The sequence below is a fragment of the Mucilaginibacter sp. 14171R-50 genome (assembly GCF_010093045.1).
GTDB lineage: Bacteria > Bacteroidota > Bacteroidia > Sphingobacteriales > Sphingobacteriaceae > Mucilaginibacter.
In genome coordinates this window covers 2,188,470-2,419,155 of record NZ_CP048115.1, presented here as the reverse complement: position 1 = coordinate 2,419,155, position 230,686 = coordinate 2,188,470, and the positions used below count along the sequence as shown (strand labels likewise).

Here is a 230,686-nt window from a genome sequence, read left to right as displayed (position 1 = left end):
GAGCCCAGGTTATTCCAAAGATAGATGTCGAAAGGGAAGTCGTAGTTCTGTGCAGAAAACTGTTTATAGTTATATATCGAATACGAGTAACCACCCAATAATTTAAAATGATTGCGCCCCAGGTTAAGCGAGTAGTTACCCGTCCACTCTACGTTCTTTTGATCATTTTCCTCCTGGCTTTGCGATGCATAGTTGGTTTGAGTGGTTTTGTTTGCGTGAACGATACTCGACAGTGTCGACGGCGCAAAGTTCATGCTGCGGGCAGAACGGCTTATCTCAGAAATAGTAACCGTGGTGCTCAGGTTTTTCAGGATGTTGGCTTTTAATGATGCATTCATGTCCAACTCCTTAATGTCACCTTCTGATTTAATGAGCCGGCCGTTCTCAACAGGGTTGTTTGAGAAGAAACCCGTGTTGATGTAGCTATACTTACCCTTATCATCGTAGATGGAATAAGTTGGGTTAAGCGTTAAAGCGTTGTTAAAGTTGCCCTGGTCTGCGTTACTGGTCGTCATGAAACGGGGTGCAACGTTCAGCGTGGCGGTAAGGAAGTTATCGTCGGTAGTATGCGTAATATTGATACGTGCTCCATATTCTTTTTTATGCGCCCTAAGGTCGATACCATCCGCATTCCGATAATCTGCCGAAGCAAAATAATTTGTTTTGTCTGAACCGCCAGACATCTGTACAGTATGTTTCTGGCTAAACGCAGGAGAATTGGTAACAGCTTTCAACCAGTCGGTACGGGCGCCGTAATCCTGGCCTTGCTTGGCTGATACCCGGTACTTCACAAAGTCGTCAGCCGAAAGGTTTTCAAGGCGGTTTGTCACATAGTCGAACGCTGCGTAACCATCATAAAAAAAACGCGATTGTGACGTGCCTTTCTTGGTGGTAATAATAATAACGCCATTGCTGCCGCGGGTACCGTAAATCGCTGCCGCTGCCCCGCCCTTCAGTACGTCGATACTTTCAATATCATTTTGATTAATGTTATCAATATTACCACCCGGGATACCGTTAACTACGTAAAGCGGGCCCAACCCGGCATTACGGGATGATATACCACGCAATTGTACGTTTGGTGATGAATTAGGGTCGCCGCTGGCTGTGTTGGTGATGGTTAAGCCTGCAACTTTTCCCTGTAAAGACATCAAGGGGTTGTTTGCCGATACCGGTAAAAGGTCTTTGCCTGATACGTGGGCAATGGCGCTTGATACCTCGCGTTTATCAAGCGTGCCGTACCCTACGCTTACTACCGTTACCTCGCTAAGGGCATTGCTGGATTGGGTTAAAGTAATGTTTAATGTTGTAGCACCCGTTAACGGTACTTGTTTGGTGGTGTAACCTATAAATGTTAAGGTAAGGCTCTTTGCCGTTGATGGTATGCTCAGGCTATATCGGCCGTTGGCATCGGTAGTGGTACCAATAGTGGTACCTGTTACAACAACGCTTACACCAGGCATTGTCGAGCCATCAGCGCTGTCAGTTATTTTGCCGCTTATGGTGGTGTTTTGAGCCATCGCCGTGCCGCCAAGCATCAGCAGCAGCACAATCGCGCTTATACTAAGTAAAAATTGTTTATACATAAAATTGATTTAGTGGGTAAATGGATGGTTTGCCGGCACGATGCCCCGGCCAGGCAATGCACGGCGCATTAAGGAGGCGCCTTCTCGCAAACAGCGTTTCTCATGATCAAAAAGATTTTGTAGGTAGTAAAACCGGATGTCTCCGGGATGTATTGGTTTACAGTGCAAGTACGCCCTGTTAATTGGCAAATACAAGCCGCAGTAACGCCCGCCGCGAAAAATCTAAATTGTAAAAAAAATAACTGTTTGTTTTACAGGTATTTAAAAAAGCGCAAGGAGAGAAAAATCAAAGTAGGATAAGCCTATTCGGTGGCAATTTCTATACCCATAATGCGTTGTTCAAAGTCATCACCCGGAATAAGGGCCTTAGTACGCAGGCGAAAACGGTAGGTATAAACGGTATTTACGGTGTATTCTAAAATATTTGCGATCATCTCGTTGTTGTTGATGCCCAAACGCATTAGGGCGAGTATCCGCAGTTGGGTAGTAAGCGTACCTGCAGCCTTTGGCTTAAACTGGTCCTCTTCGGGCAGCATGGCGTTTACCGCCTCAATAAAATCGGGGAATAATTTTAAAAATACCTGGTCAAAAGTATTGAACAGCCGCTGGCGTTCCTCGTGTATGTCTACGTTTTCCAACTGGCGCAGTGCCTCGTCAAAACTGCCCGACTTTACCTTTCTATGCACCTGGTTCTTCAGCTTATCAAGCTTAACAATATGCCGCGATAGCTCACTGAAAAAAAAACCGATGTATTCTTCTTTTATTCGCCCCTCTTCCCATAACATATTATTCTGTTTGGCCAAAAGCCGATTGGTCTCGCGTATCACACGTTCGCCTGCCCGTACTTTTTTTAGCTGCACAAAAATAATAAAGCCCACAAGACCGGTAATTATCGTTATCACCACTACCGATGCCAGGAATATCAGGAAGTGCTGCCGCTCGCGTTTGGCACTCATGTCGCGCTCGGCGGCTACTACCGGCAATGCACGCGCAACCTGGTAACGTTGCATACGCGCTCCAAATTTGTTGGCCTGGTCAAGCGCCTGTTGTAAAAAGAAGTAGGCATCATCAAGCCTTCCCCGGTCAAAAAGGGCGTTACCTAATTCGAGCATGGCCTGTGCCCTATAGGTAGAGGTACGCACATCATTTATAGCGGCTATGGCCAGCAGCCTCAGTTTTTCGTCGCCGGTACGATACCGGCTTAAGCCGGTAACTACCATCGCTTCCTCGTGTGCCGAAAGTTTGCGGTTCATCAGCTCCATATAATACCGCGACGGGTGAGGCCCTATGTTTGGTTGTTGCTGCGCCTTTAATATCAATTGCTCAAAGGACCCGCTATCTGCTAACGCGATGGCCGAGTCGAGGTAACGATACTTCCTTTCGCGGTCCTCGGGTGCATAAAAACGATCGGCATTGTACTTCGACAGATCAGACCATGCCCAGGAATAAAGTACATAGTATGATTTTTTCAGTTGCTTGTCTAACCACCTGCGTTTTACTTCGCGCAGGCAATCAAATGTTTCCTTAAACATGCCCGATGTTATAAGCGTTGTGCCTAAACGCAGGCGGTTCTCCGCAAGTTTACTGTTATCATGCAGCTGTACGCTGATATCTACCAGTTGTTGGGCGTAATGAAACGTAGAATCAAAACGGTAATCTTTAAAAGCCTCGAACAGGCCCAAAGTGGCGTTATATTTCGCCATCAGATCCGACGGTTGTTTTGCATAAAGCTTTTGCCTTAGCGCGGCAATCTGTTCGTCTTTTTGCTTGTCATATATACTTTTACGGGCTATCTCAGCCCTGAGCACCTTCAGCAAACTGTCGGACGGCGACGGTGATGCCGCATTAGCGATAAGGGGCAAACCTACCAGAACGAATAGCAAAAGCTTTTTCATAGTTACGCTTTTTGATAAGCAATTCGCAAAGCTAACCGAATAACTGTTTATTTGACGGTGTTTAAAACGGAAATTTATTTTTGTTTATTTTCGCGCGCTTTTATAACAACTCAATATAGCCGTCTGTACCGTTTACACGAATGCGCTGCCCGTCTTTAATGGTTTTGGCAACATTTTCTACACCCACAACTGCCGGCAAGCCGTATTCACGTGCTATTACCGCACCATGGGTCATCAGTCCGCCCACTTCGGTTACCAGCCCTTTTACAGATACAAATAGAGGCGTCCAGCTGGGGTCGGTAAAAGGGGTTACCAAAATGTCCCCTTCTTGTATATCCGCATCTTCCATTTTTAAGATAACCCTGGCGCGCCCCTCTATCACACCGGATGAAACAGCCAGGCCCGCAATGGCCCCTGCCGGCAGGTTTTCAGGCCCGTAGCTGCTGGTTATGATTTCACCGTCGGATGTCATTACACGCGGCGGACTGAGCTTTTTGTACAATTCATAGTCCTCTTTTCGTTGGGTGATCAATTCGTAATCCGGTTTGCCGGTGGTTACTACTTCCCGCAATTCGTTAAAAGTAAGGTAGTATATATCTTCTTTCTCGCGTATAACTTTTATCTGCACTAGTCGGGCAGTTTCTTTTAGTAAAGCCTGCTTATAAATAAAATAGCGGCTGATGATGCTGTATTTCGGATACTCGCGATAGCCTGCATAATTTCGTACCAGGTCTGTCATGCGTTTAAACTCGCGGGCTTTCTCCTCTCCATCCGGTAATTGTTTTAACCTGTGTAATAACTCCTGCTCTTTTTCCAGGGCTTCGCGCCGCCCTTGTTCAAACTTCCTGGCCCGGGCGCCGGGTTCAAAATTTTTGATATTGCTTAATATCAGGGGCACCAATGTTGCCGGCTTTTCGCTCCAACGATCTCTCGTGATATCAATTTCGCCGGCACAACGCATCCCGTATTTATTTAGATAAGTATCAAACGCGTCACGGGTTTCCTGTCCGCCATCAAATCGAAGCAGTCCGTCCAAAAATTGATCGTCCTTTATGTGTTGCAAATACTCAATTACCTGCGGGTATGGGCGAATCACATCCGCAACTTCGAGCAAATCCAGGCCCATTTCCGAAGTGATGTTATCAGGTACCGATTGCGAAAGCTTATCGGCCACGTTCTTCTCGCCCAGCCACAACTCTATTTTCTCATTGATCCACGATGCCGCATTCATAGCCGTCATAATAACGCCCATACTTTGGGGCTCTGCAATGCCCTTTTTTAATTCCCCAATATTTTCCAGGATAAAGTCAAACAAGGCCGGGCCCGATTTTGACAAGATATTTTGTTCCAACGCATTTATTGCTGCCCGGCTGCGGTTTATCAAACCGGAAACCATTGTCGGGTCGTATTCGTTCAGGGCCTGGTAATTAGGCAGTGGCGCCGGTTTACCGTCTTTAGCCGGTACCGGGTTTGTGTTATCATCCAATATCGTTTTTATAAAATCGCCGCGGTCTACAACGGTTGTTAACGCCTCTTTTACCAGCGGGTCGAATTTTCCCAGCGTATTTATTATCGTGTTCCTGGTGCCGGGCGAAGCCAGCATTTGAGTAACATCTGCAAATAAGCGCCCCCCGGCTACACGCATATGTGCAGGGGTTGTTAACAGCCAAAACGACAATCCCAATGGTTTAATGGCATCGGTCATCATTTGCTGGTGACCTACGGATATATACACATGGTTTTCAGTGTCGTTCACTTCCGGGATGGGGTATAAAGTAGTAATGGGGCGGCTTTGTACAATATAAAAGGTATCACCGGCCAAACACCATTCTATATCCTGCGGGCAGCCGAAGTATTGTTCTATCAATCTGCCTGTACTTGCAAGCTCCAATATCTGCGCGTCTGTAAGTGCTTGCCTGCTTTGCTGCGCGTCTTCTATCGTCTCTTGCTTAACACCGCCATTTTTCACCGCGTATATAGCCAGTTTTTTTGCTGATACCTTCTTATCTGTTAGTTCGCCGTTGCATACTTTATAATTATCAGCATTCACCAGGCCGGATACAAGGGCCTCGCCCAAACCAAAACCGGCATCAATAGATACTACTTTTCTGTTCGAGGTGACCGGATCGGCGGTGAACATGATCCCTGCCGCACCGGGGAAGATCATTTTTTGGATCACAACGGCCAGGTAAACCTTACGATGATCGAAACCGTTTTGCATGCGATAAAATATGGCCCGCTCAGTAAACAACGATGCCCAGCACTTGCTGATATGCTTTAGTATCTCCTCTTTGCCAATAACATTCAGGTACGTATCCTGCTGGCCGGCAAATGATGCTGTTGGCAGGTCCTCGGCCGTAGCGCTCGACCGCACCGCATACGCATGCCCTTCGCCAAATTTTAAAAGTGAGTTACTAACCTCATCCTGTATATCTGCGGGTATAGCTATAGCCTCGATAACACGGCGTATCTCCCCGCTCATATCAGCTATCCTATCCCTGTCAGTAATTTTTAAAAGCGCCAATGCGTCAAGTAATTGCTTAAACTGCGGTGATGTGCTCAAGGCCTTAATAAAAGCCGCGGTGGTAACACAAAAACCACCGGGCACTTGTATGCCATCAAGCCTGCTAAGTTCTCCGAGATTGGTGCCTTTGCCACCAGCCAGCGCAAGCTGCGCGCTATCTATTTCCTGAAAATCAAGTACGTAATCACCCATATTTACTTATTTTTTTATTGCCAATAGTTCAAATATATCTATGCTTTTACACCTGAAACCCTTTTTCAAACTATATTTTTTTGTGCGAACTATATGCCCGTTTTTTACGTTTACCAATTATAAACCACCATTTAAAGCTTCTCTCCTATATCCAAAAAGCCTATATTTCTTAACAGCCTGATTACCCACCCGGCAACCTTGTTGTCAGCAAAAATTTGCTTTAATAAAATATAATCCGTTACTTTGAAACACAAAGTACTTTTAATAATGCTTAAGTTAAATAAAGTGTACTTCTTTTTAGCGTTGATATTTTTGGCGGCGGAGGTCCTGATCGGCCTGTGCCTGAACGATGCATTTATACGCCCCTACGGCGGCGACTTTTTGGTGGTGATATTGCTTTATTGCGGTATCCGCAGCTTTGCTGATTTTAACAGCAACTATACGGCAATCTGCGTGTTGCTGTTTGCCTACCTTATGGAGTTTAGCCAACGGCTGCACCTGATCAACCGGCTTGGGCTGCACAACTCGGCTATGGCGCGCCTGATACTGGGCACCAGTTTTTCATGGAATGATATACTGATGTACACTTTGGGCATATTGTTCGTTTGGTTGATAGAAAGGTTATGGAGAGCGATATAAGATATTTTGTTGGGGAAGGCTCCATTGTACGGAAAATTTGGGCTAACGCCGACACGGTTTTGTTTATTTTCGCCGGAGCGGCCGCCGAGTTCGCGCTTAACAAAGCGGTAGACTGGCTATACTTTACCGGGAAGCTGCCTGCCGACCCGCTGGGGCGCCTGTTCTCAACCGTTACTTACTCGCACCGCATCCTGTTTTCTACGGATGACGGCGCGCATGCGGCCATCGACCAGATAAACGCCATACATCAACATGTTGAAACCGCCCGGGGCGACAGGATACCCGACTGGGCCTACCTGGATGTATTGGATATGCTGATAGATTATTCTGTACGTTCTTATGAACTGCTTGAAAGGAAGCTGACCAACGAGGAAAAGGCGGAAGTATTTCGCATATTTTACAAAGTAGGCACGCGCATGAACCTGAAAGGCTTAGCTCTTAATTACGAAGATTGGGCAGCACAGCGGGCCTTACGTTTAAAACTCAATCTGCAATATAGCGATCTGACGCAGGACCTTTATAAGCAATACCGAAAGCATTTGGGCAACCCGCGGTATTGGCTGTTAAGAATGGTGCAGGCGCTGCTTGTACCAACGCCGGTAAAAAACATGCTTGGCCTTAAAGGCGGCACCCTGCTAAAACCATTACTCTTTATGTACAAACTATCGGGCATAATAAAGTTAAAATATCTTTTAAGAGATGCCCTTTTGCCCGTCGCATATAAAAGCCGGATAAGGGCGTTGGATAAGGGTGCTTTATGATCATCACCGAAAAATATCTCGGGCCTTATAATTAAACAGCTAAAAACACCCTGTTAATAGGTGAAAAAAGCCTTTTATGCAGATACGTCATATAGTTACATTTATTGAAACCTTATTATTCAATAAATGGACCCTAACGCCGCTGTTTTATCTGAAGGACAGACCGACATTTTCGGTTTATCAGTTCGGGGCCAGTTTTTAACAGAGCGTATCAGTCAGCCCGGAATGTACGGTTTGCCTGTTGCCGGGGATGAAACTACCGAACAGCGTTTAACAAAATGGGCGCAAACAGCTGCCCGGGGCAAAGCAGATTTATTTTTGAAGCGTTTAAGCTGGGATGGCCTTGACGAGGATGCTGCCCGACGGTTATTGACCGACGATAACTTTTACCCCGATCATGACACAGGCGACTGGACAACATTGCTTAATAATTGCATGGAAGCCCTGGTGTCGTTTTTGCCCGATACACTTGACGCTACTATACGCGAAAGCTTACTTACACATGTGCCGTTTTGGGAACTTTGCTATCCCTTCGCACAATATGCCCGTAAACAACTTGATGAACACCTAAGCAGACAGCAGGATATATTTGTTACAGAAAAAATATCACCCGCGGTTTTAGATCAGTATCAGGCCGCTTTGCTTGCTCAACTGGCAGAAGATATGGGCCCGTGCCTGTATGGCGAATTTAAAGCGTTCCGCCCGCCTGCCATCAATATGCTGAATACCTTATTGCAGGAACCTGTCTTCACCGCGCAAAAAGATAACCATTACCAGGCGTTTATCGCCCGCGAAAAAACCGACGGGCTGGCGGGGTTCTTTGCCAAATACACCGCCCTGGCCAGGGTAATTGCACAACGAATATCGGGGTGGCTGGAAACCACCATCGAGTTCATTACCCGCTTACAAGATGACTGGACATCTATTCAAACAACGTTCGGACCCGGCGTTGATAAGTTGGTAAACATTGATACTGGTTTGTCTGATTACCACAACAGAAGCAGAACGGTAGTAGCGGTACACTTTGCATCGGGCAGCAAGCTGATATATAAGCCTAAAAATGGCGGCGTCGAAGCCGCTTATTATAATTTTTTGAACTGGTGCAACAACCGAATGCAGGGTGAATGCCCGGCTTTTCATGTATCTAAAATACTGGATGCGGGCTCGCATTGCTGGGTTGAATACATAGCGCACAATAGTTGCACCGCTCCCGAACAGATCGACCGTTTTTACGAGCGTTCGGGGATATTGTTAGCGGCGATATATTTATTGGGCGGTGTTGATTGCCATTACGAGAACATTATCGCGATGGGCGAATACCCTGTATTGGTTGATACCGAAACCCTATTGCATCCATATGTAAACAAAGCAGTTTTTGGTCAGCAGGAAACAAAGATTGCGCGCGATATGGAAGAACATTTCTGGGATTCGGTATTACGTACCGGCATGCTGCCCCGCTGGGAATTTGGCAAAGATCCTAAAATGTCGGTTGATATTAGCGGCTTTGGCAGCGAAGACCAGGGGCAGGAGCGCACCAAACGACTGGAATGGACCGGCATCAATACAGATTCTATGTCGCGAAAGTATAAAGCATATGAGCGCCCCCAAAAACAAAACATGCCTTTACTCAACGGAGAGGCAATATCTTTTCAGCCTTACACCGATAATATCATTGCCGGGTTTGAGCGGTTCTATCAGTTTATCTATGATCTGTCGCCGATGGAAAAGGAAACTGCTTTTGGCATTTTCAAAAACCAACATATCCGTTATGTGTACCGGTCTACCAACATTTATTCAACCATTTTACGCAATGCCATGCAGCCGGATGCGTTGCAAAGCGGCATGGATTTTAGTATAGAGATCGACGCGCTGGCGGTGGCCTATTTGTCGGAAAAAGAACAGCCTAAAAGCTGGCCGATATTTGAAGAAGAGCAAACCGACCTGCTGAGCATGGATATCCCTTATTTTTCCTGTTCAACCGGCGGTACTGCGCTTATCCTTAAATCCGGCAAGGTAATACCAAATTTTTTCAGGTCGACAAGCTTCGACGACCTGGCTGAGCGGGTCGGCGCGATGAACTCCGAAAAGCTTGCGCAGCAGGTGACCATTATCCGCGGGGCGTTCCACGCGCGCTTTTCGCAAAACTATGAGCGGCTGGATGCCTTGAAGGAAAAAAAGCCCGGGTTGAATGATATCCCCGCTAAACTAAGCCCCGATGAATTGCTGGCCGAAGCCGTCAGGATCGGCGATGCAATAGCGGATACAGCTATTATTGGCGCTGGAAATAGCTTAAACTGGATAGGGCTTGCCCACTTCCCTGAAGCCGACCGCTACCAGTTGCAGCCGCTTGACGATAGCATGTACAGTGGCCGTTGCGGCATCGCGCTGTTCTTAGCTACCTTATATCAGATCAGCGGAACAGCTAAATACAAAACGCTTGCGCTAAACGCGCTGTCAACCTTACGCAGCCAGTTACAAGTGGAAAACGAAGCCGAAAGGGAAGAATACGCCCGGCTTTTGAAAATAGGCGCGGCATCAGGCATTGGCTCTTTTATATATGCACTCACCCGCATGGCTGACCTGTTAGGTGAGCCCGATCTGCTAAATGATGCTTACGCGGCATCAACCTTTATCACAAAAAAAGTTATCGATCAGGACAAGCACTTGGATATCATCAGCGGTAGCTCGGGCGCGATATTAGGCCTGCTGGCAATATACAGGGCCGCTAAAAACCCCGATGTTTTGCAGCGCGCTATCTGGTGCGGCGAACATTTGACCACACAAATTACCAACTATAACGGCCACGAGGCCTGGCTTACCTTTGAGGATACCCCGCTTTGCGGTTTCGCGCACGGGGCGGCAGGTATTGCCTATGCATTATTAAGGCTATATACCATTACCGGGAACACCGCCTATTTAGAAACGGCTAATAAGGGAATAGCTTTTGAGGATGCGATGTATTCGGCAGAACATAAAAACTGGCCCGATCTGCGGTCGTTCTCATTTAAAGAAGGCAGCTATGGGTTTACCACCACATGGTGCCACGGGGCGCCGGGCATTGGCCTTGCAAGGCTGGCCACTTTTAACGTTAACACCTCAGCCATAACCGGCGAACACATTGATGCCGCGATAAACTGCACCCTTGAGTTTGGCACAGACCACCCCGACTACTTATGCTGCGGAAACTTTGGCCGTATGGATTTTTTGCTGGAAGCCTCGCGCAAATTAAACAGGCCCCAGCTTGCCCTACAGGTTGACGCCATGACTGCGCAGATACTTAAACAAGCCGCCGAAGAAGGCACCTACCAGTTATTTTGCAATACGCCCAGCACCGCGTTTAAGCCGGGGTTGTTCCTTGGGATGGCGGGCATTGGCTACCAGTTGCTGCGCTTGTATTCGCCGGCTGTTCCATCGGTGTTATTGTGGGAATCGTAAATTTTTAATATTAACCTAAAAACCAATAAAATCATGTCAAAAATCGAAAACTTCAGACAACAATTACTAACCGACACCAACCTGCAGCAAGAAGCGTTAGCCGCGGCAGCAAACGGCGATTTCGCTGAAAACATGGCGGCGCTTGGCGCAAAACACGGCCATTCTTTCACTGCCGATGATGTTAATGCAGAAATGGCAAAATTAAAAGGCGGCGATGTAGCTTCAGGTTCCGATATGTCGGCAGCGGCTATGAGCGTAAAAGCAGGGTGCGGAACTTCATCAACCCTGCCAAACCCTTCGTATACTATGGATTGCGGAGCCAGCACACAAAGATGCCTTTGCACACTGTAACCCCAACGCGGGATTCGGATGCGGTCAATGGTGTAAGAACCGTTGCCCCGTACCTGCCTCAATCGCTGGTGCCGGCTACGGCATTAGCTAAAATTTACGCATTGGTAGAAAAGTTACCTTTTTTGCCGTTTGCCGGATTTGAGTGCAGGCTTGATGCCGATGACCAGGTTGATTATTTTGCCAACATTTCAAGGTTTGAGGGGAGTATTCCGGCGGAATTCTTCCCTCAGGCCAATTGGCACTTGCTGCAAAATATCTATCGCCCGTGGCTAAACGACAAAACAGGCATTGGCAGGGATATGAACGAACTGGGGCTTGAAATAGATGTGGTATCGGCGTTTGAAGAACTGCCCGCGCCCGGGATCTTTATAGCCATAAACCCCGCTCTGGCCAACCCCTGCCCTGTACTGTTTGGCACGCTCGACCTGCTGTTTAACAGTGATGCCGCTGATCTGAAAGAGAACATCCGCAAATGTGTTAACGCGCTGCCGCAAGGGGGTACTGTTTCGCATATTGGCGCTTTGCTGTCGCGGAAAAGCCATGGCATACGACTCAACATTGCGGGGTTAGGCTTTGACAGGGTACGGGATTATCTGGCTGCCATAGGTTGGAATGAGCCTACGGAAGAACTGGAATTTCTCCTGAACCGCTATTCAACCTGCGTAGATCACTTTGTACTATGTATCGATTTGATGGGGAAAGCTGTTGGTCCGCGTGTTGGTTTTGAGTGTTATATTCATACCCCGCATGCCAACGGCCCGCAATGGGAGCGTTTGATGCAGCAATTGGTAAGGGATGACCTAAGTACACCCGAAAAGAAAACCGGCTTTTTAAGCTGGCCCGGCATAACCGAATACCGCTTCCACACCGATACGTGGCCTAAAAGCCAGCGAAACATCAGTGGATTATTAGGGAACTATGGGCTGGATGTGTGTAACCGCACATTAAACCATGTTAAACTATCTATCGTCCCCGGCAAGGGGATACAGGCAAAAGGCTATTTTTTATACCAATACCGATGGATCTGATCAACCGGACTATAAACGACAGGATTGAGTGGAAAGGCGACTTTTTTAAGGCTGACCTACCCATTATAATGAGCAGGCTGCAAAATTTCCAGGCTATCGCGCGTCCGTTCAGCCATACGGTTACCTTGTTCTATAAAAAGCCGGATGCTAATGATTACACCCATTATACGCTCAGGGTACGCGCTTATGCGAATTTGCATTGTATGGACCCTGCCGCGGTTTTGCACTACTTAAACCAGGGCATAACCGGCAAAATACAATTCAAAAAAAACCACGGCGAAAAAACAGAATTAGGCGATATATCAATTGCCTCTTACCCCGGCGAAAGTCTTAACCCCGCCTTACATCAGATCAGCATAGCCGGAAAAACGCTGGTGCTCGAATCGTTCCGGCTATCCCGGCGGGCGCACTGGTGTATTGAACCGGATGGCATTTGCGAAGAACGCGAACTCAACAGGATCACCCTGGACTTTGAACGTTATCTGTACGTTGTTAACCCGGATAAAGGATTAGTGTTTTTGGGAGAAATGGGACCGCGACTGGAAATAAAATCCCCTACAAACGTAGCGGTTGAACTGGTACTTGCCCTGATAAACCGCGACGGGTTGATGAAAGAAATGAACTATCGTTCGCTCGAATTATTGTTACAGCACAAGTTAACCAACATCATCCCGCAGGAAACCGGCAAGGCCTTCCCCGAGATTGAAGCTAAATTTGACATAGCTACCAACGCCTTAATTACTGCGGACGACCTGATGCTATGGCTGCAAGCTGAATTGCCTGCCGGATTGTTGCTTCCCTCGCCGTCTAAGGTGGTCAGGATGCGGCGCTACCACATTTGCCGCGACGCAAAGCATGCTTCAACAAGCTGCACACTAGTAGAAACCGCCGCGCAAAAGTATTCGCCCAAAATAAAAAACAATGCTTATTTAACCGGCCAGGTGTTGGTGCGCACTACGCAGGCTTCGCGCACAACCGATAGGAACGGCACGACAGGAACGATGCAAACAGTATTGGAAAGCTATCAATGGAAATTGCTCAATTCCTTTGAAAAAACGCAGGTGAAGATCCCCTTCCAACTAAGCGATGGATTTGCTTACCTGCTCAGCATCGACGATTGTATTGATACCACCGGCAACCGTTTACAACAACTTGAAATTGAGTTCATCGGCAGCGCCTTAAACGTGCCGCAATGCACCGAAGCCATATTTACCGATATTAACCGGGTAGTTACCTCACTCCTTACGTACCTGCCGTTCAGGGGTAAGATAACACCAAGCAAAACATCCAAGCACGAGTATTTTGCAAGATACGTGCCCGTGCCCAGAGTAGCTTTAGCCTGAGCTATCCCCTTACCTTATTTCAAACCTGTAAGCCCCGGCAGTAACGTTGTATTGCTGCGTTTTGCTAACCTGTTTTCCGTTTAAAAACACCTTTGACGAATTACCAACCGGAAACTTTATAGTGGCCGATGAATTAGCCGGAACCACTACGTTGTAAACAACTTTATTTCCTTCGCGTACCCATGATGATCTTATCAGGCCGAATGGCCCTTCATGACTGGCGTTAAAAAAGCTAAGCCCGGTAACAAAGTTTGGCTGCAGCAGCACATTCTTAAAACCGGGTTGCGTTTCATCCGCCTTAATACCACCCAGGCCTTTAAAGAACCAGCCCCCAATTTCGCCAAACATCATGTGGTTTAATGATATATCGCGCGCTGCGTTGATATCCCAGTTCTCGTACAGGGTTGTGGCACCATTCACTATCCACCAGCCCCATGATGGGTAGGTATCCTGCGCGGCCAGCTTGTAGGCGGTTTCTACCTGCCCGTTATCGCTTAATGCGTTTAAAATAGCCTTGGCGCCAAGCACACCCACATCCAGGTGCATACCGTCCTGCGCTACGCGTTTGGCAAGGTTTTGGGCCACCTTAAGCCTGTATTGCTCAGGCACAACCTTCCATTGCAAAGCCATGCTCAGTTCGGTTTGCACGCCCGAACCATAAATGCAGGTGGCGGGGTTAAAGTATTTATCGTTTATCGCTTTTCTGATCTTCGCGGCCAGCGCGCTGTAACGTGTAAAATCGGCCTGGTTACCCAGCAATTTAGCTGCCTTAGCCAATATGGTGGCATCCACATAATAATATACCGAAGACGTATATTCTAAAGACGACGATGATTTCACCGGCACCCAATCGCCGCGGCCAAATGTGGTTAACCCGTTAGGGCTTATCCCGGTCACGTAATTTACATATGCCTTAATGTTATTGTAGTTATCGGCCAGCGGCTTGCTATCACCATAAAACATATACAGGTTCCAGGGGATAATGGCTATGGTGCTTGTCCAGTCGGTACCGTTAGCCGTTCCGTAGCCCCAGCCGCCGGTGGGTATAATATCGGGCAGTACACCGTTTGGCTGTTGCTCGTCGCGGTGGTCGGCCATCCATTTTTCGTAAACAGTTATGCCGTCAAAATTATACAAACCGGTTTCCACCGCGAAATGTCCATCGCCCGTCCATCCGTTCTTTTCGCGCTGCGGGCAGTCGGTAGGGTACCCAAAAAGATTAGAGAGGTAAGAGTTATTGGTGGCCCTCCACAATTTATCTATCAGCGGGTTTGAGGAGCTGATATTACCCACGGCCTCTACATCGCTGTGCATAAAATACCCGGTAACATCTTCCTTTTGCAGCTGTATGGGCTTGCTGCTCAACACCTCTACATATTGGAAGCCCTTATAGTTAAACTTCGGCATAAAATCCACTTCGCCTTTACCGTTCAATATCACAATATCGGTTTGGTAGGGATCGGTGTCGTCTTTAGGGCGATAGTAAACATCAATGTTTGATAGGTCTACATGTCCTTTTACGGCCTTATCGCCGGGCTTTGTGCCCGTTACCCGGTACAGCCTTTCGCCATGTACTATCTTTACTATGGTGCCGCTGTCGCCCTTTAATTTCACCCTGGTTACCCCTGCTATATTGCGGCCAAGATCGATCACATAATCCTGGTCGGTAAACTTCACTATCGATTTTGCGGGGATCTCTTCCACATTCCGTATCGGCACCATTAGCTGGCTCACAATGTTTTTTGAAGGCGCGGCCCGCAGCATGGTTTCCTGCCATTTTGTATCGTCAAAATCGGGGGTGTTCCATCCCGGCATTTCCAGCCTGCTGTCGTAATGTTCGCCCGTGTAAATGCTGTTGAATACTATCGGACTAAGATGTGTTTTCCAGCTATCGTCGGTATAAATAGTGCTGGTGGTACCATCCTCGTAGGTTATGCGCAGGTCCAGGCAAAAGGTTGGGCGCTGCCGCCAGGGTGCGCGGTCAAAGTTCCAAACCGCCAGCGATTGATGGTTATACCAGCCGTTGCCCAATATTACGCCAATGGCATTTTTACCGCTTTGCACCTGGGCGGTAACATCATAGCTTACATACAGATTGCGCCTGTCGAACCGGGTGTACATAGGGTCTAACCGGTGGTTGCCAACTTTGTTACCATTAATGTACAATTCGTATAAACCGCCCACCGCGATGTATGCCCTGGCCGATCTTATTTTTTTAACCGCTGTAAACGTTTTACGGAAATATGGCGCAGGCAGGGTGTTGATACTGTGTTCATCGCTTATCCAGTTACCGCGCCAGTTGGCCATGCCCATCATGCCGGTTTCAAAAAAAGTGATGCGGCTATCAGGCATTAATTTACCGTCTTTATCCCAGGTACGTACCTTCCAGTAATACCGGGTAAAGGGTTCCAGTTTAGTGCCATTGTAGGTAATACTGCTCGCCGGTGAACTAAGCTTTCCTGAATCCCAGGCATATCCTTTCTTAGAAGAAAGGCCTACGGAATCTTTTGCGATCAAAACCTGGTAGGCCGATTGCCTGGCGCCCTGCCTGGTATCGCTTATTTGCCATGACAGGCGCGGATGGATGGCATCGACACCAATTGGCGAAGACAAGTGTTCGCATTTAAGAGATACAGCACCAACCTGGGCGTAAACGCTTGCAGCAGTTAGTACGTTTAACAGCAATAACAAGGTAACTATTTCAATTTTCAGCAGTCTTTTCATTTCGGTAATAAAGGGTATAAATTATAAGGCTTTTGTATCGGCCAGGTTTAGCGAAATTATATTCATTTGCGGCTTTAACCGTAGAACAGCGCCATTGCCAGGTTCAGAAAAAGTGCCTTTAGCGGCATTTAGCTTATAATCCATGCCATCAAAACTACAATTAACGTTTTTTAAGTTGACCTTATTGAACGGCAGTTTAGCGCCGGGGGCGGTGTCAAGGTCGAGATACCAGTTGCACGGTTTGTTACTAACCAATTTGATATTTATCGTCCGCTCGTTCAGGTCCATTTGCAAGGATCCGTTTATGGTGGTTAGCGGCCAGGAAATGTGCACCCCGGTTGTGCCAACGTTGGTAAATTGAGGATTGCCGCCTTTTAACAAAATCTCTTGCCCGTCAATCAATGCCTTAACACGCATGCCTGCAAATTGGCCGGGCTTGCTCCAGATGTAGCCATCCACTACCGGCAGGGTAAAAAAATCACATTCGTTTGATGTTGCCACCTGTTTGGTGTACTTATCCGGCTTATTCTCATCAAACAAATGGATATCGCGGATGCGCAGGGCACCACCCTCCCAAAGCATATTTATGCGGTAAAAGCGGCTGTTAAACCAAATAGTTTTCAGGTCGCTGCCTGCCACATCTTTAGTTACCGCGAAGGTGGTAGCGGGTGTTACCTTATATTTATTTTTGAACCACAAGCCGGATTGCTCCAGCGTTTCTACCCTCAGCTTACCTTCGGCCCTTAACCTGGCTATCAGGGGCATTTGAATCTCAAAACCTTTGGCCATAGCATCCCAGGTAAAAGAGTTTTCCTGCCCGGCCTGGGTGTAGTTAAACCCTAATGGCTCGTCGCCGGTAAAAGATCTGAAAAACCAATCTACCCATTCCTGGCTGCCGCCTGCCTTCGGGTAAACGGGTTCCAGCGTAATAACGCCCTGCCTGTCGTTACTTATGCCGGTATCATACTGCCTGATGGGGTCGCTGCCCAGCATCCTGAAAATAGGCACCGGGATTTGGTTTTGCGCATGCTGCGCGGGCATGTACGAGTTTATTTTGCTTGGATAATATGCCTGATTCCAATACCCGCCCCACAGGGTATACCCATCTGTACCATACTGGTCTTTGCAGTTTGCCGATGCTACGATATGGTATTTTTGGTACATATAGTTTAAGCTGTGCGCATCTATAAACCACGATGCTACCGACTTTGGATAATAACCGAACACCTTTTTAAAATCGGCCATATAAACATCTATCAGCTTTTCCCTTTCGGCAGGCGTATAACCTGTTGAAAAACCAATGTTTGCCCGCCAGTCCCAAGGGTAGCGCCCCCGCCATTTCAGGCCTGCCTTTTCAACCAGCGGCTGGGGTATTTCCCACCATCCGCCAATTTCAAACGAACCCCTGGGTAAGCCTGCCAGCAATTTTTGATACCGGGCATCCATCAGCGCATCGTATTGTAAAAGAAAAGTGCCGGGCAGCTTATATTTTTTCATGATGGCTACCTGCTTTACCACTGTTTCATATAAAACATCTTCGGTTATCGCGGCATCCCTCGGCTCCAGCAGGCGAATAAAATTTACAATGTTTACAATTTTAGGGCGCGGTGTACCCGGCTTTTTACCGGCAGCCATGGCAACACTAAAAGAGCAAAGCAGCAATATTAGCGCTATGCCGGCAGCAAAACCCACTGTTTTTTCCCCACCCATCTTATAATTGATTCTTTTATTACCGGGGGCTTTATGAACTTTAAAGATGGCAGATCTCATGTATTCTATTTGATTTTGGGTGTGGCAAATTGGCAATAATAAATCAGAACATAAAACATAAGCAACCGTTCAGCCGCATATAGCTACTTTGTGAAGGCTTGCTGCGCCGCAAACCGTAGCCGGATAAAGATTTATATCAATAACTGTTTAACAGACATTTCTTCAATATCAATTGCTTTATTATATTTGCGAAACTGTTACCCTCCCCAGGCAGCATTATTAGATACAACACATGGCAAAAAAGAAACCTGAGGCCGAACAAAAACCGGCTGTAGTAAACGAAACATCATTAGCATTTTTTGAAAAATATATCAATAATCCTTCGCCAACCGGGTTTGAATGGAAAGGCCAACAACTTTGGCTGGATTATTTAAAACCATATATCGACGATCATTTTGTAGACAATTACGGCACTGCTGTGGGCGTGATAAACCCGACGGCCGAATATAAGGTGGTTATTGAGGCGCACGCCGATGAAATATCGTGGTTTGTAAACTATATCACTAATGACGGTTTGATCTATGTAATCCGTAACGGGGGCAGCGACCACCAGATAGCGCCATCAAAACGGGTAGACATACACACCGATAACGGCATAGTGAAAGCTGTTTTTGGCTGGCCGGCCATACACACCCGCTTAGGCGGCGAAAAGGAAGAGGCGCCATCACTAAAGAACATCTTTTTAGATTGCGGTTGCACCAGTAAAGAAGAAGTTGAAGCGATGGGCATACATGTTGGCTGCGTAATAACTTACGAAGACGAGTTTATGGTGCTGAACAACCGCTACTATGTTGGCCGTGCTTTGGATAACCGCGCCGGTGGTTTCATGATAGCCGAGGTTGCCCGTTTGTTAAAAGAGAACAATGTAAAACTGCCGTTCGGCCTTTATATAGTAAACGCCGTACAGGAAGAAATTGGTTTGCGCGGCGCCGAGATGATAGCGCACCGTATAAAACCTAATGTGGCCATTGTTACTGATGTTACCCACGATACCGGCACCCCGATGATCAACAAGATAACCCAGGGCGACCTGGCTTGCGGCAAGGGCCCGGTTATATCATACGCCCCTGCAGTACAGAATAATTTGAACAAACTGCTGATAGAATCGGCACAGAAGGCGGGTATACCGTTTCAGCGTCAGGCCTCGAGCAGGTCAACCGGTACCGATACCGATGCTTTTGCATACTCAAACGATGGCGTTCCTTCAGCGCTGATATCGTTACCGCTGCGCTATATGCATACCACCGTTGAAATGATCCATAAGGACGATGTAGACAACGTGATCCGTTTGATATACGAATCGTTGCTGAACATTCAAAACGGGCAGGACTTCAGGTACATTAAATAATTTTGAAACATTTATACACATTTAACCTTGTGTATTACACAAACATCTATACCCTACTTTAAGCATGAAACCTACATTATTAATTTTGGCCGCAGGAATGGCCAGCCGCTACGGCAGTATGAAACAAGTTGACGGCTTTGGCCCCAACGGCGAAACCATTATCGATTATTCTATTTACGATGCTATAAAAGCGGGCTTCGGCAAGGTTAGCTTCATCATCCGCGAGGAATTTGCCGAAAACTTTAAAGCCATATTTGAGCCAAAATTAAAGGGCCGTATCGAAACGGATTATGTTTTTCAGAATTACGACCTGGAGCCATTCGGCATACCGGAAAAGATAGAGCGGGCAAAACCCTGGGGCACCGCGCATGCGGTATTGGCCGCACGCAACCAGGTAAACGAGCCTTTTTGCGTTATTAATGCTGACGATTATTACGGTTACGACGCCTTCGATAAAATGGCTAAGTTCCTGACTACCGAAGTTGCTGATGACAAATATGCCATTATCGGCTACCAGATAGATAAAACTTTATCAGACCACGGCACCGTATCGCGTGGTGTTTGCGCTGTTGACGAGAACGGTAACATGACCGAAGTAACCGAACGTACAGAGGTGTATTTCAAAGAAGACGGCACTGTAGCTTATAAAGATGCAACCGGCGAACACTCCTTAGCTAACGACACACGCGTATCCATGAATTTCTGGGGCTTTACGCCCGCGGTTTTTGAACAAAGCATGGAGCTTTTCAAAAAATTTGTTGAAACAAACAAAGCCAACCCAAAGGCAGAGTTCTTTATCCCTTTGGTTGCCGATGAGTTGATCAAGAGCGGTACTGCATCTTTTAAAGTTATACCAACGGCCACCAAATGGTTTGGGGTTACTTATAAGGAAGATAAGCCCATCGTTCAAAAATCAATATCAGAATTAGTACAAAACGGCACCTATCCCACCAACCTTTGGAGTTAATATCCTCATCAAAATAAAAAAGATCCCGTTAAAGCGGGACCTTTTTTATGGAAATTACTTTAATTTTTTCAAAAAAATTAAGGAATTTTCAAGAAACAAAATTACCGCTTAACATTTGGTTTACAATAATTTAACTTTGCAGCGTAGCGCTACGGGCCGTTGGCAATGGTGTTGAATATGCCGCCCACTGCAACTTTTTATATGCCGGTTTGGCTGTTTTTCGATATTTAATTGCATATTTGTACTCCCCCACTATTTTTAACAGCAAACCATACGATTATTTTTAACGTATCTACTATATCCCTATAGCAGCAGTAACAACTTGAATCATTCAGCCAAAATGCCCAGTACCCCCTGCCCTAAATGCGGCAATTTATTTCATCACCAGCTTCACAGAAATTGGTTCGTCAAAAATTTATTTTTCTTTTTACCTCTTAAGCGATATTTCTGCGCGAACTGTAAAAAATCAAGGTACATTTTAAAGAAGCCACATTAATTGCGCAAGAACGGCTTGTTTGGTATAAGTTTTGCTCCTGTAATTCGATATTATACAGATACTTACTTAAAATAAAACACAATGAGACGGATTTTAGCGGTGGATGATGATAAAGATATATTAGAGGTGTTGCAATTTATACTCGAAGATTCGGGTTATAAAGTAGACACATTAACAGATGGCCGGTTATTGATGGAAACAATACAAAATAAGCATCCCGACCTTATATTGCTTGATATTATGCTTGGCAATTTAGACGGCCGCGAGCTTTGCCAGGCGCTAAAAAAAGAAGCCGATACACACAATATACCTGTTATAATGATTTCGGCAAGCCATAATGTGGGCAGCAGCTTAAATCAGGAAAACGGCCCCAATGATTTTATAGAAAAGCCCTTCGATATCAACGTATTGCTTAATTCTATAAAAAGACATCTAACTACCACGGCAGCAGCTTAAAGCAATCCTGGTTTTATTCCAAGGTCAGCCAACTCTTTATCAATACGTTTATTCCATAACTGTTGCTGATAAGTATTTGCGCTATGCCCGGTTTCCGTATCGTATTGCTTTTGCAAATCTCCCATCTCTCTTAAGGCATCAATATAAGCCATATTTATAGTAGCCTCATAGTTATCCGGTGTCATATCCAAACCCTTGATTTTTTGTTTAAAATGTTCGGCAACCAGCCTGGCTATGTCAAAATGGTGTTGTTCGTGGGTTAAGTTATAGTCATTTAAAGCATCCGTATTTACCCAGCAGGCGCTTTTAGGTACGTATACCTTCATTGCCAAAGTAACATTTACTATACCGTTGACCAGTTTTGCATCCTGATCGTAACCAAGGCCTGCAAAAATCTCGGCGGCGTATTTGCTGCCTATTCGCTTTCTTCCCTTAAAATCAACCCATCGCAAGGGGCGGTCAACCTGGTAATAAATCGTATCCCCCTCTATAGGTTCGGTATATTCTGTAAAATTTACCTTCACTCCTTTAGCCAGTTTTATGTTCCCGGCAGCCTCCGTGTTGACCCAATTATTTAAGTACACAAGGCTATTGCCAAGCGCGCTGTTTATCAGGGGTTCTATTTGCTGTGCAGGGCCGGGCTTGCGCTGGTAGGTGGTTGTTGTATTATAATCAACAAGAAAAACCGGATCATCAGCTTTTTCCAGGTAAAAAGCAATTGAAAGTTTAATATCCCCTTTCACCATTCCTCCATTTACCGGCGCCTCGGTAACCTTCAGTGTTTTTAGCCTGGCAATTACCGCGCGATAATGCTTATTAGCAGGCAGCGCATTGCTTATAAAGTTTTTTAAAGCTGTAAAACCACCTTTTATATCTATACTATAAGGCCGAACAACATTGCCGCTAATATTATTTACTACCGGTTGCAAACTGCCGATGGTATTATTTTCCCTGCGTTCGTCAATAATATCGCTAATATAAAATTCAGTCGGGGTTAATTTAAGTGCCGGATTTTGCAGGGTAATATAAGTGATTGGCAGCGGGGCAGCCTTAAATGCTAACAGCCCCGTTATTAACAAAGGCAACCATAAAAAAGCAAGAATTTTCCTTAACATACTCTTGCAAAACGCTTTAAGTGATGCAATTATTTTTAACCGCGTAACGGGTTATATAATTATTACCGGGCTATTACATTGTTATATAAAGTTTTCCACAAGCATACCATTGCAATAAGTAACATCGTTTAAAAAAAGTGCTTATCCACACTTGTTAATTACTAATGTGGATTGCATTTTTGCGATTAGCTATTTTAGCATCATCATTATTGCGCTTTATGATCAAACTTAGATACATCACCTTTATTGCACCGGTATTTTTGGCCTTGCCTGCGCTGGCGCAGCAAAACCCATCCTTCCACACCAACCGCACTTACCAAAATGCGAATAACCTGATGGCCATGGGTAAGTATGCTGCCGCTGCCGAGCAGTTTCGCCTGGTTGAGCAAACAAAATTAAAAACCGGTCAGCAATCAAAATTTGAATCAGAATTATCCTTACTTAAGGAAAACGCGCAGTACTACGAAGCCCTTTGCGCCTTAGAGCTTGGCAACGACGATGCCGAAAGTATGTTAACCCGCTTTATAAAAGAGCACCCCGAAAACCCGCTTGCCAAACAGGCATACTTTCAGGTAGGCAAATCGTATTTTAAGCAGGGAAAGTATACCGAGGCGCTGGTTTGGTTTAACAAAGTCGACGCGGTTGACCTGAACGGCGCACAAAATACCGAGTATAAGTTCAGAAAAGGTTATGCCTACTTCATCACAAACGACTACAAGAACGCGCAACTTTTATTTGGTGAGGTAAAAAACAAGCGATCGCCGTTTACTGATGATGCCATTTATTACTTTGCTTATATAGCTTACTTAAATAAAGACTACCATTTGGCGCTGGTTAATTTCGAAAGGTTAAAAAATTCGAAAAAATACGAAAGCAGTTACCCTTATTACATTACCGCCGTTTATTTTTTAGATAAGCGATACGATGATGTACTTAACTATGCTATACCCATCATCAATAGCACAAAGCAACAAAACGAGACCGAAATGCTGCGTATTATTGCGGCATCGTATTTTGCAAAGGCTAACTATGATAAAGCCGTTGAGTACTACAGCCGCTTTGAAAACGCCGATAATGGCCGTACCCAAAACACCCAGGATAGCTACCAGATAGGTTATGCATATTATAAAGTGGGCAACTATGGTAAAGCCGCTACTGTTTTAGAAAAACTGGTGGCGCAAAATGATAATTACAGCCAAAGCGGCAGCTATACTTTAGGCGACGTGTTCCTGAAAATGAACAATAAGCAAAGCGCACGCAACGCTTTCCGTACCGCGTCAAAATTAAATTACGATGCCCAATTGCAAGAGGACGCCTTGTATGAATATGCCAAACTATCCTACGAGCTTGATTTTAATAACGAGGCACTGATAGCTACCCGCCAGTATTTGAAAAATTACCCCCGGTCAACCCGTACAGGAGACGTTAAAATACTATTGGGCGAAGCTTTGTTAAACTCTAAGAATTACAAAGAGGCTGTAGAAATATTAGAACCTATCCCCAACAAATCTGAAAGCGCACAGATAGCTTACCAAAAAGTGACTTATTTTCGCGGACTCGAGTTTTACAACGAGCGCGCCTTCGAAAACGCAATCGGCATTTTCCTACGGTCGTTACAAAACCCGGTTGATACAAAAATAAAGGCTTTAACCCTTTACTGGATGGCCGAATCGATGTATGAGGTACGCAAGTACACCGAGTCGGTAGAAAACTTCGAGGAGTTTTTAAGAATGCCGGAATCCAAAGAGACCGATGTAGCCAACTTTGCCAATTATGCCCTTGCTTACGCTGCTTTTTACGATGAGCAATACCGCAAGGCCGCCAACTACTTTGAGAAATTTTTGCGGGGCGATGTAAAAGACCAAAGCACCGAGAACGATGCTATAAGCCGTTTGGGTGATAGCTACTTTGCATTAAAGAGTTATGGTAACGCCTTAGAAAACTACGACCGCATTATTGCCCGCCACAGCCAGGGGCAGCAATACGCCTTATTTCAGCGCGGTATAATACAAGGATTGCAGGGTAACCCGGATGCTAAGATCAGCACGCTGAACAACCTGTTAAGCCAGTTCCCAAATTCGGATTACGCTGATGACGCTGCCTTTGAGATAGCCTATGCTTACTTTTTGAAAAACGACGGCGAGCGCGCCAAGGCCGACTTGAACGCTATGATACAAAAGTATCCGCGCAGCAGCTATATACCACGTGCTTATACCACCATCGGGTTAATAGACTATAATGCAGGGAACGACGATGCCGCAACCGAATCGTTCAAAAAGGTCGTATCGGATTACTCGTCTTCTGACGAAGCTAAACAGGCATTAAAACAGGTTGAAAAGATATATACTGATAAAGGTGATGCCTCGTCGTTCTTAAACTATGCCAACTCAACTGCAATAGGCAATTACACCACCGCCGAACAGGAAAGCATTTTATACACCGCGGCCAACAACCTTTATTTAAAAGGCGATTGGCAGGGTACTGTAAATGCGGTGAACGCTTATTTTGATAAATTCCCGACCAAGCAGATCTATGAAAAACAATCGCGGTTTATTCGTGCGCAAAGCCTGGCCAACCTGGGTAAAACCGACGAGGCTGTGGTTGATTATAACGTTATACTTAACGACTGGACAAGCGCTTACAGCGAAAAATCGCTTATCAGCATGGCCAAGTTGTACATGAACCAGAAGAAGTATAACGATGCAATTGTATTTTTGAAAAGGCTGGAAACAAACTCAGAGTACCAGGCAGATTACACCTTCGCGGTTAACAACCTATTGATATGCTACTCGCAGATAAACATGCCCGACGATGTTTTAAAATACGTAAAGCTGATACGTGATAATGAGAAATCATCGCAGGAAGAAAAATTCAAAACCGGGCTATACGCCGGTAAAGCTTACCTTCAAAGGGGCGATACCACTGCTGCCGTAAAAGAGTTGAACTACACCGTTAGCAATACCAAAACCGTGGCCGCAGCCGAAGCCAAATACAATATCGCAAACATTGAATACCTGCAGGGCAAATACAAGGCATCGCAAAAAACCTGTTTTGATCTGGTTAAGGACTTGCCTAATTATGATTACTGGGTAGCTAAAGCCTATATTTTACTGGCTGATAATTATGTAGGGCTGAAAGACATCTTCCAGGCTAAGGCAACCTTACAAAGTATTATTGATAACTACAAAGGCGATGATGATATTTTGAATACAGCCCGACAGAAAATGAATGTGCTGGAGCCGCAGAAGGCCGAACAGGCCAACCCTGCTAACGACAAACCTGCGGCTGCAGAACCAGCTGCAACCGAACAAACCAAACAGGAAAACAAAGAACAATAGAAAAAGACAAGCAATGACCAAGAGATACACCGTAACACTGCTTACCTTATTAATGGTATTATACTTTGTTCCTGCCGGCGCACAAACAAAGAAACCCACAACAAAAAAACAACCGGCGAAAAGTTCTTCTGCCAAAAAAGCGTACGCCAAAACTTTAGGTGATGCAGCTGCAAAAGTGCCCGCTGCCGATACCACTAAAAATGGCAACACACCTAATAGTGGCAGCAGCCTGGCCCAAGAAATTGTAGTGACTACATCGTACAAACCGGTATTGGCCGAAGCGGTGAAAATTCGGCGCAACCCGGATCTGGAGGATAAATCGCCGTACAAAGCGCCGTTAAGCTACTCTCCTATCGATAAAAAGCTTTCACAGGATAACAATATTCGCCAACTTGACGCGATGAAACGCCCGGCCGAGCAGGATTCGGCTTTGCTGAATAACTTTGCAAAGATCGGTTTCGGCAGCATGAAAACCACTTTTGCAGAAGGGTACTTTGGCAATGGCAGAGACCAGGCCCTGCAGGTTGGCGGATTTTTTAAACACTTTGCACAAGGCGGCAGCGCTATAAGCAAGCAGAACGATAGCAGGCAGGAAGTTGGTGTATTTGGTAAAAGCATAAATGCAGAAAACACGCTTACCGGCCGTTTAACCTATAACCGCCATCAAACGTACTTTTACGGGATAGATCAGGATAACCCGCCGGTTAACTTCGACCCTGCAAAGCAAACCTTTAACACCATAGGCGCCGAGGGCGAGATAGCAAAGAACTTTAAGGACGAAGAAAACGCCTTTACCTATGCGGCAAAGTTTAAGGGGTATATATTCAGCAATGCCTTTAGCGCTAAAGAAAACAGCGTTGTAGTGAGTGGTTTTTTAAACAAAACGGTTAAGCAGTTTTATGCCGGCTTAAGTGCCTCTTTAGATCTGGCTACACAAAAGGATGTGGCTTACTCAAACAACAACAGCATTATAAGGGCTAACCCCTATATCAAATTCCAGGGCGAAAACTATAAAATTGACGCGGGTGTAAATATAGCCAAGGAGTTTGGCGTATCATCGCGCTTTTACATATTCCCGGCAGCTAAGCTTGAGTTTCAGGTGGTGCCGAAATATGTTCGCCTTTTTGCCGAAGCCAAAGGGGATATTAACCGTGCGTCGCTCAAAGAATTTACCGATATAAACCCTTTTCTTGGCGAAAACATAGCCCTGGTAAATTCTGTAGATAAGCTTGATGTTACCGTTGGCTTAAAAGGCACATTGGCACCCGGCCTTGGCTTTAAAGCGGCTATATACCGCAACAGCATAAAAAACCTGCCGCTATTTGTAAACAACTTTGCGGCTACGTTTAACAAATACCAGGTAATATATGATAATGGCGATGCCCGGGTGAGCGGCTTTAATGGCGAACTTGATTTTAAAGCTACCGAAGATGTAAATATATACGGCCGTGTTGAGATCAAAGATTACAAAATGGCTACCGAGGCGCAGCCCTGGAACCTGCCTAAATTTATACTTACGGCCGGTACAAGCATCCACATAAACGATAAGGTTGATATTAACGGGTCGTTATTGTTCCGCGGCAGCACGCAGGACCCGCTATTGGTAACCGGCAGTACGCCTTCGGCCCCTGTTTACACCCAGGTTGCATCATTTGCCGACCTGAGCGGCGGCGCAACCTATAAGGTTAATAAACAGCTTTCGGTATTTATACAGGCAAACAATATCCTTAACGCCAGCAGCAAAACGTGGCTGTATTATCCAAATTACGGGTTTAATATATTTGGCGGCGTAGGCTACGCGTTTTAAGCTTTTTGATGTTTTATAATTATCCGTACTTTTAGCGAATGGATGTAGGCTATTTTATAAGCGAACTGCTGGCGCAACATGGCGACGTAAGTGTACCAGGGTTAGGTTATTTTGCGCATACACGCATAAACGGTTATTATAACGACGACGAGGGCAAGTTTTACCCGCCCGCCCACAACGTACAATTTGATCCGCAATCGATAGACGATGATACGTTGCCTCAATATATTGCAGATAAAAAGAACATTTCGCTGGCATCATCAAAATATTTCACCGAAAAATTTGTTAATAGCGTAAAGCTCCAGGCACAGATGGGTGAAGCGCCGCTGGCAGACCTGGGCTGGTTTTATACCAGCGACTCCAGGTTGCTATTCAGGCCGAACACTGATATGAGCACCGATCCTGATTTTTTTGCGTATCAGCCGGTAACCATTCATAAATTAGGAAGCGACCGTGCAGAACGGGCTACACCCGAACCATATGCCGCCGATACACCGGTGGAAGAAGAATACGCTGCTCCGGCAGCGCCGCAGCAGCAACAGAGTGAGCTGACATTTGAAACCGATGAGGAACACGAAGCTTACCTGGTAGCGTTATCCGGCAAAAAGCGCAGAAGGTCGAGAATAACTTTTGTGATACTGGCGCTGTTATTTGCCGCGTTGGTTGTGTTCCTGGTGAATAGATATGGCGGTGTATCTATATTTGATCAGGGTGAGTTTAAATCACAAACCCCGGTAAAAAAAGAAACCGTTGTAAATGCCAAGATTGAGCCTGTTGGCGATACGACCGCTAAGGATACCGGCAAAACAGCGCCAATAACAGATACGACCGCTGCGGCGAAAACAGCCACGGTAAAAGATACCTTAGCAAAAACGGATACCGCGGTAAACAATATTATCACCGGTCCGCGTTATGAAATATTAGCGGGCGCGTTTAAAACGCTGGCAAAAGCAAACGAGGAAATAAATAAAATTGAAGCAAAAGGATTTCAGGCGCATATTGCGAATGGCGTTCCCGGCAAAAAGTATAACATTTCGCTGGGCACATTTAAACTTAAAGCTGATGCTACCAGTGCTTATGATAAGATACTCAACACCGGTAAGTTCACACAAGACCAGATCTATATTACACGAATAAAAAAATAAAGAATATTCCTACCAGGATACATTGTTACACTAACGAATTAAACAAAAACTATGATGCTATTATTGCAGGTTGCCGCAGATACCACCCAAAAGCTAATTGATACCGCGCACCAGGCCACGCAACAGCTGGCCGCAATACCCGATGAAGAACTGCGCTTTGGCGATTTGCTGATAAAAGGTGGCTGGATTATGTTACCCATCGGCCTGTTACTTATACTTGCACTCGTTATATTTTTTGAACGCTATTTTACCATCCGCAAGGCATCAAAGGATGAATCGCATTTAATGACCCAGGTGCGCTCAAGCATCCATTCGGGCGATCTGCAATCGGCCATAGCCATTTGCCGTAACAGCAACTCGCCTCTGGGCCGTATGTTGCAGAAAGGCTTGCTGCGTATTGGCCGCCCTATAAAAGATATCGAGGGCGCTATCGAGAACGTAGGTAAACTGGAAGTATCCAAATTGGAAAAAAACATAGGTATCATCGGTATAGTTGCCGGTATAGCCCCCATGTTTGGTTTCCTGGGTACCATTGCAGGGGTTATCAAGATATTTTATGATATATCCAAAACCGATAACATCAGTATGGGTGTTATATCCGGTGGTTTATATGTAAAAATGGTAACATCGGCGGCAGGTTTATTTGTAGGTCTGCTTGCTTATGTATGCTACCATATTTTAAATATGATGGTTGACAAGGTGATACTGAAACTGGAGACCGACGCTATTGAATTTATAGACCTGTTAGAAGAACCAAGCAAATGAACTTAAGAAAAAGACATAAAGGCGCATCAGCAGAAGTGCATACTTCGGCCATGAACGATATCATGTTCTTCCTGCTTTTGTTTTTCCTGATCGCGTCTACGGTAACCAACCCCAACGTAATAAAGCTGATGCTGCCTAAATCATCAAGCGGGCAATCGGTATCAAAAAAAACCATCAATGTATCTATTGATAAGGATCTGAATTATACCATTGATAAAAAGCAGGTACCGGTAGACCAGTTGCAATCTACGCTGCAAAGTTATAAATCGCTGGCAACCGAGCTTACCATTGTTCTTTATGTAGACCGTACCGTTGCCATACAGGATGTGGTACAGGTAATGGATATAGCACAAAAACTGAATATAAAACTGGTACTGGCAACAGAACCTAAACCATAGATAGGAAGTTGGCAGTTATGCGTTTGCAGTTTACTTAAATTACAGAACTGCCAATTGCCAACCGCCAACTGCAAACTGAATAAAAATGGACTACAGGGAAGAAAATAATTATCCAAAAGCATTTGCCGCCACAGGCATTATACTTGGCGTGGTAATAGCCCTGTGCTATTTTATCGTTTTCCAAATGCCGGTAAAACAGGAGGACGGCACAGGCGGTATCCTGGTTAATTATGGCACTGTTGACGAAGGATCAGGCAGTGATTACATGAGTGTTGAAGAACCCTCAGCAGCCGAAAAGGCCAACAACACCAAACCCGACAAGGTAACCCCCGCCCCACCCACCGAAGAAAAACCACAGGTAGATAACAGCGATAAAAACGTAGTTACTCAAGACAACGAAGACGCACCCGAAGTAACAGCAAACAGTAAAAAGCCAAGTACAAATGTTGCCACACAGCCTACCACCAAAACCGAGCCCAAGCCAACTGTGAACCAAAACGCCCTTTATAAAGGTAAAACCAATAACGGCACCGGCGAAGGCGACGGTACCGGCAGCACACCGGGCAACCAGGGCAAAACAACAGGAACAACCTTAACCGATAATTATAACGGAACAGGTTCCGGAAATGGCGGTAATTCATTAACCGCGCGTAACTTTTCGCGCCCTCCCGCCAAACCTGATATCGGCAATGCTGAAGGTAAAGTAGTAATTGAGTTTAGAATTGACAAAAGTGGCAATGTTATTTATGCCAATGTAGGCCGTGGTTCTACGCTACTTGATGGCGACGTGGTAAATAAGTGTATACAAGCCGTTCTGAGTGCGAAGGTGAGCGCCTCGGCCAATGCCAGCGACGTACAAACCTACACACAAACTTTTGTGTTTAAACGACATTAAAATTAAGTCCATAGATAATGGACGATAGACCATAGTAAAAATGTTTTAATTTTGCATTACCAGCCAATAGCTATTGACTATGGACTATGGACCATGGACTACAAAGCCACCATCAATTATCTTTACACGCAATTACCCTTATTTACACGCGTAGGGGCATCCGCATATAAGGCCGACCTTACCAACACCATTGCTTTATTGAATTTTGTAAATAACCCGCAGCACAAGTTTAAAAGCGTACATGTGGGGGGTACCAACGGCAAAGGGTCAACATCGCATATGCTGGCGGCTATATTGCAGGTCGCTGGTTATAAAGCAGGGTTATACACTTCGCCGCATCTTAAAGATTTCCGCGAACGCATCCGGATAAATGGCGCGATGATCAGTGAGCAAGCCGTTATTGATTTCGTGGCGTTGCATAAACATGATTTCGAGCAGATACAGCCCTCATTTTTTGAAATGACCGTTGCCCTGGCATTTGATTTTTTCGCGAAGGAGCAGGTAGATATCGCCATTGTAGAGGTTGGTTTGGGGGGGCGGCTGGATTCTACCAATGTCATCAACCCGCTGTTGTCCGTTATCACGAATATCGGCTGGGACCACATGAATCTATTGGGCGATACATTGCCAAAAATAGCAGCGGAAAAAGCGGGTATCATCAAACCCTCTATCCCCGTAATTGTCGGGGAATATCAGCCCGAAGTGGCCGAAGTATTCATCAATAAAGCAAAAGAAGTAAACGCGGAATTGGTATTTGCCTCAGCTGTAAAAGATGCAGTCGGAAGCCGTGAGTCCGAAGTCCGAAATCTGGATTACATGGAGATCGATGCACCCTTTCACATCCAGCTCGACCTGCCCGGAAGCTATCAGTTAAAAAATGTACGCACGGTTTTAACCGCTGTGGATGAATTGCGCAAACAAGGCTTTATTATCACTGATGAACATATCGTCACCGCATTAAAACAAGTAAAAACATTAACAGGCCTGCACGGCCGCTGGGAGGTTTTATCACGCAGCCCGCTTACTATTTGCGATACCGGCCATAATCCGGAAGGTATAACTGAAGTGTTAAAAAATATCGCCGCTGTTAATTACGAACACCTTCATTTTGTTATAGGCATGGTAAACGATAAAGACAGCAGCAAAGTGTTAGCCATGCTACCAACAGAAGCTACCTATTATTTTTGCCGCCCGGATATACCACGCGGACTGGAAGCTGAAAGCCTGAGGCTTAAAGCAGAAAGCTTTAATTTGCATGGAAATACTTACCCCTCTGTAAAAGCAGCCCTGCAAGCCGCACAAGCGAATGCTACCGATAAAGACCTGGTTTTTGTAGGCGGCAGTACATTTGTAGTGGCAGAGGTAGTTTGATATTATGATATGACACTGCTGGAAACGTAGCGATGAGATATTATTTTTTTCGGTAAATCGTAAAAATCAGTTTAATCCCGGTTGAGAAACCCTATTTTAGCCTCAAACAAAACCATTATGACCTACCTACCCTCTAAAGAACGATATAACAAAATGCAATACCGCCGTTGCGGTAAAAGCGGTATAAAGCTGCCAGCCGTTTCATTAGGCCTTTGGCATAATTTCGGCCATGTAGATGTGATGGAAAACTTCCGTAGCATACTGCACCTGGCTTTTGATAGCGGCATCACCCACTTTGATCTCGCCAACAACTACGGCCCCCCTCCCGGCAGCGCCGAAACCAATTTTGGGAAGATATTAAAGGAAGATTTTAGCGGTTACCGCGATGAGATGATCATATCTACCAAGGCCGGCTATACCATGTGGGACGGCCCTTACGGCGACTGGGGCTCAAAAAAATACCTGGTATCCAGCCTGGATCAAAGCCTTAAACGCATGGGGTTGGATTATGTAGATATATTTTACCACCACCGCCCGGACCCTGAAACACCATTAGAGGAAACCATGAGTGCTTTAGACCTTATTGTTCGCCAGGGTAAGGCCTTGTATGCGGGTATTTCAAACTATAACGCCGAGGAAGCGGAAGCGGCAATTACTATACTTAAACGTTTGGGTACACCTTGCTTAATTCATCAGCCCAAATATTCCATGTTCGTGCGCGACCCCGAAGCAGGGCTGCTGGATATATTGGAAAAGGACGGCGTAGGCTGTATCCCGTTCTCGCCCCTGGCGCAGGGTTTATTAACCAATAAATACCTGCATGGCATCCCTGAAGATTCTCGCGCGGCAAAATCAACCGGTTTTTTACAGGAAAGCCAGGTTACCGACGAAGTAATAGCCAAAATAAAACAACTGAATACCTTAGCCGAACAACGCGGCCAAACGCTTGCGCAAATGGCATTAGCCTGGCTGCTGAAAGACGACAGGGTAACTTCTGTATTGATAGGCGCCAGCAAACCGGCACAACTGGCCGATTCTTTAAAAGCATTAGATAACATTGATTTTTCATCGGAGGAACTGGAAAAGATAGAGCAGATATTGAAATAAGCTAAAAGATGTGCCGTTAGGTACATGACATAAAAAAGGCGTGTTTAGAAATAAATACGCCTTTTTGTTTAACAAAATTTAACAACGCATATCTAAACTATTTACACAACTTAGCGTAAGCTTATTCACCCCTATGAGATCACCCCTTCTGCTCATCATATTTCTATTTTTTACATCTGCCATTTTCGCCCAGGATATTACCATCCGGGGCAAAATAACCGACGACGCCGGCAATGCCATCCCTTTTGCCACGGTGTATGTTCGCAATACTACCAAAGGCACATCGGCTAATAGCGATGGCAGCTACACCTTAAATTTAACACCCGGCCGATACGATGTGCAATACCGTGCGATGGGCTACCGGCAAGAGAGCCGACTGTTGGATCTGAAAACGACCCAAACCCTCAACATTACTTTAAAGGCCGAAGACTACCAGATAAAGGAAGTAACCATCCGCGCAGGTGCCGAGGACCCTGCATACGCCATTATACGTAAGGCTATAAAAAAACGAAAAACCTATTTGAATGAGGTACATGCTTATACCACCGAGGTTTATATAAAAGGAATGCAAAAGCTGCTGGCCGCACCAAAAAAATTCCTGGGGTTTGATGTTCAGAAAATGGCCCGCGAGAACGGCCTCGATTCTAACCGCACAGGTATAGTTTACTTGTCAGAGTCGCAATCCAGGTACACTTTTATGCGGCCCGACAAGGTACACGAAGAGATCATTTCTTCCAAATTCTCAGGCAGCAACCGGGCGTTCACTTTTAACCGCGCCTCGGATATGCAGGTAAACTTTTATGAAAACCTGCAAAACTGGGAAGGCCTTAGCAACCGCCCGCTGATATCGCCGATAGCGGATAACGCTTTATCTTACTACCGCTATAAATATGCGGGCACTACCATCGAAAACGGCGAGACCATCAACAAGATCCAGGTAATACCACGCAACGAATACGCCCCCTGCTTTAGCGGTTACATTTATATTTTAGAAGATAGCTGGCGCATTCAGGGCCTCGATCTGTTCATCACCAAAAAGGCCAACATCAATTTTGTAGATACGCTTAAGGTTAGCGAACAATTCTTCCCCGTTGGCGGCAATGCGTGGATGCCGGCCTCGCTAAAATTTGAATTTACCGGCGGCCTGTTCGGATTTAAACTTGGCGGATATTTTATTTCTGTTTATAAAGATTATGACATAAACCCGAAGCTTGATAAAACACAATTTACCGAAACATTACGGATCACAAAAGGCGTAAACAAAAAAGATTCGGTTTACTGGGAGCAGCAAAGACCTATCCCACTCACCGGCGAAGAGAAAACGGATTATCAAAAGAAAGCTGTACTGGCCGCCAAACGAGAATCGAAACCTTACCTGGACTCGCTTGATAAGGAAAACAACAAGGTTAGCATAGGCAAATTGCTGCTGGGCGGCTACCGCCACCGTAACAGGTACCAGCATGAAACTTACAACCTGAATTCCCTGATAAGTTCGGTATCCTACAATACTGTTGAAGGGCTGGCGCTTGGGTATGGCGGCTCGTTCACTAAACAGATAGACAGTGTAAACAACAGTTACCTTCGTATTTACGGTAAAGTGCGTTACGGTTTCTCTAACAAACTGTTTAATGCCAGCGGTGGTATAACCATGCCTGTCGGCTCGTTCAGGCTCAGCCTGGCCGGCGGAAGCGATGTGATAGACATGAACAACCATGAGCCTATAACGCAGTTAATGAACACCGCTTACACGTTGCTGAACCGGCAGAATTTTGAAAAGCTGTACCAAAAACAATATGCAGCGGCAACCCTGTCTAAACGTATTTACGGCGGCTGGCAGGCCAATGCCGGTGCCGAGTGGGCAAACCGCCGGTATCTTTCAAACACAACCAATTATAGTTTCTTCCATCCAAAAGGGCATGAGTTCACCTCAAACAACCCGCTTGTGCCGTATGGGGATGTACCTTTATTCGCCGAAAATCAGTCGTTTAAAATAAACGTGCGTACCACCTACGATTTTAGCAACCGGTACGAAACCTATCCTACCGGCAAACGCTATCTGCCATCAAAATATCCAACTATTGGCCTAAGCTTTACCAAAGCGGTTAAAAACGTATTTGGTTCTGATGCGGATTACAACCTGTTATCGTTAGATATTTCTAAAACAGATATCCCGATGGGCTTTTATGGCAAAACATCGTTCTATGTAGGCGCGGGTAAGTTTTTCAATGCCAAAAACATTTACTATACCGATTACAAGCATTTCAGCGGTAACCAGGTATTGTTTTACCAGGGCGGTATCAGCAGTTTTCTGCTGCTGGATTATTACCGGTTCAGTACCGGGGATAAGTACCTGGAAGGGCATTTAGAACACAATTTCAGCGGATTGATAATCAACCAGATCCCGCTTATCCGCAAGCTAAAACTGCAGGAGATCATCAATGTAAATTACCTGTCTACCCTTACCCTGAAAAATTACACCGAACTCGGCTTAGGCTTTCAAACCAATATCGGTTTAAGGGTGATGTATGGCACATCGTTTAATAACCCCGGCGGTGCTAATCAGGCAATAAGGGTTGGGGCAAGTTTTTAGGGGTACATGCTAAATTAAGTTTTCTTCATCTTCACTACGCCTAATAATTCTTTATCCGGCAGGATAACATCAATTCGTTCAGTTGCGGTGTATCCCATAGCTTCATAAAGAGGCACTCCGGGCAATGTAGCGCCAAGTTCAAAACTATTGAACCCGTAAGCTTTAGCCGCATCCTCGCACACATTAATAATTTTACGGCCTATACCCTGCCGCGCATAATTGGGGTGTACAAAAAATGCCCTTATCCTGGCGGCATCTTTCAAAGGGTTCAGCAGTGGATCTTCTGTATCTTTATGCTGGTCACCTCCATATAAAGTGTTGCGTTTGCTCCAGCCGCCGCACCCTACTTTTGTATTGCCCTTTTCAGCCACGTAATACGTACCATCCATTATCAATTGGCTGTCGATACCAAAAACATATTTGATAGCGCTTTCTATTTGCGGTTGTGAATAATAACTTGCACTTAAGCCCCGTACCGAAAGGCCAATTAATTGCTGCAATTCTTCAATATCATTAAATGTAGCTAAGCGTATCGTTATCATAACGGAATGTTTACTGGCGAATATAATTTTTTAGGCCAAGTATTAATTTCAAATCTGAATTTCCTTCCTCACTTTTCCGCTCAAAATCCTATCTTTGCCCATGCAAGAAAAAATCCTCATTCTTGACTTTGGTTCGCAATTTACCCAGCTTATCGCGCGCCGTGTCAGGGAGCTCAATATCTACTGTGAGATCCATCCCTTTAACAAAGTTCCTGAAGTTGACCAAAGCGTAAAAGGTATCATCCTTTCGGGTAGTCCGTATTCGGTGCGCCAGGAAGATGCACCGCATTTTGAGTTTATCAGGCACCACAAAACGCTCCCTATTTTGGGGGTTTGCTACGGGGCGCAGTATATCGCACATTTCCATGGCGGCGAAGTGCTGGCATCAAGTACACGCGAGTATGGCCGCGCCAACCTGGATTTTGTAAAGCAGGATAATCCCTTGTTTAAAGATGTTCCGACAGGTTCGCAGGTCTGGATGTCGCATGCAGATACCATTGCCCGCATAGCCGGTGATTTTGAGATCATTGCAAGTACCGATAGCGTAAAAGTAGCCGCCTACCAAATAACCGGCACACAAACCTACGGCATACAGTTCCACCCCGAGGTTACGCATAGCATAGATGGCAAGCAATTGCTGCAAAACTTTTTAGTTGATATTTGCCATTGCAGCCAGGACTGGACACCCGACTCTTTCATTGAAACTACCATTGCCGAATTGAAGGCTAAACTGGGCGATGATAAGGTGGTTTTAGGCTTATCTGGGGGCGTGGATTCATCTGTGGCGGCGGTATTGCTGCACCAGGCTATTGGCGCTAACCTGCATTGTATATTTGTTGATAACGGCCTGTTGCGTAAGGACGAGTACCAGTCGGTGCTTGATTCATACCAGCACATGGGCTTGAATATAAAGGGGATAGACGCCAAACAGCGCTTTTACGATGCGCTTGCAGGCGTAAGCGACCCGGAAAAGAAACGCAAGGCCATTGGCCGGGTTTTCATTGAAGTGTTTGATGATGCAGCACACGAGGTTCAAGGTGTAAGCTGGCTTGGCCAGGGCACTATTTATCCCGATGTTATCGAATCTGTTTCGGTGAAGGGTCCGTCGGCTACCATCAAATCTCACCATAACGTTGGCGGTTTGCCCGATTTTATGAAGCTGAAGGTAGTTGAACCGCTTAACACTTTATTTAAAGATGAAGTGCGCCGTGTAGGTAAGGCCCTGGGCATAGATCCTAATATTTTAGGCCGCCACCCTTTCCCCGGCCCGGGCCTGGCTATCAGGATATTAGGCGACATTACGCCTGAAAAAGTTGACATATTACAACAGGCTGATGCGATTTATATCAACAATTTGCGCTCTGCCGGTGTTTATGATAAAGTTTGGCAGGCAGGCGCTATTTACTTACCCGTACAATCGGTAGGTGTTATGGGCGATGAGCGCACTTACGAGAACGTGATTTGCCTGCGCGCGGTAGAATCATTAGACGGGATGACGGCAGATTGGTGCCACCTGCCTTATGACCTGCTTGCAAAGATCTCAAATGAGATCATCAACAACGTAAAAGGAATTAACCGGGTAGTATATGACATCAGTTCGAAACCACCGGCTACAATTGAGTGGGAATAAGTGGTTTATATTTGTTTTAACGGCGCTGATAATGGGTGCGTGTTCGCCCAAAGTGCGTACTGTACCTACACCGGTAGTAAAAACAAAAACTGAAAAAAATCCGAAAAAATCAGAGAAAATTGAAGAAAAACCGGTGAAAATACCGGAGATAAAAACCGCTGTCATATCACTGATACTTCCCCTGGGATTGGACCATGCTGCGGCCGGTCAGAAGTATACTTCTGCAGGTTTAAAATCGGCTAACATGTCGGTTGAATACTACCAAGGTTTCAAGCTGGCGCTTGATTCGATAACCGCTACAGGGGCCAACTTCAGGCTGCAGGTGTTCGACAGCAAGGCAGATGCCGCGCAGGCGCATAGCCTGGGCTTAAACCCGCAGGTTAAGGCAAGCGACCTGATCGTTGGCCCGGTTTTCCCTGATGATATCAAAAGCTTTACTTCGGCATTAACTGGCTGGCGCAAGCCCATCGTATCGCCGCTATCACCCGCATGGCCGGCCACATACAAAAACGAAAAGTTGGTTACCATTACGCCGCCATTGGTTTACCATGCAACAGGCGCGGCTACGTATATAGCCAAAGAGATCAAACCCAAAAAAGTATTTATACTCACCTCGGGCTTTAGCGAAGAAAAGCAATACACCTCGCCTTTTAAGCGCACTATTGACAGCCTGGGCAAACGGAAGATCCAGGTAGTTACCATCACGGTTTCGCGTGGCAATTTAGCGCCGATAATGGCTCAGCTATCGCCGGATAAGGAAAATATATTTGTGGTGCCCTCTACCAAACAGGCTTTTTTAACGGTAACGCTTAGGGCGTTGAGCAACCTTTCAAAAAGTTATCCCGTGGTGGTATTTGGCCACCCAAATTGGGATAAATTCGCGTTTTTAAAGGCCGCGCTTTTACAAAGCCTGAACACCCACATCACCTCTACCGATAAAATAGATTATAAAGGCGCTGAAACAAATAACTTTTTACGAAACTACCGCAGAGTTTACCACGCTGAACCTACCGAATTTGCCATAAAAGGCTTTGACCACGGCATGTATTTTGGCAAGCTTTTAGCCGATGGCGAAGACATGAACAAGCCCGATCTGGATGATTTTACCGGCATACACAACAGCTTTCATTTTGTAAAAAAACCCGGGCTGGGGTGGATTAATACCCACGTGGATATACTTAAATACGAAGACTTTGAGTTAAAGAAGGTACAATGAAAGCCACTAACCAGTTAAAGACGTTTCAGCGAATATTAGGGGACTACCCTGCCGATACGCCTTTAGGTAAGTTTTTACCCGGCTTTTATCGCCAGAACAAACAAATGGGGTCTACTGACCGGCGCGTAGCAGGCAGACTTATCTATAACTATTTTCGCCTGGGCCGTGCACTCCCCAATTTGCCTGCCGAAGACCGCTTGATGGTAGCCGAGTTTCTGTGCAACAGCCAATCAAACTCGTTCCTTCAACACTTTAAACCCGATTGGGCGGCCTGTGTTGGTTTTACTATCGACGACAAAATAAACCTGATAAAAGCCACTTATCCCGATTTTAACCTTGAAGATGTGTTCCCTTGGGTACCGCAGCTTTCCGCCGGAATTGATAAAGACGCTTTCCTCAAATCTTTTTTTATACAGCCTGATCTGTTTATCCGTGTAAACAAGGGCTTTGAAACACAGGTAAAGGCCGAACTGACCAAGGCCGGAATTACCTTCAAAGATGAAGGTAACGGCTGCTTATCTATGCCTAATGGTACGAGGCTCGAAAACATCTTCCCCAAACAGCACTTGTTTGAGGTTCAGGACCTGTCGTCGCAGCAAACGGCCAATTATTTTAAGCCCCAGAAATGGGATAGCTGGTGGGATGCCTGCGCAGCATCGGGTGGTAAATCGTTGTTGCTGCATAGCCTGCAACCCGATATAAAACTGGTGGTGTCTGATATCCGCGAATCTATCCTGGCCAACCTCGATGAACGTTTTCAAAACGCGGGCCTGCGCAAGTACCAGAAAAAGGTAATGGACCTTACCGAGAACAACGAGCAACTTTTATACAACTACGAATTTGACGGCATTATACTGGATGCGCCCTGTAGCGGCTCGGGCACCTGGGGCCGCACACCCGAGATGATCAGTCAGTTCGATCTGCATAAAACCGACTTTTTTAAACGCCTGCAGCAAGCTATTGTTACCAACGTTGCCAAACACCTTAAACCCGGCAAGCCGCTTATCTACATCACCTGTTCGGCCTTTAAAGCCGAAAATGAAGACGCGGTGAACTTCATCACCAAACAACTGGGCTTGCAGCTGGAAGAAATGAAAGTATTAACCGGTTATGAAAACAAGGCCGATACCATGTTTGTGGCAAGGATGATAGCCCCCTTGCGTGCAGAAGGGTAGTTTTAGAATAACATATCGTCATGCCGGATTTATTTCGGCATCTCTCATGCAAATCAAACACCGTGCTAACCTGTCCTGAGGTTCCTGAAACAAGTTCAGGACGACTTTGAACACGCCTTATTGCGAGGTACGAAGCGACCTTCCGGACTATACATAAACTTTGCATACGTCTTGTCTATCGGAAGATTGCTTCGTACCTCGCAATGACGGGCCGTTATGATTTGAGGCTTACAACCCGCTATTACTCCTGAACAGCTTTATCGCGATAGCTAATAGTATCACACCGAACGCTTTGCGCAGGATGTGCAGGCCGGTTTGGCCAAACAGCTTTTCGAGCCATTTTACGTTTTTGAGTACCAGGTAAACAAATATGGTGTTCAGCACAATGCCTACAATGATGTTCTGGGTTTGGTACTGCGATTTAAGGGATAACAGGGTGGTCATGGTACCGGCGCCGGCTATAAGGGGGAACGCGAGCGGAACGATTGATACCGATTCGGGCATCTCCTCTTTAAAAAAGTTTACGCCCAGCACCATCTCCAGCGCGATGATAAATATTACGATGGAGCCCGCTATTGCGAATGAGGAGATATCCAGCCCGATCACGGCCAGCAGTTCATCGCCCACAAATAAAAACGCAACCATCAGCACCAATACGGCAATGCTCGCCTTTTCCGATTCGATATGCCCCGCCTTTTGGCGCAGTTGTATAATTACAGGGATAGCGCCAAGTATATCAATAATGGCAAAAAGGATCATCGTAACAGATAACACCTCTTTAAAGATAATTGGATGCATAGGTTTAGCTTGTTTTTTCTTTTGAAATTAAACGAATACTAAACAAAAGTGCAATTAAAATATATAAAGATGATAAAAAGAATATACTATGTACAGAAATTGCTGTAACCAGCCCTGCCGTTACCGGCCCCAGCGTTTGCCCTATCGAGGCGTACGACTGATTGATACCCATTACCTCGCCGCGCTCGCTATCGTCGTTGTGGTCGGCTATAATGGCGTTTAACATAGGGTTGCGCAAGCCGTTAAACAACCCATAAATACCAATTGCTATGGCAAACAGCAACAGCGCTGTGGCAAACCCCGCCAAAATCATCATGCCCAGGCAGCAAATAGTTGATAGCAAAAGTATCACCGCCTGCGATGGTATTACTTTTTTTACCGCCGGAACCAGCATTTGCATCAGTATACCGCTTACTCCAAAACCGCCGTAAAAAAGGCCTATTTGGGTAGGGTTAAGTTTAAGTTGGTCAACGCTAAAGGTTTGGAAACCTATAAGCATGGTAAACTGCGCCATGGTGAGTAAAAACCCGGTAAATATAGCCGTGCCGATAACCGGCTTTTTTAATACCGTATAAAGCGATATAAAGCTAAAGCTATGTTTTTGCTTTGCTTTACTCCCTTTTTTCTGATTGGTTTCCTTTAGTAAGAACAGCGTGAGCAAAACGCCGATAATGGCAATACCCGCCGCAAAAAAGAACGGGACCTTTAACCCGAACTTGCTAAGCAGGCCGCCAATGGCCGGGCCTATTACAAAGCCGAACCCAAATGCCGAGCCCAGTATCCCAAAGTTTTTGGCCCGCTCTTTTGGCGTCGAAATGTCTGATATCATAGCCTGTGCTACCGAAATGTTACCGCCGGTTAAGCCATCCAGTATGCGGGCGGCAAAAAGCATAAAAATGCTGTTGGCCAATCCAAACAAAACAAATGACGCAGCAGTACCAATAAGGCTGAAAACCAGCAAAGGCTTGCGCCCCCACTTATCTGACAGCGAGCCTAGTACGGGGGTGGCAAAAAACTGCGCTACTGAAAATGCCGCCGTAAGCAGGCCGATGGTATGCTCTGTTATGCCAAACTTTTTTCCGTAAGGGTACAGCAACGGTATAATAATACCAAACCCCATAGAGTTGATAATAGCAATAACTACAAGTACCCAAATTATACGGTTGGCTTTCATCCCATACAAAAGGGTTCAAAACAAAAAAGGTTCTGCAATTGCAGAACCTTTTTGCTGATGTAATAAAATAATTACTGTTTTTCGAAATCTGAGGCTTTAGGCAATATATCGCCCGCGGTACCTAGTTTGCTATGTTTTTTGCTGTAGCCAAAGTAAATCAAAAGCCCGGCTATCATCCAAACCAAAGCGCTGATCTGCGTTTCGTGAGGTAAACCAATTATCATAGCCGCGCAAACAATAATACCTAAAATAGGCACCAATGGTACAAGCGGGGTTTTAAATGGCCTTGGCAGGTTCGGATCGGTTTTGCGGAGTAAAATTACACCCACACAAACCAGTATAAAGGCAAACAGAGTACCTATCGACGTTAAGTCGCCGGCTACACTGCCCGGCACAAATGCCGCGAAAGCACCAACAAATATGAACAGGATCATATTGCTTTTGTATGGGGTCCTGAATTTTGGGTGAAGGTCTGAAAATACTTTTGGCAATAAACCATCGGTAGACATGGTGTAGAACACCCTCGACTGACCCATCAGCATCACCAGGATAACTGACGAGAAACCGGCAAGGATAGCCACAGTAACCATGGTAGACAACCAATTGTAACCGTGCATGTAATTACTGATAGCATAGGCTACCGAAGCTTCTTTACCTGATTTCATGAAATCGGTATAAGGCGCAACGCCGGTTAATACCCATGAGAACAATATGTAAAGAATAGTACATACCACTAACGAACCTAATATACCTATAGGCATATCGCGCTTAGGGTTCTTAGCTTCCTGAGCGGCTGTTGATACGGCATCAAAACCGATAAAGGCAAAGAACACCACACCGGCACCGCTTATAATACCCCCCCAGCCGTGGTTAAAGAACGGCGCATAAGAATATGGCTTACCATTTTGTTGAATAATGTCCGGCGCATTATCAGGAATAAGGTATGGCGTGTGGTTAGCAGGGTTAATAAACTGCCAGCCTATAGCAATAAACACCAATACAATAGCCACTTTAATAAATACGATGATACCGTTTACGGTAGCAGACTCCTGCGTACCTTTTATTAATAACAGCGATAATATAACAAGTATCAATAAGGCAGGCAGGTTGGCAATACCATGCACACTGTGCCCGTTTACCATGATAGATTCCATTGGGGAGTGGCACCACTCATACGGTATCTTCCCGTCGAGGAGTTTATTGGCATACTCGCTCCAGCTTATGGATACCGTTGCCGCACCAAGTGCATACTCCAATATTAATGCCCATCCAATGATCCAGGCAACAATTTCGCCCATGGTTGCGTAGGCGTAAGTATACGCGCTACCTGCAATAGGGATAATAGAAGCAAATTCGGCGTAGCAAAGGCCCGCGAACGCGCAGCCGATAGCCGCCACGATAAATGACAGGGTAACTGCCGAACCGGCGTGTTCACCGGCAGCAGCAGCGGTCCGTACGAACAAACCTGCGCCAATAATTGCACCAATACCCAAAGCGATAAGGCTACCCGCGCCAAGCGTGCGCTTCAGGCTTCCTTCCGTATCAACCGTACTGGTTAGCTGTTCAATAGATTTTTTTACAAATACCTTCATGTTTTAATTAATAAGATCAGTTATGATAGTCTTGAAATCAGTTTCCCCCAAACGTACTTAAATTTATTGAAAAGTTAAAGAGCAGAATGTAACAACAGTATTGATGATTTATACAGAATAAAAGCTTGTGATTATGAGCAGTTTAAAGTTTGTTTTTTATCCGCAAACTATACTGGTTGAAAACACTAAGCAAGGTTTGTATGTCTGATAAAATCTCCGCTTAACAGGCAGTAATTAACAGATTACGAAAACAATTATAATTTTATTAAATTTACCTATCAAACAATTGTGCTATGCTTGATTTAGTGAAGCCCCAGTATATTACTGATGAGAATGGCAAGAAGATCTCAGTTATCCTGCCAGTGAGCGAATACGAACGCCTAATTCAGGAGTTAGAAGATGCTGAAGATGTTAAGCTTTACGACGAAGTAAAAAACCTGCACGAGCCATCCACCTCATTTGATGAATATGTTAAAAAACGCCGCGCAAAATAATGGCTGTTTATAACATTGCTATATCTAAGTCTGCACAAAAACAATTAAATAAATTACAGGAAGATATTGCAGACCGTATTATAGAATCCATTTATGAATTAGCCAATGATCCGCGCCCTACCGGCTGTAAAAAGCTAAAAGGCCGCGAAGCCTATCGCATCAGGGTTGGCAACTACAGGGTGATCTATGAAATATTCGATAAGGTTTTACAGATAGATATTATCGCCTTAGGGCATAGAAAAGATATTTATAACTAACCTACAGGCAACCCCCTTAATATAAACCACGGTGTCAGCACCAAATTCATCAATATCATAACCACACCTAAAGCCTTGTTGAACTTACCGCCGGTACGTATCAGCATAATGCCTGTCACTATCCCTCCTGCCAACAACATGGCGCCATCAAAGTAGAGCAGGTAGTCGGTTGTTGGCGGTTGGATATCCAGCTTAAATACGTCGAATATATCCGGCAGGTAAAGGTAGATATCATAGAGGCAAAGGGCGTAAAGGATGATCTGGCTAAAGGCTTTCATTTATGCTAATATAAATCTTTCCCCAAAACAAAAAAGCCCCCCGAAAATCGGGGGGCTTTCCATATACTTTAAAGATGCTTAGATTTTTTTATCTACATGTATCTGGTGTACATTCATTGATTGTACTTTCTCTTGTTTCTGCATCATTTTGCTGGTGTTATCGGCGCTGTTCAGGTGCGGCGCGATAACCAGCGATACGATTGACATTAGCTTGATCAGGATATTCATCGACGGGCCCGAGGTATCTTTAAACGGATCGCCCACGGTATCACCTGTTACCGATGCTTTGTGCGGCTCAGATTTTTTGTAGTAGATCTCGCCGTTTATCTCAACACCTTTTTCAAACGATTTTTTTGCGTTATCCCATGCACCGCCTGCGTTGCTCTGGAAGATCCCCATCAACACGCCCGATACGGTAACACCGGCTAGCAAACCACCCAATACTTCGGGACCGAATGCAAAACCGATGATGATAGGGGTAATTAAAGCGATAAGGCCCGGTGCAACCATCTCACGGATTGAAGCCTTGGTCGATATCTCCACGCATTTTTCATACTCAGGGCGTGCCTTGTACTCCATAATGCCCGGTATCTCGCGGAACTGGCGGCGAACTTCTTCAACCATGGCCATTGCCGCACGGCCTACTGCCGAGATACACAAGGCCGAGAAGATGAACGGTATCATACCGCCCACAAATAAACCTGCCAAAACGTTGGCTTTATAAATATCAATATGCTCGATACCGGCAACACCCACAAAAGCCGCAAATAAGGCCAGTGAGGTTAACGCGGCAGACGCGATAGCAAAACCCTTACCTGTTGCAGCGGTAGTGTTACCTACGGCATCCAGGTTATCTGTACGGCCACGCACTTCTTCGGGCAGGCGGCTCATCTCGGCAATACCACCGGCGTTATCGGCAATAGGGCCAAACGCGTCGATAGCTAATTGCATGGCCGTTGTTGCCATCATACCTGCAGCAGCGATAGCCACACCGTACAAGCCTGCAAAAAAGTAAGAACCATAAATACCCGCAGCCAATACCAGGATAGGCAACACGGTTGATTCCATACCAATAGCCAAACCACCAATAATATTGGTTGCATGGCCGGTTGATGATTGTTTAATGATGCTCAGCACCGGGCGTTTACCCATTGCGGTGTAATACTCGGTGATGATAGACATTAAGGTACCTACTACCAAACCTACCAGGATAGAACCAAAAACACCGTTTTTGGTGAACACTAACGAACCTGCTTTAATCGCGCCGTTCGCATCTTCGTCACGTAGCATGTGGAAACTATCTGCAGGCAGCATCCATTGTACCACAAAATAAGTAGCAACTGCTGTTAACACAATTGAAGCCCAGTTACCTATGTTAAGTGCCTTTTGTACGCTATCTGTTTCTTTTGATATTTTAACCATTGATGCACCTACTATCGAGAATATCAATCCCAGGCCTGCAATAACCATTGGTAACAATACCGGGGCAATACCACCAAAACTATCATGCGATACAATTTCGCGGCCCAGTACCATGGTAGCCAGCATAGTAGCCACGTACGAACCGAATAAATCGGCGCCCATACCGGCAACGTCACCTACGTTATCGCCTACGTTATCGGCAATGGTGGCAGGGTTACGCACATCATCCTCGGGGATACCGGCTTCAACCTTACCTACAAGGTCGGCGCCCACATCGGCAGCTTTGGTGTAGATACCACCGCCCACACGGGCGAAAAGCGCGATAGACTCGGCACCTAACGAGAAGCCCGCTAACACATCAAGCGCTTTAGCCATAGCCTCGCCGTTAACGGCTTCGCCCTTACTCGTTACGTACATGGTATAAAATACAATGAATAACGAGCCTAAACCTATGATAGCCAAACCTGCAACGCCAAGCCCCATAACTGTACCGCCGGTAAAGGATACTTTAAGCGCTTTGGCAAGGCTTGTTTTAGCTGCTTGTGTTGTACGTACGTTTGATTTTGTAGCGATGCGCATACCCAGGTAACCTGCAAACGCCGAAAGGAACGCGCCTATCAAAAACGAAACTGCAATTATCGGGCTCGAGGTAGCAACGGTGGTACCGCTCCAGGCAAGTAAAACACCGGCAACTATTACAAAGTAGCTTAGTATTTTCCACTCGGCACGCAAAAAGGCCATTGCGCCGTCGGCAATGTAACCGGCAAGCTGGTTCATCGAGGCATCGCCTGTTTCCTGACTGGTAACCCATGCCGATTTTATCGCCATCACAATGATCCCGATGAGGCCCATTACAGGTATTAAATAAATTAAGTAATTGTTCAGAAGATCCATATGTTAAATTTAGTGTTTAGTTAGTGCTTGATCAGTTTTTGCAAAAAGCTTGCAAATATAATTGGTTGCCGCAAAATATAAATTAATTTCTTTACAATAGTCTGTCATTTAAAGTTTTTGAATAGTTTAGTAGTTTAAACTAAACCCTAATGACTAAGGAAACTTCTAAACCTCATTTAAAGCACGAACTAAGCCTGCTGGATGGCACCATGCTGGTGGCAGGTTCTATGATCGGCTCAGGTATTTTTATTGTAAGTGCTGATATCACGCGTAATGTGGGCTCGGCAGGCTGGCTGATAGCCGTATGGCTGATAACCGGCTTCATGACACTTACTGCTGCATTAAGTTACGGCGAACTAAGCGCTATGTTCCCCAAGGCGGGTGGCCAGTACATTTACCTTAAAGAGGCTTATAATAAACTGATCGCTTTTTTATATGGCTGGAGCTTTTTCGCGGTAATACAAACCGGTACTATAGCCGCCGTGGGTGTGGCATTTTCCAAATTTACCGCCTATCTGATACCTGCGGTAAGCGAGGATAATATTTTGTTTGATGCAGGGTTTGTAAAGATCAGCGCGGCGCAGATAGTGTCTATCGTGCTGATATTCTTCCTTACATTTATCAACACAAGGGGCGTTAAAGGCGGCAAACTGATACAAACCACCTTTACCTTAACCAAGTTATTAAGCTTATTCGGATTGATCATTTTTGGTTTCCTGGCCTTTAAGAGCGATATCTGGACCGCCAACTGGGCCAACGCCTGGGATATGCACAAACTGGCCAAGGATGGCACCACAACTGATTATACCATGAGCGCCGCCCTGGGTGCTATCGCCATAGCGATGGTGGGTTCTATCTTCAGCAGCGATGCCTGGAACAATGTAACCTTTATAGCCGGCGAAATGAAGAACCCTAAGCGGGATGTTGCGCTAAGCCTTTTCTTCGGCACCATGATCGTAACCATCATTTATGTATGCGCCAACATAGTTTATACCGGTGTGCTTTCCCTGCATGATATTGTTAATGCCGATAAAGACCGTGTGGCCGTGGCTGCATCCTTTGTGATATTCGGCAGCAAGGGTGCCCTTGTTATTGCGGTGATGATCATGATCTCAACCTTTGGATGCAACAACGGGTTGATACTTGCCGGATCACGGGTGTATTATTCAATGGCTAAGGATGGCTTATTCTTTAAAAGGACAGGCACTTTAAACAAATTTGACGTACCCGAGTTTGGCTTATGGATACAGGCCGTTGTGGCCTCGATACTTTGCTTAAGCGGTAAATATGGCGATCTGCTGGATATGATATCGTTTGTGGTAGTATTATTTTATGTGCTTACCATCATCGGCATATTTATCCTGCGTAAAAAAATGCCAAATGCCGAAAGGCCTTACAAAGCATTTGGCTACCCTGTGCTGCCTTTGGTGTACATTATAATGGGATTGGCTTTTTGTACGTTATTAATTATTTACAAGCCAGATTTTACCTGGCCTGGTTTAGGCATCGTTTTAATCGGTATCCCTATTTATTATATATCACAACGAAACGTTACTAATGAGGATAAAACGGAAGTGGTTAGTTAGTATTTTATTTATAGCAAACGCTGCGGGGGCGCAAACCCTGCAGCAAAATTTACAAAAGGCATTTACCCGTTTTCAGCAGGACGACCAGTGCCGCTATGCATCTGTATCGTTAACCGTGCTGGATGCCAAAACCGGCGAACAGGTATTTGCTGTAAACCCTGATATGGGCCTTGCGCCCGGCTCAACGCTAAAAACGGTTACCAGTATAACCGCTTTTAATGTTTTAGGTAAAGATTTTCAGTTTCAAACGCAGGTGGGCTATACAGGCACCATCAGCGCCAACGGCACCCTTACCGGCGATATCATCATCAAAGGCGGCGGCGACCCTACCCTGGGCAGCTGGCGCTGGGCATCAACCCGCGAAGGCGTAGTTTTAAATACCATGGTTGCCGCGCTTAAAAAAGCTGGTATTAAAAAAATAAAGGGCTGCATTATCGGCGATAACGGCGTTTTTAAAAACCAGTCTATCCCCGATGCCTGGATCTGGCAAGACCTGGGCACCTACTACGGCGCGGGTATAGCCGGCCTTTGCTGGCGCGAAAACCAGTTTGATATTACCCTGCACACCGGCCCTGTGGGCAGCCCCGTTAGTGTATCCGGCACCATCCCAGCTACCAATTACCTGCAATATAAAAGCGAGCTAACCAACGGCGAACCAAAAACCGGCGACCTGGCTTACTCGTATTTACCCGCCTTTGGCAGCAAGGTAATGTACCTGCGCGGCACCTACGCGGTAGACCAGACCAAAAAGCGCATAGCCGCCGCTATACCCGACCCGGCATACGATGCAGCCCTGCGCCTGACTGATACACTTGAGCGTATTGGCATTACGGTAAGCGGCGAGCCTGCATCGTCGGTTATGCTGGCAGATAAGGGGAAAACTGTTGCCGAAGCAACAAAAAATGTTACTGCCATACAATCGCCCGAATTAAGCAAGATCGTTTACTGGCTCAATCAAAAAAGTATTAATCTGTATGCCGAGCAACTGCTGGCCACCATTGCCGTTAAAGCCGGCAAGCCCGCCTCTACCACCGACGGCGTGGACATAATGAAAGATTTTTGGGAACTGAAGGGCATTGACAAACGCTCGATGAATATTTTTGACGGCAGCGGTTTGTCCCCACAGGATAGGATCACCACATCAACCATGGCGCGCATCCTGCAATCAGCAAAAAAAGAGGCGTGGTTCAGCGATTTTTATGAGAGCCTGCCGGTATACAACGATATGAAAATGAAAAGCGGCAGCATCAACAGCGTGCAGGCCTACGCGGGCTTTCAAACGCACAATGGCCGCCAGCTTTGTTTCTCTATCATGGTAAACAATTATTATGGCCCTGGCAGCGGCATCAGGGCAAAAATGTTTAAGGTGCTGGATGAGTTGAAATAGATACCCCCTACCCCCTGAAGGGGGAATAGGAACAAAACGCGTCATTGCGAGGAGCGATAACGACGTGGCAATCTTCGACATGCTTGTAGCCGACTTTTCTATTGAAGAAAAACGCGTCATTGCGAGCGATAGCGTGGCAATCTTCGACACGCTTATAGCCGACCTTTCTATTGAAGATTGCTTCGTACCTCGCAATGACGTGGCCGGAAAGTGGTGTGGTAAAATACCGCAACTTTCGGGTTTCATCGGTGATGTTAGCGCACTACATTTGTTTCAAAACACAGCAGTATGGATCTACAGCAAATAATTTCAGGGGTTGACTGGGCCAGGGTAACCCAAAGCATGCACATCAGGGGTTATGCTAAAATACCGGGCATATTATCGGCTAACGAGTGCGATGAACTGGTTAGCCAATACGCGCAACCTGATCTTTACCGCAAAACCATCGTAATGGAGCACCATGGTTACGGGCTTGGCCAGTATAAATATTATAGCTACCCGTTGCCGGGCATAGTGCAGCAACTTAGGGAGCAGGTGTACCCGCACATTGCCCCCATCGCTAATAAGTGGATGGAGGTTCTAAATATCGATAAACGGTTCCCGGATACCTTATCCGAACTTACGCAGCTCTGCCATCAGCATAACCAGCTACGCCCAACGCCTTTAATATTAAAGTATAACCAGGGCGGCTACAACGCCCTCCACCAGGACCTGTACGGCGAGGTTTACTTCCCCATGCAGTTGGTAGTATGCCTTAACCAACACGGCAACGATTACGATGGCGGCGAGTTTGTATTGGTAGAACAGCGGCCAAGGATGCAATCGAAAGCGACAGTATTAAGCCCCAACAAAGGCGACATGTTGTTATTCACCACCAACTTTAGGCCGGTAATGGGCAGCAAGGGTTATTATCGCGTTAATATGAAACATGGGGTAAGCGAAGTAACCCGCGGCGACAGGCATACGCTGGGCGTTATTTTTCATGATGCCGCCTGATGGCTGTAGCGCAAAGCTTAGTGATACGGTTGAGAAAATAACGGCGTATTTAGGAAGGACTGCCTGTCCGCAACTAGCGATAAGTTCGAAATGATTACGTGATGGGCTATTTTACGTTTTAAATGGGGTGTTTTAACCCGTAATTAACGCCAGCAGCAATTTATTTTAGCAGTGTTACTAATTAAAGTAACTAACCTCATAACTAACCCGGGTAATCCAGTGTTTGATATGAGCAATGCCGTATTTTGCGGCATATTACAAAGCCCATATCCGGTAAGTTGGGGGATTTACCGGTATGGGCTTTATCGTTTTATCTTTAATATCTTAATAGGTCGCTATCTCCGCATCTATCCAGGCTATACGCTGCATCAGGAAATCCTTTGCATAAGCCACTTCCAGGTCGTAGTTACCCAACACCACAGCGTTCGGCCAAACATATTTATCCAATATAGGCCATTTGCTAAAATTTTGCTGCTGCGATAGCTTCAGGTAAGCCGCATTGTCGTCAATATCCTTAAAAATAGCTTCAACCGCCGTACTGCGTATCTCGTTCCAGCGTTTTTTAACCTTGCTCCTGAAGGTCACATCCTTAAACAGCCGTACCATCCACGTGGCATCGCGTATGTACCAGCTCTTAGGGTCTTTTGCTGGCGAGTAATCTACGTTACCGCTGCTAAGGTCAAAATCCCAAACGGGGCCCATGTGTAACTTGCCCTTGCGTTCTTTATAATAAAATATACTGCTAAAATCCCGGGCATCCTGATTTTTAACCACCTCTTCAACAAAAAACCAGTTCATGAACGAATTTACATCAATATATTTGGCATAACCGTTCACGGGGTCGTTAGCGTTATCTGCAAACAGGGCATCCTCAGTATCCTGGATATACTTTTTTATATATTTAAGTTGTGCGGGGGTAGTTTCTTCGGGCGATTTAAGGGTGAATGGCAGGTTCTTTTTTGTTACGAACCAAAATTTCTCGTCTTTACGCTGGTCCAGTTCCAACAAATAGCCGCCGGTCAGCGCATCGCCACTATTATCATTTTCGGTCATTTCAGTAATATTCACCCTGTTCTCGTGTACCTCAACCTGGCTGGTCAGCAGGTAATTACCCAAAAACTTCCCGTTCATAACCACCTCAACAAAACGGCTCTGCGGTGCAAAATCCGATCCTATGCGGCGGGCAAACTCAAATGCTATACGGGTACGCATTAAGGTCTTATCATCGTAGTTGGCCAGCAACACCCAATTTTTAGCGGCGGGCATCCCCAGCATGGCGGCCTTATCATTAAATTTTAAACGATATGGTTTTTTCGGGAATTCTGACCAGGTTGAGTTACCGCGGCCTTTTATTTTCAGTGGGATGCTCAATTTCTCCTGCTCAAAACTATTGTTGGGGTCAACGTCTACCTTACCGGTAACATAGTCATCTTTTGATACAACCGGGCCGTTGGTGGTAAGGTATAAAACAGGGATGCCTGTAAAAACCTTAACCGTAAAGCGGTAATTTCGTGTAGTGCCCTTGGCAGATGTAAGTGTATAAATTACAGGCTTGCGCAAGTCGACAGGGGTTTTTCCGCTTACCTGTAAAGTATCGTTTTTGGTGACTGTTGAGTTTTGAGTAGTAAAGGTTACCACCAGCTTTTTACTCAGCTTTTCCATCTGTGGTATAACCGCGGTTATCTGGTCGTCTGTAATGTCGCAAACAACGTCTTTGGTAATAATGCCGGGGTTTTTCTTTGCTTCCAGCTTTACCGATGTAAACGAAACACTATCGGGGGCAACAACCGGCGGCTTTGGCTGTGTTTTTATAGTTACCTCTTTTTTACAACCGGCTATAGCCGCGGCAATCAACAAAAACAATGCGTATTTTTTAATCATAATTTATTAGTGGGCCGCGAAGGTACTAATAAACAACAACTTATAATTAAAAAATTTTCACAAATCAGATGCATTGATTTTCCCGGGGTGTTCCCGCTACTTGTACTTAAACGTAACCCGGCATACAACCATAAACAAGCAAAGAGGGGCGCTGCCTGTTCTTAGCTTAAAAAGCTATTTTGCGCCTTAGCAGTATGCTGTCTATCCGTTTACCGATGGCGTTTACTACGTGCTCGTCTAAAAAGTCTTCGTTACGCTGCATCCATTCGCTTCCGATCTTAAAAAGCATAGCTACTTTACCATCGGCGAACTTAACGTTCCACACATGCCAGGTTTTAAAATACGCGCTTGTAATGTCGATGAGTTGCAAGGTCCCGTCGGGTAGTTTTATTTTGTGTCTCATAGCTTGTAGTTGTAGAGCGATGTTCTACATAGACGATGAAAAACATGCTGATATTGTTTAATGTTTGTTAACTGATTGTCTGATTTGGCACTTTTCGCCTAACACGTTAATTTTCAAACCAATAATTTTATACCACAGTATCACCACCCCTAGCGATAAGGAATGAATAAACATCCGGCAGAAGAAATAATTTGTAAATTATATAAAAATTATAACTTTGTATTTCAAAGTACTTTTATCAAACTCACAACAATGCTTTCATATCGTCTTGATCAGCTGCACGCCCGCGCAAAGGGTAATAAATGGTTGCGCTACTTTTCAGTTTTCAACCGGATAGCCCTGGCAGCAGGCTTTATCCCATCGGGATTTATTAAGATCATGGGCGAGCGGTTTACCTCGTTATCTAACAACCACCCCATGGGGCATTATTTAGAAGCCCTGCACCACACCGGCTATTATTATACATTTATTGGCGTTTTACAGGTTACAGCAGCCATACTACTACTTATCCCGCGTACTGCGGTGCTTGGTGCGCTGCTCTATTTCCCTATAATATTAAACATTTGCATTTTGTCGTTCGCGGTGCGGTTTGATGGGTCGCTCCTGTCGTCGCCTTTAATGGTGCTGGCAAATTTGTACCTCATAGGCTGGAATTACGATAAGATCAAATACATCCTGCCGTTTTATGAGCCGTCAAGCGCTAACCAACCACCGGTAAAACCCGTTATCAGCGAAAAATTCCCTGTCCGGTTTTTCGCCGGTGTATTTGCTACGGTTGTTATGGTAGCTGCCGTAGTTGGTAACTTGTATAGCATCAGGCCGCGTAATACACTGGCGGAATGTAATGCGCAATGCAACAACAGTAAAAACCCTGGCGCCTGCAACATTTTCTGCGATTGCATCCATCAAAAGGGCAAGCCGCTTGATAAATGCCTCGACGAATATAACAAGGCGTTAAAAAGCGGCGGCAAATGATTTGTACTTACCTTAATTTTTTACTACTTCCGGGTATTCAACCATTGTTTGCAACAGCGATTGTACCTGGTAAGGCGAGTAAATGTTGTAGTGTGCAAATGACGGGGTATCGCCTACTTTAATAGTGCAGGCCGCTTTTACCGTTGTAAGTATTTTAAACATATCCTCATCTGTCTGGTCGTCGCCGAGGCATAAAATATGGTCGTAGTTTTTTGTTTTAAGTATCTCCAATACAGCCATTCCCTTATTTATCATCCGGTTCCTCACTTCTATAACCTTATGCCCGTTCAGCACATCAAGCGGTAAAGGGCCTGTATAATTTACCAGTTCCTTATACAATTCGTCGGCCCTGATTTTGGCCTGAAACGGCTCGGCTTTGCGGTAGTGCCACGCCAGCGAAAATTCTTTATGCTCGATAAATGAATGCGGGCACTTATTCACATAGGTTGTCATCAGCTTTTCTACACCTAAAAGGTAATTGTTTTCCGGAACCGTAGTCTTGTTTGTCCATTCAGCGTTTTTCAGCTTCGTTTTTGCGCCATGTTCGGCAATTAGTCCCACAGGCAAATGCCCCAGCCATTTGGTCAGCGTTGTACCGTCCCTGCCGCTTATGATGTAAACGTCGTTACGCTCATCCCTGCCCAATTCTTCCAACACGCTCAATAACTCCGGGGTAGGTTGGGCAAGGTGCGGTTCGCTTGCAAAAGGCACCAGCGTGCCATCGTAGTCCAATAGTATCAACCGCTGTTTTGCGGCTGCATAATCATTTAAAAGCCGTGCGCGGCTAAAGGTATCCAATAATTGCACCGCGTATTTTTCCTGTAAGGTCTTCACTTTGGCCAACTGTTCAAAAAAATCTGCCGCCCAGGTGTTTACATCGTAACTGCCTATACGCTCCTGCATAGCGGTCATCCGTTCGCGTTGCTCTTCGGCAGGCATATTCAGCGCGGTTTTTATGGCAGCGCCAATTCCCTGCTCATCATTCGGGTTTATGAGCAGGGCCTCGGTGAGTTCTTTGGCGGCGCCTGCCATTTCACTAAGTATCAAAACGCCCTGCTGATCTGTACGGCTGGCTACAAACTCCTTGGCTACCAGGTTCATGCCATCGCGCATGGGTGTTATCAGGGCCACATCGCAAACAGTATAAAGCGCTACCAGGTCTTCAAATTCAAGGTGCTGGTATTGGTAAATAATAGGCTTCCAATCCAGCGTGCCAAGTGTACCATTTAAATCGCCTATATACTCATCTATCGCGCTTTTACGGTCCGTATAGGTTTTTATCCCATCCCTGGAAGGCACAATCACCAGCGTGAAAACGATCTTTCCCATATACTCCGGATGTTCCAGCAAAAAGTTTTTATATGCCCTTATACGGTTATAAATGCCTTTGGTATAATCCAGCCGGTCAACAGAAAATAACATTTTCTTATCTTCTTTCAGCTGTAGATAATTCTGACGTTTTGCTGCAACAGCCTCTTGCTCGGCCGCTTCCTGAAAATTTTTAAAATCGATACTGATAGGAAAGGCCTCCACTTTTACGTGACGATCATCCCAAAACACAACAGAGTCCTCTGATTTTAGCTTTAATTCTAGTTCTAATGCCGACAGGAAATACGCTGCATACTCCATAGTATGAAAGCCAATAAGGTCGGCTCCGAGCATGCCGGTGAGCAATTCTCGCTGCCATGTTTTCGGGATCACTCTAAACAATTCATAGGCTGGAAAAGGAATATGCAGGAAAAGGCCGATAGTAAGGTCGGGAAAACGTTTACGCAGCATGCCGGCCAGCGGTAGTAAATGATAGTCATGTATCCATACCACGTCGCCTATCCTTATTTGCGTGGACAGCATCTCTGCAAAGCTCCGGTTTACATCCATATAAGCTTCAAAAGTTTCGGGCTGATACTCTGCGTACGAGGGGAAATAATGAAACAGCGGCCAAAGCAACGAATTAGAAAAGCCATTGTAGTAAGCTTCGTATTGCTCAGCCTCAATAAACACCGGCTTGTATTGGTAATCTGATTGATGGGGTTTAGATGCCACACTCCAGTCTTCTGAAGAGCAGCCTGGCGCCCCTATCCATATTTTCTCGGTAAAGGCATCCTTACCGTCGTTACCTAAATATGCGCTTACCGCGGCAATAAGCCCCCCCGACGATTGACGGCAGGTTAACTCGTTACCGGTTTTTTCAATAGTTAATGGTAAACGGTTCGAAACAATTAAAAGTCTTTTATTCATAGTACTGATATTTAAAGGCGGCTATGCAAACTGCTAAAAGCGGCACATAGCCCTGACTCGCTCAGGCGATGTCATTTTTGTTTGGCGTCGCCGGGCATTAAACGTCGCGCTTGCAATAATCAGGGAATAACCCCGCGCCACTACGTAGTGTCGCGTTATTGCTACATTTTTAAGTGAAATAAGCCCGTTTTGTTTTAATTTGAGCGTAATTACTACAGGTTTTTTACATTGGGTTTAACCGGAAGATAAGTTATGATCAGCAGCGAAACGCCCAACATGATGGTAAACCGTAGTTATCGGCGAGGTTAAAATGGGCTTAGCCGGAAAAGGAAATGATGCAAAGGCGGCGTAAACAGCTTTTCTCCGTACGCTGAAATAATAAGGGCGGAACGGTTTAAAAAGGCAAGTCGCCCAAAAGTTTGTGAAGATAACGGCTGAATGTCATAGTCGAGCAGGCGCGGATTAAGGTATCTGTTGCGATAGCTACCTTTGCGGTCTTCATGCTCAACATTGTCTTTTACTGCATGATCGGAAAGCTTAGGCGGGCTGATATCAAAAAGGATCTCGCCTGAATTTTGAGGTGCGGTTTTACAGCAGGCATCAATAAAACCATCAGTTGCATTAAAGCAAACCAACGCATTTATAAACCATGCAGCAATAAATATGTAAAACCATTTTCTGAACACCATGCGGTGCAAAGGTAGTAAAAACGCGGGAAAGGGTTATTGAAGTGCAAATCAGCGGGATAATAGCATCAAAAACACATTAAATGAAAAAGCCTTTAATCTTTCGACTAAAGGCTTTCTGCTTTTTTGTGGTATCAGCTGGGATCGAACCAGCGACACAAGGATTTTCAGTCCTTTGCTCTACCGACTGAGCTATGATACCGCTCCGTTTAAGGTTTGCAAATGTAGCCTTTTTTTTATTTCTGTAAACATTTTTTTAAACTTTAGTTGTGCAGATCTATCGCCGCCGTGCTGTTCAATTGAATTTCAGGCAATTATAAAGGCAAATAAATCTTATATTTTTTTATTGGTCCACCCCTTCACCCGGTGTTATTTAAACAAATTCTAAGTTTAAAACATTTCGGCAATATCTACCTTTAGATTAAATCAAATACCTACTTTAGCTTTAAATTACTATGCACGCATAATATAATGATCGGACAAATCGTATTTATCATCATTTTGCTTGGGGCTGCTTACCTGTTTGGTAAAAACGTGGCTAAGGTACGCCGCAACATCCTTTTGGGCCGTGATACCGACCGCAGCGACCGCCCTGCCGAGCGGTGGGCCATTATGGCAAAGGTAGCCCTCGGCCAAACCAAAATGGTAAAACGCCCGGTTGCCGCGGTAATGCATTTCTTTATATATGTTGGGTTTATCATCATTAACCTGGAAGTGCTGGAGATAATGATAGATGGCATCTTTGGGTCGCACCGGGTGTTTTCAAAACCCCTGGGCAGCCTTTATGGTTTGCTAATAGGCGGCTTCGAGGTATTGGCGCTGCTGGTGCTGGTATCGTGCGTGGTATTCCTTATCCGTCGTAATGTTCTTAAATTAAAACGCTTTAGCGGCATCGAGATGACCGCCTGGCCAAAATCAGATGCTAATTACATCCTCATAACTGAAATTTTACTAATGACGGCCTTCCTTACCATGAACGCCGCCGATTATAAATTACAGGCCTTACATTTTGGCCATTACGTTACCGCGGGTAGCTTCCCGGTAAGTGAATTTATAGCACCCCTGCTGCCATCGGGCACGGGCGCGCTGGCCGGCATAGAGCGGGGCTGCTGGTGGTTCCATATTATTGGCATACTGGCATTTTTAAACTACCTGCCCTATTCAAAGCATTTCCATATACTGCTGGCATTCCCAAATGTGTATTACTCAAAACTGGAACCCAAAGGCGAGTTCACGAACATGGCAACCGTAACCAACGAGGTTAAGGCCATGCTTGATCCGTCATTTGTACCCGAACCCACCGAAGTAAGCCGTTTTGGGGCAAAGGACGTTACCGACCTAACATGGAAAAACCTGATGGAAGCCTACACCTGTACCGAGTGCGGCAGGTGCACTTCGGTTTGCCCGGCAAATATTACGGGTAAGCTGTTATCGCCCCGAAAAATCATGATGGATACCCGCGACAGGCTGGTGGAAGTGGGCAACAATATTGATAAGCATGGCAAGGATCATATCGATGATAAAACCTTGCTGGATAACTACATTACCCGCGAAGAACTTTGGGCCTGTACCACCTGCAATGCCTGTGTAGAGGCCTGCCCGGTAAACATTAACCCACTGGAGATCATCACCGAGATGCGCCGTTACATTGTGATGGAAGAATCACAGGCGCCTGCAAGCCTTAACAATATGTTCGGCAATATGGAAAACAACGGCGCGCCCTGGAAATACAGCCAGGCCGACAGGTTCAACTGGGCTGAAAAGGAATAAGATATGCAAGCAGAGTTAGAAGCAAAATATATAGCATTTATAGAAAAGGTAGCTGCAACCAAACAGGTTTGGGGCTTAAAAAGTAAAACAGGCTGGGCCAATGCAGAAGCTACAGGTGAAGAAGATACTGCCGTAATCCCATTTTGGAGCGACAGGCCGCTTGCCAAAATCTGCGCCCGCGACGATTGGAAAAGCTACCTGCCCACCGAAATACCGCTGGCCGTTTTTTTAGAAGACTGGTGCATGGGTATGGCCGAAAACGGAACCCTTGCCGGTATAAACTGGGATGCCAAAATGTTTGGGACGGAAGCCGGCGCATTAGTAGTGGCGGTTGATATTTTGAACAGGCTAAGCGCCATTAATTCGGCCATTACCTTTACCAATTACAGCAGCATAAACGAGTTTATAACCGAGATAAGCGAAGAAGAATAATGGAACAGAAGATACCAACAATGGCCGAAATGGCTGCCGAAGGCAAAGAACCCGAGATATTGTTCTGGGTTGGCTGTGCCGGCAGCTTTGACGAGCGCACTCAAAAAATCACCCGCGATATTTGTAAGATATTGCAGCATGTGGGTATCAGCTACGCTGTATTGGGTACCGAGGAGAGCTGCACAGGCGACCCTGCCAAACGCGCGGGTAACGAATTTTTGTTCCAGATGCAGGCCATGACCAATATTGAAGTGCTGAACGCCTACAATGTCAAAAAAATAGTAACCGGGTGCCCGCATTGTTTTAACACGATCCGTAACGAATACCCCGGGCTGGGCGGAACATACGAAGTGATCCATCACACCCAACTGATACAAAGCCTGATCGATGAAGGCAAGCTAAAAGCCGAAGGCGGCGAAAGTTTTAAGGGCCGTAAGATCACCTTTCATGACCCATGCTACCTGGGCCGCGGTAACAACGTATACGAAGCCCCGCGCGCGGCTTTAGAGATTTTAGATACCGAACTGGTTGAAATGAAACGCTGCCGGAGCAACGGCCTATGCTGCGGCGCAGGCGGCGCGCAAATGTTTAAAGAACCCGAACCCGGCAGAAAGGACATCAATGACGAACGCATGCTTGATGTTATTGAAGCCGGCGCCAATGTCATAGCATCCGGCTGCCCCTTTTGCATGACGATGCTTACCGATGGGGTGAAACATATGGAGAAAGAACAGGAAATAAAGGTGCTGGATATTGCAGAGATAACCGTAAGGGCAAACGGTTTGTAAAAGAACAAGGCAGAAGTAACCTCCGATTAAGTTAAAATAGGGGTGTTATAGGTAAGCAAATAGGGTAAAATTAGCTGCTTTAGAAATAAAGCAATAACTAATTTTAATAACCCTAAACCTTATCACTTATTTCACTTTTACAATATCCTTTCCCACATCATTTTACAAACCCCTCCCTTTTAAAAAAAGCAGTGCCTGTTTCAAGCTGTCCACCCTTTGAGGTGGTAACTTTTTCATGGGGATATCCCAACGGGTGGCCATCGAATCGATATCACCTGCAGGGTCTTCATAGGTTTGGTAAATGATATCATCGGCTTGGGTCTTTATTTCGAGGGTGTCGGTAGCAGCTTTGCCGGGCAGGTAATCCAGCGCTGCAAAACGCTGTATGTTAAATGAATAATACTCCTGTTTACCCTGTTGATAAGTTTTTCGGAGACGCATAAAATGATCCGGGGTAAGGATCATTTCGTACTTTTTCTATTTAGGTTCAGCAGTAGCGTCATAGCTTTCATTTAGCATGCGGTTGCCCCAGTTTAACCATTCCTGGTCAGTCATAACGGGCCTGAAACCACCAAAAAAAGGGCATAATAAGGAAATTACTGCAATTATCAGCGCTTTTTTCCCTACCGGCATAAGTGATGTTTGCATGACAACTTATAATAAACCTAAATTAATAAATTGGTAAATTTGCGGTATGGAATTTTCTTCACATTCACGGGTTTGGATATACCAGTCGGACAGAAAACTAACCGACGCGGAAGTGCTGCAGGCACAGGTTTTACTGGATAATTTTACCGCCGGCTGGGCAGCCCACGGCCATAAATTACTTACCAAAGCCGAAATAAGATATAACCGCTTTTTTATACTGATTGTTGACGAAAGCCAGGCCGGCGCAAGCGGCTGCTCGATCGACAGCTCGGTTAACTTTATGAAAAAACTGGAGCAGCAATTCGGCATCAGCCTTTTCGACAGGTTTAACCTGGCTTACCGCGATGGTGAAGAGATACGCTCGGCGCCCCGCCACCAGTTTGAAGAGCTGTTGAAAACCGGCCGGATAACTACCGAAACCATTGTGTTCAACAATCTGGCCCAAAACCTAACCGAACTGCAAACCAAATGGGAGGTGCCTTTTAAAGATAGCTGGCATATACAGCTGTTTGGAGATCTGGTTAATTAACTTATAGTTTCCAATCCCTGGTCATCAGTCACTAATCGCTAATCGGCATGTTCATCATCAACCTCAACTATATCGTACCGCTTGAAGAGCTTGACCTGCACATGGAAGCCCATGTAAAGTATTTGAAGAAGTATTATGCGGCTGACGTTTTCATCATGAGCGGCCGTAAAGTGCCGCGCACAGGCGGCATCATCATTGCCCAGGCCGACTCGAAAGAGATATTGGAGAAGATCATTGCCGACGATCCTTTTTATCAGCACAAACTGGCTGAATTTGAGATAACGGAGTTTATGGCGTCGCAATCGCACCCGGCGGTAAAAAAGGTTTTGCGGTAGCGACATCCATTGTCATCCTGAGGAACGAAGGATCTATCGGCAAGGCATATGTCGGCGATGAGATGCTTCACATACGTTCAGCATGACAATTCTTTGTAATTTATTTATATTGCATCATGGAACAGTACGACAGCCGTATTGATGCGTATATCGAAAAATCGGCAGACTTTGCAAAACCAATATTAACCCACCTGCGCGAACTAGTGCACCGTGCATCGCCCGGGATAACAGAAACCATAAAATGGAGCGCTCCGTTTTTTGAATACAAAGGTGTGCTATGCTTTATGATGGCCTTTAAACAGCACGCCGGCTTTGGCTTTTGGAAAGCCGATACCCTGCCCGACCCGCATGGCATAATACAGGATGAGGGCAATGCGGGCAGCATTGGCAAGCTCGTCACCCTTGCCGACCTGCCCCCAGACGATATATTGATCTGGTACATTCGCCAGGCCATGGAATTAAAAAACATGCCATCGGCCGCTGCGAAAGCTCCTATAAAAAAGCCAGCGCCCAAAGCAACTGTGCTAAACGATACACCCGGTTATCTTACTGAATTGCTCGATAAAAATCCGGATGCAAAGGCCTATTTTGAAAAATTTAGTCCGTCGCAAAAAAAGGAATACATAACCTGGTTTGAAGAAGCTAAAACAGAAGCAACACGCGATAAACGCTTGGCCGAGGGCCTTCAATGGATAAGCGAAGGCAAAACCCGCCATTGGAAGTATAAGTAACGCCCGCACATTACGCTTGGCTCCTACTATGCGGGTACATTAACCGTTACAGTAGTGCCCTTCCCCGGTGCCGAATCGTAAGTGATAGTTCCCCTTAAATACTCGATACGGGTAAGGATGTTTTTTAATCCTATGCCTGCAAAGCCGTCGGGTTTAGCGGCATCAAAGCCTATACCATTATCTTTTATAACGGCGCTGATATGGCCGGCATTACGCTTCAATATAATATCAAGCTGTGTAGCTTTGGCGTGTTTAATTACGTTGTTAACACTTTCTTGTATAATACGGTAAAGCATGGTCTCCACGTTGCTCTCCAGGCGGTCATTAAAACCGGTAGTTTCCAGCTTTATCTTCAGCCTGTCTGCATCAATTTTTTTGATGAAACTCTTCAGATCTGATGCGATGCCCGACCGCAACAGCATATTCGGCATCATCTGGTGCGATATTACGCGCACCTCCTTGCAGCTTTCGTCAACCAGGGCAAGGGTATTTTCCGCTAAAAACCTGTCTTCTTCCCGTGGTATAGTTATCCTGTCGAATAAGCCGTTAAGATTCATTTTAACCGCGGAGAATAACTGCCCAACCCCATCGTGCAGGTCGGCGCCTATGCGTTTGCGTTCATGCTCTTCAGCATCAATAACTGCTTTAGTCAGCATATCCTGATGATGCAGCATTTGCGCCTGCAACAGCGCTTTTTGCTTAAGTTTGTTACGGTTATATACCAGCCCTGCCACCAATAACGAGATCAGGAGCAGCCCCACAACAATGGCTATGGTAGTTTTTTGCTTGTTGATGGATAGTTTCTGAATAGTGTTCTCTTTATTAAGCAGATTTATCTTTTGCTCTTTTTTCTCAGTCTCAAATTTGGTTTGCATTAGGGCTATCTGCTTGTTACTATCCTCGTTAACCAGCGCCAGGCTTATGGCCTGATATTTTTGATGAGCCGCCAGCGCGTTCTTGTAATCGCCCAAGCTTTCGTATATCTGGCTTAATGATTGCCAACCCGATTTTTCGCCCTGTTTGTACTTACTTTCCTGGCTTAGCCGCAGGCCTTTCTTCATCCAGCTCAACGCTGTGTTAAACTCCTTTTTTTCGGTATAAATAGCGCTGATGTTCATGTAGGTATCACTAATTTGCTTTTTATCGCCAAAAAACTCATCCAATTTTAATACCTCCTGCTGATATTTAAGCCCCTTATCGTAATCTTTCATGGCAGTGTAGCAATTGGCCATGTTAGAGTAAACCTGCGATAGTCCCCGGGTATCGTTATGCTGTTTACAGATCAACAGGGCCTCCGCGTCCATCTTTAAGGCCTTTTCAAACTGGCCGCCCTGCCCGTAAACGTTAGCCAGCAATTGCAGGCAACTTACCGTTATGTTACTGTTATTTATTTTTTTGCCCAGCTTAAGGCCCATCAGCCCGTAGCGCTCTGCTTCCCCGGGGTTTTGGTTGTCAAAATAAACCAGGGCCAGATTACCTAATGATGCGCTGATACCCGTGGTATCCTTCATTTTTTCGCGGATAGCGAGGGCTGCAAGGTGGTTCTTAATAGCCTCGCTGTAATTTCCGGTTTGCCAGTAATATACACCCAGGCTGCTATGGCCTTTAGCAACTATTAGCGGCAAGTTATTTTTCCGGGCTAATTGTAAACACTTTTCGGCATATACCTTCATCGAGTCAAATTCGCCTTTAAACGAACTTTGCACAGCCATAAACGAATAAATATTGGCAAGGCCTTTCTGGTATTGTATTTTTTGGGAAATAGCCATCGACCGGTCTATCATTTTTTGGGATTCGGCCGGATCCATACGCTGCAGCTCGAGCGCTATTTTGTAGTAGGTATCGGCTTTTGCAGTATCGGCCTTTGCAGCTACCAATACACGTTTTAAACTGTCGATCTTTTGGTTTTGGGCGAGTGCAAAAACTGGCATGCACAGTAACATCAACAATAACTTTCTCATCAGGGGAATAAGATTTAGTTATTAAAGATATATTATTTACGGCTATTGGTAAAAAATATTTACTTGCAGAAAAATAATTTAATCGGGTAGTATTAGTCCTTCTTCATGGTTTGCTTCCGCAGCAGGTTTAACACCACATAAGCCCCTATCAGCGCGGGGAAAAACAGCAGGAACGACCGTTGAAGCAACGTAAAAATGGGTATTAAACCGGCGGGTACTATTTTGCCGAATAATGTAGATATAAAGCCTTCGGCAAAGCCGCTGCCGCCGGGGGTTGGCGCAAAATATATCATAAACTGTATTAGTATCTGTATTGATATCACCTGCACCAGGTTAGCGTTAACGCCTAAACCAAGTAACAACACCCATTGCAGGCAATACTTGTTCATATAAAGCGCTGTTGTGATAACAAGGCTCAACGGGAACAACAACGGATTTTTCCTGATAATAACACTGCACGTTTGCTGGTATTTGCTGATACTTGCGAAAGAACTATCTGCCCATCCGGCTAATTTTTCCCTCCTTTTAGGGAAAACGGCTGATAAGCCGTTAGCAATTTTTTTAATGATATTCCCTATCCAAAGCGGTTTCCAGAAGGCTAATAAAAAGGCCAGCAAAAACAACAGAAAAAAACTAAAACCATACTTAAGCATGGCCGGCACCATACTGCCAACTTCGGTAGTATCCATCAGCATAATGGCCACAAAGCCTGCCAGCGGCATAAATATCAGTGTAGCGCCCATATTTAATAAAGTCACGGCGAACGAATCGATAAAAGTTACGCCGTTGCTGGTGTACACAAATATTTGTGCCGGTCCTGCTCCGCCGTGCGCAGGCGTTACCGCCCCCATAAACATATTGGCCACGTTTGCCCTGAAGCTTACCCAATGCGATACGCCCGGAGCCATTTTACGGATATAGATATGGTTACGCCAGCTACCCAGCATCAGATCGATAAACAGCATTACAAAGCAAATGGCAATATACTTGTATGATATGTGTGATAAGGCCTTAACCGTATCGCCGGTATTATTGTAGAAAAATACCACAGCAATTGTAGCTATGGTAATTAAGGCAAACCAAAAGGCACCTTTTATAATAACCTTTTTGTTAAATACATTTTTTGCTTCCTGCTTTTCGGGTTCAGCGTTATGCGGCGTGGTTGGTGTCATTTATAATGGCAGATAATTAAAATAATGGTTCACCTTCCGAGCTTGCCGGCGTGATGCCTTTCCACTTCAGTATACTGTCGAATAAGTCTGCAGTTCGCATTGGGTCCGTGTTCCAGCCTTTTTGGTTGTATATCATGGGCACGTGCATGTGGTACCTGTGTAACGACCCATGCGAACCTTTATGTTCAGGATATTCCCAAAAATCACGCAGGTCGTGCCCTAAACTTGCACTGATCACAATATCTCCTGCCCTGCGGCTCTGAAACAACTGGTAGATCTGGAATACCGCATCCGGATAGTCGGTGTTAAACGTGGCCTTTAAGATGGCGCGATGGCCGGTAGCCTTTACCCTGCCTGCATATCTTAGTACATCGGCGGTAACGGGTTCATACGTAAACACATTATCTTTTACCGCAATTTTTGCTTTTCCCTGCTTATTGTGCACAATAAAGGTTTGTTCCTCGTCGCCGCGGTAAATGGCAAAATCAACGGCATCTTCGTTTAACAGCAGTTGTAAGCGTTCGGCACCCATAGCTTCCATGATTTCCGTTTCGCGCAGTACATAATCGCCGGGGTGGTTCAGGAAGTGGATGCTGCCGAATGAATTACCCGATATCATTACCGCGCATTTTGGGTTGCTTTTCCAGATCACCGGGTAGTAAACAGATTTTAGTCCGTGATCGGTCATCCAGTCGGCCAGGTCAAGATGTTTGGTGGTTGGGGTAAGGCCATGATCCGATGTCATCACAAAAAGCGTATCATCCCATTTGCCCTGCTCCTCTAATTTGGCACGCACTTCGCCCAGGCTGTTATCGGCAATTTTATAAGCTTCAACCGTGCGCGCGTCGCGGATATGGTGGTAATGCGAATCCCAGTCAACGCTCGGGAAAACCGCGAACAGGAAGTCAAAGTCCTTACCTGAATTAAGCATCTCCATAATACGCTGATGGCCCTGTACATCAACCGGGTGGTGGCGCAGCTTAAAATGCGCGCGCATATACATCAGCCCTTTTCCTTTTTTGCCCAGGTCATATTCATCCGGCACGTTGCGGGTAATCATATTATACACGTTGTACGATTCACCCATCAGTTCAAACAGCGTGGGTTTATCGGCAGGCATATCAGTATTAAACCACGCTGCCTCGGGCCCGCAATAACTGCGCATGGCCAGTTTATTGAAACGTGTACGTTTAAACTCCTTTTTATCGAACCAGCGTATGCCGGTAATATCCATAGTACCAGGGAAATGCCCGGTTAAAAACGGCAGGTATGCGGGTCCCGTTGTTGATGGGAAACAGGTAGTTGCCTTGCGGTAAGTACCTTCGTCAATTATTCGCTTTATGTTTGGCAGTAGGCCTTGTTCTATCAGTTCGGGTAAAACTTCGCTGTGGGCGCCGTCAACTAAATAAAAAAGCACTCGCTTTTTGCTTTGCATCAATAGTAAAAATATAAAAAAACGGCTTCTAAACACTCACAAGGCCGTTTTACATCCTGTTTGTAACCACAAAAATAAATAATAAATGTTAAACCAAGCGTAACGCCTTGTAACTATTATACTTGCTTTAATTTTGGCAGCGGTTGATGCTAAAATTTAAAAGTTTTAATTAAAATTGCAGATGACAGGGTTATCATAATTGAAAAAATTTTTTGCCATATTGTTACTGCTTATCCACTTTTTTAATTGGGGTGGCTACATGCTGCTGCAAAATTATATGCTGGAACTATCTGACAGGCGCATGAACGACCTGATAAGCCATAACCTGTATAATCCTAACGCACTGGTGGAGCTTAAAATAAAACAAAACCTTCCGGGTATTAACGAATGGCCGGATTATAAGAATGTAAGCGGATCTATCCAGTTAAAAAACGCATGCTATAATTACGTAAAGCTTAAATTTACAAAAGATACGCTATACGTAATGTGCGTACCCAACTACGAAAAAACCAAGTTGATAGATAATAACGTAATATACGCCAAACAGATAAACGATATCCCTACCGACAAGGGTAACGATACATCTGCAAAAAAAGGCGGACCGGATGTAAAATACGATCACCCTCAACTGGTAATCAGATTTTTAAATTTTGAAAACATCCAGCCACGGGGCATTAATAAAATATATAACCTTTCTGCCGATCCGTTTATCGGCACACCAGGGCAGCCACCCGAAACTTTGGGTTAACAACTCGTTTCCAGCATCATATATCGTATGGCAAGGCATTACTATGCTTTGTGCTGATGCTCCATTATTAAAATCTACATCAGTTAACTCTAAGAATCTATAATGAAATATTTATACAAAGGGCTGCTGCTTGCTGCATTTACAGCGGGCGTTTACAATGTGCAGGCCCAAAACACAAAAAAGGATACCCTTAAACTCGACAGTGTTATCATTAAAGAGTCGCGGGCTAAAAGCTTACCCGATGTAAGCGGCACTACTATTTTTGCTGGCAAAAAAACCAATATTATTTATGCCAACCCCGGCAAGGCTAACCTTGCAGCTAACCTGGCACGCACACTGTTTGCACAAACACCGGGTATTAACGCCTGGGAAATGGACGGCGCCGGTTTGCAGATAAACATTGGTACCCGCGGCACTGATATGCACCGCTCCATTGAAACCAACATGCGCCAAAACGGTTATAATACCAACTCGGATATATTTGGCTACCCCGAAAACCACTACAACCTGCCGTTTCAGGCTATTGGCGAGGTGCAATATGTGCGCGGCTCGGCAGCATTACAATTTGGCAGCCAGTTTGGCGGGATGGTGAACTTTAAGATAAAAGAACCCGATACCTCTAAGGCATTTACTTTTGAAAGCGAACAGACCGCCGGATCGAACCGCTTTTTTAACTCGTACAATGCCGTTGGCGGCAAGGTGAGCAAGATAAGCTATTACGCTTACTATGATATGCGGAGCGGCGATGGCTGGCGGCCCGACGCGGCATTTAATTACCGCGCTTATTACGCTAATATCAAATATCAGTTTAATGATAAAGGCAGCCTGGCGGTCCAGTTCTCGCGGTCGGACTACGTTCAGCAAATTGCCGGTGGTTTAACCGATGCGCAGTTTGAGGCCAACCACAGGCAATCTAACAGGTTCCGTAACTTTTTCAATCCCGAAATAAACATACCGGCTATTTTGTTCAACTATAATTTCAGTAAAAACACCCGGCTTGAAGTTACCTCGCATGCGCTGATAGGCCAGCGTAACAGCGTGCAGTTCATCGCGCCGTCAAACGTAAACGATACATTGAACACCACGCTCAAAACCTTTAACCCCCGCCAGGTCGACCGCGATTACTACGATGCCTTTACAACCGAAGCCCGTATTGCGCACACGTATAAATTGGGCAACCAGCAAAGCACCTTAAGCGCAGGGATACGCTACTTTACCCAGCTGACCAAGCGCCGCCAAAAAGGTGTTGGCACAACCGCTACAGATTTTGACCTTAGCCTGGTTAAAGATTACGGTATAGACCTTAGATTAAAGACCCGGAACTACGCTGTATTTGCCGAAAACCTTTTTAAAATAACCGACAAATTTTCGGTTACGCCGGGCGCACGCTTTGAGGTTATCAATACCGATATGGGCGGCCTTGTTGCCAACCGTGCAGTACCGGTATCATATAAAGACAATCGTAGTTTTCCGCTGTTTGGCACGGGCCTGCAGTACCAGGTAACCAATAGCAGCCAGCTATATGGTAACTTGTCCCAAGCTTACCGCCCGTACATTTACGCGGCAGTTACCCCGGCAGACCAGCTAACCATTGTTGACCCTAACATGAAGGATAGCAAAGGCTACGACGCCGACCTGGGTTACCGCGGCCACATCAAATCGGTATTCAGCTTTGATATTAATGCCTTTTATGTTTACTACGGCGACCGCCCGGGCACGCTTATCACTACCGATGCCTCAAACGTAAACCACCTGTATTTAACCAACATAGGCAACGCGGTAACCAAAGGTATCGAAGCTTATACCGAGGTATCGCTCATCAGGTCGTTCAACCCGCTATCAGGAAGCGATCTGCGCCTTTTTAATACATTGGCTTATACCCACGGCAGATACACCAGTGGTTCTATTAGTGTTAACGGCGTCAACAATAGCTTAAAAGGCAAAAAAATTGAAGGCACCCCCGAGTGGACCAACCGCACCGGCCTTACCTATTTAAGCGGGCATATTACCAGCAGCCTGATATTAAGCTACGTTGGCAACAACTTCAGTGATGCCAACAACACCACTTTTAACCCAACCGGTGCAAGTGGTATAGTACCCGCCTATAAGGTAGTAGATTGGGCGTTTAACTATAATTTTCTTAAAAACTACCACGTTACCTTTAATGTAAACAATATCCTGAACGAGAAATACTTTACCCGCAGGATAAATATGTACCCCGGCCCCGGTATTTTACCTGCCGACGGCACATCGTTTAATGTAGGATTGGGGTTAAAGCTGTAGACTCCACCCAGCCCCCTTGAAGGGCAGTAAATTTATATATAGAAAAGCCCAACTCATAAAAGTTGGGCTTTTCTTGTTTAAGCTTCTCAAAACTCCCCCTTTAGGGGGCCGGGAGTTAAATATGTTTCTTTACAATGGCGTTCAGTTCCTCCAGATCGAAAGGTTTTTTAAGATAACCATCAGACAAGCCGGCTTTTGCAATTTCGGCTACGTTGCTTACCGCAGACACAATGATTACAGGTATGTGGCTTGTTTTAGGATCAGATTTTAATTCGTAGCTTAATTGCTGGCCGCTGGCGTCGCTTTTCCATTCGGTAAGCCAGTTATCTAACAGTATCAGGTCGGGTTTATGCTGGTCTATAAATTTTAAAATCCTCGAATTTTCAGATGATATCACTTCATATCCCTCGCTTTCAAGAGCAAAGGTTACAGTGTCCCTGATATCCTTATCATCCTCAATAACTAAAATTTTCTTAGCCATAACGTTACCAATATACTATATCTGCTTATTAATATTATAACAGCAAAGCGATAGTATTGTTTATGTGCACATGCAGCCATTTTAAGGATATACCGCCACTATAACCGAACAACTTATATATTTGAGTCATGATAGAAAAACAACTGGAAATTATGCGCAGGCCGCGCCTTAACATAGTTAGCACCCTTAACAATTTTAGCCTGGAGCAGTTAAACAAGATACCCGCCGGTTTTAATAACAATATTATATGGAACCTGGGCCACATGATAGCCGCCCAACAGGGTGTTTGCTACAAACGCGCGGGGTTGAATACCTGGGTTGACGATGCGTTCTTTCAAAGGTATAAGCCCGAAAGCAAACCTGAAGGCCCGGTAGATGCCGCAGGGTTTGAGGAAATAAAAACCTTGTTAACAACCAGTTTAGACCAGTTGGAGCACGACTATAAAAATGGCATTTTCGGTACTTACCCTGCCTGGACAACCCGTTACGGTGTAACCATGGCCAGTATAGATGACGCGCTTGCATTTTTGCCATTTCATGAAGGGCTGCACATTGGTTATATTATGGCGATGAGGAAACTGGTGTAGAAGGCACAATAAAACCGCATGTCATTGCGAGGAGCGTAGCGACGCGGCAACCTCGCAGCCAATGCATGAACTCTTTTCATATGACGAGATTGCCGCGCTATCGCTCGCAATGACATATAAAACAACAAAGCCCGGCATAACCGGGCCTTATATTATTCAAAAAATCGTAATTATACTCCTAAAAGTAACCTTGTTGGGTCTTCCAATAATTGTTTTACACGTACCAGGAAGCTTACTGATTCACGGCCATCAATGATACGGTGATCGTATGACAGGGCCAGGTACATCATCGGGCGGATAACTACCTGTCCGTTTACGGCAACCGGCCGCTCGATAATATTGTGCATACCCAATATGGCCGATTGCGGCGAGTTTAGTATCGGGGTCGACATCATGGAGCCAAACACGCCGCCATTGGTGATGGTGAACGTACCGCCGGTCATTTCTTCCAGCGTGAGTTTGCTTTCGCGGGCTTTGCCTGCAAGTACCACAATGGCTTTTTCAATTTCGGCAAGGCTCATGCTCTCGGCATTGCGGATAACCGGAACCACCAGACCTTTTGGTGCCGATACCGCTATCGAGATGTCAGCAAAATTGCTGTAAACTATCTCTTCACCCTCTATGCGTGCGCCAACGGCAGGCCATTCTTTTAAGGCCTCGGTAACGGCTTTGGTAAATAACGACATAAAGCCCAGGCCAACGCCGTGTTTCTCTTTAAATTTATCTTTGTATTTACCACGCAGTTCCATTATCGGCTGCATATCTACCTCGTTGAAAGTAGTGAGCATGGCTGTTTCGCTTTTAACGGCAACCAGGCGCTTCGCAACCGTTTTACGTAACGACGACATTTTTTCACGACGGTCGCTTCGCGGACCGGTAGGGGTAGCAGCGGCAGGAGCACTGGCAGCAGGTTTAGCAGCAGCTTGTGCGGGTGCGGCAGCAGGCGCGTTTTGCGCGTTAAGTGCATCACCTTTGGTAATGCGGCCATCAACACCGGTACCATTCACTGACGATGCTTCAACGCCCTTTTCGGCTAATATTTTTGCGGCAGCAGGCGAAGGGGTCCCCGATGCATAAGTAGTCCCTTTTGAAGGTGCAACCTGCGGCGATTCGTTCACTTTATCAACAATTGCCTGGGTTATTGGGGTTGTTACAGCCGGCGCAGAAGCACCGCTGCCTTCAATGGTACAAACCACTGCGCCAATGGCCAGGGTATCGCCTTCTTTGGCTATAGTTTTCAGCGTACCGGCCTTTTCGGCAGTAAGCTCAAATGTTGCTTTATCAGATTCCAGCTCGGCAATGGCTTCGTCCATTTCAACGGCATCACCATCCTTTTTGATCCAGCGCGACAGGGTTACTTCGGTAATAGACTCGCCCACCGGTGGTACTTTTATTTCTAATGACGAACCACCACCCTGATTTGGTGCCGGGGCAGGCGCATTTGCAGGCGCCTCGGGGCTATCGGCTTTTGCAGGCTCATCTTTAGCCACAACAGGTGCGGCAGGTGCATTATCAGCAGCAGCTGCAGGTGCGCCGGTTTCATCTATAGTTGCTACCACAGCGCCAATGGCCAATACATCACCTTCGGCGGCTGCGGTCCTTAAAGTTCCGGCCTTTTCGGCGGTAAGCTCAAATGTAGCCTTATCTGATTCCAGCTCGGCTATCACTTCGTCCATTTCTACATGGTCACCGTCCTTTTTTTTCCAGGCTGATAAGGTTACTTCGGTAATGGATTCGCCTACCGGCGGAACTTTTATTTCTAAACTCATATTTATAGTAGTTGTAGTGTTTTTGTTAGTTGAAAGTATAAAGTTAAAGGTTGAAAGTAGAGAGAGTGCGCGTTCAAAAACTTTTACCTTTCTACTTTAAACTTTAAACTCTTATCAATCTGCCCCCGCGTTAGCCATTTTTTCGGTTGTTTTTTTGATAGTTTCTTTAACCAGTTTGCCGGCAGGCGCTTCAAATGCTTTTGATACAATATGTAACTGCTGCGCAGCATGCTGTTTGGCAAAACCCGTAGCGGTGCTGCTGCCTTCAAGCCGCGATATCACATCAAGGTTTAAATACTTATCGCTATGAAACTTACGGCAAATATACGGCCAGGCGCCCATGTTTTCAGGTTCTTCCTGTACCCAGAAAAACTCGGTAGCCTTTTCGTATTTGGCTTTTACCTTTAATATTTGCTGTACCGGTGTTGGGTATAATTGTTCGATACGCACTATAGCCACATCCTTACGTTTATCGGCTTGCTGTTTCTCAAACAGGTCGTAATAAACTTTACCGGTACAAAGTAATACGCGTTTAACTTTTTTAACATCGGCGTAAGTGTCATCAATCAATTCGTGAAACTTGCCATTTGTAAAATCTTCCAGCGGCGACACGCAATTAGGGCTGCGCAATAAGCTTTTTGGCGTAAATATGATAAGCGGCTTGCGGAAATTGCGGTGCATTTGCCTGCGTAGTATGTGAAAGAAGTTTGCAGGCGTAGTGCAATTGGCCACTTGTATGTTATCATCAGCGCAAAGCTCTAAAAAACGCTCAACCCGTGCCGACGAATGCTCGGGACCCTGGCCTTCATAACCGTGTGGCAGTAACATTACCAAACCGTTACCACGCTGCCATTTTGTTTCGGCGCTGGCAATATACTGGTCAACAATGATCTGTGCGCCATTAAAGAAATCGCCAAACTGGGCCTCCCAAATGGTTAATGCCTTCGGGTTGGCTAAAGCGTAACCGTATTCAAAACCCAACACGCCGTATTCTGATAGCAGCGAATTGTATATACTCAGCTTTGCTTGTGTGTCTATAGTTTCCAGCGGGGTGTATTCATCTTCCGAATCGGCCAGGGTGAGCACCGCATGACGGTGCGAGAAGGTACCGCGCTTAACGTCCTCTCCGCTTAACCTTACCGGGAAACCCTCTTTTAACAAAGTGCCGTAAGCCAGCAGTTCGCCCATTGCCCAGTCGAACACGCCGGTTTTATTAACCATCTCGTTACGGTCCTGGAACAATTTCTCAATTTTTTTAAAAAATTGCTTGCCTTTTGGCAGTACCGTTAACTTGTTCCCTATTTCGATGAGTGTATCTTTATCAACCGAGGTTTCAACTGCGCTGATCATTTCGCGGTGATTAGCCAAATGCAGTCCGCTCCATGCGCCTTCAAACATCGGTATGGTATCGGTAAACCTGTCGGCAGCCTTTGCCTCATCCAGCATTTGCTGTAATTCCGCGCGGAAGGCTTTCTCTAATTGTTTGGCATATTTATCGTCAATGCTGCCTTCGTCTACCAGCTTTTTGTTGTATATCTGCAGCGGGTTAGGGTGTGCTTCAATTGCCTTGTATAATACCGGCTGTGTAAATTTCGGCTCGTCGGCCTCATTGTGTCCGTAACGGCGGTAGCAAAGTATATCAATAAATACGTCCTCGTTAAACACCTGCCTGTACTCCATAGCCAGGTTAACTACGTAAACCAACGCCTCAACATCATCACCATTTACATGAAATACCGGCGAAAGAACCGTTTTGGCCACATCGGTGCAATAAGTGCTTGAGCGGGCATCCTTATAATTGGTGGTAAAGCCTATCTGGTTGTTAATTACGAGGTGTATGGTGCCGCCGGTACGGTAACCGTCCAGCTTTTCCATCTGTAAAACTTCATAAACAATACCTTGCCCCGCTATAGATGCATCGCCATGTATCAATATAGGGGCTATCTTTGAATGATCGCCATTATGTTTGTAATCAATTTTTGAACGGGTGATGCCTTCTACCACAGGGTCAACGGCCTCTAAGTGTGATGGATTGGGGCAAAGGCTTAAGTGTACTTTTTTCCCTTCGGCTGTTTCTACATCGGTTGAAAAGCCTAAGTGGTATTTCACATCACCACCAAACGGAGATCCCGAGTCGTAATTTTTACCTTCAAACTCCGAGAACACCTCTTTGTAGGTTTTCTCCATGATGTTGGTAAGCACATTTAAACGGCCCCGATGCGCCATACCGATAATGAACTCCTCGATGCCGAGTTCCGACCCCCTTTTTATAACCGAATTAAGCGCCGGGATCAGGGCTTCTGCCCCTTCAAGCGAGAAGCGTTTCTGGCCCAGAAATTTTGTGCCCAAAAAATTCTCAAATACAACGGCCTCATTCAGTTTGGCCAGCATCAGCTTTTTTTCTTCAAGCGTAAACGACGGGGTGTTGCGTTTGCTTTCCATCCGGTCCTCAAACCATTTAAGTTTAATAGGGTTGCGGATGTAAGTATATTCGGCGCCGATAGACTGGCAATAGGTTTGTTCTAAAAGCTGGCGTATATCGCGCAGGGTTGCGGGGCCCAAGCCAACTTCAACGCCGGCGTTAAAAACGGTATCCATATCAGCCTCGCTTAAGCCAAATGTTTCCAGCTCTTTACCCGGAAAATATTTGCGGCGCTCGCGTACCGGGTTTGTTTTAGTGAACAGATGGCCGCGGTTGCGATACCCGTTTATCATGTTTAATACATTGATCTCTTTCAGAAAGTGCTCAGGCGTTTCGGTGTTAGCAGCCGCCATGCCCTGGCCGTCTTTGCCAAAATCAAATCCTTCAAAAAACTTTTGCCAGCCAAAATCTATCGATTCGGGGTCCTGTTTGTAAGCTTCATATAATGTATTAATATAGGCTGCGTTTCCGCTATTGATGTAATTGAGGCGATCCATGAGAAACCAATGTTATAAACGGTACAAAACTAAGCATTATAGAACTAAATGCTAAAAATATATACATTACTTTTAATGCATTCAGCAATTTATTACATTTAAGCATTAATGATATTGATGTGCGTAAACCTGGGCCAACTATAAAGCATAACCAAACCGATCGTGATTTTGTAAACTGTGCATCGTGCGGCCACATCATCAATGGTAATTATTGTAACGTTTGTGGTGAAAAAGTTATTGCAGAACATGATTTTGTACTAAAGCACTACGTTGAGGAATCGTTTGAGGGGCTTACACATTTCGATACCAAGTTTTTCAGATCGGTTAAGGTTTTGATACTAAAGCCGGGAATGCTTACGGTTAATTTTTCGGCAGGCAAAAGGGTAAACTTTGTTAAGCCGTTTCAGCTGTTCCTGATATGCAACCTTATTTTCTTTCTGCTCGCGGGTAAGCTTAATATATTTTCGCAATCGTTATGGGCTTTTTATGATTATAAGCCCTACACTTACTTCAATACCAAAAATGTCATTTTAGCCAAAGCAACTAACAACAAACAGTTTGAAAAATTGACCATCGCCTTTAACGAACACATAGGCACCGAATCTAAATTATTTATCGTGCTGTTCATACCCGTACTGGCAGCTGCGTTCGCATTTCTTTTTATCAACCGTAAAAAATATTTCTCAGAACACCTGGTGTTTGCAACGCATTACTTCTCGTTCATCCTTATCTACTACGCGGCTTTCACTACATTGATAAGCACCCCGTTTTACGCATTCAATAAAACCAACTTTTCGGCTTCTTTTGATGCCTTAAGTTCGCTTATCAACCTTATTGTCTTTGGCATTTACCTGGGTATCGCCGCCCGGCGCTTCTATAAAACCGGCATAGCTTTTACGGTTGCTGCGGCGTTATTCACCGTAATATTTTTTACGACGGCATTATATGGCTACCGGATATTGCTTTTTTACAAAACCATATACGGCGTACATATTTCCTGATGAATGTTTTAGTGTAGTAACTTTTGCAGAAAACTGCGGAGATAGGCAAACCCTTCAAACAATACGGCCAGCAGGCCTATAATGATGGTAAATTGTTCAAATGGGTTCATGATACTATATATACGCTAAGATATTGTTTTTGTTGCGTTTATACCAGTGTCAGCCACTAACTTAAGCTCTCGGCAGCGGGCAGCCAGGTGGTTATAAAATCGCTTTTATCATCCAATTGGCTGACTGGCTTAGCAGCGTTAAAAAAACGGTTGCTCTTGGTATCATTGCCTACGCCCGCGATAAAAGCCCAGTTACCCCAATTACTGGCCGGCGAATAATCTATCAGTTTCTCTTCAAAATAACGCGCACCTTTTGTCCAGTCAACCTGCATATCTTTAGTTAGATAGGTAGCTACCGCCTGCCTGCTGTAGTTGGTTATGTAGCCGGTGGCATTAAGCTGATGCATGGCAGCATCAATAAACGGCACACCTGTTTGGCCGTTTTTCCATTGCTCAAAAAGCTCGTCCTGGTTGGCGGCAACATCGGGCACATCGCCAAACCCTTCGGACCGGAAAAACTTTTGCCCGTGTTTTTTAAACATAAACCTGAAGTAATCGCGCCAAAGCAATTCCAGCATTATCGGGTCGGTGTTCTGTAAACGGTGCTCGCGGTGATAATTAACCACCTCCCAATATACCTGCCTGGGCGATATACAGCCAACGGCCAGCCACGGCCCGAGGCCCGATGAATTACATAACGCGCTGCGTATATTTTTACCATCGCTGCTTTGCATGCAGTTTTCAAGGTAATTATGCAGCTGTTTCAATGCCGCTGTTTCTCCGCCGGTAACCTTTTCGCCTGCGCGTGCATCGTCAACAGGGTTGGGTACCCCAAGGTCTTCAAGCGTTGGTATCGCTCCGGCATCTGTAATTTCGGGCGTTGGTATCTGTCCCGGACTGACAACGCAAGGCCGTACAGTACTATCGCGCTCCACCTTCTTTTTAAAGGTAACGAAGCTGTCTGGTATATCCTTTATCGGGAAGGGCAGGTCCTCTTTGTGGTACATAGTATGCCCGATAAAATGCTTTAGGTTAAGCTGCATTTTCCACAAGGCACCTTCCACCCTTTCAGAAACGTCGGTTTCGTCAGGCGCTACCTCACGGTGGTGGTAAACTTCGCTAACGTTATACTCTTCGGCCAGTTGGGTGAGCACTTCGGCCGGGTCGCCAGTGCGGACGATCAATTGAGCGTCGTATTTTCTCAGGTTTTCACGCAGGTCAGTTACGGCTTCCAATAAGAACCGGGCACGAAAGCTGCCTGTTTTTAAAGCGCCGCCGGCATTGGTGCGGAAGTAAAACGGATCAAAAATATATACCGGTAAAACTTTATCAGCCCTGCGCACTGCTTCAGATAATATTTCGTTATCGTGTATGCGCAGGTCATTCCTAAACCAAACCAGTATAATCTTTTCACTCATATGAACACCCCTGATCTAAACTTATTTAGATCGATTACAAAAATGCTAAATATTTATTTGTGATAAAAAGATAGCGGTAATATTTGACATCTTCTAAACATTTTAATTGTTTATCCGGAATATTAAGGGCTGAAATAACCGTTAAGCTTAGGCGTTTAAATAACATAAGCATGATATTTGTTTACCCGATTATAGGTACCTTTAAACGTTAAAACACAACAATATGGCAACTACCGAAAGCATCCAAAAAGCTTATATCGATCATGTACTTACCGAGGGGCAGCCGCCAAAATCGGTTTATGTGTTCGCTAAAAAGAATAAAATGGCCGAAGAAGAGTTTTACCGTTTTTTCGGATCGTTTGACGCGGTTGAACAGAGCGTTTGGGCCGACCTGACCAACAAAACGCTTACCGAGATACGCGGGCAGGAAATTTGGGTGCAGTACTCTTCGCGCGAAAAAGCCTTATCGTTTTTTTACAGCTTTTTTGAGCTGTTGAAAAGCAACCGCAGCTTTGCTGTTTACAGTATAAAGAAACACCGCGCCCTCGGTACCCCAAAGGTACTGGAGCCAACAAAAGAGTTGTTTGAAAACTTTGCTGAAGGCATTTTGAACGAGGGCATAGAAACGCAAGAGCTTAGCGACCGCAAGTTTTTCAGCAAGCGTTATAAAGATGCACTTTGGGTACAGTTTGGGTTTGTGCTGAATTTTTGGATAAACGACGATTCGGCCGGGTTCGAGAAAACCGATGAAGCAATAGAAAAAGGCGTAAACGTAACTTTCGACCTTTTCCAGCGCTCGCCGATTGATAACCTTTTTGAGTACGGCAAGTTCCTGGCCAAGAATGGCGGGTTAAAGGAAAAGATGGGTTTTTAGGGGCCTCGCCCCAACCCCTCTCCAAAGGAAAGGGGGCTTAGACATATAAATGAGCGATCAGAAAATTTCTAATAAAAGTAAGAAAGTCCTCTCCTTTGGAGAGGATTTAGGTGAGGCTTCTTTCGCCGCCATATTTGATATGGATGGCACGCTGATAGATAACACGCCGTTCCATTTTGACGCATGGCAGCAACTTTTTAATAAACGCGGCCTGCCCCAGCTAAGCCACGAAACTTACCTGGCTGAAATAAGCGGCGTGCCGATATTGAACACCATTACCAGGTTTTTTGGCGATAATTTGGATAAAGCCGAACAGCAGGCATTGGTTAAAGAAAAGCAGCAGCTTTACGAGGCTACCTTTTTACCATACCTGCGCCCGGTTAACGGATTGGAAAATTTTTTAGCAGAGATAAAAGACGCCGGCGCTAAAATAGCTTTGGCTACATCGTCAGGAGTAGAGGATATTGATTTTATTTTTGAAGCCATCCCCATAAGGCAGTATTTTGACGCCATCGTCACCGGTAATATGGTCAGCCAGCCTAAGCCATCGCCGCAAATATTTTTAAAGGCTGCCGAACGCCTTGGCGCCCGTGCCGAAAAATGTGTTGTGTTTGAAGATTCCCTGTCGGGATTAAAGGCTGGGAACAATGCGGGCATGAAGGTTGTTGGCATCACTACCGCGCACCCGGCCGCAATAATTACCGAACTGGCAAACATGGTAATTGACGACTATGCCGACATAACGCCGCAAAAACTGGCCGCATTATTTGATTGATACCATGAGCGATAATACTAATAAAGAGCAAAACAGCATTCCTACCAGTAAAGTTGAACGAAGCGCCAAATTCGTTAAAACGGGCTTCAAAATTGGCGGCAATTACATTAAGCATTACTCTAAAAAACTGTTTAACCCGGAAATGGACAGGTCTGAGTTGAACGAGGATAACGCTACCGACATTTACCAGTCGTTAAGCGAGCTTAAAGGCAGCGCGCTAAAAGTAGCGCAAATGCTTAGCATGGATAAAAACCTATTGCCGCAGGCTTATGTAGATAAGTTTACGCAATCGCAATACAATGCGCCGCCATTGTCTGGGCCGCTTATTGTGCAAACGTTTAAAAAATATTTCGGTAAAAACCCCGACCAGATCTACGACAAGTTCAACATCCGCTCTACCAACGCTGCATCTATAGGGCAGGTGCATCAGGCCGAGCTTAACGGCAAAAAGCTGGCGGTAAAGATCCAATACCCCGGTGTGGGCGATTCCATCTCGTCTGACCTGAAACTGGTAAAACCCTTCGCCTTCAGGATGCTGGGCATGAGCGAAAAAGAACTGGACATTTACATGCGTGAAGTAGAAGAGCGCTTACTGGAAGAAACCGATTATGAATTGGAGGTACGCCGCTCCATAGAGTTTTCAATCGCCTGCAAAAACCTGTATAACATTGTTTTCCCCGAATATTACCCCGACCTGTCAAGCAAACGTATTATCACCATGGATTGGCTGGAAGGCAAGCACCTGCGCGAATTTTTGGCTACCAACCCATCGCAGCAGCTACGCGACCAGATCGGCCAGGCGCTTTGGGATTTTTATAACTACCAGCAGCACGAGCTACGTGCCGTACATGCAGACCCGCACCCGGGAAATTTTTTGATCACCCCCGAAGGCAAACTGGGCGTTATTGACTTCGGCTGTATAAAAGTTATGCCCGACGATTTTTATTACCCCTTCTTCGCCCTTACCTCAACAAATTTGTTCGATGACAAAGATGAAACCATCAAAGCTTTCCGCAAGCTGGAAATGATATTGCCAAATGACACACCTGCGCAAATTGAATTTTATTACAGCATGTATAAGCAAATGATAAGCCTGTTTGCCAAGCCATACATTACTAATACTTTTGATTTTGGCGAGAAAGCATTTTTTGACGATCTGTTTGGCTTTGGCGAAAAGGTTTCAAAAATGCCCGAGTTTAAGCAAGCCCGCGGTGTAAAACACTTTATTTACGTAAACCGCACAAATTTCGGACTATACAATATTTTGCACGAGTTAAAAGCGAGGGTAAAAACAGACACCTATAAACCCCATATTGCGGCTGCCGGGCAGTAACCATCAGCCGAGATCAGATAAACGAAAATAAAAATGCCCGCAATTATCTTGCGGGCATAAACTGGTAATAATACTTTTTGAACAATCAATGCCATTTGCAGTATTGAACATAGGGGGAATTTAGTATGCCTTTTATTCAATAATCAGTGGTATTATCATTGCAAAAACAAGTACAGATGTGGCAATCCAGCTCAGCGTGGCTTTCAGTTCCCAGGTCTGTATATCGGTAACCCTTCCTGTGCCTAAAAACGAGATATAACGTTTACGGCAGTACAACCCATAGGCGGCCACAAGCCCGATTATTGCCACACATAAGCAAATTAAAAATTGTTGAAAACTGTGCGTATACATAGTATTAATAATTTATTGTTAATACCTTAACATTTAAGCAAACAAAAGGTTTAATCCATTTCATTGGGTTTTGAAGCAAATGGCTATAACCAACAAAAATGTTACAAATGGCTGCACATATCGGTAACAACCGGCGTAGTGTCAACATAAACTGTTAAGCACACGTGGCCCACACCATGAACAATAAATAAGCTCACCCTGCAAACTTTTTGCAGAAACGGTTGCTACCTTTAAGCCACAGTTTATAATTGCATTAATAAACGGATAACCAGGTTATCAAACACCAATATGGGTAAAAGCATACTTATCACCGGCGGCTCGGGTTTACTGGGCCGGGAACTTACAAAAGCGCTGCTTAACAGTGGCCACAGTGTAGCTCACTTGAGCCGCAGCGCGCCTAAAAATCCGCAGGTAAAAACTTTTTTGTGGGATGTTAAAAATGACGTGATAGACGAGCATTGTATCGACGGCATCGACACTATTATTCACCTGGCAGGTGCAGGCATAGCAGAAAAACGCTGGACAGAAAAACGTAAAAAAGAGATTGTGGAAAGCCGCACCAAATCAATCGCCCTTATTTACCGGCTGATGGGCAGCAAACCTAATCAGGTAACAACGGTGCTTTCTGCATCAGGTATTGGCTATTACAGTAACCGCGGCGATGAACTGCTCACTGAAGATAAGGAGCCCGCATTAGATTTTATTGGCACCTGCTGCGTAGAATGGGAAAAGGCAGTGGACGAGGGCGCGCAATTTGGCCTTCGCATTGTAAAATTCCGTACCGGGGTGGTATTAACAACCAAAGGCGGTGCGTTGCCGCAGCTGGCCCGGCCTATAAAGATGGGTGTAGGTTCGGCTTTAGGCAATGGCCGGCAGTGGGTATCATGGATACACCACCATGATGTAATAGCAATGTACCTGTTCGGTTTATCGAATGATCAGCTAACAGGCGTTTTCAATATGTCGGCCCCGTTCCCTGTAACCAATTCTGAACTTACCCGGGCCGTTGCTAACCATCTGCACCGGCCGCTTTGGGCGCCTAAGGTTCCTGCCTTTTTAATAAAGTTATTATTTGGCCAAATGGCAAGCCTGGTATTAGGAAGCACCAAAGTATCGGTACAAAAAATTCAGGAAGCGGGCTTTAAGTTTAACTATCCCGATATAACCGGGGCCTTGAAAGAAATATATGGTTAAAAACATACCGGTAAGTATTTTCTGGTTTCGCCGCGATCTGCGGTTGGCAGATAACGCGGGTTTATATCATGCTTTAAAAAGTGGTAACCCTGTGCTGCCTATATTTATTTTTGATAAAAATATACTGCAGCACCTGGAAGATGAAGACGACGCCCGCGTAACGTTTATCTATAAAGCTATCGAAGATTTAACCAAGCTGTGCCAGGCACACGGTAGCAGCTTACTTACTTTATTTGATACGGCCGAACACGCCTGGGAAAAACTGATCGGGGCTTACAACATCGCCGCTGTTTATACCAATCACGATTACGAGCCTTATGCAACGGCGCGCGATACGGCTGTAAAAAATTTGCTGGCTAAGCATAACATCACGCTTTTTACTTATAAAGACCAGGTTATTTTTGAAAAAGACGAGGTAATTAAAGATGATGGTAAGCCGTACACGGTTTATACGCCTTATAAAAACAAATGGTATCAAAAGCTATCGCCGTTTTACCTGAAAAGTTATCCGTCTGAGAAATACTTAAACAATCTGTTCCAGACAGAACCATCTGCATTACCTACGTTACAGGAGATGGGGTTTGTGATAAGCGGATTAAGTTACCCCAATAAAAGTTACCAAAACATTATTGACCGTTATGCTCAAACACGCGATTACCCTGCCATAAAAGGCACCTCGCACGTAGGCGTACATTTGCGTTTCGGCACTATAAGTATACGCCAATGTGCAAGGGATGCGTATGCATCGCCCGAAAAGACCTGGCTGAACGAACTGATATGGCGGGAGTTTTACATGATGATATTGTATCACTTTCCAAAAACGATGGATCATGCCTTCAGGCCGGAATACGACCGTATTGAATGGCTTAACAACGAGTACCAGTTTGAGGCCTGGTGCAAAGGGGAAACAGGCTTCCCGCTGGTAGATGCAGGCATGCGCGAACTTAATGCCACCGGCTTTATGCACAACAGGGTGCGCATGGTAACAGCCAGTTTTTTAAGCAAGGACCTGCTGATAGACTGGCGCTGGGGCGAGCGCTATTTTGCACGTAAACTATTGGATTACGAAATGGCCAGTAACGTTGGCGGCTGGCAATGGGCGGCCGGCAGCGGTACCGATGCAGCGCCGTATTTTAGAATATTTAACCCGGACAGCCAGTTAAAAAAGTTCGACCCCAAAATGGAATACATCAAAAAATGGGTTCCGGAATATGCCGACTTCAGCACATATCCAAAACCCATTGTCGATCACGCCTTTGCGCGCGAACGGTGTTTAAAAGCTTTTAAAAAGGCTTTAAGTAAATAAACAATTGCTGCTACTTAATATCGGTTATTTGAAAATCGTACCTAAGTATCGAATTTGACGGTATAAGGTCTCGTGCAGCGGTGCCATAGCCCAGCGATGATGGTATCAGCATAGAAATAGAAGCCCCTTTTACGCCATACTTTTGAAGCGCGCTGCCCAGCCCTTCAATTACCGAATAGGGTGTAAAGGTAATGGCGGTTGTACTTTCGTCAAATGTAGTACCATTTAGCAGCGTTCCCTTATAAGTCAGATCAACGTTCGAAAACTCTGATATTCCGCCTTCCGGCCCGGTACCGGGGGTAGTTATCTTATAATAATAGCCCAGCGGGTCTTTAGTATATCCGGTTAAATTATTGGCGGCTAGGTAATTATTAATAACCTTATCATCATAAACCTCCTGGTCGGCAATTACGTGTACATAATAATCAAGGCTTTGATTACCGCCTATACGGGCGTTTACATTGGTTATGCTACCCGATCCGTAACCCTTTTGCCCATAGGCAAGCCTCGACGGAATAAGCACGCGCATACTGGCACCTTTGTGTTGCAACAGGTTATGAACCGCAAGTTGTAACCCCTGCGGCAGGTTATCGTTAACAAGGTGTCCCAAATACTCATATAAATGGTTGGTAATAGTATCTGATGATACATACTTCCCATCCAAAGTCTTTAAGGTATATACCATTGATATCCTGTCGGCATATTTCAGTGTATCGCCGCTGCCCTTTGTTATAATTTTATAATACATACCGGTAGTGCCTGTACCATCTTTCGTGGTATCCTGGCTAAAATCCGTTAAGCCATTAGCGCTTATATAGGCCTGAATTTGCTGCTGATCGTACTCCCTGATATCGGGCTGGTTATCGGTATTTTTTTTGCAGGCGGTTAAACCTGTGGCTGCTATTAATAAAAAAGTAAAAATCTTTTGTTTCATCTAAATCAGTTCGTTACATCTAAAAGTTCAATCTCAAAATCTACCACCGAATTTTTGGGTAAATTAAGCTCGGGCTGGTCGTACGGACCGTAAACATACCTTGATGCGGCAATTATCCGTATTTTACCACCTTTTTGTATCTGCGGTATTCCCAACCGCCAGGCCCTGAAAACATCCACTCCTAATATAAAGGATGGGTGAAAATTATTGCTTTGCGCAAACACTTCGCCGGTTGTAAGTATTTTGGCCGTATAGTCAACCGTAATACGTGTAGAATTTGTGTACAATGCATTACCGCTTCCGGGCGCTAACACCACATAGTAAACACCGGTTGCAACTCCTGCGCTGTCCACTCTTTTTATTACCGAGCTTAAGCCCGGCGTAGCGGCTATGTAATCCTGTATTATTTTATCATCTTTCTCTGCCTGCACCCGCTCTTCGGCAATGGGGTCGTACCCTTTTTTGCAGGCCGAAAAACAAACAACCGATAAAAATAATATCAACAGTATCCTGTTCATCCCAGTTTCAAAAGGCAAATTTATTGTTTTATATCGCAAAATCAGCAGCTTAACACTTTTTAACAATTAGCATAACGTTAAAAAGAGTGTTTTATGGTTTGTAGTTGAGGGTAAGCTGATTTATTTTTTTAAGCATCTCAGTTAAATACTGTTTATCAGCATCGCTTATATGGGCGTTAAGGTAATTATTAAATTGTTTTACAACGTTTTTTGCCAGTTGGCGCTTCTCTTTACCCAGCTCGGTTAAATATATTTTTACCGAACGTTTATCCCCTTTGTTCGATTCGCGGTAAATAAGCCCGGTTTGTTCCAATTGGTTCAACATACGCGATAAACTGGTTGATTTAAGGCCCAGTAGCGCTGCCGCCTGCGATACCGTAGTGCCCTCTTCGTCGATATTGATGAGCAGGTAACCAATAGACTGTGTAATACCAAATTCGGTAACTAACTGGTTATAACGGTTGGCAACAGTTTGCCAAACTATCTTTAAAAAATAATCAATCGTTTCCTGGTGTTTTACACTGCTTCGCATAACTCACAAACATAATGTTTTTAGTTGATTGGTGAGTAGTGAATTGTGAGTGGTCATGTGTAATTACTAACTCAACCTCTCTACTCACCACTCACTACTCACCAACCTATCGCCGTATCATCCCCTCTCGGGTCGGCGCCGCCCTGGTAACCAGTCTTCGTTTTCAATATACCGTCTACGCGGCCAATAGCGCCCCTGTTGGTTAACTTATATCCCTTTTTAGTAAGCTTATCTTTTACCGCATCAGATAAGGCACCGGGTTCGCTGCCTACCTCATCGGGCAGCCATTGGTGATGGAACCGCTTTGCACTTACGGCCTGCTGCATATCCATATCAAATTCAATAACATCCAGCACTGTTTGAAACACCGACGTAATAATAGTTGAACCGCCCGGAGTCCCTACCACCATGAACAACCCGCCGTTTTTTTCGACAATAGTGGGTGTCATGCTGGATAGCATGCGCTTGCCCGGCTGTATGCTATTGGCTTTACCGCCAACCAGACCATACATATTAGGTACGCCCGGCTTCGAACTAAAGTCGTCCATCTCATTGTTCAGCAAAAAGCCGGCGCCCGCCACAAATATCTTTGAACCGAAAGTGTCGTTCAGCGTGGTGGTGATGGCTACAGCGTTCCCCTCGTTATCCACAATAGAATAATGGGTGGTTTGGTCGCTCTCGTAACCTATAAAAGTACCCGGCTGTATAGCGGCGCTTGGTGTGGCGGCATCCCAGTTAAAGCTTTGCATACGGTTTTTTAGATATTGGGGCTTAAGCAGGCTATCAACAGGGACATTATAAAAATCCGGGTCGCCCAGGTATTTCGAGCGGTCGGCATATACCCTGCGCTCAGCCTCAACCATTACCTGAACGGTGCTGTCGCTGTTAAAGCCATACCGGTGTAAAGGGAAGCTTTCTACGGATCTGAGCAATTGAAGTAACGCTATACCCCCGCTTGACGGCGGCGGCATGGTAATGATCTTATAGTTTTTATAAATACCGGTAAGCGGTTTACGCCATACCGAATGATAATTTCTCAGGTCGGCCTTAGTAAACAAACCTTTGCCTGCTTTCATTTCGGCTACTATCAGGTCGGCTACTTTGCCATCGTAAAAGCCGGCACGGCCCTTATCGCGTATCAGCGCCAGCGTATTGCCAAGATCGGTTTGTATCAGGGTATCGCCCTCTTGCCACGGGGTATCTTTAACCAAATAATTTTTACCGGGGTTAAGTTTTCTAAATACCGAACTATTGCGGTTGATATCCGATGCCAGGCGTTTGGTCATTTTAAACCCATTAAACGCCAGGTTAATTGCAGGCTGTACCAACACTGCCCATTTTAATTTACCAAACTTTTTATGTGCAGCAATCATACCATCAACAGAGCCGGGTATGCCCGACGCCTGGTGGGTGTACAGGCTCATATCCGGGATAACGTTGCCCGAGGCATCAAGATACATATTGGTGCTTGCTTTGGCCGGCGCCTTCTCCCTGAAATCGAGCGTGGCCGAAAGGCCCTTTGCCGAACGGTAAACCATAAACCCCCCGCCGCCCAAATTACCGGCCTGCGGGTGTGTAACCGCAAGTGCAAACTGCACAGCAACCGCCGCATCTACCGCGTTGCCGCCTTTCTTTAATACTTCAAGCCCGGCTTTTGCCGCATCGGGATAGGCACATACCACCATACCCTTACGGTATTTTGCGGGATTAATAGTTTGCTGCTGTGCAGGCGCATCAAAGCTCAGGCTTACAAAAAACACAACGGCCGTGCACGCTATTATAGGTTTAAAATTGATCATAACAGGTAATATTGGGGTAATTTAAGGTATTTAAGGTTACAAATACAATGTGGAAATGTTGATTATTTTACGTTTGGAAATCAGTTATGTGATATATTATTGCAGCATCATTTTTATTTAAACAGCATAAAACGCTATCTATGCCGTTAATTACGTTAACTATTAAACCATTTACGCAACGCATGCGGTATGAATACAAACCGCATCAAAAAAAATTACTATGAAAAAACTTACCCTCATTGCAGTAGTACTAACATCCTTTTTGCTGCTTGCTAACCGGTCTCAGGCGCAGGACTACAAAACCGCTGTCGGCCTTAAATTCGGCGGTTACGAAAATGGCCCCTCTGTTAAATATTTCATGAACAGCACCACCGCGCTTGAAGGGATATTAGGCATCCGTAACCACGGCGTTGTGGTAACAGGCTTATACGAATTGCATCAACCTGCTTTTAATACTCCCCTGCTTAAGTTTTACTATGGTTTTGGCGCGCACGTTGGCGCTGTGGGCAGCGGCGTTTACAAACGCTTTGGCGATGATAACTATTACAGCGACAGCCGGGTTTTGCTTGGCGCTGATGGGGTTTTAGGCCTTGAATACAAATTGCCCGATGCCCCTATAGCCATTAGCCTTGACTTAAACCCACGTGTTGAACTGGCAACCGGGCCATTTTTTGACCTTGCCCCCGGCCTTGGGTTAAAATATACGTTTTAAGTAAACGATCAGTATTCCTTTAAATGTAGAACATCGGATATCCAATATCGAATAATAAAGTAAAACGTTCGATGTTGGATATCCGGTATTCATCCTACTTCGCAATAATTATCTTTTTTGAATAAACCTTATCCCCCAGTTTTATTTTGAGGATGTAAGTGCCCGGGATGCGGTTAACCGTGTTTATTGCAGTACTAAAATTACCTGCGGCAATAGTTTGTGTTGTTTGATACACGGTTTGCCCGGCGCTGTTCACGAGCGATAACTGCAGATTACCCGCCGCCTTAGCTTCAAAAAGTACATTAAAGTAAGTATTTGCCGGTACCGGGAATACTGCCAGGCCAATATCTGTACTTTTATCGGGGTGTTTGGCTACCAGCGCGTACGCAAACACATCCGACACCGTCACACAGCCGCTATCGTGTGTAACCTGTACCTGGTAGTTGCCGCTAACCAGTGGTGTGTAACTGGCATTTACAGCGCCTTCAATAACTTCTCCATTTAAAAGCCACTGGTTACCGGTTGCTATGCTTGAGTTTAATATATCGCCATTTTGCGTGATGACCGGATTGGCAACCGTGACAGCCGCACGCTGAGCAGTTGGACAACCCGGACTGCGTACCTGCATATCGTACAGGTAGTAGTAAAAGTTTTTATAATAGGTGGTATCGCTTTCGCCGGCATCGGATATGGCATCATTACCGGTGATGCTGAAAATATTACCGATCGTAAACGGATAACCTTTTACCCCGCCGTTGTTACGGTAGATGGTTGCACCGCCTTCGTACGATGGGGTGATGGTATAGTTACCGGCGGCAGGCAGCAACAGGTTAAGCGTATATACTTTACCCTGATCGGTTGGGTCGTCGGGCTGTTCGCCGGGCTGGGAAGATGAACTTGTTGCGGTAACATTCAGTGTTACCGATGATACCACTTCGCCGTTATCGTTAGTCGCCGTAAAAATGACCCGTCCGGCATTGCCCACATACAACCGCGCGCTTTCAATCATCACCGGTATTTTGGTGTTTACTTCAACGCCCGGCGTAAACTGGTTATACCCGCCCGCGCTGAACACGTTTTTGGTAGCCGGGCCAACCTTGCCGCTAAAATCATTTAAGCCCGCGTAAAAAGTGTTGTTAACCGGGGGCTGCGTTACCGATGCAGGCGAACCATACCCTACCGGGATAGCATCGGTAGCCGACTTATACCAAAGCAGTTGCCCGTCGCCGGTGCCGGATAATTCGTAGACGTTGGTATTGGTGCAGAAGTAGGCTTGCAGCCCGGTAATTTCGGGCGGGTAACCAATAGTGATAGTGCCAGTTGTTTTGTTGTTGGCGGTTATGGGGTCGCCGGGCATGGTGGTTTCGGCAGTGATGTTGTAAGTAGAGCCCGCAACCGCGTTAAATTTACCGGTAAAGGTAAAGTCGGTTTCTTCTTCGGGACTTAACGAGCCGGTGTACACCTCGGTTAATGTAGTCACTGTATTATTTGGCGAGGTAACCGTTACGGTAACCGGCACATTGCTTATGCCCGAACTGCCAAAATTCTTTAGCCTTACCGTAACTGCTACCGCCGTTGCGCAGATGGCCCCGGCCTCGGAGTTTACAATAGCTATGGCCCCCGCATCAACAGATGGTTTTAAAAATTGTATACGGTAGTCCTGCGTCTCACCCTTATTATAGGTGCCGCAGGCCGTGATAGCGTCAGGTATGGTGGTTTCATTCAACACTACACGCAGCAGGCTGATGTTGCCCGGCGTAACCGTTGCCGGTACAGCAATATTGCCTGTAACGATATTGCTGCCGGCAACAACATCAGTAGTAGCGGCCAGCTCATCAGCATCAAAAACACCGTTGCCGTTCCAGTCGGCAAATATTTTTGCGGCTTTGCTAAAATCAGCGCCGCAAGTACCTAATGTAAGGCTAAAGGGATAAATTTTACCGGCTTCCAGCTGTACGGACAAATTGGTGTTATCGGTATAGCCTGTACAGCCTGCTCCCGCTGTATAGCTGATATTCGCTAATGTAAATTTATTGATCTTTGAATCGGCCGTTAATGCCGGTGCCGAGGCGCAATAGGCGTTGCCGCCCGTTCCGGTTATAATAACCGAATAGGCCTGGCTGCCCGAGCGCAATATACCTTTGTGCGATATGTTAACGGTATATTTTTTACCAGGCACCGCATTGGCAATGTATACCTGCTCGATGTTATCCCTGATATTATCGCCGGTTGTAGCCGGTGCCGAAGGGTTGTCGGGCGTAAGCACCCAGGGATTATAAATGTTCGCGTCATCGTTTATCCGCAGGTCAAGGTCGTTCACCAGTTTTGGGGTGCGGTCGTTTATGGTTGTGCCGGCCGTTGGGGTGCCTTCGGGGTCTGTCCACGAAATGGTTACTGATAAAGGCCCCTCGCCCGATGCAACCACGTCAAAGCTTTTTGTTTGCCCTTGTGTAAGGGTGTTTTCGCTGATGATACTTTTTACGCCATTATCGGTAATGGCCTGTGCGGCACGGCGCATATCTAACAGGCCCCACCCGTAAATATAATCGGGGCCAACGTTACCTGCATCAAACGCGGTATGGCAGGCCAGGCCCTTTAGAGTGGCGGCCCGCATAAAGTTACCGTTGTTTTTTTGCGCGTAATACTCCTGTAAAAGGTATAACGACCCGGTGATATTGGGTGCCGCCATGGATGTGCCCGACAGTGTGATATACGAGCTGGTGTTTTGCGTGCCCGTAGATACAACGTTTTCGCCGTTACCCATAATATCGGGCTTGATGCGGCCATCATCTGTGGGCCCCCAGCTGCTAAAGAACGAAACGGCCACATCGGCGCGGTTAACCGGCCCGTTAGGCAAAGGGCCTACCGCGCCAACCGTAAGTATATTTTTTGCGGTCCCTGTTGTGGTGATAATATCATAACCGTTATTACTACTGATATTGGCAGGGCGCGGCCCTTTATTTACAAAAGTGGGGTTTGTGCGGCTGGCATAGCCGTAATAGGTTGACCCTATGGCCGGCCCGTTGCTCGATCTGCTGTTACCCGCCGATTCCACTATCAAATAATAGGGCGCGTTATAGGCAATCTTATCCCACGATTGCACACGAGCGTCATAAAAACCAAAATTATAATCTTCGGTATCGCCGGGCAGGCCGTACCATTCCCAGCGGCCATCACTGCTGTTGTAGTCCCAGCCGCCAACATCCCCGTACGAGTGGTTAGAAAGTAACAGGCCCGATGCCGCCGCGCTCATTTCGGATACATCGTCATCAAAATCCCAGGCCAACAGGGTTTGCGCGCCATAGGCCATGCCCTTTACCGGGGCGTATACTCCTTTGGCTATCATGGTGCCGGCCACGTGGGTAGAGTGGTCGAGCACGCCGGCGTTGTCCCTGGCGGTAATGGTTTTACCGGCAAACTCCCTGTGGGCCTTATACACCTGGCCGCCGTCCCATATACCCAGCTTATTGTTCAAAAACGTGCTGCTGCCACTCAGGTTCAGGCCTAAGGCACCGCCGGGCTGCACCGTGTTGGTGCCCGTGGTTGCTGCCGAAATAGTATTATTATGCGTGATCAAAAAAACCGGAAAGCCCAGGCTGTTTACACCTTGCAAGGCTACAAGGTTGCCGGCTTTTGTGACCCTGCGGATAGCCCAGCCCCTTGAAGGCGCCATTTGCAGGGCTTTTTGATGAGCGTTGATAAAATTTTGAGCCGACCGTAACGAAATTGAATCTAATTTTTGCTGCCGTGCAGCATTATACGGTATTTGCTGCTGGCCAAATACCTGAATGGTACAGGCAATAAACAGAAGGAAACTAAACAGTGCCGGGTATTTTTTGCCCATACATTAAAAATAGTGCATGCTAAAAATAAATGTTTTAGATAATATTTTGGCATCCTATAAATATTAAATTATCTGGCTTGGAATTTGAACTATAATTAATGACTTTAGTAAAACTCACAGGAACATTGCCCCATTCGTGCTAAAATTTCTCTTCAATTAATAAACATAAAGTTAAAATCAAAGGCAATATTCCCCAGTGTGGCGCTTTTTCCCCATTCTGTGGAATATTTACCCACTTTTACATTTTCCGAAACAGGTTTCTTTAGTTAAGGTTAAAAATCTTTTGTATTTATTTCATCGTAAATAGCCCTGATTGCCACATTACAGGTATTAAACGGCTTAAAACCCGGCGTTTGCATCATTTTTGCAACACGCGCGATATTGATAAATGTTTACCCTTTTTAATTTAAATTGAAAGCACCCATATACAAATCTGCGTTAGTATCGTTTATATTCTTATGTTTTTTTGGGCTGAGTAGTAAAGGACAAACGGTAACGATTACCGGTGCTAACAGCGTGGTGACCAATGGCATAACAGCAAGTCCAGTTGTAAGTGGACAAACCGCTGTAGTAGCCTTTGGGTTCACCGTAACCGTTACAGGGTCTGTTACCATAAATCAATTTGTACTTGGTGCGTCGCAAAATTATTTTACCAATGCCAAATTATACCGCTCTACTGCAGGTAGTAAATCGTTTGCAGGAGCTACCTTAGTTACAAACGTCGGTTCGCCGGGCACCTATATCAGCATAAGCGGCTTAAACGAAACCATAAACAATACAAACTATACGTACTTTTTTGTGGTGGATATGAATAATGTGCCGGGTTACGTAACCCTGCCTGCCAATATACAATTTAACGTAAGCCAGGCTATCAGGAGCAGCCCTTACACCAGCTATGCGGCAAGTGTAACAGGTACTAATTATTCGGTAACAAACCCTACATATACTTTAACATCGGCAAATACCGCGGGTAACGGTATTACCCAGGGCGCTATTATCGCATCGCAAAGTAACGTTGTATTGTTTGGTTTTGGGGTATCATCAAATTCAAATACTACAGTAAGCGGATTTAACATTTATAGCTCGAGCACACAGGGTTATCTGTCGGCCTACTTAGGAAACGGCAAATTATACCGTTCAGCAACAAGCACATTTTCATTCGGCACGGCAACACAGGTAACCGCAACGGTATCATTCAGTAACTATCAGCATACGCCTGGCGTTGCCATATCGGGCATTTCCGAATCAATAAGTAGCACTACCGTTTATTATTTTGTAGTAGCCGACTTTAACCAAACAGGAGGTACTTTACCTGCCGACCTGCAATTAAAGTTTCAAACAACCCAAACTAATGCTATTGTACAAACTTCTCCAAACAGCGCTAACATCGCTGCGCCTTCAAATATCACCGGTGCTACATTAAGCTTAAGCAACCCAACGTACACTATTACCGACGCAAACAGTGCGGTAAACGGTATTACACAAGGCAATTTGGTACCAAGCGAAACCGGCATCCTTTTATTTGGATTTGGCGTAAGTACTAATGCAAACAGTACCGTAACTGGCTTTAATTTAAACAATACAGGTACCAGCGTTCCGGCAAGCTATTTCAACAACGGAAAAATTTATCGTTCAACGTCAAGCATATTCTCTACGCTCACGGCAACACTTATTAATACCGCCTCGGTTAGTTTCACCTCCGGTTCAACGCCCGGCCTTACCGTTTCTGGTTTAAACGAAACATATACCGCAAACGCGGCACCGGTATATTACTTTATCGTGGGCGATTTTTATTCTGGTTATTATGGCACGGTGCCGGGTACAACCCAGTTTAAATTCGCGGCGTCGGCGTCAAACTCCATCGTACAAAGCAGCCCTACAAGTTCAAACGTTGCTGTTGCCAGCGATGTAAATGGTACAAATTTTTCGCTGGCCCTGCCCAGTGTTACCATAACCGGCTATAACAGCGCCAGTAACGGCATAACTCAAGGCGCTTTAAGCTATGGCCAAACCGGTATTGTTTTGTTTGGTTTTAAGGTTGATGTAACGGGCATTTTAACTATAAACCAAATTAATATCCCAAGTAACATCAGTACCAACGCGTATTTTACACAAGGCAAGCTTTACCGGTCTACTACGCCTTATTTTGCCGATGCGGTAAATACAGGCGCCTCGGTTAGCTTCCCGGGCACCAGTACCACCATAACCGGCTTAAGCCAAAACTTAAACAGTTTTACCGGCAACGGTTCATATTACTATTTCCTGGTGGCGGATTTTACCGCAAGTACAAGTTATAGTACTGGTAGCTTAACCTATAATTTTGTTAACGGAACAGCATCGTTAACCCAAAGTACACCTTATAAACAATACAGCAACTTAAGCACATCAAACGGTAATACCTTTACCATCGCAGCTACTTACGATTGGGTGGGCAGCAGCAGTACAAGCTTTACCGATGCGGGCAACTACAGAACACTAAACGGAGGCGGGGGCGCTGCGCCCGGTACAAACGATGTGGTACGTATTGGTGTGGTGGCTTACCAATATCCTTATAACCAACCCACTGTTAGCGCATCTAAAACAATACGCGGCATAACCTTTGGCAATAATAACACACCTGTTTTAACTATAAATACCGCGCAAACGTTAACCCTTAGCAACGGCATCACCGTAAATGCATCTTCTACAGGCACTATTACAAGCAGCGGTACCGGCAAACTGGCTTTATCAAGCGGCGCTGCTTCTTCTGTAGCCTCGGGGGCTACATTACAGTTGACAGGCAGTGCCCAGTTAAATAATGCCGGCGATATGTCTGTTGCAGGGACCTTAACGGTTGCAGGCGCGACAACAAATTCGGGTACTATTACAAATACAGGCAGCAACGGAATAACCTTTTCGACTACCGTTGCCAATACGGGTACTATCACACAGTCGGCAGCGGGTACTTTTACTACCTCGGGAACATTTACAAACAACTCGGGCGGCAGCTTAAACCTTGCCTCAGGTACAGGTACTTTTGCCGCTTTAACAAATAACGCAGGCGGTACTGTAACGTTAGGTACCGGTAATGTAACTTTTAGCGGCGCTGTCAATAACAAAAGCACTTTTAACGCCGGTGCCGGCGATATTGATATAACGGGCAACTTTACAAACACAGGGGCATTTACGGCAGGCAGCGGTAACATTAATTTCAACTCCACTACCTTCACTAACGATGTTGGCGGAACCTTTACAGGTGGCACCGGTACCATGGTTTTCAACAAGACAAACGTGCAGACGATCAATAACAACGCCGCTACCGCCTTTACTTTTAATAACGTAACCTTTAGCAATTCAAGCGGCACTACCCGTACCAAAACTTTAGGCGGTACAGGCGCCGGTTTCGGCGTTGCCAGTACCGGTAAGCTAACGCTATCGGGCAAGGTTACTTTGGCTACCGGCGGCGTATTAACGCTAAAATCAGACACCAGCGGCTCGGCAACGGTTACCGAACTTCCGTCTACTGCAAGCATCACCGGTAACGTTAATGTTGAGCGTTACATCACCGGCGGGAAAGCATACAGCCGCGGGTACCGCTTATTGTCATCAGCGGTATCGGAGTCGAGCAGCCTTGCGGTTTGGCCTAACCTAAGCTATTCGAAAACCCAATCATGGATCACCGGCACATCAGGTACCGGCGGATTTAGCAATACAACGCCGGCTAATCCATCGATATATGCCTACCGCGAAAATCTTGTTCCGGCGTATACCTCGTTCATATCGGGTAACTTCCGGGGTATCAATAAGATCAACAACACGCCGGCATACAATATTAACCTGGATGGTGAAGTAAATACATTTACCTTACCGGCAGGTAATGGCATCCTGTTTTTCTTCAGAGGCGGACCGACCACTACAGATCCAACCAGCCCGCAATCTGTTGCGCAGCCCGCAACATTTACTTCTACAGGTTATTTAAACCAGGGCGCTATAACCGTTACGCACTGGACGAATGCCGGTGGTGCCGGTAAGTTATTATATACCGATTCTATAGCAAACACGGCGGTACGCGGTTATAACCTGGTGGGCAACCCGTACGCGAGCTCGATTGACTGGGATAAATTTGGTACAGCTGCTATTGCAGGCACACATATCGATAGCACTATCCGCATATATAATCCGCGTTTAAAGGCTTATGCTACTTATATAGCGGGGCATGCGGGCGTGGGTACAAACTTTGATAACAGCGCGCTATCAAACGCGAATGTTATACCAAGCGGCCAGGCATTTTTTGTTAGGGCTACTGATAAAAACCCAACACTTACTTTTACCGAGGCAGCTAAGGTAAATACGCAATTAACTGCTTCGTCGGTATTGATGTCGGCCCCTAACCAGGCCGGCAAGTTAAATGCACAGCAATTGAACAGGCAAACACTGATGGGCACCGCCGCGGCAACAACATCCGCTGCCGCTACTATGGCAGCGCCCGCTGTTACAAAGCCGCCGGTGCAGTATCTACGTTTACAGGTTATACAGGACGATAATAATAAAGAGGAATCGCTGGTGTTTTTTAAAAGCACTGCCAAACCAACCTTTGCCAAAAACGAAGATGCAGAGTACCTGAAGGGAAATAACGTAATAAGCCTGTCAACCCGTTCGGCAGATAATAAAGAGCTGGCAATTAACGAGCTGCCTTATCCTGCTAAATCGCTTACTATACCTTTAACCGTAAAAGTACCGGCAACAGGCATATACCAGCTTAACCTTAACGAACTGAAGAACGTACCGCAATTATATTCTATCTGGCTGATGGATAAATGGAGAAAGGATTCGTTAGACATCGGCACTAATAAAACTTATAATTTTAATGCTACACTGAGCGATACGGCCACATACGGTGCTAACCGCTTTGCGCTTGTGATACGCCAGAACCCCGATTACGCACTTACCCTTTTAAAGTTTTCGGCTTCGAAAACCACGTCAGGTGCCGAACTGAGCTGGACAACCGAAAATGAAAGCGATTACACCGGCTTTGTTGTAGAACGCAGCACCGATAATGGTAAAACATGGGATGTAGTTAGCAGCCTTAAATCAACCGGCAACGGTGATTACGCCCTGACAGACAGGTTCCCGGTAATAGGTAAAAACCAATATCGCTTAAAAACAACCGATCTAAACGGAGAGATCAGCTATTCCGAGATCAGGGAACTGATGTATGCCAAACAAGGGCAAAACATAGTGGTTAGCAATATTAACATATACCCTAACCCGGTTACTACCACCGTAAATGTGGCAATACTGCCGCAGGAGGGCGCTACATCCTATACTATAACCGTAACCAGCGGCAACGGAAGCGTAGTAAGATCGGTTACTACAACAAATACCGTTTGGCAAAACAATGTGAACAACCTGTTGCCCGGCACTTATTTTGTTCAGGTGGTAAACAACGGTAATAAAACTGTGGTAGGAAATGGTAAATTTGTAAAAAATTAACAAAGAGCGATTGTGATAAGATTGAGGAAAATACTGTTTGTTTTATTTTCGTTTTTACTTTTCAGTGTAACAGCTTTTGCACAGTGCGAGGACCCGGAACCGCCAAGCGACCCGGATGCACCGTACGAACCGCCTGCCTGCGATTTACCGCTTGATACCTGGGTGTATGTTTTGCTGTTTGCCGCGGTTGCCTTTTACGCTTACCACTTGTATAAAAAACAAAAGGCACTTAGTGTTTAGTTAAAGCCCGGGTTTACTACGATAATGATTCAGGATATTTAAAAAGGGATGCAAAATTTGCATCCCTTTTTGTTTATAAGCTATCCTCATTATTTTCGGCAAGTTTAATAAAGCTTCTTAGTGGCTTAATAAGAGAGGGATAAGTATTATGAGCTGCAAAACCTGCCTATTGACAAGAATGCGTCAGTATTAAATAATTGATTATCAGGCATTCATGAATGTTCACGATGTTCACATGGCGCGAACGTGAACATAAACGTATCAAAAACAGTTATAATTTAAACAAGGGATACAAGCTTGCATCCCTTTTAATATGTGTTACTTTTTATGATTTGCGGGCGGGCGGAGCCAGTTCCAGTTGTTTCATTATCCCTTCAACAACTTTTGGGATATCGCGCATCGTTTGTTTGGGGTTATGCAATTCGCCAACGCCGTAACCGCGCCATACCACCTCCCTGGTTTTGCTGTCAATAAGGTCGATAATAATGGTACCTTCTTTATAATGCACCTTTTGTGCAAAGGTTGGGCCCCATCCGTAACCATAATACGGGCGGTACCAGCCATAACCAAAATAAGGGCGATACCAGCCGTAACCCCATCCGCCGCCATAAAAACCACCGTAATATGGCGAATAAAACTCTGTTTTAGTGCCGCGGCCGGTTACGGTTAAATAACGTACCAACAAGTCCGGGTTTTGATTCTGGAAGGTTAATCCTTTAGCAACCAGGGCTTGTCTGGCGGCTTCCTGCACCTTGCCGCTGCCAATCTCATCAAGCGGCCGCCATTGCTTATTACGGGCTTTTTGCGGGGCTGCCCAGGCAAAGGTGCGATAAGCGGACAGGTTTGTTTTGTTTGCCGCAGCGGTATAGTAATTATAACTGCTGCAGGCCGATAGCAGCGATACAAAAGCTACTGTCAGCATTAAATAGATATATTTTCTCATTGCCTTACCATTAATTTTTAAGTCTTAGACTACTATAAACGCAAAGGTTTAATCGCTTTAACAGCAAATCAAAAAATAGTAGCCGCAATTTGGTGCCCTATGTTAAATATTTACCTACAATTGGCATGCGCCTGCCCATTCCAAATGCCTTTGGCGATACCCTTAATATGGGCGGCGTTTGGTATCGTTTATGCTCGGCCAGGTTCACCAGCCTAAGCACCTTCCGCACTGTAGCTTCGTCAAAACCTTGCTTTATTATTTCTGCCGATGAGCAGCGCCGTTCAACATACTGCACCAAAATGGCATCCAGTATATCATATTCCGGCAACGAGTCGGTGTCTTTTTGGTCGGGCCTTAACTCTGCGGATGGCGGCTTCACTATGGTATTTATAGGTATTATCTCCCGTTGCCGGTTCAGGTGGCGGGCCAGTTGAAAAACCTGCGTTTTAAACACATCGCCAATAACCGAAATACCGCCGCACATGTCGCCGTAAAGCGTTCCGTAGCCTACCGCCGTTTCACTTTTGTTCGACGTATTAAGCAAAATGTACCCGAATTTGTTGCACATGGCCATCAGTAATACCGCCCGGCTGCGCGATTGTATATTCTCTTCGGCTATGTTAAACGGCAGGTTCGCAAATTGCGGATGCAGCGCGCTCTCAAATGCGTCGGTGATTTTTTCGATAGCTATGGTCTCCGATTTACAACCCAGGTTTTTTACCAGGTCTTCAGCATCCTTGAGCGAATGTTCGCTGGAGAACTTAGACGGCAGCAACACCGCTATTACATTTTCGGGGCCAAGCGCTTCGGCGGCTAACGCGCACACCACGGCCGAATCTATGCCCCCCGACAGGCCCAACGTAGCCTGTTTAAAGCCCGATTTGTAAAAGTAATCGCGTATACCCAATACCAGGCCCTGGTGTATCTGTTCTATATCACTTTCGCGCGCGGCTTTTTGGGTGGTAGGATGTTCAAAGGTTATTTCTGCGTTGTCATGCAAAGTATAATAGGCTACGTTTTCGGTAAAGTAGGGCATTTCGTCTACCGTTTTTCCCGTTTTATCAAACACTAACGATCCGCCGTCAAATATCAGTTCGGTTTGGGCACCTACATGGTTTACATAAAACAACGGCAGGTTGTAACGGCGGGCATTATCGCTTAAAATAGCAATGCGCTCCTCGTCATGGTTGTAGGCAAAAGGCGATGCCGCGATATTGATCATCACATCGGGGCTTTGCTTTATTAGCGTATCCATAGGGCGGGTAACATACAGCGGGTTCTCGATGGTGTTCCATAAGTCTTCGCATATGGTAAGCGCAATGCGTCTCCCTTTAAAATCTATACAGTTAAAGGTAGTGGATGGCTCAAAGTAGCGATACTCGTCAAAAATATCGTAGTTAGGCAAAAGCGCTTTATTTACAATGGCTTTAACTTCGCCGTTCTCTATAAAATAGGCCGAGTTATTCAGGTCCTTACCTTCGGGGTTATGGTTTGGTGTGGGCAGGCCTATTATACAGGCAATGCCGATACATTCGCCGGCAATTTTTTTTGCGGCTGCGTCGCACAAGCTTATAAACTCGTTAAATTCTAAAAAATCGCGCGCGGGGTAACCACATATACATAACTCGGAAAAAACGATCAGGTCAGCGCTGTTCTGCTTTGCGTGGCGGATGGCGTTAATGATCTTGTCAGTGTTAGATTCAAAGTTACCTATATGGTAATTAAGCTGAGCTAATGCTATTTTCATGACTTATATTGAGTAGTACGCAGTTTACAGCGAGAGTTTAACCTGGTTATTTTAGCAAGGTAACAATTCAATAATACTTCTTAACCCGCTATAAACGCCTTAATGCAAATAAAAAAATTATTTTTGCTAAAACGCCATTATGATGTCTTATTCGTGTAAAACAATACTTATTTGCATAAGTTTTTCACTTTGCGTGGTTTTTACCGCATGTAACCGCAACAAAAAGGTTGATGTAAGCAATATCCCGGTACAGGTAAAAATTGAACGCTTTGATCTTGACTTTGATGCCATGCGTACTACCCCCATGGCGCAGCAGGCGGCGTTCCTCCAAAAAAAGTATGGCAATTTTTACCAGGACTTTATTGAACGTATCTTAAAAATAGGGAGTGTGCGCGATACCGCTTATTTTAAAACCCTAAGAGCCATTTTTGCCAGCAAATCATACATGGATTTAAAACATGATGTTGATGCCGTTTACGCAAATACTAAAAAGCAAAATGCCGAGCTTACGGATGCCTTTCGCAGGTTAAAATATTATTATCCGCAAAAAAAAATACCCAGGGTATACGCGTATTGGTCTGGATTTCAAGCGCAAACTTCTATTGGCGATGACTATTTTGCCATTGGGCTAGACCTTTTCCTGGGTGCCGATTCCAGATTTTATCCGGCCCTGGTTGAAAGTTTTCCGCATTATATATCCCGCAGGTTTACGCCAGATAACATTGCACCCCGCGTAATTGAAGGTATGGCCCGTGAAGATATGTTCCCCGAAAACCCGGAGGATAAGTCGTTATTGGCAAAAATGGTGTACAATGGTAAGATCTTGTACTTTATGGACCAAACCCTGCCTGATGCGCCCGACTCCACAAAAATTGGTTATACGGCAAAGCAGTTAAAATGGTGTGAAGATTTTAAGGCCAATATTTGGGGCTTTTTTTTAGAAGAGAACCTGTTGTACGAAACTGATTATCAAAAAATACAAAAATACCTGGGCGAGGCGCCCTTTACACCCGGCCTTGGTGATAAAAACGATTCGGCGCCAAAACTTGCGGTATGGACAGGCTGGCAAATTGTACGGCAATACATGGAGAAGCACCCCGAGGTTACCCTGCAACAGCTAATGAACAATGGCGATGCCCAAAAAATACTGAACGGATCTAAATACCGGCCAAAAAATGCAGCAGAGTAAAAACGCGATACCTTAAACCTGGTTATAGATTATGCAGACGCGAGCGATCGCGTCTTTAAAAGTAAATGCATAAAAAAAGCGCCTCCAAAACTGGGGCGCTTTCATTATATTTTGATTAACTTACTTCAGTATCCGAAAAACAGCTCTCAGGGCAAGTATTATACCTAAAATAAATATCACGTTGGCTATTGCATCTGCATACTTAAAACTGGCAAAACGTAAGTATATACCTGTAATACCAATAAGGATAGCGATAACTAAAAATTTATAGTGACCCTCTGCGTTAGCTTTTTGCGTTGATGATTCCATTTTTACTTTATTTGGCACAAAAATATAAATGTTTACCAAAATGCGCTAATGTTTTTACGAATTAATCGCCTTTTGTTTCTTGCTCCAACCTTGTGGCAGGTTCTCTTCTATCTCTATATTTTCAAACTCTGCACTGGCCCTCGAGCCTACTACCTTTGCCCACGCGGCCATTTTAGCGATACCCTCTTCAAGGCTTACGTTTTTGCTGTTGCCAAATACGCCGGCCGCCTTTGAATGGTCGCTGTGCGCATGCATAACTTCTTTACGGGCTTCCAGATGGGTAACTTTTGGCTGCACGCCCAGCTCTTTGGCCACCACCTGCACCAACTCGTTAACCGTATACGGTTTATCGGCGCCTACGTTAAATACCTGGTTATAAGCCGCGGGCACATTTACGCAATTTGCAATATGCGGCGCAACGTCATCAATATAGCTAAACGCACGGGTTTGTTCGCCGTCGCCAAAAATTGTCATTGGCTTTTCCTGCATTATCTGGTTCATGAATATGCCTATAACGTTGCGATACTTATCTCCTATGTTTTGGTTTTCGCCGTACACATTATGCGGGCGGAAGATAACCGAGTTAAGGCCAAACATATGATGTGCCGCTTTCAAATCCATTTCTACCGCGTATTTTGCCACACCATACGGGTCTTCGGGCTGTGGCACCATGCTTTCTAACATGGGCAGCTGACCGGCGCCATAAACGGCTATAGAAGAGGTAAATACAAAGCACTTTACCTTATACAATACCGCCAGGTTTATCAAATTTACCGAGCCGATAAGGTTGTTGTTATAGTTGAACCGACGGATAAAATGCGACAAGCCCTCGGCAGCGTAAGCCGCCAGATGATATACATAATCAAACTTATGTTTGGCAAACAAATCTTCCAGAAGCGCTACATCATTGATCGATCCGAGTACAAATTCTGCACCTGCGGGCACGTGGTCTTCAAAACCACCGCTCAGGTCATCTAAAACTATAACTTTATGCCCCAGGCCTAAACAATGCTTTGCTACGTGCGAACCAATAAAGCCAGCCCCGCCGGTTACCAATGATGTGATCATGTTATATAAATCTTGTTGAGTTAAAAAGTATCATAATATAGTCTCTACCAATACCCTAATTTAAGCATTAAATAGCATATAAGATGCTATTCAGTAGCTTTTGTTGTGATATTGAGCTACGTCTTGCAAAAACCAGGCCGCGTGAGGATATCTGTTGTTTTGCGCACCTCCATTAATTGCCTTTAGTTTCGGTTTTGAAATTGATGCCTGAACTATCGACGAGCCTGTATATACCTGTAACGCCGTTTAAAATAACGCCACGTGACTTGCATGTCTGAAACCGGATACCATATAGGGCACATAATTTTTTACCAAAACCATAATAAAGCAATGGTTACAGGGAGCGTACCGTCGTTTTCTATGAAAATACCTGTGCAGCATACTCACCAGGTGTTGACTTAATTCCCCATACATAACGGCTATTAAGCCATGCAGCTACAAAAAATGTGGTTAGCGGATGCACTTAGCAGACTTTTTCAAAATTCCGTCTGCCACACCACCGGGTTATAGATTGTAACAAATAATGCTATTTGGCATCATACTTGCATCTGTAATTACATAACATTTACTTAAAATAAACAATCATGGGCTTATTAAAATTTATAGCAGTTGGCGCAGCCATTGGGTACGGAATAAATTATATTACAAAAAAAGGCCCTAACGGCCGGTCGATCCTTGATGATATTACCGAGGACGCACCTGAATGGTTTAACAAGGCCAAAACGTACGCCACCGAGAAAGTTGAACAGGCGGCGCAACAGGCACGACCCGGCGGAGGTTATTAACTAATAGTAAAAAGCAATTTGGTGCATAAAAGCCCTTACAATAACTGTAAGGGCTTTTTGCATTTTTAAAACTTATATTTACGGTGCTGTATAAATCGGCACATTACTAATATTATTTAAATTCAATTACTTAACCCTAAACATTAAAACTATGCCAGTCAATTATCCAGACGGAACGATCCCAGTTTCCACCGCAAAAGAGTGGGCCGCAAACTGGCGCACTTTTATCAGTAACAACAATCCTGCTTTTGTAACCAGGTCGTTTCTGATACCTATTTGCGATTTTCAAAACATAATACTGTACAACCCGGATGCTGAGGCCGTAAAAGCGTTTATCGGACTGACAGACCCGGCTGATGCAGAAAGCGCACAACTTATGCTGGTGCCTGTTTCAGCTGGCGAAGAATTGCTTACTTTGCCGTTGGTTGGCGGTGGCGTTGGCGATACGCAAAGTAACGTGTACGATGTAACCACTGCCTGCCCGCCTACTTGTGTTACATCGCCCGGAGATACGTTAGATTCATAAATTTTGTATTTATTTTAATATGCTTATAAGCTTCCATATATTTAAGGCTTATAAGCATGTTAATGTTATACCTGTTTTATGTAATGTACTTTGTGCCGGCTACTATTCTAATACCGGTTTTAATAGCCTTAAAAAACTATAAGGCTTTAACCAAACCTTTAAAGGTCATTTTTTGGTTCCTGATACTATCTGGATTATCTAACCTTGTCAATTTAATATTAATAGCTTTTCATCATTTCACAGCCCATTTACTCAGCATATACACTATTATCGAATTTTTTTTTCTTTCGTTGTTTTACAGTTGTTTCTCTGCAAAAAAATATCAGAATATGATGTATGTCGCGATTGCCGTATTTACCATCTTATGTATCGTTAATTTTCTTTTTATTCAAAATAAAATTGAGTTTAACACTTACACACGGCCTGTAGGGGCTATTATACTTATCATATACAGTTTACTATATATATCAAAACAAAATACCGAAGAAGGAAACTGGGGCGACAATATGTACAACTGGATAAACGCCGGGATACTTATATATCTTGCAAGTTGTTTGTTCATGTTCATATTTTCAAATTATTTGCTAAGTGCAGGGCAGCATGTTAACCAAGTTGTTTGGAGTGTGCACGATACTATACTGATTTTGGAATATGTTTTATTTGCCGTAGGATTTTATAAATGCAAAACACAACCGATAACATCTACATATTAGTGATTTTGGGAATGACAGGGACCTTTCTGCTGGTCGTGTCGTTCATATTCTTTTCCGTGCGCAATCAAAACCGGCTGTTAAAACAGCGTCAAAAATTTCAGCAAGCCCAGATAGAGCATCAAAAAGAACTGTTAAAGGCCATTATTGAATCGCAGGAAGCCGAGCGAAAGCGCATTGGGCAGGACCTGCACGATGATGTAGGCACCACTATATCGGGCTTACGGCTGCTGATAGAAATGTTTAAACCGGCTGGCGGCGAAGACAAGGCTTACCAGGATTTTACCCAATCTACCAAAACTATTATCGATAAAATAGTTAAGGACGTGCGCAATATTTCGCATAACCTATCGCCAACTACCTTGCGGTATTACGGCCTGGCCGCGGCGGTAACAGAGCATTGCACCATTATCAATCAATCGGGTAAACTGGAGATTGCACTAACAAATAATGCCGAACAGGTGCTTGGGCAATTACCGCTATCTGTTTCTACAGCATTTTACCGGGTGTTAGAAGAGTTGTTAAATAATACCATTAAACACTCAGGCGCGGGCAAGGCAACTATTGATCTTAACGTTTCGGATAACAAATTATACATTGATTACGCCGACAACGGGAAAGGCGTACCCGCAGATGCCGCGCTGATAAAAACAGGTATGGGTATGCAAAATATCGAAAGCCGGCTGCTAAATATCAACGCCACTTATAACATTATGCCATATTCAGGAAAAGGTTTCAATGTTAAAATTGAATATCCTTTACCCTAAACCGCTATGCAAGAAATTAATATCGCGATAGTTGATGATCAAAACCTTTTCAGGCAAAGCCTGGCCTTGTTGGTCAATTCTGTAGAGAATTTTAGGTTATTGGCAGAATGTGTAAGCGGACAGGCTTTTATTGATACATTAAAAAAGTTTAATATCCAGATTGATATTGCCATTATAGATATGGACATGCCGGGCATAAACGGCATTGAGCTAAATAAGTATCTGCATACAAATTACCCTGATATTAAAGTAATTATATTAACAGTGCATGCAAATGAAATGCTGATAACGCAAATGATCAACGCGGGCGCGGCATCATACCTGGTAAAAAACTGCGATAAGGATGAACTGCTGTTAACCGTTAACACCGTATATAAAAGCGGCTTTTACTTTAATAAGCATGTGCAAAAAGCGTTACGTAACAGTGCCAATCATCGCCAGGCCATGCAGGATGCATTAAACGGGTTGCCGGTAACGTTAACCAAACGCGAGATACAGGTGCTAAAGTTGATATGCAAGGAACTGAACAACGTTGAAATTGCTGCCGAGCTTTTTTTAAGCGTGCGCACCATAGAGGGGCACCGCAACAGCCTGATCAATAAAATTAAATGCCGTAATACTGCCGGTTTGGTTCTTTTTGCCCTTAAATACCGCCTTGTTGATGCCCCACTGTAAAACCACGTATAACTACGTGATTTTAAAATCGCGTAGTTATACGGTATATCACCTCAACAGATATTTTTAATTAAAATTTTAATCAATACACAAACATATTGCATAATGATTTCGTAAAAGCAATAATATTTAATTATTGAACAATATTAGCTATCGTATCGGGCTTATGCTATATAAAGCATAATAAACAAAAAGGTATATTTACGCTAATTACCCTTCTGAGTATTGCAGTATGGATATAATATTTATTAGTAATCAAATCAAATACGATATTTTAAGTATCTGCGGATTGCCGGTAGACCATTGTTATAACCTGCTTACAAACACTCCGCTTAAATCAATTGGCTATGATAAAGACGAAGAGCTTTGCAGGAAACTTGAAGAAAAGCTGCGTGTAATTGCGAATGAGTACCAAACGGGTAAAAGAGTTGCAGATGGCGCTGTATCACAAAACCTTACCGTGCGCCAGTGTATACAATTAGTTATTGCTTAAAATACCTTACCTATACCTAATCACGCGAGCGGCGTTTACCCGGGTAAACGCCGCTTTTTTATAACGCGCTTATTAATTATCGCACGCTATCAATACGTATATCCCTCATAATTATAGCGTTTGCAATTTTTTAGCCGTCTAACTAACATTTATACATTTTTTTAATGGTAATTTAAACAGTTGTTAATATATTTGCACTATCATTGCGAATGCGGTAATTTAATATGAGTATCTGTTAAAATGTTACAAATAAATTACAAATTAAATTTTCGCATTTAAAAACTTAGTGTTACTTTTACACTATTAAAAATAACAAACAAGTCTTCTCATAATTTAGGTTTATAATTGGTTAGTAAAGGCCCCTGCCCATCAGGGGCTTTACTTTTTTACATCTTTTTCAACCTGATAATAAAAATTGCCACAAGTATTTGTCATTTCACAAAATTTGTTACTTTTGCCGTCCCTACGGGGCCAATACTACTACTGGGGGATTAGCTCAGCTGGCTAGAGCGCTTGCATGGCATGCAAGAGGTCATCGGTTCGACTCCGATATTCTCCACCTGATAATCAAGGCTTTACGGATCTTCGTAAAGCCTTTTTTCATTCTGATAAAACTGTGATAAAACATAAAGTGATTAAAAACGATTAAAAATATCAGTTCTTAGTGGTGTTCATTAGTCTTGAATTCCACATTCCAATCTATCTATTTTACTTTTGATTATATTATTGTTTGTTTTTCCTTCACCTGCAATTTCTTTTTTAATAATAATCTTTTTCGCCTATAGAACACTCGTCGAAACAGCACAGCAGTTGTGGAACTAGAAAAAAAGTTGTTTAAGTCGTTTTATAATTGTTGGTGAAAACTTATAAAAGATAATGACATGGTGATAAATCTTTTATATGGCAATCAACTAACGTATCTTTACGCTAAATAAGCACCGTTCATACGAGTATTTCACATCTGATAAAAGCCGTAAAACTATGAGTTATGAAATAGTCATATCACGAAACGGATATAAACAGGTACTGCAAATTATTTCAGAGACCTTTAAGCATTGGAATGCTTGGACGGTCAGGTTCCCGGATGGGGAAGAGGCGGTACTTTTTAAATGCGGAAATCTATGGATGCAGCGAAATGAAGATGACCTGGACAAGCAATTATTAAATGCCATAGGAGAAAAGATCGACCATATCAATTTAGGCATAGCACTTTCATAAAACAGTTTTTCTCGTGCTAAGCGAATTGGAAAAAGGACTAAAACCAGCGCAAAATTTAATCTTTCGCACGTCGATAGAATAGCAGGCCAATTTGGTTTTTGATCTCAAATTTTTTTGCTTGAAAAATTCCATAGTCAAAAAGACCATCATGCTGATTTTTTAATTTCAGCAATCAGTTAACGTTGAATTCCCCGTATTCGTGAATTAATTTTTAATAACAAAACTGGAGAACTATGATAAATATCAGTATTTCGGTTGACCTTTTACCAATAGAGGGAGGATTTATATCAATACTTTTGTTATAATAGGAATAAATCTTTATTAAAGATTATTACTTCTTATATGAACTATAAAATGATAATAGGAATCAGCGAAATCATAATATTTTTTCCAAAATGGATATTGAATACAAAGTTTAATAATAGGCCAACGTTATAATCTTCCTTGTTTAAGATAAAGTGCTGAAAATCCTTACAATTTCATTTGTTCCGCTTTATTAATTACCACTATTATAATAACATTAACTATATGAATCGACTTCATCGCGTCGCGGTAACTGGCCTTGGCGTACTTGCCCCGTCCGGGAATGACCTTAACACCTTTTGGAAAAATATCGTCGGAGGCAAAAGTACCGCCGCCCTGATCCGGCGCTTTAACCCAGGTCTGTTCCGGACGCGTTTTGCCTGCCAGTTGTCCGATTTTAACCCAGCGGAACATTTGGACCAGCATACCTTGAAGCGCTCCGATCTTTTTACCCAGTTTGCTTTGGTCGCTACCGACCAGGCCATAAACGACTCCGGTTTCGATATAGAAAGGCTGTCACCCTTCGATGTCGGCGTGATCTGGGGTTCTGGGCAGGGGGGAATGGGCGTATTTGAACAACAGGTGACTGAATATGCAGAGGGCGGTAAAATACCAAGGTTCAGCCCTTTTTTCGTACCGAAACTGATCTCCAATATGTCCTCCGCCATGATCTCCATTCGTCATGGATTGATGGGGATCAACTATACGACCGTTTCTGCCTGTGCCACCGCTAATACCGCGATCATGGATGCCTTTAATTATATCCGGCTCGGCAAAGCTAAAATCATCATTACCGGCGCATCAGAAGCCCCGGTCACCGAGGCATCCATCGGCGGGTTTTGCGCCATGAAGGCCATGTCACTGCAAAATGATGACCCACTGCACGCCTCCCGGCCGTTCGATATTTCCAGAGATGGCTTTGTCATGGGCGAAGGAGCCGGGGCACTGGTGCTGGAAGAGTATGAGCACGCCCGAAAAAGGGGGGCCTTTATCTATGGTGAACTAACAGGTGCTGCCATGACGGCGGATGCCTATCACATTACCGCTACGCATCCTGAAGGTGCCGGGGCAGCAAAAGCCATGAAGATCGCTCTTAAAGAGGCGGGCGTGTCCATCGGCGATGTGGACTACCTGAATGCGCATGGAACTTCAACGCCTGTCGGGGATCTTTCCGAAATACGGGCGATCAAATCTTTAGCAGGTCCTGCCAATCTGAAAACGTTCATCAGCTCGACCAAATCTATGACCGGGCATCTGCTTGGCGCAGCGGGCGCAATTGAGGCGGTGATTTGCCTGCTGGCGATGCGCGACCAGATCGTCCCGCCCACCATCAATACGGTGACCATCGATCCGCAGATACCCCCGGACTTGAAAATTGTATTGAAAGAGGCCGTAAAGGAAAAACTAAAGGTAGTACTCAGCAACACCTTCGGATTTGGCGGACATAACGCCAGCCTGGTGTTCACATCCGTTTAAGGCCTGCGAATGATAGGCAGCACGAGCAGGCGGACGATCACATGGGCTACAGCGGAGAGGAAAAGCGTAAAACCTAAGATCATGATTCTCCTGAAAGTAGTATCAAAAAAGTCTAAAAACCCGGATCGCTGCGTGCCATGGCAGATTGTAGCCAGGGCGAAAACCGCAATGCCTGCCAGCCATAAGCTAACATGTGAATAAAAATACCTTTTGGCAAGTACTTTTTTTCGGGAGAACGATCCCAACAGCAGGATAACATGCAGGGCGAACAATACAGAGGCAGCGGTGATCAGGATTTGGAACATATGTAGACGGCTTTATATAGTAGGCGTGGATCTAAATGACCGGTTAAAATTTACAGGCATCATTAATGGAAGCGAAAAATTAAATTTACAGACTTCCCCCTGATGTCCGAAACAATATTTCCATGATAAAAATCAGTTTTTTCACGCTTATTTTAGCGGAATTCTGACGGCAAGTATTTGTAATTTTGGCGGTTAGCATTGAACAAAAAGGAGCTTTGACCAATCGGCGGCAAACTGATTTGCGGACTGCACAAAAAAAATAAAGATGGATAGAAAAGACATCGGAAATTTGGCTGATATCAGGTACCTGATCCGGCTTTTTCATGTGGCCATTCTCAATGACCCGCTGACAGGCCCTGTATTTACCGGCAAGATCGTGCTTAATGACGTGGACCATTTCAATAAGGTCTGCGCATTCTGGGAGGCCGCTTTATTAAAAGCCCCCCATTATTCCGGTAATCCTTTTGCCCGGTACGTCCCCCTGGCCCTTACTCAGGACCAATACAATAAATGGCTTTCTATTTTTGAAACCACGGTCGATACGCATTTTCAGGGGGAAACCGCCGAAGAGGCGAAAGACCAGGCCCATACCCTGAGTAACCTGCTGCTATTCAGACTTCGGCTGCCATAGCCGTACTTAACAACCTGTAAAAAAACCTTTTCCGGCTTTTATGCGTTTATTGTTTTTTATGCTAAAGCAATACCATGAAAGTACTCGTAATTGATGAGGACGAAGATATCAGGAATATTACCCGCCACATGCTGACTGCTGAGGGTCATGAGGTGACCACTTGTTCCCGGTTATCGCCCCGGGAATTGCCCTTACAATGGGCGGACATCATTTTACTGGACGAGTGGAGCGGTCATAAAAGGGACGGCATTTCCCTTTCTTCCGGGATCAAAAACTTAATGGGGGCCGCCAGCAAACCAATTATAGTGTTTTCTACGGACGACGATACAGAGGCCCTGGCCCAATACGCCCGGGCAGACGGTTATCTTCAAAAGCCTTTTGACCTGGATGAACTGATCAGGATAATCGACAATACTGCTATTCCGCAAAAAATAAATTAGTTTAAAAGATACTTGACCAGGTGCAGGTAGTTATTGGCTTTATAGGATTTATAGCTGTTCTGATCCAGTAACCGGCTCCGGTCTACAGGTTCGATCAGCTTTACTTTGACGATCCAATGCTCCTCGTCAAAGCAGGAATTGAATAACTTAGGATCACTGCAATAGGCCTCGTTGACGGCGATGATTTTGCCTGCGAAAGGCATCACCAATTTACCTAAATAACGACAGGACCTGATCCGCCCGAAAGCCTGATCGGCACTCAAGTTTTCCCCCATTTTATGGATCTCAATACTCAGAATTTCCTGGAGCTCCTGTTTAGCCAGTTCCGTTAGCCCGATAAAAGCTGTGTCCCCGTTTAGATGAACCCATTCATGCTCTTTGGTAAAATAATAGTCGGCAGGATATTTCAACTTATTAAGATATTTACGAACGCAACTTTAGGTTATTTCTGAAAATAGCTGACAATGATGATCCCAAGGATGATGCCAACGACCATCACCACGTACAGCAAAATTTCATTTCCCGCGAATTTTTTGTATTTCGTCCAGAAAGTATACTCCGCTTTTGGTTTTGACATATTACAAAATTAGGTGATTTTTTGCTTTAAACGTAAATTAACGCTATGATATAAATCAGTATTCCGCCTGATGTTTTACCGCATTTTTTCGCTTATCGGAATATTACCTTTGTCATAAAGGACATGCGTTCGGATACGCTGCCTGGGATTTACGCCGCCGCTTTAAAAATAGCAGGCGGGCAATGATAAGGAAAAATGAAAGATACGTTTAATATGGGTTACGATTTACTGCAGGCGGGATTTGATTTTGAGGCGATCAGTAAACGAAACAACCATAATGTTGAATTACTGAATGGCATAGCAGAGGATTTTGTCAAAGCAGCCCGCCAGAAGGCAGGGATCAATTGCGATAAGGAAGCAATACTTTACAGGTTTTACGAAGCTGTCCCATTGTTAAGCATAGCTGCGCCGATCCTGATCTTATATGTCACGAGCGAAAAAGCACTGGAAATTAAATTCATTAACCGGTCAAATCCATTGTTCAGCAACTTGTTTGTAGAAGATTTGGCCAAAGCGTAAATACCGGTTTTCAGCAATAAAGAAATAAATCAAATGATAGGCTTGCCTCTATGGGTAAAATATCAGCAGCGGGCGTATATGTATTATATCCTTACCCCGCCCTGTAAAAGGGATTCTTCATTCGAAGTCCTTTTGGAAGGCATAAACTGTAAAATTCACCTGGATGCGGCGGATACCTGGGTGGAAAACCACGAAATGGGTAACGCTGAATTTGATTCCGAACTGATCCAGCAGATCGGAAAGGCCGTCATCAGCCATTTTCACATTAAGAAACACAATTATTCCTGATGCAGTTTATGGGTTCGGCTATCACTGCTTTAAACCTCAATGATCACACCGGCATAGGTCAGCCCGCCGCCGAATCCCAAAAGCAAGGCTTTATCTCCTTTTTTTAATTTGCCTGAACGGACAGCCAGGTCCCAGGCCAGCGGAATGGAAGCTGCGGAGGTATTCCCGTATAATTCAATGCTCGTCAGCATCCGGCTAAGGGGAAAACCGGTGGCTGCGGCCACGGCTTCAATGATCCGCATGTTGGCGCTATGCAGGATGACCCAATCCAGCTCATCCGGCAGCATCCGGTTGATTTCCATCAGTTCCAGCAATTTCTGGCTCATGTGCTGTACCGCCCATTTAAAAACGACCTTGCCGTTCTGATGGATCTTGCCATTGGCCGCAACCGGCCCGCCATTGATCACAGCATTGTTCTGGCTCAGGTAAAGGTCATGGCCATGGCTGCCGTCCGTACCGCTGACCCCTTTAAAAATACCGGCTTTTTCAGAAACCTCCACCAGCCCTGCGCCTGCGCCGTCACCAAACAGGACGCAGGAGCTTCGATCTGAATAGTCCGTGAATTTGGAGAGGGTTTCCGCACCAATAACCAGCACCTTACGGTGTGTCCCGGAGGCGATAAGTCCCTTCGCAAGGATGATACCGTAAACAAAGCCGGCACAGGCTGCCATCACATCGATGCATCCGCAGTTGTTGATCTTAAAATGATTTTGAACCCTGCTTGCCATATTAGGCATCACCTGGTCAGCCGTTGTGGTGGCCACTATAATAAAATCGATATTATGCGATGAGGCTTCCGGATTTTGAACGAGCAGGTTTTCTACCGCTTTAATGGCCAGGTCGCTGGTAAACTGATCTGGCGCGGAAAAACGCCGCTCCCGGATGCCGGTCCTCGATACGATCCATTCTTCACTGGTATCCATTGTTTTCGTAAACCATTTGTTAAGGACCACCTGATCCGGGACATAAGAACTTATGGCTGTTATTTTCGCGTTGATCATATTTGACGGGGTTATATTTTATAAGGGCGGTTTGCAGCAGAGGCCCATCTGCTTGCTCATTTTTCATACGTTATCACTCAGGATGCCTTTTCCAGTTTAGCCGACAAACGGGAAACCCGGTATTTCCGGAAGGCTTTGCCGATCTTTTCCACGGCCTCATCGATCTGCGCGAAGCTATGGGTAGCCATCAACGAGAACCGGATTAAGGAGGAGTCGGACGGTACGGCGGGTGATACGATCGGATTGACAAAGACACCAGCATCCTGGAGATATTTGGTCGTTAGGAAGGTTTTATCATTATTACGGATATAGATCGGCAGGATGGGGCTTTCCGAAACACCCAGGTCGAATCCTTCTGACCGCATTAACGTAGCGGCATAATGCGTATTATCCCAAAGCTTCACGATGCGATCCGGTTCTCTTTCTATAATGTCTAATGCGGCCAGCGTACTCGCTACGGTCGACGGCGGCATACTGGCGCTGAAAATCAGCGACCTCGCTCGGTGCTTGATATAGTCGATGGTTTCCCTATCAGCCGCGACGAAACCGCCAAGCGAGGCAAAAGATTTGCTGAAAGTACCGGAGATCAGGTCGACCTGGCCTGTCAGTTTGAAATGCGAGGCGGTACCGGAACCATGCTGGCCGATCACCCCCAAAGCATGGGCATCATCGATCATGATATTTGCCCCATATTTTTCAGCCAGCTGCGTGATGGGCGGAAGGGTAACCAGGTCCCCTTCCATGCTGAATATGCCGTCTACCACGATCAGTTTAACCGCATCCTCCGGCAGGCTGCGGAGTTTGCGCTCCAGGTCAGCCATATCATTATGGGCGTATTTGATCACCCGCGAAAAAGACAGGCGGCAACCATCAATGATAGAGGCATGGTCCATTTCATCCAGCAGGATATAGTCGTTACGCCCGGTAAGGCAGGATAATGCCCCGATATTGACCTGGAAGCCTGTACTGAACAATACCGCGGATTCCTTGCCCACAAAACGGGCCAGCCGTTCTTCCAGTTCCACATGAATATCCAGTGTCCCGTTCAGGAAACGGGAACCGGCACAGCCGGTTCCATATTTTTCAATAGCCCGTATAGCGGCTTCCTTGATATAAGGGTGGTCTGTTAAACCCAGGTAAGAGTTAGAACCAAACATTAAAACCGGCTTCCCGTTAATGATAACCTCGGTGTCCTGCGCGGATTCTATTGCCCGGAAATAAGGGTACAGCCCCTTTTCTTTAATAGCCGAAGCATCAGTGAACTGCGCTATTTTTTGATGTAGTTTCTTGTGCATTTTCAGTCTGTGCTAATTCTTGTCTTGGTTAAGAATTTCTTCCTGGTAGTCTGCCGTTGCCGGGCAGGTACAGATCAGGTTTCTGTCGCCTATGGCATTGTCGATCCGGTTTACTGATGGCCAGAATTTATGCTGTTTCACCCAGGGTGACGGGAATACCGCTTTGGCCCTGCTGTAGGGTCTTTTCCAATCATCTGAAGTAATATCGCTGAGCGTATGCGGCGCGTTTTTGAAAACGTTGTCGGTCTGGTCATATTTGTAAAATATAACTTCGTCAATTTCCTGCCTGATCGTGAGCATGGCCTCGCAAAAACGGTCCAGCTCCTGTTTATTTTCACTTTCGGTTGGTTCGATCATCAAGGTATCATGCACCGGAAATCCTACAGTTGGGGCGTGAAATCCATAATCCATCAGTCTTTTGGCGATATCGCCGACCTCTATATTCGCCGCTTTTTTAAAATCCTGGCAGTCGATGATAAATTCATGGGCGCAGCGGCCTTTGGTACCGGTATATAATATCTTAAAGTCCGCTTTCAGGCGGTCTTTTAGGTAATTCGCGTTAAGTATGGCAGCCTTTGTGGATGCCGTAAGCCCTTTGGCCCCCAACAATTTGATATACCCGTAAGAGATCAGCAATATTAAAGCGCTGCCGAAGGGTGCTGCTGATACAGCTGATATGGCGTATTCGCTGTCGTTTTTTGCAACAGAAAAATGGCCAGGTAAAAAGGAGATCAGGTGTTTGGCAACCGCAATCGGCCCCATACCGGGACCGCCGCCGCCGTGAGGTATGGCGAAAGTTTTATGCAGGTTGAGGTGGCAGACATCCGCGCCGATAAATCCGGGGCTTGTTAAACCCACCTGCGCATTCATGTTGGCACCATCCATATAGACCTGTCCCCCCATATCATGAATGATTTTTGTTATTTTTCTGACAGCTTCTTCATAGACGCCATGTGTTGACGGATAAGTGATCATCAGGCAGGCCAGGTTATCTTTATACTGCTCGGCTTTCTTTTTCAGGTCGCCTAAATCAATATTGCCGTTATCATCACAGGCTACCACAACGATCTTCATTCCCGCCATTGCCGCCGAGGCAGGGTTGGTGCCGTGCGCGGAAGAAGGGATCAGCGTAACGTTGCGGTGGGCTTCACCATTATGTTTATGATAGGCGCGGATCACCATCAGACCCGCATATTCACCCTGGGCACCAGAGTTAGGCTGAAAACTGATACCTTCAAAACCTGTGATCTCACATAAATCCTGCCCAAGCTCCCGGATGAGCTCCACATAGCCTTCCGCTTGAAAAAGCGGCGCAAATGGATGCATTTCAGTAAATTCAGGCCAGGTAAGTGGTAAAAGTTCCACCGCAGCATTCAGTTTCATCGTACATGACCCTAAAGGGATCATGCTGTGAACTAATGAAAGGTCTTTATTTTCGAGGTGTTTGATATAACGCATCATGGCAGTTTCACTGCGATGCAGCTTGAATACATCCTGTTGAAGGTAGTCCGCACTTCTTTTGAGTCCGGCAGTTAATACAGGGGTCGCATTGAAAACGCTTTTAGGGTCATTTTTCTGGCCGTTCACATAGGCCAGCAAATTTAATATCGTCGTGATGTTTTCCGGCGTCGTGGTTTCGTCGAGTGAAATGGAAAACATGGAACCTTCAATATACCTGAAGTTAATGTCGTTCTTTTCCGCATGGGCACGAATGGCAATGATATTGCCCTCATATACCAGGGTATCGAAAAATATCTTTGTTTTCCGCACATAACCTAAACGGTCTAAGCCCGCAGCAAGCGTAAGTGTCTTTAAATGGATGCGCTGCGCAATGTCATTCAATCCGGCTGCGCCATGATATACGGCGTACATGGAGGCCATGATAGCGGGCAGCGCCTGCGCAGTGCAGATATTGGAGGTCGCTTTGTCCCGCTTAATGTGCTGTTCCCTGGTCTGCAGGGCCATTCGCAAGGCGGGTTGCCCATGAGTGTCTTTAGAAATTCCGATAATTCTTCCAGGTGCCAGCCTTTTAAAATCTTCTTTGCAGGCAAAAAAACCGGCGTGCGGGCCGCCGAAACCAAGTGGCATCCCAAAACGCTGGGTATTGCCCACCACGCAATCTGCTCCCCAGGCGCCGGGTGGCTTCAGTAGTACCAGCGCCATGAGGTCAGCAGCTACACATAGTTTAATATCAAGCAGGGCTAATTGCGCAACCACTTCGGGGTAATGGGTGATCTCTCCATAAGCATCCGGGTATTGCAGCAGCACACCAAAAAAGGAAGTGTCGAATTTGAACTTTTCAACATGACCAACGACCAATTGAATCCCCAGTGGTTCTGATCGCGTTTTTAATACGCTGATGGTTTGGGGGAAACATTTATCCGAAACAAAAAATTTGTTTCTGCCAGAACCTGAGCCGCTTCTTTGCTGGTCATGGTAAAACATCAGCATCGCCTCGGCTGCTGATGTTGCTTCGTCCAAAAGGGAGGCATTGGCAATGGGCAATCCTGTTAATTCCGCGATCACCGTTTGATAATTTAACAAGGCCTCTAAACGGCCTTGTGCGATTTCGGGCTGATACGGCGTATAGGCCGAATACCAGCCGGGGTTTTCAAACACGTTTCTTTGGATAACAGCAGGCATGATCGCATTGTAATACCCTAATCCAATGTAATTACGGTAGATCTTGTTTTTAGCGGCCAGTTTTTTTAGTTTAATAAGATAAGCATGCTCGCTGATGGCGGGGGATATATTTAGCGGGGTTTTCAAACGGATATCCCTTGGAATGGTTTCATCTATCAATTCATCAAGCGAACCAACACCTATCACTTCAAGCATTGCTTTTTTTTCCTGCTCATCCGGGCCGATATGGCGGTGTGCGAACTGTTGCGTTAATTTCATCTGGTTTCTTTTTTAACTTTACTTGGTACAAAGGGCAGCCTGCAGACTTTTGCTTCGTAAAACTGGTTTCGGATCTCTATCAGCAGCGGCGTTCCCGGTGCTTTCAGCTCAATATCAACATACCCTAAAGCTATGCCGGTTTTCAATGTCGGTGATTGTGTCCCTGACGTAATGATCCCAACGGGTTCCTGTTTACTGTTCATGATGCGGTAACCATGCCTGGGGATGCCCTTACCTTCCATCATGATGCCGACTAAAGTTAATTTCGTGCCTTTATTTTTTTGTTCCTGCAAAATACGCCAGCCAGTAAAATCCTTACCGAACTTCGTGACCCAGCCCAGGCCTGCCTCATAAGGCGTGGTCATATCGTCAATATCGTTCCCGTAAAGACAATAGCCCATTTCCAGCCTTAGCGTATCCCGCGCGCCTAACCCTATCGGCCTGATGCGGAAATTCCGGCCCGCTGCAAAAATTGCGTTCCACAGTTCTACTGCTAAATTCTTTGTCAGGTAGATCTCAAAACCGCCCGCCCCGGTATATCCGGTATTGGAAATGATCACATCCGGAATGCCATACATCATGCCGATCTTGAAATGATAGTAGGTAATATCTTTAAGTGAAACGGAAGTTAATTTTTGCAGGGTTTCTATCGCATACGGCCCCTGTACGGATAACAGCGCCGTAATTTCCGACGTGTTTTTCAACTCAGCATGGTTAAAATTGTTTTCAACGATCCAGTTCCAGTCTTTTTCAATGTTCGACGCGTTGACCACCAGCATGTATTGTTCCTCATCTAATCGGTAAACCAATATGTCGTCAATTATACCGCCCCTTTCGTTGGTCAGACAGGAGTATTGCACCTGCCCTATAGATAAACCGGAGGCGTCATTTGTTGTCAGTCTTTGGATAAGTTCCAAAGCATGGGTGCCCCGGATGATAAACTCACCCATATGGGAGACATCGAATACGCCAACCTCGTTTCTAACCGTATCGTGTTCGGCGTTGATACCAGCGGGATATTGAATAGGCATATTATATCCGGCAAAAGGGGCCATTTTTGCGCCTAATTGCTGATGAACGGGTGTTAAAACAGATTCTTTCATTTTCTTTGTTTTTTATCGGCCTTATTTGCCGATTAGTTCCTTGTATTCATCGGCTGTCAGTAATGATTTTTTATTATCATCAGCTGTCAGCAAAACTTTAACCAGCCAGGTGGCGTAAGGCTCCTGGTTGATCAGTTCAGGCGATTTATCGATTGAAGGGTTGACCTCTATGATCTTCCCGGTTACGGGCATAAAGAGGTCGGAAACCGTTTTCACAGCTTCTACCGTACCAAAAACCCCTTCTTTCAAAATGATCTTATTCAGGCTGGGTATATCGAGGTAAACAATGTCGCCCAATTCGTTTTGAGCAAAATCTGTGATGCCTATTAAAGCATACTGGTTCTCAAAACTGATCCATTCATGGTCCTTGGTGTACATTAGATTTGATGGAAAATTCATTTTTTTTGATTTAATTTATTTGATGGACGGGATATCATGTACGGTCCTGATCTGCGGGCCGGCCTGCAGGATCGCTTCCGTAGCGTAATCCTTGTACTGTTTAAAGTTCTTGATAAAAGCGGCCGCCAGCTTTTTGGCCGTCAGCTGGTACTGGTAAGCATCAGCCCACTGGCTTTCCGGGTTCAGCAGTTCTGCTGGAACGCCGGGGCAGCTTTTTGGCACGGATAAGTTGAAGGTGCGGTCCCTGGCATATTCCACTCCTTCCAGCTCGCCGGCCAGTGCCGCGGCGATCAGCGCACGGGTATGCGTCAGCGCAATACGCTCGCCAAATCCATAGCTTCCGCCCGTCCAGCCGGTATTGACGAGCCAGACGCTGACCGGCTCTTTCTTCAGCTTTTCGCCCAGCATCAGCGCATAGCTCATCGGGTGAAGCGGTAAGAAAGGCTTGCCAAAGCAGGCAGAAAAAGTTGTTGTTGGCTCCGTGATACCGGCCTCTGTTCCGGCCACCTTGGCCGTATAGCCGGAGATGAAATGATACATGGCCTGGTCTATGGTCAGCCGCGATATCGGCGGCAGTACGCCAAAAGCATCCGCCGTCAGAAAAAAAATGTTCTTTGGGCTCTTCCCGATGGACGGTTCCGCGATATTCTCCATGTTATGGATCGGATAAGCCGCCCTGGTGTTTTCCGTCTCTGAAGTGTCAGCGAAATTGACCTGGTTGCTGTCAGGGAAAAAGCAGGTGTTTTCCAGCACGGTACCGTATTTGATCGCCCGGAAGATCTGCGGTTCCTTTGCCCTGGTCAGGTTAACACACTTGGCATAACAGCCCCCTTCAATATTGAATACCTGCGTGTCATCCCAGCCATGCTCATCGTCTCCGATCAGCTGCCGCTCCGCATCAGCGGATAGCGTCGTTTTCCCAGTGCCGGACAATCCGAAGTAGATCGCCGTGTCCCCGTCCTTGCCAATATTCGCGCTGCAATGCATAGGCAGCACTTTTTTCTGTGGCAGCAGGTAATTCAGTACCGTAAATACGCCTTTCTTGATCTCACCGGTGTAAGCGGTACCACCAATCAAAATGACCTTTTTGGCAAAATTGATGATGGTGAAATTCGCGGAATTGGTGCCGTCCTTCTGCGGGACTGCAAAAAAACCGGGCGCTGACAGGACCAGCCAGTCTTCCTTAAAATCAGTCAGCTCGGCCTCAGTTAACCTCAAAAACAGGTTGTTGGCGAACAGGGCCTGCCAGGGGAATTCGGTAATGACCCTTAAATTAAGGCGGTAAGCTTCGGCCGCGCAGGCGTAGCCATCGTTCACATAAAGTGTTTTATCTTCCAGGTAAGCCAGCATCTTCTGGTATAACTGATCAAATCCGGTCTTTGAAAATGGCTGGTTGACCTCGCCCCACCAAACCAGGTATTCGGATACCTCGTCATTGACGATAAACTTATCTTTTGGCGTCCGGCCGGTAAATACCCCGGTATCACACATCAACGCACCGGTGTCTGCGATGAACCCTTGCTTGGCGGCAAGCGTGTGCCTCACCAGTTCTGAAACCTTAAGGTTCCTGTAAATATCAGGATTCTTTAAACCCAGATAGCTTAAAGAAAATTTTGAAGTTATTGCCATAAATTGCTGGATAAAATTTGATCCGCCGCGTAAGACGGTTTTTCATGCGCGTCATAGGTGCCGTCGCTCAGGTTCTTCTTTATGACCTTAAAGGCAGCGATCGTCTGCTGAACATGATCAGGGGTATGGATAGCCGTCGGGATCAGCCGCAGGATAATGATACCCTGCGGAATAACGGGATAAACGACCATGGAACAGAATATATGATGATTTTCGCGCAGGTCCTCGACCAGCCTGGTCGCCTGATTGATCGAGCCGCTGAGGTAGACAGGGGTCACCGGGGATTCCGTGTTCCCGATATCCAGGCCCGCTCCCCTTAAACCTGCCTGCAGGGCTTTCGTGACCGCCCATAGCTTTGTCCGTAATTCAGGGTTGCTCTGTATCAGCTGCAGGCGCTGGTGCAATCCAAAGACAACCGGCATCGGTAAGGACTTGGCGTAGATCTGCGAACGCATGTTGTACCGGAGATATTGGATGATCTCCTTTTTACCGGATACAAAAGCACCGATAGCTGCAAAGGATTTGGCAAATGTTCCGAAATAAAGGTCGATAGAATCCTGAACGCCCTGGTGTTCCCCGGTGCCGGCACCCGTAGGACCCATTACCCCGATGCCGTGCGCGTCATCAACCAGCAGCGTGAAATTATGTGTCTTTTTGAGGAGGGCGATCTCTTTGAGTTTGCCCATATCGCCGCGCATCCCGAAAACGCCCTCGGTAATGACCAGTATGCCGCCATTGCTGACCGCTGTAAGTCTTTCCGCCCGGTCAAGCTGTTTTTCAAAATCAGCCATATCGTTATGCTTGAATACGAACCGCTTGCCCGCGTGCAGCCGGCAGCCGTCAATGATGCAGGCATGTGACTCCGAATCATAAACGATCACGTCATGCCGGTCAACCAGGCTGTCAATAATGGACAGCATTCCCTGGTAGCCATAATTGAGCAGGAAGGTATCTTGTTTGCTGACAAATGCGGACAGCTTCTTTTCCAGCAATTCATGCAGCATGGAATTACCGGTCATCATTCTCGCACCCATCGGGTACGCCAAACCGTATTGCTTCACACCCTCTTCGTCGGCTTTTCTCACAACCGGGCAATTCGCTAACCCAAGGTAGTTATTCAAACTCCATACTAATTTCTCTTTGCCATTAAACATCATATGGCTACCCAGCTCTCCTTCCAGCCTTGGGTAGGCAAAGTATCCGTGGGCATAGTAAGCATGCGCACCAAGAGGTCCTAATTTTGTCAAAGCTTTTTCTAATAAATTCATTTAATCGGTTTCAAATTGGTAATTCTCTTCAGGGCTTTCCTGTCGTCGCTGCCGGTATATCCAGTTCCGGGTGGTAGTGTACCTTCGGGGAAAGCCAATACAACAGGAACACCCTGGAATACCGGAAATTGACCGGTGACAAACCAAAAAGGCCGATCATAATCGCCGAGGTGTAAAGCCAGGGTGAATCGGTGTTCCCCGTGATGAGGTAAGTCAGGTAACATACCATTCCGCCCTCCATAATACTCAGGGCATAACTTACATACATCGCGGCATAAAAATAGCCCGGTTCAATTTCAAAGATCATCTTACAGCTTGGGCAATGGATGTTGATCCGGTTCGAGCCAAAACTATACATGCCGCCTTCAAACATCTTTCCCCGCCTGCAGCGCGGACATTTGGCATGAAGCATCGCCCACGATTTCGGTGTCTTTTCCATTTAAATGCGTTTGTTCATACCGGGTCGTTTTTAGTTGGTTTTTAATTCTCTTTTTTTAATTCATATAGCAGGGGCCTGAAGCCCGCTCCCTATTCCTTTACCCACATTTTCAGGACCCTGCTGTATGAATTGTCTACTAATTGATAACTTGCCGGTATTTGTTTATCCGGCGCATGAAAAGTGACCAGCCTGGTTCCTGCCGGACGGCTGCTCAGCATATCATGGATGAACTCCGTATAATGATTGTAAAGCTCAAAGGAAGTCCGTACCGAATAGTCTATCCGGCTGCCGGGCTCTATATTCTCATAAAAGGAATTGTAAAAATAAAAGTGGTCATAATTGTCATAGTTCAGCTCGGTCAGGTTGCCATAAGTAAAATGGACATTCTCCACCCCGACCTCTTCCTGGGCAGTTTTGGCGTGATTGAACAATTCTTTGCGCTGTTCAATTCCAAAAAACTCGGTGGCGGGATGATACACCCCCGCCGCGATGCAGAATTTACCGACCCCGCTGCCAATATCCAGCACACGACCGCCCGTTTTAGCCAGGAAATTACTGGCCTCCAGTGCAATATCCAGCGCGGTCCAGTGCATCTGCGACAGTTCACGGATATGCGGGGGGTATAAAGTGTCAAAAGCGGCGTCCTTTCGGAAGTAGGAAATATTTAAAGTATCACTATACATTGCTAACAGTGTGTTAAATTTGAAATAGGTTTTAAGATTAAAAAAGTTCATTTATTCCTTGATCCACAGCCGGAGCAAGGTATCGAACGACAAATCGGCCAGCTTAAAGTCATCCGGTATTTCTTCACCGAGACTCTGGTAAGTGACCACCCTGGTGCCGGGTGGTTTCATTTTGAGTACAGAATGTAAATACTGCGTATAATAATCATAAAGGCTATAGGACGTTTCAATCGTATCGTCAATGGCATTTTTCTGGTCTATATTTTCATAGAAAGAATTATAAAAATAGAAATGATCAAATTCGCTGAAATTGAGCTGCGTAAAATTGGCGTGGATAAAACTGGCGTTCTCCAGTCCGAGATACCTTTTGGCAGTTTTGGCATAATGCACCAGCTCATGCCGCTGCTCAACCCCGAAATAATGCGAATCCGGGTTATGATGCGCCGCCGTCAGGCAGAATTTCCCGATACCGCTGCCGATATCCAGGATCTTAGCCCCACTAACAGCTAAATATTCGGCTGCTTTTTTTGCGATGGCAATAGGCGTCCATTGCTTTTGGGACATCAGTTGAAAATGTTCGGGATATAGCCAGTCGAACTCCGCGTCATTGCGAAAGAAACAATCCATGGGGTTGATTTTTTTAAAAGGTACGATGATGCTTGTTTGACTGGCTTCCGGCTCAGGCGGGAAGGGAGAATATGGGTAAGCGTTGATCACATGCAAAGATACCCCGCCTTTGTGTACCTTTGACCGGGAAGATATCAGTGAAGAATCTGATATTTATCAGTTTTTTAATATTATCGTAACTTTGCACCATGAGCATATCCGGAATATTTCCTATTGACCGCTGGAACTTTACCACCCAGTCGATCTTAAACGTGCTTTCGGAAGAAGATTATAATTTTTTGATCAGCAACCAAACCGATCACCATTATCAGAAGGGTGACGTGATCTTCAGGGAGGGGACAGTCCCTTCCGGAATATTTTTAGTCCGAAGCGGCAAGGTAAAAAAATACAAGGTTGACCAGATCGCCAAAGAGCAGATCATTTATATTGCCAACCAGGGCGAACTGATCGGTTACCATGCGGTACTGTCCGAAGAACGTTACCCGGATTCGGCCGCCGCCATGGAGGATAGTCTGGTTTCCTTTATCCCAAAAGAAGATTTTGCGGACGTATTATTGCGCTCCCCGGTTTTCATGCAAAGATTGCTTAAAGCACTGAGTCACGAATTCACCGTACTTGCTAACAGTATTTCGGTTTTCGCGCAGCGTACCGGCCCTGAACGGCTGGCGATCGCGCTGATCGTACTGCGTGAAAAATCTAAAGATGAATTTAAGGAAGACCAGGAGATCGTGTTGAATATTTCCCGCTCGGACCTGGCCAATATTGCAGGGATCGCGTCGGAAAACGTCATCCGCCTGCTCAAAGAATTTAAAAACGAGGGCATCCTGGAAACCGACGGCCGTAAAATTATGATTAAAGATATCAAGCTATTGGTTAAACGCGCTAATTACAAATAAACCGGTAATTTATTTTGATAACCTTGCCCGCTATAATTGCCCCTTAAATTTTTAGACTTTGTCATCCGCGTTATTCCTATCATTCTAAATTCAGCATAAAGCCGGGATATGCACACCGGCAGGGGTCAGGTTACCCAACTTAGGAGTTGCGCTATGATCGCAAATAAAAGTTAATCCAGGCAGGTATACCTTATATATCCTGGTAACTATGATAAATATCAGTATTACGGCTGATGTTTTACCGCCCCATTCCATAAAATATACCGTATTTTTATCCTTATACGCAGAGCCGGTAAACGGACCTGCGCATACTTTACAAAAGGCCGGCTCACAGGCGTTTTATAATTTATTAAAAGAACAGCAAGAATTCATTTACCTCGTGAAAATACGTACAAGCGCCGCCACGAATTAAAAATCAGCTCCAATATTTATGTCCAACGGTTTGTTACTTTCTTTAGTCTTTTTGTTGCCGGCAGCAGGGATCCTCTCAATTGCTTTCCTTCCGCATTCAGCTAAGGCAAAAGCAAATTTTGTCTTCGTATTGCTCATCGCAGTGATAACCTCCATTCCCGCTGTTAAAGGTATAACCGGAAGCGCAGTTGATATTTTTATTGGAAATAATGCGGTCTTTGGAAATATTTCGATTCATATAGACGCTTTGTCTTCCTGGTTTATGCTCATCATAAATTTAACCTGTATCAATGGGGCTTTTTATGGAATAGGCTATATGAAAGAATATGATGAACAAAAGGCAAACCTTTCGATGCATTGGGTTTTATTTTTGTTGTTTCAATCGTCCATGCTCTGGGTCTGCATGGTACAGAATGGGCTGGCCTTTCTCATCGTATGGGAGCTGATGTCCATTTCCTCCTTTCTGCTGGTCATTTTTGAGCACAGGAACAAGACGACACTCCAGGCGGGGTTAAATTACCTGGTTCAGATGCATATTGGAGTACTTTTTCTTTCTGCCTCATTTATTTGGGTCTACTTAGCGGAGGGCTCCTTTGAGTTTTCGGCAATTGGAAAGTTTTTCTCCGCTAATCCAAACCTTTGGCTGTTTTTTCTTTTTTTTACCGGCTTTGGCATTAAGGCCGGATTTATTCCCCTGCATTCCTGGCTTCCACAGGCACACCCTGCAGCGCCTTCGCATATTTCCGGGGTGATGTCCGGTGTTATCGTTAAGCTGGGCATCTATGGAATATTAAGGATCGTCTTTTTCTTAAAACAGGATTATACCGTGATCGGTGAAATTATTATCGCCCTGTCCGTCCTTACCGGGTTGTATGGTATCCTGAATGCGGCCGTTCACCGGGATTTTAAAAAGATGCTGGCTTACTGTACGATTGAAAATATCGGGATTATCGGCATCGGAATCGGCATCGGATTAATGGGAATGGGCATCGGAAATTCCGTGTTGATTATTTTAGGGTTCACCGGGGCCTTGCTGCATGTTTTAAATCATTCCCTTTTTAAATCGCTTCTCTTTTTTTCTGCAGGTTCTGTTTATCAGCAAACACATACCCGTGACATGGAAAAGTTAGGCGGATTGATACACCGTATGCCGCAAACAGCCATATTTTTTCTGATTGGCGGTATGGCTATCGGAGGGCTGCCCCCGTTTAATGGCTTCGTTTCTGAGTTTCTGTTATACAACGCGGTCCTGCTGGGCATCAAATCCATCGGTATCACTTATATTACCCTGATGATATTTTCACTGGCGGGATTGGCTTTGATCGGTGGGATTTCCATGCTCACTTTTACAAAAGGGTTTGGAACGATCTTCCTGGGTAGCCCGCGAACCCATTTACACCAGCAACCAGGGGAAGTAACATGGCTCATGCGGCTGCCGCAGTATTTTATTTTAACCATCATGCTTTCTATTGGCTTATTTCCACAATTTTATTATTCAGTAGTTAGTGAAATTGTTGGGAAATTTATTCCGGTGGCTCCTGCAGGAAGCAGCGTGGTGCCAGGTGCTTTACTAACCAGCATAACCTCCATCGGAAGATTTGCGCTGCTGTTTATCGTGGTGTTCATTGGTATTTATCTGTTAAGGAATGCTCTTGCGCGGAGGCGGCCGGTATCGACCGGCCTAACATGGGGATGTGGGTATCCCGCTCCGACGCCGCGCATGCAATACACCGGAAAATCGTTTTCGAAGTCGCTCGGAAAACTATTAAATTTCATCATTCTGGAAAAGAATAAATATAAAGAGATAACAGCCAGCGAAATATTCCCGGCGGAAAGGACGCATTCATCGCATTACAATGATTTTTTTGCAGCAAAGATTTTTGATGGCATGGTTGACAAGCTGCTATTCTTCATGAATTATTTCAAGTTTATTCAAAATGGCAAAATTCAGCTGTATATTTTGTATGGTGCTCTTTTTATTCTGCTGATCTTTATAGGGACAATATTTAATTTCATCTGATGGGAAAGATTATAGCCTTTATCGTCATTATTCTGTTAGCCATCCTGCTTATCCCGTTTATAAGTGTGAAATGGAAAGGAATGATTACGGTAACGACTGTAACCTTCATAGCTATCCTCAGCGGAAGCTTAGCCTTTCAGGCATTGTCCGGTGAAAATGCTGAGTTTTTATTCACCGGCTCATCGGTAACCGGAGAAATCCCTGTCCGGATTGATGCTTTATCGGGTTGGTTTATAGTAATCATCAATTTTACCTGCATTACGGGGGCCATTTATGGGCTGCATTATATGAAAGCTTATCGATCACAGAAATCTAACCTTTCTCTTCATTGTATCAGTTTTATTCTTGTCCATTCAAGCCTGATCTGTATTTGTTCCCTGCAAAATGCGATAGCTTTTTTAATAGCCTGGGAAATAATGGCCTTATCCTCTTTTATCCTCATAATTTTTGAACATTATAAAAGGGAAACCTTAAATGCGGGTATCAATTTCCTGATCCAGTCTCATATTTGCATCATGTTTTTGACGCTGGGTTTTATCTGGGTGGCCATGCGCATGAACTCCTACGATTTTAAAGCTATCACGTTATTTTCTTCCGCTAATTCCTTGCTTACCGGGGTAGCCTTATTTTTATGTTTCTTTTTTGGTTTTGCTATTAAAGCGGGATTTGTTCCTTTTCATACCTGGTTGCCTTATGCACATCCGGCAGCACCGTCACACGTCTCGGGTATCATGTCCGGCGTAATCATAAAAATAGGCATTTTTGGCATGATGAGGATGCTGCTGCTCATCAAAATTGATTACCTCGTCATAGGTTATTTCATATTATTCATTTCCATTGTTTCGGGAATATATGGCGTAATGCTTGCCATTGTTCAGCACAACCTAAAAAGATTACTGGCTTATCACAGTATTGAAAACATCGGAATTATTGGGATTGGCATTGGCATAGGTTGCATCGGGGTTGGCATGGAAAATCAGCTATTAGCCGTACTGGGATTTGCAGGCGCTTTGCTGCATACCTTAAATCATTCTCTTTTTAAATCACTTTTATTTTATGGAGCTGGTAACGTTTATCAGTCCACTCACACCATGGATATAGAAAAGCTGGGGGGATTAAGCAAACAAATGCCGCATACGGCGTTTCTTTTTCTCATGTCAGCGCTTGCCATTTGCGGGCTACCTCCTTTCAACGGATTTATTTCAGAGTTTCTTATTTATAATGGACTGTTTACAGGGTTATATGCGTCAGACAATGCATTAACCTTGTCAGTTGTTTCGGGGATTTTTGCATTAGCACTGATCGGAGGGCTGGCGATGTTATGCTTTACAAAAGCATTTGGCTCTGTTTTTTTGGGTACTGCACGTTACAATTTACAGCATCCTGCGGAGGAATCCAATTTTGGAAAACTAATGCCAATGTATGCTGTGTTTATTTTAATAATAGCTATTGGGTTGTTTCCCAAACCATTTGTTATCGCACTTTCAGAACCCCTTCATTTATTTACCTATCATCTTCATAACAATATCCCGTTAGAAAGACTTCAAATAACGGCGACAATGTCGATGATTGGGTGGTGTTCTGTGGCTTTCTCAGGAATGGCCGGGCTTATATTTTTGTTGAGGAAAATCATGGTTAGTAATAAACCACAGACCATTAATGTTACGTGGGGCTGCGGGTATATTGCTCCCACTGCAAAAATGCAATATACCGCAAGCGCTTTCGTCCGAACTTACCGGAAACTTGCTGAACCTGTTCTTTCCATTCACAAAAAGAAAAAGGAAATACAGGGGATATTCCCAAAATCAGGCGGACAGGAAACGCACCCTTATGATAAAACGGAAGAATGGTTTATCGATTACCCTTTACAACAATTAAAGAAATTTTTTAACCGGTTTATTTTCCTTCAAAACGGGAACCTTCAATTTTATATATTATATGGCGTAGCTTTTATTACCCTGGTATTAATTGTTCCATTGGCGTTCGATTATCTAAAAGCATTAATTAAGTTCTTAAATCAACTATAGATGGTAAGTTTCATTTTAATTATATTGGCAAGTCTGGCTTTTACAGGTGTTATCATCCGTACCAAGAGCATTACGTCGGGCCGCAAGGGCCCCGGCATTTTTCAGCCGATGAAAGATCTGATCAGGTTGTTTAAAAAAGGAGCTGTATACAGCAAAACCACCAGTTTCATTTTCCAGGTAGCCCCAAGTATTTATTTTGCTTCCGTCCTTATAGCGATAATGGTTATCCCCCTGGGCCAATACAAAGGGATCATCTCTTTTGAGGGGGATTTTGTTTTTTTTGCGTATGTATTGGGTACAGGGAAGTTTTTTAGTATCATCTCTGCTTTAGATACAGGCAGCAGCTTTGAAGGTATGGGCGCAAGCCGCGAGGCCCTTTTTTCCATGTTTGCCGAACCGGCCTTTTTTATCCTGATGGGTTCGTTTGCCCTGCTTACCGGTCACACGTCATTCCAGGAAATATTCGCCTCATTGCATTTTGGCTCGTACATATCTTATATACTTGGCGTATTGGCAACGTTTGTCCTGGCTATGATCACGATGGTCGAAAATAGCCGGATGCCCATAGATGATCCCAATACCCACCTGGAACTGACTATGGTTCATGAAGTAATGATCCTCGATAACAGCGGCTTTGACCTTGGAATGATTTTATATGCCACCAGCCTGAAATTCGCCATGTACGGGGCATTGATCGCCAACCTGTTTATGGGCAGTTTCCCGATATATTTAATTATCCCTATATTTTTTGTTATTCAGCTGCTGTTTGCGGTTTCCGTTGGAATACTGGAATCCTTTACCGCAAGGTTCCGAATGAATCATAATGCGCAGTATATACTGGCCCTATCCTCCGTTGCTTTCCTGATTTTTCTTGGGGTATTGCTGGTTTTAGGACAATTTAATTAACGATCAAAAACAAAGCAAAACTATCATGACCAACGTTTTACTGATAATATTTACCATGTCGCTCCTTTATCTGGGAATTGCCAACAGGCTGCTCACCTACATTAAAATTCTCGCATTCCAGGGCCTGTTACTATTTGGGATCGCCTTTATCGATCTGATACAAATCAATGCGGTCAACCTTGCTTTTGTTTTGTTAGAAACTATTGTTTTCAAGGCGATTGCTATACCCTTTTTTTTAAATTACATTATTAAAAGAAACAAGATCAACCGGGATGCGGAACCTTTTCTGCCAAATTTCATTTCGCTGATCATCATTACGCTCATCATCCTTGCCACCTTTATTTTATCCAATGCAATTGCTGATTCAAGGATAAGTAAGATTTATTTTGTTATAGCCCTCTCTACCTTGTTTACCGGGTTGTACATTATCTTAACCAGGCATAAAATTATCACGCATGTGATGGGCTACCTGGTCATTGAAAACGGCGTTTTCATTTTATCGTTAGCCGTAGGCAATGAAATGCCTATGCTGGTAAACCTGGGTATATTGCTGGATGTCTTTGTCAGTGTTTTCATATTGGGAATATTCGTCAACAGGATTGGAGATGTGCTAAAGGATACGGATGTGGATCAGTTAAAAAATTTAAAGGATTAAAAATTAATAACAACAGAGAATGACAGGAATTTATTTAGCAGCAGCGTTCAGTATAGGCGGATTACTATTTTTTAACAGGAGCCGGTTAATCAATTACCTGCTTGTTATCGCTTTCCTGGTATTACAAACCGGTTTTACATTTTATGAATATCTCCATCCAAACACGACTGAATTGGGATATTTTACGGCAGATGCGTTAAGCATTTTAATGCTGGCGACCTTAAGCATCATCAGCATTCCTGCCATGTATCACAGCTATGTTTTCTTAACGAAAGAAAAAGAGAACCCGGCGCATAGGGCTATATATTTTGCCGCAATGGTAGTACTGCTCACCGCTATCAGCGCTGCTTATCTTGCTAACCATATTGCGGTTACCTGGATTTTCGTTGAGCTCACTACCCTCAGCGCTTCCGCGCTTATTTATCATCGCAGGAATAACCGCACCCTGGAAGGCACCTGGAAATATGTTTTTGTTTGCGCAATCAGCATCACGCTGGTATTTATCGGCATACTTTTTTTAAGTTTTACTTTAAAAAAGGCAGGTACTGATGATCTTTCATTTGCTGTACTCTTGAAAAAGGCGCCCGAACTGAATTTATTTTGGTTGCGCCTTGCTTTCATTTTTATATTCACCGGGTTTACGGCTAAGTTAGGATTGGTTCCTATGTACACCGCCGGGATAGACGCGAAAGATAAAGCCCCCTCTCCTGCAGGCGCAATACTCTCCAGTGTTTTGATGAATATGGGTTTCGTGGGGATCTTCCGTTTTTACGTAATTATTGCGAATTCACCGCTACACGCCTGGGCCAATCATGTGATTATGATTGCCGCCATCCTTTCCATTTTTGTGGCGACCGTTTATATGACCAAGGTTAAAAATATAAAGCGAATGTTTGCCTACTCCAGCATTGAACATATGGGTATTGTCATGTTGGGTGTAGTTGCAGGCGGAGTCGGCTATTATGCCGCTATTTTGCATATTATTTTCCATGCCTTTGTTAAATCCAGCTTGTTTTTTCAGATGGGGCAGATATACCGCATTTATAAAACCAAAAGCATTTATTATGTAGGTAATTATTTTAAATACAATTTAACAGGTGCTATCGTGGTTCTGCTTGGTTTCTTTTGCGCAACGGCAATGCCCCCATCCGGTTTGTTTATTAGCGAATTCTTAATTTTTCGCGCTTTGTTTGAAGCTAATTATTTGGCGGTATTGATCGTTGTGATGATGCTGTTAACGATCATCATCTGGGCATTTGGCAAAAATATTTTCAAGTTATTATTTTCCCCTCCCATCGATTTCAAAGAAGATGATCTTGAAAAAATAAAGCCGGTGGAATCCATATCGCAATTTATCCTGTTTGGTTTGGTGGTTTACCTCGGGCTGAACCCACCGCAGGAATTTGTAACACTCATCCATGAGGCAATTAAAAATTTACCCAAGTGATATGAAGTATATAAATCTTAAAAATAATGAATCCACACCCCTCTCCGCCATTCCGGAGTTGGATTACCCGGCATTTTTAGAGCTAAATGTTTTTTTACTGCTAAAAACTCCAGCGTGTCATTGTGTAAACTATTTTGCATTTCGCTATAACGATGGCATTAAATTGATTTGTTGTATTGCCAATGATGACTCACATATTATTCATATTTCATCAGCCGTCGCGGATGCCAAACAACCCTTATCCTCTTTCACCCAACACAATTTGGTATTTGAAAAATTCGAGCGGGAAATCCACGAAAATTTTGGAATAGCTTATACGGACCATCCCTGGCTTAAACCGGTTCGCTTCCCGTTTAACCGGTTCAATAAAAATACGACGATTGCCAACTATCCTTTTTTTAATATAGAAAGCGAGGAGCTGCATGAGGTGGGCGTAGGCCCCATACATGCCGGGATCATTGAACCCGGTCACTTTCGTTTTATATGTAATGGGGAACAGATCCTTCACCTTGAAGTACAATTGGGTTACCAGCACAGGGGCATAGAACAGCTATTCCTTGAAAAGAAAAAATTATTGCAGCGGATTACACTGGCAGAAAATATTTCAGGCGATTCAGTGGCCGGGCATACGGTAGCTTTTGTAAACCTTTGGGAAAGCCTATGCAACTACCACCCCGGAAAAGATTTACAGTATTCCCGTACCCTTGCTTTAGAATTGGAACGGGTAGCCGTTCACACCGGCGATTTAAGTGGAATGTGTACTGATGTAGCTTATCAACTGGGCAGTGCTGTTTTCGGAAGATTAAGAACACCAATTATTAATTACTTTCAAAAATGGTGCGGTAACCGGCTGGCCAAAGGCCTGATACGCGCCGGGAAAACTAATTTTCCCTTTACGAATGAGTTAGGTGCCGAATTATCGAAAATGTTGGTGGAATATGAAAAAGATTTTGAAGAAATATCAGATGAATTATTCAGTTTACCCAGCGCACTGGCCAGGTTTGAAAAAACAGGGGTCGTAACCACCGAACAAGCAACAACCATCGGAACCGTAGGGATGGCGGCAAGAATGAGCGGCATTAACAGGGATATCCGGGCTTCTCACGCACATGATTGGTACGCAGAAATAGATCACCAGCCAGTTATTAAACATCATGGTGATGTCTATTCGAGAGCGCAGATCAGAAAAGAAGAAATCCTGCAGTCCATCAGCTATATCAGGGCATTATTACAAAATATCCCTCCTGAAAATGATCGCCCGGAGCCATTAACTTCCCCGCAACCAAACTCATTCGCCATTTCTTTGGTCGAAGGCTGGAGAGGGGAAACTTGCCATTGCGCTATTACAAATGCTAACGGAGAATTAGCCCATTATAAAATAAAAGATCCTTCTTTTCACAACTGGCTGGCAATGGGCCTTGCCGTAAGGAACAATGAAATTTCAGATTTCCCGATTTGTAATAAAAGCTTTAACCTTTCTTATTGCGGTCATGATTTGTAAAAAAGTAAACTAATTAAAAATGTTAGACAACCTAAAAATACTGTTTCATCAAGGCAAGCAATATATTCCCGACATTAGCACTGCAAAAGTGCCGGGCATATTCAGGGGCCGGCCGGTTATCAGTACTGAAAAGATTAATGAAACCGAATTACAGGAACTTTGCCCTACAAACGCCATTTCAGTAAACCCGGTTTGTATTGACCTGGGGAAATGCACCTTTTGCGGGGAATGTGCCATTGCTTTTCCCAACAAAATCAAATTCACGACCGACTATAAAATAGCGGCCAACGACCCCGATAAACTTATTATCAGGGAAGGAGAAGATAAACCTATTGAACTGAGCCCGGAGCTGGTAAGAAAAGAGATTTATGAATGCTTTAGCGGTTCGCTGAAATTACGCCAGGTTTCCGCAGGCGGGGACAATAGCTGCGAGCTGGAATTAAATGCCTGTAGTAATGTAAACTTTGACATGGGCCGTTTTGGAATTGAATTTGTCGCATCGCCGCGCCACGCGGACGGCATCGTGATAACAGGCCCCATCACAGCAAATATGGCGCAGCCGCTGCAAACATGTTATGAGGCAATACCGGAGCCCAAAATTATTATCCTGGTAGGAACAGACGCCATTAGCGGTGGCATATTTGAGGGAAGCCCTGCCCTGGACAGGGGTTTTTTATCCAAATATAAAATTGACCTGTATATACCCGGTAATCCAATTCATCCATTAACATTTATTAATGGGGTACTTGATCTGATCAGGATTAGAAAATGAAAGAAGAACATAGCCATGGTAAACCAATTACGGGAATAATAAGAGATTTCATTATTGTTGTTGTGGTTGTTGCATTTCTATGTCTTATTGATAGCCAGTTGGCGGCTTTTGTAGGCGCCATTTCCTTTTCCATGCTGCTGATCCGTCGCGTTATTCTTTATTATAATCCGGGCTTTATTAACGGTCATCATATTTATTATCAGGAGAGGGAGCTTACTGTTAGCAAGGAAGTAGATATTTTTGACCTCGGCAAAGTTTCGTCATTTCAATATTTATACAATTATTCAGAAGTGATAGCGGGCATTTTGATACCTCCCCGAATATTTATAATCCGGTTCTGCGGGATACTTTCGTTAAAGGAATGGGAGTTCGATATCCTCAAAGGAGTTTTACACCGGCTGCAAAGCAGAAAGATCATCGTTATTTTATCCGACATAGAAGAAAATGTCATGGATCAGGTTGAGTGGTATTTAATCGAAAAGGAAGTTGGGGTAGGCAATATTTTCTTCAACATCAGTGATGCGCTCAGGCAGGCCAGGAAGGCTTTAATCCGGGTAAAAATAACCATAGCGTAGCTCAGTATCCATTTTATGGAGCGTACAAAAATATCCCGTTGCCTATTTCTTAATCCACATTTTTAGCCGGCCGCTAAAGGCATGATCAACTAAATGGAAACTGGCAGGAATTTGCTTTTCACGGCCATGAAAAGTCACCAGTCTCGTTCCTGCCGGCTTTTCGTCCATCATTTCAATCAAAAATCTGCTATAATAAACATATAATTCAGAGGACGTGTTTACCGTGTTGTCTATACGGCCGCTGGGCTCAATGTTTTCATGAAACGAATTAAAAAAATAAAAATGGTCATATGCCTTGAAATCAATTGCTGTTAAGTTTCCATGAATAAAACCCACATTAGCTAAATTTACTTCCTCGTTAACCATTTGTGAAAACCGTACTAATTCTTTTCGCTGTTCTACTCCGTAAAAGAAAGTCTGGGGATGGTAAAAACCAGCTATAATACAGAATTTTCCTACGCCGCTGCCGATATCTAAAATTTTTGCGTTCGGAAGGGCCAGGAAGGCACTCGCTTTTTTTGCAACCTCCAAAGGGGTCCAGTGCCTTTGTGAAAGCCCCTGAATATGTTCCGGATATAAACCATCGAACGCAGCATCCTTGTGGAAGTGAACAGAATTTACGGCTTCGTCAAGCATGTTTTTTACAGGTTTGCAAGAGAGGATGAACATCGAAACGCAATGCTCCGTTTATCATTCTTTTATCCACATCTTTAAAAAGACATTATAGGAATCCGCCAATTTATAACCTATCGGGACTTCTTCTTCCAAACTCTGGTAGGTGACTAACCGAGTCCCCGGCGGTTTCTCCGTTAAGGCATGAAGTAAATACCGGGTATAATAAGTATAGAGACTAAAAGAGGTTTCGATAGTATCATCTATCCGGTTTTCCTGATCAACGTTCTCATAAAACGAATTATAAAAATAGAAATGATCAAACTCTTTAAAATTTATCTGGGTGACATTGGCATGAATAAAATTTACATTGGCCAATTGCGTAAATTCCTTTGCATCTTCAGCATAATTATGTAATTCCAGCCTTTGCTCTACGCCGTAAAAAAATGTTTTTGGAAAATGATAAGCTGCAGCGAGACAAAATTTACCGATTCCGCTGCCGATATCAAGCACTTTTGCATCAGGGACAGCCAAAAATTCAGCGGCTTTACAGGCTATAGCCAAAGGCGTCCAATGTTCATGGGACATCAGTTCAATATGTTCCGGATACAGCCAGTCAAATTCTGCGTCATTGCGAAATAAGGAAACGTTTAAATCATTTTTTTCAAATGATGGGACTGACTTCTTATGGAAATATCTCTGTATAAATGAAAAAAAGGATAACGGATCGAATTTCATTTCATACAAATCTAACTGATAGACTGGAGCAGATCACCAAAAGAAATCAGTTTAGAAAGTGATATTTATCAGTTTTTTAAGTATAAGTTTGACGATATGCTTTTCCATTAAGTGTGTCCGTTTTTAATGGTGGTAAAAAAGGATAAATTCTGCTTGAAAGAAATAAATGGGAACTAGAGATAGCCTACTGCAAATAGATAAGCTTTCCAATTATATAGCCGGAAAATATAGTTACATTAATCAAGCGCGCTTCTTAGTTTTAAGTTAAGATTCGTTAAGGGACAAGAGATACTTTACTAAATGAGAACATTACCAGGTCATTACTGATTTAAAGTCAATCATATCTTTTTTACTCACATTAAAGGATTTCGACATGATTGCATATGCATCATCCGGGTTGGCTTTGATATAATCCAAAGCTTTGAACCAGCCTTCCGCGATTCCTTTTAGTTCTTCAGGATGATTTTTGGAAAGGTTATCCGACGCAAAAAGCAAGTCGGCCAGGATGTTGGGTGCCATCGCACTGGAAGCGATGATCTTGCTTCCTTTTCGCGCTTTAACGGCATTGCTTAAAAACGGCTCGTAAATGGCCGCCGCGTCGACATTGCCCGAGGTAAATGCAGCGCCGGCATCCTGGGTCGCAATATTCTTAAAATTAATATCGCCCAAAGCCAAATGTTCTTTGTTTAAAAGGTATTGCAATAGGAAATAAGGAGGCAGGCCCGGTTCACCCGCAAGCTTTTTGCCCTTCAGGTCAGCAATCGAGTTGAAGCCGGGTGCGCCGACAATGCCATCTGCACCATGCGATTCGTCAATCAGCATAAACCCGGTACCCGGCACATCGGCACCCTGTGAGGCCTGAAAAATATCGTAGGTTGATGCATACATATCGATCTTCCCCGAACTAAGTGCTGCCCTTAGGTCGCCTACAGCCTCGATCCGAACGAGGTTGACCTGCATGTCTCCGAAAAAACCTTTTTCCTTAGCCAGGTATAAAGGTGCATATCCGGGAAATGTGACCATACCGATGGTAACTTTTGCGGAGCCGGACTTGGTTTGATTGGATTGGCACGATAACAGACCTGTGGTCAGCAATAGGGTGACAACAAATAAATGGATCTTTTTCATTGGATTAATCTTTTACTATCAGCCGGCTGGGTAGTTAGTAAGCGTTAGTAAGAATAATTATAGGGACCCGTATGTGCGTAATGCGGTATTTAATATTTTGCTGATAGTTATTTATCTATCTTTCTTGTCTACCATATTGTTCTTTAACTTGCCAGTTGTCATACGGCCTAGTTGGCACATTCATTTTTTGCTGCTGTAATTCCTCTACACGAAATAGATACCTTTCAAGTTGGTCCTATATTCTTTCGAAGCCAGGGAGCAATGGGAATCGTGACAGATGCCATTAAAATATATTGATCTGCATAACCTCAGTAACTAATAATATAAGATACTAATGGTTTATTTAAACAATTTAATTTTAATGTCAGTTATCTTGAAAATCATGCGGGTATTTTTCAACATCTGCGTACTTTTACACCTTTTGCCAATATGTCGTTTTCAAGGTATATATTAGTTATCATATCCATTTTTTGACCAATCATTATGTCGTTAGATATTAAGTTTTTAGAAGCAGAAATACAGGATCAATACCTGAACGATGACAGCCCGAGGCCCTGGATAATTGGTTTTAGCGGCGGCAAGGATTCCACCATGCTCCTGCAATTGGTTTGGCTGGCGATCAGAAGGCTGCCGCAGGAATTAAGAACTAGGCATATTTACGTGGTCTGTAATGATACGCTGGTAGAGAACCCGAAAATCGCACAGTTCGTTCATCAAACGTTAAAAAGCCTCCAAATCGCGGCCGCCAGCCAGGGTATGCCGCTTACGGTTCATGAAACCACACCGATACTGGAAGAAACATTTTGGGTCAATTTATTAGGAAAGGGATACCCGGCACCGAACAACATGTTCAGGTGGTGTACCGAACGCCTGAAGATAAATCCGACTACTGACTTTATTAAAACCAAGATCAGCGAAACGGGTGAGGTGATCATTTTATTGGGTACACGCAGCGCCGAAAGCTCCAACAGGGCGAGAAGTATCAAAAAATATGAAGTTAAAGGGGAACGGCTCAGAAAACATATTTTGCCAAATGCTTATGTATTTGCCCTCATAAAAGACGTGTTGACCGATGAAGTATGGACCTATTTATTGCAGGTAGATCCGCCGTGGGGAGGCACTAACCGAGATCTGGTAACGCTCTACCGGAATGCAAATGGCGGCGATTGCCCGCTTGTGATTGATGATACGACGCCATCCTGCGGTAACAGTCGCTTCGGATGCTGGGTGTGCACGGTGGTTAATAAGGATAAATCCATGGAGGCGCTCATTGACAACGGTGAAGAATGGATGATCCCGCTTTCTGATTTTCGCGATATGTTACAGGAAGAGCGCAACAACAGGGAATGGCGGGAAAAAAGACGCCGCAACAGTGACATTACCGGCGAGGATGTTTGGGGCCCTTATTATCCTGAAAAACGCGCATTAATGCTCAAAACATTACTGGAAGCACAAAAGGAGGTCCAAAAATCTGAACCTGATCTCATACTCATTAACTACCAGGAACTGGTAGCGATCCAGGTAACCTGGCACCGGGATTCAATATTTAATCACAGCGTAGCCGAAATTTATAACGAGGTTTACGGCACCGACCTGAGCAAAACAGATTTTAGCGATAATACCATTTTTGAAAAAGAAATACTCCAGGAAGCATGCCATGATAATACTGAATTTGAATTGATCAATGAACTATTGGAAATTCAGAAATCAAGGTACATCATGGTAAATAATTATGGATTACAGAGCGATATCGAAAACCATCTGGAATACCATATCAAACATAAGAAATAGAATGTTCATCAATAAAATATCACTTTATAATTTCAGGGTTTATTACGGAAATAACGCGCTTGACCTCTCTACTGATATTAATAATAATATTTCAGTGATCGCCGGAAACAACGGCTTTGGCAAGACTTCTTTTCTGACCGCCCTGGTATGGGGTTTATACGGCAAACTGATGTCCGATGTGGATGAGCGGTACAGGCAGGATATCATGGAATCGGGCGGTTATAAGCGTTATTGTGAGAAATTGATGAACCGCCTGGCAATCAGCGAAGCTGACGAAAAGATCGCTTTATTGCAGGAGGAGATCACACAAACGGCTAACTCCGCCGCCAAATTGGCCCTGAAAAAAAAGCTGACAACTTATTCATCATTTAGTGTGGGCCTGCAATTATCCGGGCTGATGATCCCCTCTGTACCCTGTGAATTTGTAGAGATCAAAAGAACCTATGACATCAATACACACCAGGAAAGCATTGAAATACTAATTGATGGCAAGATCAACGAGTTGACCAAAGGCGTCGGCCCTGAGATTTTTATAAACGACTTCATCCTGCCAAAGGAGATCGCTAAATTCTTCTTTTTCGATGCGGAAAAGATCGTGGCATTAGCCGATATTAATACCGCTGAAGAAAAAAGGTATCTGAGCCAGGCCTATGCCGAAGTGTTGGGAATCAAAAAATACACCGACCTTAAAGGCAACCTGCAAAATCTAAGACTGAGGCTCAGGCAGAAATCAGCGGTGAAAAGCGACCGCGATGTGTTGGAAAAGTTGTCCAAGCAGCTTACCCAAAATAAAAAACTGGCTCAGCATTATTTGCAGCAACTGGAAGAACGGGCGGATATCATCCATTCCAAAAAGATCGCTTCGGATAAATACCAGGAGCAACTCATCCGGGAAGGGAGTTCCATTACGCTGGAGGAATTGAAAAGGCTGAAGGAGCAACAGGTACAATACACCAACGAGTTGCTGAAAACAAAAAGCCGGTTTAATGAGTTGCTCGAACTCGCACCATTTGCTATGCTTGCCGGTAAAGTAGCGCAAGTCAAACAGCAGCTGGAGGCGGAAATGAATAACAGCACCGCTTCCCGTACCTTATTGCAGGATAAATTTTCCGCTATTAGTTCCGCGATGGAGAGCTACAAATCCAGATTTAAGGTCAGCCCGGAAATGGAAAGTTCCCTGCTGGACCTGATCAAATCAGAACTGTTGCCTGAACGCAAGCAGGACGTAAAGACGCTGCTCGATTTTACGCTCGACCAACAGAACCGTTTTTTCGCCATTTACGATAACCTGAAAAACGCTTACAGTAAAACCTTCCGACAACTGGTAATGGAACAAAAGCGTTTGCAAACGATGTACGGCAATGTGCAGCGCAAGCTTCAAAATGCTGAATCAAAAGAGCGGGACCCCGTAATCATGGAGATCCGCCAGTCAAAAGACCGCATCGATGAGGAGATCAAATCGCTGGAAAATGAGATCGCCGGCATCAACGCCAAGAAACAAAACGCAGAAACTGAAATTCAGATCCTGTCGCGTAAAATCTCCGAGTTAAGTAAAAAAGTTGACCTCGAAGATACCGACAAGGAAAAGGACGCGATGGCGGAAAGGCTCATTGAAAAACTGGATAAATTTATCAACCAACTAAAGCTTAAAAAGAAGATCAACTTGGAAAAGAGCATCTTGAGGGAGCTTAACCGCCTGATGCATAAGGATGACTTTGTAAGCAGGGTCAATGTTGTGATTTCCGGCGACCTGATCGATATCGAGCTATATGACCATCAAAGGCAATTTATCGATAAGGAACTGCTTTCCAAAGGCGAGCAACAACTATACGCTACGGCTCTGTTAAAAGCACTTGTAGATGAATCCAATATCCGCTTCCCGGTATTTATCGACAGCCCGTTACAAAAATTCGACAAGCAGCATTCACGAAATATCATACAGGAGTTTTATCCTTTCTTGTCGGGCCAGGTGGTATTGTTCCCTTTATTGCAGAAAGAATTGAACGAACAGGAATATAACTGGATGTTACCGCGTGTAGGGAAAGCTTATTTAATTAACCAGAATGGGAAATACCATTCTGTATTTGAGCCGGTTCAGGCTGACCAGTTATTTGTTAATTATAACCAACGCCAGGAACATGTTCAGTAATATCAAAACTTCCAAAGCAAATAAAGAGATCGTTAGTAGCCTGACTAACAAGTTGAACCTGGGGGCAGAGAACATCATTGCACGACTGGCCCTGGCTTATTCTATCAACCTGGAACGCAAAATGGAATTGGCTAAAATCCAGGATTCCGGCGGCAAGGAATATAGTGCCAAGGTATTATTTGGTGACTATACGGATTATTATATTGCCCTGATCTGTATCCATTACAATGTGTATAAAAGCGATAAAGATATTATCCGCTATATAAAAATGCATATTGACGACGGCTTGGAACTCCTTAATGCGGAGTTTTCGGGAAATGTAAGCACGACCGGTTTTGATTTTATCGCTACCAAGATCGACCAGGGGCTCCAGTTTGCGCTTTGATGGCGCAAAGCTAAGCCGTTGTTCAAAAGATATGTTGCTGCAATTCTTTAGTCTGAAAAATTAACGCTAATTTTTCGCCTGAAAAAATTGTAACCTAATAAAAAGAACAGTATCACACCGGTGCTATAATTAACCGATATGCAGACACATCAACTGATCGCTCAATTGGGTAAGCTTAAGGAATCTGCCAAGGAGGCGATTGCCAACGCGAATACGCCCATTGACGACGAATTAAAAAATTACCTGCATATCAGCCGTCCGGTCGAACGGGTGCTCACGGAACTGGTGACCCGCGCAAGCGAGTCCCCGCAACCATCTCTGCTGCTGGTTTGCGGCAATGTGGGTGATGGTAAATCCCACTTGCTTGCCAGGCTCAAGGGAACAGAATCGCTTCAGCTTTACTTCTCCAAATTCCAAATCCATAACGATGCGACTGAGAGCTACAGCCCGGATGAAACCTGTAATGATACATTGACAAGGGTATTGCAGCCATTCAGTGACGAATTGCTGGGATCGGAAATGAAAAAAGTGATCCTGGCGATCAACCTCGGAACACTGAGTAATTTCCTGGAGGAAAAAAAAGACAGCTTCAGCAAGCTGAAAGCATTTGTAGAACGCAACCGCATCATTGAGGCAGATGGTTTCGAGCCAGGCGACGACTCCGGGAAGGATCCCGTATTTAATTTTGTCAATTTTACCAACTATCATTTTTATAGTTTGAGCCCTGTTGGCCCCCAAGTGGACCTTATCGAGGAATTGCTGGGACGAATCGTTCATGAGTCTCGCCATAACCCTATATTCCAGGCCTATCAATGGGTTAACACACAACCCTGGGCCGGCCAATGCCCGGTAAAGGCGAACTATGAATTTTTAATGCATGCCCCGTTCCGAAAAGTGATCGCATCGCTCTTGGTGTCCTGTCTGGTGAAGGAAAAACAGATCATCTCATTCCGGCAGGTTTTGAATTTTATCTACGATTTGTTGGTGCCTTTTCAGCTGGCACAGACAGATCTAAAGAAATACCTGAACCTAACGCAAGCGTTAAGCACTGAAGAAAGGGTTCAGTTCCTCACGCCTTTTTACCTTTTTGAGAACCCTAAGCTTTCCAAGATATTCTTCAATCTTTACCAGTTGGACCCGGCGATCAGGCGTTATGAAGCGCTGGATGAGCGCTCGATATTATTATTCACGGATGCCGAACCCTTAAGCTGGCTCAATCAGGAATTCCGCCAGATATTGACGAGGCCGCTTGACCTTAAGCCCAATGAACGGATCCGTCATGAGCTGCTGATCAAAGCTTACCTGCGTTTTAATTATTTCAAAAATCCCGCTGCGGAAATTTACCAGGACGATCATTTCCTGGAATATACCAAAGCCCTGTTTGCGTTCAACAATAACGACGCACTCGGGTTGCGTAATATCATAGACCTGGTCAAAAAAGCCGCCTATAGCTGGAACGGCGGCACCTCGGAAAAAAACAAGGCGATTGTACCCGGTACCGTAAAAAACACGTCCTACCGGGTATTTAAACAACTTAACCTAAAAGCCATCCTGCCAAAACGAGAGGATAAAAGGGACTTGGCGGTAGTCAACGAGTTCAACCAGGAAGTTACCCTTAAATTCTCGCTGCCCGGTAACCAGGAATTTCCTATCACGGTCGATTATGCCTTATACGTACTGCTTCAAAACGTCAATGCAGGCTACCGGCCCAATAAGCTGGACCGCCATACCTATATCAATTTTGCGAGGTTTGTCGAACAGGTTACCTTCGCAGACATCCAGGGGCAAACGCTCTATATCGATGAGATCAATTTTGGTTTTCCGCTGGATTACAAATTTGAGTTCAATGACGAATACCAGGAATTTACCTTTTCCAAATTACACAGGGCATGAGCTTCGACGTAGAAACGGCTTTAAAATACTATGTGACCAAGTCCAACAAGGGCTATGAGTTTAAGCATAACAAGGCGACCCGGCTCCCCATCGTGCCCTTTATTACCAAACTAGAGGCGAAGGACATCGAAAAACTCGATTTTCGGTCCTTTGACGGCTACATCGGCCATTGCTACCGCCAGATGATCCAAAAGGAGTTGCCCCCAGACCTGGAAGACACCAATTTCAAGCCCGGGTTAAAAGCCGCAATCCTGAAATTTATAAGGAACGAGGTCAATACAAGTGACGACCTCCGCCAAAAATTCCTGCATATCGCCGAAACATTATTTTTTAATGGGCCCGAGCTCATCAAGTTCAGCGTGGATGCCCAGGCTTACCTATACTGGAAACGAAAAGATTCGGGGCTTGAGAACATTGCGGATTTTCTCTGCAAGATCTTCATTAACGAACGGGTGGCTGAACTCTGGCAGGACAAAAAGGGTTTCCCGGAAAATATTTTCCAGCAATTGCTCAACCAGGCCTTGCCCAGGCTCAAAGAAAAAGTGGTCAAACAACGTAGATCGGATGATCCCAAAGACCCGGAATACCATGTGATCAACCCGCAGGTCACTGCGCTGTTTCAGCGTGACTTTGAATTTTTAAGTAAGGACAAACAAAGCTTTCTGGGAGAAAGCGACCTGCTCTTTAAATTTTATTACTTTTTTTATATCAGCCAGCTAGCCTTTACGCTGAATACTTTTTTTGACGTTGGTACAGGTTTTACCCCTTTGTACTTCACTATTGAAAGTGAGACTGTCTCTGAAAACCGCCAGACGATCAAAAAGGGCTGGAAAATGCTGGAGCCTAGGCTCATTAACCTGATGTCGCATTCGGTTAACCTGGATATGCTCAATCGCCTGCCTTTGCCCGAACTGACGGGCGGGTATGACTATGCCCAGTTAAAGGACCTATTCAGCGGCTGTGATGAAGAGGCGGCAGCGGAGCTGGCAGGCTATATCGAGGAATTGAACGCCTTTTACACCAGCGTGGTACCGGTCGAGAAATCTACCTGGGATGAGTTCCAGGCAGATTTCGAACGTAAAACCAAATATCGACAGTTTGCCAACGAACCGGAAAGGAAAGTAGTAGAATTGTTCCACCGGATCGAGTTCCAGTTCGATTATTCCAGCCGGAAATCTAAGCGGCAGTCATTCGCCAACTGGTTCCTGTTCTTTTGTAAGGAGAACTTCCTGAAGAACCGGGGGCGTAACGGCTATTCCCTGACCCTTTCCCATGAAATGCTGATCTTCCTGACCAAGCTCTGTATTGGCGAACAACCCAAAATACGGCTGAACGACCTGATGCGGGCATTTAAGGACCGGGGAATTCATTTTGACGAAGCCAGCAAACGGGCCATTTTGGAGATCTATGAAAAAATTAACCTGATAGAGAAAAAAAGCGATAGCGGAGATGCACAATACATTAGACAAGTTCTATAATTACCTGGCGGAAATTTTGTTCCGTTATTTTATTACGACCAATCCGCTTCAACCAGGGGACCGCTACTTTGTGCATTTTGAAAACGAAGATGATGTAACCCTTTGTTTCCGTCAGCTCGTAGATTATCAGTCGGCACTGGCAGAGGATTTCAGTTACCGCTATGATGAGGACACGCAGTTATACCAAACCAAAACTATCCAGTTTGGCCACATCAAACTGATCCTGGCTTCCCATAAGGATGCCACCGAGAATTTCCTGACGATGCTCCGCAACCAGGTGGCCCTGCAAGAGGGACCTTTCGAAAATACGGCGATCCTTATTCTGTTCAGCGGGCAGTTGGACAGCCTGATCGGCGGTAGCGGCGATCTTACCAAATCCGGTATGCCGCTCAGTTTTGACAGCTTTAATGCCGATATCCAGGAAAAGATCAGCCATAACTTTGCTACGAAAACCGATAAACGTACCATTTTAGAACTGGCGCTTAAAAACAAGATCAACGAGTTCCCTTTAGGCGAACTGAGCATCTTTGATTTTAATCATATCATAGCCATTGTCCAAAACCAGCGCTTTGAAAAAGAAGATTTTCAGTTGCTGGGCTTATTCCCGCACCAGGAACTGGAAACAATTATGGATGTTAACCGCATCCGGGAAAAGCTGGACCAAAACCACGGGGTTTTTGAAACGATCGAGTATGCCGTTAATTATGGGAACGTCCAAAGTGACCTGGACAGGTTGCTAACTACCACGGGCATCACGGAAATTGAGCGCGGCCTTGCCGACGAATCCTGGAAACTGATCGACTATGCCGATCTCGTACGGATGATCATTAAGCCGGATAAAGAAAAACCGGTCGATTACAAAGGCGCTGAACAGAATCTTCTGAGCGCCAACCTAGCCGTATGGGAACGAAAGGACAGCAACAACAGGCGCCTGTTTCACGTCATCATCTTTAATTCCGCCCGTACTTATCCCTTTACCCAAAATTTTGAGTTCAGCGCTACCTTAAGGGGTACGCTGAACCCGACAAAGGTCAACAGGTCATTAGCAAACGTGGAAAGGATCGGCAAACAACTGCAACTCACCGTAAATAGCCCGGCATATAATAGCGACACTTTATTTTTTGAATACGCCGACCAAAAGGTTCCCAGCGCGAAATTCAGATTCCGGGTTTGGGTGATCGACGGCACAGCCGATTTCCTGGAGGAGTTCAAGGCAAATTACAGTGTCAGTCTGGAAGGCCAACTTGTACTGGACACGGAAAACACTGTTCGTTTGAATACCGCCTTTCAGGAAAAGGATGAATTCGAACTGGTTCCCGAATCCCCCTATACGATCAACGAAGAAAGAGCCCTTATCCTTCAGATAAGGAATGATGATGAGGAGGTTTTTCCATTCCGATTGATCAAAGATAGCCAGGACCTGGACGTATTGGTCAAGCAACAGATTGGCGCTTCCAAGCCTGCTAAAGGCTGGGACATCTGGCAAAACAAACGGATAGGGCGTAAAAGCTATCAACACGTTTACATACCGGAAACCGATACGCTGAAGCTGGTATTCGGCAATGAAGAATTTGGTGCAAGGGATGAATTCCGGCAAAATATCCTGCTGGAAATTCAAATGATGGCTGATCCCTCTCCGGCCTGGTTTCAATCAGAAACGGGGCTGTTGACTGGCCGAACGCTCCGGCTTTCCAAACGATTGACCGATGCCTATCAAAAATATGTGGACCATATTAATTCCGGGGGTTACCTGCCAAGCCTGTTTTACCATACTGAAGAGGCTTGCCAAATCGCTCGTGACTACATTCAGGCATTTTTAGTAGAGGTTGGTGAAATAGGCGATAACCAGATCCTCAGTGAAGAAGCCAAAGCTGATCTGCTAATGATAGGAACGGTCACCGAAACCGATAAGGATCAGATAGTGAAGGTTAGCCCGCTTCATCCGTTGATGGTGGCCTACCAGCTGGAGATCTATAGCCAGGTAAAGGACAACAAGCTATATGAGGCGATGCTACGGAAACTGACGCCCCTTAATCTCCTTCCATATATTTTTTGGAACAATGGTCACGGCAGTCAAAATCGGCAGCTTTATGCTAGTAAAGAGAACAGCCACTCCCCGGAATGGCTCTATTATAGCAATGATCTGCATTTTAAACGATTTGCCGGACGGGACTTTATACGTGGCCTTGTGAGTGAAAAAATACACGAATTCGTCACCAACTTTTCATTCCTGTTTGCCTACGACCTGCGCGCGCCAATCAAAATAAATGTTTTCAATATGGGCGATTGTCTACAGGTGCTACAGGGAATATTTGATTATTACAAGGAAAGGGTACTTGGGGGTGTCGCGATGCACGACCTTCGGCCAATCGAGTTATTCCTGCATGGGTCGGATCATTATGTGACCACATTCGAACGGATGTCGCACCTGATTGAGCAGGAGGATATCGAGCGCTCATTCGACCTGATGACCAATACCAAACGGATCGATTTTGAGGACTTAATTAACGCGTTCCGCAGTAAGGTGCATTATTACGCCATCGAGCCTAATTTAAGTAACCAATATGCCCATTTGACTTTTTACCAGTTCGATAACCAGCATACCAGTATCACTTACCGGGATCACGCCCAGATTCCGTCTGGCTTGTCGATGAACGGCCTTTTATCAGACCTCCCTTCCTACTATCATGATCTTACTTATGTTACCGGCTTCGGGACGAATTATATCCTGGGGGATAACGAACTGATCCAAACAGCCAAGGCTTACAACAGCCTGGCTAAAGTGTCGTTTTCAAAGGACCCCTTTGAAGAAGAAAAGGTCATTTGTACAACGATCAACAATGGCATTAAAGCGAATTTAAACCAGCTTTACGACCATTCCCAATGGGTTGTATTTGTAGACCCACATTTTGACCTGAGCTTTTTTAAAGATGAAACGGACCTGATCATTATCCATTACAGTGACCAATACAGCAACGCAAGCGGATTTGACGCGATTACGGTCAGCAGAAAATCAACACAATACCGGCATTTGCTGGAAACTATCCTGACTGCGCAGGGTGTAAACTACAGCAATATTGATATTTTTCAACTGATCAATTTATACAATGCGATCAACGGCCAGTGGCTGATCAAAATGATCGGCAAAAAGGATGAAAAGACCCGCAAGGAAAAAATAAGCATTCCGGCTGCCATGAAGCTGTTCCTGGCTTATTACGACCATCCGGAAGTAACCTGGGTGCCCGTATCTCTCGAAGAGATCCTGCGGATATCCGGCGGTGCTGGTCTGAGCAAATCGGAAGGACTTTTCTCAACGGCCAACTTAGGCGCGAAAAATGAGCATTCCGACGACCTCTTGATGATCGGCCTGTACGAAAAAGACGGCCGCCTGCATATTCAGTTCTACCCGGTCGAAGTGAAGATCGGCATTAATAATTCGACTGTACTTGACAAGGCCCGCAACCAGGCATTAAAAACATATAATCTGATCTACGAGCATCTAACTTCAGATGTTAGGTCTTTTGAAGCGGCATTTTACCGCAGTTTCTTCGCCAAACTCGCTATCATGAACGCAAGCAAAATGGAACTCTACGAAGTCTGGCCGGAAAAAAACTGGGCCAAGGTAACCGGGGATTACCGCAGCAGGTTATTGAACGATGATTTCATCATCACGACTGAACTTTCCAGCGTCATTAACAAATATGCGGTGATCGCCTTTACACAATCGGCCCTGATCCGTTCTTACCAGCCGGAAGACGAAGGTATCCTGGTGACCCATTTTGAAGAGGATGCCTATCAATATCTCGTTCAGAGTATCCCGCAGCTTAATAGCTGGCTGTTCGATATGCCTAATTCGATAAAAAAGGAAGAATTATTCATCAAAAAAACACCCGCGCTAAGTGACCTGCCGGTTGAAATAGAAAACGTCGTTCCGCTTACAGACGTTCCCTTGCTGGAAGTGCTGTCTATTCCTGAAATATTAGTGGCAGAACCGATAGCTGAAGAGGAGGCTGAAACATCTGAAAAGGTTCCCATTCGGATCTATTTCGGCAACGATATCAATAACGGACAACCGATATACTGGTTCCCTACAGATACCACCCAGGTCATGCACAGCAATACCGGGATCATTGGAACAATGGGTACAGGTAAGACACAGTTCACCAAATCTTTGGTCACTCAACTGCATAGGGAAAGTAAGAATAATGTCGGTGGTAAGCCAATTGGTATCCTGATATTTGATTACAAAGGGGATTATATAAACGACGCATTTGTCAATGCAACAGGTGCGAAAGTTTATACACTTTACGACCTGCCTTATAATCCCTTGTCTGTAGATGTAACGCCACGCTCTGTTCCTTTGCTGCCCTTGCATATCGCATCGACCTTACAGGAGACGATATCGCTGGCTTTCAACCTGGGCAACAAGCAAAAGGCCCTTTTGAAAGAGATGATTATGTTGGCTTACGAAGACAAAGGCATCATCAAGAATCAAAAGGAAACCTGGTCGAGGCCTGCACCTACGATAGCGGATGTTTATGAAAAGTACCTGGAAGATGAGAGGATGACCACGGACAGCCTGCACGCTGCGCTCAACCAGCTTTACGAATACCAGATATTTCAACCGGAAGGCTCGAAAACAAAATCCTTATATGAACTGATTGATGGTGTAACTGTAATCAATTTATCCGGTTATAGCGGTGATATTCAAAATTTGGTCGTGGCGATCACACTCGACGCATTTTATTCCCAGATGCAGAAAAATGGCCATAGCCAGATCGATCAAAATTTCCGCCAGCTAACGAAAATGATCCTGGTGGATGAAGCGGATAATTTCCTGAGCAAAAATTTTATGTCCATCCGGAAAATTTTGAAGGAAGGCAGGGAGTTCGGCGTAGGCACTTTATTGTCCACCCAGTTCCTGAACCATTTTTCGACCGGAGACAACGAGTACGCCCAATACATTCTAACCTGGATTGTGCACCGGGTGAATGACATTAAAATAAAAGACGTTGAGGCATTGTTCCCTGTCTTTGACAAGGATCAAAAGGATCAGCTGCTCCAGATGATCAAGAAATTGGAAAAACACCATAGTGCTGTTAATTTGGCCGGATCAAAACCTATCTTTATTGAAGATTATCCTTTTTGGAAGCTAATCAATTAATAGCGTTAATAACATTAAGATCATAAGACTTAATATCAAATACAAGTATATTTACAATGAACCTTTATCAATGATTTCATGAACAAGACTATGCTTTTTATAAGGAAGATTTGGTTTGGCCTGTTCAATTTTCCTTTTCTATATTCCATATCCGAATTTAATGTGTTGTTTTGGCTTTCCAGCCATCATAGGAAAAAGACGGTACAATGGTTTTTAATCTCCGTTTTGCTAAATCTTGTGCCATTCCTGGTGTCCATTTTGATTGCCTATTTAACTGATCCTGATAACTTACTTTGTTTCATTAACAATGGTTCGCTTCCTATTATAGCTTTCGGGATCGTAGCAACAAATTTGGTTTATTTAATTGAAAATATTTCAACTGAACGGGAAACGTATTCCAATTTAAAAAACTCCACTTTGATCTTTTCGGTTATATTGATCTTTCCAGCTGCAATTTTATATGTGTTTCAGTCGAATCTGCTCGAACACTTTACGCCGGTGCATTTAAAAATATCACTTTGGGTTAGCATTTTCATTTTCATCATGTCGGTGGTAATGGGAAAAAAAATGTTCTTGTTACAGAATAAACTGGTTTCACTTTTTGAGGAAAGATTCAAAGATCAAATGGATAAATTACAAGTAGTTCCAAACAATTCAGATATAAAATTCTAAGATGATAACAATTAAATGTCAAAAAGTTAGTCAAACAGGATTTGAATTTCTGGTTGGTACTATTAAAGCTCAACATCTTATACCCTTATCGACTGTGACTCATCGCGCCATCATTGGTTTTGATGAAGAGGGAATGCCATTGTACAACAAACAAATTCAGCGGAAACCATCTTCGGCCAGAGTCAAAAGTATCAGGGACTATTTGATCAACGATAAATTTGCGACTTTCCCGAATAATATACTGATCTCGGTACCATCTATTTTGTTAGGGAACGAAATCACAGAAAATGGTAACTGCGGGAATTATGACCTGGTAATTGATGAGTCAAAAATTGATATTTCCGATAAAGATAAACCGCTTTATCTACAGATTTTTGATGGACAGCACAGATTTGCAGGCATTATGGAAGCTATCAGCGAATGCAAGGCGACCGGAGATTTGGATAAGCTGGAACAATTAGAGAATTTTGAATTTATCGTGTCGTTTTTTATTGATGCGGAAATCGACCTGCAAGCCATGTTATTTTCCATTATTAACAGAACCCCGGTAAAAGTTACCCAGGATTTGGTGTTCGATCTATTTGGCTTAAGCGATTCTGACTCACCACAGAAAACGGCACTGGCAATTTCACTAGAATTAAATGGAAGCAATAACAGCCCGTTTTACAAAAGAATTCGGTTAATAGCCAAACGGGAAAAAGGTATAAAAAGCCCACTTTCCCAAGGCATGTTTGTCAAAACAATTACTACATTGATATCGCCAACAATAAATGATGCCGAAGTGGAGCGATTTAAGTCGAGAGATAAATTTAAAGAAAGGGATTATGATGCGACCATTTTTAGATCAGCTTATGCAAACGGAAAGGATTATATTATTTATAAAACAATAGAGAACTTTTTCAATGCAGTGAGAGATGTATTCGTCGATGTTAATGGAAATAGCTATTGGGATTTAGATACCACTCCGGACAATGCTTTTCATCGCACAATAGGCTTTCTTGCGTTGATAAAGACCTTGGTACCGATTTATAAAGAAGGAATGAAAAGGAAAGATTTATCCAGAGAATTTTTTCGACAATACCTGTCAAACGCTGCTGGCATTAAACTTTTAAATGAAAACGGCGAATCAAATTATGAATACAGCAGCGTTGGCGTAAATAAACTTAAAGATGATATTTTGAACCTTATTTAAATTCGTTTGTCCGTCGATGTCATTATAAATATTAAAAGCAATTTAATATTAGCAAGTGAGTAATAAAAAAGGAATCCAAACAGGCTCCTTTTTTGCTCTTGTCTACTTGCAGATTTGGCCCCTTGCTTAGTATCAGGGGAAATTACAGGGTCGATTCTTTCAAAAATATTTCGACTTGCCCGAGAAACGACCGATTGATCGTGTTCTGTACTGCACTGTACACTAACGGTGCTGCGACTAGGCCAGGCACCACGAATTTCGATTTAAAATTCGTCAATTGTTTTTTGATCATCATCAGGAAACTCCACATACTTGGACAGGTCTTTGACCATGTTCCTGGCAAAAACGGCACCTTCGGCATTGCTTTTCATTACGTCGTCATCACCTAAGTCAGCGTTCTCTCCGTAAATCGCTTTCTTTAAATCTCTTCTGTGGTTCAATTCGTCCATCTTTCCCCTTAGTTTTTCCACCATCGAAAAATCCGGCTTGCCATTTTTTAAAAGATCAGCAAAATCTTTATAGGGCGCAAGATTAACTTTAATTACTTTTTGCATCACTTCTCCCCAATGAAGCACTTCCCGCACTGAAAATTCTTTATTGTTTCTCGACTGCATTTCCATAACCATTGCCAGGAACATTTCCGGCGTACCATTCCAGCCAGGCTTAAATTTTAATAGTTTCAGAAAGAATGAAAATAACCCCATCTCCTTTTTATTTGCAGTAGTACAATCTTCTTAATCATAAATATACGGATTACCTGTATTGTTTGCCAGTTAACAACTTTGCCTTAATAAATCAATTATGGCATCCCCTTCGGGCCGGGCTATTCGCTGTATCTGCTTCGCAGGATGCCGCTGCTATCCCATGATGCGTACTAAAAGCTTCATCTTTTTATTATTTTGGTTTTTTGCGTTTCATTTGTTGCTCAAAATCGTAAACGGCATCATCCAGCTTTAAGCTTCGGTACAACTGTAATTTTTCTATATAGCGATCCATTTCACGGGTTAGCTTAGATTCACCCAGTTTCATTTCTACTTCAGATTTGATCTGCCAGAGATTGCCTATCACGACATTCATTTTCTCCCTTTGCTTTACCATCTTTTCATAACTAATACCCGGATGGCTTTCTTTAAGCAGTACTTTCCTGTACTTGAATAGTTTTTGGCTGCATTCAATTTTCGATGCCATTTCTCCCACCAGCGTAAAACCGGCCTTGTTCGCCGTTTTTAATGACGCTTCAAAATTCTCTTCACCAATATCATCCATGTTAATTGTTATATGCTGCTCTTTCCTGATCCTGGCCAGGTGAGGCAAAATTACCTGTGTTAACGCATTGGTTAAAAAACCCTTTTTTCGCGCAATTGGATCAATATACCAATGGAGGTCCCTATTCATATCGAGCACTGCTCCAATACATTTTCCTTTTCCGTTCTTAATAAAATAGAACCTGTAGGGCGATACATCGCCAAGTTTATTGAAGTCTATATCTTCCCACACTACGCCATATTCGACATTTTCCCCGATGGAATGTGCTGCTATAAACGTTTGGGGGGTTTTCCGATTAAAGTGATTAATGATCACCTGTATTGTTTTGTCTGTCATACCCTCATATTATGTTCCGGTTCTGAATTACCTGAACAAAGCGATGAAGATAACCAATACTTATTCTGGTAAAAACCTGCTGATCAATATTTGTTGAGGCTTTTATCGCCTACGGCTCCAATGGCATTTTTTTATTTAATCAATTATTATTTTAAACGAAACGGGTAAAAAGCGCAGCTAAAATCAAGCCCGGATATGTCGTTGGATTTGCAAAAGACTACGGCATAAACGGCTGCCTCCCCAGAGGGTCCCCTCCAATTATTCCGTTTCCTTTTGCTCGTTGTCGGGCTTTACGATTTGCTTTCTTTTTTCCCTTTTTCTTTTAAAAATAATCAATCAGGGCAAGGCGGCGAAAGGAAAAACAAACAAATAATTATTCATTAAAAAATAAAAAATCATGCTATTCACAGGAAGATTAACCGCAAACGCAGAAGTTAAAGCGGTAAAAGGGGACAAACAGGTAATCAATTTTACCGTAGCCATTAACCAAAAATGGAAAAACAAAGCGGGCGAAAAAAAGGAAAAAACCACATTCGTTGACTGCGCTTACTGGCGCAACTCCGGCATTGCGGAATACCTCACCAAAGGGGCAGTTGTTGAAATTTCGGGATGGATGGAAGCACAGGGCTACCAAAGCAAAAAGGACGGCATACGTGCAAGGCTGATTTGCACTTGCGACACCATCAAACTTTTTTCATTGGTCGCAAAAGCAACCGACCCTACCGACAGCGCAGAGAAAAGAGCCGTAACCGCAGGAGCAGGCGCAAAGGACGAAGACGACCTGCCATTCTAAACAATCACCAACCAGTAACAATTTTAAAAAAACTTAAAAATTACCATCATGGCACATAATATCAATTTCAACGAACAAACAGGACAGCATAGTTTTTTCAGCGTAAAGCAAAAAGCATGGCACGGATTAGGGCAAATTGTAGAAGATTACCCCACCAGTAAGGAAGCATTAGCTTTTGCAGGGCTTGATTTTAACGTAGTAAAAATGCCGAATATCCACCGCTTGCAGGACGGCACAGAAACCATTTCAAAAAGTTCATTTTTCACCTATCGTACAGATAATGGCGCAATATTAGGTGATAAAGTAGGCACCGATTATAACATTGTTCAGAATGCAGATGCATTCGGTTTTTTTGATGCCATCGTAGGCGGGGACGGGATGCAGTACGAAACCGCAGGTGCTTTAGGTAACGGTGAAAAGATTTTTATCACCGCAAAACTGCCCGGCTATATTAAAGTAGGTCACGATGATTATATCGAAAAATACCTTTTCCTGACCACTTCACACGATGGTTCGGGCAGTATCACCGCAGCATTTACCCCTATTAGAATTGTCTGCCAAAATACACTAAGCGCTGCACTCCGTAACAGCTCCAATACAATTAAAATACGACATACCGCCAACGCAGAGGACAGGCTGAAAGAAGCCCACAAGGTTATGGGCATATCCGACAAAATGGCCGATGAACTGGACGGCATATTTAACCAGTGGACAAAGGTGCGCATTACGGATAAGGACGTAATGAAACTCATCCAACAGGCAATGGCACCAAGCAGGGAAGTATTAAAGAGCCTGAAAACTGGCGAGGAACTTTCAACCGTGTTTAAGAACATCTGCGACAATGCTTTTATGTACGCAATGGCGAGCCCGACCCAACAAACCGAAACCACCAAAGGCACTTTGTTCGGAGCGTTCAATGCTATTACCGGCTACTTCCAAAATGTAAAGGAATACAAGGACGATGAAGCTAAAGTAAAATCCATAATAGGCGGTACTGGACAACTGCGCACACAGGCTGCATTTGATTTATGCCTCGGCTATGCCAAGAACGGAGAAGAAGCTTTAACCCTCAATTAATAACCATTCGGGGGGAGCAATCCCCCCATAAAAAAATCGAAAGAATATGACACGCTCAAATCTTTATATCACCCTTACCAATGGCGAAGCCATTATTTGTGTTGCCGACAGCAGTAGCGCACCTGAACAGGGCTACATCGTAGAATCTCTATTGCTTCCGCTTTTATCTCTTAGCAATACAGAAGCTGAACTGGCTTTGTTAGGTGAGCATTGCGCTATGAATGAACTGCGGACAAACGCCACCTATCGTTATGAGATTAACCTCCAAACGAAAGGCGTAGCCTTTTTTGAAGAGCGGTATTTCTATAAAACCGACATCTTCCGTAAGGGTGAAAACCTTACCCAAAGGTACACCGACTATCTTTTAACCATCGAAAACAAACCGCTTTGAACCTATGAAAACGATAACGTTAAAACTGTACAATTTCAGCGAACTGGACAAAACTGGCAAGGAAAAGGCACTAACCACCTACCGGGATTTAAATGTCAATTTTGACTGGTGGGACGATGAATTTGAGGATTTTATTAAACTGTGTTCCTATATGGGTATAGCCGTCATCAAAGATAAAATCAAATTCAGTGGCTTTTATTCACAGGGGGACGGTAGCGGTTTCTCGGCTAAAGTGGACATACTTAAACTGATTACTGGCATAGAAAATCAAACATGGAAAGACTATGCCCCTATGCAGGAATTTCCATTTACTGCGCCCGACATTGACCGCAGGGTGTTACCACTATTGGCAAAAGACATTTTGCCCAACGAACCACAGATCGTTAGCAGGCACAGGCAATATGGAGTAGCGGTGGATTTAGGGGCTTATGTCATTAATGAGAACGGCAGGGAACACGACAACGTTTTTGAGGAACTGGATAAACTCGAAGAATGGCTGCGCAAAATAGCCGAAATACTCAACCGCCACCTCTATACCTCCCTCGAAAAACAATACGAATTTCTATGCAGTGATACCGCCGTTAAGGAGAGCATTTTAAATAATGAATACCTCTTTACCGCTGACGGCAGGTCAGCAAACCACTTGGTTGAATTGAATAAACGTACACCTAAAAATTAAACATCATGACCACAAACTTTTTTCAAAATATCATCGCCTTAAATATTCCCGGCCATTGGAATCTCAGTATTACCACCGATGAACAAGGCAAGGTTAAAATCATCGGCATGTATAACATTCCTAAGAACGGAACACAGGCATCCAAAGTTGTACCGCCCTTTGTGATGGGTGGTACTGCCGAAGAAATAGACAACCAATTTTTTGAAACCATCGAAAAGCCTGTACAGGAAACGGCAGGGTTTTTCAATAACATGGAAGATTACCGCAAGGGCTTGGAAAAAGCAAAGGCCGTTGCCAGTGCAAAAACAGCTACTACCACAGCTAAACCCACAACGGCGACCGTTACCAAAACCCCCGACCAAGAAATGCCCGACCCAAAAGCCGAGAAGAAAAAGGCCTATGATACCGCCCTCAAAACCATCAATTATTTGCAAGCAGATTGCAAATACGAGGAAGCCATAGCCCTGATACCTGCAATAGAGGAATACCCCGACAAGGAAAAGGAATTGAAAAACCTGCGGGGCGACCTCAACCGCAAAAAAGAACAAATGGCACAATTCAGATTATTATAACCTTAAACGATACGACCATGTACAGCGAATTATTACCGAGGGTATTTATCCACAAGGAAAACGGACAGGAAATCAGGCTGACCGACCCCGACAGCAACCTCAGCCCCGAAGAAGTATGCGACAGCTATTCTGCGCTTTACGCCATACTGGCTACTGCCAAAATCGTCGGGCCGGAATTTAAGAACGACACCGCAGAATACCAGTTTGTAACCACATTAGGCACAAAAGGATAGTATGAAACCATTAACACAGGCGGGCTTTATCAGCCTGCCTAAATCAAAAAGACAATGCAAACTCTATCAGCAATTAGGAACATTCGCCCAAAGCCTCAATCAGCTACCCGATGCACAGGCCCTACTAAAGGACAGAGCCAAATCAGCCCCGGTACACCAAGTACCGATGGTTTTTTAAACCACAGCTTTATGCCAGTATGCGAACCCGCCAAGCGATTGCCCGAGCAATCGAAAACCGAAAATGGCTTTTTTCAGTCGGCAATACATTTGGCCGAACTGCATAATCTGACATTATCAGATGTGAGCGGGTACGCCTATCCCTATAACATCTTGCTTGCACATCGTGAAATACGAACCAAGCTGAACAGGCAGCCCTACGAAACGGAACTGCTGATTACCGAGACAGGCAAAGATAGACAGGTGGCATTAGCTACCGAACAGGTTTACGAGGTAGGTAACCAACTGTATTACATTCCTGTCATTCCCCTTTACCGCTTTTTGCGGAAGAGAGAGAACAGGCGGTGCAGTGCGTTATTGCTTGCCGTGATGAGTTACCTGTACAGGGAAGCGGGTGTGCCGTACTACCGTGATGAGGGTTGGTTCATGTACGATGAATATGATATGAACAAGGAATGCTTTTTAGAATGCCTCCGTGAAAATCCGGACGACTACGAGGAAGATATTTCCGACACCCTGAGAAACGATATATGCGGGGACATCATGCAACGCAAGCTGTATAACCCTTATCATCTACAGCATTTGGGAGAAAACATCGCAAGGTTTAAACCTGCAAATCCCTTTGAGGAAGAATGCCAACTGATAGCCCAAGACACATTATCGCTATTCCATGATTTTCCCAAATGCTCCATTTTTCAAAATATCGCACCGCCTGATGAATATGATGATAACGACGATATACCCACCCCCGAAACCTATATCGCTTTTATCGGCGATGGCAAGGGATGGGTTTATGAAAACATCGAGCGTTCGGTAAATGACTATTTGGGGAACTATTCCCAAATGGCGTTACCATGCCGCACACAGGTATTTGACGGTACGGATAACGAAGTAAAGAACCTTGAATTTGAATACCGCCTTTTTGAAATAATTGAAAACCTCTGCAATATTTTATTTGACCTGCCATGAGAACGAACATCACCCAACAATTCGGGCATCTATACGAGCCTGTAAAAGCCCTGCTGATTTACAGCAATAACGAAAAGAAAAACATCTACCTGGAAGCCTATGATATGGACAGGAACGGCAAGCCCATTAATGCGCATCCCTTAACCGTTCAGGAAAGCATATCCTTAGCTAAAGCACTTGACACCTCGGAAGATTTACAGACAGGGTTTTTAGACCCCGTTGGTCTGATGCCACAAAATATATTGTACATCAACAGGGGGCGAAACGCCTATGCTGTTTGGCACACCCCCGCCAAAAAAGTACGGTTGCTGTTTAAAGAGGGCTTGGACATACCCAACGGGGAGGGCTATATACCGCCTATGATTTGGAAAGCGACCCGAAACACGCTTGCGGTTTATGCGCTGAACACGGATGAGGCTGTAGACTTAGCCACCCCGCTTTGCAAAGCCCCTTACTTTAATATTTATCCCGATGGCAAGGTCTGCCTCGGCACGGTAACCATACAAATCCCTAAAGATTGCGGACTGGAAGAATTTATGCGCCAGTGGGAAATCTATTTTTTTAACAGCTTTTTCAGCCACACGCTCGGAGGTGAAAGCCCCGTGAAAGGCAACATCGTTCAGCTTTGGAAAAAGTTGGTGAACACCGATGCGCCGTTTCCGACCGACAAATTAACACCCATCAAATTAACCCTTAAAAATCTCATCAAATGAAAAATTTACCCGCCATACATTTTACCGCTAATTGCCTGATTGACCCGACCAACCCCGTAACCGTTAACCTGATCGGTGCAGGAGGTACAGGCCACAGGATATTGACTGAACTCGTCAGGATACACATTTCTTTACAGGCGTTCGGTCGCCCCGGTCTGCAGGTGAACGTATTTGACGATGATATTATCACGGAAGCCAACAGGGGACGGCAAATGTTCGCCCCCTCGGAAATCGGGCATTTCAAATCCGTTATTCTGATAAACCGTATCAACCTGTCCAGTGGCACGAACTGGAAAGCAATACCCGAACGGTTCGGCACAAAAACATTACACTTGTTACCCTCATTAGGAAAGGCTAATATTTACATTACCTGTGTAGATACGGTGAGCGCACGTTTTGACATTGCCAACGCTTTACGGAAAGTAGGCAATCAAAGCCGTAACGACCGTGCGCAACCATTTTACTGGATGGATTTAGGCAACAGCCGTTATACAGGGCAATTACTGTTAGCCACGCTGACCGAAATTAAACAGCCCGACTCGGAACGTTTCCGCACCGTTGCCAACCTGCCTAAAATCACCGATGAATTTAAACAGCTTTTGGAAGAAGTGGACGACCACGATGAGCCAAGCTGTTCACAGGCCGAAGCCTTAAAGAAACAGGATTTGTTTGTCAACACTGCTTTGGCCGTCAACGGCGGGGAGTTACTGTGGCAGTTGCTATCCGATGGCATGATCGAATACCGTGGCGTATTCCTGAACATCAAGAAATTCAAGACCACACCATTAAAAGTTGCCTAAAAACTTCGCTTATGAAAATCATTGATTTAAAAGGTAAGGAAATTGCCGTAACCGATTTGGAACTGGCCATAATGCAGGCTGACGATTACCGCCATTACCGCCATACCGACCCCTCATTCAAAAAACTGGATGAGGGGTTGCAGGGCTATTGGGATGATGTTTACCAAAAATTACTCAGGCTGAAAGATGAATAAATCGCGCGCCGTCCTGCCACTTGCTCCTTTTATCCGCAACAGGCAGTCCGGCGTGTTGGGTCGCCTGACTTTCCATAAAGCAAAGCGGGACTTCGCCCACGATTGCTTTACCGAAACACAGGCATATTTCAAATATTACTGCTATGATTAAAATAAAAGAAGGTTATGTGATGACAGCCAGTGAAAAGGCTGAATATGACCGTATGAATGCACTGCCCCGCAAAACTTCCGGCAGGGTGGATTATTACTATAAGCCGCAAACCAAATACCCGCCACGCATCTACGTGTTTATGCATGCCGAGTTATGGCGTGACAGAAACCGCAGGCCGATGGGTTTGCATACGGCATTCCCCTTTCTTTCCCGCACGATGAACCGGGAGGAAATCGAATACCACCATTTTAACCGGCGTTTGTGCTATCACCAATACGAGGATTGGGATAAGCTGCTCTATGCAGAACAGCGGGAAGCCGATGAATTGGATAAGGAGAACCCCGGCACTGGTGCGGCATTCTTAAACAAGTTATTGAGTTTTCGCCAGCATTATTCGCTCGGGTCAGCTACTTTGCCTCGACCCATCCCAAAGCCTTAACTGTGAGAAAGCGCTGAAAGTATATATTTCAGGGAACTGTCTTTATTAGCAAAGTTGGTGACTGCAAAAGAAATTGTCGGGCTGATGGAAAGCGAACAAAAGGGATTGAAGCGCCCTGTTATTCTTTTATTATTAATATCGAAGGAATGACCTACGAGGAACTTGCCAAAAGTACCAGGAGATGGTTAGTTAGGCAAAATGCCGGTCGGCCCCGGCTCAGCCGGGGCCAAGCGCCGCAGGTCTATTTTCCGTTAGGGACTTTTTAAACCTGCGGCGCTCCTGTTTATGACAGTTTTTTTAAGGTTTTATGAATCCTGTATTTTGGAATATACGATATGGTCGTGGTCAAATCCGGGCAGATGATCGCTGAGTGCTCTTTTCAACAGGTTCAGAAACCAAGGGGTTGAAAATGGAGAAATATAGATCAGGTCGATCAGCTCTTTTACATCCACCTTTACTTCGGCACCGACAGTCCATTTTGCGTGTCTTCTATCGTTATCCGGCACAAACTGGTGAAGTACGATAGCCCTGTATTCATTCTCATAAGTATAAGGCTGCCTTTTGTTTGTCGAGATCGTAAACTGATTTACATCATTTTTGGGTACGGCCCCGTATTTCACGCGGCCGGAGTAAAATTCAAAATCTTTATTGTTGTCCAGTTGTTCTTTTAATTTCCCAACCGTGGTTCTGATGGCAACACCCTCGGTATAACCGCGCAGGTATATTTTCCACATGGCGTAATTTTCATCTTCTGCAATATTCCATGAATTGGATAAAGTCCATGCCTTATAAAGTCTGATATTTTCTGCCTCGTTATTAGTCCATGTTTTGGCCTCCTCGTCCGAAGCATAAGGGTCAATATTCTTTCGGAACTCGAAATATTCATTCACAGTTTCATCGAATAACTGGCCTTCAAGTACATCAGTATATTTATCCAGGCGTTTAAAAAACAACGATTGATTGACGAGCAAAGAATAGAAGGATACGAAATCCATATACCGGAAAATGGTCGTGCTGGCATCTTCTACCGGTAAACTTGAATGGTCCTTATGCATATTTTATAGATTTATAGCTAAATTTGATTCAGCGGGGTTTCTTACCACTAAAGCTAAAACATTTATGGACGATAAGAAAATTCATTTAACCGGCAGGATCGATCAGATTGTCCGGGACTATTTTTTAGCGCATCCTGAAGTGAAATCTGATTTGGCGAAAAACTTTATGCCCCTGTTTATTGAAAAGGGAATTTTTAGTAAAGATGTCAGGGCAGGCAAACCGATCCGCGATCTTTTAAGGGAACTCGATGCGGAAAATCAACTGGAGCTTTTACACCATTGCGCTGTGGTAAGGAATGAAATAAACCGGAGCTGGTATTTTGAACAGCTTTGATCAGGTATATTTTTCGACATAATCTTTCATCACCTGCTGCATCTTTAAATTGTGTGCGTTGCAAAGATCATCGGACCATTCATCGCTGGCATAGATAAGGTCAAGTTTTAGCGAGTCCAGGCGGTTATCCTTCTTGTTATTTAAGAACTTGCGCTGTTTGACATTATACTCGTTATGACCGTATTCCGAGTTGATATTCCGGGTAACTAAGGCTAAATTCCCGAAAGTGTTAAGACAGGCCTTGCTTACGGTATTGAAATCCTGGCGTTTTTGGCTTTGCGGTGAAACATGCTCAATTGAATTTTTCGAGATCATTTTGAAATTTCGCCAGTCGGGATGAAGTTGTCGCTCCATAAACCATAACACGTATTCCAACTTATAGAACCAATAATGCCAAAAACCCGTACCGTCAGACTTTTTGAGAGCTTCCAGATTAATAGCCTCCGGGGCGACCTTGACTTCTTTGCCGAGGTATTTCCAGCTCCTTTTCATTAATTCGTCAGGGTCTTTGGTACAAAACATCGCATTATCCAGCTTTTGCAGGTAGATCAGGAGTTCGTCCCTGTTTTCTGTGGATAGCATTTTATAAAGAAATGGGGTCAGCCAGTGCAATGTTGTTTTTTGCTGCGAATGATAAAGCATACTTTGCAGCAAGGTAAACGCATCACTGCCTGAGGGTTTCTCCCTGCGAAAGTAAAAGGTTTGGCTATAGGCCTTTTTTCTTTGCTTTTGCAAGGGTTTGATCAGGTGTGTTTCCGTATTCGGCGATGTGGTTACCCATTTGATCACATGCTTATCAAAGCGTACCCTGATCTTAAAAAGCAGTTCAATAAAAGCCAGCGCTTCTTTTTCCGTCAGATCCTTTAGGAAGGCGGCGAAACTAACCAACAGGTCTTTTTCTGTAATTTGGGGAATATCTTTTTTGCCCGATCTGAACAGATAGATTCGGAGCGTGTGCTGCAACAATTGCGGAAAGGTCAGGATGCTCCTTACATTCTCATATTCATCATCTTTGGTTTCCGGATGTTCCTCTAATTCCCTCGGTGTTTTAAACTCGTTATTTTTGGGAGGCCTGGATTCGATGATCGCAGATAACGTCATTGGGGAAGCAACTGTATCCTTGCCATCCATTATTCTAAGGAGCCCGGCAAAGTCAAATTGGCCATTATGTAGGTTATAAAATTCGACAACACTGCGGCTGGCTTCATAATACAGATTCCTTTCAATATAGTCGGTCATATCCGCGCAGGCGTTCCAGATCTTACCGTACCGAATCCTTACCTTTTTATCGCTTGTGATTTTTGAGAGGATAAATGACTTTAAGATCTCATGATGCTGTAACTGTAGTCCACGGTTATTAATGACCTCGAATAACTTATTCAGATTCGTTTTCACCGGCACCGTGCTAATGATCACTTTGACCTGGTACCTGATATAGTTTCGGAATTTTTCAAGCCGTTCGGGTTGATCTTTAAATTCTGTGGCGACGAAGCCCCTGATCAGGTTTTTGGCATAGATGATCTTAGTCAGGCTGCCGGCTTCCAGTTGCCCGTTCAGCTTTCCTTTAAATTCTTTGTTTTTTCGGATCGCATCAAAATAACGGGTAACATCTTCCCTGATGGAAAAGGTCAGACGGGATTTTTCCTCAACCTCTAAAAAACCCGATAACTCCATTCCGAGCGTAAGGCAGAGCAGCCATAAGGTTGTAAAACGTTGCTGCCCGTCGATCAGGTCAAAGTGCGGGAGCGTATCAGATGTCCTCACGATGAGCACACCCCCCAAATAAAACAAAGGCCTTTCGGTAAAACAGGCGTGCTGGATATCTTCCAGTAATGTTGTTACCTGGTCATTGGTCCAGACGTATAAGCGTTGGTACCTTGGAATATTATAGATGGTGTCCGTTGCTATAATATCGTTTATCGAGAAAATCCCTGATGCAACACTATTACTCATCTAACCATTGTTTACGGTATTTAAAATCCTTTTTTGTTTTTTCAAAATAATTGACAACCCGTCCCCTGTACCTGGTTTGTACGCCCTCCTTTGGCAATTCCTGTTCCTTTTTATAAATGCGCTGGTAAATATCTTCAAGCTTTGGTAATTCCTTTAAAAACCGGGTGACTTCTTCCGGAGCATACGCATAGGCTATGATATCCAGCAAATTGTAATCAGGTTCTGTAAAGCATTTTTGCGCGGATTCCTTTTTGACCAGGGATTTGCCGATCCTGATGCTTCCCAATAAATAATCTAGATGGTAGGCGAATTTCAATAGCTGATTTTCCTCGAATACGTCATAATACATGATGATAGCCAGCTTGAAAAGATGCCTCAAATAAACGGACATGTCATCGCTATAAACTTCATTGTAAAAATGAAGGACTTCTGCGAGTTCCCCTGATTTTAATTCCTTGTTTCCAAAAATGCGCTCGTGGATGGCCACATATTTTTCAGTGTAATGAAAGAAGTTGAGGCCTTTGTAAACCGGCTGCCTGAGATTGAATGGGAATTGCGCTGGTTCCGTTTTCTTTTCCCCGTTTAAGGCGGTAGTAAATTGACCATCTTCATTATAGGTCCGGTAGGTTGCCTGCCTGTTCTGGTTGTTTGAAAAGAGCGGGTAGGTCGTGTCCTGATCCGGCTTGATGGTATTCTTTTGAAACGCATCCAATACGGCATCCTTATTTTCAAAAGGTGTATTCTTACTTTTCCATGCCCTGGCCCTGAAAAGTATTTTATTAAACAGAAAATTCAGGAAATCGCCATCTTCCCACTTTACCGCCGCGCTTTCCCATTTAACAGCATTGGCCTCCTGCAATTTGGTCGAAGTGATCTCCCTTAAATGATAAGCCTTTAAAAAATCAGTTGCGCCTAATGAAACCCCACGGTTGTTTTGGGTATCAAAAAAGGCGAATGAATCATCCTGTGAATAAGTGATCACCTCCGTAAATTCAAGCTGGTTTAAAAAGTTTTTTTCAGCCAGGCGCTTCAGCAGAGGTTCTTCGCTTTTCGCGTACTCCGTAGTTTCCCGGATCGCTGCAAATGACATATGCGAATTATATACGATGTTCTCGTTTTCTGCAACTGATTTATGAATAATGTTTTTTAAGATCAGCAGCGTGGTAATGCGTTGCTGTCCGTCGATGATTTCGAAATTTTTATTTTTTTGGTCGTAATAAAAAAGCACAGTACCCATATAATAGGGTGATTGCGGTTCGGTATCGAGAAAATACTCTTTAAGGTCGTTTAATAATTCGGCAGTTTTTGATTTACCCCACTCGTATGGCCGCTGGTATTCCGGGATGATGACCGACTTTTTGCCTTTGAACAGCTGATTAAAAGAAACAACATCAACTTTTATTTCTGGGGCGTTAACAGGCATTTATAGGTTGGTTAAGACTTAGATCCGGTGAATTGCGATAACTCGCTGAATTTACATTTTAACTCCTTTATCTCCAATAAATATGGTTTTTAAATCTTACGATTTATGCTGGCGACAGGGGTTAGCCCTGGACGGTGGTCCCGATTGAAAAACAGGCTATTTACATGCGGGCTTTAGAAAAGGCAGCACAGAATAGGGCATTAAGCCTTTTGTACATTCATCGCGCATTGGGTTGAACTGGGTATGCAGGGTAAACCGGAATCACACCTTTAACTAATTGTAATTAGAGAGGTTATAGTTCGTATTGAGCCAGTTGATCATACCGATCAGATGTCCTTTTAGTTTTTGCGCAGTGGCAAATTCAACATCGGTGGATTTTTTTTGCAAACTATCCGGAGAAATATACAAAGTGTTTGGTGTGTAAAAATGACCGGCAAAAAACTTGAACAGCTCGCCAAGGTTTTCTTTTGCCAGGAATCCTTTTTCAATTTGCATTCTAATGAAAAGTCCAAACTGCGGAACTGGTAAATTGATCAGGAACCGCGTATTTGTTCTTGCGTTCTTAGTATCGCGTATAAATCTCCGTTGTAACTTAACCCTTTTTTTGGCAAAGGTATATTTACCATTTACAAATTCACCCAGTTCCATGAATAGACTTCTGTTCTTAGATGGCATGGTCAGTCCTTTTTCAGTCGTCAGGTTATAAAGCCTGTCTTTTTCTGCTAATAGCATTTCTCTTTGTTCGTGCAAGCCGGGAATGTTATCCAGGCGCTCTCTGAGCTTATGAAGGTAATAGAGGTAAAACGCTTGTATGTTAAAGTCGTGAATGATCAGCAGGTCGGCCAGTTTTTTATTGTCTAATTCAGAATCGTTTAACAACAGATCCATCAGGGATGCGATGTACCTGGTGTCTTCCCAGGTAATATCTCTTTTATAAATCAGCGCAGACAGGCCGGGTATCACAATATCCAATAGTTCTTTATCAATGGGCAAATCATTAAAATGATCAGAAAGTTTATAAAACTTTTCTTTTAAACGGGGTATCACCGCTCGTAGATTTGCCTGTGATATTTTTACGCTTGCTACCGGTCCCGGAAAGGATTCACCCAGCGACAACAGGAGCCCTTCCAATAGATGAAGTGAATAATAGTAATGTTCCTTGATACTCCGCGCCTGGGGATGATTTTTTAGTAAAGGTGGACTTTTAAACATGTAGGAATTGAGCATATTGCTTAAATTAACAAGCGCGGTAATTAAACTTTCGATGTGCTTTTCATCATATTCCTGAAAGCCCTGTTGCCAGTCTGTAACTGAAAGAAGTATGGCTGCTGCTTCTTTGTCCAGGAAATTTTTCCATTTATTAAATTCTGAGGTGGATAGATGCTTACCGATAAAATTTTTAGGGTCTATTGACTCTTGTACAAATAGCCGCAGTTGGATAGATATAAAGTTCATAAATGATGCTAAAAATTTGTTTTTGAAACAATAAAATTTACCATCAAAATTAAGTGGCCGGCGAAAAGCTATAAATACTTATATCAGGGGTTTACGGTAACTAAATAGGGGTAAATTTGATGACATACGGACAAATTCCGTCTTCAGGTCATGATTTTTGTCCAATTGCAATGGCATCATTTTATATTTCTTGAAAAAGGACTATTTTTATTAAAAGGAGTTAAGAAAGTAAAATGATAAGATGTATCGGGATCGATGATGAATATTCGTGCAATGATTTATTGAGAGAGTATTGTAGCCGGATACCGTTCGTCGAACTTGTGGCTACCTTTACCGATCCAATGTTGGCATTGCCGTTAATACAAAGCGGCGAATTGGATCTTGTCTTTCTTGATTTCTACATGAGCCCTATGAATGCGCCGGCTTTTCTTCCTCATATTCCTGCATCAGTTAAAGTTGTGATTACAACTTCCGAACTTTTAAGCAGGATAAAAGATTATCAATTGAATGTTGCAGAAATTATCGCCAAGCCCTATTCCTTTGAAAGGTTCCTGGCTCTTGTGACAGCATTCAATAAAAAACAAAAAAAACGCTGACCAATCTTGCTTTTGTTCACTGACTTAAAAGTACGTATTGACAATGCGGAAAATACAGGTATTTTAAAAATCTTAGCACATCTCGTGCTATTGTGATAAGGTTTAGGTAAGAAAAGCCTGGCGCGATGCCTGGCTTTTCTCTTTTTCAGGGATCTTTATGTCTAAAAACCAATTTTGATTTGTAACAATTTTGTTGTGTTGTTCCACAACGCGCCTATCGACCGGCATCCAACCTCCAGGAAAATCTAAGCGTAGAGTTTACCCGCTATAAACGTCCGAAGATCTTATAAGTCAGCGCTCAAAGCTATTCTTTGTAAATAAGGCCTATTTAGATGGACGATTACTGTTAGGATTTTTCGAGTTTCATTCTACCCTGGTGCCACTCGTATACCGCATCGATCAACACGGCGAGCTTGCCTTTGAACATTTCAAAATTCGAGGCATCCAAGTTTTTGATGTTGCTTCCCTTATCAAAATAAGCAAACATCAACCATCTGAAAAGTTCTTCGTCCACGTCGTTGAACGGTTCCTCTCCAAACAGACTTTCTATTTTTTTTTCTAAAAACGATACGTCATTGCTCATTTTAAACAATTTTATTTTTAAACGCCACTATAAGGGTGACTATATAATAACTATCAAAGTTAACCTTTGTTGTGGTATGCCACAACGGTATTAATATTATATTATTACAATTTCCCTGATCATTTACGAGGATAATGGTTAGCGATTTAGATAAAGGAATATTAATTCAATTTGGAAAGCGTCTTAAATTTTTAAGACAGTCTAAAAACCTGACTCTCCGTAAAATGTCACTGCTATGCAACGTAGAATACGCAGATATTCAACGGTATGAAAGCGGAAAACAAAACATAACCCTTCTCTCTCTTGCCGAGCTGGCGAAAGCCCTTGAGGTTGACCCCAAAGAATTATTGGAGTTCAATAAGTAGGTTAGCTAATAGCAGTTTTCAACTCTTTTCGCTGTTTCAATTTCATAGATCATTCTTTTTCGGGATAGACTGGTAGAAATTCGGGAGATACGGGTATTTCTCCCTGGTGCGTTAAAATTAATTTTGTGAATGCCTGCTTAAGCGTTTGCCTGGCCTAAACCATTTGTAATGCGGATACGTTCAGGAAATGAAAAGAATCGATTTATTTGATAACCATCCAGTCTATAGCGTGTTGGGTTATCAGGTGATTGTCGGTCTTATTCAGTTGTTAACAGATGAGGGGTTGCTGAATTCTAAAGAACGAAATGGCTGGTATATTAATTTTATGGATTTCAGAAATAGCGCAGTTATGTTATACACAGACCTAAGTAATAGTCAAAAAACGGAGTTAATCGATTATTTAAGGTATAAAGCATATCTGGACGGCTCTTATAATAGTATCTAAATTTAGGTAGACCACGCGTTGCATAATTTGTTTGATTATTAAAAGATTATAAAGAAAATTAATAATACACTAAATCTTTTGTTGATGAGAAAGCATAACCTGTTTTTTTTGTTCCTGATATTTCTATCCTTAAAATCAACTTTCATCTTTGCACAGTTACCGGTGCAGGTCAGATCGGGATTGATCTATATAAATGATGGTACAATTGGCAGCCGTAAACCAAATAAATACGCTGCTTTAACAGACAGCCTGGACAAAAACTTAAAACTTCACCCAAATGATACCACCAGTTTGTTTTTTAGGGCTGTGCTTTATTTAAGTTTAAATAGGGTGATAGTAAATCCTGACCTGGGAAATAAAACCGCGTTCAATAACCTGGTTACGGCTAAAAACATGGTTGAAAAAGCGATCACATTAAAAATGCAGGATTTTTATTTAAAGGTGCTGAGGGCCGAGATTTATAGAGAACTTACGTTTAGATTAGGTGGTGATGAGTCCTGGAAGTTTAACAGTAATCAAATAACGCAGAGAAGAACCCGGTTTAATAGTTACAAAGAATTGGCTAATAAGTATTACGATGATCTTGCCGTCTTCGATTCCAATAATGCTAACGATTACCTAATGCTAAAGGTGAAAAATAAATACCCTCTCTGACGAAATTCAAATTGAATCATATTTATTTAGCATAATGTCAATTATAAAGGATGCACTTAAATCTAACAATTGCTCTTAAGGGGATTTTCGCCTTTTTGAATTATTCGATCTTTTAGTCTGAGTTTTAGCCAACTTTTTCATTTCTAAATAATCCTGCAATACAGAATTCCCTGTTTCATTTTTCCAGTCAGTTGGTTCGATTAGCCTAGTTATATCGATTCGGCAAATTTTTGCTATATTATAAATATCGGAGAGCTTGGGCTGATTGACATTCCTACACCACCTTGAAACGGTATCCTTAGAAACTTTTAAAATAGCTGCTAAATCAATCTGATCCAATTTTAATTCATCAAGTACAATGCTTATCCTATTTAATCTTGGTTCTTCCATTCTTTACAATCACTTAAACAAATATATAAAGATGGAAACAATTGAAAATCAGTAGATTATATGCAAATAAAATCTATTAATAGACATTATTTGTATATTTATATTGTTTTTAAGTCTACTTTTCATTAAATTTGTTTAACGCAATTATTATCTATTTATAGGAAGTAATTGTATAATATAAGATTATTTTTGCGATGTCTAAATAATTATTCATCGTTTACGAGCCTCGCCCGATAAATCTGGTAAATTTTCCCCGCGAGTGTAAGTAAAGCGCTGTACCCTGTATATTGCGATAGGGTCGGCGCTTGCTTATTCTTTTGTGGGAATCCATCCTATTAAGTTAGAGTGGATGGGCTTTACCAGAGCCTTTCGGCATTAGAATCTGTGAGCTACCGACCCTATTGTATTTATACGGTGGAGCAACTCAATTTCTAAATAGCTCGGTATTGAATTTTCAATAATTGAGCTAATGGATTTAGATAATGAAAATTTAAAGCTTCTAATTCAGCAACTCCAGCAAGGAAGTGAGCGGGCCTTTACCGTTTTGTACGACCAATTTAGCCAACCAATCTACAGGAATATCCTTCGATTGGTTAAAGATGAAGACATTGCGCAGGAACTATTACAAGACCTGTTCTTGAAAATTTGGGAAATTAGGAAAAATATAAAACAGGAAGGTTCCTTTAAATCCTTTCTTAATAAAGTTGCGGAAAATATGGTTTACATGCATTTCCGGAAAATAGCCAAGGATAACCGGCTAATTGAAAAATTGGTAATATCGTATGCGGATTATGAAACAAATAATGAAGAATCAAATCTTTCTGAAGAAAATCTCGACTTTCTACAAATAGCAATTGGTACTCTCCCTCCCCAAAGAAAGCAAATATACACCTTATGTAAATTGGAAGGCAAAAGTTACGAAGAAGTGAGTAACTTATTAGGAATTTCCACCTCAACAATTAGCAATCAGATAGTAAAAGCTAATAAAACCGTTAAGCAACATTTTCTATTGAATAAAAATATAATTGTCTTATTCATTCTTGAGCAACTTTTAACTCATCGCAAATAAATTTTAAATTTAGATAGTGTAAAAATCTTCTTTTTGCATGTTGTGATAAAATACAACAGTGAATAATCAATCATCCATTTACAAGCTCTTTGTAAAATATTTGGAAGACAATTGCACCCCCGAAGAGGTAAGGCAGCTATTGTTATATTTTGATGATGGCGAAAATGAAAAAGTATTGAAGGCCCTCATACGTGCTGAATTGGGATTTGTAGAACATGATGAGGGCAGCATAGGAAAAACCGAAACTGCGGTTAGCAAAGTAAAATCAATAATCATAAAAGAGATTAGCGATCGAAGTGCTCATGAGTCAAAATCAAAAAAAAATTATAGTATAAAAAAATGGCTGAAAATCGCAGCTCTCTGGCTTGTGCTCATAGCTTCCACATTGTTATTTTTTAACCAGTATTTTAAGAATCGCTATAAATTTAGAAACGCTAAACAATTGCAATATGTAGTCACCCGGCCAGCGGAAAAAAGGATACTTCAACTATATGACGGCACAAAGATTTGGCTGAGTCCTTCCAGTTCTCTTGAATATAAAGATCAGTTAATAGGTAAATTTCGCGAGGTAAAACTGGAAGGCGAAGCTTTTTTTGAGGTAGCCAAAGACAAAAAACACCCCTTCATCATTCACACCGGACAGATACAGACGGAAGTTGTGGGCACCTCTTTCAATATCCGGGCTTTTGAAAAACAACATAAAGTAACAGTTACGGTGGTTACCGGAATCGTCAAGGTTTCAGTTTGGTCAGCAACTAATGCAAAAATCAAACAAGTAACGCTAAAACCTAACCAAAGTGCAGATTTTACTAAAGAAACTCGCACGCTAAAGACAGACAGTGTACCGAACATTCAGCCTGAAATAAAAAGGAGGGACGGAATTTTAACTTACAACGGAACACCTGTACCGGATGTAATAGCAGACTTTCGTAGATATTATAATCTGTCAATTGAGTTGGAAAATAAATCAGTCCAATGTTTATGCTATGGCGAGTTTGATACCACAAAACCCATCAAAATTGTGCTTGACCAATTGGCCGCTGCAATAAATGCAAAAGTGGTCTATAAAAATGAACGATATATTTTACAAGGGGGGTGTGATGAACGCTAAAGGCTGTATCGTGAATAGTTAGAGCAGCGCTCGAAAACCAGTAAAAATTCTAATAAAAACTAACCGCAAAAATATGAAAACTTGCTTTATGGGCTTGCTATTGCCTATTCTTTGGCCTTGTGATAAGTCACCGCCACATCTCTTATATAGTTATAACCTGATTTGTAATTATTCTTTAAACTTCCATTAATGTTTTTTCTATGTACAAACCATTACCCATAAAACGAAAAAAAAGACTGTTGATTTTAAGCATGTCACTCTGGTGCTGTTTTAATTTGGCTTTTACCAGCAGCATAGCTGCATCTCAAGACCTAACAAAAAAAATCAGCTTAGATTTAGAAAAGAAAACCTTGAAAGAGGCATTCGATCAAATAGCTGACAAAGCAAAAATTGTAATCATCTACAGTGATATAAATGAGGTTACTAAAAAAGAAGTGACCATTCATGTTAAGGAAAAGGCTTTAAATCAAGTTTTAGATGATTTATTGCCGCGATATAAATTATGCTATCAAGTTATAGATGACAAAATTGTTATTATTCAAACGGGTGTTAGATTAAATCCTTCAAAGGACGATAAGCGACAATCGCAGGCAAATCCGATTAAAGGAAAGGTAACAGATTCAAACGGTGGAACTTTACCTGGGGCAACCGTCAAACTCAAAGAAAGCTCCACAATAGTTATTACTGATCAGAATGGTGACTTTGAAATAAGCCCGCTTAAAACAACCGGAATATTGATTGTTAGCTTCGTGGGCTATCAAACGATAGAGGTACCTTTTAATACTAATATTTCTGAACGTCTAATCATTATCTTAAAAGCGGATGCCAATTCCTTAAATGAGGTGCAGGTTATTGGCTATGGAACTACGACTAAACGATTTAATACTGGAAACACATCAACTATTAAATCATCGCAAATAGAAAATCAGCCCGTAAGCAATCTGCTTGCCGCTATTCAAGGACAGGCACCAGGGGTCTTTGTGCAAACACAAAATGGACTGCCTGGAGGTAATATTAAAATTCAAATCAGGGGGCAGGGCACTTTAGCTTCCGGCACCGATCCGCTTTTTATTATCGATGGAGTGCCATTTTTGTCAGCACCTATTTATAATGCTTTTGGCAGTGCTGGCGGAGCTAACGGTGGAATAAGTCCGTTTAGTATCATTAATCCAGATGATATCGAAAGTATATCAATATTAAAAGATGCCGATGCCACAGCAATCTATGGATCAAGGGCAGCTAATGGCGTGGTACTTATTACTACTAAAAAAGGGGCGATAGGTAAGGATAATTTTACTGTTGATGTAAATCAGGGAATAAGTCGGGTGAGCCGGTTAAACAGTTATTTAAATCTTCAGCAATATCTCAAGCTGAGAAATGATGCTTACAAAAACGATGGTTTGATTCCGGATGTTAACTCAGCGCCGGATTTATTAGTATGGGATACGACCAAATCCACTAATTGGCAAAAATACTTTTATGGCGGCTCTGCAAATGTAACTAATGTGCAGGCAAGCCTATCCGGTGGAGATGCAAATACGCATTATCTTGTAAATTTAAACTATCATGATGAGGGAACGATATTGCCCGGAAACGAAAACTACAAAAAGGGGGGTGGATATTTAAATATTGACCATACGAGTACCAACAAGAAATTTTATACCTCTTTTAATGTAAATTACAGTGGGGATGACAATCGTACTTTATATAATTCTACCGGTGACAGAGGAGGTTCAACTCCCCCTGACTTCCCCATTTATAATAGTGATGGAAGTTATAATTGGACAATCACCAATCCGGTAGCAATACTTAATCAAAAACAGCATAGCACAACCAGCTATTTAAATGCTAATACTGTTGCTAAATATTCATTTACGCCTGGTTTTGATGCTAAATTAAATATTGGTTATAATACTTATAAACTTAATCAAGTAGCAACCTTACCGGTTTCTTCCGAAGATCCCAGTTACAGTCCCATTGCTACCGCATTTTTTGCAAATAACTCCAGTAACAGGTATATAATTGAGCCTCAATTCGATTATGTTAAACATTTTAATGATGGTGTTCTAACGGCCCTTTTAGGTGGCACATATCAACATATCATTACTCAAGGTAATTATATAGAGGGTGATGGAGTAAGTAACCCTGATCTATTAGGCAACATCGGAGCAGCTAGCATTCTTACGGGTAATTCAGACAGTTATTCAGAATATAAATATGAATCGGTTTTTGGCCGGATAAATTATAATTGGAGGCAAAAATACCTTATTAATGTCAACCTGAGAAGAGACGGTTCAAGTAGGTTTGGGCCAGGGAGACAATTTGGTAATTTCTACGCTGTTGGCGGTGGATGGATATTTTCAGAAGAAAAATTCATCAAAGATAATTTAGGCTTTCTCAGTTATGGAAAAATTCGGAGCAGCTACGGGCTTACCGGGAATGACCAGATCAGTGATTACCAATACTTATCTACCTACAGATCTGGAACAACTTATGGTGCTATTTCAACGCTTACCCCATCAAAGGTCGCCAATCCAAATTATAGCTGGGAAACAACTAAAAAATTTGAATTAGCATTAGAGCTTGGATTTTTGAAAGATCGCGTATTGGTTACAACGGCCTGGTATAAAAATACCAGTGGAAACCAATTAATTTCTTATGCGATACCCTATATAACCGGGTTTGCAACTTACCAGGCAAATTTTCCCGCAGTCATACAAAATACCGGCCTGGAGGTTGAATTAAATACACAGCCTATCAAAGGAAGTAATTTTAGTTGGAATGCTTCATTCAATATTACCTTGCCCAAAAACAAATTGGTATCCTTTCCAGGTTTAGCTATGTCAAGCTATGCCACTACTTATATTGTCGGACAAGATTTGAGTATAGTAAAGGCTTTCCAATTTTTGGGTGTTAATCCTCAAACCGGCTTAGCTGAATATAAAGATGCCAACAAAGATGGGCAGCTTTCCTTCCTTGATGATGCTGTCATTGCCGGTAAAACAAGCCCCCAGTTATTTGGAGGGTTTAGCAACGATTTTAATTATAAAGGCATTCAATTGGATGTATTTTTTGAATTTGTGAAACACAGTTTGCCTGCATATGTTCCAGCGCTCGGCACAGGTGTAATAAATGACCCCCAATATGTTGTAAACAGGTGGGAAAAACCTGGTGACGTAGTCACAATCTCAGGAGCAACAACCAACTACGCAAATTTCCAAGATGCAAGTACATCATTCTTTACAGACGCATCCTATATCCGGTTAAAGAACCTTGCTCTTTCTTATAATTTCAAATCCTCATTGCTGCAAAAATGGAAGTTAAAAGGCATCAAGATTTATGTTCGGGGCGAGAATTTATTCGTCATAGCTAACAAACAAAGATTTGATCCGGAAATTTCGTCATCGGCAGGCGCAATCCCTCCTCTGAAGACATTAACTGCCGGAATAAAACTTACTCTTTAATTATTATTCAAATGAAAAAAGTTAATATATTTTTAATTCTTGCAGTGATTTTAGTTAATTATTCCTGCAAAAAAGTTTTAAGCATAGATCCTCCGAAAAATCAGTTAACCCCCGATAAGGTTTTTGATAACAGTAGTTCATTGAATGCAGCTACTTCAAATCTTTACACAGTTCTTGGTGCGGTTGATGGCAATTTTATTCCCGCGGTTTCGACCTATACTGATGAATTAATTACTACTAATGTTGATGCAACCTCGACAGAATTTTCCAATGGCATACTTACTTCGGAAAATACAAGAGTGTTAAGTGTCTGGCAAAATCTTTATTCAGCCATTTATAAAGCTAATGCCTTGATTGAAGGTCTTAAAACCTCAGTATCTATCCCGGATTCTGTTAAAACGCAATGTTTAGGTGAGGCCTTATTTATGAGAGCTTATTGTCTTTTTATGCTAACCAACGTTTACGGCGATGTTCCTTTAGTGACTTCGACAAATGTCACTATTAATGCTATGGCTCCAAAAGTCTCAGGAAAGTTAATCTACCAGCAAGTCATCGATGATCTTAAAGAGGCAACTTCACTTTTACCAGTTAATTATACTGGCGATGGTGAAAAAATCAGGGCAAATAAATGGGTTGCAGTCGCTTTTTTAGCTAAAGCATATCTTTATACCGGAGATTATGCCAATGCGGAAACACAGGCGACACAAATAATTTCATCTGGACAATACACCTTAACTAATTTGAATAATGTGTTTCTGGCAAATAACAGTGAAGCTATTCTGCAACTATGGAATACAAGTGGATATTCGAATTTAAGTTTTGTGCCTGCTTCAGGTAAACCCTCCTACCAAATATCACTATCCTTATTAAATGCATTTGAGCCTGGTGATAACAGGAAAAGTAATTGGATAAATAGCACAATTATTTCAGGTACAACTTATTTTTATCCTTATAAGTATAAACTACGGACGATAACTACCGGGACCAATGCCGAATATACAATGTATATGCGACTTGGAGAGGTATATCTGATCAGAGCGGAAGCAAGGGTACAGCAAAATCACCTGGCAGATGCACTTTCAGATTTGAATATCATAAGGAACCGTGCCGGTTTGGGAAACATCACGGGCAGTTCCACCCAGGCATCGTTACTAACAACTATCTTTCATGAAAGACAGGTGGAATTGTTTTATGAGAGTGGTAATCGATTTTTTGACTTAAAACGTTCCGGGACTATTAGCTCCGTTCTGACTCCTATTAAACCCCTGTGGAAATCTACAGGCTCAATATTTCCTATACCTCAATCTGAAGAGTTAAAAGATCCAAATTTAATCCAAAACCCAGGTTATAATAATTGATTAATTATGAAAAACACTATAAATAAGTGTCTCTTAACGCTCATATTCATTTTTTCAACATCGGTTGTATATTCTCAAAATGACACACTAAAAGAAATACATATAGGTGAACATGTCCCTAATATTGCTTTATCAGGATTTATAGATGACACCTTGCAAAAAGTTCAATTAAGTAACCTATATAAAAATAAATTGTTAATCCTGGATTTTTGGGCGACCTGGTGTCGCCCTTGTATAAGCGAATTAACAAAACTGGACACCCTTAAAAAGCAGTTCAGTAATCAAATAGAAATTGTAGCAGTCGGTTACCAATCATTTTCTACAATTAATGATTTCTTAAAAAAAAGACCTGAATTACGCCCTAAAAACTATTTTGTACTGGCTAACGATAATATTTTATCCAGAAAACTATTCCCTCACAAGGGAATACCGCATATGGTTTGGATTGATTCCGCAGGAAAAGTGATCGCTATAACTGGAGGTGAGGATGTCAACTTTAAAAATATAAAAGAAATTGTGAAGGGCAAAGTATTGCCTCTAAGAGCAAAAATTGATATCAAGAATTTTGATTTTACAAAGACGTTTCATTTGAAGGATTCTTCGTTTTTAGGCCGATCAATCTTTACTGGTCATACAAATGGAATTTTGTCGTATGAAACTTACGGCACCTATAAGTCAGTAATTCCTCATATGATTGATCGAATATTTATGGACAATATTTCTATCAGAGATTTATATTGGACAGCAGCATTTCAACATCAAATTTGCTGGGGTAATTATGGACGAATTATTTTAGAGATAAAAGATTCATTAAAGTACATGCAACCACGATTTGCCCCCGAATCTTACCAAAGATCAAAATACTATAATAGTATTAACAGTAGTGACTGGGCTCAAGATAATTCGTATTGTTATGAATTGCAGATGCCTGAACCACGCATGGATACTATACTTTATCAATATATGATATCAGATCTAAATAGATATTTGAACTTGAATGGCCGGTTTGAAAAAAGGAATATGCAATGTTATATTTTAAAATACAGAAATAAGCATCTTAATATTTTAAATGAATCAAAAAAACAACATAAACATTTTATTACAACGCAAAATGTTACTAAGCTTACTGAAATTTTAAATGCCAATATAAATCAAGACCAAATCGTTGATGAAACTGGCATTAAAAATGCATTGATAGACTTTGATATAAATGGTTTGAAAGCAGGGATAACACCTGAACAAATTAATGCCATCTTAAACAGAAGTGGGCTATATATAATAAAAGTTAAAAGGATGGTTCCAGTTTTCGTTATATCTGAATATTATTAATAAAGGAGACTATAGCAAATTGGTCACCACAGTCTCCTTTACCCACTGGTTTCTAATCCAGTCTTACGTAAGTTGGATTGGCTGTTTTAGTCCCGTTTTGGTGATTAACAGTAACCGCACAGGGTGTTATCGTGCCACTACATCCAAAATCGCTTTGGGCTTGTGCCTGAGTTACTCCAGGATCATACTGCCCTCCTGAGATGACATTACCACTTGCATCAGTTTTTTGCCAGTTAAACGTTGGATCTGTTTGTTTTGGTGATGCATGTATCTTTTGTACAACTGCGCCACCAATACCTATTGTAAATAGTACGGCCAACATGCTAATTTTTAACTTTTTCATGATATTATGTATTAAGTTTAATAATTACGCCATTGATTAAAATTACAGGCAATGGCACCACCTGTTCTTACGCGCGAGAAAGTATTTTATGTTTATTGCCGCCAAATTCAGTTGCCGCCAATACTTTATGTTTTTGCAAATATTTAATTGATAAAAAGCTTGTCAGGATAAAAAAAGCATTAAAGAATAAATGTTGTTTCCAACCCATATTGGATATAATACCGCCACAGGTACAGGGAAGACGTGATCCTGATAAAAGCATGAGGACAATATAAAACTCGAATGCACCTAATAAAATAACAGATGCATACAGCGATTTAATTTTGATTGAAGGAATAAAAAAACCAACAGCGAATCCTATGGCAATAATCATTTCAACAGATGGCACCAGCCATCCAAAAAGAGGAGCAAGTATTTTCATTAACGGTACTGGGGCAAGTTGCATTTGAAATACAAATTTATCGTGGTCTAAAAACTTGCTGGCCGATGTATATACAAACAACAGGAAGAGAAATGTTATACAAAAATGGGTTAATATATTTTTCATAATGGTGGTATTTAATATAATTCTTTAATAGCCAGAGCCATCCCTTTTAGATAAGATAAAGCTACGTTTGAATATTCTTATAAGGTCTAAACCTCGGTTCAGAAATCGATTACCATTTGTTCAGAAATGAATTAATAAATGATAAACTTTCTCTTATCAAATTGGTTTATGGGTGGCCATTATCCTTGATGAGTCGGCTAAGGGATTGTGGAGTAATACCGAGATAAGAGGCAATGATTTCCTTCGAAATCTTTTGTTCGATTTTAGGATGTTTTTGGAGTAAGTCCAAGTATCTTTCCCAAGCTGAAAGACTGATCAGGTCATGAGTTCTTTTGGTGTGATAAGAAACATATTGCAGCATTAGACATCTGGTAAATATTTCGGCATACGGGAACGCGTTAATAATATCTGACAGATGTTGCCTGGATATCGACAATAATCTGCTGCCAGGCATCACCTCTATATATAATTGAGAAGGAGTGCGTTTTAAAAAGCTTTGAGGCTCTGTAATAATGGTTTGCTCATCCCATAAGCAGATAGTATACTCTTTCTCCTTTAGCTCATCGTCATAATAACCCCTTGCCATCCCACTTTCGACAAAATAGATGTGATCAGCTATTTGGCCGGGATTTAACAAAAGCTGACGATGAGTATGATGGCTAAAACCAATTTTTGAATTGATATATTCTATTAAATCTTTGCGATTTGCCTCATTTGCTAATTCTTTCGGCAGCGGATTCATGCTAAAAAGCACGTCAAATAAACGATGTGACTGCATAGTAATATTCAAGAAAGTGAAACTTGACAGGAGATTCTTAACTCCTATAATAACCTGGATCAAATTTACCGTGCCGGCCAGGCGATCTAAATACTCAAATCAGGGATTTGGCATTACTAAATAGGGGTATATTTAATGACAAACGAGCGCAAAGTTATTGCTCGCGACGATTTTGTAGTTTATGAATTAAGGCTGCCCTGTTATTTACTAAGGCTTTTCTGAATATATTTTGAATGTGCTTTTTAACGGTTTCGCTTGAAATAAACATGCTATCAGCGATTTCTCTATTTTTCATTCCTTTATACAATTTCTGTACGATCAGGATCTCCGTTCTTGTCAAACTGTAATGCAGACAACTAGCCAGGAATTCTTCCGGGCTTATGCCATCAATGGCCGATTCTTTAAGTTTCCTGGTGAATTCCTGTCTTGCATTGCTGACGGATTTAGTCAGAAAAAGAACTGTGATAATGATGATGCCCGTATTCGTGCAAAGTACTTCTATCAACTGATTCTCTTCTACCAGGCCGAAGAGTGCTAAAGCTAACCAGGGAGTAACTGCACAGTACATTGAGATTTCCTCCAGGTATTCGTTCTTGTTACGATTTATCTCATAGTTATTCCGAATTGCCCTGAACATAACCCAAAGCAATACAATCGCATAGATAAAGGGTACAATCATCCCAAAACGGATATCTACATTTAACTTGCCATTTATCGCATAAACGATGACAAAGAATATCAGGTAGGGAAGCATCAGGAATAATGGTACTCCGAACAGTGCGTGCCAGCGCAATTCTTTCAGTTCAAATCCTTTATAAAAGTAATATGGGAAATAAGAAGCCATAAGAAAACCAGTGCCGTAAGCAATCATCTCCTGGATGTTGATGGGGATACCAATCTTAGGATCAGGAAAGAGGCCGCCAGTAATATTGTATAACAACATTAAAAACAGCAATAATAAATACCGGCCACGATTTTTATCTCCCGGCCAATAGAAGTAACTGGCCAATTGAAAAATGAACATCAATATTTCAAGTCCAATGAATACTGCTGTGACAATATGAATTTGTGTTCCGAATACCAGCATATTTATTACTTATCTGGCTTACGTTTCAAAAAGAACAAGGTATACCCCAACTCCAATTGGTTATAGGTATGAAAACCATGTGATTCGTACCATGGTATATTCCTTAAAGTGGAAGTTTCCAGATATACTGGCAGCTTTTTTTGGTTTGAATGGATTATGATTTCTTTCAATAATTTGTTGCCGATATCCCTATGCTGAAAGTCCGGATCAACGCCAATAAACCAGAGATACGTCATTTCTTCTTTGGGTTGCAAATGTTTGATTTTTGCTTCACGCTTCAATGCGTTGCTTATACCGCTCAGACCAATGGCTTGGACAATCAGCCTGATGTCAAGCCAAATTGATTTTAACGTGGTACGTTTTTGATGCGGATATAATATTAAAGCACAGGCATTTTTATCATCAGATAACCACACCTCACCAAATAGCGAACATATCTCATACGAGTAATCCATTAAAGCTTGTATTCGTCGTGCTCTTTTCTCATCCTGGCTGACGATAAAATTCACACTCTGGTTATCTTCAAATGAACTACTCAACACATTTATTACCGTTGTTTTGTCAATAGCTTCAGCCTTTATCATAGTTAGATATATAAAGTATATAGCAGCAGCATTTCTTACGTCACATTTCAATTTATCTGAGCATGTATAAAATATCTCGGTATGCATATTTTACCATTAGGATAAAGTTGAGGCGAATAAAATCGAATAAAATTAACTATTGTTTAATTATCGTTTACCAATTGGTAAGGTCAGTATCTCCCGAATTTATGGCTGTCTGTCCCGAAAAAGCCCTATTGTATAGAAAATGGTAAGTAAGAGCAGCCAATAATCATTCTTTTGAAGAAATAAAAGGCATCAAGTTCAGGGCGGACCACCGCTACAGTTTGATAAGAATTTACCATGAAGTTGAAAGTATTAGATATGCCCCTTTGCCGAACGCCTATATTCAGTGTAAAAGATGCGCTGGAGGAAAGATGGCAGGATTTGAAAATACTTATCAGGCAGGCTTCGCCTTCATTTTATAAGGTTATTGAAAATTTAGACTTTCACGAATTAGAAGCAACCGACAAAAAAATAAGCTTTTCCATATGGAAGTATTTTAACAGGGCCAAATATAGGGCGACGCCTTTTGGAAGTTTCGCCGCGTTTACCGTCCTTCCGTTGTCAATGGATTCCTCAACCTTAGTCTTGGATGAAAATTTGTTACGCAAACACTTTGTGGACTGGCAACAAAAGGATGCCTTTACAAATGATTTTGCCAGGGTCGTCAAAGACTCGCTATGGTTTCAAACAAATTCTACCGTTTATACAGTTGGGGATGAGATACGATTTATCCGTATTAAAAATGGATGTTTTGAAATGGCTTCAGTATCAGGTTTTCCGGAACTAAACACTATTATAACCCTTTGTAAAGAAAAAACTGCTAAACAGGAAATTTACGATTATGTGAAATCCAATTATCAACTGCATATAAAATCTGTTGATAGACTTCTTGAACAACTTTTAAACCTTCAGCTCCTTCTAACGGAACTGTTTCCAAACATAACCGGTCAAGATTATTTTGAACGGTTAAACATTGAAAGGCCGGTCTCAACAGATTTGTACACGATCTCTGAGCGCAAATTAATCAAGGGCGGGTTCAATGAAAAAAAAATCCAGGAAATTTCAGGTTTGATCAGATTTATGCAAGTGAATTTACCTGATACTGCTAATAGCACATTGACTAACTTTCGTGCCGCATTCCTTAAAAAGTTCGAAAAAAATGCTGTTCCCCTGAGTGTTGTAATGGACCCAGAAATTGGGATTGGCTATGGCAACCTTGGTCATCATTTGAAAGATCAGGACCTGATAAATGTCTTAGAAACTATAGGCAAAAACGAACACCCTGATTTACAGATTTCTTATACCAAATTACACCATTTTCTATTGAATTCGTTAATAAGAGGCGGCGATATCCGGTTGGAGGAGTTCGATGAAGCTAAAACGGAAATCGCATTACCTCTACCAAACACCTTTAGTATCATGTATCGTTTCTATGGTGATCAGCCTGTGATAGAAAATATGGGGGGCTGTACGGCAAATGCGTTGATTGGGCGTTTTACTATTGCAAGCCCGGAACTTGAAAAACTCGGTAAGCAAATCGCATCCCTGGAAGAAAAAGCAAATCCTGGTATAATTTTTTTCGACATTGCCTACCAGGCTGAAAGACAAGTTGACAATGTAAACCGGCGTAAACAACTTTATGACAAAGAGCTGCCTATATTGACCTGGTCATGTGATCCGTCGCCGATTGATTTTGACGATATTCTTGTAGGGATCAGCAATTCCGAAGTAATCCTTTGGTCAAAGAAATTTGAGAAACGAATGGTTCCCCGTATTCCATCGGCTTACAATTATACCCGCTCAGATCTGGCCGTTTACCGGTTTCTATGTGACCTTCAACACCAGGGAATCAAATCTGACCTGAGTTTTAAAATCCAGCAATTTTTCCCTAATCTCGATCACTATCCGCGCGTAGCATACAAGAGTGTAATTGTTTCGCCGGCCATGTGGCGGGTGCCAAAGGCCATCTTACTAGCAGCAAGTCAGCCATTAGAACCACTAACGGCTTTGAGTAACTGGCTGAAAGAGTATAGGGTTAATTTTCGTTTTAAGGCAGGATTTGCTGACCAGACGTTATGCTTTGACCCTGCTATAGAAGCGGATAGGATTGCATTTCTGCATTTTTGTCGCCAAAACCTATCAAAAGTTATTTACATTTCCGAAGCGTTAATACCAAACGAATTAGATGTTTCAGATGACAAGGGCAAACCATACTTAACCGAATACATAGTAAATTATGCACATGAAGGTAATGTCTATTCGGGGAGTCAACATTTAATAAATTACAAGCAGTATAATCGGTCGTTAAATAGTATCTCTTTGCCAGGAGGGGACTGGCTTTATTTTGAAATATACTGTCATCCTTCCAGAAGTAACGCTGTGCTGACTATACAAATTGCTGCTTTTTTAGAAGAAGGTGAACAGAATATCAGAAAATGGTTTTTCATCAGGTATGAAGATCCTAAACCACATCTTCGCTTACGCCTGCAATTAAAGGATACATCACAAGGATACCTTTTCATTAATCGCCTGAATTCGTTTTTGGAAGAAGACTGTCTAAAGGGATTAATCTCTGATATTCAAATAAAGACCTATTTCCGTGAAGTCCAGCGGTATGGAGAAACAAGGATTAGCTTAGTTGAATTTTTTTTCTACACAGATAGCAGACTTATATTATCCCTGTTGAGAAAAAATCACTCACCCGCGCATCTATACGCTATTACTTTAAGAATAATGAAGCGATTTTTAGAATTTTGTTTTGAAGATATAGCTGCCCAAATAGCTTTTACCACAAACATGGCAAATAGCTTTAGAGAAGAATTGAAAATGAATCCGGAAAGTTTTAAAAAAATAAATCAATCATTTGAAAAGCATAAATTAAAAAACACGCAAGTTGACCCAGGTTCTGTTCGGTTCTTTCGCAGTTATGAAAAGCAATTTCTTAAAATCATGAATCGTTGCGATAACAGCACTGAAAGAGCGAATATGGTAGGAGATTTATTACATATGCATATTAACCGACTGTTTATATCTGACCAGCGGAGTCATGAGGCAATATTATATCATTACCTGTTGAAAGACCTAAAGTTTCACCAGGCACTTTCAATTGTAAAAAGGGAATGCCCAATTGAACTTTAAAATGATTGGTTTCGTCTGCATGATAGCTAAATGTTATACCATCGCCATAGGCATAGTTTAATCTATGTTGTATGTTGCTTAATCCCATATGGTTTCCGGCATCCTTTTTTTTGTTGTCTATTAAATTTTCGGTTTCGATAAAAAGTGCCCCGTCCTTTAAATAAATACGGACCAACGCATCGTGTCCTTGCTCTGTTAAGTTGCCATGCTTAAAAATGTTTTCTACCATTGTCAGTAGTACCAAAGGAATTAAATGTATTTGCCGGACATCTTTTTCATACTGCAATTGAAAACCTAGTCCGTGATTCTTCCTGATTTGATTCAAATAAAGAAGATTTTCTACTTGGTCTATTTCATCACCTAAAGGGATAAAGTCACCCATTTTGTCGGAATCTATCGCGTAACGCATCATCTCAGCCAGCGTTATAACCGTATCAGCGGCAGTTGGGGATAGGGATACAATATTGTGATAGATAAAATCTAAAGTGTTAAATAAAAAATGGGGGTTAATTTGTGCTTTTAGGAAAGCATTTTGCGCTTTAATCAATTCCTGCTCAGATTTTTGTCGATAAATGATGTCATTTAACCGCTGTTTTTCCAACTCATTTGTCTTTCTTTTTTCCTTATTGTAGGTAATTAGAAAAAAGTAGCCTGTTGCAAAGCCAATAAAATAAAGATCTCTAAAAAAAGTTTTTAAGCTATACTGAAAGTTTAATATTAGAGGCCCTTTATTAATAAGAATGTGGATAGTAATCAAGAATTTATCCACTAAAAAAGATATTAAAATAAAAACCATTATTTCCAGCAAGAGAATAAGTGGTAGTTTCCAAAGCATAGTTTTTCCATTTTTCATTGCCCAGGGCAAAGACCAGTTGGCATGCAAATAGAAAAGGGAAATTATGATAATATAGTGTGCAAGATATGTTATCGGATTTCCAAATACGCCCAGGAGCCAACCGATGGTAAGCGATTCATATAGAATAAATACTATCCATATTAATATATGGAGCCTGTATTTTTTAAGCCAACTTCTGAAAATCCTTTTCATGTTAAACCTCCTTTCTGAATAGAATTTTACCTATTCCAAATAACTGCTTTCAATGCTGGTTAAATTCACGATAAGTTTCATAAAAAAAGCTTATGAAACGCAAACAATTTAAAATTATCGACACCACACTTTTTGTGTACAATCCCTCAAAATCTTTAAAAAATATTACTGAAACAGAGGGGACTGATCCAACAACCAGCATGATCACAATGACAAAAACTGGCATCTTCGGCGTCGGCAATTCAAATTAATCTTTATAAAAGCAAGGCGTTAATCTTTACGCCTTGCCTTTATCAATTTTTCCGACATAAATGTTGTAAAATCCTTTTTATAATATTCTCCAATAGTAATCTGAAGGCCATTAACCATTTTGATCGTATTACCATCAATAGAGTCAATATGATCCTTTCCAATAATATAACTCCGTTGGAATTGTTCAAAGTTTGGAAATTGCCGGAATATTTTGGAGATTTCGGTCAATGACATATAGGTGAGGACTTTTTTTGTGAGCGTATGGATCAGCACATAGTTTTGTTTGCTTTCCACAGCAATCACCTCGTCATATCTGATTTTTACAATCTTTAAATTGTCGTCTTTATTTTTCACGAAGAAATAATCATCAGATGTCCTTATATCCAGTTTAGATTTTTCCTCTTTTGGAAAGAGTCTAGTAATGGTAGCGGCAAATTTGGATAGTGTATAAGGCTTCAGCAGGTACGCATCAGCCTCAGCCTCAAATGCTTCGTAACCATATTGAGTATAAGAAGTAGTGAACACCAGTTTACGGGTTTTTTGTCGGATTTCTCTGGATAATTCTATCCCTGTTATTTTAGGCATGTCAATATCTAAAAGGATCAAATCAACCATATCGGCTGTAGCCAGGTCAATTAAAGCTTGCACCGGATCGGTATAAGATTTAACTACACTCAAATTTGGAATCGAACTAATATAGGTTCTCAAGCCCTCAATCGCGTAAGGCTCATCATCTATGATAATACATTTATTTATATTCATATAATAGCAACTATCACGTTTACTCAGTTATTTGTTCATATTAACGCCATATTCTTATAATATGTGTTTTCCAGCGTAAACGCCGGTAAAAAGGAATAATTAATTAGGGATATATATCGGCAATTCCACAAGGATAGCTATTTATTAGCACCACTGTTTTACAGCATCAAACCTGACAGTTAAGAAAACGAGCCCTTCTGTGTAGAAAACACCCCTTTCGGGGTAATAAAAATGAGCTTTCTCTTTTTTACGATTAAATTAGTAATATAGTTGTTTTGGAGATTGTTGACTAGGGTTAAATTGTCAAATAACACTCATAATGAATAGGTTAAATAAAGTGAAATTGTAAATCTAGCGATACAATTTTTTACACTTTACAAAATATTAGTTACTTTGTCTTAGGTAAGTTTTGCCGCGCTCTTATGGACAAACTTTTTAATCGGCATAATATTAAGATCATATGTTGAATTGCATTATTATCGATGACGAACAATTTTCTGTTGATGCAATTCTAAAATACATCGAACTTCTCCCGAAACTTTATGTCGTGGCAATTTACAATAACCCACTTAAAGCTTTAGAACAAGTCACCTCGGAGAACAATATCGATTTGATTTTTATGGACATAGATATGCCTTTTTTGTCGGGAATCGAATTAGCAAAAGCTTTGAGGCCTAAAACACGGAAATTAATATTTACAACGTCTCACTCTAAATATGCATTTGATGCTTATGAAGTGGAAGGCGATGCCTATCTATTAAAACCTTTTAGTTTTGGAAAGTTTTCGATAACGATCAATCGGTTATTTCCGAATGAAGCAGTTGCCAGGATACCAGAAGCAAGCCACGAGGATGATTATTTCTTGGTAAAGAATAAAGAGGAAGACTTGCGGATTGTCAAGGTGGGCTACAAAGAAGTTATCGCTTTTGAAAGTTCACATAACTATTTGAAAATACATTTGGCCAATAATAAGATCCTAACCGTCTATTTAACGATTAAGGATATTTTGGAACTTTTAGGGCCGCGTGATGAATTCAAGCAGTTTCACAGGGCCTTTGTTATTTCGACTGATTGCATAAATTATATTGAAGGCAATACAATCAAAATGAATAATAATTTATCCTTCACCGTTGGCGAAAGTTACCGCGAAAACTTTTCATCCTTCTTGTCCGGCAAACTTATTAAAACCTCAAGAAACCGATAAATCCGAAATTTACAAACTGATTTAACTTCCAAGAATGAGTATAAAGGTGCAAGGGCATCTTTCATATTACTGTGTTTCTTATATCGCTTTTTCACCAACTACTCAACGCGATTTATCCAGATTTAGTGGAAATAATCGTTCTCCCGGATCAATATTTATTACATTTTCAAATAGAAAACGGTTTTAGAACCATTTGAACCCAAAAAAACTTTCCCATGGAAAGGCTTGCCGAATTGTCCGATGTTGACTATCGCCAGGTTTCATACGTTGAGTTGGACCAAACCGACCTCTCTATAAGTTCTTTATCGGCATCTGCAAAGCCTCGAAATTAATTTAGCTAAATTAATGAATGCTGAAGAATTAAAACAACTGCCTCTTTTCTAATAGTTTAAAAATTTCACCTTTTTAAAAAATAGCTTTCTTCCGTACAGGGGTGAAAACTTTGTTTCACCCCCTTTCACTGGTTGCGCATATCCATATCCGCTTGCTTTGCCTACATGATTACCACAACGGTAATCGATCAACCGGTTTCGATTGGTGGTCAAGCGAGCGTTATTTGACATCAGGGGATAAAGCATTATCCGGCTTAGCAGCCGGAAATTTCGCGAAGGTGAGCGTAAAGCCGCAATAATCTGAAAACGCGAAGGCAGGCAGCTAGCCCGGATCGTAGGATCTGACGTGAGTAGTCCCGAAATATATATACCGGCAGAAGCGAATTTTTCGGGACCAATACCCGCTGCCGGTACACATAGCTTATCATTTGCAACGGCACCGTAATTTTTCTGAACGGGTGTCTTTTTATTTTCTGCCGGTTACCGGCTTTCCATTTAACTCAAATCCATTATTTATGTCAAAGTTATTAACCGCCAGAGAGCTAAAGACACAAGCCTCTCTGGTAGACCTGTTAAGTCGTTTGGGGTATCAGCCAGTCCCTAAGCGTGGTCGTGAAAAAATGTACATTAGTATGCTGCGGGACAATGATAGCAATCCGTCCTTTAGTGTGAATGATGATCTTGGCGTATGGTTTGACCATGGAGCCGGGAAAGGCGGGAACATTATTGATTTTGGTTTAGCCTATTGGAAACATTTAGGATTTAACGAAGTCGTTAGAAAGATCCAGGACGTATGTTCCATTGAAGCGGCTGAACCAAGGATCTTACGGCCAAGAAAACCGGTAAAGGTAAATCATGTAGTTGAAAAGGTTAGGCCATTGGGTGCACATCCGGCTATTACAGATTATTTAAAAAGTCGTGGCGTTTTCGAAGTTGCAAAATTTTACCTAAGCGAGGTCTATTATTTCGTAGAGGACGAGAACGATGTTCGTAAACATTATTTCGCGGCAGGCTGGCTCAATGAAAATAACTCATGGGAGGTTCGCAACAGGTATTTCAAAGGATGTATGGGGCACAAAGGAATTACTTTTATTCCAGGCCACCCTAAAAAGGCTGCTTTATTTGAAGGTTTTCTTGACTTTTTGAGTTGGCGCTTTGATAATCCCGAGGCAGAACATAGCATTATCGTTTTAAATACGCTAACCCTATTACAGAAAGGAATTGCCAAAGCAAAGGAATTCTCTTGTCTGGATATTTACTTTGACCGGGATAAGGCAGGTAAATTGGCCAGTAGAGATTTTATAAAGGCATTACCCTATGCTACCGACCGATCATCAGCATACGACGGGTTTAATGATTACAATGATAAGATTAAGGCGCAGCTAAAAACAGCCGCCACCGAGCAAGGAACCAAAACAAATTTCTTTGCTAATGTCCGGGTCCCTTTTGAAAGGTAGGCCATTATGTCATTAGTACTCGATGAATATTTAAATAGGGTAATAGAAGCCGATTGTCCGGAAGTGATGAAGAACTTTCCAAATAGTTCCATAGACCTTATTTTATGTGACCTGCCCTATGGCACGACATCCAATCCTTGGGATATACCGATTGACTTTAACTTGTTGTGGCAAAACTATGAGCGGATCATCAAACCCAATGGTGTTATAGCTCTGACCGCTGCGGGCATTTTTACCGGTTCAGTCATTTCAAGCAATCCGGCTTGGTTCAAATACAAGATCGTCTGGATCAAATCAAAGTCCACCAATTTTTTGAATGCCAAAAAACAGCCGCTCCGGCGGCATGAGGATATCTGCATCTTTTATAATAAGCAGTCGATCTACCAGCCACAAATGATACCCGGTAAATCTTACAATAAGGGCTGGCGAAAGGAACAGACTACTGGCTGCTATGGTAAGTATCATTCATCACAGGCCATTAGTAATGGCAATCGTTATCCTTATGATATTTTGTTTTTTGACGAGGGAGAACCCGACGACTGGTTTTATTGCAAAACCTGTGAGCATGAAGAAACAAGGCCTTATCATCCCACACAAAAGCCGGTGGACCTTGGCCGTTATCTTATCCGAACGTTCACTATACCCGGAGCGGTGGTACTGGACAACGCTTGCGGTTGCGGTTCTTTTTTGATTGCTGCTATCAGGGAAGCCCGAAATTTTATTGGTATCGAAAAAAACAGCGGCGCCTATCATCAAAAGGTCAAGCCAATAGATTTTGTTAAAATAGCCAGGGATCGAATAGCTGCAGAGACGCCACCCAACTTCTTATTTAATGGTTGAAATCCCAATTTAATAATCAGGATTTCCGTTGCTTTAGCAACGGCAAGATGTCTTTTTGTTTCACAAAAAGTCTCTTGCCCTTCCAGGGGGGAAATATAAAAACTTCGCAACTCGTTTTTTCTATGGCTGACATAAAGAAGCTGAATGGGAGACCTAAATTAATAGAAGGCAAACGAACCAAGTTCATCAACGTCAGGTTTACTGAACTGGAGTATCGGGAAATTGCTGATCTCGAAAAAGAGCTGGGTATTTCTAAAACAAATCTGATCAGAATGCGCATGCTGTCCGATGCGAAAAAAGCCGTAATCAATTCCAGGGAGTTGATTAAATACATCGACAGCGCTGGCGCCGAAATGGGAAGAATTGGAAATAATATCAATCAGTTAGCCAAACACGCCAATACGCTGAGATTGAAAAGTGCATTAAACCCGGAAGTCATCAGGCAATTCAACATTCTGTTTGAAGAATACATCCGTGTTCAACAGCAATTCGAAGTGTCCCTTCGTAAAATTATCAGGGCAATGGGCGTTTGAATGCCTGTTACCCTGATAATCGAAAGGTTACTGCGGTATGGTTTATCGCGATTCGGTAAGCTATGCAGATAAACAGATCGCAAGATCGATAGATTGGAAGATTCGGAAGCCCTAAGATCACCTGCTAGTGAATTCGGTAGATCACAAGATATTCTGATTCCCTGATCGGTAGATTATTAGCTATTGAGAGAAACTGATTACCTGATTTTGAGATTCGCAGGTCTGGAGATCGTAAGATTACCTGCTCGTGATATAGGTTGCTATCGTGATTGCCAGCTACTAAGATTGTTTGATTAGTAGCCACCAAGATCTGTTGATTTTTAAATATATAGATCGATTGATAGGTTTTCCTAATGCAAATTAAGCAATGATCGCTCATATTCTCGAAAAGCCTTCCCGAACATTCGCCGGTGTAAAGTACAATACCAATAAAGTTGACCGGAATACAGGCGAGCTGATGCTGATTGCCAATTTCGGCGCCATCCAGGCACTCAATAACCCCCGGCCGCAGGATTTGGTAAACTATCTGCTAATGATTTCAGCACAGAACAAAGGCATTGCCAACACGCAGTTCCATGCTGTTATTTCGGCTACCGGCCGCAATTATAGCAAACAGGAATTGACAAAGGCCGCAGTTATGTGGATGAAAGAAATGAAATACGGCGAGCAACCTTATCTAATCGTTTTTCATAAAGACACAAAAAACAACCACGTTCATGTCGTTAGTTCCCGCGTGGGTAAGGACGGAAAGCAGATTGACCGGGACTATGAACATGTTCGTGCGGTACGAAATATCAACAAGGTATTAGGCTATGACTTTGCCATGCAATACCGGTTTAGTACTAAGGCACAATTCTATCTGATACTGGAAAACCAGGGCTTTCTTGGCAGGGATTACCTTAATGAGGAAAAGCTTCTAAAGCGAATACAATCCTATACACCGGATAAAGCACGAATAGCGGAATTAAAAGGATTGTTTATGATCCACAAAGCAGACGCTGATTTTGTCCGGCTGATGAAAACGCAATACGGGCTTGACCTGATATTTCATTCATCTAACGGTAAAACACCATACGGTTATTCGGTCATTGACCATTCCACAAAGCAGGTTTTTAAAGGAAGCGAAATCCTGAATCTTAAAATTCTTTTGGATGTGAATATCAATATTGAAAAATTACAACAACCGCCAGGCATTGACTTATACGACTACGTCAGTGAAAGCGCAATAACCTATTATTCTGAATACTCCCCGGAACCAATCTACATCCAGCCGGTAATGATTTCCGACGATGTGGACGACCAGCAGGTACTGGGCATGAAGCGCCGCAGACAAAAGAAAGCAAGAACTAATACCCGTTAAGGGATAAACCCATGAAAAATTATGATCTGTTTATTTGGCAACCAAAAGGGTGGCGTTGGAAAAAGTACGCTCACCGTCCTATCAGGGAACTACCTGAGCCTGGCTAAAGACTGGCCCGTAACCATCATCGATATGGACTATCAACAATCCATTTCGCAGAAATTTGAAAAAGCAAAGGTGCTGGAAAACGAAGAGCCTTATGATGTGCTGCCGGCGAACCTGGAAAGCTTTCCTCCTTTAATACCCGTCCTAACAAAAAATAAAAAGGATGCGATTTTAATTGATCTGCCGGGTAAGCTCGACGATGACGGACTGATACCGGTTTTTAAATCGGCTGACCTGGTCGTTTGCCCTTTTGCATATGATGAATTTACTTTTGAATCGACAGTTTTATTTACGGTTGTTCTAAAAAAGGTCAATCCGAATGTGGAGGTGGTGTTTGTTCCTAACAGAATCAAAGCAAACGTCAAGTTCGAAATTATGAGTGAGGTAAACGAACAACTTTCCAAATTCGGGAAGATCACCATGACGATTCCTGATCGTATCGATTTTCAAAGGATCACCACCTTCCAGACGCCCTTATCACTCTACGGAATTATTACCCCTGTTTTTGAAGAAATATTTGCCGACCGTTTATGGAAAAAATGAAATCATTAGCTGACCAGCTACGCGAAAAAATGGTAAAGCCCATCGAAAACCGAGGCAATGAAAAGCCGGATACTGTGGAAGTAAAAACAAAACAGGCTGTAGATAAAACCAGCAAAGCACCCGGTGTACCCATATTAAAACTGTTAACCGACTATGATAACAGCGATCATAAGACCATGGTGCATTTCCGCTTCGATAAGCAGACAGTAGATTTTCTGAATCAATTTAAAATCGCAACCGGCGTAGACGCTACCAAATTCGTTGCCTATTCCGTCCGGCAATTTATTAATGCACATCCCGAGCTTAAAACAATCATTAAACAATTTATACAAAACTCCTACTTATGACCCAGATTAAATTTTTACTCGGATTGCTTTTTGCCTACGCGGCCTATTACACCGTAATTATCATTAGGGACAAAAAGCGCCAAAAGCAAGTGACGGCAAAAGCCGGTGAAGATACGGCTGTAAAAGATGAAGTCCCACCATTCCAACCGCTCCCACAAATGGAAAGAAAGATGGATAACCTACTCATTCATGATACCGTGGTCAGGTCATTATTCGCCTACGACAACGGTGACCACAAGCAAATGGTGCATGTGCGCTTTGACGCGCAGACGGTTGACCTGCTAAACAAGTTCAAAATGGCAACCGGTACTGATATTACCAAATTTGTCGCTTTCGCGGTAAAATACCTTTTCGAGTCCAATCCGGAACTCAAAAACATCATCAAACTATACTTACAAAACACAAAATTATGACCTGGATTAAATTCGCACTGTGGGTGCTTGGCAGCTATGCCGGCTATTACACTGCCCTGATTGTTTGGGATTACCTGCGCACAAATCGCGGAGAAGCCGCAAACTCAAAACATGAACTCACCTTTGTTGAGGACATTCATCCTGTTAAATCATTTGTAGAAGAAATAATCGGTTCAGCCAAAGAATCGGCTGTAGCTTTTTCAGGTGGTGTAAGCCTTAAAGAGCTTTTTAATCTCGCCCGTGAGGAATCGGTCGAGTACATCAAATCCGTTAGCTTCTAATGAATGAAATTTCTCCTGTTTGTTTGTTGCTGCTTTTTCGGCGCAACGGCATTTGCACAACCCGGCATCTCCGAAATGCAGCAGGCTAAACAAGATCTGTCTTCCTCCTTCTTTTCCGCCTTTGATTGTTGTATGGTACTGGCCTGTTTATTTGGCCTTTTAGGTGGGCTTAGAATTTACCATAACTGGCAGATGGGTAAGGATCAGATAGATTCTGCAGTAGCAGCCTGGTTTTTTGCATCTTTCTTTATGATCCTGTCGGGTCCTTTTTTGCGGGCATTGTTCGGAATCTGAATGCCTGTTTTTCCTGAATGCTTCTTCCCTGGAAGCTATAAAAGATTCCTGTCTTTACGTTCTTCAAAAGTTCAAATCTTTTTGGATTTAATCGGCAGTATGCAATCTGCCACCATCTTGGGTGAAATAATCGGGGCGTGTTCGTGATCTGAACGCTCTTTTAGCATAACCGGCCTGCTCCCGGCAGGCTCTAAAAGATCTCCGCCTTTATTTTTTTCTCCAAATTAATGTTTTCAAAAACAAAAAAATTATGGGGTTCAGCCGTATTGCTGGCCCTGTCTGTTCCCGTATTTGCGCAAAGCGGCGTTAACGGCCTGAACACAGCAACCTCTACCTTAAAGACTTACGTAGCCCCCGTAACCAATATTACTTTGGTGATCGGCGGCATCGTCGGTATCGTAGGTGCCATCCGTGTCTACTCGAAGTGGAACTCAGGCGACCAGGATATCAACAAAGAGTTGATGGGATGGGGAGGCTCTTGTGTCTTTCTCGTGGTATCTGCTTTGGTAATCAAAGCTTTCTTCGGCTTGTAAGCATGGCCAGGAAGTATCCTGTTTATAAGGGGCTGCAACGGCCCCTTATATTCAAAGGCTTCAAAGGCAAGTTCATTTACTGGGGCATTGCCTCTCTTTTAACCGGACTTGTATTTGGGGCTTTAACAATGTCACTGGTCAATATGTGGCTTGGTGCCATGGTCTTGATCGGATTTATTGTAGGCGGGCTGCTCTTTACTGCCAGCAAACAAAAAGGCGGCCTTCATTCTAAAAGCCGCAATCTAAACATTTACATCCTTAATCATTATGGCCGTAAAAACCTTGTTTAACATTCCCTATGCGGGAGTGGATAAAGATGGGGAATACGATTTGCTTATCGGCCTCAACGGTGAATGTTCCGTTGTCATCCAATTAGTAAACCCAGTCATCCGTTATTCCGCCTATCCGACAGGTTACGAGGAATTTCATCACCTGCTAATTAATGTTGTTAAAATTTTAGGCGATGGCTACCTCCTGCAGAAACAGGATATCATCAGCCGCTCACCCTACAAAGGTCCGCCTGCCACCGAATACCTGCAAAAACAATATAACGCCCATTTTGACGGGCGGGAATGTCTGCAGGTTGCCACTTACTTAACGATCACGCGACAGGTAAAAAAGGGCGCGTTCTATGTTTACGACGGCCGGGTTCTGCGCGATTTCAGACAAGCAGTTGGAAAAGTGTTGGATGTTCTGCCCGCATCGAAGGCGCTTAATGAGGGCCAGTTAAACCAATTGGTCTTACAACTGCTGAGCATGGATTTCGGCAGGTCAAATATTGTCCTTGATAACCTTGCTCCATCGGAAACGGAAATTAGGATGGGTGATAAATCGGTCCGCTGTATCAGCCTGGTCAATATTGATAGCATTGATCTACCGCCCGAGGTTGCTACACACATCGAATTAAATGATAAAGAAACCATGCGCGGGTTCCCCGTAGATTTCATGTCTTTCCTTTTCAAAGTGCCGGGTGTGGACGTGATAGTATATAACCAGGTCATTGAAATACCAAACCAGGTGATGACGCTCCGCAAGCTGGAGCAAAAAAAGAAAAGGCATGCCGGTATACCTGACCCTGCCAATCAATTATGTGTGGAGGATATTGATCTCCTGCTGAATGATGTGGCCCGCGAAAGCCAGTTGCTCGTTAATTGCCATTTTAATATCCTGGTGGCTGCTCCCGTTGCCGTCATTCAAAAGGCGGTCAATTTTGTAGAGAGCTCGCTCTTCCAATTGGGTATCATCCCAAGTAAAAATGCATACAACCAACTGGAACTTTTTCGTACCGCCCTGCCGGGGAATGGTGTAGAGCTAAAGGAATATGATTGGTTTCTCACCACTTGTGATGCAGCCATCTGTTTTTTCTTCAAAGAATCCCTGCCAAAGGATGAGCCTTCTGATTTCCTGTTAAGATTTACAGATCGCCAGGGCATCCCTGTTGGCATGGACCCCGCGGATTTACCCATGCGGACGGGCCGCATTAATAACCGGAATAAATTTGTGCTTGGTCCCAGCGGTTCCGGTAAAAGCTTCTTTATGAATGCCATGATCGAGCAGTATATGCTCTATAACATGGATATGGTAATTGTGGATACAGGCCACTCTTATTCAGGCCTCTGTTCCTATTATAAGGGGAAATATATCACTTACACTGATAGAAACCCTATTACGATGAACCCCTTCCGCATCACTGAGGCGGAATATAACATTGAAAAGAAGGATTTCCTCTGTACGCTGATCGGGGTGACCTGGAAAGGTGCTGAGGGAACGTTGAGCCCGGTAGAGCGTGATGTAATTGCAAACGTGATCTCTGCCTACTACAGCAAATTGTTTGCTGAAAATGGCGATTTAAGCTTCAATACCTTTTATGAATTCGCACTGAATAAAATCCCGGAAATCAAGACTGAGGAAAGGATTGTGTTTGATTTTGACGAGTTTAAATATGTCCTTAAAAAGTTCTATAAAGGGGGTGAATTTGCCCGGTTACTGAATGAAGACACCGATAAATCATTGTTTACCGAGCGCTTTATTGTGTATGAAATTGATTCCATTAAGGAAAACAAGACGCTCTTTCCACTCGTCACGCTCACGATTATGGACGTCTTCATCCAAAAAATGCGTTACCGCTCAAACAGACGGAAAGCTTTGGTGGTCGAAGAAGCATGGAAAGCCATCGCCAGCCCGCTTATGGCAGGCTACCTTTTGTACCTCTACAAAACTGTCCGTAAATTTTGGGGTGAGGCCATAGTCGTTACGCAGGAATTGGGCGATATTATCGGAAATGCGGTGGTGAAAGACAGTATCATCAATAATTCCGATACCATTTGTCTGTTGGATCAAACCAAGTTCAAGGATAATTACAATGATATCGCTGCCCTGCTTTCTATCAACGAAACTGAAAGACGAAAGATATTTACCATTAACCAGCTGGATAACACAGAAAACCGGGGCAGATTCAAGGAAGTCTATATCCGGCGTGGTGCAGTCGGCGAGGTGTACGGCGTGGAGGTTTCCTTGCACCAATACCTCACCTATACAACAGAAAAGCCGGAAAAGTCAGCCGTGGAAAGTTACACCAGCCGATTCGGTTCTTACCCTGATGGCCTTGATGCCTTTATCCGGGATCTAAAAGACAGTGGAAAATCGTTACCTGCCTTTATTTCAGAGGTTAACCAAAAACAGCAATCATGAAAAACAACATTTTAAAAACTTCAATTTTAGGAATTATATTTTGCTTGTGCATTTGCCTGGCAAATGCACAGACCCTCACCGTCGACCCTGCTGTATCTGCTGCTATAGCTGTTAATGCGGGTGTGATCAACGGTCAGTTAAACACCACCAACAATAAACTTGACCTGATCCAAAAAGGCCAACTGGCGGTTACTGGTCAGCTTGTTATTGTAAATGACCTGCAAAATAAAATCTATCAGGGACTGAGCCAGGTTGCATCAGTCATCAATAACCTGGCCACCATCAAAGAAATCGCCGAATGTGGCACTGATATTATCAGCGATGTAGAGGCATCTGTAAAGCTTGCCAAATCCGATCCGGTATTATTGCTATTTGCAGAACAGGGTGCCCGTGATTTTGAAACAAGGGCGGCAACTCTTGCAGCGGATGTGAGCGCATTCGTATTAAAGGGAGGGAATAATCTGATGGATTCCGGAGAGCGCGGTAAGATGCTCAATCATATTGCGGATGAAATGCGCATCCTGCGCGGTATCGCTTATGGAATGGACAGGGCGATGTATTGGGCAAAGATCAATGGCATATTTCGCTCACTCAACCCTTGGGCGGAATGGCAGAACCAGGACGTCAGGATCGCCAATGATGTCTTAACCAACGCTAAATACCTCAAGTAATGAAATTTAATTTGATCATGGTTTGCCCGCCATGGAAACGGTTTAACCGTTTCAGAACGAGAGGCCCTTGCCTTCCCGATAATTTGCCACCAAAATTGCAAAGATCGATTGAAGCCTTTGAGTTCATCCAACAAATACTCAGGGACTTCACTACTGATGAGCATCTGGTTTTTATCTGGGTGCCTGGAAAATATGCAATGGACTACAGGGAATATATGGCCCGCTTGGGTTACACAACCCGTGGGTCATTTATTTGGGTACGGCCAAAATGGAAAAGTGGCAGCGATGAAAAGACAATGGAATTTCTTATGGTCTGTCATAAAGGCAAAATGCCTCAAGTATCCGATCATTATCTCAAAATGACTGATTCACATTTCCCCGGCACAGTAAAAAACAGGTCGGCAAAGCCTGAAAGTGCTTACAAATTTCTGGAAGAAGAATTTCCCTGGGCACGTAAGCTTCAGGTATACGGAAACACCAAAAGGCCTGGCTGGACGGTGTTCCATCGAAACGAAGAAAAAATCAAATAGTATCATGAAAACTGTAATCCTATTAATTGCCGTTTTGCTTGCAGGAACGGCCAACGCTTTTGCACAGCAAAAGATACTCGATATTCCGGCACTTCACCAACTCGTCGATGAGTCAGAATCTGAAAACAAGCTGCAGGTTAAGGCGAAGAATCAACAAGCGGCGGCAACAGCAAACGAACAGGCCAATCTAACTTTACTGGATAAGTTGAAAAAAATGTACCGCACCTTACAACAGCGCTATAATACACTTGGAACGGCCATAAACATTGCCGACATTGGTATTTATGCCACGCCAATGGTGGAGCGTATCGTAAGTAACCAGTCACAGATCGTTCAACTGGTGCAGAAAAATCCTGCATTAATAGCCATCGGTTACCAATCTGCCCTGCAATTTGCCGGTCAGGCCAAAAGTCTGGTGGCTTATGTAACCGGGCTCACTTTATCACTGGGCGATTTGAACCAGATGAAGGCCTCCGATAGAAAACTGCTTTTTGATTACGTCATTTCCGAACTAAGCAACATCCAGGACCTGTCTGGCAACATGCTCAATATGATGCAATATTCCAGCCTGGCCTCCTTGTTAAGGGCCGCAAACCCATTTCAGAATTTTATAGATGCCGATAAGTCTATCGGCAGTGATATCATTCAAAATGCCAAATATCTAAAATGAAAAACTTATGTTTTGCCAGCCTGCTACTGGTATGTTTTCAATATGCACAGGCGCAGGAATATGTGATCGATTACCAACACCTTATTGCTGTTTCCCAAAACGCCGCAGTACGGAGCAGCGCTGAAGTTACCCATGACCAATATCTGGGCAAGATCAATAATAATATCAATGACCTGAATACCAATGTTGGTTCCGTTGTCTTGGCGCAAACCATGATCTATAATGGCTTATCCAATGTAAATTCAGCTTTAAAGGACGGACTTGCGGTTAAAAACATTGCCGTAATTATCGCTGACATGACAGGGTATATTAGCCAGGCATTGGACATGGCTAAAAGTGAACCCTATCTGCTCGTCTTTGCAGGGAATATGGCTTCTGAAATGCGAACGAGGTCACTGGCATTGGTAACCGATGTTTCCGGGTATGTACTCAAAGAGGGCAATAATGTATTGGCAGACTATAACTCCCGTGACCAGTTATTACGCAAGGTAATTACCCAATTGCAAATATTAGATGGATTAGCCTATGGTACCTGGAAGGCCATGTACTGGGCAAAGGAACGCGGCGTAATCGCATCCCTCAATCCATTTGCCAACTTCATCAGTCAGGATACCCGGATTGTTGATCAAATCATTCAAAACGCTAAATATTTACACCAATGACCATTATTCCGATGTCGCCGGATGATAGCTTGAATGCCACTTAAAAAACAATTTAAATCATGAAAAAATTCTTAATTCCACTACCATTTATTATGCTGGCGCTGATACATCATTGTTTCGGCCAGGCTTTAGCCCAGGACAAGGCCGTCCGGTACCAGGAAGAACGTATGGTCTATCTGCAATGGGACCAAAATAAGTTTGAACCCAAGGCGGGTTTCCTTAGTCTGAACCCTTATTACTGGCTCACGTGGGGGTTGTTTCATCCCAATTATCACAAAACCGATCTCCGGCCCTTAAGTGCCACCGGTCCGCAGACACAACGCCTGGCCTTAGTTGGCGCCATGAATACAACAGATAATAAGTATAAACTCCAATCAGATACTGTTAGGAATACCGCATTGTCCGAAATTGCCAATCAATCAGGGCTGATCTCCGATGCAGACCCTTTATGGCAACTCTATTACAGCAAGGAGTTGAAGCCGGTGCTAAATAATTCAACGTCATCCATTTTAGGAGGGCTCTCTCCACGGGTAAGCACTAAACTGGTGTCCGAAGGCTTGTATAGCTGGTACAAAAATGAGTTGAATATGTTAAAGGAACGGATCAATGCGGCACATACAACTACCATAGATCGTGGTGCGCGCATCCTGGCTTATCACCGCTACCTGATGGAATATCGCAGGCTGGCCGGTATCTGGGCAATCCGGACTTCATCGGCGCAAGCCGCGCTAAATATGACCGCCCAACAGCAAAAATTACAAGCTGGACAGGTGACGGTCACCAACTGGACGCCGCAAACAGACATCCAGATCGCAAATCAAGTTTTACAACACCTGCAATGAAAAGGAAAATAATTTTAGCAGTACTGCTATGTTTATGTGTATCCGCAGTATTTGCCCAAACAACAACCAGTACCGATAATACCAAAACTCTGCAGTTTCTGCAGGGCGACGGGGTTTATGAAGCAGGCGTTATGGTTTTCCTAAAGGGACTTAAAGATTCCGTATGGACACATTTTGACCTGTTTATAACTGATGCCAAAGCCCTTTCCGCGATTTTCATGATCATCTTTTTCGCGATCAAATCCTATGAAATGATGGTCGGAGACAAGCAGCTGGAGATCATGCCCTTGCTGCGCCCCTTCGGTTTGGCCATGGTCATCATGTGGTGGGGCGGGTTCGTTAAAATGATCGCATTTCCTACTGAACTGGTGACCAATCAAACGGAACAGATGTTTAACAGTGAGCAAACCACCGTTGACAATTTGCGGCTAAACAGGTCAAACCTGATGCTTGCTGTTGCCAATTCCCTTTATACTTACCAAGCACAGACTGAAGTCGCTGAAAAGGAAAGCGACACCTGGTACGGTCAAGCCTGGGATTCGGTAACCAGTACCGTTAAGGAAGGTATCAGCAGCGTTGTATCACCATTACTCGAATTAAAGAACCGGTTAACCGTGGGTATGCAGTTGCTCTTTACCCAATTGCTGGAACTATTGGGAATATGGATTTTACGTTTGGCCGTGTACATCATTTTTATGATACAAATCATTTACTCCTCTATTCTGATTATCCTTGGCCCATTTGCCGTAGCCGTCAGCATCCTGCCGGCATTCCGCGATAGCTTCAGCACCTGGATTGCCCGTTTTATTTCCGTGAACTTGTATAGCGGCATTGCTTATCTGATCATGTATCTAACCGGCCTGATGCAGGAATACGCACTTACCTCAGAGATCAGCAAATACAAGGAGCTGGTCGGTGAAAACGGTCTGAGCGCAAACCTGGAGAAAATGGCCTGGTTTGCCGGTAATGGCATCCTGTCCTTTGGTACCGTCATCATCGTGTTCCTTATCGGTGCTATCTGTATGTTCACCGTGCCCAGTATTTCTACCTGGATCATCTCGACCTCCGGTATCAGTTCAGCTACTTCCACCTTTGGCCGCAGTGCTGGTACTGTGGTAAGTATGGCTCGAAAAGCAACCGGGAGCTTCTTTTAAAACCTTCTTTTTTTTCTCTTTCTCCTTTTATGACAGGCTGACCCGCAGGTGCGGGCCGGCTTTTTTTATTTAATGATTTTTATGATGATCATAAAAAATATAGAAGCCAAAATCAGGTTAGCGACTTTCATTGCCGCCGGTAGCCTGCTGACTTCGCTCATTATTGTCGGCATGAATTGTCTTTATGCCTTTAAAATGGTTTCCAACGCACAAAAAAGTATCTATATACTGGATAATAATATCCCCATTCTCGCACGGCAAACTGATATGCAAATGAACCGTCCCGCCGAATACAGGGCCGATGTTGACCTTTTCCATTCCTTATTTTTCTCCTTAACCCCGGATGATAATTACATGGAATATCAAATGAAAAAGGCCATGTACCTCGTGGATCAATCAGGGATGGAGCAATACAATAATTTGAAGGAAAACGGTTTTTTTAATTCTATCCTTTCTTCGAGCTCTGTACTAACCCTGCAAACAGATTCCATTTGGGTAGATGTGCCGAAACATTATTTCCGCTATTACGGTAAACTAAAAATTGACCGCCGCAGCTCTACGGTTGTCCGTTCCCTGATAACGGAGGGGTACCTGAAGGATATCCCGCGAAGTGATAATAACCCACATGGTGTCCTGATCACCAATTGGAAAACCCTTGAAAATAAAGACCTGCAAGATGTGGAGAAAAATACATTCTAACAGAGATCCCAGGGATACGCTGTACAGCGAAATACATAAGGAATTCGGCAGCTATTTCGCTATTGCCGGGAACGCAGCCAAGCGCCTGGTGGGTGCCTACCCAAAGTTCTTTTGGGGATGCATGATCTTCCTGATGACATTATCATTCGTGCTATCATTTACGGTTTTTCGCAAACCTGAAAAAACCAACACAGCAGCGGTAAAAAAAGTCAACCCGGTGGAGGATGGCTTTAGCCAGATCTTACAGGCGACCGGAAATATCCGGGAAACCATGAAACTAAAAAAGCTGGTAGATAGCCTTACCGCCAAAAAGCAGCTATCAGTTGAGGATAGCACTTTACTGGATAGTGCCCTTGACCGCCTGTCCAAAATTCACCAAACACTTAAATAAAAATGATGAAAATTAATTTTAAGCAGCCTAAATATATGCTGCCGCTCATCCTATTGCCCTTTTTGTGCCTTTTCTTTTACGCCTGGCATAGTGGGTTTTCCAAGCCAAAGCCAACGGTTACCGAAAATGTCGGGCTAAATGGTTCTGTTGGCAATGTATCCGCCGATGTCCGAAAGAAGCAATTGGCGGATAAGCTCGATGCTTACCGGAGCACTTACAAGGAGGCTGATGGCTTAACAGCCGTGAATGTGATACCCCGCGAAAATTCCAGTAACCCCGCATTTAACAATGATTATTCTGATCAGCAAAAGAAAAAGCTGGATTCTATTCAGCAGGCCATGAAACTAAAATTTGGCAATGGAGGCAACACCACTTCAAAGCATGAACAACAAATGGGGTTGAACAATGACCGGCAGGTGGCTGGTGCGATTGAGGCGATGCGCAACAGGCAACCAAATTCGTCACGCCCGGTTGCGCCTGTAGCCAAAGAAAAAGATCCGATGGAAGTTTTCAAAGCGCAAATGGCCATCATGGATAGTATCAATAAAGCCAACGACCCGGCCTATAAACATGAGTTAAAGAAAAAAGAGGCCGCTGATAAGGCTGCTAAGTTAAAGCAAAACCAGGTTAGGTTGACGGTTGAAAAAGCAGATGCGATCTCTTCGGATTTTAATACGGTAATGCCGGAAAAGGAGACTGCCTTTATTAGCGCTGTCATCGACGAAAATGTAACCGGTTTTGCAGGATCACGCTTACGACTGAAACTTCTGGAAAATATTAAGGCGGGCAATAACCTGATCAAAAAAGGCACCTACCTTTTTGCCCAGATCAGCGGATTTACAGAGCAGCGGGTAACCCTGGCGGTAACTTCCATCTTATATGATGGGAAAATCCTTCCGGTCAAACTGGATATCTATGATATGGACGGCTTACCCGGACTCTATGTGCCGTCATCTGCTTTTCGGGATTTTACCAAAGACCTCGGAAGCAACTCGGTCCAGGGCGTGACCATCGATGGCAGTTCCGGTAACAGCCAGTTTATCATGAGTTCGCTGGATAAAGTTTTTCAATCCACTTCATCCGCCATCGCCGATCTCATTCGCAAAAATAAAGCGAAGCTTAAATACAATTCTTACCTCTACCTGATTGACAATGATGCGTTGCAAAACGCTCAGAAGTCCTATTAAAAACAGCGCTCCTTGCGAGCGTGTAATTGACTTTTAAAAATAAAAAACATGAAAATCATTTTTTTCTGCCTTTTGGTGCTCTGCGCCCCAACCCTTTATGCCCAGGAAAAACTACCTGTAGTTTACCTGCCTGAAAACCTGACCATTCATTTTATCTCACCGGAGCCTATACAATATGTAGATATCTCAACAAAAGACCTGGTTGGTGATTTGCCGCTTAAAAACGTCCTGCGCTTAAAACTGCGCGATTCACTCAAATCCTTTTTAGGTTCAGTGGTTACCGTTGCAGGTGAAAAATTTATTGCACAATACCGTTTATTGCCGGGTTATCCGGGAGTGCCTACCGAGATAAATATTGTTCCGGCAGATATGCTGCCATTGGATATCTCCGGCATCGGCCTGTCCCAAAACCAACTGAAAGGGTTAGCCCTCAGCCTGATCGCCAAAAGCCCGGATAAACATATGGAAAAGGTAAAGGCCTTTGGCATCAAAGGAGCGTTGAACCATGTATATACGGTTGGTGATTATATATTTCTCGATATCGGCTATCACAACAAAACTAACCTGAAATATGACATTGATGATTTCCGGTTTAAGGTTGATGATAAAAAAGTCACCAAAGCGGCCAATAACCAATCGGTTGAAATAAAACCGGAGTTTGTGTTGTTTAGTCCGCCTGCTTTCTCCAAAAATTACCGGAACATCTTTGTCTTTAAAAAGATGTCTTTTCCTGGTAATAAGGTGCTGCACGCGGAACTAAGCGAAAAGCAACTTTCCGGCCGTGTCATTACCCTGAGTATTTCCTACCAGGATATACTGGATGCGGATACGCTGCCTAATTAATTCATACCAATTTTTATGACTGATTCCATAGGCTACGATTATGTAAAGCTTGTGTTGGAAGAAGAATTTTTAAGGGCATATCTCCGCTTTTCCAACCACGGGATTCTCCACTACGAGCTTACCAATATCCTCGAACTCTGTGCCCCGCTCATCAAAGGCTTGGACGAGGACGACCGCTTCTTAAAATATGAAGTGATCGGAACCATAGCAAATTATTTACAGGAGGTTTAACATGGCATTTAATCCGGTAAGGAAAATGGCAGACAATATTGCGGCCATCCGAATCGCGCTGGACTTTACTGGCCAGCAACTCACCGAAACAGAATTAGAAGCGCTGAAGAAATACGCAGGGTTCGGCGGCTTAAAAGCCGTCCTGTTTCCTCCCGGTGAATTAACAGAATGGGCAAAATTCGGCGCATCCGCCGCTGATATTAAACTTTATCCGCAGGTCATGGAACTTCATACCCTGCTTCAGGAAAAACTAACCGCCGCTAATTACAAATCAGCAATTGATGCGCTCAAAAGCAGTTCGCAAACCGCTTATTACACGCCGGATTATATCCCCAGGGCGATTTATGTCGCCATGCGGGAAGCCAATATTTTACCGAAACGCTTATACGAGCCAAGCGCGGGGGCCGGTGTATTTATTGAGGAGGCCGTAGCCGCATTTGACGGATTGCAACAAATTAATGCGGTTGAAAAGGATATCCTCACCGGCAAGATCCTGACTGCCTTATGTTCAGTTTATCAATTGCCCGTAGCCGTTCAGATCAAAAAGCTGGAAGAAACAGCAGCGACGGAAAAAGCGCAATCTGATATGGTGATCAGTAACATACCTTTTGGTAAGATCGCCGTTCATGACCCCGCCTATAACAAGAGTGGTATCTCGGCTAAAGTGCATACTTATTTCTTCGCCAAGGGGCTGGATAAAATTAAGGATGGCGGCATCTTAGCCTATATCGTTACCGAAGCATTCCTGAACAACCCCTCTAATGAAACTGCGCGTAAATACCTGTTTACCTCGGCAGACCTGTTGAGCGTAGCTGTGCTGCCCGCTAACCTGATGAAGGAAAATGCGAATGTAGAAGTTGGCATGCACCTGATCCTGGTACAGAAAAACGATTCGAAAGAAACGCTTACAGAAGCGGAAGGCCTGCTGATTGATACCGTAGAAGTGCAAAATTCATTTGGTAAATACCACCTGAATGCCTGGTTAGCGGATAAAAATGAATTGGTTTACGCCGATGAGATCATTGAAGGTACCAATGCAAGAGGCAAAGCTTCCCGCGTCGCCTGGCAAAACGGCAACATGCAGGACATCGTTCCTTTGCTTAAAGAACAGCTGATTGCCGGTTTTGCCAATTTCAATTATGGCAAGTGGGAAGCCATTTCCTTTGACAAAAAAGAGGCACAACTTAAACAGTTTACCTTTCTACCAGTACCACAACCTGCAAAATCAGATGATAAAACAGGTTTAAGTTTTGGCCAGTTAGGTTTATTTGACGCTCCTGTTCAAACCGACGAGAATAATAAGGCTATAGCTTTCCTGGATGATTTGGATAAACAATTCGTGGATGCCGGTACAGTACGCCAGATCAGTGTTATCCGCACAACTGCCAGGCCAATGCATGACAGTATTGTATTATTAACCGCCCGTGCTAAAGTAAATAACAGGTACGCCTATAAGCTGTATAGTAACCTATCCGAAATTTCATTTCCCGGAAAATGGATGTCCGGCATCACCCTCGGCCAGGAGTTGGATAACCTGTCGGTTAAATTGAAACATTTCGGGCATGACTATCGCTATGAAGGGGATACCAGTCTCGAACCGGCTTTTAAATTACAACCTGACAAGCCAAAAGCATTTACCGACCTGAAACCTTTTTATGTCAAGGATACCCTGGTCAACTTTAACGGCAAGCTTGGCCTGATCGGTGAACCCCATAATTTCGAGGCTAAATTCGATGCCCTTGATCCGCAGCCGGAACTACCATTTTACGAAGATTACCTAACCCTGCGGGATATCTACCTTGAATTATCCGGCTACGAAAATGAGCACGAGATCCAGTTCCCCGAACTGCGTAAATCGCTCAATTATTGCTATGAGGGTTTCGTCGCTAAATATGGTGAACTCAATAAAAATGCCAACCGGAACCGTATCCTAAATGATGCGGCATTGGGCTTCAAAATTTTGTCCTCCCTTGAAATCCGGGAAGGCGACAAATTTGTTCGCTCTGATATATTTTACGGCCCGCTTTTTCAGCAAAAGGAAATGCTGAAAACCGATGATCCTGCCGAAGCGCTGGCAAGATGCCTGAACGACACCGGCAGGGTGGATTTAACGCTTATCGGACAGATCACCGGTTTAACACCGGATGAGATCATCCTGCAACTGGATAAGCAGATCCTGCAAAACCCGGAGACACTGAACTGGGAAACGACGGATAATTATCTTTCCGGTAACGTGGTTCAAAAACTTCAGGCAGCAGAAAAGCTGGCCGGGGAAGATCCGCAAAACCTTCAGTTCGCCAGAAGCCTTGCCGCTATCCGGCGTGTACAGCCTGAACGCATACCATTCGAAAGGCTTGATTTTAATCTTGGGGAGCGCTGGGTGCCGATTGGTTATTACCAGCGGTTTGCAACCGACCTTTTCAAACTGGATACCAAGATCAATTACCTGGCATCTATAGATGACTATAAGGTAAGCTATGCCAAAAAAGGCAATACGATAACCAATGAAGAGTTTTCGGTCACGCCAAAGGAAAGCAACAAGATAACCGGACGCACATTGCTGGAATATGCGCTGCTTAACACCAATCCTCATTTTACCTATCCGGTTGAGCAGTATGGCAAAGTGGTACGGGTACCGGATACTGAAGCGATACAAAATGCGCACCGCAAAGTCGATAATATCAGGGCGCGTTACCTGCTTTGGTTGCTCGAACTGCCAAATGAGGATAAGCAGTACTTAGAAAAGTTATACAATGACACGTACAACTGTTATGCGCTGCGCGAATATGATGGAAGTCACCTGACCTTTCCGGGCCTTGATTTTAAAGCTTTAAAGATCTTAGACCTTTATCCCTCGCAGCGAAATGCTGCCTGGCGGTTGATTCAAAATAATGGCGGGCTGATCGACCATGAGGTGGGCCTTGGCAAAACCCTGACCATGATCATCGCAGCCATGGAAATGAAAAGGTTGGGGATCGTTCATAAACCAATGATATTGGCTTTAAAGGCTAATGTACAGCAGATCACCGATACGTTCCGGCTGGCTTATCCAAAAGCTAAATTATTGGCACCGGGCGAAAATGATTTTGAGCCGTCAAAACGGAAACGCATTTTTCACGAAATAAAAAATAACAATTGGGACTGCATCATTTTAACACATGACCAATTTGGAAAAATCCCACAGGACCCTGAAATTCAGCGGCAGATCTTAGAAATCGAACTGGACAATACGGAACTCGATCTCCTGGCTCTCCAGGACCAGGGTGAAGAGATCACCAAAGAGAAACTGAAAGGTTTAGAGATCAGGAAGGAAAACCTGGAAGCCAAGCTGAAAAGCGTGATCGATGCCATCGAAAACAGAAAGGATACCGGTATCAATTTCCGGGAAATGGCTATTGACCATCTGTTCATTGATGAATCCCATAAGTTTAAGAACCTCACGTTTACCACCAGGCATACTAAAGTTGCAGGTTTGGGGAACATGGCAGGCAGTCAGAAAGCGCTTAACATGCTTTTTGCCATCCGCACTTTACAGGACCGCTACGATACGGACCTGTGTGCAACTTTTCTTTCCGGCACTCCAATTTCCAATAGTCTGACGGAAATGTACCTGATCTTTAAGTATCTCCGGCCAAGAGAATTGGAAAGGCAACAAATATCCAATTTTGATGCCTGGGCGGCGGTTTATGCCCGTAAAACGGTCGATTTTGAATTTACTGTAACCAACGAGATCAGGGCGAAAGAACGGTTTCGCCACTTTATCAAAGTACCCGAACTTGCGCTGTTTTATAACCAAATTACGGACTATAAGACAGCCAAACATATCAATCTTGACAAGCCGGAAATTGACGAAACTCTGGTCAATATAAAACCCACGCCGGATCAGCAGGACTTCATTAAACGGCTGATGCAATTCGCAAAGAACGGTGATGCCACTTTAATTGGGAGGCGTCCCCTGACTAAGGATGAAGATAAGGGCCGGATGCTGATCGCAACCAACTATGCCAAGAAAATGGCTGTGGATATGCGCCTCGTTAACCCGGAAAAATATGGCGACCACCCCGGTAATAAGGTAAATGTTTGCGCCCGAAACGTAGCGGAGATCTATCATGAAAGCACCCCGCATAAAGGCACACAGATCATTTTCAGCGACATCGGCACGCCAAAAACCGACGAGTTTAATGTGTATGATGCCCTCCGGGATAAACTGATCAATGATTTTAATATCCCGGCTAACCAGATCACTTTTATACACAACTGGGCAACGGATAAGCAGCGGAAAGAGCTGTTTAGAAAAATGAACGCCGGGGAGATCAGGATTCTGATTGGCAGCACCGAAAAAGCGGGAACGGGTCTGAATGTTCAGGAACGCATCGTTGCCATGCACCATCTGGATATCCCCTGGAAACCTTCGGAACTGGAGCAGCGCGATGGCCGTGGTGCCCGGCAAGGAAACTGGCTGGCCAAGCAGTTTTATGGCAACAAGGTTAGAAATTTTATTTATGCGGTCGAGCAATCACTGGACAACTACAAATTCAACCTGCTTAAAAACAAGCAAATTTTTATCAGCCAGATGAAGAATAATGAATTGTCTGTGCGTACGCTGGATGAAGGTGCTATGGACGAACAGAGCGGCATGAGTTTCTCTGAGTATATCGCCATATTATCCGGTGATACCTCATTATTGGAAAAGACACGGCTCGAAAAGAAGGTTGCAGAATTGGAAGGTTATAAAGGCGCTCACTTTAAAGAAGTGGCCCGCAGCCGTTACTTGTTGGAAGACCTGGAAAAGAAAAGCCGGGATACGCAATCAACTTTGGAGTTGGTCCGTAAAGATGAAGTTAGCTACAAACAAGTGCTGAAATTTGATGAAGACGGCACCAAGCAAAATCCTCTTAAACTCAAGGATATTGCTTTGGCCGACACGGTTGCTATTGGCAATCACCTGATCGGGTTATATAAAAACTGGGCCCCCACAGATTTTAACCAACCCGACCTTCATTTAGGTGAATTGTACGGCTTCGATCTTTTTATCAGGCGCAAGCTGCAAACTATTGAGGAAGGATTTTCAAGCAGGATCACCCATGTAACCTCGCTGTATGCAGAGAGCCGGTCTACCGGCATCAAATACATGCAAAACGGCGGGGCGCCTAATATTGATAATCCCAAACACGCCGCCAGGTATTTTTTAGATGCGATCAACCGGGTTGTTGGAATGGCGGAACGTTACGAAAAGGAATTGGTAGGCGTCAACAAACAGATTCCCGAAGTCCGTGAACTTTCCCAAAGGCCATTTGACCAGGAGTATGAACTGGCTTCCTTGAAAAAGGATATGGAGAAACTGGAAATGGAGATTAACCAAAAAATTGCTGAAAGAGAAAAGCTGGCACAGGCAGCGCAGCTGTCCATAGAAGATGACAATGAGCCCCTTGAGGAAGTATCGCTGGGTATTAAACGTTAACAAACACTTAAAACTTAATTATGAAACAGATTAGCGCTTATACAAGGCCGCGCCCGGTGATTAAATTGGGTGATACCTTATTTTTTGTTGATGCCCAATGGCAATATCTTTTGGAGGTTGCGAACCCCGAAAACAAGATTGATATGCACGAAACGCGTTCTTTTAAAGATCATATTGAACTTTGGTATGATCCCTCGATCAAAAACAGCTATAAAGGCCCTTTTGCCCAAACGCCACCCGAAAATATCCTCGTTTACTGGTTTCATTCCTTTAGCGCTTTAGACCCGGATGGGGAGGCTGCAAAGCTTGATGAACTCAATCCGGAATGGCGGATAGAATCAGACATAAGGCTGCCTTTGGCTGAAATAGCAGGCAGGTATTTTTTTGTAGATAAAAAGTACAATTGTTTTTATGAAGTTAATAATTGCTGGAATTCGATTAGTTTCAACGAGATTACTTGCCGTAAAAAAGCCAAAGGCTTCTTTATCAATCTGACTTACCATAACACCGCTTTTCCACATGAAATCGCTGCTGCATCAAAATCACCGGTCTGGCCGGAGCATATTGTTTTTGCACCGATCAACGGAGGAAATAAAGTGCATAAAATAATCAAGCGGTATTTAAGGCGCAAGATTAAGGAGCGCTAACCGCAAATTTATATAGCTAAGCTATATAAGTCACCCGCAAAAGCCGGTGGCTTTTTCATTTAATAACCATCCTTATTATGGAAGAAACCAGAGAGCAGCAAAAACTCCATGGGTTTCTGCAATGCGCCATCTATATATCCATAGGTTTAGAAGCTGCTATTTTTATTTACCATGATGCCCCTTTCTGGGGCATTTTTTTTACTCCACTGGATAAGATCAGCCACCTTATTATTTATTCCAATCTGGTCTATAGCAAATTGACCACGTTTGGCCTCATCTGCCTGGTGAGCATCGGTACGCTGGCAAAAAAGAAAACAGACCTCGACCCTAAAAAGCATATCATCTATCCGCTTGCAATCGGTCTATTTTTATTCTTCGGCAGCCTTGTTTTTGCGGGTCGTGCCTCCCCGGTAGCATTTGCTTATACCAGCTGGTATAACCTTCTTTACCTCGTTTGCTCTTTCGCAGGGGCCCTTATGGTAAGTGTGTCAATGGACAATATTTCCAAGTTCATCAAATCCGGTTTGGGCAAGGATAAATGGAACACGGAGGCAGAAAGCTTCATGCAGCCGGTCAAGCGGGTGGATACGCCATATTCGGTCAACATTCCCATGCTTTTCTATTACAAGGGCAAGGTGAGGAACGGATGGATCAATATCTGCAATGTATTTCGTGGTACCATGGTGATCGGTACGCCCGGTTCGGGTAAATCCTTTAGTATAGTTAATCCCTTTATCCGTCAGCTGATCGCTAAAGAGTTCGCGGTATGTCTTTACGATTTCAAATTTCCTGATCTGGGCCATATCGCCTATTACCATTACCTGCTGGCCAAGCAGAATGGAAAACTTAAAGGTTTTGCCTTTCATGTGATCAATTTAAATGATATTGAAAGAAGTCGCAGGATCAACCCCTGGAGGGCGGATTATATCAAGTCTTTGGCCGATGCAGCGGAAACCGCAGAAGCCTTAGTGGAAGCATTGAAAAAAGGCGACCGTTCCGGAGGCAGCGACCAGTTCTTCACGCAATCTGCAATTAATTTCTTAGCCTCCTGTGTTTATTTCATGAGCAAATACAAAGGAGGAATCTATTCCAGCTTCCCTCATGTGTTGGCCTTCCTGAACCGCTCTTATGAGGAAATATTTAACGCGCTGACTTCGGAGCCGGAATTGCGTTCCCTACTGTCACCATTTATGACTGCTTACAATGCTAAGGCATTCGACCAATTGGAGGGGCAGATTGGTACGCTGAAGATCTTTATTAGCAGGCTGGCAACTAAAGAAACGTACTGGGTATTCTCGGGAAACGACTTCGATTTGAAGATCTCCGATAAGGAAAATCCCGGTATGCTCGTACTGGCTAACGATCCGAATACCCAAAATATCAATTCGGCCTGCTATTCTATTATCATTAACCGCCTGACCAAGCTGATCAATACTAAAGGCAATTTACCTTCGGCACTGATCGTGGATGAAGTGCCCACCTTATTCGTTCACCGGGTGGAAAATTTAATTGCAACAGCCAGGTCTAATAAGGTAGCCGTGTTGATGGGTCTGCAGGAATTGCCCCAATTCAATCAACAATATGGTAAAGATACCGCAGCCACCATCACCGCCGTAGTGGGTACCGTCCTTTCAGGTTCGGTCAGGAATAAGGATACATTGGAATGGCTGGAACGATTATTTGGCAAATCCAAACAGATCGGGGAGGGCTTGTCCATCGACCGCAATAAAACTTCGACCTCCCTGAATGAAAAATTGGAAGCCTTGATCCCGGCAGGGAAAATAGCCTCCCTCAATTCCGGCGAAATGGTTGGCGTAATTGCCGCCGATGCACAGGAAAAATTTACCGGCCAGTTTGAAACCTCCGCCATTAATTGCCGGATCAATCTTGATATGGAGGCCATTAAACGGGAAGAAAAGGGCTATAAAACTTTGCCTTCCTTTTATGATTTCGGCGGGAAGCTGGATGAAAAACTCCGGCAGAACTTTAACCATATCAGCCAGGAGATACAAGAAATGGTACTGGCATTCAAACCGCCAGCACCGAATACACCAGTTAAAGCCACCATGAAGAAATGAAAGAAGAAACAAACGAAAGACAGTTACCGCACTATTTGCTGGTGCACCCTGACCTCAAAGATGACCCTGTACATAAGCAGGGTGAGATCGGTTTTATTACGGCCGCGATTCTTAACACCGATGAATTTTATGTGGGTTTTGATGACCACCAGGTTGGCTTCTACGGCGCTGATGCGCTGCTCACCTTCAAAGAGCCGGGCGACATCTATGATTTCCTGCATGAAAATGCGCTGACCTTATCCGTTGATGATTTTAAAGACCTCAAAAACATCGCGCTCTTACTGGATCATGGAACGGAAAAACATATCCGCACGGCGATGGAGCTGGTTAAAAAGAACGGTAACATTCACGATGCGGTAACCATTGGTTTAGATCAGTTTCTTGGAGTAGATCAAACCAGGGGTTTGAAAAGATAGCCCCTTACAGGCCAAACTCCTTCTATACAATCAAACAAACATTTAAAGCAATATACATGAAACAGGAAGAAACCATAGGCATAATGGTCATGGTCAGCCCAGTCCTTTGGACTTCTGACCACGTTGGCCAAATAGGCCTCATTGAATTTACAGACTTTGAGGCTGATAAAATATGGGTAGGATTTGAGGACGAGGAAGTAGATGCCTTCAGCGCAAAAACACTGTTTGTCCTGAAAACAACCGAAGAGTTAAAGGAATTGGCGGAAAAATTCAAGTCCGTGCAATGGCCTCCTGTAGCACAAAATCTCCAAACACTGGCTTTGCTGCAGTCATCGGGATTGCCCGAGCAGCTGGCAAAGGCCTATATACTCCTGCAGGATGACCCGGAACTCCATCGTGAGGCGACCATCAGGCTGAACGAGGTCCTGGACTTAACGCCAACCCGAAAAATTGGCAGGTAAACATTAAACAATAATTATCATGGAAAATCAAACCTTAGCCGGTACACTCGTTTTGGTGCAGCCGGATTTAGAAATTGACCGGGAAGCAAAACGGGGCCAGATCGGCGTGTTAACCTATGCCAGGTCTGAAACAGAAAATTATGTACGGTTCCCCGAGGGCGGGGAAGCATTTTACCCTGCTGCGCAGGTCATGATGCTGAAAGATAAACAAGAGATCTTCAATGACCTGACCAGCAATGGCTCGTCCATGCCGCTCGATGATTTTAAGGCCATGTACAAGATCATGCTCTTGCAGGACAGGGGCACATCCCAGGCCTTGTACTCCGCATTAGCTATTGCCAACGATCATCCTGGTTTGCAGGAGAAAGTGTTGGATTCGATCGTCCCTGCTCAAAAACAGGAATTGGCGAAATCTTACAGCCGATGAAACTACTGATCAGCTTTTGCCTGGTCTGCCTGCCCCTTAAACATCTAAAAATAAATTCCGAATACGGTTACCGAATCCATCCGCTTACCGGCAAATACGCCATGCATGCGGGTGTCGATCTCAAAGCCCGCCATGATACTGTTTATGCTATCCTTAGCGGTATGGTCAGATCGACCGGCTATGATAATGGCCTGGGCATAAACATTCGGCTGGCTCATGGCGCGGTCGAATCCATATACGGCCACCTCAGCCAAATTTTTGTAATACCTACCGATAGCGTAACCGCCGGTGAGCCTATCGGCATCACCGGAGCTACCGGACACGTGACCGGCGAGCATTTGCACTTCAGCATTTGCTACAGGCATCAATACATCAATCCAATCAAATTTTTATACGAACTGCTTAAAAAACAAGAAAATGAGCAAAAATTTCAAACCACTGCCGATCCAGCTTTCAGACAAGCTGATCGCTGAGATCAAAGAGGGTAACTCCCTGTTTCAAAAACCGGTTAAAGAAAATGGCATGCCTGCCTTTGTTAAACCGATCAATCCAACAACCGGGAAAGGCTATAGTGCCATGAATGCGCTGATCCTCGGTATGCAGCGCCATGAAGACCCACGCTGGATGTCGGCTGATGCCGCGCGTTATGCCGGGAACTGGGTAAAAAAGGATGAAACCGGTACCCTGATCGAGTTCCCAAAAACCAGCGACATCCAGGCTATCCGCACCGCAGAGGGTAAGGTCATCAAGGATGATGCGGGTGTTACCCAAACCAAAAAGGTAGAATTTGATAAACCGCAGCGGGGCCAGGCTTTCCTTTTCAATGGCAGCCAGCTGAAAGACCTCGAACCATTGGAAGAGTTTTTGGCCAAACAAAATGAAGGCCAAACCCTTTCACCCATCGAAAGGGCTGCAAAACTGATCGATGACAGCAAAGCGGTGATCATTCACGGTGGTCAGGAGGCTTATTATGACAAGGTTCGCGACGCGATCATTATGCCCGAGCCGGAACATTTTGAGAACGAAACCAAATACCTGCAGGCTGCCATTCACCAACTGGCGCACTGGAGTGGCCATGAAAGCCGTCTTAACCGTCCGATGGAGGGTAAATTTGGTTCTCTTGATTACGCGCGCGAAGAAATGCGCGCCGCCATTGCCGGTATCCTGATCGGTGGTGAGTTAAAGATCGGCCATAACTTTGGGCAGCAAGCTGCCTATATGAACAACTTTGCCAAGATCTTAAAGGATGAACCTTTTGAGATTGTCAAAGCATCCCGTGATGCACAAAAAATAGCCAACCTGCTATTGGGCGTTTCTCAAAAACGGGAACAAAAACAGGGTTCCGAAACTATAGGATTTAATAAAGGTGATGAGATCGCCTATATGGATACCACCTATAAGGTACTGGAAACCTATAAAACCAAAAGCATTAAAGTAGAAGATGCCGAAGGGACCCGCAAAGTTCTAAAGCCGGAATACGGGCTTTACAAATCCTTGCTGGAGGCCAAAACCAATCCTCGTGAACCGGAATTGGTTTTAGAGGAAGAACGGGGCCAGTCCGAGGAACAGGGGCAAACTCAAAAAATAGGCCGTTAATATGAACCCGATAACGTTTCACGAAAATGATCTCCCGGTCAAGGACCTGGAGACCATCGGGCTGGCCTCAGGAGGCCAGCTCCTTTTAAACGTCGATGACCTGAAAGCGCTGCTTTCAGGTCGCCGTACAGGCTTAATGGAATTGCATGACCTGGAAGCCGACAATATCAAGATCAAATCGATAAATGCGAAGATATCTTTAAAGCCAAATGAAAAGGGCCAGTTGGATCTTTTGATCCACCCGATCTACCGCGATGCGGAAATTCCCGACCTGTTAACTAAAAATGAAGCCATGCAACTGCAAAAGGGTGAGGTAGGGAGTGTGCTGAGGATCGCACTCGATAACCACGGCACTAAAAAAGAGATGCTGGTCGAATACGACCCGGAAACAAAAGAGTTTATCGTTTCTGATACGGAGAGGATCTTAGCGCCTGATATGGTCAATAACGAATTTCTGACCCAGGCACAAAAAGAGAACTACAGAAAAGGTAAGGAGGTGCAGATACCTGACGGAACCCGCTTTAGCTATTCTGCAACAGATAAGCATGGCATACGGTCCAACAAACTGGCCCTGGTGGCTTCTATCCTGATGGATGGCGGTTTAACCTATATGATTTACAAAGGGCTAAACAGCTTATTCAATAAGAAACGTGACCAGGCGGCGGCCACGAAATTAAGCCCCGGATATTATCAGGCTATTAAGGATATTGAAAATCAGCATGGATTTAAGCCGCACGAGTTTGAACGGTCCCAATCCCGAAAAGGAAGGTGAACAACCTTTTAACAAAGCTTGGCATTCCTTTGGAGATCCAGGCTTTTTTTGGTGTGACCTACGAACTTTCCTTTAGCTATGGCGATCAATATGAACGTTATGGCCCCGGATATCACATCGTGCCCTCCACCCAAAATCTGTGGACTGCCGGGTTGCCTAATGCAACACATCTGATCATTACGTATTCAGTTATGGAAGCGATGGCGTTTATTACCCTAAACCGCCACCGTTTTCCACGGCTGGATCAGATAGCATTTATTGCTATCGGCAACAGGCTTTATGTTGAACAGGTGGATTGGATCAGGCAAAATTATCCTGGACGGAAAATCACTTTAATATTTGATAACGATATCGTAGGCCATATTACCTCGGTCAAAGTGGCCGGAGGCATCAGGAATATTGCCGTTCATGTATTCCTTTCGGGGGCGCAGATTCATATTGTTACCAATAAAAGACAGGTAACAATGGATGCCGGTATTTTCAGCCTTTATGCGTTTGAAGAAGCCTTTGCGCTGCGCCCCCGTTTTCGTTCGTCGAAGCCCCGTCTGGCATTTACCTTTTTAGACCAATTAAAATATGACTCAGAACGATGATATTTTACTAAGGCCGGCCATGCTGTTTGCCTTTTTCAAAGCATTTCCGCTTATCCTGTTAGCGCTGACGTTTCTGCTGCTGGCATGGTACCTCTCGCCTTATTTTGTTCTATTTAGCCTCGCTGTATGCGGACTGGCCTGGTACCGTCTCCTATATCTCCGAAGTTTTAAATATCTGGTTAGCGTAGAATATATACTGATCACAAAAGGCATATTCTTTAAACGAATTGACCAGGTGGAGATGTTCCGGGTGAAGGATTATATTATTACCCAGCCGTTCATGTTGCAAATATGCAAACTGATGCACCTTACCTTAAAAAGTACGGATGAAGAAAACAAGGTTATCCGCTTTGAGGGTATCGCTGAATCCGGCATCCTTGATACCATTCGGGATAGGGTTTTGAGCGCCCGTAAAAACAATAATATTTACGAATTAAATTAAGTAAGTACTTGGAAATTACTAATTTAATTAGTAATTTTAATTAATAAATGATTGTCATGAAAGCCATTGTACGTAACATATTATTAGCCTGCGTCATTACCATGTTCGCCTTTTTTGGGGCTGTTGCGAGGAAGCATACCAAGGCCGAAATGACCGAAGCTCAAAAGGCAGAGGCGAGAAAGGAAACCATAACCTGTTTAGCGGTTGCCTTTATAGCTTGCGGTGCTTGTGCATGGCGGTGCAGCGTTCTTTATAAAAGATTAAATGAAGAACGGGAGTACCAGCGCAGGTTTAATGATTATAGTCGTAACACTGCGTATAGAAGACATTATTGAAAATAATTGATAATTTGCAACATCTAATGTACCGGCGACCTGCCGGTTAATTGTGATAAGGTTTAGGTTGAAAGTCCCCGGCAGCGAGTGTTTGGGGACTTTTATTTTTTACCTATCTCACCCTAACCAGGCTTCCCTTAGCCCCATCACTCAATTTTATGGACCCTTCAAAACAGCCCGCGTTTAAATCAACCGGGACGATAACGGAAAAGGAACTGAATGATCTTTATGGTCCCATGTTTCCTGTAGAGCTTGTTCTAAAATTCGCGGAACACAAAAACTTCGATGCTGCCAGGGAAAGTTTGAAAACATGGAACGAACATGAAGTTAACCAAGCCGATAACATGCTTTTTCATAACAACCGGCTTTCTCCCCAATCTCACAATAGTTGGGAGGCATATATCGCTAATATGTTCCTTAAAGTCTTAATTGATGAATATGAGCAGCACAAGCAGGAGAAGATAAGGGTTCGCATGGAAGATCCCGTTCAGCAACAAAAGGCCGAAGAACTGTTAAAAATTCGTCAATCTGGAAAACTGCCACATATAGATCTTGCCGGAACCGATTTTACAGTGGACTGGCGATTGAGGCAAATGAGGGAAACAGAACAGCCCTGGAAAAATATCAGTTTTGAAGATTTTGAGATGGATGATTATGGTGATAGTTACCTGTGTTTTTTCAATACCCAAACACATGAACTTTATATGCCACCGGAAGACCTAATGGAATTACCGGAAGATATCGTTGTTCTTGAAATCCCAAATGAACTAAAACTTGATCCTATAGCTGTAGCAAGGGAATATGGCTCTGATCTATCAGAATTGTTAAGAGAGTATCCCATAACAGAAGATTTATCGGCAAAAGTTACCCCGCTATCAGAATCAGGCTTGCCAACCTTAATTGAGAATAATATCAAAAACCGAGGCGATCAGCAAGAATATGAACTTAGAAATCCCATAAGAGGCAGATAGTTCATTTTCTATTTGATGTACCGGTATGGCATTTAAAAATGCATGGGGTAAGCCTTTTCTGGCTTACCCCTTTTTATTTCAAAATTAAATCAGATGGAACTACAAGTGTTGACCACTGAAGATTTAGAAAAGTTTCGTAAACAATTACTTACCGACATTGAGAATTTATTAAATGTTAAATATCCTAAAAAGTGGCTTAAAACAAACGAGGTTATGGATTTGCTGGGTATGTCAGAAGTAACTCTACAAACCTTGCGTAATAAAGGAAAAATACCATTTAGAAAATTAGGCGGTACGGTTTATTTCAACGCAGAAGAACTCGATCAATATATACAACAGTTAGGAGAATAACAGATAGTGCCTATTCAAAACTGTCATTACCTATAAAATTATGATTTGAATAGAATCTGCGAAAGCTTACGCATTATCTAATCATGGTATTATATTCATCATCTGTTACCTTTTGCAACCATTTGACAGAATTCATCTCGATATTCGCCCCTAAAGCAATATGGGACATAGAACTGTCCATGGTAGCACCATGCCAATGAGCCACATTAGCAGTACAATTGATGATATCGCCCCTCTTAATTAAACGCATTGTCTGCCCTTTCTCCTGATAATAACCAATGCCATCCGTGACCAGCAGTATCTGCCCCGAAGGATGCAAGTGCCAGTTTGAGCGCGCGCCTGGAGCAAAAGTTACGTTGCCTACCGATGTCCGGGTAGCTGTATCGCTGATCAGCATGTTTACCCAAACTTCACCGGTGAAATTGTTACTGTTAACCTTATTTCCTTTTGAAAACGTCGGCACGAAAACTATCGGTTGTTCCAGAGAAGGGATAGCTATGGTGCCATCGGATCCAAACATGGTGTCTAAATACTTTGTTGTTGACTTTCCCGCTTCAGGACTGACAACAATTGACAGTTTAGCGGCAATACCTCTCAATTGCTTTTCCGACAAACCTACGTTGCGCCCCACACTCAGATGAGTATTGAGCTGGCTATCAGCATTGCCGATGGTTGCTATGATTGAAATAGTTGCAATTTCGCGGCTTTGATAATCAATATTGTCTCTTCCGAATATATCAGCGAACAAATGTTCCTTTAAAAAGGTATCTATAACCGGAACGAAATCTTGCGTGGAATTTGCAGATCTGCCTGTGAGTTTGGCTTGAACGTTTTTACCAAACTGATATTTGTCATCGCCAAAATTTAATCTGCCTGGCTTATTCCCCTCTGTAATTTTAAAACCTTTTTGTTCCCTTGCTTTGACTACAGCCTGAAAAGTATTAATAGCATTCAAACTTCTTGGAAAGCCCGCATAAGCATAAAGCTGCACTAAAATTTCTTTGATCTCGTTCACCGTCAGGCCTTTCTCCAATCCGTCTGCTAAAGCAACTTTAAGGTTAACCTGGTCTCCTTTGGCAGCGTGTGCTGAAATTGGAATAATGGCTTCTTGCCTGGGAGTTAAAGTCACTTCATTGTTATTCGCCTGCTGACCTAAAACTATTGTGTTTAGTCCAAAAGGCAATATCAGACATATAGAAACAATATATTTTAATGTCCTGCTCATAATTTTATGATTTTGAGTTTCTTTAACCAAGTATGAATTTCGGTCTGTGCCTGTCTTTCCTTTGCACCTTCCATTACAAATAGAACGCCGTCTCTTTCTATCCCGCCTTTTATAGTGAAACCCTCCAAGGTTTTGCTTTTGGGGCACAACTCTTTTACCGTATCGAATGTGCTGCCTATGCCATAACCGGCATTGGTATTGAAGGGGACAATGGTTTTACCCGTTAGATCATACTGCTTCAGAAAGCTTTTCATCGGTGGAGGTAGCTTCATGCCCCAGGTTGGGAAACCAACAAAAATGGTATCATATCGGCTAATGTCAACTTTGGTTTTAAGCGGTGGTAAGTACCCCGTTTCGTTCTCCTTAACAACCTGATCAACAGTTGCCCGGTAATTTGCCGGATAGGGTTTTACAAGTTCTAAGGCTACCAACGTCCCACCAACTTCTTTTTGGATGATCTGTGCTACAGCCTTTGTATTATTAGTGCGTGACAGATAAACTATTAGTGTTTTTTTGCGGAAGCTGTTTGCGCTGTAGAAGACGCTGAGCCCAGACAAACACTAACAAGTACGCAGAAAGAAATTACTGTTTTCATTTTGAGATCGTTTTATTGGCAGCGCGAACCCTGCGAACATCTTTAATGGTTACTGCGCTGGCGCTATTGCCGAAGCTTTTACGAACGTATGTGAGTGCCGCTGCTATCTCATCGTCCTTCAAAAGCGCTTGCGAAGGCATCTCCCCGGAATACATATCTCCATTGACATCTAAATCTCCCTTTAGGCCATTCAATATTATTTTAATAAGGCGCTTCTTATCGCCCAGAACATAGTCGGTTTTAATCAATGGTGGGATCATGTTCTGTGCGCCAACTCCGTCTACCTGGTGGCAAGTCATACAATGCTTTGCATAGATCTCTTTTCCGGTCGTCACGTTGGTCACAGGTAAGACTTTCTTTTGTGCATTAGAAAATGTCGCAATAAAGCTTAATGCCAAAATTATGAGCGCGCTCTTCATATATTACTTCTTGTAAGTAATTCGATAAATAACCCCCGCAACATCGTCAGATAAAAGCATTGAGCCATCTTTTAATACAAGTACGTCAACCGGTCTTCCCCAGGCTTTCTGAGCTTCTTCATCCAGCCAGCCGCTGGCAAATGTTTCATACCCCTCGGCTTTGCCATCTTTCACTTTTACCAGGCTAACCCGGTAACCGTTCTTTTTAGTGCGATTCCACGAGCCATGTTCTGCGATAAAGATCTGGTCCTTATATTCAGTTGGGAACATGCCTCCCGTATAGAACTTAAGGCCAAGGGGGGCGACATGTGCGCCCAGGTTTTGAGCTGGTGGCGTGAATTCTGATGCCTCATGAGTGCCACCAAATTCGGGATCTTTGATGGTGCCGCTATGGAAATAAGGAAAGCCAAAATTCATCCCGGCTTTGGGCGCTTTGTTCAACTCGCAAAACGGAACGTCATCACCTAACATATCCCTGCCGTTATCTGTAAACCACATTTCTTTAGAGGTCGGGCTCCAGGTAAAACCAACTGTATTACGAATACCACTTGCGAATTTTTCAATTTCGGTACCGTCGTCATTCATTCTAAAGATGGCTGCATGACGGTCATCAGGCATGCCGATATTTACCGGTGACCCTACCGGCACATACAATTTACCGTCAGGCCCGAAGGCGATATATTTCCACCCGTGCGCCCATTCGGTTGGGAATTTATCATAGATCACTTCACCCTTTCCAGGAGCATCAAGGTTCTTCTCAATATCCGCAAATTTGGTGACCTTGCTGATCTCAGCAATATATAGAGCACCATTCTTGAGGGCAACGCCGTTTGGGTTGTTCATTCCTGATGTGATCTCCCATTTCTTATCAGCTATATTGTCACCGTCTGAATCTTTTAACGCATATACTTTTCCCGGACGCTGTGTCCCGACAAAGAGTACACCTGATGGTGACATAACCATCGATCGCGCGCCTGCAACCTCAGCATACACGCTGATGGAAAAACCCGCAGGCATTTTGATCTTATCCAGTGGCAAGGCGGCGCTTGCGCTCGTTATGGCAGCTGTTGAACCGTCGTTATTATTTTTTGCAGGCTTAACTATCTTACCGGTGGTGCCGAAAGAAATAACTCCTGCCAGGGTTGCGGCGATGGGTATTAATAATAGCTTGTTCATAGCGATGGTATTATGATTTAGTGTGAAATTGAAAATTAATTTACTTTATAGGCGATAATGCGGTTGGTGCCAAACGAGGGAACATACAGCGTTTTTGTTTTGCTGTCGTAACTGATATCGTTTGCCATAATTTTATTGGCACGGCTATCCAGCAGCACCTGGTTTGTGCCATCAGCGTTTACATAATACAAAATGCCTTTGTAATTACTGAGAATAAACTCTTTATCACCAATCGGTACAATTCCATCCAGTCCGCTTTCAAAACCTTCACTAATTTTGCTCATTTCTTTGTTGGCATTTACTTTTTGAAAAGTTGTGGAGCCTACGACATATAAGTCCGTATTAACTGTTAGCAAACCGTTTGCGCCGGGGATATTTTCAAGATATACTGTCGGTTTATCATTTTCGATCCGATGTACCTTGCCTGTCCGCGTATCACTCACATAAACTATCCCTTTTGAATCTACAGCCAGGTCATTTAACATCCCTGCACCTTCAATTGGAATTCGTTTTAAGACTTTACCTGTATTATCAATGACCGCAACAGCGGAGGTTTCTGCCGTATAAAACATTCCCTTATAAAACGCTGAGCCTTTATTGGAGTTGAGGCCTGTTGCCCAATCCGATTTGATCACTTTTCCTTTGAGATCAAGCTGAACGACAGAGCCGGAACCCATGCTGGAAACAAAAATCGAATTTGATTTGGAATCGAAAAGCGCCGATTCGGGCCCTTTAATCGTAACCGAATCTGACTCCCATAACTTTACAAGGCTGTGCTGTGCGAAGCTTGTAGAACACATTAGCGTCGCGATGAATAAAAACAATGGCTTTTTCATAAGATGATTTTAGGTTTATTGCTTAGGTGGAGCTTCTACGTTAGAGAAATTTAAAACCGCTTGTGGCAGGCGCAATCCTTTGATGGTTATGCCTTCTAACTCCTGATTGAACTGCTTTAATTCATCAGCGGAAAATTTCACATTAGCGGCACCGGTATTTTCCAGCATATGCGCCATCTGTGTGGTTCCGGGTATGGGTACTATCCACGGTTTTTTTGCCAGCAGCCAGGCAAGCGATATTTGTCCGGGTGTAGCATCTTTTTTCACCGCCCAGGTCTTTATCAATCTAACCAGTGCCATATTGTTGGGCAGGTTCTCAGGAGAGAACCGCTCTTCAATACCTCTGATATCGCCGGGCGCAAATCGTGTGTTTTCATCAATAGCGCCGTTCAGAAATCCTACACCAAGCGGGCTCCAGCAAACGAAACCAATGCCGAGTTCTTCGCAAAGCGGAAGGATCGTTTCTTCAGGGCCGCGCCATAAAAGCGAATATTCATTTTGAATGGCGGTAACCGGATGGATGGCATGCGCCCGCCTGACAGTTTGTGCACCAGGTTCAGAAAGCCCATAATGAAGCACTTTTCCCTGGCCGATCAAATCTTTTATCGCGCCGACAACATCTTCTATCGGAACTGCCGGATCAACGCGGTGCTGGTATAACAGATCGATGCGATCAGTGCGAAGTCGTTTCAACATCCCTTCAACCACCTCCTTAATATGTTCGGGTTTACTATTTAAGCCAGGTAATCGTTTCTCCGTTTTCTGATCGATATTCCAACCGTACTTGGTTTCAATCACAATCTTGTTTCGAAAAGAGGATGTTGCTTCACCCAAAATCCGCTCGCTTTCAAACGGCCCATAAGCTTCAGCTGTATCAAAAAGGGTGACACCGTTATCATAAGCTTTCCTGATGATGTTGATCATTTCAGGCCGATATGGTATGGTTGTTTGATAGGTTCGCCACATATTCTGTACCCCTAAACCTATACTCGATACTTCGAGCTTGCCTCCCAGCTTTCGTTTGCCAGGTGCGGCAGACAGAGTTGTTGTGCCGGGCACGATTGTATCTGCGTTACTATTTGTGCTGATCAAAGACGCGCCAGCAAGTGTTAGTCCCGTTTTTAGAAGATTTCGACGATTCATATATAGTGAGTTTTGTTAATGTTGTGGCTGTGCCGCCGGTGCAATGTTTGTTTTCATTTTAACAGGCCGGATCAGTGTTGAAAAGGTAAGAGAACCCATTTTCCACTTGCCATTTTCTTTAAGGTATACTTCCGTTACCATAAAAGCGTGCACGACTTCATTGCCACCTACCACAGCAAGCAGATCAATATCGTTTAGCAGTATAGCGGTGTTACCGAAGATGTTTACCGATGCGCCGTATACGTCTGCTTTCTTATACCAGATAAAGCCACCTTTAATGGTATTCAGTTCCTGGGTCTTGCCCCAGCTTCCACCCATGTGAACAAACACACAGTTCTCGGCAAACAATCCGTTTAATGACTCTACGTTTTTATCTGCCATCCAGGTCCATTTTGTTTTGGATAGATCAAGGATTTCCTGTTCTTCCTTAGTTGCGGTTGTAGTCGCTGCACTTGGTAGTTTTGCCTGGGCATTTGATAGCTGCACACTGGCTACGCACAGGAACAGTCCGATAATGATTGCTTTCATGTTTTTGAATTTTATGTATTTCAGTTATAATATTGATTTTGAATATTTAACGATTAACCATTTTCTGCCCCTGTTCTGAATAACGATGACCCTGTATTTCGATATGAGACAGGCCTTCGTGAATGGAGTGCAGGTCTTGTTCGGATAATTCGATATCAGCAGCACCCGTATTTTCTTCCAGGCGGTGCAATTTGGTTGTACCTGGTATTGGCACTATCCACGGCTTTTGTGAAAGCAACCACGCCAGGGCTATCTGGGCAGGTGTCGCGTTCTTCTCAGCAGCAATTTGTCCAAGTACATCAACTAATGCCTGGTTGGCTTTCCGGTTTTCTTCAGAAAAACGTGGAACGGAATTCCTGTAGTCGCTTTTATCGAAAGTAGTGTTCTCGTTTATTGAACCGGTTAAAAAACCTTTACCCAAGGGGCTGAACGGCACGAAACCGATACCAAGTTCCTCCAGTGTCGGCAAAATTTCCTGTTCCGGTTCTCTCCACCATAAAGAATATTCGCTTTGCAAAGCAGCTATCGGTTGAACTGCATGTGCTTTACGAATAGCATTAACACCAGCTTCAGAAAGGCCAAAGTGCTTAACTTTTCCTTCAGCGATCAGCTCTTTAACCGTTCCGGCCACATCTTCCATAGGTACTTTCGGATCTACCCGGTGCTGATAGAATAAGTCTATACGGTCTGTACGCAGACGTATCAATGAAGCTTCGGCAACCTCACGGATATGCTCCGGACGACTGTCCAAACCAAGCGGCGGTTTGCCATCTTTAAATCCAAATTTGGTTGCAATCACCACCTCATCGCGAAAAGGCGCTAACGCTTCACCTAATAAATCTTCATTTGTGAATGGCCCGTAAGCTTCGGCAGTATCGAAAAAAGTCACTCCGCGTTCAAACGCTGAACGTATTAACATAATAGCTTCCTGTTTTTCTGTAGCCGGTCCGTAGCCGAAGCTTAAACCCATACAACCTAAACCAAGGGCTGAAACTTCCAGTCCACTATTTCCCAATTGTCTCTTTTTCATGCGTCTTTTGTACTTAGTTATTCAATGTTCTTTCGCCTAACCATTTTACCATTTTTGGATCGCGGTGGTCAAAAAAGCTGCTGGAGTTTGTATCAAGCGTTTTGATCTTCTCCATTTCTTCGGCGGTCAACTGGAAATCAAGGCTATTTAGATTTTCTGCCATGCGTTCTTTACGAACTGATTTAGGTATGGCTACGACACCTCGTTGTGTCAACCAGCGTAATACTACCTGGGCAATTGATTTACCATATTTATCACCGATAGATTGCAGCAATTCATTTTTGAACATATCGTTCTTGCCTTCTGCAAAAGGCCCCCATGATTCGATCTGAACATTGTTATCGGTCATGAATTGCTGTGTCTCTATTTGCTGATGGAAAGGATGCGTCTCTACCTGGTTAACGGCAGGAACAATTTCATTATGTATGATCAGGTCGATCAGCCTGTCCGGCTGAAAATTGCTTACGCCTATGGCCCTCACTTTACCCTCTTTATATAATTCTTCCATGGCGCGCCATTCCCCATAAACATCACCGAACGGTTGGTGGATTAGGTACAAATCGAGGTAATCTAACTGTAACTTTCTTAGCGACTCTTCAAAAGCTTTCTTTGTTCCTTCGTAGCCATTTGATTGTATCCAAAGCTTGGTCGTAATAAATAGTTCTTCCCGAGCAATGCCACTTCTTTTGATCGCTTTGCCTACCGCTTCTTCATTCATATAAGATTGCGCCGTGTCAATCAGTCGGTAACCAGTCTCGATGGCATCTATCACACTTCTTTCGCACTCTGCCAGGTCAGTCACCTGAAATACTCCGAATCCTAAAACCGGCATTTCAACGCCGTTATTTAATTTAACTGTTTGCATAATTTTCGTTTTCATCAATCAATACAAAGGTCGTACCCATCGTCCTGAATATTAGGATATGGATTACGGGTATTCCTACCATTATTACTGATTAGTGCAGATTGCCTGATGTAACGGCCTTTTCTATCACATCCAGTCTTGCTTTTTTGGGGTCAGGCTTGCCTACAACCGAGCCATCTGATTGGAATTCGATCAGCTCATTCCGTTTCATATCATAAACCGGCCAGTTAGGTAAACCACCACCATTAGGGTTTCCCGTTTTTGCGAAATTTGTCCAGTAGGTGTTCATGGCTTTCGCCACCTCTTTGTCCTTCGATGCGATGGCCACTCCGTTTCTGCTAATCAAATTATCAAAAGCATAAGCGATCTCTGAAGCGTGTCCTGCTCCATATTTCATCCATTGCTGCATGGAGGGAGATACATAGGAGAAAAGATAAATATAAGCCGGTGCACCCTTCGCGATAATGGCCCTGGCAGTAAACCTTGCAGGTTCTGCCCATACCTTGTCTGTGTTAACAAATGAAAGCATCTTGGGGAATTCAGTGTTTCCATCAGCGTCATAAACGGTTTTTGCTTCGGTTTTCATGTTTCCAAAAAGCGCCAGTAATGAATCTTTAGAGCTGGCATTAACAAAGCCCGCAGGTACTTCCGCACTGTTTGAACCGATCATTAACGGGATTTTTGGTGCCCTGCCTGCATTATAGGCGCTTTGGGCGGTTTCCGTTACCAGTTTACCATCCAGTATAGGTCCTGAATAGATTGGTGCGCCGCCGCGGCCATCCGTTTCCTGCCCGCCATCAACTATTTCGGACACGCTTAATGCCCTAAGTTTTTCCAGTGCTGCAGCATCTGTTCCCTGGATGCCATGCTTTTTTGCGAAGTTGACGCCCATAGTTTCTGCGGATACCCGATAGTGGGCATCGGCGTTTTCTTTATTGATAGGACGACCGGTCAATACGCCGTCCCGGCCACCACCTGATTCAACAATCGCTTTTTGAAACAATCCTTTGGAACTTGGAATAGTTAAAAGCGACTGAACAGATACACCACCGGCAGATTCCCCGAATATCGTTACGTTGCTCGGATCGCCGCCAAAGGCAGCGATATTCTGTTTGATCCATTTTAGGGCGGCGATTTGATCCATGTAAGCGTAATTGCCTTTTGCTTCTTCAGAGTGTTCCTTGCTTAAAGCCGGAAACGCAAAGAAACCAAGACGGCCAAGGCGGTAATTG

At 43.8% G+C, this 230,686-nt stretch carries 211 protein-coding genes and 2 tRNA genes (2 of these 213 only partly in view); 137 read left to right on the top strand and 76 right to left on the bottom strand.

What is annotated here, in order from left to right; all coding sequences use genetic code 11:
* From GWR56_RS11085 to ppsA, 3 genes are all read right to left on the bottom strand, one after another.
* Positions 1-1,586, bottom strand: partial view of a SusC/RagA family TonB-linked outer membrane protein gene (locus GWR56_RS11085; protein ID WP_162431307.1) — the 5' portion only. It extends 1,402 nt beyond the left edge of the window; the window shows 1,586 of its 2,988 coding nt (coding positions 1-1,586); the start codon lies at positions 1,584-1,586; its stop codon lies off the left edge, out of view.
* A 302-nt stretch (positions 1,587-1,888) separates the two neighbouring features.
* Positions 1,889-3,481 carry a DUF6377 domain-containing protein gene (locus tag GWR56_RS11080; RefSeq protein ID WP_162431306.1) on the bottom strand — a complete coding sequence of 531 codons (1,593 nt, stop codon included), beginning with the start codon at positions 3,479-3,481 and terminating at the stop codon, positions 1,889-1,891.
* 100 nt (positions 3,482-3,581) lie between these two features.
* Positions 3,582-6,197, bottom strand: a complete 2,616-nt coding sequence (gene ppsA, locus GWR56_RS11075; protein ID WP_162431305.1) for a phosphoenolpyruvate synthase — start codon at positions 6,195-6,197, stop codon at positions 3,582-3,584.
* Positions 6,198-6,464: 267 nt separating this feature from the next.
* On the opposite strand from ppsA, the gene GWR56_RS11070 reads away from it, so the two are divergent.
* The 6 genes from GWR56_RS11070 to GWR56_RS11045 all read left to right on the top strand — a co-directional run bounded on the left by GWR56_RS11070 (position 6,465) and on the right by GWR56_RS11045 (position 13,754).
* Positions 6,465-6,836: a DUF2809 domain-containing protein gene (locus GWR56_RS11070; protein WP_162431304.1), complete on the top strand. Its 372-nt coding sequence runs from the start codon at positions 6,465-6,467 to the stop codon at positions 6,834-6,836.
* Positions 6,821-7,597 (top strand): oxygenase MpaB family protein, encoded by a 777-nt coding sequence (locus GWR56_RS11065; protein WP_238395216.1) that lies wholly within the window; start codon positions 6,821-6,823, stop codon positions 7,595-7,597. The genes GWR56_RS11070 and GWR56_RS11065 overlap by 16 nt, the downstream gene beginning before the upstream one ends.
* A 126-nt stretch (positions 7,598-7,723) precedes the next feature.
* The gene (locus tag GWR56_RS11060; RefSeq protein WP_162431303.1) at positions 7,724-11,032 is read left to right on the top strand and encodes a type 2 lanthipeptide synthetase LanM family protein; all 3,309 of its coding nucleotides are present in this window, start codon (positions 7,724-7,726) and stop codon (positions 11,030-11,032) included.
* Between the two features lie 33 nt (positions 11,033-11,065).
* Positions 11,066-11,383 carry a Nif11 family protein gene (locus GWR56_RS11055; protein ID WP_162431302.1) on the top strand — a complete coding sequence of 106 codons (318 nt, stop codon included), beginning with the start codon at positions 11,066-11,068 and terminating at the stop codon, positions 11,381-11,383.
* The gene (locus tag GWR56_RS11050; RefSeq protein ID WP_162431301.1) at positions 11,365-12,411 is read left to right on the top strand and encodes a hypothetical protein; all 1,047 of its coding nucleotides are present in this window, start codon (positions 11,365-11,367) and stop codon (positions 12,409-12,411) included. Before GWR56_RS11055 ends, GWR56_RS11050 begins: the two co-directional genes overlap by 19 nt.
* Entirely contained in the window at positions 12,402-13,754 is a 1,353-nt protein-coding gene (locus GWR56_RS11045) for a hypothetical protein (RefSeq protein WP_162431300.1), read from the top strand. The genes GWR56_RS11050 and GWR56_RS11045 overlap by 10 nt, the downstream gene beginning before the upstream one ends.
* A 9-nt stretch (positions 13,755-13,763) precedes the next feature.
* On the opposite strand, the gene GWR56_RS11040 is transcribed toward GWR56_RS11045, so the two are convergent.
* Together GWR56_RS11040 and GWR56_RS11035 are read right to left on the bottom strand one after the other, a co-directional pair.
* Positions 13,764-16,478, bottom strand: a complete 2,715-nt coding sequence (locus GWR56_RS11040) for an alpha-L-rhamnosidase (protein WP_162431299.1) — start codon at positions 16,476-16,478, stop codon at positions 13,764-13,766.
* Between the two features lie 21 nt (positions 16,479-16,499).
* Positions 16,500-18,248 (bottom strand): hypothetical protein, encoded by a 1,749-nt coding sequence (locus tag GWR56_RS11035; protein WP_202925310.1) that lies wholly within the window; start codon positions 18,246-18,248, stop codon positions 16,500-16,502.
* A gap of 232 nt (positions 18,249-18,480) precedes the next feature.
* On the opposite strand from GWR56_RS11035, the gene GWR56_RS11030 reads away from it, so the two are divergent.
* The 3 genes from GWR56_RS11030 (at position 18,481) to GWR56_RS11020 (ending at position 21,515) form a co-directional block, all read left to right on the top strand.
* Entirely contained in the window at positions 18,481-19,596 is a 1,116-nt protein-coding gene (locus GWR56_RS11030) for a M42 family metallopeptidase (protein WP_162431298.1), read from the top strand.
* Between the two features lie 64 nt (positions 19,597-19,660).
* Complete coding sequence (locus GWR56_RS11025; protein WP_162431297.1) at positions 19,661-20,563, top strand: sugar phosphate nucleotidyltransferase; 903 nt, start codon at positions 19,661-19,663, stop codon at positions 20,561-20,563.
* Between the two features lie 577 nt (positions 20,564-21,140).
* Positions 21,141-21,515: a PleD family two-component system response regulator gene (locus tag GWR56_RS11020; RefSeq protein ID WP_162431296.1), complete on the top strand. Its 375-nt coding sequence runs from the start codon at positions 21,141-21,143 to the stop codon at positions 21,513-21,515.
* Here GWR56_RS11020 and GWR56_RS11015 read toward each other — a convergent pair.
* The gene (locus tag GWR56_RS11015) at positions 21,512-22,630 is read right to left on the bottom strand and encodes a hypothetical protein (RefSeq protein WP_162431295.1); all 1,119 of its coding nucleotides are present in this window, start codon (positions 22,628-22,630) and stop codon (positions 21,512-21,514) included. The genes GWR56_RS11020 and GWR56_RS11015 overlap by 4 nt on opposite strands.
* Positions 22,631-22,848: 218 nt before the next feature.
* Here GWR56_RS11015 and GWR56_RS11010 point away from each other — a divergent pair, with 218 nt between their 5' ends.
* From GWR56_RS11010 to GWR56_RS10970, 9 genes are all read left to right on the top strand, one after another.
* Positions 22,849-25,968, top strand: coding sequence for a tetratricopeptide repeat protein (locus tag GWR56_RS11010; RefSeq protein ID WP_162431294.1), 3,120 nt, complete (start codon positions 22,849-22,851; stop codon positions 25,966-25,968).
* A gap of 13 nt (positions 25,969-25,981) precedes the next feature.
* Positions 25,982-27,775: a hypothetical protein gene (locus GWR56_RS11005; protein ID WP_162431293.1), complete on the top strand. Its 1,794-nt coding sequence runs from the start codon at positions 25,982-25,984 to the stop codon at positions 27,773-27,775.
* 38 nt (positions 27,776-27,813) lie between these two features.
* Entirely contained in the window at positions 27,814-28,920 is a 1,107-nt protein-coding gene (locus GWR56_RS11000; RefSeq protein ID WP_162431292.1) for an SPOR domain-containing protein, read from the top strand.
* 51 nt (positions 28,921-28,971) lie between these two features.
* Positions 28,972-29,685, top strand: a complete 714-nt coding sequence (locus GWR56_RS10995) for a MotA/TolQ/ExbB proton channel family protein (RefSeq protein ID WP_162431291.1) — start codon at positions 28,972-28,974, stop codon at positions 29,683-29,685.
* Entirely contained in the window at positions 29,682-30,083 is a 402-nt protein-coding gene (locus tag GWR56_RS10990; protein WP_162431290.1) for a biopolymer transporter ExbD, read from the top strand. Before GWR56_RS10995 ends, GWR56_RS10990 begins: the two co-directional genes overlap by 4 nt.
* Before the next feature lie 85 nt (positions 30,084-30,168).
* Positions 30,169-30,978 (top strand): energy transducer TonB, encoded by an 810-nt coding sequence (locus GWR56_RS10985; protein WP_162431289.1) that lies wholly within the window; start codon positions 30,169-30,171, stop codon positions 30,976-30,978.
* A 93-nt stretch (positions 30,979-31,071) separates the two neighbouring features.
* Positions 31,072-32,349: a folylpolyglutamate synthase/dihydrofolate synthase family protein gene (locus tag GWR56_RS10980; protein ID WP_162431288.1), complete on the top strand. Its 1,278-nt coding sequence runs from the start codon at positions 31,072-31,074 to the stop codon at positions 32,347-32,349.
* Between the two features lie 117 nt (positions 32,350-32,466).
* A complete protein-coding gene (gene mgrA, locus GWR56_RS10975) occupies positions 32,467-33,456 on the top strand; it encodes an L-glyceraldehyde 3-phosphate reductase (RefSeq protein WP_162431287.1) in 990 nt (329 codons plus the stop codon).
* A 133-nt stretch (positions 33,457-33,589) separates the two neighbouring features.
* On the top strand, positions 33,590-36,046 hold the full coding sequence (locus tag GWR56_RS10970; RefSeq protein WP_162431286.1) for a DUF5686 and carboxypeptidase regulatory-like domain-containing protein: 2,457 nt from the start codon (positions 33,590-33,592) through the stop codon (positions 36,044-36,046).
* Between the two features lie 14 nt (positions 36,047-36,060).
* On the opposite strand, the gene GWR56_RS10965 is transcribed toward GWR56_RS10970, so the two are convergent.
* Positions 36,061-36,588: a GNAT family N-acetyltransferase gene (locus GWR56_RS10965; protein ID WP_162431285.1), complete on the bottom strand. Its 528-nt coding sequence runs from the start codon at positions 36,586-36,588 to the stop codon at positions 36,061-36,063.
* Between the two features lie 100 nt (positions 36,589-36,688).
* Between GWR56_RS10965 and guaA the strand changes: the two genes are divergently transcribed.
* Genes guaA through GWR56_RS10950 form a run of 3 tightly spaced genes read left to right on the top strand, consistent with a single transcriptional unit; the run spans position 36,689 to position 40,609 of the window.
* On the top strand, positions 36,689-38,218 hold the full coding sequence (guaA, locus tag GWR56_RS10960; RefSeq protein WP_162431284.1) for a glutamine-hydrolyzing GMP synthase: 1,530 nt from the start codon (positions 36,689-36,691) through the stop codon (positions 38,216-38,218).
* 31 nt (positions 38,219-38,249) lie between these two features.
* Entirely contained in the window at positions 38,250-39,434 is a 1,185-nt protein-coding gene (locus GWR56_RS10955; RefSeq protein WP_162431283.1) for an ABC transporter substrate-binding protein, read from the top strand.
* Positions 39,431-40,609, top strand: coding sequence for an RsmB/NOP family class I SAM-dependent RNA methyltransferase (locus tag GWR56_RS10950; protein WP_162431282.1), 1,179 nt, complete (start codon positions 39,431-39,433; stop codon positions 40,607-40,609). Before GWR56_RS10955 ends, GWR56_RS10950 begins: the two co-directional genes overlap by 4 nt.
* Positions 40,610-40,837: 228 nt before the next feature.
* Here the strand turns inward: GWR56_RS10950 and GWR56_RS10945 are convergent, their stop codons facing one another.
* From GWR56_RS10945 to GWR56_RS10935, 3 genes are all read right to left on the bottom strand, one after another.
* Positions 40,838-41,407, bottom strand: a complete 570-nt coding sequence (locus GWR56_RS10945) for a MarC family protein (RefSeq protein ID WP_162431281.1) — start codon at positions 41,405-41,407, stop codon at positions 40,838-40,840.
* A gap of 4 nt (positions 41,408-41,411) precedes the next feature.
* A complete protein-coding gene (locus GWR56_RS10940) occupies positions 41,412-42,581 on the bottom strand; it encodes an MFS transporter (protein ID WP_162431280.1) in 1,170 nt (389 codons plus the stop codon).
* A gap of 71 nt (positions 42,582-42,652) precedes the next feature.
* On the bottom strand, positions 42,653-44,173 hold the full coding sequence (locus tag GWR56_RS10935; protein WP_162431279.1) for an amino acid permease: 1,521 nt from the start codon (positions 44,171-44,173) through the stop codon (positions 42,653-42,655).
* 293 nt (positions 44,174-44,466) lie between these two features.
* On the opposite strand from GWR56_RS10935, the gene GWR56_RS10930 reads away from it, so the two are divergent.
* Together GWR56_RS10930 and GWR56_RS10925 are read left to right on the top strand one after the other, a co-directional pair.
* Positions 44,467-44,667, top strand: a complete 201-nt coding sequence (locus GWR56_RS10930) for a hypothetical protein (RefSeq protein WP_162431278.1) — start codon at positions 44,467-44,469, stop codon at positions 44,665-44,667.
* Complete coding sequence (locus tag GWR56_RS10925) at positions 44,667-44,924, top strand: type II toxin-antitoxin system RelE/ParE family toxin (RefSeq protein ID WP_162431277.1); 258 nt, start codon at positions 44,667-44,669, stop codon at positions 44,922-44,924. Before GWR56_RS10930 ends, GWR56_RS10925 begins: the two co-directional genes overlap by 1 nt.
* Here the strand turns inward: GWR56_RS10925 and GWR56_RS10920 are convergent.
* The gene (locus GWR56_RS10920; protein ID WP_162431276.1) at positions 44,921-45,202 is read right to left on the bottom strand and encodes a hypothetical protein; all 282 of its coding nucleotides are present in this window, start codon (positions 45,200-45,202) and stop codon (positions 44,921-44,923) included. The genes GWR56_RS10925 and GWR56_RS10920 overlap by 4 nt on opposite strands.
* A gap of 78 nt (positions 45,203-45,280) precedes the next feature.
* Complete coding sequence (locus GWR56_RS10915) at positions 45,281-47,518, bottom strand: sodium-translocating pyrophosphatase (protein ID WP_162431275.1); 2,238 nt, start codon at positions 47,516-47,518, stop codon at positions 45,281-45,283.
* A gap of 149 nt (positions 47,519-47,667) precedes the next feature.
* On the opposite strand from GWR56_RS10915, the gene GWR56_RS10910 reads away from it, so the two are divergent.
* From GWR56_RS10910 to GWR56_RS10895, 4 genes are all read left to right on the top strand, one after another.
* The gene (locus tag GWR56_RS10910) at positions 47,668-49,104 is read left to right on the top strand and encodes an APC family permease (RefSeq protein WP_162431274.1); all 1,437 of its coding nucleotides are present in this window, start codon (positions 47,668-47,670) and stop codon (positions 49,102-49,104) included.
* Positions 49,076-50,491 (top strand): D-alanyl-D-alanine carboxypeptidase/D-alanyl-D-alanine-endopeptidase, encoded by a 1,416-nt coding sequence (gene dacB / locus GWR56_RS10905; RefSeq protein WP_162431273.1) that lies wholly within the window; start codon positions 49,076-49,078, stop codon positions 50,489-50,491. Before GWR56_RS10910 ends, dacB begins: the two co-directional genes overlap by 29 nt.
* 64 nt (positions 50,492-50,555) lie before the next feature.
* Positions 50,556-50,798 carry a hypothetical protein gene (locus tag GWR56_RS10900; protein WP_162431272.1) on the top strand — a complete coding sequence of 81 codons (243 nt, stop codon included), beginning with the start codon at positions 50,556-50,558 and terminating at the stop codon, positions 50,796-50,798.
* On the top strand, positions 50,780-51,487 hold the full coding sequence (locus tag GWR56_RS10895) for a 2OG-Fe(II) oxygenase (RefSeq protein WP_162431271.1): 708 nt from the start codon (positions 50,780-50,782) through the stop codon (positions 51,485-51,487). The genes GWR56_RS10900 and GWR56_RS10895 overlap by 19 nt, the downstream gene beginning before the upstream one ends.
* 324 nt (positions 51,488-51,811) lie before the next feature.
* On the opposite strand, the gene GWR56_RS10890 is transcribed toward GWR56_RS10895, so the two are convergent.
* Positions 51,812-53,368: a CotH kinase family protein gene (locus GWR56_RS10890; protein ID WP_162431270.1), complete on the bottom strand. Its 1,557-nt coding sequence runs from the start codon at positions 53,366-53,368 to the stop codon at positions 51,812-51,814.
* 166 nt (positions 53,369-53,534) lie between these two features.
* Positions 53,535-53,771 carry a hypothetical protein gene (locus GWR56_RS10885; RefSeq protein WP_162431269.1) on the bottom strand — a complete coding sequence of 79 codons (237 nt, stop codon included), beginning with the start codon at positions 53,769-53,771 and terminating at the stop codon, positions 53,535-53,537.
* A 252-nt stretch (positions 53,772-54,023) separates the two neighbouring features.
* Here GWR56_RS10885 and GWR56_RS10880 point away from each other — a divergent pair, with 252 nt between their 5' ends.
* Entirely contained in the window at positions 54,024-54,746 is a 723-nt protein-coding gene (locus GWR56_RS10880; protein ID WP_162431268.1) for a DoxX family protein, read from the top strand.
* Positions 54,747-54,758: 12 nt separating this feature from the next.
* Here the strand turns inward: GWR56_RS10880 and GWR56_RS10875 are convergent, their stop codons facing one another.
* The 3 genes from GWR56_RS10875 to GWR56_RS10865 all read right to left on the bottom strand — a co-directional run bounded on the left by GWR56_RS10875 (position 54,759) and on the right by GWR56_RS10865 (position 57,872).
* Positions 54,759-56,984 carry a bifunctional alpha,alpha-trehalose-phosphate synthase (UDP-forming)/trehalose-phosphatase gene (locus tag GWR56_RS10875; RefSeq protein WP_162431267.1) on the bottom strand — a complete coding sequence of 742 codons (2,226 nt, stop codon included), beginning with the start codon at positions 56,982-56,984 and terminating at the stop codon, positions 54,759-54,761.
* 305 nt (positions 56,985-57,289) lie between these two features.
* The gene (locus GWR56_RS10870) at positions 57,290-57,673 is read right to left on the bottom strand and encodes a hypothetical protein (RefSeq protein WP_162431266.1); all 384 of its coding nucleotides are present in this window, start codon (positions 57,671-57,673) and stop codon (positions 57,290-57,292) included.
* 126 nt (positions 57,674-57,799) lie between these two features.
* A tRNA-Phe gene (locus GWR56_RS10865) sits at positions 57,800-57,872 on the bottom strand.
* A gap of 269 nt (positions 57,873-58,141) precedes the next feature.
* Here GWR56_RS10865 and GWR56_RS10860 point away from each other — a divergent pair.
* From GWR56_RS10860 to GWR56_RS10850, 3 genes are read left to right on the top strand one after another with little or no spacing between them, the layout of a single operon-like run.
* Entirely contained in the window at positions 58,142-59,440 is a 1,299-nt protein-coding gene (locus GWR56_RS10860) for a (Fe-S)-binding protein (protein ID WP_162431265.1), read from the top strand.
* A 3-nt stretch (positions 59,441-59,443) separates the two neighbouring features.
* On the top strand, positions 59,444-59,872 hold the full coding sequence (locus GWR56_RS10855) for a DUF2750 domain-containing protein (RefSeq protein ID WP_162431264.1): 429 nt from the start codon (positions 59,444-59,446) through the stop codon (positions 59,870-59,872).
* Entirely contained in the window at positions 59,872-60,660 is a 789-nt protein-coding gene (locus GWR56_RS10850) for a (Fe-S)-binding protein (RefSeq protein ID WP_162431263.1), read from the top strand. Before GWR56_RS10855 ends, GWR56_RS10850 begins: the two co-directional genes overlap by 1 nt.
* A gap of 162 nt (positions 60,661-60,822) precedes the next feature.
* Here GWR56_RS10850 and GWR56_RS10845 read toward each other — a convergent pair whose 3' ends face one another.
* Both GWR56_RS10845 and GWR56_RS10840 read right to left on the bottom strand, forming a co-directional pair.
* Entirely contained in the window at positions 60,823-61,125 is a 303-nt protein-coding gene (locus GWR56_RS10845) for a hypothetical protein (RefSeq protein WP_162431262.1), read from the bottom strand.
* Between the two features lie 12 nt (positions 61,126-61,137).
* On the bottom strand, positions 61,138-61,308 hold the full coding sequence (locus GWR56_RS10840; RefSeq protein WP_162431261.1) for a hypothetical protein: 171 nt from the start codon (positions 61,306-61,308) through the stop codon (positions 61,138-61,140).
* A 46-nt stretch (positions 61,309-61,354) separates the two neighbouring features.
* Between GWR56_RS10840 and GWR56_RS10835 the strand changes: the two genes are divergently transcribed.
* The 3 genes from GWR56_RS10835 to GWR56_RS10825 all read left to right on the top strand — a co-directional run bounded on the left by GWR56_RS10835 (position 61,355) and on the right by GWR56_RS10825 (position 62,903).
* Positions 61,355-61,837 carry an ABC transporter ATPase gene (locus tag GWR56_RS10835; RefSeq protein WP_162431260.1) on the top strand — a complete coding sequence of 161 codons (483 nt, stop codon included), beginning with the start codon at positions 61,355-61,357 and terminating at the stop codon, positions 61,835-61,837.
* A 47-nt stretch (positions 61,838-61,884) separates the two neighbouring features.
* A complete protein-coding gene (locus GWR56_RS10830; protein ID WP_162431259.1) occupies positions 61,885-62,172 on the top strand; it encodes a YciI family protein in 288 nt (95 codons plus the stop codon).
* 116 nt (positions 62,173-62,288) lie between these two features.
* Positions 62,289-62,903 (top strand): YdeI family protein, encoded by a 615-nt coding sequence (locus GWR56_RS10825; protein WP_162431258.1) that lies wholly within the window; start codon positions 62,289-62,291, stop codon positions 62,901-62,903.
* Positions 62,904-62,929: 26 nt separating this feature from the next.
* Here GWR56_RS10825 and GWR56_RS10820 read toward each other — a convergent pair whose 3' ends face one another.
* The 3 genes from GWR56_RS10820 to GWR56_RS10810 form a co-directional block, all read right to left on the bottom strand.
* Positions 62,930-64,834, bottom strand: coding sequence for a sensor histidine kinase (locus GWR56_RS10820; RefSeq protein WP_162431257.1), 1,905 nt, complete (start codon positions 64,832-64,834; stop codon positions 62,930-62,932).
* A gap of 122 nt (positions 64,835-64,956) precedes the next feature.
* Positions 64,957-66,036, bottom strand: a complete 1,080-nt coding sequence (locus GWR56_RS10815) for a lysylphosphatidylglycerol synthase transmembrane domain-containing protein (protein WP_162431256.1) — start codon at positions 66,034-66,036, stop codon at positions 64,957-64,959.
* 16 nt (positions 66,037-66,052) lie between these two features.
* Positions 66,053-67,453 (bottom strand): alkaline phosphatase family protein, encoded by a 1,401-nt coding sequence (locus GWR56_RS10810; protein WP_202925309.1) that lies wholly within the window; start codon positions 67,451-67,453, stop codon positions 66,053-66,055.
* 217 nt (positions 67,454-67,670) lie between these two features.
* Between GWR56_RS10810 and GWR56_RS10805 the strand changes: the two genes are divergently transcribed.
* Both GWR56_RS10805 and GWR56_RS10800 read left to right on the top strand, forming a co-directional pair.
* Positions 67,671-68,219, top strand: a complete 549-nt coding sequence (locus GWR56_RS10805) for a hypothetical protein (RefSeq protein ID WP_162431254.1) — start codon at positions 67,671-67,673, stop codon at positions 68,217-68,219.
* A 102-nt stretch (positions 68,220-68,321) separates the two neighbouring features.
* On the top strand, positions 68,322-70,502 hold the full coding sequence (locus tag GWR56_RS10800; RefSeq protein ID WP_162431253.1) for a TonB-dependent receptor domain-containing protein: 2,181 nt from the start codon (positions 68,322-68,324) through the stop codon (positions 70,500-70,502).
* Between the two features lie 115 nt (positions 70,503-70,617).
* Here GWR56_RS10800 and GWR56_RS10795 read toward each other — a convergent pair whose 3' ends face one another.
* Positions 70,618-70,983, bottom strand: coding sequence for a PleD family two-component system response regulator (locus GWR56_RS10795; RefSeq protein WP_162431252.1), 366 nt, complete (start codon positions 70,981-70,983; stop codon positions 70,618-70,620).
* A 128-nt stretch (positions 70,984-71,111) separates the two neighbouring features.
* Between GWR56_RS10795 and GWR56_RS10790 the strand changes: the two genes are divergently transcribed.
* Entirely contained in the window at positions 71,112-71,570 is a 459-nt protein-coding gene (locus tag GWR56_RS10790; protein ID WP_238395215.1) for a DinB family protein, read from the top strand.
* 170 nt (positions 71,571-71,740) lie between these two features.
* On the opposite strand, the gene odhB is transcribed toward GWR56_RS10790, so the two are convergent.
* Positions 71,741-73,339, bottom strand: a complete 1,599-nt coding sequence (odhB, locus tag GWR56_RS10785; protein ID WP_162431251.1) for a 2-oxoglutarate dehydrogenase complex dihydrolipoyllysine-residue succinyltransferase — start codon at positions 73,337-73,339, stop codon at positions 71,741-71,743.
* Between the two features lie 114 nt (positions 73,340-73,453).
* The gene (locus GWR56_RS10780; RefSeq protein ID WP_162431250.1) at positions 73,454-76,258 is read right to left on the bottom strand and encodes a 2-oxoglutarate dehydrogenase E1 component; all 2,805 of its coding nucleotides are present in this window, start codon (positions 76,256-76,258) and stop codon (positions 73,454-73,456) included.
* A gap of 119 nt (positions 76,259-76,377) precedes the next feature.
* Between GWR56_RS10780 and GWR56_RS10775 the strand changes: the two genes are divergently transcribed.
* A complete protein-coding gene (locus GWR56_RS10775) occupies positions 76,378-77,259 on the top strand; it encodes a DUF3667 domain-containing protein (RefSeq protein WP_162431249.1) in 882 nt (293 codons plus the stop codon).
* A 166-nt stretch (positions 77,260-77,425) separates the two neighbouring features.
* On the opposite strand, the gene GWR56_RS10770 is transcribed toward GWR56_RS10775, so the two are convergent.
* On the bottom strand, positions 77,426-78,727 hold the full coding sequence (locus tag GWR56_RS10770) for a DASH family cryptochrome (RefSeq protein WP_162431248.1): 1,302 nt from the start codon (positions 78,725-78,727) through the stop codon (positions 77,426-77,428).
* A gap of 223 nt (positions 78,728-78,950) precedes the next feature.
* Here GWR56_RS10770 and GWR56_RS10765 point away from each other — a divergent pair, with 223 nt between their 5' ends.
* Genes GWR56_RS10765 through GWR56_RS10755 form a run of 3 tightly spaced genes read left to right on the top strand, consistent with a single transcriptional unit; the run spans position 78,951 to position 81,709 of the window.
* Positions 78,951-79,601, top strand: coding sequence for a TetR family transcriptional regulator C-terminal domain-containing protein (locus GWR56_RS10765; protein ID WP_162431247.1), 651 nt, complete (start codon positions 78,951-78,953; stop codon positions 79,599-79,601).
* Positions 79,602-79,650: 49 nt separating this feature from the next.
* On the top strand, positions 79,651-80,376 hold the full coding sequence (locus GWR56_RS10760; protein WP_162431246.1) for an HAD family phosphatase: 726 nt from the start codon (positions 79,651-79,653) through the stop codon (positions 80,374-80,376).
* Positions 80,377-80,380: 4 nt separating this feature from the next.
* A complete protein-coding gene (locus GWR56_RS10755) occupies positions 80,381-81,709 on the top strand; it encodes an AarF/ABC1/UbiB kinase family protein (RefSeq protein WP_162431245.1) in 1,329 nt (442 codons plus the stop codon).
* A gap of 132 nt (positions 81,710-81,841) precedes the next feature.
* Here GWR56_RS10755 and GWR56_RS10750 read toward each other — a convergent pair whose 3' ends face one another.
* The gene (locus GWR56_RS10750) at positions 81,842-82,018 is read right to left on the bottom strand and encodes a hypothetical protein (protein ID WP_162431244.1); all 177 of its coding nucleotides are present in this window, start codon (positions 82,016-82,018) and stop codon (positions 81,842-81,844) included.
* A gap of 330 nt (positions 82,019-82,348) precedes the next feature.
* Between GWR56_RS10750 and GWR56_RS10745 the strand changes: the two genes are divergently transcribed.
* Positions 82,349-83,254, top strand: coding sequence for a TIGR01777 family oxidoreductase (locus tag GWR56_RS10745; protein ID WP_162431243.1), 906 nt, complete (start codon positions 82,349-82,351; stop codon positions 83,252-83,254).
* Entirely contained in the window at positions 83,247-84,560 is a 1,314-nt protein-coding gene (locus GWR56_RS10740) for a deoxyribodipyrimidine photo-lyase (RefSeq protein WP_162431242.1), read from the top strand. The genes GWR56_RS10745 and GWR56_RS10740 overlap by 8 nt, the downstream gene beginning before the upstream one ends.
* Positions 84,561-84,570: 10 nt before the next feature.
* On the opposite strand, the gene GWR56_RS10735 is transcribed toward GWR56_RS10740, so the two are convergent.
* The 4 genes from GWR56_RS10735 to ggt form a co-directional block, all read right to left on the bottom strand.
* A complete protein-coding gene (locus GWR56_RS10735) occupies positions 84,571-85,494 on the bottom strand; it encodes an FKBP-type peptidyl-prolyl cis-trans isomerase (RefSeq protein WP_162431241.1) in 924 nt (307 codons plus the stop codon).
* Between the two features lie 5 nt (positions 85,495-85,499).
* On the bottom strand, positions 85,500-86,012 hold the full coding sequence (locus tag GWR56_RS10730) for an FKBP-type peptidyl-prolyl cis-trans isomerase (RefSeq protein WP_162431240.1): 513 nt from the start codon (positions 86,010-86,012) through the stop codon (positions 85,500-85,502).
* Between the two features lie 91 nt (positions 86,013-86,103).
* Positions 86,104-86,544, bottom strand: coding sequence for a MarR family winged helix-turn-helix transcriptional regulator (locus GWR56_RS10725; protein ID WP_129876297.1), 441 nt, complete (start codon positions 86,542-86,544; stop codon positions 86,104-86,106).
* A gap of 98 nt (positions 86,545-86,642) precedes the next feature.
* Positions 86,643-88,343 carry a gamma-glutamyltransferase gene (gene ggt / locus GWR56_RS10720; protein WP_202925308.1) on the bottom strand — a complete coding sequence of 567 codons (1,701 nt, stop codon included), beginning with the start codon at positions 88,341-88,343 and terminating at the stop codon, positions 86,643-86,645.
* Between the two features lie 220 nt (positions 88,344-88,563).
* On the opposite strand from ggt, the gene GWR56_RS10715 reads away from it, so the two are divergent.
* Positions 88,564-89,055, top strand: coding sequence for a hypothetical protein (locus tag GWR56_RS10715; RefSeq protein ID WP_162431239.1), 492 nt, complete (start codon positions 88,564-88,566; stop codon positions 89,053-89,055).
* Between the two features lie 94 nt (positions 89,056-89,149).
* Here GWR56_RS10715 and GWR56_RS10710 read toward each other — a convergent pair whose 3' ends face one another.
* Positions 89,150-92,899, bottom strand: coding sequence for a S8/S53 family peptidase (locus GWR56_RS10710; RefSeq protein WP_162431238.1), 3,750 nt, complete (start codon positions 92,897-92,899; stop codon positions 89,150-89,152).
* A 411-nt stretch (positions 92,900-93,310) separates the two neighbouring features.
* Here GWR56_RS10710 and GWR56_RS10705 point away from each other — a divergent pair, with 411 nt between their 5' ends.
* Together GWR56_RS10705 and GWR56_RS10700 are read left to right on the top strand one after the other, a co-directional pair.
* The gene (locus GWR56_RS10705; protein ID WP_162431237.1) at positions 93,311-98,371 is read left to right on the top strand and encodes a T9SS type A sorting domain-containing protein; all 5,061 of its coding nucleotides are present in this window, start codon (positions 93,311-93,313) and stop codon (positions 98,369-98,371) included.
* Between the two features lie 12 nt (positions 98,372-98,383).
* Entirely contained in the window at positions 98,384-98,611 is a 228-nt protein-coding gene (locus GWR56_RS10700; protein WP_162431236.1) for a hypothetical protein, read from the top strand.
* Positions 98,612-98,936: 325 nt separating this feature from the next.
* Here GWR56_RS10700 and GWR56_RS10695 read toward each other — a convergent pair whose 3' ends face one another.
* Both GWR56_RS10695 and GWR56_RS10690 read right to left on the bottom strand, forming a co-directional pair.
* A complete protein-coding gene (locus GWR56_RS10695) occupies positions 98,937-99,554 on the bottom strand; it encodes a DUF4136 domain-containing protein (protein ID WP_162431235.1) in 618 nt (205 codons plus the stop codon).
* 97 nt (positions 99,555-99,651) lie between these two features.
* Positions 99,652-101,301 carry an NAD+ synthase gene (locus tag GWR56_RS10690; RefSeq protein ID WP_162431234.1) on the bottom strand — a complete coding sequence of 550 codons (1,650 nt, stop codon included), beginning with the start codon at positions 101,299-101,301 and terminating at the stop codon, positions 99,652-99,654.
* 139 nt (positions 101,302-101,440) lie between these two features.
* On the opposite strand from GWR56_RS10690, the gene gldB reads away from it, so the two are divergent.
* Positions 101,441-102,490 (top strand): gliding motility lipoprotein GldB, encoded by a 1,050-nt coding sequence (gene gldB, locus GWR56_RS10685; protein ID WP_238395214.1) that lies wholly within the window; start codon positions 101,441-101,443, stop codon positions 102,488-102,490.
* Positions 102,491-102,610: 120 nt separating this feature from the next.
* Here gldB and GWR56_RS10680 read toward each other — a convergent pair whose 3' ends face one another.
* Both GWR56_RS10680 and GWR56_RS10675 read right to left on the bottom strand, forming a co-directional pair.
* On the bottom strand, positions 102,611-102,799 hold the full coding sequence (locus tag GWR56_RS10680; protein ID WP_162431233.1) for a hypothetical protein: 189 nt from the start codon (positions 102,797-102,799) through the stop codon (positions 102,611-102,613).
* A gap of 54 nt (positions 102,800-102,853) precedes the next feature.
* Positions 102,854-103,867 (bottom strand): NAD(P)-dependent oxidoreductase, encoded by a 1,014-nt coding sequence (locus GWR56_RS10675; RefSeq protein ID WP_162431232.1) that lies wholly within the window; start codon positions 103,865-103,867, stop codon positions 102,854-102,856.
* A gap of 584 nt (positions 103,868-104,451) precedes the next feature.
* On the opposite strand from GWR56_RS10675, the gene GWR56_RS10670 reads away from it, so the two are divergent.
* The 8 genes from GWR56_RS10670 to fabF all read left to right on the top strand — a co-directional run bounded on the left by GWR56_RS10670 (position 104,452) and on the right by fabF (position 110,820).
* On the top strand, positions 104,452-104,652 hold the full coding sequence (locus tag GWR56_RS10670) for a YtxH domain-containing protein (protein ID WP_162431231.1): 201 nt from the start codon (positions 104,452-104,454) through the stop codon (positions 104,650-104,652).
* A gap of 151 nt (positions 104,653-104,803) precedes the next feature.
* The gene (locus GWR56_RS10665) at positions 104,804-105,178 is read left to right on the top strand and encodes a hypothetical protein (RefSeq protein ID WP_162431230.1); all 375 of its coding nucleotides are present in this window, start codon (positions 104,804-104,806) and stop codon (positions 105,176-105,178) included.
* A 679-nt stretch (positions 105,179-105,857) separates the two neighbouring features.
* A complete protein-coding gene (locus GWR56_RS10660) occupies positions 105,858-106,655 on the top strand; it encodes a sensor histidine kinase (RefSeq protein ID WP_162431229.1) in 798 nt (265 codons plus the stop codon).
* 6 nt (positions 106,656-106,661) lie between these two features.
* A complete protein-coding gene (locus GWR56_RS10655) occupies positions 106,662-107,330 on the top strand; it encodes a response regulator transcription factor (RefSeq protein WP_162431228.1) in 669 nt (222 codons plus the stop codon).
* A gap of 232 nt (positions 107,331-107,562) precedes the next feature.
* Positions 107,563-107,823, top strand: a complete 261-nt coding sequence (locus tag GWR56_RS10650; protein WP_162431227.1) for a hypothetical protein — start codon at positions 107,563-107,565, stop codon at positions 107,821-107,823.
* 485 nt (positions 107,824-108,308) lie between these two features.
* A tRNA-Ala gene (locus tag GWR56_RS10645) sits at positions 108,309-108,382 on the top strand.
* Positions 108,383-108,804: 422 nt separating this feature from the next.
* On the top strand, positions 108,805-109,041 hold the full coding sequence (locus GWR56_RS10640) for a hypothetical protein (protein ID WP_162431226.1): 237 nt from the start codon (positions 108,805-108,807) through the stop codon (positions 109,039-109,041).
* A gap of 528 nt (positions 109,042-109,569) precedes the next feature.
* Positions 109,570-110,820, top strand: a complete 1,251-nt coding sequence (gene fabF / locus GWR56_RS10635) for a beta-ketoacyl-ACP synthase II (RefSeq protein WP_162431225.1) — start codon at positions 109,570-109,572, stop codon at positions 110,818-110,820.
* On the opposite strand, the gene GWR56_RS10630 is transcribed toward fabF, so the two are convergent.
* Positions 110,817-111,125, bottom strand: coding sequence for a hypothetical protein (locus tag GWR56_RS10630; protein WP_162431224.1), 309 nt, complete (start codon positions 111,123-111,125; stop codon positions 110,817-110,819). The genes fabF and GWR56_RS10630 overlap by 4 nt on opposite strands.
* Before the next feature lie 265 nt (positions 111,126-111,390).
* On the opposite strand from GWR56_RS10630, the gene GWR56_RS10625 reads away from it, so the two are divergent.
* Together GWR56_RS10625 and GWR56_RS10620 are read left to right on the top strand one after the other, a co-directional pair.
* Positions 111,391-111,756 (top strand): group III truncated hemoglobin, encoded by a 366-nt coding sequence (locus tag GWR56_RS10625; RefSeq protein ID WP_162431223.1) that lies wholly within the window; start codon positions 111,391-111,393, stop codon positions 111,754-111,756.
* A gap of 74 nt (positions 111,757-111,830) precedes the next feature.
* Positions 111,831-112,196 carry a response regulator gene (locus GWR56_RS10620; RefSeq protein WP_162431222.1) on the top strand — a complete coding sequence of 122 codons (366 nt, stop codon included), beginning with the start codon at positions 111,831-111,833 and terminating at the stop codon, positions 112,194-112,196.
* On the opposite strand, the gene GWR56_RS10615 is transcribed toward GWR56_RS10620, so the two are convergent.
* The gene (locus GWR56_RS10615) at positions 112,193-112,606 is read right to left on the bottom strand and encodes a glycine cleavage system protein H (RefSeq protein WP_162431221.1); all 414 of its coding nucleotides are present in this window, start codon (positions 112,604-112,606) and stop codon (positions 112,193-112,195) included. The two genes, GWR56_RS10620 and GWR56_RS10615, sit on opposite strands and share 4 nt — an antisense overlap.
* A 362-nt stretch (positions 112,607-112,968) precedes the next feature.
* On the opposite strand from GWR56_RS10615, the gene GWR56_RS10610 reads away from it, so the two are divergent.
* The gene (locus tag GWR56_RS10610; protein WP_162431220.1) at positions 112,969-113,292 is read left to right on the top strand and encodes a hypothetical protein; all 324 of its coding nucleotides are present in this window, start codon (positions 112,969-112,971) and stop codon (positions 113,290-113,292) included.
* 33 nt (positions 113,293-113,325) lie between these two features.
* On the top strand, positions 113,326-113,580 hold the full coding sequence (locus tag GWR56_RS10605) for a hypothetical protein (RefSeq protein WP_162431219.1): 255 nt from the start codon (positions 113,326-113,328) through the stop codon (positions 113,578-113,580).
* 29 nt (positions 113,581-113,609) lie between these two features.
* Here GWR56_RS10605 and GWR56_RS10600 read toward each other — a convergent pair whose 3' ends face one another.
* The 10 genes from GWR56_RS10600 to GWR56_RS10555 all read right to left on the bottom strand — a co-directional run bounded on the left by GWR56_RS10600 (position 113,610) and on the right by GWR56_RS10555 (position 124,925).
* Positions 113,610-114,581, bottom strand: coding sequence for a ketoacyl-ACP synthase III (locus GWR56_RS10600; RefSeq protein WP_202925307.1), 972 nt, complete (start codon positions 114,579-114,581; stop codon positions 113,610-113,612).
* Positions 114,582-114,658: 77 nt separating this feature from the next.
* Positions 114,659-115,876: a pyridoxal phosphate-dependent aminotransferase family protein gene (locus tag GWR56_RS10595; RefSeq protein WP_162431218.1), complete on the bottom strand. Its 1,218-nt coding sequence runs from the start codon at positions 115,874-115,876 to the stop codon at positions 114,659-114,661.
* Positions 115,877-115,888: 12 nt separating this feature from the next.
* Positions 115,889-118,777, bottom strand: coding sequence for an aminomethyl-transferring glycine dehydrogenase (gene gcvP, locus GWR56_RS10590; RefSeq protein ID WP_162431217.1), 2,889 nt, complete (start codon positions 118,775-118,777; stop codon positions 115,889-115,891).
* Positions 118,774-119,880 carry a glycine cleavage system aminomethyltransferase GcvT gene (gcvT, locus tag GWR56_RS10585; protein ID WP_162431216.1) on the bottom strand — a complete coding sequence of 369 codons (1,107 nt, stop codon included), beginning with the start codon at positions 119,878-119,880 and terminating at the stop codon, positions 118,774-118,776. The genes gcvP and gcvT overlap by 4 nt, the downstream gene beginning before the upstream one ends.
* A 21-nt stretch (positions 119,881-119,901) precedes the next feature.
* Positions 119,902-120,279 carry a glycine cleavage system protein GcvH gene (gene gcvH, locus GWR56_RS10580; RefSeq protein WP_162431215.1) on the bottom strand — a complete coding sequence of 126 codons (378 nt, stop codon included), beginning with the start codon at positions 120,277-120,279 and terminating at the stop codon, positions 119,902-119,904.
* A gap of 15 nt (positions 120,280-120,294) precedes the next feature.
* Complete coding sequence (gene pckA, locus GWR56_RS10575) at positions 120,295-121,908, bottom strand: phosphoenolpyruvate carboxykinase (ATP) (RefSeq protein WP_162431214.1); 1,614 nt, start codon at positions 121,906-121,908, stop codon at positions 120,295-120,297.
* Positions 121,899-123,176 carry an aminotransferase class I/II-fold pyridoxal phosphate-dependent enzyme gene (locus GWR56_RS10570; RefSeq protein WP_162431213.1) on the bottom strand — a complete coding sequence of 426 codons (1,278 nt, stop codon included), beginning with the start codon at positions 123,174-123,176 and terminating at the stop codon, positions 121,899-121,901. The genes pckA and GWR56_RS10570 overlap by 10 nt, the downstream gene beginning before the upstream one ends.
* A 28-nt stretch (positions 123,177-123,204) precedes the next feature.
* On the bottom strand, positions 123,205-123,615 hold the full coding sequence (locus tag GWR56_RS10565) for a DUF983 domain-containing protein (protein ID WP_162431212.1): 411 nt from the start codon (positions 123,613-123,615) through the stop codon (positions 123,205-123,207).
* Between the two features lie 89 nt (positions 123,616-123,704).
* Positions 123,705-124,349, bottom strand: a complete 645-nt coding sequence (locus tag GWR56_RS10560) for a class I SAM-dependent methyltransferase (RefSeq protein ID WP_162431211.1) — start codon at positions 124,347-124,349, stop codon at positions 123,705-123,707.
* The gene (locus GWR56_RS10555) at positions 124,350-124,925 is read right to left on the bottom strand and encodes a class I SAM-dependent methyltransferase (protein ID WP_162431210.1); all 576 of its coding nucleotides are present in this window, start codon (positions 124,923-124,925) and stop codon (positions 124,350-124,352) included. It abuts the gene before it with no gap.
* 188 nt (positions 124,926-125,113) lie between these two features.
* Here GWR56_RS10555 and GWR56_RS10550 point away from each other — a divergent pair, with 188 nt between their 5' ends.
* The 9 genes from GWR56_RS10550 (at position 125,114) to GWR56_RS10510 (ending at position 136,135) form a co-directional block, all read left to right on the top strand.
* Positions 125,114-125,821, top strand: a complete 708-nt coding sequence (locus tag GWR56_RS10550) for a Crp/Fnr family transcriptional regulator (RefSeq protein ID WP_162431209.1) — start codon at positions 125,114-125,116, stop codon at positions 125,819-125,821.
* A 430-nt stretch (positions 125,822-126,251) separates the two neighbouring features.
* The gene (locus GWR56_RS10545; RefSeq protein WP_162431208.1) at positions 126,252-128,252 is read left to right on the top strand and encodes a proton-conducting transporter membrane subunit; all 2,001 of its coding nucleotides are present in this window, start codon (positions 126,252-126,254) and stop codon (positions 128,250-128,252) included.
* Entirely contained in the window at positions 128,252-130,279 is a 2,028-nt protein-coding gene (locus tag GWR56_RS10540; protein WP_162431207.1) for a proton-conducting transporter membrane subunit, read from the top strand. Before GWR56_RS10545 ends, GWR56_RS10540 begins: the two co-directional genes overlap by 1 nt.
* Positions 130,280-131,185, top strand: coding sequence for a respiratory chain complex I subunit 1 family protein (locus tag GWR56_RS10535; protein ID WP_162431206.1), 906 nt, complete (start codon positions 130,280-130,282; stop codon positions 131,183-131,185). It abuts the gene before it with no gap.
* Between the two features lie 25 nt (positions 131,186-131,210).
* The gene (locus tag GWR56_RS10530; RefSeq protein ID WP_162431205.1) at positions 131,211-131,840 is read left to right on the top strand and encodes an NADH-quinone oxidoreductase subunit K; all 630 of its coding nucleotides are present in this window, start codon (positions 131,211-131,213) and stop codon (positions 131,838-131,840) included.
* A gap of 19 nt (positions 131,841-131,859) precedes the next feature.
* Complete coding sequence (locus tag GWR56_RS10525) at positions 131,860-133,287, top strand: complex I subunit 5 family protein (RefSeq protein ID WP_162431204.1); 1,428 nt, start codon at positions 131,860-131,862, stop codon at positions 133,285-133,287.
* Complete coding sequence (locus GWR56_RS10520; protein WP_162431203.1) at positions 133,259-134,788, top strand: NADH-quinone oxidoreductase subunit C; 1,530 nt, start codon at positions 133,259-133,261, stop codon at positions 134,786-134,788. Before GWR56_RS10525 ends, GWR56_RS10520 begins: the two co-directional genes overlap by 29 nt.
* A gap of 19 nt (positions 134,789-134,807) precedes the next feature.
* Positions 134,808-135,560, top strand: coding sequence for an NADH:ubiquinone oxidoreductase (locus GWR56_RS10515; RefSeq protein ID WP_162431202.1), 753 nt, complete (start codon positions 134,808-134,810; stop codon positions 135,558-135,560).
* Positions 135,557-136,135: a hypothetical protein gene (locus GWR56_RS10510; protein ID WP_162431201.1), complete on the top strand. Its 579-nt coding sequence runs from the start codon at positions 135,557-135,559 to the stop codon at positions 136,133-136,135. Before GWR56_RS10515 ends, GWR56_RS10510 begins: the two co-directional genes overlap by 4 nt.
* A 42-nt stretch (positions 136,136-136,177) precedes the next feature.
* Here GWR56_RS10510 and GWR56_RS10505 read toward each other — a convergent pair whose 3' ends face one another.
* From GWR56_RS10505 to GWR56_RS10495, 3 genes are all read right to left on the bottom strand, one after another.
* Positions 136,178-136,771, bottom strand: coding sequence for a class I SAM-dependent methyltransferase (locus GWR56_RS10505; RefSeq protein ID WP_162431200.1), 594 nt, complete (start codon positions 136,769-136,771; stop codon positions 136,178-136,180).
* Positions 136,772-136,825: 54 nt separating this feature from the next.
* Positions 136,826-137,485, bottom strand: coding sequence for a class I SAM-dependent methyltransferase (locus GWR56_RS10500; RefSeq protein ID WP_162431199.1), 660 nt, complete (start codon positions 137,483-137,485; stop codon positions 136,826-136,828).
* A gap of 309 nt (positions 137,486-137,794) precedes the next feature.
* Complete coding sequence (locus GWR56_RS10495; RefSeq protein ID WP_162431198.1) at positions 137,795-138,613, bottom strand: ABC transporter substrate-binding protein; 819 nt, start codon at positions 138,611-138,613, stop codon at positions 137,795-137,797.
* 483 nt (positions 138,614-139,096) lie between these two features.
* Between GWR56_RS10495 and dndC the strand changes: the two genes are divergently transcribed.
* The 7 genes from dndC to GWR56_RS10460 all read left to right on the top strand — a co-directional run bounded on the left by dndC (position 139,097) and on the right by GWR56_RS10460 (position 153,337).
* On the top strand, positions 139,097-140,404 hold the full coding sequence (gene dndC / locus GWR56_RS10490; protein WP_162431197.1) for a DNA phosphorothioation system sulfurtransferase DndC: 1,308 nt from the start codon (positions 139,097-139,099) through the stop codon (positions 140,402-140,404).
* Position 140,405: 1 nt separating this feature from the next.
* On the top strand, positions 140,406-142,553 hold the full coding sequence (locus GWR56_RS10485; protein ID WP_162431196.1) for a DNA sulfur modification protein DndD: 2,148 nt from the start codon (positions 140,406-140,408) through the stop codon (positions 142,551-142,553).
* Positions 142,543-142,938, top strand: a complete 396-nt coding sequence (locus tag GWR56_RS10480) for a DndE family protein (protein WP_162431195.1) — start codon at positions 142,543-142,545, stop codon at positions 142,936-142,938. The genes GWR56_RS10485 and GWR56_RS10480 overlap by 11 nt, the downstream gene beginning before the upstream one ends.
* A gap of 138 nt (positions 142,939-143,076) precedes the next feature.
* Positions 143,077-144,831 carry a DNA phosphorothioation-dependent restriction protein DptF gene (gene dptF, locus GWR56_RS10475; RefSeq protein WP_162431194.1) on the top strand — a complete coding sequence of 585 codons (1,755 nt, stop codon included), beginning with the start codon at positions 143,077-143,079 and terminating at the stop codon, positions 144,829-144,831.
* Positions 144,828-146,309, top strand: coding sequence for a DNA phosphorothioation-dependent restriction protein DptG (gene dptG, locus GWR56_RS10470; RefSeq protein ID WP_162431193.1), 1,482 nt, complete (start codon positions 144,828-144,830; stop codon positions 146,307-146,309). The genes dptF and dptG overlap by 4 nt, the downstream gene beginning before the upstream one ends.
* Complete coding sequence (locus GWR56_RS10465) at positions 146,281-151,473, top strand: helicase HerA domain-containing protein (protein WP_162431192.1); 5,193 nt, start codon at positions 146,281-146,283, stop codon at positions 151,471-151,473. The genes dptG and GWR56_RS10465 overlap by 29 nt, the downstream gene beginning before the upstream one ends.
* A 673-nt stretch (positions 151,474-152,146) precedes the next feature.
* Positions 152,147-153,337: a DGQHR domain-containing protein gene (locus GWR56_RS10460; RefSeq protein WP_162431191.1), complete on the top strand. Its 1,191-nt coding sequence runs from the start codon at positions 152,147-152,149 to the stop codon at positions 153,335-153,337.
* A 263-nt stretch (positions 153,338-153,600) separates the two neighbouring features.
* Here GWR56_RS10460 and GWR56_RS10455 read toward each other — a convergent pair whose 3' ends face one another.
* Positions 153,601-154,041 (bottom strand): hypothetical protein, encoded by a 441-nt coding sequence (locus GWR56_RS10455; RefSeq protein ID WP_162431190.1) that lies wholly within the window; start codon positions 154,039-154,041, stop codon positions 153,601-153,603.
* Positions 154,042-154,231: 190 nt separating this feature from the next.
* The gene (locus GWR56_RS10450; RefSeq protein ID WP_162431189.1) at positions 154,232-154,939 is read right to left on the bottom strand and encodes a GNAT family protein; all 708 of its coding nucleotides are present in this window, start codon (positions 154,937-154,939) and stop codon (positions 154,232-154,234) included.
* Positions 154,940-155,336: 397 nt separating this feature from the next.
* Here GWR56_RS10450 and GWR56_RS10445 point away from each other — a divergent pair, with 397 nt between their 5' ends.
* The 12 genes from GWR56_RS10445 (at position 155,337) to GWR56_RS10390 (ending at position 162,127) form a co-directional block, all read left to right on the top strand.
* Entirely contained in the window at positions 155,337-155,732 is a 396-nt protein-coding gene (locus GWR56_RS10445) for a single-stranded DNA-binding protein (protein ID WP_162431188.1), read from the top strand.
* A gap of 48 nt (positions 155,733-155,780) precedes the next feature.
* Positions 155,781-156,809, top strand: a complete 1,029-nt coding sequence (locus tag GWR56_RS10440) for a DUF932 domain-containing protein (RefSeq protein WP_162431187.1) — start codon at positions 155,781-155,783, stop codon at positions 156,807-156,809.
* 46 nt (positions 156,810-156,855) lie between these two features.
* The gene (locus GWR56_RS10435) at positions 156,856-157,200 is read left to right on the top strand and encodes a penicillin-binding protein (protein ID WP_162431186.1); all 345 of its coding nucleotides are present in this window, start codon (positions 156,856-156,858) and stop codon (positions 157,198-157,200) included.
* 4 nt (positions 157,201-157,204) lie between these two features.
* Complete coding sequence (locus tag GWR56_RS10430; RefSeq protein WP_162431185.1) at positions 157,205-157,879, top strand: hypothetical protein; 675 nt, start codon at positions 157,205-157,207, stop codon at positions 157,877-157,879.
* A 5-nt stretch (positions 157,880-157,884) separates the two neighbouring features.
* Entirely contained in the window at positions 157,885-158,451 is a 567-nt protein-coding gene (locus GWR56_RS10425; protein ID WP_162431184.1) for a PRTRC system protein E, read from the top strand.
* 17 nt (positions 158,452-158,468) lie between these two features.
* Entirely contained in the window at positions 158,469-158,684 is a 216-nt protein-coding gene (locus GWR56_RS10420) for a PRTRC system protein C (RefSeq protein WP_133234665.1), read from the top strand.
* A gap of 1 nt (position 158,685) precedes the next feature.
* Positions 158,686-158,862, top strand: a complete 177-nt coding sequence (locus GWR56_RS10415; protein WP_162431183.1) for a hypothetical protein — start codon at positions 158,686-158,688, stop codon at positions 158,860-158,862.
* Positions 158,863-158,873: 11 nt separating this feature from the next.
* A complete protein-coding gene (locus GWR56_RS10410) occupies positions 158,874-159,830 on the top strand; it encodes a hypothetical protein (protein ID WP_162431182.1) in 957 nt (318 codons plus the stop codon).
* Positions 159,827-160,543 carry a PRTRC system protein B gene (locus GWR56_RS10405; protein WP_162431181.1) on the top strand — a complete coding sequence of 239 codons (717 nt, stop codon included), beginning with the start codon at positions 159,827-159,829 and terminating at the stop codon, positions 160,541-160,543. The genes GWR56_RS10410 and GWR56_RS10405 overlap by 4 nt, the downstream gene beginning before the upstream one ends.
* Entirely contained in the window at positions 160,540-161,343 is an 804-nt protein-coding gene (locus GWR56_RS10400) for a PRTRC system ThiF family protein (RefSeq protein ID WP_162431180.1), read from the top strand. The genes GWR56_RS10405 and GWR56_RS10400 overlap by 4 nt, the downstream gene beginning before the upstream one ends.
* 11 nt (positions 161,344-161,354) lie before the next feature.
* Entirely contained in the window at positions 161,355-161,537 is a 183-nt protein-coding gene (locus GWR56_RS10395; protein ID WP_162431179.1) for a hypothetical protein, read from the top strand.
* A 143-nt stretch (positions 161,538-161,680) separates the two neighbouring features.
* On the top strand, positions 161,681-162,127 hold the full coding sequence (locus tag GWR56_RS10390) for a hypothetical protein (RefSeq protein ID WP_162431178.1): 447 nt from the start codon (positions 161,681-161,683) through the stop codon (positions 162,125-162,127).
* Between the two features lie 305 nt (positions 162,128-162,432).
* Here the strand turns inward: GWR56_RS10390 and GWR56_RS10385 are convergent, their stop codons facing one another.
* Positions 162,433-163,182, bottom strand: coding sequence for a hypothetical protein (locus tag GWR56_RS10385; RefSeq protein WP_162431177.1), 750 nt, complete (start codon positions 163,180-163,182; stop codon positions 162,433-162,435).
* A gap of 64 nt (positions 163,183-163,246) precedes the next feature.
* On the opposite strand from GWR56_RS10385, the gene GWR56_RS10380 reads away from it, so the two are divergent.
* Positions 163,247-163,516 carry a hypothetical protein gene (locus GWR56_RS10380; protein ID WP_162431176.1) on the top strand — a complete coding sequence of 90 codons (270 nt, stop codon included), beginning with the start codon at positions 163,247-163,249 and terminating at the stop codon, positions 163,514-163,516.
* On the opposite strand, the gene GWR56_RS10375 is transcribed toward GWR56_RS10380, so the two are convergent.
* The 3 genes from GWR56_RS10375 to GWR56_RS10365 form a co-directional block, all read right to left on the bottom strand.
* Positions 163,517-165,469 carry a DUF262 domain-containing protein gene (locus tag GWR56_RS10375; RefSeq protein ID WP_162431175.1) on the bottom strand — a complete coding sequence of 651 codons (1,953 nt, stop codon included), beginning with the start codon at positions 165,467-165,469 and terminating at the stop codon, positions 163,517-163,519.
* Positions 165,462-166,892 carry a DUF262 domain-containing protein gene (locus GWR56_RS10370; protein ID WP_162431174.1) on the bottom strand — a complete coding sequence of 477 codons (1,431 nt, stop codon included), beginning with the start codon at positions 166,890-166,892 and terminating at the stop codon, positions 165,462-165,464. Before GWR56_RS10370 ends, GWR56_RS10375 begins: the two co-directional genes overlap by 8 nt.
* A gap of 273 nt (positions 166,893-167,165) precedes the next feature.
* Complete coding sequence (locus GWR56_RS10365) at positions 167,166-168,347, bottom strand: hypothetical protein (protein ID WP_162431173.1); 1,182 nt, start codon at positions 168,345-168,347, stop codon at positions 167,166-167,168.
* Positions 168,348-168,580: 233 nt separating this feature from the next.
* Here GWR56_RS10365 and GWR56_RS10360 point away from each other — a divergent pair, with 233 nt between their 5' ends.
* Positions 168,581-168,943: a LytR/AlgR family response regulator transcription factor gene (locus tag GWR56_RS10360; RefSeq protein WP_370463823.1), complete on the top strand. Its 363-nt coding sequence runs from the start codon at positions 168,581-168,583 to the stop codon at positions 168,941-168,943.
* Between the two features lie 346 nt (positions 168,944-169,289).
* Here GWR56_RS10360 and GWR56_RS10355 read toward each other — a convergent pair whose 3' ends face one another.
* Positions 169,290-169,526: a hypothetical protein gene (locus GWR56_RS10355; RefSeq protein WP_162431171.1), complete on the bottom strand. Its 237-nt coding sequence runs from the start codon at positions 169,524-169,526 to the stop codon at positions 169,290-169,292.
* Between the two features lie 134 nt (positions 169,527-169,660).
* Here GWR56_RS10355 and GWR56_RS10350 point away from each other — a divergent pair, with 134 nt between their 5' ends.
* From GWR56_RS10350 to GWR56_RS10340, 3 genes are all read left to right on the top strand, one after another.
* Complete coding sequence (locus GWR56_RS10350) at positions 169,661-169,891, top strand: helix-turn-helix domain-containing protein (protein ID WP_162431170.1); 231 nt, start codon at positions 169,661-169,663, stop codon at positions 169,889-169,891.
* 187 nt (positions 169,892-170,078) lie between these two features.
* Complete coding sequence (locus GWR56_RS10345; protein ID WP_162431169.1) at positions 170,079-170,336, top strand: hypothetical protein; 258 nt, start codon at positions 170,079-170,081, stop codon at positions 170,334-170,336.
* A gap of 84 nt (positions 170,337-170,420) precedes the next feature.
* Positions 170,421-170,990 (top strand): hypothetical protein, encoded by a 570-nt coding sequence (locus GWR56_RS10340; protein WP_162431168.1) that lies wholly within the window; start codon positions 170,421-170,423, stop codon positions 170,988-170,990.
* 75 nt (positions 170,991-171,065) lie between these two features.
* On the opposite strand, the gene GWR56_RS10335 is transcribed toward GWR56_RS10340, so the two are convergent.
* The gene (locus tag GWR56_RS10335; RefSeq protein WP_162431167.1) at positions 171,066-171,380 is read right to left on the bottom strand and encodes a helix-turn-helix transcriptional regulator; all 315 of its coding nucleotides are present in this window, start codon (positions 171,378-171,380) and stop codon (positions 171,066-171,068) included.
* Positions 171,381-171,849: 469 nt separating this feature from the next.
* On the opposite strand from GWR56_RS10335, the gene GWR56_RS10330 reads away from it, so the two are divergent.
* The 5 genes from GWR56_RS10330 (at position 171,850) to GWR56_RS10310 (ending at position 179,711) form a co-directional block, all read left to right on the top strand.
* Entirely contained in the window at positions 171,850-172,449 is a 600-nt protein-coding gene (locus GWR56_RS10330) for an RNA polymerase sigma factor (protein WP_162431166.1), read from the top strand.
* 58 nt (positions 172,450-172,507) lie between these two features.
* Entirely contained in the window at positions 172,508-173,560 is a 1,053-nt protein-coding gene (locus GWR56_RS10325) for a FecR family protein (protein ID WP_162431165.1), read from the top strand.
* 200 nt (positions 173,561-173,760) lie between these two features.
* Entirely contained in the window at positions 173,761-177,024 is a 3,264-nt protein-coding gene (locus tag GWR56_RS10320; protein WP_162431164.1) for a SusC/RagA family TonB-linked outer membrane protein, read from the top strand.
* A gap of 11 nt (positions 177,025-177,035) precedes the next feature.
* On the top strand, positions 177,036-178,382 hold the full coding sequence (locus GWR56_RS10315) for a RagB/SusD family nutrient uptake outer membrane protein (RefSeq protein ID WP_162431163.1): 1,347 nt from the start codon (positions 177,036-177,038) through the stop codon (positions 178,380-178,382).
* 6 nt (positions 178,383-178,388) lie between these two features.
* Complete coding sequence (locus tag GWR56_RS10310; protein ID WP_162431162.1) at positions 178,389-179,711, top strand: TlpA disulfide reductase family protein; 1,323 nt, start codon at positions 178,389-178,391, stop codon at positions 179,709-179,711.
* Positions 179,712-179,763: 52 nt separating this feature from the next.
* Here GWR56_RS10310 and GWR56_RS10305 read toward each other — a convergent pair whose 3' ends face one another.
* From GWR56_RS10305 to GWR56_RS10285, 5 genes are all read right to left on the bottom strand, one after another.
* Positions 179,764-180,054, bottom strand: a complete 291-nt coding sequence (locus GWR56_RS10305; RefSeq protein WP_162431161.1) for a hypothetical protein — start codon at positions 180,052-180,054, stop codon at positions 179,764-179,766.
* Between the two features lie 67 nt (positions 180,055-180,121).
* Positions 180,122-180,601: a MauE/DoxX family redox-associated membrane protein gene (locus GWR56_RS10300; RefSeq protein ID WP_162431160.1), complete on the bottom strand. Its 480-nt coding sequence runs from the start codon at positions 180,599-180,601 to the stop codon at positions 180,122-180,124.
* A 166-nt stretch (positions 180,602-180,767) separates the two neighbouring features.
* Positions 180,768-181,379, bottom strand: a complete 612-nt coding sequence (locus tag GWR56_RS10295; protein ID WP_162431158.1) for a Crp/Fnr family transcriptional regulator — start codon at positions 181,377-181,379, stop codon at positions 180,768-180,770.
* 154 nt (positions 181,380-181,533) lie between these two features.
* On the bottom strand, positions 181,534-182,466 hold the full coding sequence (locus GWR56_RS10290; protein WP_162431156.1) for a helix-turn-helix transcriptional regulator: 933 nt from the start codon (positions 182,464-182,466) through the stop codon (positions 181,534-181,536).
* Positions 182,467-182,471: 5 nt separating this feature from the next.
* Positions 182,472-183,050, bottom strand: a complete 579-nt coding sequence (locus tag GWR56_RS10285) for an N-acetyltransferase (protein ID WP_162431154.1) — start codon at positions 183,048-183,050, stop codon at positions 182,472-182,474.
* A gap of 321 nt (positions 183,051-183,371) precedes the next feature.
* Between GWR56_RS10285 and GWR56_RS10280 the strand changes: the two genes are divergently transcribed.
* The gene (locus GWR56_RS10280) at positions 183,372-186,212 is read left to right on the top strand and encodes a lantibiotic dehydratase (RefSeq protein WP_162431152.1); all 2,841 of its coding nucleotides are present in this window, start codon (positions 183,372-183,374) and stop codon (positions 186,210-186,212) included.
* Here GWR56_RS10280 and GWR56_RS10275 read toward each other — a convergent pair.
* On the bottom strand, positions 186,100-187,260 hold the full coding sequence (locus tag GWR56_RS10275) for a sensor histidine kinase (protein ID WP_162431150.1): 1,161 nt from the start codon (positions 187,258-187,260) through the stop codon (positions 186,100-186,102). The genes GWR56_RS10280 and GWR56_RS10275 overlap by 113 nt on opposite strands.
* 92 nt (positions 187,261-187,352) lie before the next feature.
* Between GWR56_RS10275 and GWR56_RS10270 the strand changes: the two genes are divergently transcribed.
* Positions 187,353-187,511 carry a hypothetical protein gene (locus GWR56_RS10270; RefSeq protein ID WP_162431148.1) on the top strand — a complete coding sequence of 53 codons (159 nt, stop codon included), beginning with the start codon at positions 187,353-187,355 and terminating at the stop codon, positions 187,509-187,511.
* A 19-nt stretch (positions 187,512-187,530) separates the two neighbouring features.
* Here the strand turns inward: GWR56_RS10270 and GWR56_RS10265 are convergent, their stop codons facing one another.
* On the bottom strand, positions 187,531-188,274 hold the full coding sequence (locus tag GWR56_RS10265; protein WP_162431146.1) for a LytTR family DNA-binding domain-containing protein: 744 nt from the start codon (positions 188,272-188,274) through the stop codon (positions 187,531-187,533).
* A 460-nt stretch (positions 188,275-188,734) separates the two neighbouring features.
* Between GWR56_RS10265 and GWR56_RS10260 the strand changes: the two genes are divergently transcribed.
* The 38 genes from GWR56_RS10260 to GWR56_RS10075 all read left to right on the top strand — a co-directional run bounded on the left by GWR56_RS10260 (position 188,735) and on the right by GWR56_RS10075 (position 221,637).
* On the top strand, positions 188,735-189,478 hold the full coding sequence (locus GWR56_RS10260; protein ID WP_162431143.1) for a LytTR family DNA-binding domain-containing protein: 744 nt from the start codon (positions 188,735-188,737) through the stop codon (positions 189,476-189,478).
* An 847-nt stretch (positions 189,479-190,325) separates the two neighbouring features.
* The gene (locus tag GWR56_RS10255) at positions 190,326-191,267 is read left to right on the top strand and encodes a toprim domain-containing protein (protein WP_162431141.1); all 942 of its coding nucleotides are present in this window, start codon (positions 190,326-190,328) and stop codon (positions 191,265-191,267) included.
* A 6-nt stretch (positions 191,268-191,273) separates the two neighbouring features.
* A complete protein-coding gene (locus GWR56_RS10250) occupies positions 191,274-192,107 on the top strand; it encodes a site-specific DNA-methyltransferase (RefSeq protein WP_162431139.1) in 834 nt (277 codons plus the stop codon).
* Between the two features lie 122 nt (positions 192,108-192,229).
* The gene (mobC, locus tag GWR56_RS10245; RefSeq protein WP_162431137.1) at positions 192,230-192,640 is read left to right on the top strand and encodes a plasmid mobilization relaxosome protein MobC; all 411 of its coding nucleotides are present in this window, start codon (positions 192,230-192,232) and stop codon (positions 192,638-192,640) included.
* Positions 192,641-193,007: 367 nt separating this feature from the next.
* Positions 193,008-194,000: a relaxase/mobilization nuclease domain-containing protein gene (locus tag GWR56_RS10240; protein ID WP_162431135.1), complete on the top strand. Its 993-nt coding sequence runs from the start codon at positions 193,008-193,010 to the stop codon at positions 193,998-194,000.
* Between the two features lie 21 nt (positions 194,001-194,021).
* Entirely contained in the window at positions 194,022-194,648 is a 627-nt protein-coding gene (locus GWR56_RS10235; RefSeq protein ID WP_162431133.1) for a ParA family protein, read from the top strand.
* Entirely contained in the window at positions 194,645-194,995 is a 351-nt protein-coding gene (locus GWR56_RS10230) for a hypothetical protein (protein ID WP_162431131.1), read from the top strand. The genes GWR56_RS10235 and GWR56_RS10230 overlap by 4 nt, the downstream gene beginning before the upstream one ends.
* Entirely contained in the window at positions 194,992-195,408 is a 417-nt protein-coding gene (locus GWR56_RS10225) for a hypothetical protein (RefSeq protein WP_162431129.1), read from the top strand. Before GWR56_RS10230 ends, GWR56_RS10225 begins: the two co-directional genes overlap by 4 nt.
* Positions 195,405-195,689 carry a hypothetical protein gene (locus tag GWR56_RS10220; protein ID WP_162431127.1) on the top strand — a complete coding sequence of 95 codons (285 nt, stop codon included), beginning with the start codon at positions 195,405-195,407 and terminating at the stop codon, positions 195,687-195,689. The genes GWR56_RS10225 and GWR56_RS10220 overlap by 4 nt, the downstream gene beginning before the upstream one ends.
* A 3-nt stretch (positions 195,690-195,692) precedes the next feature.
* Positions 195,693-195,983, top strand: a complete 291-nt coding sequence (locus tag GWR56_RS10215) for a DUF4134 family protein (RefSeq protein ID WP_162431125.1) — start codon at positions 195,693-195,695, stop codon at positions 195,981-195,983.
* 227 nt (positions 195,984-196,210) lie between these two features.
* Positions 196,211-196,516: a DUF4134 domain-containing protein gene (locus GWR56_RS10210; RefSeq protein ID WP_162431123.1), complete on the top strand. Its 306-nt coding sequence runs from the start codon at positions 196,211-196,213 to the stop codon at positions 196,514-196,516.
* 2 nt (positions 196,517-196,518) lie between these two features.
* Complete coding sequence (locus GWR56_RS10205) at positions 196,519-196,806, top strand: plasmid transfer protein (RefSeq protein ID WP_162431121.1); 288 nt, start codon at positions 196,519-196,521, stop codon at positions 196,804-196,806.
* On the top strand, positions 196,784-199,207 hold the full coding sequence (locus GWR56_RS10200) for a TraG family conjugative transposon ATPase (RefSeq protein ID WP_162431119.1): 2,424 nt from the start codon (positions 196,784-196,786) through the stop codon (positions 199,205-199,207). Before GWR56_RS10205 ends, GWR56_RS10200 begins: the two co-directional genes overlap by 23 nt.
* Positions 199,204-199,878 (top strand): hypothetical protein, encoded by a 675-nt coding sequence (locus tag GWR56_RS10195; protein WP_238395349.1) that lies wholly within the window; start codon positions 199,204-199,206, stop codon positions 199,876-199,878. The genes GWR56_RS10200 and GWR56_RS10195 overlap by 4 nt, the downstream gene beginning before the upstream one ends.
* Positions 199,878-200,408 (top strand): MT-A70 family methyltransferase, encoded by a 531-nt coding sequence (locus GWR56_RS10190; RefSeq protein WP_162431117.1) that lies wholly within the window; start codon positions 199,878-199,880, stop codon positions 200,406-200,408. The genes GWR56_RS10195 and GWR56_RS10190 overlap by 1 nt, the downstream gene beginning before the upstream one ends.
* Positions 200,409-200,412: 4 nt before the next feature.
* Positions 200,413-201,078, top strand: coding sequence for a hypothetical protein (locus GWR56_RS10185; RefSeq protein WP_162431115.1), 666 nt, complete (start codon positions 200,413-200,415; stop codon positions 201,076-201,078).
* On the top strand, positions 201,075-201,740 hold the full coding sequence (locus GWR56_RS10180; RefSeq protein ID WP_162431113.1) for a hypothetical protein: 666 nt from the start codon (positions 201,075-201,077) through the stop codon (positions 201,738-201,740). Before GWR56_RS10185 ends, GWR56_RS10180 begins: the two co-directional genes overlap by 4 nt.
* A 59-nt stretch (positions 201,741-201,799) precedes the next feature.
* On the top strand, positions 201,800-202,582 hold the full coding sequence (locus tag GWR56_RS10175; RefSeq protein WP_162431111.1) for a hypothetical protein: 783 nt from the start codon (positions 201,800-201,802) through the stop codon (positions 202,580-202,582).
* Positions 202,579-203,736, top strand: a complete 1,158-nt coding sequence (locus tag GWR56_RS10170; protein WP_162431109.1) for a plasmid transfer protein — start codon at positions 202,579-202,581, stop codon at positions 203,734-203,736. Before GWR56_RS10175 ends, GWR56_RS10170 begins: the two co-directional genes overlap by 4 nt.
* Before the next feature lie 81 nt (positions 203,737-203,817).
* On the top strand, positions 203,818-204,435 hold the full coding sequence (gene traK / locus GWR56_RS10165) for a conjugative transposon protein TraK (RefSeq protein WP_370463822.1): 618 nt from the start codon (positions 203,818-203,820) through the stop codon (positions 204,433-204,435).
* Complete coding sequence (locus GWR56_RS10160) at positions 204,413-204,826, top strand: hypothetical protein (RefSeq protein ID WP_162431107.1); 414 nt, start codon at positions 204,413-204,415, stop codon at positions 204,824-204,826. The genes traK and GWR56_RS10160 overlap by 23 nt, the downstream gene beginning before the upstream one ends.
* Positions 204,827-204,828: 2 nt before the next feature.
* Entirely contained in the window at positions 204,829-206,013 is a 1,185-nt protein-coding gene (traM, locus tag GWR56_RS10155; protein WP_238395348.1) for a conjugative transposon protein TraM, read from the top strand.
* 48 nt (positions 206,014-206,061) lie between these two features.
* Positions 206,062-206,856 carry a DUF4138 domain-containing protein gene (locus GWR56_RS10150; RefSeq protein ID WP_162431105.1) on the top strand — a complete coding sequence of 265 codons (795 nt, stop codon included), beginning with the start codon at positions 206,062-206,064 and terminating at the stop codon, positions 206,854-206,856.
* Between the two features lie 15 nt (positions 206,857-206,871).
* Complete coding sequence (locus GWR56_RS10145; protein WP_162431103.1) at positions 206,872-207,087, top strand: hypothetical protein; 216 nt, start codon at positions 206,872-206,874, stop codon at positions 207,085-207,087.
* Position 207,088: 1 nt separating this feature from the next.
* A complete protein-coding gene (locus tag GWR56_RS10140; RefSeq protein ID WP_162431101.1) occupies positions 207,089-212,548 on the top strand; it encodes a helicase-related protein in 5,460 nt (1,819 codons plus the stop codon).
* A 20-nt stretch (positions 212,549-212,568) separates the two neighbouring features.
* Positions 212,569-213,195 (top strand): hypothetical protein, encoded by a 627-nt coding sequence (locus GWR56_RS10135; RefSeq protein ID WP_162431099.1) that lies wholly within the window; start codon positions 212,569-212,571, stop codon positions 213,193-213,195.
* Positions 213,196-213,272: 77 nt separating this feature from the next.
* A complete protein-coding gene (locus GWR56_RS10130) occupies positions 213,273-215,273 on the top strand; it encodes a type IV secretion system DNA-binding domain-containing protein (RefSeq protein WP_162431097.1) in 2,001 nt (666 codons plus the stop codon).
* Positions 215,270-215,689 carry a hypothetical protein gene (locus tag GWR56_RS10125; RefSeq protein WP_162431095.1) on the top strand — a complete coding sequence of 140 codons (420 nt, stop codon included), beginning with the start codon at positions 215,270-215,272 and terminating at the stop codon, positions 215,687-215,689. Before GWR56_RS10130 ends, GWR56_RS10125 begins: the two co-directional genes overlap by 4 nt.
* A gap of 89 nt (positions 215,690-215,778) precedes the next feature.
* Positions 215,779-216,150, top strand: a complete 372-nt coding sequence (locus GWR56_RS10120) for a hypothetical protein (protein ID WP_162431093.1) — start codon at positions 215,779-215,781, stop codon at positions 216,148-216,150.
* 19 nt (positions 216,151-216,169) lie between these two features.
* Positions 216,170-216,577: a hypothetical protein gene (locus GWR56_RS10115; RefSeq protein ID WP_162431092.1), complete on the top strand. Its 408-nt coding sequence runs from the start codon at positions 216,170-216,172 to the stop codon at positions 216,575-216,577.
* The gene (locus GWR56_RS10110) at positions 216,574-217,050 is read left to right on the top strand and encodes a M23 family metallopeptidase (protein WP_162431090.1); all 477 of its coding nucleotides are present in this window, start codon (positions 216,574-216,576) and stop codon (positions 217,048-217,050) included. Before GWR56_RS10115 ends, GWR56_RS10110 begins: the two co-directional genes overlap by 4 nt.
* On the top strand, positions 216,995-218,173 hold the full coding sequence (locus GWR56_RS10105) for a zincin-like metallopeptidase domain-containing protein (RefSeq protein WP_162431088.1): 1,179 nt from the start codon (positions 216,995-216,997) through the stop codon (positions 218,171-218,173). The genes GWR56_RS10110 and GWR56_RS10105 overlap by 56 nt, the downstream gene beginning before the upstream one ends.
* Position 218,174: 1 nt before the next feature.
* The gene (locus GWR56_RS10100) at positions 218,175-218,945 is read left to right on the top strand and encodes a DUF4099 domain-containing protein (RefSeq protein WP_162431086.1); all 771 of its coding nucleotides are present in this window, start codon (positions 218,175-218,177) and stop codon (positions 218,943-218,945) included.
* Positions 218,942-219,538 carry a hypothetical protein gene (locus tag GWR56_RS10095; protein ID WP_162431084.1) on the top strand — a complete coding sequence of 199 codons (597 nt, stop codon included), beginning with the start codon at positions 218,942-218,944 and terminating at the stop codon, positions 219,536-219,538. Before GWR56_RS10100 ends, GWR56_RS10095 begins: the two co-directional genes overlap by 4 nt.
* A complete protein-coding gene (locus GWR56_RS10090; protein ID WP_162431082.1) occupies positions 219,522-219,980 on the top strand; it encodes a PH domain-containing protein in 459 nt (152 codons plus the stop codon). The genes GWR56_RS10095 and GWR56_RS10090 overlap by 17 nt, the downstream gene beginning before the upstream one ends.
* Before the next feature lie 56 nt (positions 219,981-220,036).
* On the top strand, positions 220,037-220,315 hold the full coding sequence (locus GWR56_RS10085; RefSeq protein ID WP_162431081.1) for a hypothetical protein: 279 nt from the start codon (positions 220,037-220,039) through the stop codon (positions 220,313-220,315).
* 158 nt (positions 220,316-220,473) lie between these two features.
* Positions 220,474-221,286 (top strand): hypothetical protein, encoded by an 813-nt coding sequence (locus GWR56_RS10080; RefSeq protein WP_162431079.1) that lies wholly within the window; start codon positions 220,474-220,476, stop codon positions 221,284-221,286.
* Between the two features lie 93 nt (positions 221,287-221,379).
* A complete protein-coding gene (locus GWR56_RS10075; protein WP_162431077.1) occupies positions 221,380-221,637 on the top strand; it encodes a helix-turn-helix domain-containing protein in 258 nt (85 codons plus the stop codon).
* A gap of 73 nt (positions 221,638-221,710) precedes the next feature.
* Here the strand turns inward: GWR56_RS10075 and GWR56_RS10070 are convergent, their stop codons facing one another.
* The 10 genes from GWR56_RS10070 to GWR56_RS10025 all read right to left on the bottom strand — a co-directional run.
* Positions 221,711-222,862 (bottom strand): carboxymuconolactone decarboxylase family protein, encoded by a 1,152-nt coding sequence (locus GWR56_RS10070; RefSeq protein ID WP_162431075.1) that lies wholly within the window; start codon positions 222,860-222,862, stop codon positions 221,711-221,713.
* A complete protein-coding gene (locus tag GWR56_RS10065) occupies positions 222,859-223,419 on the bottom strand; it encodes a flavodoxin (protein ID WP_162431073.1) in 561 nt (186 codons plus the stop codon). The genes GWR56_RS10070 and GWR56_RS10065 overlap by 4 nt, the downstream gene beginning before the upstream one ends.
* 34 nt (positions 223,420-223,453) lie before the next feature.
* Positions 223,454-223,876, bottom strand: coding sequence for a cytochrome c (locus GWR56_RS10060; RefSeq protein ID WP_162431071.1), 423 nt, complete (start codon positions 223,874-223,876; stop codon positions 223,454-223,456).
* A gap of 3 nt (positions 223,877-223,879) precedes the next feature.
* Positions 223,880-225,052, bottom strand: a complete 1,173-nt coding sequence (locus GWR56_RS10055) for a sorbosone dehydrogenase family protein (protein ID WP_162431069.1) — start codon at positions 225,050-225,052, stop codon at positions 223,880-223,882.
* Between the two features lie 35 nt (positions 225,053-225,087).
* Positions 225,088-225,888 (bottom strand): ATP/GTP-binding protein, encoded by an 801-nt coding sequence (locus GWR56_RS10050; protein ID WP_162431067.1) that lies wholly within the window; start codon positions 225,886-225,888, stop codon positions 225,088-225,090.
* A 15-nt stretch (positions 225,889-225,903) separates the two neighbouring features.
* A complete protein-coding gene (locus GWR56_RS10045) occupies positions 225,904-227,031 on the bottom strand; it encodes an aldo/keto reductase (protein ID WP_162431065.1) in 1,128 nt (375 codons plus the stop codon).
* A gap of 15 nt (positions 227,032-227,046) precedes the next feature.
* On the bottom strand, positions 227,047-227,559 hold the full coding sequence (locus tag GWR56_RS10040) for a nuclear transport factor 2 family protein (RefSeq protein ID WP_162431063.1): 513 nt from the start codon (positions 227,557-227,559) through the stop codon (positions 227,047-227,049).
* Positions 227,560-227,605: 46 nt separating this feature from the next.
* Positions 227,606-228,589 (bottom strand): aldo/keto reductase, encoded by a 984-nt coding sequence (locus GWR56_RS10035; RefSeq protein ID WP_162431061.1) that lies wholly within the window; start codon positions 228,587-228,589, stop codon positions 227,606-227,608.
* Between the two features lie 13 nt (positions 228,590-228,602).
* Positions 228,603-229,454 (bottom strand): aldo/keto reductase, encoded by an 852-nt coding sequence (locus tag GWR56_RS10030; protein WP_162433171.1) that lies wholly within the window; start codon positions 229,452-229,454, stop codon positions 228,603-228,605.
* Between the two features lie 91 nt (positions 229,455-229,545).
* Positions 229,546-230,686 carry the 3' portion of a carboxylesterase/lipase family protein gene (locus GWR56_RS10025; protein ID WP_162431059.1) on the bottom strand. It continues 470 nt past the right edge of the window, so the window shows 1,141 of its 1,611 coding nt (coding positions 471-1,611); its start codon lies off the right edge, out of view; its stop codon occupies positions 229,546-229,548.

What these genes read in the sequence shown, in the direction of transcription:
- GWR56_RS11080 (WP_162431306.1), bottom strand. Translation starts at nt 3,481, where the DNA reads ATGAAAAAGCTTTTGCTATTCGTTCTGGTAGGTTTGCCCCTTATCGCT.
- ppsA (WP_162431305.1), bottom strand. Translation starts at nt 6,197, where the DNA reads ATGGGTGATTACGTACTTGATTTTCAGGAAATAGATAGCGCGCAGCTT.
- GWR56_RS11070 (WP_162431304.1), top strand. Translation starts at nt 6,465, where the DNA reads ATGCTTAAGTTAAATAAAGTGTACTTCTTTTTAGCGTTGATATTTTTG.
- GWR56_RS11065 (WP_238395216.1), top strand. Translation starts at nt 6,821, where the DNA reads ATGGAGAGCGATATAAGATATTTTGTTGGGGAAGGCTCCATTGTACGG.
- GWR56_RS11060 (WP_162431303.1), top strand. Translation starts at nt 7,724, where the DNA reads ATGGACCCTAACGCCGCTGTTTTATCTGAAGGACAGACCGACATTTTC.
- GWR56_RS11055 (WP_162431302.1), top strand. Translation starts at nt 11,066, where the DNA reads ATGTCAAAAATCGAAAACTTCAGACAACAATTACTAACCGACACCAAC.
- GWR56_RS11050 (WP_162431301.1), top strand. Translation starts at nt 11,365, where the DNA reads ATGCCTTTGCACACTGTAACCCCAACGCGGGATTCGGATGCGGTCAAT.
- GWR56_RS11045 (WP_162431300.1), top strand. Translation starts at nt 12,402, where the DNA reads ATGGATCTGATCAACCGGACTATAAACGACAGGATTGAGTGGAAAGGC.
- GWR56_RS11040 (WP_162431299.1), bottom strand. Translation starts at nt 16,478, where the DNA reads ATGAAAAGACTGCTGAAAATTGAAATAGTTACCTTGTTATTGCTGTTA.
- GWR56_RS11035 (WP_202925310.1), bottom strand. Translation starts at nt 18,248, where the DNA reads ATGAGATCTGCCATCTTTAAAGTTCATAAAGCCCCCGGTAATAAAAGA.
- GWR56_RS11030 (WP_162431298.1), top strand. Translation starts at nt 18,481, where the DNA reads ATGGCAAAAAAGAAACCTGAGGCCGAACAAAAACCGGCTGTAGTAAAC.
- GWR56_RS11025 (WP_162431297.1), top strand. Translation starts at nt 19,661, where the DNA reads ATGAAACCTACATTATTAATTTTGGCCGCAGGAATGGCCAGCCGCTAC.
- GWR56_RS11020 (WP_162431296.1), top strand. Translation starts at nt 21,141, where the DNA reads ATGAGACGGATTTTAGCGGTGGATGATGATAAAGATATATTAGAGGTG.
- GWR56_RS11015 (WP_162431295.1), bottom strand. Translation starts at nt 22,630, where the DNA reads ATGTTAAGGAAAATTCTTGCTTTTTTATGGTTGCCTTTGTTAATAACG.
- GWR56_RS11010 (WP_162431294.1), top strand. Translation starts at nt 22,849, where the DNA reads ATGATCAAACTTAGATACATCACCTTTATTGCACCGGTATTTTTGGCC.
- GWR56_RS11005 (WP_162431293.1), top strand. Translation starts at nt 25,982, where the DNA reads ATGACCAAGAGATACACCGTAACACTGCTTACCTTATTAATGGTATTA.
- GWR56_RS11000 (WP_162431292.1), top strand. Translation starts at nt 27,814, where the DNA reads ATGGATGTAGGCTATTTTATAAGCGAACTGCTGGCGCAACATGGCGAC.
- GWR56_RS10995 (WP_162431291.1), top strand. Translation starts at nt 28,972, where the DNA reads ATGATGCTATTATTGCAGGTTGCCGCAGATACCACCCAAAAGCTAATT.
- GWR56_RS10990 (WP_162431290.1), top strand. Translation starts at nt 29,682, where the DNA reads ATGAACTTAAGAAAAAGACATAAAGGCGCATCAGCAGAAGTGCATACT.
- GWR56_RS10985 (WP_162431289.1), top strand. Translation starts at nt 30,169, where the DNA reads ATGGACTACAGGGAAGAAAATAATTATCCAAAAGCATTTGCCGCCACA.
- GWR56_RS10980 (WP_162431288.1), top strand. Translation starts at nt 31,072, where the DNA reads ATGGACTACAAAGCCACCATCAATTATCTTTACACGCAATTACCCTTA.
- mgrA (WP_162431287.1), top strand. Translation starts at nt 32,467, where the DNA reads ATGACCTACCTACCCTCTAAAGAACGATATAACAAAATGCAATACCGC.
- GWR56_RS10970 (WP_162431286.1), top strand. Translation starts at nt 33,590, where the DNA reads ATGAGATCACCCCTTCTGCTCATCATATTTCTATTTTTTACATCTGCC.
- GWR56_RS10965 (WP_162431285.1), bottom strand. Translation starts at nt 36,588, where the DNA reads ATGATAACGATACGCTTAGCTACATTTAATGATATTGAAGAATTGCAG.
- guaA (WP_162431284.1), top strand. Translation starts at nt 36,689, where the DNA reads ATGCAAGAAAAAATCCTCATTCTTGACTTTGGTTCGCAATTTACCCAG.
- GWR56_RS10955 (WP_162431283.1), top strand. Translation starts at nt 38,250, where the DNA reads ATGGGTGCGTGTTCGCCCAAAGTGCGTACTGTACCTACACCGGTAGTA.
- GWR56_RS10950 (WP_162431282.1), top strand. Translation starts at nt 39,431, where the DNA reads ATGAAAGCCACTAACCAGTTAAAGACGTTTCAGCGAATATTAGGGGAC.
- GWR56_RS10945 (WP_162431281.1), bottom strand. Translation starts at nt 41,407, where the DNA reads ATGCATCCAATTATCTTTAAAGAGGTGTTATCTGTTACGATGATCCTT.
- GWR56_RS10940 (WP_162431280.1), bottom strand. Translation starts at nt 42,581, where the DNA reads ATGAAAGCCAACCGTATAATTTGGGTACTTGTAGTTATTGCTATTATC.
- GWR56_RS10935 (WP_162431279.1), bottom strand. Translation starts at nt 44,173, where the DNA reads ATGAAGGTATTTGTAAAAAAATCTATTGAACAGCTAACCAGTACGGTT.
- GWR56_RS10930 (WP_162431278.1), top strand. Translation starts at nt 44,467, where the DNA reads ATGCTTGATTTAGTGAAGCCCCAGTATATTACTGATGAGAATGGCAAG.
- GWR56_RS10925 (WP_162431277.1), top strand. Translation starts at nt 44,667, where the DNA reads ATGGCTGTTTATAACATTGCTATATCTAAGTCTGCACAAAAACAATTA.
- GWR56_RS10920 (WP_162431276.1), bottom strand. Translation starts at nt 45,202, where the DNA reads ATGAAAGCCTTTAGCCAGATCATCCTTTACGCCCTTTGCCTCTATGAT.
- GWR56_RS10915 (WP_162431275.1), bottom strand. Translation starts at nt 47,518, where the DNA reads ATGGATCTTCTGAACAATTACTTAATTTATTTAATACCTGTAATGGGC.
- GWR56_RS10910 (WP_162431274.1), top strand. Translation starts at nt 47,668, where the DNA reads ATGACTAAGGAAACTTCTAAACCTCATTTAAAGCACGAACTAAGCCTG.
- dacB (WP_162431273.1), top strand. Translation starts at nt 49,076, where the DNA reads ATGAGGATAAAACGGAAGTGGTTAGTTAGTATTTTATTTATAGCAAAC.
- GWR56_RS10895 (WP_162431271.1), top strand. Translation starts at nt 50,780, where the DNA reads ATGGATCTACAGCAAATAATTTCAGGGGTTGACTGGGCCAGGGTAACC.
- GWR56_RS10890 (WP_162431270.1), bottom strand. Translation starts at nt 53,368, where the DNA reads ATGATTAAAAAATACGCATTGTTTTTGTTGATTGCCGCGGCTATAGCC.
- GWR56_RS10885 (WP_162431269.1), bottom strand. Translation starts at nt 53,771, where the DNA reads ATGAGACACAAAATAAAACTACCCGACGGGACCTTGCAACTCATCGAC.
- GWR56_RS10880 (WP_162431268.1), top strand. Translation starts at nt 54,024, where the DNA reads ATGCTTTCATATCGTCTTGATCAGCTGCACGCCCGCGCAAAGGGTAAT.
- GWR56_RS10875 (WP_162431267.1), bottom strand. Translation starts at nt 56,984, where the DNA reads ATGAATAAAAGACTTTTAATTGTTTCGAACCGTTTACCATTAACTATT.
- GWR56_RS10870 (WP_162431266.1), bottom strand. Translation starts at nt 57,673, where the DNA reads ATGGTGTTCAGAAAATGGTTTTACATATTTATTGCTGCATGGTTTATA.
- GWR56_RS10860 (WP_162431265.1), top strand. Translation starts at nt 58,142, where the DNA reads ATGATCGGACAAATCGTATTTATCATCATTTTGCTTGGGGCTGCTTAC.
- GWR56_RS10855 (WP_162431264.1), top strand. Translation starts at nt 59,444, where the DNA reads ATGCAAGCAGAGTTAGAAGCAAAATATATAGCATTTATAGAAAAGGTA.
- GWR56_RS10850 (WP_162431263.1), top strand. Translation starts at nt 59,872, where the DNA reads ATGGAACAGAAGATACCAACAATGGCCGAAATGGCTGCCGAAGGCAAA.
- GWR56_RS10845 (WP_162431262.1), bottom strand. Translation starts at nt 61,125, where the DNA reads ATGATCCTTACCCCGGATCATTTTATGCGTCTCCGAAAAACTTATCAA.
- GWR56_RS10840 (WP_162431261.1), bottom strand. Translation starts at nt 61,308, where the DNA reads ATGCAAACATCACTTATGCCGGTAGGGAAAAAAGCGCTGATAATTGCA.
- GWR56_RS10835 (WP_162431260.1), top strand. Translation starts at nt 61,355, where the DNA reads ATGGAATTTTCTTCACATTCACGGGTTTGGATATACCAGTCGGACAGA.
- GWR56_RS10830 (WP_162431259.1), top strand. Translation starts at nt 61,885, where the DNA reads ATGTTCATCATCAACCTCAACTATATCGTACCGCTTGAAGAGCTTGAC.
- GWR56_RS10825 (WP_162431258.1), top strand. Translation starts at nt 62,289, where the DNA reads ATGGAACAGTACGACAGCCGTATTGATGCGTATATCGAAAAATCGGCA.
- GWR56_RS10820 (WP_162431257.1), bottom strand. Translation starts at nt 64,834, where the DNA reads ATGCCAGTTTTTGCACTCGCCCAAAACCAAAAGATCGACAGTTTAAAA.
- GWR56_RS10815 (WP_162431256.1), bottom strand. Translation starts at nt 66,036, where the DNA reads ATGACACCAACCACGCCGCATAACGCTGAACCCGAAAAGCAGGAAGCA.
- GWR56_RS10800 (WP_162431253.1), top strand. Translation starts at nt 68,322, where the DNA reads ATGAAATATTTATACAAAGGGCTGCTGCTTGCTGCATTTACAGCGGGC.
- GWR56_RS10795 (WP_162431252.1), bottom strand. Translation starts at nt 70,983, where the DNA reads ATGGCTAAGAAAATTTTAGTTATTGAGGATGATAAGGATATCAGGGAC.
- GWR56_RS10790 (WP_238395215.1), top strand. Translation starts at nt 71,112, where the DNA reads ATGATAGAAAAACAACTGGAAATTATGCGCAGGCCGCGCCTTAACATA.
- odhB (WP_162431251.1), bottom strand. Translation starts at nt 73,339, where the DNA reads ATGAGTTTAGAAATAAAAGTTCCGCCGGTAGGCGAATCCATTACCGAA.
- GWR56_RS10780 (WP_162431250.1), bottom strand. Translation starts at nt 76,258, where the DNA reads ATGGATCGCCTCAATTACATCAATAGCGGAAACGCAGCCTATATTAAT.
- GWR56_RS10770 (WP_162431248.1), bottom strand. Translation starts at nt 78,727, where the DNA reads ATGAGTGAAAAGATTATACTGGTTTGGTTTAGGAATGACCTGCGCATA.
- GWR56_RS10765 (WP_162431247.1), top strand. Translation starts at nt 78,951, where the DNA reads ATGGCAACTACCGAAAGCATCCAAAAAGCTTATATCGATCATGTACTT.
- GWR56_RS10760 (WP_162431246.1), top strand. Translation starts at nt 79,651, where the DNA reads ATGAGCGATCAGAAAATTTCTAATAAAAGTAAGAAAGTCCTCTCCTTT.
- GWR56_RS10755 (WP_162431245.1), top strand. Translation starts at nt 80,381, where the DNA reads ATGAGCGATAATACTAATAAAGAGCAAAACAGCATTCCTACCAGTAAA.
- GWR56_RS10745 (WP_162431243.1), top strand. Translation starts at nt 82,349, where the DNA reads ATGGGTAAAAGCATACTTATCACCGGCGGCTCGGGTTTACTGGGCCGG.
- GWR56_RS10740 (WP_162431242.1), top strand. Translation starts at nt 83,247, where the DNA reads ATGGTTAAAAACATACCGGTAAGTATTTTCTGGTTTCGCCGCGATCTG.
- GWR56_RS10735 (WP_162431241.1), bottom strand. Translation starts at nt 85,494, where the DNA reads ATGAAACAAAAGATTTTTACTTTTTTATTAATAGCAGCCACAGGTTTA.
- GWR56_RS10730 (WP_162431240.1), bottom strand. Translation starts at nt 86,012, where the DNA reads ATGAACAGGATACTGTTGATATTATTTTTATCGGTTGTTTGTTTTTCG.
- GWR56_RS10725 (WP_129876297.1), bottom strand. Translation starts at nt 86,544, where the DNA reads ATGCGAAGCAGTGTAAAACACCAGGAAACGATTGATTATTTTTTAAAG.
- ggt (WP_202925308.1), bottom strand. Translation starts at nt 88,343, where the DNA reads ATGATCAATTTTAAACCTATAATAGCGTGCACGGCCGTTGTGTTTTTT.
- GWR56_RS10715 (WP_162431239.1), top strand. Translation starts at nt 88,564, where the DNA reads ATGAAAAAACTTACCCTCATTGCAGTAGTACTAACATCCTTTTTGCTG.
- GWR56_RS10710 (WP_162431238.1), bottom strand. Translation starts at nt 92,899, where the DNA reads ATGGGCAAAAAATACCCGGCACTGTTTAGTTTCCTTCTGTTTATTGCC.
- GWR56_RS10695 (WP_162431235.1), bottom strand. Translation starts at nt 99,554, where the DNA reads ATGAGAAAATATATCTATTTAATGCTGACAGTAGCTTTTGTATCGCTG.
- GWR56_RS10690 (WP_162431234.1), bottom strand. Translation starts at nt 101,301, where the DNA reads ATGAAAATAGCATTAGCTCAGCTTAATTACCATATAGGTAACTTTGAA.
- gldB (WP_238395214.1), top strand. Translation starts at nt 101,441, where the DNA reads ATGATGTCTTATTCGTGTAAAACAATACTTATTTGCATAAGTTTTTCA.
- GWR56_RS10680 (WP_162431233.1), bottom strand. Translation starts at nt 102,799, where the DNA reads ATGGAATCATCAACGCAAAAAGCTAACGCAGAGGGTCACTATAAATTT.
- GWR56_RS10675 (WP_162431232.1), bottom strand. Translation starts at nt 103,867, where the DNA reads ATGATCACATCATTGGTAACCGGCGGGGCTGGCTTTATTGGTTCGCAC.
- GWR56_RS10670 (WP_162431231.1), top strand. Translation starts at nt 104,452, where the DNA reads ATGGGCTTATTAAAATTTATAGCAGTTGGCGCAGCCATTGGGTACGGA.
- GWR56_RS10665 (WP_162431230.1), top strand. Translation starts at nt 104,804, where the DNA reads ATGCCAGTCAATTATCCAGACGGAACGATCCCAGTTTCCACCGCAAAA.
- GWR56_RS10660 (WP_162431229.1), top strand. Translation starts at nt 105,858, where the DNA reads ATGCAAAACACAACCGATAACATCTACATATTAGTGATTTTGGGAATG.
- GWR56_RS10655 (WP_162431228.1), top strand. Translation starts at nt 106,662, where the DNA reads ATGCAAGAAATTAATATCGCGATAGTTGATGATCAAAACCTTTTCAGG.
- GWR56_RS10650 (WP_162431227.1), top strand. Translation starts at nt 107,563, where the DNA reads ATGGATATAATATTTATTAGTAATCAAATCAAATACGATATTTTAAGT.
- GWR56_RS10640 (WP_162431226.1), top strand. Translation starts at nt 108,805, where the DNA reads ATGAGTTATGAAATAGTCATATCACGAAACGGATATAAACAGGTACTG.
- fabF (WP_162431225.1), top strand. Translation starts at nt 109,570, where the DNA reads ATGAATCGACTTCATCGCGTCGCGGTAACTGGCCTTGGCGTACTTGCC.
- GWR56_RS10630 (WP_162431224.1), bottom strand. Translation starts at nt 111,125, where the DNA reads ATGTTCCAAATCCTGATCACCGCTGCCTCTGTATTGTTCGCCCTGCAT.
- GWR56_RS10625 (WP_162431223.1), top strand. Translation starts at nt 111,391, where the DNA reads ATGGATAGAAAAGACATCGGAAATTTGGCTGATATCAGGTACCTGATC.
- GWR56_RS10620 (WP_162431222.1), top strand. Translation starts at nt 111,831, where the DNA reads ATGAAAGTACTCGTAATTGATGAGGACGAAGATATCAGGAATATTACC.
- GWR56_RS10610 (WP_162431220.1), top strand. Translation starts at nt 112,969, where the DNA reads ATGAAAGATACGTTTAATATGGGTTACGATTTACTGCAGGCGGGATTT.
- GWR56_RS10605 (WP_162431219.1), top strand. Translation starts at nt 113,326, where the DNA reads ATGATAGGCTTGCCTCTATGGGTAAAATATCAGCAGCGGGCGTATATG.
- GWR56_RS10600 (WP_202925307.1), bottom strand. Translation starts at nt 114,581, where the DNA reads ATGATCAACGCGAAAATAACAGCCATAAGTTCTTATGTCCCGGATCAG.
- GWR56_RS10595 (WP_162431218.1), bottom strand. Translation starts at nt 115,876, where the DNA reads ATGCACAAGAAACTACATCAAAAAATAGCGCAGTTCACTGATGCTTCG.
- gcvP (WP_162431217.1), bottom strand. Translation starts at nt 118,777, where the DNA reads ATGAAATTAACGCAACAGTTCGCACACCGCCATATCGGCCCGGATGAG.
- gcvT (WP_162431216.1), bottom strand. Translation starts at nt 119,880, where the DNA reads ATGAAAGAATCTGTTTTAACACCCGTTCATCAGCAATTAGGCGCAAAA.
- gcvH (WP_162431215.1), bottom strand. Translation starts at nt 120,279, where the DNA reads ATGAATTTTCCATCAAATCTAATGTACACCAAGGACCATGAATGGATC.
- pckA (WP_162431214.1), bottom strand. Translation starts at nt 121,908, where the DNA reads ATGGCAATAACTTCAAAATTTTCTTTAAGCTATCTGGGTTTAAAGAAT.
- GWR56_RS10570 (WP_162431213.1), bottom strand. Translation starts at nt 123,176, where the DNA reads ATGAATTTATTAGAAAAAGCTTTGACAAAATTAGGACCTCTTGGTGCG.
- GWR56_RS10565 (WP_162431212.1), bottom strand. Translation starts at nt 123,615, where the DNA reads ATGGAAAAGACACCGAAATCGTGGGCGATGCTTCATGCCAAATGTCCG.
- GWR56_RS10560 (WP_162431211.1), bottom strand. Translation starts at nt 124,349, where the DNA reads ATGAACTTTTTTAATCTTAAAACCTATTTCAAATTTAACACACTGTTA.
- GWR56_RS10555 (WP_162431210.1), bottom strand. Translation starts at nt 124,925, where the DNA reads ATGGATTGTTTCTTTCGCAATGACGCGGAGTTCGACTGGCTATATCCC.
- GWR56_RS10550 (WP_162431209.1), top strand. Translation starts at nt 125,114, where the DNA reads ATGAGCATATCCGGAATATTTCCTATTGACCGCTGGAACTTTACCACC.
- GWR56_RS10545 (WP_162431208.1), top strand. Translation starts at nt 126,252, where the DNA reads ATGTCCAACGGTTTGTTACTTTCTTTAGTCTTTTTGTTGCCGGCAGCA.
- GWR56_RS10540 (WP_162431207.1), top strand. Translation starts at nt 128,252, where the DNA reads ATGGGAAAGATTATAGCCTTTATCGTCATTATTCTGTTAGCCATCCTG.
- GWR56_RS10535 (WP_162431206.1), top strand. Translation starts at nt 130,280, where the DNA reads ATGGTAAGTTTCATTTTAATTATATTGGCAAGTCTGGCTTTTACAGGT.
- GWR56_RS10530 (WP_162431205.1), top strand. Translation starts at nt 131,211, where the DNA reads ATGACCAACGTTTTACTGATAATATTTACCATGTCGCTCCTTTATCTG.
- GWR56_RS10525 (WP_162431204.1), top strand. Translation starts at nt 131,860, where the DNA reads ATGACAGGAATTTATTTAGCAGCAGCGTTCAGTATAGGCGGATTACTA.
- GWR56_RS10520 (WP_162431203.1), top strand. Translation starts at nt 133,259, where the DNA reads ATGAGGCAATTAAAAATTTACCCAAGTGATATGAAGTATATAAATCTT.
- GWR56_RS10515 (WP_162431202.1), top strand. Translation starts at nt 134,808, where the DNA reads ATGTTAGACAACCTAAAAATACTGTTTCATCAAGGCAAGCAATATATT.
- GWR56_RS10510 (WP_162431201.1), top strand. Translation starts at nt 135,557, where the DNA reads ATGAAAGAAGAACATAGCCATGGTAAACCAATTACGGGAATAATAAGA.
- GWR56_RS10505 (WP_162431200.1), bottom strand. Translation starts at nt 136,771, where the DNA reads ATGCTTGACGAAGCCGTAAATTCTGTTCACTTCCACAAGGATGCTGCG.
- GWR56_RS10500 (WP_162431199.1), bottom strand. Translation starts at nt 137,485, where the DNA reads ATGAAATTCGATCCGTTATCCTTTTTTTCATTTATACAGAGATATTTC.
- GWR56_RS10495 (WP_162431198.1), bottom strand. Translation starts at nt 138,613, where the DNA reads ATGAAAAAGATCCATTTATTTGTTGTCACCCTATTGCTGACCACAGGT.
- dndC (WP_162431197.1), top strand. Translation starts at nt 139,097, where the DNA reads ATGTCGTTAGATATTAAGTTTTTAGAAGCAGAAATACAGGATCAATAC.
- GWR56_RS10485 (WP_162431196.1), top strand. Translation starts at nt 140,406, where the DNA reads ATGTTCATCAATAAAATATCACTTTATAATTTCAGGGTTTATTACGGA.
- GWR56_RS10480 (WP_162431195.1), top strand. Translation starts at nt 142,543, where the DNA reads ATGTTCAGTAATATCAAAACTTCCAAAGCAAATAAAGAGATCGTTAGT.
- dptF (WP_162431194.1), top strand. Translation starts at nt 143,077, where the DNA reads ATGCAGACACATCAACTGATCGCTCAATTGGGTAAGCTTAAGGAATCT.
- dptG (WP_162431193.1), top strand. Translation starts at nt 144,828, where the DNA reads ATGAGCTTCGACGTAGAAACGGCTTTAAAATACTATGTGACCAAGTCC.
- GWR56_RS10465 (WP_162431192.1), top strand. Translation starts at nt 146,281, where the DNA reads ATGCACAATACATTAGACAAGTTCTATAATTACCTGGCGGAAATTTTG.
- GWR56_RS10460 (WP_162431191.1), top strand. Translation starts at nt 152,147, where the DNA reads ATGATAACAATTAAATGTCAAAAAGTTAGTCAAACAGGATTTGAATTT.
- GWR56_RS10455 (WP_162431190.1), bottom strand. Translation starts at nt 154,041, where the DNA reads ATGGGGTTATTTTCATTCTTTCTGAAACTATTAAAATTTAAGCCTGGC.
- GWR56_RS10450 (WP_162431189.1), bottom strand. Translation starts at nt 154,939, where the DNA reads ATGACAGACAAAACAATACAGGTGATCATTAATCACTTTAATCGGAAA.
- GWR56_RS10445 (WP_162431188.1), top strand. Translation starts at nt 155,337, where the DNA reads ATGCTATTCACAGGAAGATTAACCGCAAACGCAGAAGTTAAAGCGGTA.
- GWR56_RS10440 (WP_162431187.1), top strand. Translation starts at nt 155,781, where the DNA reads ATGGCACATAATATCAATTTCAACGAACAAACAGGACAGCATAGTTTT.
- GWR56_RS10435 (WP_162431186.1), top strand. Translation starts at nt 156,856, where the DNA reads ATGACACGCTCAAATCTTTATATCACCCTTACCAATGGCGAAGCCATT.
- GWR56_RS10430 (WP_162431185.1), top strand. Translation starts at nt 157,205, where the DNA reads ATGAAAACGATAACGTTAAAACTGTACAATTTCAGCGAACTGGACAAA.
- GWR56_RS10425 (WP_162431184.1), top strand. Translation starts at nt 157,885, where the DNA reads ATGACCACAAACTTTTTTCAAAATATCATCGCCTTAAATATTCCCGGC.
- GWR56_RS10420 (WP_133234665.1), top strand. Translation starts at nt 158,469, where the DNA reads ATGTACAGCGAATTATTACCGAGGGTATTTATCCACAAGGAAAACGGA.
- GWR56_RS10415 (WP_162431183.1), top strand. Translation starts at nt 158,686, where the DNA reads ATGAAACCATTAACACAGGCGGGCTTTATCAGCCTGCCTAAATCAAAA.
- GWR56_RS10410 (WP_162431182.1), top strand. Translation starts at nt 158,874, where the DNA reads ATGCCAGTATGCGAACCCGCCAAGCGATTGCCCGAGCAATCGAAAACC.
- GWR56_RS10405 (WP_162431181.1), top strand. Translation starts at nt 159,827, where the DNA reads ATGAGAACGAACATCACCCAACAATTCGGGCATCTATACGAGCCTGTA.
- GWR56_RS10400 (WP_162431180.1), top strand. Translation starts at nt 160,540, where the DNA reads ATGAAAAATTTACCCGCCATACATTTTACCGCTAATTGCCTGATTGAC.
- GWR56_RS10395 (WP_162431179.1), top strand. Translation starts at nt 161,355, where the DNA reads ATGAAAATCATTGATTTAAAAGGTAAGGAAATTGCCGTAACCGATTTG.
- GWR56_RS10390 (WP_162431178.1), top strand. Translation starts at nt 161,681, where the DNA reads ATGATTAAAATAAAAGAAGGTTATGTGATGACAGCCAGTGAAAAGGCT.
- GWR56_RS10385 (WP_162431177.1), bottom strand. Translation starts at nt 163,182, where the DNA reads ATGCATAAGGACCATTCAAGTTTACCGGTAGAAGATGCCAGCACGACC.
- GWR56_RS10380 (WP_162431176.1), top strand. Translation starts at nt 163,247, where the DNA reads ATGGACGATAAGAAAATTCATTTAACCGGCAGGATCGATCAGATTGTC.
- GWR56_RS10375 (WP_162431175.1), bottom strand. Translation starts at nt 165,469, where the DNA reads ATGAGTAATAGTGTTGCATCAGGGATTTTCTCGATAAACGATATTATA.
- GWR56_RS10370 (WP_162431174.1), bottom strand. Translation starts at nt 166,892, where the DNA reads ATGCCTGTTAACGCCCCAGAAATAAAAGTTGATGTTGTTTCTTTTAAT.
- GWR56_RS10365 (WP_162431173.1), bottom strand. Translation starts at nt 168,347, where the DNA reads ATGAACTTTATATCTATCCAACTGCGGCTATTTGTACAAGAGTCAATA.
- GWR56_RS10360 (WP_370463823.1), top strand. Translation starts at nt 168,581, where the DNA reads ATGATAAGATGTATCGGGATCGATGATGAATATTCGTGCAATGATTTA.
- GWR56_RS10355 (WP_162431171.1), bottom strand. Translation starts at nt 169,526, where the DNA reads ATGAGCAATGACGTATCGTTTTTAGAAAAAAAAATAGAAAGTCTGTTT.
- GWR56_RS10350 (WP_162431170.1), top strand. Translation starts at nt 169,661, where the DNA reads ATGGTTAGCGATTTAGATAAAGGAATATTAATTCAATTTGGAAAGCGT.
- GWR56_RS10345 (WP_162431169.1), top strand. Translation starts at nt 170,079, where the DNA reads ATGAAAAGAATCGATTTATTTGATAACCATCCAGTCTATAGCGTGTTG.
- GWR56_RS10340 (WP_162431168.1), top strand. Translation starts at nt 170,421, where the DNA reads ATGAGAAAGCATAACCTGTTTTTTTTGTTCCTGATATTTCTATCCTTA.
- GWR56_RS10335 (WP_162431167.1), bottom strand. Translation starts at nt 171,380, where the DNA reads ATGGAAGAACCAAGATTAAATAGGATAAGCATTGTACTTGATGAATTA.
- GWR56_RS10330 (WP_162431166.1), top strand. Translation starts at nt 171,850, where the DNA reads ATGGATTTAGATAATGAAAATTTAAAGCTTCTAATTCAGCAACTCCAG.
- GWR56_RS10320 (WP_162431164.1), top strand. Translation starts at nt 173,761, where the DNA reads ATGTACAAACCATTACCCATAAAACGAAAAAAAAGACTGTTGATTTTA.
- GWR56_RS10315 (WP_162431163.1), top strand. Translation starts at nt 177,036, where the DNA reads ATGAAAAAAGTTAATATATTTTTAATTCTTGCAGTGATTTTAGTTAAT.
- GWR56_RS10310 (WP_162431162.1), top strand. Translation starts at nt 178,389, where the DNA reads ATGAAAAACACTATAAATAAGTGTCTCTTAACGCTCATATTCATTTTT.
- GWR56_RS10305 (WP_162431161.1), bottom strand. Translation starts at nt 180,054, where the DNA reads ATGAAAAAGTTAAAAATTAGCATGTTGGCCGTACTATTTACAATAGGT.
- GWR56_RS10300 (WP_162431160.1), bottom strand. Translation starts at nt 180,601, where the DNA reads ATGAAAAATATATTAACCCATTTTTGTATAACATTTCTCTTCCTGTTG.
- GWR56_RS10295 (WP_162431158.1), bottom strand. Translation starts at nt 181,379, where the DNA reads ATGCAGTCACATCGTTTATTTGACGTGCTTTTTAGCATGAATCCGCTG.
- GWR56_RS10290 (WP_162431156.1), bottom strand. Translation starts at nt 182,466, where the DNA reads ATGCTGGTATTCGGAACACAAATTCATATTGTCACAGCAGTATTCATT.
- GWR56_RS10285 (WP_162431154.1), bottom strand. Translation starts at nt 183,050, where the DNA reads ATGATAAAGGCTGAAGCTATTGACAAAACAACGGTAATAAATGTGTTG.
- GWR56_RS10280 (WP_162431152.1), top strand. Translation starts at nt 183,372, where the DNA reads ATGAAGTTGAAAGTATTAGATATGCCCCTTTGCCGAACGCCTATATTC.
- GWR56_RS10275 (WP_162431150.1), bottom strand. Translation starts at nt 187,260, where the DNA reads ATGAAAAGGATTTTCAGAAGTTGGCTTAAAAAATACAGGCTCCATATA.
- GWR56_RS10270 (WP_162431148.1), top strand. Translation starts at nt 187,353, where the DNA reads ATGAAACGCAAACAATTTAAAATTATCGACACCACACTTTTTGTGTAC.
- GWR56_RS10265 (WP_162431146.1), bottom strand. Translation starts at nt 188,274, where the DNA reads ATGAATATAAATAAATGTATTATCATAGATGATGAGCCTTACGCGATT.
- GWR56_RS10260 (WP_162431143.1), top strand. Translation starts at nt 188,735, where the DNA reads ATGTTGAATTGCATTATTATCGATGACGAACAATTTTCTGTTGATGCA.
- GWR56_RS10255 (WP_162431141.1), top strand. Translation starts at nt 190,326, where the DNA reads ATGTCAAAGTTATTAACCGCCAGAGAGCTAAAGACACAAGCCTCTCTG.
- GWR56_RS10250 (WP_162431139.1), top strand. Translation starts at nt 191,274, where the DNA reads ATGTCATTAGTACTCGATGAATATTTAAATAGGGTAATAGAAGCCGAT.
- mobC (WP_162431137.1), top strand. Translation starts at nt 192,230, where the DNA reads ATGGCTGACATAAAGAAGCTGAATGGGAGACCTAAATTAATAGAAGGC.
- GWR56_RS10240 (WP_162431135.1), top strand. Translation starts at nt 193,008, where the DNA reads ATGATCGCTCATATTCTCGAAAAGCCTTCCCGAACATTCGCCGGTGTA.
- GWR56_RS10235 (WP_162431133.1), top strand. Translation starts at nt 194,022, where the DNA reads ATGATCTGTTTATTTGGCAACCAAAAGGGTGGCGTTGGAAAAAGTACG.
- GWR56_RS10230 (WP_162431131.1), top strand. Translation starts at nt 194,645, where the DNA reads ATGAAATCATTAGCTGACCAGCTACGCGAAAAAATGGTAAAGCCCATC.
- GWR56_RS10225 (WP_162431129.1), top strand. Translation starts at nt 194,992, where the DNA reads ATGACCCAGATTAAATTTTTACTCGGATTGCTTTTTGCCTACGCGGCC.
- GWR56_RS10220 (WP_162431127.1), top strand. Translation starts at nt 195,405, where the DNA reads ATGACCTGGATTAAATTCGCACTGTGGGTGCTTGGCAGCTATGCCGGC.
- GWR56_RS10215 (WP_162431125.1), top strand. Translation starts at nt 195,693, where the DNA reads ATGAAATTTCTCCTGTTTGTTTGTTGCTGCTTTTTCGGCGCAACGGCA.
- GWR56_RS10210 (WP_162431123.1), top strand. Translation starts at nt 196,211, where the DNA reads ATGTTTTCAAAAACAAAAAAATTATGGGGTTCAGCCGTATTGCTGGCC.
- GWR56_RS10205 (WP_162431121.1), top strand. Translation starts at nt 196,519, where the DNA reads ATGGCCAGGAAGTATCCTGTTTATAAGGGGCTGCAACGGCCCCTTATA.
- GWR56_RS10200 (WP_162431119.1), top strand. Translation starts at nt 196,784, where the DNA reads ATGGCCGTAAAAACCTTGTTTAACATTCCCTATGCGGGAGTGGATAAA.
- GWR56_RS10195 (WP_238395349.1), top strand. Translation starts at nt 199,204, where the DNA reads ATGAAAAACAACATTTTAAAAACTTCAATTTTAGGAATTATATTTTGC.
- GWR56_RS10190 (WP_162431117.1), top strand. Translation starts at nt 199,878, where the DNA reads ATGAAATTTAATTTGATCATGGTTTGCCCGCCATGGAAACGGTTTAAC.
- GWR56_RS10185 (WP_162431115.1), top strand. Translation starts at nt 200,413, where the DNA reads ATGAAAACTGTAATCCTATTAATTGCCGTTTTGCTTGCAGGAACGGCC.
- GWR56_RS10180 (WP_162431113.1), top strand. Translation starts at nt 201,075, where the DNA reads ATGAAAAACTTATGTTTTGCCAGCCTGCTACTGGTATGTTTTCAATAT.
- GWR56_RS10175 (WP_162431111.1), top strand. Translation starts at nt 201,800, where the DNA reads ATGAAAAAATTCTTAATTCCACTACCATTTATTATGCTGGCGCTGATA.
- GWR56_RS10170 (WP_162431109.1), top strand. Translation starts at nt 202,579, where the DNA reads ATGAAAAGGAAAATAATTTTAGCAGTACTGCTATGTTTATGTGTATCC.
- traK (WP_370463822.1), top strand. Translation starts at nt 203,818, where the DNA reads ATGATGATCATAAAAAATATAGAAGCCAAAATCAGGTTAGCGACTTTC.
- GWR56_RS10160 (WP_162431107.1), top strand. Translation starts at nt 204,413, where the DNA reads ATGTGGAGAAAAATACATTCTAACAGAGATCCCAGGGATACGCTGTAC.
- traM (WP_238395348.1), top strand. Translation starts at nt 204,829, where the DNA reads ATGATGAAAATTAATTTTAAGCAGCCTAAATATATGCTGCCGCTCATC.
- GWR56_RS10150 (WP_162431105.1), top strand. Translation starts at nt 206,062, where the DNA reads ATGAAAATCATTTTTTTCTGCCTTTTGGTGCTCTGCGCCCCAACCCTT.
- GWR56_RS10145 (WP_162431103.1), top strand. Translation starts at nt 206,872, where the DNA reads ATGACTGATTCCATAGGCTACGATTATGTAAAGCTTGTGTTGGAAGAA.
- GWR56_RS10140 (WP_162431101.1), top strand. Translation starts at nt 207,089, where the DNA reads ATGGCATTTAATCCGGTAAGGAAAATGGCAGACAATATTGCGGCCATC.
- GWR56_RS10135 (WP_162431099.1), top strand. Translation starts at nt 212,569, where the DNA reads ATGAAACAGATTAGCGCTTATACAAGGCCGCGCCCGGTGATTAAATTG.
- GWR56_RS10130 (WP_162431097.1), top strand. Translation starts at nt 213,273, where the DNA reads ATGGAAGAAACCAGAGAGCAGCAAAAACTCCATGGGTTTCTGCAATGC.
- GWR56_RS10125 (WP_162431095.1), top strand. Translation starts at nt 215,270, where the DNA reads ATGAAAGAAGAAACAAACGAAAGACAGTTACCGCACTATTTGCTGGTG.
- GWR56_RS10120 (WP_162431093.1), top strand. Translation starts at nt 215,779, where the DNA reads ATGGTCAGCCCAGTCCTTTGGACTTCTGACCACGTTGGCCAAATAGGC.
- GWR56_RS10115 (WP_162431092.1), top strand. Translation starts at nt 216,170, where the DNA reads ATGGAAAATCAAACCTTAGCCGGTACACTCGTTTTGGTGCAGCCGGAT.
- GWR56_RS10110 (WP_162431090.1), top strand. Translation starts at nt 216,574, where the DNA reads ATGAAACTACTGATCAGCTTTTGCCTGGTCTGCCTGCCCCTTAAACAT.
- GWR56_RS10105 (WP_162431088.1), top strand. Translation starts at nt 216,995, where the DNA reads ATGAGCAAAAATTTCAAACCACTGCCGATCCAGCTTTCAGACAAGCTG.
- GWR56_RS10100 (WP_162431086.1), top strand. Translation starts at nt 218,175, where the DNA reads ATGAACCCGATAACGTTTCACGAAAATGATCTCCCGGTCAAGGACCTG.
- GWR56_RS10090 (WP_162431082.1), top strand. Translation starts at nt 219,522, where the DNA reads ATGACTCAGAACGATGATATTTTACTAAGGCCGGCCATGCTGTTTGCC.
- GWR56_RS10085 (WP_162431081.1), top strand. Translation starts at nt 220,037, where the DNA reads ATGAAAGCCATTGTACGTAACATATTATTAGCCTGCGTCATTACCATG.
- GWR56_RS10080 (WP_162431079.1), top strand. Translation starts at nt 220,474, where the DNA reads ATGGACCCTTCAAAACAGCCCGCGTTTAAATCAACCGGGACGATAACG.
- GWR56_RS10075 (WP_162431077.1), top strand. Translation starts at nt 221,380, where the DNA reads ATGGAACTACAAGTGTTGACCACTGAAGATTTAGAAAAGTTTCGTAAA.
- GWR56_RS10070 (WP_162431075.1), bottom strand. Translation starts at nt 222,862, where the DNA reads ATGAGCAGGACATTAAAATATATTGTTTCTATATGTCTGATATTGCCT.
- GWR56_RS10060 (WP_162431071.1), bottom strand. Translation starts at nt 223,876, where the DNA reads ATGAAGAGCGCGCTCATAATTTTGGCATTAAGCTTTATTGCGACATTT.
- GWR56_RS10055 (WP_162431069.1), bottom strand. Translation starts at nt 225,052, where the DNA reads ATGAACAAGCTATTATTAATACCCATCGCCGCAACCCTGGCAGGAGTT.
- GWR56_RS10050 (WP_162431067.1), bottom strand. Translation starts at nt 225,888, where the DNA reads ATGAAAAAGCCATTGTTTTTATTCATCGCGACGCTAATGTGTTCTACA.
- GWR56_RS10045 (WP_162431065.1), bottom strand. Translation starts at nt 227,031, where the DNA reads ATGAATCGTCGAAATCTTCTAAAAACGGGACTAACACTTGCTGGCGCG.
- GWR56_RS10040 (WP_162431063.1), bottom strand. Translation starts at nt 227,559, where the DNA reads ATGAAAGCAATCATTATCGGACTGTTCCTGTGCGTAGCCAGTGTGCAG.
- GWR56_RS10035 (WP_162431061.1), bottom strand. Translation starts at nt 228,589, where the DNA reads ATGAAAAAGAGACAATTGGGAAATAGTGGACTGGAAGTTTCAGCCCTT.
- GWR56_RS10030 (WP_162433171.1), bottom strand. Translation starts at nt 229,454, where the DNA reads ATGCAAACAGTTAAATTAAATAACGGCGTTGAAATGCCGGTTTTAGGA.